The organism is Paenibacillus pinihumi DSM 23905 = JCM 16419 (assembly GCF_000422505.1).
In the GTDB taxonomy this organism is placed as follows: domain Bacteria; phylum Bacillota; class Bacilli; order Paenibacillales; family Paenibacillaceae; genus Paenibacillus_D; species Paenibacillus_D pinihumi.
This window is the reverse complement of the sequence record NZ_KE383866.1, coordinates 115,343-309,341: the sequence shown is the minus strand read 5'-3', so window position 1 is coordinate 309,341 and position 193,999 is coordinate 115,343. Positions and strand designations below refer to the sequence as shown.

Annotated in this window: 157 protein-coding genes and 2 pseudogenes (1 of these 159 only partly in view); 122 read left to right on the top strand and 37 right to left on the bottom strand. The window is 47.1% G+C overall.

The window, feature by feature from the left end; translation table 11 throughout:
- The coding region (locus tag H583_RS34230) for a BclA C-terminal domain-containing protein (protein ID WP_154665992.1) at positions 1-942 on the top strand (942 nt) is incomplete at its 5' end.
- A gap of 135 nt (positions 943-1,077) precedes the next feature.
- Here H583_RS34230 and H583_RS0125105 read toward each other — a convergent pair.
- Positions 1,078-2,178 (bottom strand): glycosyltransferase, encoded by a 1,101-nt coding sequence (locus H583_RS0125105; protein WP_245585999.1) that lies wholly within the window; start codon positions 2,176-2,178, stop codon positions 1,078-1,080.
- Between the two features lie 259 nt (positions 2,179-2,437).
- Between H583_RS0125105 and H583_RS34225 the strand changes: the two genes are divergently transcribed.
- The 5 genes from H583_RS34225 to H583_RS0125080 all read left to right on the top strand — a co-directional run bounded on the left by H583_RS34225 (position 2,438) and on the right by H583_RS0125080 (position 6,180).
- Positions 2,438-3,823, top strand: a complete 1,386-nt coding sequence (locus H583_RS34225; protein WP_081667544.1) for an exosporium glycoprotein BclB-related protein — start codon at positions 2,438-2,440, stop codon at positions 3,821-3,823.
- 221 nt (positions 3,824-4,044) lie between these two features.
- Entirely contained in the window at positions 4,045-4,359 is a 315-nt protein-coding gene (locus tag H583_RS0125095) for an alpha-helical endospore appendage domain-containing protein (RefSeq protein WP_028562892.1), read from the top strand.
- 231 nt (positions 4,360-4,590) lie between these two features.
- Complete coding sequence (locus H583_RS0125090) at positions 4,591-4,905, top strand: alpha-helical endospore appendage domain-containing protein (protein WP_028562891.1); 315 nt, start codon at positions 4,591-4,593, stop codon at positions 4,903-4,905.
- Between the two features lie 18 nt (positions 4,906-4,923).
- Positions 4,924-5,358 carry an alpha-helical endospore appendage domain-containing protein gene (locus tag H583_RS35660; RefSeq protein WP_051236975.1) on the top strand — a complete coding sequence of 145 codons (435 nt, stop codon included), beginning with the start codon at positions 4,924-4,926 and terminating at the stop codon, positions 5,356-5,358.
- 75 nt (positions 5,359-5,433) lie between these two features.
- On the top strand, positions 5,434-6,180 hold the full coding sequence (locus H583_RS0125080; protein ID WP_028562890.1) for a hypothetical protein: 747 nt from the start codon (positions 5,434-5,436) through the stop codon (positions 6,178-6,180).
- A gap of 104 nt (positions 6,181-6,284) precedes the next feature.
- Here H583_RS0125080 and H583_RS0125075 read toward each other — a convergent pair whose 3' ends face one another.
- Positions 6,285-7,766, bottom strand: a complete 1,482-nt coding sequence (locus H583_RS0125075) for a glycosyltransferase (protein WP_028562889.1) — start codon at positions 7,764-7,766, stop codon at positions 6,285-6,287.
- A 135-nt stretch (positions 7,767-7,901) separates the two neighbouring features.
- Between H583_RS0125075 and rfbH the strand changes: the two genes are divergently transcribed.
- The 7 genes from rfbH to H583_RS34215 are packed head-to-tail and all read left to right on the top strand — an operon-like array spanning position 7,902 to position 16,066.
- Positions 7,902-9,227, top strand: coding sequence for a lipopolysaccharide biosynthesis protein RfbH (gene rfbH, locus H583_RS0125070; protein ID WP_028562888.1), 1,326 nt, complete (start codon positions 7,902-7,904; stop codon positions 9,225-9,227).
- Entirely contained in the window at positions 9,224-9,991 is a 768-nt protein-coding gene (rfbF, locus tag H583_RS0125065; RefSeq protein ID WP_028562887.1) for a glucose-1-phosphate cytidylyltransferase, read from the top strand. The genes rfbH and rfbF overlap by 4 nt, the downstream gene beginning before the upstream one ends.
- A gap of 21 nt (positions 9,992-10,012) precedes the next feature.
- The gene (gene rfbG, locus H583_RS0125060; protein WP_028562886.1) at positions 10,013-11,092 is read left to right on the top strand and encodes a CDP-glucose 4,6-dehydratase; all 1,080 of its coding nucleotides are present in this window, start codon (positions 10,013-10,015) and stop codon (positions 11,090-11,092) included.
- Positions 11,093-11,131: 39 nt separating this feature from the next.
- A complete protein-coding gene (locus H583_RS0125055) occupies positions 11,132-12,916 on the top strand; it encodes a thiamine pyrophosphate-binding protein (RefSeq protein WP_028562885.1) in 1,785 nt (594 codons plus the stop codon).
- Positions 12,913-14,031 carry a tetratricopeptide repeat-containing glycosyltransferase family 2 protein gene (locus H583_RS0125050; protein ID WP_028562884.1) on the top strand — a complete coding sequence of 373 codons (1,119 nt, stop codon included), beginning with the start codon at positions 12,913-12,915 and terminating at the stop codon, positions 14,029-14,031. Before H583_RS0125055 ends, H583_RS0125050 begins: the two co-directional genes overlap by 4 nt.
- Before the next feature lie 2 nt (positions 14,032-14,033).
- Entirely contained in the window at positions 14,034-14,846 is an 813-nt protein-coding gene (locus H583_RS0125045) for a class I SAM-dependent methyltransferase (RefSeq protein ID WP_028562883.1), read from the top strand.
- 8 nt (positions 14,847-14,854) lie between these two features.
- Positions 14,855-16,066, top strand: coding sequence for a glycosyltransferase family 2 protein (locus tag H583_RS34215; protein ID WP_051236974.1), 1,212 nt, complete (start codon positions 14,855-14,857; stop codon positions 16,064-16,066).
- A 153-nt stretch (positions 16,067-16,219) separates the two neighbouring features.
- Here the strand turns inward: H583_RS34215 and H583_RS0125035 are convergent, their stop codons facing one another.
- From H583_RS0125035 to H583_RS0125025, 3 genes are all read right to left on the bottom strand, one after another.
- Entirely contained in the window at positions 16,220-16,795 is a 576-nt protein-coding gene (locus H583_RS0125035; protein ID WP_028562882.1) for an LOG family protein, read from the bottom strand.
- 23 nt (positions 16,796-16,818) lie between these two features.
- Positions 16,819-17,574 (bottom strand): HAD-IIB family hydrolase, encoded by a 756-nt coding sequence (locus H583_RS0125030; RefSeq protein WP_028562881.1) that lies wholly within the window; start codon positions 17,572-17,574, stop codon positions 16,819-16,821.
- A 195-nt stretch (positions 17,575-17,769) separates the two neighbouring features.
- A complete protein-coding gene (locus H583_RS0125025; protein WP_028562880.1) occupies positions 17,770-18,390 on the bottom strand; it encodes a TetR/AcrR family transcriptional regulator in 621 nt (206 codons plus the stop codon).
- Between the two features lie 139 nt (positions 18,391-18,529).
- On the opposite strand from H583_RS0125025, the gene H583_RS0125020 reads away from it, so the two are divergent.
- From H583_RS0125020 to H583_RS0124960, 12 genes and pseudogenes are all read left to right on the top strand, one after another.
- Positions 18,530-20,746 carry an MMPL family transporter gene (locus H583_RS0125020; RefSeq protein WP_028562879.1) on the top strand — a complete coding sequence of 739 codons (2,217 nt, stop codon included), beginning with the start codon at positions 18,530-18,532 and terminating at the stop codon, positions 20,744-20,746.
- A 199-nt stretch (positions 20,747-20,945) separates the two neighbouring features.
- Positions 20,946-22,184: a DUF445 domain-containing protein gene (locus tag H583_RS0125015; RefSeq protein WP_028562878.1), complete on the top strand. Its 1,239-nt coding sequence runs from the start codon at positions 20,946-20,948 to the stop codon at positions 22,182-22,184.
- Positions 22,185-22,290: 106 nt separating this feature from the next.
- A complete protein-coding gene (locus tag H583_RS0125010) occupies positions 22,291-24,717 on the top strand; it encodes a bifunctional diguanylate cyclase/phosphodiesterase (protein WP_028562877.1) in 2,427 nt (808 codons plus the stop codon).
- A 212-nt stretch (positions 24,718-24,929) separates the two neighbouring features.
- Positions 24,930-25,856, top strand: a complete 927-nt coding sequence (locus tag H583_RS0125005; protein WP_028562876.1) for a hypothetical protein — start codon at positions 24,930-24,932, stop codon at positions 25,854-25,856.
- A gap of 115 nt (positions 25,857-25,971) precedes the next feature.
- A complete protein-coding gene (locus H583_RS0125000; protein ID WP_028562875.1) occupies positions 25,972-26,595 on the top strand; it encodes a TVP38/TMEM64 family protein in 624 nt (207 codons plus the stop codon).
- A gap of 490 nt (positions 26,596-27,085) precedes the next feature.
- Entirely contained in the window at positions 27,086-27,520 is a 435-nt protein-coding gene (locus H583_RS0124990; protein WP_028562873.1) for an N-acetyltransferase, read from the top strand.
- 1,866 nt (positions 27,521-29,386) lie between these two features.
- Positions 29,387-29,800 carry a hypothetical protein gene (locus H583_RS0124985; RefSeq protein WP_154665986.1) on the top strand — a complete coding sequence of 138 codons (414 nt, stop codon included), beginning with the start codon at positions 29,387-29,389 and terminating at the stop codon, positions 29,798-29,800.
- Between the two features lie 277 nt (positions 29,801-30,077).
- Positions 30,078-31,117: pseudogene (locus H583_RS36310) on the top strand (IS630 family transposase).
- Positions 31,118-31,431: 314 nt separating this feature from the next.
- On the top strand, positions 31,432-31,995 hold the full coding sequence (locus H583_RS38195) for a VanZ family protein (protein ID WP_051236972.1): 564 nt from the start codon (positions 31,432-31,434) through the stop codon (positions 31,993-31,995).
- A 312-nt stretch (positions 31,996-32,307) separates the two neighbouring features.
- Entirely contained in the window at positions 32,308-32,991 is a 684-nt protein-coding gene (locus H583_RS0124970) for an ABC transporter ATP-binding protein (protein ID WP_028562871.1), read from the top strand.
- Positions 32,984-35,398 carry an FtsX-like permease family protein gene (locus H583_RS0124965; RefSeq protein ID WP_028562870.1) on the top strand — a complete coding sequence of 805 codons (2,415 nt, stop codon included), beginning with the start codon at positions 32,984-32,986 and terminating at the stop codon, positions 35,396-35,398. Before H583_RS0124970 ends, H583_RS0124965 begins: the two co-directional genes overlap by 8 nt.
- 97 nt (positions 35,399-35,495) lie before the next feature.
- Positions 35,496-36,857, top strand: coding sequence for an ABC transporter substrate-binding protein (locus H583_RS0124960; protein ID WP_028562869.1), 1,362 nt, complete (start codon positions 35,496-35,498; stop codon positions 36,855-36,857).
- Between the two features lie 447 nt (positions 36,858-37,304).
- Here H583_RS0124960 and H583_RS0124955 read toward each other — a convergent pair whose 3' ends face one another.
- From H583_RS0124955 to H583_RS0124940, 4 genes are all read right to left on the bottom strand, one after another.
- Entirely contained in the window at positions 37,305-38,147 is an 843-nt protein-coding gene (locus H583_RS0124955) for a 1,4-dihydroxy-6-naphtoate synthase (protein WP_028562868.1), read from the bottom strand.
- On the bottom strand, positions 38,147-38,791 hold the full coding sequence (locus H583_RS0124950) for a futalosine hydrolase (protein WP_028562867.1): 645 nt from the start codon (positions 38,789-38,791) through the stop codon (positions 38,147-38,149). The genes H583_RS0124955 and H583_RS0124950 overlap by 1 nt, the downstream gene beginning before the upstream one ends.
- Positions 38,792-39,054: 263 nt before the next feature.
- Positions 39,055-40,692 (bottom strand): MDR family MFS transporter, encoded by a 1,638-nt coding sequence (locus H583_RS0124945; RefSeq protein WP_028562866.1) that lies wholly within the window; start codon positions 40,690-40,692, stop codon positions 39,055-39,057.
- Between the two features lie 3 nt (positions 40,693-40,695).
- Positions 40,696-41,142, bottom strand: coding sequence for a MarR family winged helix-turn-helix transcriptional regulator (locus H583_RS0124940; protein ID WP_028562865.1), 447 nt, complete (start codon positions 41,140-41,142; stop codon positions 40,696-40,698).
- A gap of 627 nt (positions 41,143-41,769) precedes the next feature.
- Between H583_RS0124940 and H583_RS0124930 the strand changes: the two genes are divergently transcribed.
- The 12 genes from H583_RS0124930 (at position 41,770) to H583_RS0124875 (ending at position 53,442) form a co-directional block, all read left to right on the top strand.
- A complete protein-coding gene (locus H583_RS0124930) occupies positions 41,770-43,524 on the top strand; it encodes an ABC transporter ATP-binding protein (RefSeq protein ID WP_028562864.1) in 1,755 nt (584 codons plus the stop codon).
- Positions 43,525-43,552: 28 nt separating this feature from the next.
- Positions 43,553-45,607, top strand: coding sequence for an ABC transporter ATP-binding protein (locus H583_RS0124925; protein WP_051237027.1), 2,055 nt, complete (start codon positions 43,553-43,555; stop codon positions 45,605-45,607).
- 194 nt (positions 45,608-45,801) lie between these two features.
- The gene (locus H583_RS0124920) at positions 45,802-46,863 is read left to right on the top strand and encodes a flavin-containing monooxygenase (RefSeq protein ID WP_028562862.1); all 1,062 of its coding nucleotides are present in this window, start codon (positions 45,802-45,804) and stop codon (positions 46,861-46,863) included.
- Between the two features lie 93 nt (positions 46,864-46,956).
- A complete protein-coding gene (locus H583_RS36830) occupies positions 46,957-47,439 on the top strand; it encodes a LysM peptidoglycan-binding domain-containing protein (protein ID WP_161631218.1) in 483 nt (160 codons plus the stop codon).
- A 257-nt stretch (positions 47,440-47,696) separates the two neighbouring features.
- Positions 47,697-48,134, top strand: coding sequence for a GntR family transcriptional regulator (locus H583_RS0124910; protein WP_028562861.1), 438 nt, complete (start codon positions 47,697-47,699; stop codon positions 48,132-48,134).
- A complete protein-coding gene (locus H583_RS0124905) occupies positions 48,121-48,810 on the top strand; it encodes an ABC transporter ATP-binding protein (RefSeq protein ID WP_028562860.1) in 690 nt (229 codons plus the stop codon). The genes H583_RS0124910 and H583_RS0124905 overlap by 14 nt, the downstream gene beginning before the upstream one ends.
- Positions 48,807-49,643: a hypothetical protein gene (locus tag H583_RS0124900; RefSeq protein WP_028562859.1), complete on the top strand. Its 837-nt coding sequence runs from the start codon at positions 48,807-48,809 to the stop codon at positions 49,641-49,643. Before H583_RS0124905 ends, H583_RS0124900 begins: the two co-directional genes overlap by 4 nt.
- 11 nt (positions 49,644-49,654) lie before the next feature.
- Positions 49,655-50,890 carry a hypothetical protein gene (locus tag H583_RS0124895; RefSeq protein WP_028562858.1) on the top strand — a complete coding sequence of 412 codons (1,236 nt, stop codon included), beginning with the start codon at positions 49,655-49,657 and terminating at the stop codon, positions 50,888-50,890.
- Between the two features lie 38 nt (positions 50,891-50,928).
- Positions 50,929-51,399, top strand: coding sequence for an NUDIX hydrolase (locus H583_RS0124890; RefSeq protein WP_028562857.1), 471 nt, complete (start codon positions 50,929-50,931; stop codon positions 51,397-51,399).
- 159 nt (positions 51,400-51,558) lie between these two features.
- Positions 51,559-52,497: a phosphotransferase family protein gene (locus H583_RS0124885; RefSeq protein WP_028562856.1), complete on the top strand. Its 939-nt coding sequence runs from the start codon at positions 51,559-51,561 to the stop codon at positions 52,495-52,497.
- Between the two features lie 33 nt (positions 52,498-52,530).
- Complete coding sequence (locus H583_RS34195; RefSeq protein WP_051236969.1) at positions 52,531-52,968, top strand: WecB/TagA/CpsF family glycosyltransferase; 438 nt, start codon at positions 52,531-52,533, stop codon at positions 52,966-52,968.
- Between the two features lie 45 nt (positions 52,969-53,013).
- A complete protein-coding gene (locus tag H583_RS0124875) occupies positions 53,014-53,442 on the top strand; it encodes an NUDIX hydrolase (protein WP_028562855.1) in 429 nt (142 codons plus the stop codon).
- Positions 53,443-53,543: 101 nt separating this feature from the next.
- Here H583_RS0124875 and H583_RS0124870 read toward each other — a convergent pair whose 3' ends face one another.
- Entirely contained in the window at positions 53,544-54,365 is an 822-nt protein-coding gene (locus H583_RS0124870) for an Rpn family recombination-promoting nuclease/putative transposase (protein WP_028562854.1), read from the bottom strand.
- Between the two features lie 191 nt (positions 54,366-54,556).
- Complete coding sequence (locus H583_RS0124865) at positions 54,557-54,979, bottom strand: hypothetical protein (protein WP_028562853.1); 423 nt, start codon at positions 54,977-54,979, stop codon at positions 54,557-54,559.
- Positions 54,980-55,140: 161 nt separating this feature from the next.
- Here H583_RS0124865 and H583_RS0124860 point away from each other — a divergent pair, with 161 nt between their 5' ends.
- The 8 genes from H583_RS0124860 (at position 55,141) to H583_RS34185 (ending at position 71,363) form a co-directional block, all read left to right on the top strand.
- Positions 55,141-55,566, top strand: a complete 426-nt coding sequence (locus tag H583_RS0124860) for a nucleotide-binding protein (protein ID WP_211228358.1) — start codon at positions 55,141-55,143, stop codon at positions 55,564-55,566.
- 67 nt (positions 55,567-55,633) lie between these two features.
- Positions 55,634-57,175: a TIGR02677 family protein gene (locus H583_RS0124855; protein ID WP_028562851.1), complete on the top strand. Its 1,542-nt coding sequence runs from the start codon at positions 55,634-55,636 to the stop codon at positions 57,173-57,175.
- Between the two features lie 11 nt (positions 57,176-57,186).
- Positions 57,187-58,416, top strand: coding sequence for a TIGR02678 family protein (locus H583_RS0124850; RefSeq protein WP_028562850.1), 1,230 nt, complete (start codon positions 57,187-57,189; stop codon positions 58,414-58,416).
- 11 nt (positions 58,417-58,427) lie between these two features.
- Complete coding sequence (locus H583_RS0124845) at positions 58,428-62,576, top strand: TIGR02680 family protein (RefSeq protein ID WP_051236968.1); 4,149 nt, start codon at positions 58,428-58,430, stop codon at positions 62,574-62,576.
- Between the two features lie 12 nt (positions 62,577-62,588).
- Entirely contained in the window at positions 62,589-63,989 is a 1,401-nt protein-coding gene (locus tag H583_RS0124840) for a TIGR02679 domain-containing protein (RefSeq protein ID WP_028562848.1), read from the top strand.
- Positions 63,990-64,063: 74 nt separating this feature from the next.
- Positions 64,064-64,960, top strand: a complete 897-nt coding sequence (locus H583_RS0124835) for an SDR family oxidoreductase (protein WP_028562847.1) — start codon at positions 64,064-64,066, stop codon at positions 64,958-64,960.
- A gap of 857 nt (positions 64,961-65,817) precedes the next feature.
- Complete coding sequence (locus tag H583_RS0124825; protein WP_028562846.1) at positions 65,818-67,581, top strand: methyl-accepting chemotaxis protein; 1,764 nt, start codon at positions 65,818-65,820, stop codon at positions 67,579-67,581.
- 98 nt (positions 67,582-67,679) lie between these two features.
- Positions 67,680-71,363 carry a non-ribosomal peptide synthetase family protein gene (locus H583_RS34185; RefSeq protein ID WP_036710935.1) on the top strand — a complete coding sequence of 1,228 codons (3,684 nt, stop codon included), beginning with the start codon at positions 67,680-67,682 and terminating at the stop codon, positions 71,361-71,363.
- A 345-nt stretch (positions 71,364-71,708) separates the two neighbouring features.
- On the opposite strand, the gene H583_RS0124810 is transcribed toward H583_RS34185, so the two are convergent.
- Both H583_RS0124810 and H583_RS0124800 read right to left on the bottom strand, forming a co-directional pair.
- Entirely contained in the window at positions 71,709-71,999 is a 291-nt protein-coding gene (locus H583_RS0124810; RefSeq protein ID WP_028562845.1) for a hypothetical protein, read from the bottom strand.
- A 371-nt stretch (positions 72,000-72,370) separates the two neighbouring features.
- Positions 72,371-73,252 carry a LysR family transcriptional regulator gene (locus H583_RS0124800; protein ID WP_028562844.1) on the bottom strand — a complete coding sequence of 294 codons (882 nt, stop codon included), beginning with the start codon at positions 73,250-73,252 and terminating at the stop codon, positions 72,371-72,373.
- A 254-nt stretch (positions 73,253-73,506) separates the two neighbouring features.
- On the opposite strand from H583_RS0124800, the gene H583_RS34180 reads away from it, so the two are divergent.
- The 7 genes from H583_RS34180 to H583_RS0124765 all read left to right on the top strand — a co-directional run bounded on the left by H583_RS34180 (position 73,507) and on the right by H583_RS0124765 (position 79,571).
- Positions 73,507-73,977, top strand: a complete 471-nt coding sequence (locus H583_RS34180; RefSeq protein WP_051236966.1) for an NUDIX hydrolase — start codon at positions 73,507-73,509, stop codon at positions 73,975-73,977.
- 61 nt (positions 73,978-74,038) lie between these two features.
- Complete coding sequence (locus H583_RS0124790; RefSeq protein ID WP_028562843.1) at positions 74,039-74,746, top strand: Crp/Fnr family transcriptional regulator; 708 nt, start codon at positions 74,039-74,041, stop codon at positions 74,744-74,746.
- Between the two features lie 12 nt (positions 74,747-74,758).
- The gene (locus H583_RS0124785) at positions 74,759-75,349 is read left to right on the top strand and encodes an ECF transporter S component (protein WP_028562842.1); all 591 of its coding nucleotides are present in this window, start codon (positions 74,759-74,761) and stop codon (positions 75,347-75,349) included.
- A gap of 16 nt (positions 75,350-75,365) precedes the next feature.
- The gene (locus H583_RS0124780) at positions 75,366-76,145 is read left to right on the top strand and encodes an energy-coupling factor transporter transmembrane component T family protein (RefSeq protein WP_028562841.1); all 780 of its coding nucleotides are present in this window, start codon (positions 75,366-75,368) and stop codon (positions 76,143-76,145) included.
- A 17-nt stretch (positions 76,146-76,162) separates the two neighbouring features.
- Entirely contained in the window at positions 76,163-77,911 is a 1,749-nt protein-coding gene (locus tag H583_RS0124775; RefSeq protein ID WP_028562840.1) for an ABC transporter ATP-binding protein, read from the top strand.
- Complete coding sequence (locus tag H583_RS0124770; protein WP_028562839.1) at positions 77,908-78,729, top strand: MBL fold metallo-hydrolase; 822 nt, start codon at positions 77,908-77,910, stop codon at positions 78,727-78,729. Before H583_RS0124775 ends, H583_RS0124770 begins: the two co-directional genes overlap by 4 nt.
- A 107-nt stretch (positions 78,730-78,836) precedes the next feature.
- Positions 78,837-79,571 carry an HD domain-containing protein gene (locus H583_RS0124765; RefSeq protein ID WP_028562838.1) on the top strand — a complete coding sequence of 245 codons (735 nt, stop codon included), beginning with the start codon at positions 78,837-78,839 and terminating at the stop codon, positions 79,569-79,571.
- Positions 79,572-79,660: 89 nt separating this feature from the next.
- Here H583_RS0124765 and H583_RS34175 read toward each other — a convergent pair whose 3' ends face one another.
- Positions 79,661-80,254 carry a GNAT family N-acetyltransferase gene (locus H583_RS34175; protein ID WP_161631217.1) on the bottom strand — a complete coding sequence of 198 codons (594 nt, stop codon included), beginning with the start codon at positions 80,252-80,254 and terminating at the stop codon, positions 79,661-79,663.
- A 194-nt stretch (positions 80,255-80,448) separates the two neighbouring features.
- Between H583_RS34175 and H583_RS0124755 the strand changes: the two genes are divergently transcribed.
- The gene (locus H583_RS0124755) at positions 80,449-81,642 is read left to right on the top strand and encodes a hypothetical protein (protein WP_028562837.1); all 1,194 of its coding nucleotides are present in this window, start codon (positions 80,449-80,451) and stop codon (positions 81,640-81,642) included.
- 81 nt (positions 81,643-81,723) lie between these two features.
- Here H583_RS0124755 and H583_RS0124750 read toward each other — a convergent pair whose 3' ends face one another.
- Positions 81,724-82,182, bottom strand: coding sequence for a hypothetical protein (locus H583_RS0124750; RefSeq protein WP_245585996.1), 459 nt, complete (start codon positions 82,180-82,182; stop codon positions 81,724-81,726).
- 467 nt (positions 82,183-82,649) lie between these two features.
- Between H583_RS0124750 and H583_RS0124745 the strand changes: the two genes are divergently transcribed.
- Positions 82,650-83,531 (top strand): D-alanyl-D-alanine carboxypeptidase family protein, encoded by an 882-nt coding sequence (locus H583_RS0124745; protein ID WP_154665983.1) that lies wholly within the window; start codon positions 82,650-82,652, stop codon positions 83,529-83,531.
- 74 nt (positions 83,532-83,605) lie between these two features.
- On the opposite strand, the gene H583_RS0124740 is transcribed toward H583_RS0124745, so the two are convergent.
- Positions 83,606-84,577 carry a LysR family transcriptional regulator gene (locus tag H583_RS0124740; protein WP_028562834.1) on the bottom strand — a complete coding sequence of 324 codons (972 nt, stop codon included), beginning with the start codon at positions 84,575-84,577 and terminating at the stop codon, positions 83,606-83,608.
- Between the two features lie 217 nt (positions 84,578-84,794).
- On the opposite strand from H583_RS0124740, the gene H583_RS34170 reads away from it, so the two are divergent.
- From H583_RS34170 to H583_RS0124660, 16 genes are all read left to right on the top strand, one after another.
- The gene (locus H583_RS34170; protein WP_161631216.1) at positions 84,795-86,036 is read left to right on the top strand and encodes an APC family permease; all 1,242 of its coding nucleotides are present in this window, start codon (positions 84,795-84,797) and stop codon (positions 86,034-86,036) included.
- Between the two features lie 260 nt (positions 86,037-86,296).
- Positions 86,297-87,049 (top strand): GntR family transcriptional regulator, encoded by a 753-nt coding sequence (locus tag H583_RS0124730; protein WP_028562833.1) that lies wholly within the window; start codon positions 86,297-86,299, stop codon positions 87,047-87,049.
- A gap of 91 nt (positions 87,050-87,140) precedes the next feature.
- Positions 87,141-88,067: a glycoside hydrolase family 88 protein gene (locus H583_RS0124725; RefSeq protein ID WP_211228357.1), complete on the top strand. Its 927-nt coding sequence runs from the start codon at positions 87,141-87,143 to the stop codon at positions 88,065-88,067.
- A 26-nt stretch (positions 88,068-88,093) separates the two neighbouring features.
- On the top strand, positions 88,094-89,077 hold the full coding sequence (locus H583_RS0124720; protein ID WP_028562831.1) for a PfkB family carbohydrate kinase: 984 nt from the start codon (positions 88,094-88,096) through the stop codon (positions 89,075-89,077).
- Positions 89,074-89,907 carry a sugar phosphate isomerase/epimerase family protein gene (locus H583_RS0124715; RefSeq protein ID WP_028562830.1) on the top strand — a complete coding sequence of 278 codons (834 nt, stop codon included), beginning with the start codon at positions 89,074-89,076 and terminating at the stop codon, positions 89,905-89,907. Before H583_RS0124720 ends, H583_RS0124715 begins: the two co-directional genes overlap by 4 nt.
- A gap of 27 nt (positions 89,908-89,934) precedes the next feature.
- Positions 89,935-90,999 (top strand): Gfo/Idh/MocA family protein, encoded by a 1,065-nt coding sequence (locus H583_RS0124710; RefSeq protein ID WP_028562829.1) that lies wholly within the window; start codon positions 89,935-89,937, stop codon positions 90,997-90,999.
- A 181-nt stretch (positions 91,000-91,180) separates the two neighbouring features.
- Positions 91,181-92,527, top strand: a complete 1,347-nt coding sequence (locus tag H583_RS34165; RefSeq protein ID WP_051236962.1) for an ABC transporter substrate-binding protein — start codon at positions 91,181-91,183, stop codon at positions 92,525-92,527.
- Positions 92,528-92,627: 100 nt separating this feature from the next.
- Complete coding sequence (locus H583_RS0124700) at positions 92,628-93,548, top strand: carbohydrate ABC transporter permease (protein ID WP_051236960.1); 921 nt, start codon at positions 92,628-92,630, stop codon at positions 93,546-93,548.
- On the top strand, positions 93,545-94,366 hold the full coding sequence (locus H583_RS0124695; RefSeq protein ID WP_028562827.1) for a carbohydrate ABC transporter permease: 822 nt from the start codon (positions 93,545-93,547) through the stop codon (positions 94,364-94,366). The genes H583_RS0124700 and H583_RS0124695 overlap by 4 nt, the downstream gene beginning before the upstream one ends.
- Positions 94,367-94,456: 90 nt before the next feature.
- Positions 94,457-95,509, top strand: a complete 1,053-nt coding sequence (locus H583_RS0124690) for a zinc-dependent alcohol dehydrogenase (RefSeq protein WP_028562826.1) — start codon at positions 94,457-94,459, stop codon at positions 95,507-95,509.
- A gap of 81 nt (positions 95,510-95,590) precedes the next feature.
- Positions 95,591-96,592: an SMP-30/gluconolactonase/LRE family protein gene (locus H583_RS0124685; RefSeq protein ID WP_028562825.1), complete on the top strand. Its 1,002-nt coding sequence runs from the start codon at positions 95,591-95,593 to the stop codon at positions 96,590-96,592.
- A 115-nt stretch (positions 96,593-96,707) separates the two neighbouring features.
- Positions 96,708-97,664 (top strand): phosphoglycerate dehydrogenase, encoded by a 957-nt coding sequence (locus tag H583_RS0124680; protein ID WP_036710929.1) that lies wholly within the window; start codon positions 96,708-96,710, stop codon positions 97,662-97,664.
- Positions 97,665-97,690: 26 nt separating this feature from the next.
- Complete coding sequence (locus H583_RS0124675; RefSeq protein WP_028562823.1) at positions 97,691-98,632, top strand: shikimate dehydrogenase family protein; 942 nt, start codon at positions 97,691-97,693, stop codon at positions 98,630-98,632.
- 24 nt (positions 98,633-98,656) lie between these two features.
- Positions 98,657-99,238 carry a glucose-6-phosphate isomerase gene (locus H583_RS0124670; protein WP_245585995.1) on the top strand — a complete coding sequence of 194 codons (582 nt, stop codon included), beginning with the start codon at positions 98,657-98,659 and terminating at the stop codon, positions 99,236-99,238.
- 20 nt (positions 99,239-99,258) lie between these two features.
- Complete coding sequence (locus H583_RS0124665; protein WP_028562821.1) at positions 99,259-100,239, top strand: aldo/keto reductase; 981 nt, start codon at positions 99,259-99,261, stop codon at positions 100,237-100,239.
- Between the two features lie 18 nt (positions 100,240-100,257).
- Positions 100,258-101,157, top strand: coding sequence for a glucosamine-6-phosphate deaminase (locus H583_RS0124660; RefSeq protein WP_051236958.1), 900 nt, complete (start codon positions 100,258-100,260; stop codon positions 101,155-101,157).
- Positions 101,158-101,219: 62 nt separating this feature from the next.
- Here H583_RS0124660 and H583_RS34160 read toward each other — a convergent pair whose 3' ends face one another.
- Entirely contained in the window at positions 101,220-101,525 is a 306-nt protein-coding gene (locus H583_RS34160; protein ID WP_281170144.1) for a DUF6157 family protein, read from the bottom strand.
- A 410-nt stretch (positions 101,526-101,935) separates the two neighbouring features.
- Between H583_RS34160 and H583_RS35650 the strand changes: the two genes are divergently transcribed.
- Positions 101,936-102,472 carry a GNAT family N-acetyltransferase gene (locus H583_RS35650; protein ID WP_051236954.1) on the top strand — a complete coding sequence of 179 codons (537 nt, stop codon included), beginning with the start codon at positions 101,936-101,938 and terminating at the stop codon, positions 102,470-102,472.
- Positions 102,473-102,589: 117 nt separating this feature from the next.
- Here the strand turns inward: H583_RS35650 and H583_RS0124645 are convergent, their stop codons facing one another.
- The 3 genes and pseudogenes from H583_RS0124645 to H583_RS38190 form a co-directional block, all read right to left on the bottom strand.
- Entirely contained in the window at positions 102,590-103,147 is a 558-nt protein-coding gene (locus H583_RS0124645) for a hypothetical protein (RefSeq protein WP_028562819.1), read from the bottom strand.
- 37 nt (positions 103,148-103,184) lie between these two features.
- Complete coding sequence (locus tag H583_RS0124640) at positions 103,185-103,640, bottom strand: hypothetical protein (protein ID WP_028562818.1); 456 nt, start codon at positions 103,638-103,640, stop codon at positions 103,185-103,187.
- Between the two features lie 242 nt (positions 103,641-103,882).
- A pseudogene (locus tag H583_RS38190) lies at positions 103,883-104,153 on the bottom strand (IS4 family transposase); the annotation flags it as partial.
- On the opposite strand from H583_RS38190, the gene H583_RS38185 reads away from it, so the two are divergent.
- Both H583_RS38185 and H583_RS0124635 read left to right on the top strand, forming a co-directional pair.
- Complete coding sequence (locus H583_RS38185; RefSeq protein ID WP_425414546.1) at positions 104,117-104,293, top strand: HNH endonuclease; 177 nt, start codon at positions 104,117-104,119, stop codon at positions 104,291-104,293. The pseudogene H583_RS38190 and the gene H583_RS38185 overlap by 37 nt on opposite strands.
- Positions 104,294-104,358: 65 nt before the next feature.
- The gene (locus tag H583_RS0124635; protein ID WP_028562817.1) at positions 104,359-104,871 is read left to right on the top strand and encodes an SMI1/KNR4 family protein; all 513 of its coding nucleotides are present in this window, start codon (positions 104,359-104,361) and stop codon (positions 104,869-104,871) included.
- A gap of 488 nt (positions 104,872-105,359) precedes the next feature.
- Here H583_RS0124635 and H583_RS0124630 read toward each other — a convergent pair whose 3' ends face one another.
- The gene (locus H583_RS0124630) at positions 105,360-107,396 is read right to left on the bottom strand and encodes an alpha/beta hydrolase fold domain-containing protein (protein WP_028562816.1); all 2,037 of its coding nucleotides are present in this window, start codon (positions 107,394-107,396) and stop codon (positions 105,360-105,362) included.
- A gap of 532 nt (positions 107,397-107,928) precedes the next feature.
- On the opposite strand from H583_RS0124630, the gene H583_RS0124625 reads away from it, so the two are divergent.
- Entirely contained in the window at positions 107,929-108,840 is a 912-nt protein-coding gene (locus H583_RS0124625) for an SDR family oxidoreductase (protein ID WP_028562815.1), read from the top strand.
- Between the two features lie 18 nt (positions 108,841-108,858).
- Here H583_RS0124625 and H583_RS0124620 read toward each other — a convergent pair whose 3' ends face one another.
- Positions 108,859-109,389: a PadR family transcriptional regulator gene (locus tag H583_RS0124620; RefSeq protein ID WP_028562814.1), complete on the bottom strand. Its 531-nt coding sequence runs from the start codon at positions 109,387-109,389 to the stop codon at positions 108,859-108,861.
- A gap of 378 nt (positions 109,390-109,767) precedes the next feature.
- Here H583_RS0124620 and H583_RS0124610 point away from each other — a divergent pair, with 378 nt between their 5' ends.
- The 6 genes from H583_RS0124610 to H583_RS0124580 all read left to right on the top strand — a co-directional run bounded on the left by H583_RS0124610 (position 109,768) and on the right by H583_RS0124580 (position 117,455).
- A complete protein-coding gene (locus H583_RS0124610) occupies positions 109,768-112,026 on the top strand; it encodes a helix-turn-helix domain-containing protein (RefSeq protein ID WP_028562812.1) in 2,259 nt (752 codons plus the stop codon).
- A 311-nt stretch (positions 112,027-112,337) separates the two neighbouring features.
- Complete coding sequence (locus H583_RS0124605; protein WP_051236952.1) at positions 112,338-113,291, top strand: ABC transporter permease; 954 nt, start codon at positions 112,338-112,340, stop codon at positions 113,289-113,291.
- Between the two features lie 13 nt (positions 113,292-113,304).
- Positions 113,305-114,183 carry a carbohydrate ABC transporter permease gene (locus H583_RS0124600; RefSeq protein WP_036710926.1) on the top strand — a complete coding sequence of 293 codons (879 nt, stop codon included), beginning with the start codon at positions 113,305-113,307 and terminating at the stop codon, positions 114,181-114,183.
- 65 nt (positions 114,184-114,248) lie between these two features.
- Positions 114,249-115,781: an extracellular solute-binding protein gene (locus H583_RS0124595; RefSeq protein ID WP_028562809.1), complete on the top strand. Its 1,533-nt coding sequence runs from the start codon at positions 114,249-114,251 to the stop codon at positions 115,779-115,781.
- Between the two features lie 68 nt (positions 115,782-115,849).
- Positions 115,850-116,575 carry an SDR family NAD(P)-dependent oxidoreductase gene (locus H583_RS0124590; RefSeq protein ID WP_028562808.1) on the top strand — a complete coding sequence of 242 codons (726 nt, stop codon included), beginning with the start codon at positions 115,850-115,852 and terminating at the stop codon, positions 116,573-116,575.
- Between the two features lie 337 nt (positions 116,576-116,912).
- A complete protein-coding gene (locus H583_RS0124580) occupies positions 116,913-117,455 on the top strand; it encodes a GNAT family N-acetyltransferase (RefSeq protein WP_028562806.1) in 543 nt (180 codons plus the stop codon).
- 123 nt (positions 117,456-117,578) lie between these two features.
- Here H583_RS0124580 and H583_RS0124575 read toward each other — a convergent pair whose 3' ends face one another.
- Positions 117,579-118,070 (bottom strand): 8-oxo-dGTP diphosphatase, encoded by a 492-nt coding sequence (locus H583_RS0124575; RefSeq protein ID WP_028562805.1) that lies wholly within the window; start codon positions 118,068-118,070, stop codon positions 117,579-117,581.
- 370 nt (positions 118,071-118,440) lie between these two features.
- Between H583_RS0124575 and H583_RS0124570 the strand changes: the two genes are divergently transcribed.
- The 14 genes from H583_RS0124570 (at position 118,441) to ltrA (ending at position 141,172) form a co-directional block, all read left to right on the top strand.
- Positions 118,441-119,949 carry an alpha/beta hydrolase family protein gene (locus H583_RS0124570; protein ID WP_028562804.1) on the top strand — a complete coding sequence of 503 codons (1,509 nt, stop codon included), beginning with the start codon at positions 118,441-118,443 and terminating at the stop codon, positions 119,947-119,949.
- An 88-nt stretch (positions 119,950-120,037) separates the two neighbouring features.
- A complete protein-coding gene (locus H583_RS0124565; RefSeq protein ID WP_036710924.1) occupies positions 120,038-120,724 on the top strand; it encodes an ABC transporter permease in 687 nt (228 codons plus the stop codon).
- Between the two features lie 436 nt (positions 120,725-121,160).
- Entirely contained in the window at positions 121,161-122,117 is a 957-nt protein-coding gene (locus H583_RS35645) for a stalk domain-containing protein (protein WP_028562802.1), read from the top strand.
- A gap of 718 nt (positions 122,118-122,835) precedes the next feature.
- A complete protein-coding gene (locus H583_RS0124550; protein ID WP_154665981.1) occupies positions 122,836-128,358 on the top strand; it encodes a glycoside hydrolase family 78 protein in 5,523 nt (1,840 codons plus the stop codon).
- Positions 128,359-128,412: 54 nt separating this feature from the next.
- Positions 128,413-129,066 carry a GntR family transcriptional regulator gene (locus H583_RS0124545; protein ID WP_036710922.1) on the top strand — a complete coding sequence of 218 codons (654 nt, stop codon included), beginning with the start codon at positions 128,413-128,415 and terminating at the stop codon, positions 129,064-129,066.
- A gap of 175 nt (positions 129,067-129,241) precedes the next feature.
- A complete protein-coding gene (locus tag H583_RS0124540; RefSeq protein ID WP_028562799.1) occupies positions 129,242-130,339 on the top strand; it encodes a mandelate racemase/muconate lactonizing enzyme family protein in 1,098 nt (365 codons plus the stop codon).
- 156 nt (positions 130,340-130,495) lie between these two features.
- The gene (locus H583_RS0124535; protein ID WP_028562798.1) at positions 130,496-130,981 is read left to right on the top strand and encodes a CcdC protein domain-containing protein; all 486 of its coding nucleotides are present in this window, start codon (positions 130,496-130,498) and stop codon (positions 130,979-130,981) included.
- 652 nt (positions 130,982-131,633) lie between these two features.
- Positions 131,634-132,872 (top strand): Vps62-related protein, encoded by a 1,239-nt coding sequence (locus H583_RS0124530; RefSeq protein WP_028562797.1) that lies wholly within the window; start codon positions 131,634-131,636, stop codon positions 132,870-132,872.
- A gap of 71 nt (positions 132,873-132,943) precedes the next feature.
- Positions 132,944-134,914 carry an ABC transporter substrate-binding protein gene (locus H583_RS0124525; protein ID WP_028562796.1) on the top strand — a complete coding sequence of 657 codons (1,971 nt, stop codon included), beginning with the start codon at positions 132,944-132,946 and terminating at the stop codon, positions 134,912-134,914.
- Positions 134,915-134,995: 81 nt separating this feature from the next.
- Positions 134,996-135,994, top strand: a complete 999-nt coding sequence (locus H583_RS0124520; RefSeq protein ID WP_028562795.1) for an ABC transporter permease — start codon at positions 134,996-134,998, stop codon at positions 135,992-135,994.
- 3 nt (positions 135,995-135,997) lie between these two features.
- Complete coding sequence (locus H583_RS0124515) at positions 135,998-137,143, top strand: ABC transporter permease (protein WP_169456516.1); 1,146 nt, start codon at positions 135,998-136,000, stop codon at positions 137,141-137,143.
- Between the two features lie 87 nt (positions 137,144-137,230).
- Positions 137,231-138,259: an ABC transporter ATP-binding protein gene (locus H583_RS0124510; RefSeq protein ID WP_051236950.1), complete on the top strand. Its 1,029-nt coding sequence runs from the start codon at positions 137,231-137,233 to the stop codon at positions 138,257-138,259.
- 5 nt (positions 138,260-138,264) lie between these two features.
- Complete coding sequence (locus H583_RS0124505) at positions 138,265-139,293, top strand: ABC transporter ATP-binding protein (RefSeq protein ID WP_028562792.1); 1,029 nt, start codon at positions 138,265-138,267, stop codon at positions 139,291-139,293.
- Between the two features lie 487 nt (positions 139,294-139,780).
- A complete protein-coding gene (gene ltrA / locus H583_RS0124500; protein ID WP_028562791.1) occupies positions 139,781-141,172 on the top strand; it encodes a group II intron reverse transcriptase/maturase in 1,392 nt (463 codons plus the stop codon).
- A gap of 96 nt (positions 141,173-141,268) precedes the next feature.
- On the opposite strand, the gene H583_RS0124495 is transcribed toward ltrA, so the two are convergent.
- Positions 141,269-141,718, bottom strand: coding sequence for a GNAT family N-acetyltransferase (locus H583_RS0124495; RefSeq protein ID WP_051236948.1), 450 nt, complete (start codon positions 141,716-141,718; stop codon positions 141,269-141,271).
- An 86-nt stretch (positions 141,719-141,804) separates the two neighbouring features.
- Positions 141,805-142,485: a hypothetical protein gene (locus H583_RS0124490; RefSeq protein WP_051236946.1), complete on the bottom strand. Its 681-nt coding sequence runs from the start codon at positions 142,483-142,485 to the stop codon at positions 141,805-141,807.
- A 201-nt stretch (positions 142,486-142,686) separates the two neighbouring features.
- Between H583_RS0124490 and H583_RS0124485 the strand changes: the two genes are divergently transcribed.
- Together H583_RS0124485 and H583_RS0124480 are read left to right on the top strand one after the other, a co-directional pair.
- Entirely contained in the window at positions 142,687-143,781 is a 1,095-nt protein-coding gene (locus tag H583_RS0124485; protein ID WP_342663558.1) for a LacI family DNA-binding transcriptional regulator, read from the top strand.
- Between the two features lie 268 nt (positions 143,782-144,049).
- The gene (locus H583_RS0124480) at positions 144,050-144,493 is read left to right on the top strand and encodes an OsmC family protein (protein ID WP_028562787.1); all 444 of its coding nucleotides are present in this window, start codon (positions 144,050-144,052) and stop codon (positions 144,491-144,493) included.
- A gap of 135 nt (positions 144,494-144,628) precedes the next feature.
- Here the strand turns inward: H583_RS0124480 and bioB are convergent, their stop codons facing one another.
- A complete protein-coding gene (bioB, locus tag H583_RS0124475; RefSeq protein ID WP_036711029.1) occupies positions 144,629-145,597 on the bottom strand; it encodes a biotin synthase BioB in 969 nt (322 codons plus the stop codon).
- A gap of 419 nt (positions 145,598-146,016) precedes the next feature.
- Here bioB and H583_RS0124470 point away from each other — a divergent pair, with 419 nt between their 5' ends.
- From H583_RS0124470 to H583_RS0124455, 4 genes are all read left to right on the top strand, one after another.
- The gene (locus tag H583_RS0124470; RefSeq protein ID WP_028562785.1) at positions 146,017-146,706 is read left to right on the top strand and encodes a response regulator transcription factor; all 690 of its coding nucleotides are present in this window, start codon (positions 146,017-146,019) and stop codon (positions 146,704-146,706) included.
- Positions 146,700-147,830 carry a sensor histidine kinase gene (locus H583_RS0124465; protein ID WP_051236944.1) on the top strand — a complete coding sequence of 377 codons (1,131 nt, stop codon included), beginning with the start codon at positions 146,700-146,702 and terminating at the stop codon, positions 147,828-147,830. Before H583_RS0124470 ends, H583_RS0124465 begins: the two co-directional genes overlap by 7 nt.
- A gap of 180 nt (positions 147,831-148,010) precedes the next feature.
- Positions 148,011-149,957 carry an ABC transporter ATP-binding protein gene (locus tag H583_RS0124460; RefSeq protein ID WP_028562783.1) on the top strand — a complete coding sequence of 649 codons (1,947 nt, stop codon included), beginning with the start codon at positions 148,011-148,013 and terminating at the stop codon, positions 149,955-149,957.
- Positions 149,957-151,759: an ABC transporter ATP-binding protein/permease gene (locus H583_RS0124455; RefSeq protein WP_028562782.1), complete on the top strand. Its 1,803-nt coding sequence runs from the start codon at positions 149,957-149,959 to the stop codon at positions 151,757-151,759. Before H583_RS0124460 ends, H583_RS0124455 begins: the two co-directional genes overlap by 1 nt.
- Positions 151,760-151,843: 84 nt before the next feature.
- Here the strand turns inward: H583_RS0124455 and H583_RS0124450 are convergent, their stop codons facing one another.
- Positions 151,844-152,677 carry an AraC family transcriptional regulator gene (locus tag H583_RS0124450; protein WP_028562781.1) on the bottom strand — a complete coding sequence of 278 codons (834 nt, stop codon included), beginning with the start codon at positions 152,675-152,677 and terminating at the stop codon, positions 151,844-151,846.
- A 130-nt stretch (positions 152,678-152,807) separates the two neighbouring features.
- Here H583_RS0124450 and H583_RS34145 point away from each other — a divergent pair, with 130 nt between their 5' ends.
- Positions 152,808-154,745, top strand: coding sequence for a glutaminase domain-containing protein (locus H583_RS34145; protein ID WP_036710919.1), 1,938 nt, complete (start codon positions 152,808-152,810; stop codon positions 154,743-154,745).
- Positions 154,746-154,812: 67 nt separating this feature from the next.
- On the opposite strand, the gene H583_RS0124440 is transcribed toward H583_RS34145, so the two are convergent.
- Positions 154,813-155,379 (bottom strand): TetR/AcrR family transcriptional regulator, encoded by a 567-nt coding sequence (locus tag H583_RS0124440; RefSeq protein ID WP_028562780.1) that lies wholly within the window; start codon positions 155,377-155,379, stop codon positions 154,813-154,815.
- Between the two features lie 150 nt (positions 155,380-155,529).
- Between H583_RS0124440 and lpdA the strand changes: the two genes are divergently transcribed.
- From lpdA to H583_RS0124420, 4 genes are all read left to right on the top strand, one after another.
- The gene (gene lpdA, locus H583_RS0124435; protein WP_028562779.1) at positions 155,530-156,909 is read left to right on the top strand and encodes a dihydrolipoyl dehydrogenase; all 1,380 of its coding nucleotides are present in this window, start codon (positions 155,530-155,532) and stop codon (positions 156,907-156,909) included.
- 32 nt (positions 156,910-156,941) lie between these two features.
- Positions 156,942-157,574, top strand: a complete 633-nt coding sequence (locus tag H583_RS0124430) for an HlyD family secretion protein (RefSeq protein WP_028562778.1) — start codon at positions 156,942-156,944, stop codon at positions 157,572-157,574.
- Positions 157,558-158,739, top strand: a complete 1,182-nt coding sequence (locus H583_RS34140) for an ABC transporter permease (protein ID WP_051236942.1) — start codon at positions 157,558-157,560, stop codon at positions 158,737-158,739. The genes H583_RS0124430 and H583_RS34140 overlap by 17 nt, the downstream gene beginning before the upstream one ends.
- A 551-nt stretch (positions 158,740-159,290) precedes the next feature.
- Complete coding sequence (locus H583_RS0124420) at positions 159,291-160,634, top strand: ABC transporter substrate-binding protein (RefSeq protein ID WP_028562777.1); 1,344 nt, start codon at positions 159,291-159,293, stop codon at positions 160,632-160,634.
- Between the two features lie 139 nt (positions 160,635-160,773).
- On the opposite strand, the gene H583_RS0124415 is transcribed toward H583_RS0124420, so the two are convergent.
- The 8 genes from H583_RS0124415 to H583_RS0124380 form a co-directional block, all read right to left on the bottom strand.
- The gene (locus H583_RS0124415) at positions 160,774-161,430 is read right to left on the bottom strand and encodes an AroM family protein (RefSeq protein ID WP_028562776.1); all 657 of its coding nucleotides are present in this window, start codon (positions 161,428-161,430) and stop codon (positions 160,774-160,776) included.
- Positions 161,431-161,446: 16 nt separating this feature from the next.
- Positions 161,447-162,211 (bottom strand): amino acid ABC transporter ATP-binding protein, encoded by a 765-nt coding sequence (locus tag H583_RS0124410; RefSeq protein WP_028562775.1) that lies wholly within the window; start codon positions 162,209-162,211, stop codon positions 161,447-161,449.
- 39 nt (positions 162,212-162,250) lie between these two features.
- On the bottom strand, positions 162,251-162,907 hold the full coding sequence (locus H583_RS0124405; protein WP_028562774.1) for an amino acid ABC transporter permease: 657 nt from the start codon (positions 162,905-162,907) through the stop codon (positions 162,251-162,253).
- A 97-nt stretch (positions 162,908-163,004) separates the two neighbouring features.
- Positions 163,005-163,874, bottom strand: coding sequence for a substrate-binding periplasmic protein (locus H583_RS0124400; RefSeq protein WP_028562773.1), 870 nt, complete (start codon positions 163,872-163,874; stop codon positions 163,005-163,007).
- A gap of 357 nt (positions 163,875-164,231) precedes the next feature.
- A complete protein-coding gene (locus tag H583_RS0124395) occupies positions 164,232-164,609 on the bottom strand; it encodes a VOC family protein (protein ID WP_028562772.1) in 378 nt (125 codons plus the stop codon).
- A 177-nt stretch (positions 164,610-164,786) separates the two neighbouring features.
- Complete coding sequence (locus H583_RS35640) at positions 164,787-165,536, bottom strand: DUF5666 domain-containing protein (RefSeq protein ID WP_154665978.1); 750 nt, start codon at positions 165,534-165,536, stop codon at positions 164,787-164,789.
- Positions 165,537-165,667: 131 nt separating this feature from the next.
- Positions 165,668-166,150 (bottom strand): RNA polymerase sigma factor, encoded by a 483-nt coding sequence (locus H583_RS0124385; RefSeq protein WP_028562771.1) that lies wholly within the window; start codon positions 166,148-166,150, stop codon positions 165,668-165,670.
- Positions 166,151-166,877: 727 nt separating this feature from the next.
- Complete coding sequence (locus tag H583_RS0124380; RefSeq protein WP_036710914.1) at positions 166,878-169,004, bottom strand: alpha-galactosidase; 2,127 nt, start codon at positions 169,002-169,004, stop codon at positions 166,878-166,880.
- A 330-nt stretch (positions 169,005-169,334) separates the two neighbouring features.
- On the opposite strand from H583_RS0124380, the gene H583_RS0124375 reads away from it, so the two are divergent.
- The 11 genes from H583_RS0124375 to H583_RS34125 all read left to right on the top strand — a co-directional run bounded on the left by H583_RS0124375 (position 169,335) and on the right by H583_RS34125 (position 186,241).
- Positions 169,335-170,360, top strand: a complete 1,026-nt coding sequence (locus H583_RS0124375; protein ID WP_028562769.1) for a LacI family DNA-binding transcriptional regulator — start codon at positions 169,335-169,337, stop codon at positions 170,358-170,360.
- Between the two features lie 161 nt (positions 170,361-170,521).
- The gene (locus H583_RS0124370; RefSeq protein WP_028562768.1) at positions 170,522-171,898 is read left to right on the top strand and encodes an extracellular solute-binding protein; all 1,377 of its coding nucleotides are present in this window, start codon (positions 170,522-170,524) and stop codon (positions 171,896-171,898) included.
- 130 nt (positions 171,899-172,028) lie between these two features.
- The gene (locus tag H583_RS0124365) at positions 172,029-174,920 is read left to right on the top strand and encodes an extracellular solute-binding protein (protein WP_028562767.1); all 2,892 of its coding nucleotides are present in this window, start codon (positions 172,029-172,031) and stop codon (positions 174,918-174,920) included.
- A 107-nt stretch (positions 174,921-175,027) separates the two neighbouring features.
- Positions 175,028-175,909 carry a carbohydrate ABC transporter permease gene (locus tag H583_RS0124360; RefSeq protein WP_081667577.1) on the top strand — a complete coding sequence of 294 codons (882 nt, stop codon included), beginning with the start codon at positions 175,028-175,030 and terminating at the stop codon, positions 175,907-175,909.
- 4 nt (positions 175,910-175,913) lie between these two features.
- Positions 175,914-176,783 (top strand): carbohydrate ABC transporter permease, encoded by an 870-nt coding sequence (locus H583_RS0124355; RefSeq protein WP_028562765.1) that lies wholly within the window; start codon positions 175,914-175,916, stop codon positions 176,781-176,783.
- Between the two features lie 16 nt (positions 176,784-176,799).
- The gene (locus H583_RS0124350) at positions 176,800-178,248 is read left to right on the top strand and encodes an NHL repeat-containing protein (RefSeq protein ID WP_051236936.1); all 1,449 of its coding nucleotides are present in this window, start codon (positions 176,800-176,802) and stop codon (positions 178,246-178,248) included.
- A complete protein-coding gene (locus H583_RS0124345; RefSeq protein ID WP_028562763.1) occupies positions 178,238-178,858 on the top strand; it encodes a Yip1 family protein in 621 nt (206 codons plus the stop codon). Before H583_RS0124350 ends, H583_RS0124345 begins: the two co-directional genes overlap by 11 nt.
- A 19-nt stretch (positions 178,859-178,877) precedes the next feature.
- The gene (locus H583_RS34130) at positions 178,878-181,487 is read left to right on the top strand and encodes a DUF5696 domain-containing protein (protein ID WP_051236934.1); all 2,610 of its coding nucleotides are present in this window, start codon (positions 178,878-178,880) and stop codon (positions 181,485-181,487) included.
- On the top strand, positions 181,484-182,389 hold the full coding sequence (locus H583_RS0124335; RefSeq protein ID WP_028562762.1) for a carbohydrate ABC transporter permease: 906 nt from the start codon (positions 181,484-181,486) through the stop codon (positions 182,387-182,389). Before H583_RS34130 ends, H583_RS0124335 begins: the two co-directional genes overlap by 4 nt.
- Positions 182,390-182,407: 18 nt before the next feature.
- On the top strand, positions 182,408-183,412 hold the full coding sequence (locus H583_RS0124330; protein WP_081667522.1) for a carbohydrate ABC transporter permease: 1,005 nt from the start codon (positions 182,408-182,410) through the stop codon (positions 183,410-183,412).
- 177 nt (positions 183,413-183,589) lie between these two features.
- On the top strand, positions 183,590-186,241 hold the full coding sequence (locus H583_RS34125; RefSeq protein WP_161631215.1) for a carbohydrate-binding protein: 2,652 nt from the start codon (positions 183,590-183,592) through the stop codon (positions 186,239-186,241).
- Between the two features lie 176 nt (positions 186,242-186,417).
- Here H583_RS34125 and H583_RS0124320 read toward each other — a convergent pair whose 3' ends face one another.
- Complete coding sequence (locus H583_RS0124320) at positions 186,418-186,891, bottom strand: GyrI-like domain-containing protein (protein WP_028562760.1); 474 nt, start codon at positions 186,889-186,891, stop codon at positions 186,418-186,420.
- Positions 186,892-187,447: 556 nt separating this feature from the next.
- Between H583_RS0124320 and H583_RS0124315 the strand changes: the two genes are divergently transcribed.
- From H583_RS0124315 to H583_RS0124295, 6 genes are all read left to right on the top strand, one after another.
- Positions 187,448-188,467 carry a LacI family DNA-binding transcriptional regulator gene (locus tag H583_RS0124315; RefSeq protein ID WP_028562759.1) on the top strand — a complete coding sequence of 340 codons (1,020 nt, stop codon included), beginning with the start codon at positions 187,448-187,450 and terminating at the stop codon, positions 188,465-188,467.
- A gap of 134 nt (positions 188,468-188,601) precedes the next feature.
- Positions 188,602-188,757, top strand: a complete 156-nt coding sequence (locus tag H583_RS36295; protein WP_169456514.1) for a hypothetical protein — start codon at positions 188,602-188,604, stop codon at positions 188,755-188,757.
- 303 nt (positions 188,758-189,060) lie between these two features.
- On the top strand, positions 189,061-190,047 hold the full coding sequence (locus tag H583_RS0124310; protein ID WP_028562758.1) for an ABC transporter permease: 987 nt from the start codon (positions 189,061-189,063) through the stop codon (positions 190,045-190,047).
- A gap of 28 nt (positions 190,048-190,075) precedes the next feature.
- On the top strand, positions 190,076-190,963 hold the full coding sequence (locus tag H583_RS0124305) for a carbohydrate ABC transporter permease (protein WP_028562757.1): 888 nt from the start codon (positions 190,076-190,078) through the stop codon (positions 190,961-190,963).
- An 83-nt stretch (positions 190,964-191,046) separates the two neighbouring features.
- Entirely contained in the window at positions 191,047-192,777 is a 1,731-nt protein-coding gene (locus tag H583_RS0124300; protein ID WP_028562756.1) for an extracellular solute-binding protein, read from the top strand.
- Between the two features lie 80 nt (positions 192,778-192,857).
- A protein-coding gene (locus tag H583_RS0124295; RefSeq protein ID WP_028562755.1) for a helix-turn-helix domain-containing protein crosses the window boundary here: on the top strand, positions 192,858-193,999 show its 5' portion. It continues 415 nt past the right edge of the window; only the first 1,142 of its 1,557 coding nucleotides appear in the window; the start codon lies at positions 192,858-192,860; its stop codon lies off the right edge, out of view.

The window sequence follows — 193,999 nt, the reverse complement described above, 5'->3', positions numbered from 1 at the left end:
GCTCCACCGACAGGCACACCAGGAACTTCGCCGGACTACTTGCTTCTTGCGGCAGCTGGAGCAACAGGTGGTACCGGAGCAACAGGAGCGACAGGAGATACGGGAGCAACAGGAGATACCGGAGCGACAGGGGTTACGGGAGCAACAGGAGACACTGGAGCAACGGGAGCAACAGGAGCAACAGGAGATACCGGAGCGACAGGAGCAACAGGAGCCACAGGTGTAACCGGAGCGACAGGAGCAACAGGAGCCACAGGTGTAACCGGAGCGACAGGAGCAACAGGAGCCACAGGAGCCACAGGTGTAACCGGAGCAACAGGAGCAACGGGAGCGACAGGAGATACCGGAGCCACGGGTGTAACCGGAGCGACAGGAGTTACGGGAGCCACGGGTGTAACCGGAGCAACAGGAGATACGGGAGCTACGGGTGTAACAGGAGCGACAGGAGTTACGGGAGCTACTGGTGTAACAGGAGCCACGGGAGTTACAGGAGCCACGGGAGTCACAGGAGCTACAGGTGTAACAGGTACAAGTTTGACAGCGAACTCCGGATTCGGTAGCAATACCAGTGGAACACTTATTGCCGTAGTTCTTGGAGGTACAGACGTACCAGTTCCGAATAACCAGGTTATTGGACCAGGCATCACTGTCAATGGAGCCAACACCGTATTTACGCTTGCCAATCCGGGTAACTACTATATTTCGTACTCTATTAACTTGACAGCGGGGCTGCTGGTAAGCTCAAGGGTTGCATTGAACGGCGCATCTGTTCCACAGTCTGTCATTGCACCGTTAATAAGTTTAACAGCGTTCAATGCGAGCTTTATCGTAAATGTCCCTACGCCGAACTCGACAATTGAACTTCAATTGTTCGGATTGCTTGCTACTGCAACTTTGGCCTCGTCAGCACCTACTGGAATATCGATTATCAGATTAAGCTAGATTTGAATGAAAAGACTGCCGTTCTCAGGTGACTGATACCGGCAGTCTTTTTCTAATAAAATCGATCAGTCTATCACATACCACTCTTCAAACAAGGATTGGTTGTTGCAGAAAAATGAATGCCAGGAACCACTATTATTCGGCGGCATCCGTATGATGCAGTTTCTTTAATGCAAGCATGGCCGGCTCATGGCCGCAAGATAGATCTGCTGCCTTCTGATAGGCCTGGATAGCTTTGCTCACCTGTCCCAATTCCTGATAACAAAGACCCTTGTAGTACCAGGCCTGGAAGCTTCCGCTCCCTTTTAGAGACAAATGGGATGTAATTTGATCCCCGATCTCCAGGCAGTTATCGAATTGATCCAGAGCTTCATCAAATCTGCTCATTAAATACAGAATAAGAGCTTTATAAAAATGCAAATCCACGTAATCAGGATAAAGGAGCAGTGCTTTATCGATCCCATCTCTTGCGGGTTGCAAATTCCCTGAAGCAATTAACACGGAATATTTGAGCCGGTATAGAAGCGAAGGAGGCATAAGCTGATTTTCAATAAAACGGGCTATAGAATGGTTCACGTATTTAAACGCTTCTTCATAATATTGTAAGCGGGCGTATTCAACAGCCAAATGGTATTCCATCCATGGTGAGTGCGATTGATCGCTGATTTCACGTTGAAGCAAGGCTATGTTCCGCTGGACTTTGTTTTTAGCAGAAATTGCGTCATCCATATATCCGTAATGATGGATAACTGCAGGAATAAGATTAATATTCTGCTGGTTCCAAAGATGTGGAGCCGCATCATTCAAGTTCAAAGTTTCATGGATGCGGTTGGTGAATTTGAAGCCGCGATGGTTGCGAAACAACCTCGGTTGTGTAATGTGGAAGGCGCGATCCGGATTTATATCGGGGCCAATATAATTGTGCAGATGGACTGCATATACAAGTTCTGTATCATGATTTAGCTGCTCTCGAAACCTGTCCAATTCAGAAATTGCACATTGTTCGTCTGCATCCAGCCACATAACCCACTCGCCTCTTGCACGGTCCAGTCCGTAGTTGCGTGCTTCAGCAAAACTTTCGTTCCACGTAAAGGTGTGTACGATTGCACCATAGGCCTTACAAATTTCAACAGTAGAATCGCTGGAACCAGTATCTACGATAACAATTTCATCCACGACATCTTTGACACTGTCAAGACAACGACCGATTGAGGTTGCTTCATCTTTGACAATCATGCACAGCGATAGTGAAGGGTCCCTCATTGCTCCCGCTCCTTAAACTCATTTTATTTCATTGTATTCTCATTGTTATGTCAATAAGAACAGTGAAAATCAGATGGAGCGGAGTTTTTTGCAGGAATTGAGCGGTTGACAGCTACAGCAGGAAATGCTTCGGTATCAGCTTTGGGCTAACAAAATTTTGGGAAACTGTTTCCTTCACAAAGGCTAAGGAATAGTTTGTAAAGAATTACATTGGAGAAGGAGCTGGATAATCATGTCTCAACCTAATATCCCTAATATTAGTCCCAACATTACAATAACCAGAGAAGATGCCATTAACTTAATTCTGTCCTCTATTGCGCTGGAGGAGATCGGTTTAAGCCATATTATTAATGCAGAGGGCGAGAAGATTCAATTCGTCCTGGGTACACTTCCCGGCATTACAGGTCCTGGTGCGACAATCAGTGACGTTCTTGCCATTAACCAGAGTGTCAGAGCAACATTAGACAGCACAATCAAAAAAGAGCTGCTTCTCCAATCTAAACTGGATAGTGCTTTGGGTGCCGCTACTTTGTTAGGACCGACGGGACCAACTGGACCTACAGGGCCTGCCGAGGGACCAACAGGACCAACAGGAGCAACAGGAGCTGGGGCCACAGGAGCAACCGGAGCAACCGGAGCGACAGGAGCGACAGGAGCAACCGGAGCCACGGGAGCAACCGGAGCCACGGGAGCCACGGGAGCCACGGGAGCGACCGGAGCGACCGGAGCCACGGGAGCCACGGGAGCCACCGGAGCCACGGGAGCCACGGGAGCCACCGGAGCGACCGGAGCCACGGGAGCCACGGGAGCCACGGGAGCCACGGGAGCCACCGGAGCAACCGGAGCCACGGGAGCCACCGGAGCCACGGGAGCCACCGGAGCAACCGGAGCCACAGGAGCCACCGGAGCGACAGGAGCCACGGGAGCCACGGGAGCGACAGGAGCCACGGGAGCGACAGGAGCCACGGGAGCGACCGGAGCCACCGGAGCCACGGGAGCCACGGGAGCCACCGGAGCGACGGGAGCCACGGGAGCCACCGGAGCAACCGGAGCAACAGGAGCAACCGGAGCGACCGGAGCCACGGGAGTAACAGGGGTCGCTGGTTCCAGTGCTATTATTCCTTATGCGTCGGGAATTCCTGCCATTCTGACAACTCTGGTAGGCGGTTTGGTTGGAACGACAAGTCTTGTGGGCTTTGGCAGCTCGGTTGCTGGCGTTACTCTTGTCGGAACAACGATCGACCTTACTGGCGCCGCTGGAACGCTGCTTAACTTTGCATACTCTGTACCACGTGATGGGGTCATTACCTCGATCGCAGGATTTTTCAGTGTGACAGCAGCCATTACACTCCTCGGTTCCGCAACAGTCACAGCTCAACTTTATAGCTCCACTACACCAAACAATATCTTTAGTCCGATTCCGGGTGCTATTGTAACACTCCCTACACTGACTGGATTAATCAATATCGGTACTACAATTAATAACATTGCTACAGGGCTCGCGATTCCTGTAACTGCACAAACTCGTTTGTTGCTGGTGTTCTCAGTTACAACTGCCGGTATCACACTGGCAACTACTATTGCGGGATATGCAAGCGCAGGGGTAGCCATCAGCTAATAACGATTCATTGAAAGCAAGCCATACTGCGTCCAGGTATGGCTTGCTTTTTATTTCATTTGCATCACAGAACTTTTTTTGGTTCAGAAAGATAAGCATTACGTCATATACATAAGAAAAAACAGAAAGGGAATTTTTACAACGGCTGAATATTGAACCCGTGCTTAACAGTGTTCTTCGAGCACATTTAGCTTTCTAAAACTTGTAGCGAGGTGATTTGCTTGTCCCAAGCGTCCATACCTAATATTACGCCAACGATTTCAATCACGATTGGCCAGACCGTATCATTGCTGTTGGCCTCCATTGCTCTGGAGGAGCTGGCTCTGGCCCATATTATTAACGCGGAAGCAGAGAAAATTCAATTTGTTGTCGGAACCTTAGGCCCAGGCCTGACGCCGCCAGCAACCCTGTCGAATTTGCTGGCCATTGATGAAAGTGTCCGCCGGACTTTGCAGGAGGTCGTAAGAAAGGAAATATTACTGCAGCAAAAGCTGGATACTGTTCTTTCACATGTATCGGTTACAATTACAGGCTGAGTAAATATCAATTTTCGAAGGCGTGTGAGGACGATGATCGCAAGCGGATCTGTCCTTCATACGTCTTTTTTAATTATTTTCATAAGGTTGTGTTCATGGATTAAACAAACTGTTCATATATATGATTGTAGAATAATAGATCGGCCTAATTTCTTGATACCAGCAAAGTATGTCGGCGAAAAGCGGGAGATGCCACGAGGCGCATTACATAATGAAAGGGAGATGGAAGTTATGAGTATGCCGAATGTTCCAGATATTACACCTGAAATAATTTTAAAAAGGCCGGAGGTTATCAATCTTCTTCTGACTTCTATCGCCCTCGAAGAAATCGGTCTGTCCCATATTATCAATGCGGAAGCGGAAAAACTGCAAAAGGTTATCCATGAGCATTGCTTCAGCCTCGGAGATGCCATCAAAATCAATGACAGTGTGGACCGGATGCTCCGGAATGTAATAAAAAACCAGATGCTGCTCCACTTTAAGCTGGAGGATGTGCTGAAGCTGGAAGAACATTGTGAATTTAGTGAGGAGTGTATCGAAGAGTAGGAGCAAAGGAGGATCAAGATGGATATCAAAGGAAAGTTATCTTCTCAGCCCATTCCAACAATGAACGAAGCAGTATCTCATCTGATCGAATCCATTGCTTCGGAAGAAAAAGCACTTTCGAGATTGCTGGATACTGAAGCGGAGCATATCCGTACTTTTTCAGAAGAGAATCTGGGCAGCGGGGCTTCTTCGGTTGAAGATATTATCAGATTTAATCATTCAGTCATCCAGTTCATGGATTCGGTCGTAATGGCAGAATGGATGCTGCTCAAAAAGCTGGATACTGTACTTCAATTGGACCTGGAAGGGCTGGATGGCCGGGCTAGCTGCCCGATTACAGACGGGTCATACAAGAGCAAATTTAATAAGCCGAAGAAGAGCCGCTATCAGGAGCAGGACGATCTTGAGGATATGAAGTATGCGCAATGGGATGAATATGATGAATGGGGATAAGCAGCAGGACTGGCACAAGGGAAAGCGTCAATAACGGTGTGCAACGTACAATGGAAGGAGAAGAGGGTTGAGACTGTGGAGACTAATACAGCATCCGAATATAAACATTCTCTCAAGCGGTTGACCGCCTCAGTTATTCATATTTGCAGCGGACTGGCAGAACGGGTCAGTGAAGGCCCGGACAGGGAAAACCGGCTCCTCGAATTTCAAATGATGAATATGCTGCATACCCTGGTCCAGCTTCACGTCCAGAGCCAGAGAAAGCAGAACTCCATTGCCTGTATGGATGCCGTTACAGGAAAAAGCGCTGCCGGATCAGAGCAAAACAGCATATGTCAGCAACATGAGATGGTGCCTGAAATGGAACAGTTCCAGGCTCTATTGGCACGTAAACCGCTGCAAAACCGATATTGCGCAGAGCGGACATTGGAAAGCCTGAACTATTTGAGCTCCTGCTATATGCAGCCGGCGAACAAAAGTGAGGTCTGCAAGGAGTCTTCCAATTACCAGAAAGAATCCGGCAGCCGGGATCAGAAGATTCATGAAAGTTTTGAGGATTTTGAAATTATTAAAGATGAGGAAGAAAAACAGAAAGACAGGGAGTATATGGAGTGGCAGCATATGCAGGACTGGCAAGTCGTCGAGGAAAAAACAGCAGAGTATTCCCGCCGGCCTCGGATCGAAATTACCGAGGAGGTTTTGCAGGAGGCTGCGCCTTCCAAAATGAAGCGTTCCTCTATAGCACAGCCGCCAGTATTCTTCAATAAAGTAAGCGTTACAATCGGTCAGGCCAAATATTTCCGCTTTCTCAAATCTCCTTGATCCGGATACATAGAAGAACCCTCTGAAAGCTGCAGTTTTCAGAGGGTTCTTCGTGTTTGATGACCGGATAATGGAACTTCAACCATGTTGAGCTGTGCGAGTCATTACAAAGAAGCGTGTCTCGCTGCAATAAGCTGAATCTGCTGCATGGCTTCAGGGTAATAGGGCTCGTTGCCATAATGCTGGCTGAAATAAATTTCAAAGCCTTCCAGTTTCCCGGAGCCGCTGGACGCAAACCGCTGGAACCAGGGCAGGATGAAGGAATAGAAGACGCGTTGCTTGTCGGCCCGGATGCTTTCCCCGGATAAGCCGCGCCCCACAAAATGTTGTAAAATCCGCTGGTAGCTGTCAATGAACACCCGTCCGAAATTATAACTGGCGGTATCATTGCCGGCATAGGTGAACATGCTGCGGTGTACCACGCAAAATCTCGGATTTTGCTCCAGCATGGCGTACTGCCAATAGATTTGATTAAAGGAGGAGTCGAGATACAAACCTTTGTCCTCTATCCGCTCCCAATCCTCCCGCCGCAGTATCGTAGCAGAGATGAAGGAGGAGTAGATAGAGGATTTATTCAAGAATGCTTCCAGCCCTTCGCCGCCTTCGACAACCCCGGTTGGTTGCAGCAGATCAATATGAATGACGGAGCAATCCTTGTACGTATGCAGCACATGAAGAAGCGGAATGAGTGTTTCCGGAACGTAGAAATCATCATCTCCCTGAATTTTCAGGAACTTCCCCTTGCCTTGTCCGAGCACATGCATAATATTCGGATCGGCGCCGATATTCTCAGCATTGTGCTGGTAGTGAAAACTTGGGTACTGTTCAGCATATCGTTTTAGCACTTTTTGGGTTGCATCAGTGGATGCATTGTCGCTTACTCTCACTTCGATAAGATCAGTATCGCCAATCTGGGAATAGATCGATTCCAGGCATTGCTCAAGATCACTCGCCCGGTTATATGTCGGAATGCAGATCGAAAGCAGCGGCTGCTCTTTTCTGCGATCCAGTATTCGGGCAGCCTCCCGTTTGGAACGGGTCCTCAGCCATTGTCCGGAAGCAGGATCATAGACTCTTAAAATTTTTGCGGGGGAGCCTCCGGCTACACAATAATCCGGGATATCTCCCGTCACGACACTATTGGCCGAAATGACACTGCCCTTGCCAACCTTCACATTGCCTACAATAACCGCATTGGCCCCGATCCATGCGCCTTCCCCGATTTCCACACGGTGCATATAGGATGTAATCCCCTGGGAGTGAATCGGAATGCCGACCTCACGGTATTGATGATCGGTATCGGATATATAGACATTGGGACCGGTCAATACATTCGCCTTGAGCTCTACCCGGTTCACCGCAGATATGACCAGTCCCAGATTGCACTGCGTACCGTCCCCGATAATAATCTTCGGGCTGGTGCCTAACCCCGGGCTGATGACATTGAACCAGTAATGGGAACGGATAAATACATTGCTGCCGACGGATACATCTTCGGGATAGACGAATTGCCCGCCCTCCTGGACATAAGTATGCGAGCCAAAATGGTGAAAACGTGCCGCCAATTCTTCGCTGATAAAGGTCATCTGCATCCTCCTTGGGAAAATCAGTAAACTATTTTTACTGATTACATATACATAAAGAAAGCTGTTTATGCCTTATTCGCAGAAAAGGGCTGCGAAGCTGCAATTATTAATGTCCGCTAGGAGGAACTGCACTTCATGAAGGAATCTGGACAACAACTGCGGGAGCAAATTTTGCGGCTGACGGCAGATTATTATGCCAGCCAATGGCCCCAGCAGACATTTCAGCCGGGGAAGGATTACATTCCTGTCAGCGGCAAAGTATTTGATGCGGAGGAACTGTCGGTTCTCGTCGATTCCTCACTGGATTTCTGGCTGACAGAGGGAAGATACGCCCGCCAGTTCGAACGGGAATTCGCATCCTGTATGAACCATCGCTATGCGCTGCTGACCAACTCCGGCTCCAGCGCCAATCTGCTTGCCTTCTCAACACTTACCTCGCCTCAGCTTGGCAGCAGGCAGTTGCAGCCGGGAGACGAGGTCATTACCGTTGCCGCTGGTTTCCCGACAACCGTTAACCCGATGATTCAGCACGGAATGGTTCCAGTATTTATCGATGTCGATATCCCGACCTACAACATGGATACGAAGCTGCTGGAAGCGGCGGTCAGCAGCAAGACCAAGGCCATTATGGTTGCACACACACTAGGCAATCCGTTCGGCCTGAGCGAGGTCAAGCGAATTGCCGACAAGTATGGTTTATGGCTGATCGAGGACTGCTGTGATGCGGTTGGCTCCCGGTATGGGGGCCAGCAGGTCGGAAGCTTCGGGGATTTGGCGACGGTCAGCTTCTATCCTGCACACCACATTACGATGGGCGAGGGGGGAGCTGTACTAACGTCCCAGCCCAGGCTGAAGAAAATTACGGAATCTTTCCGTGATTGGGGAAGGGACTGCTGGTGCAAGCCGGGCAAGGACAATACATGCGGCCGCCGCTTTGGCTGGGAGTTGGGGACGCTGCCGTGCGGATATGACCACAAGTACACATACAGCCATATCGGTTACAACCTCAAGGTGACGGATATGCAGGCGGCAGTCGGAACGGCGCAGCTCAAGAAGCTTCCCCTGTTTATAGAGCAGCGCAAGCGCAATTTCAACTTTTTGAAGGCGGCGCTGAAGCCACTGGAACATATGCTTATTCTGCCGGAAGCGACACCAGGCAGCGACCCGAGCTGGTTTGGCTTCCCGATTACGGTCAGGGAGCAGGCGCCGTTGTCCCGCAATGAGCTTGTGCAGGCACTCGAAGGACACAAGATCGGAACCCGGCTGCTGTTTGCCGGCAATCTGCTGCGCCAGCCGGCCTACAAGGATATCGTGCACCGGGTAGCCAGCCCGCTGACAAATACGGATATCATCATGAACCAGACTTTCTGGATTGGCGTGTATCCGGGGCTGACTGAGCCTATGCTCCAGTATATAGCGGATGTGCTTCACAAGCTTCTAGGGGGGAGGGCTGCAACATGAAGGTCGTGCTGCTTGCCGGCGGATACGGTACTCGCATCAGCGAGGAGACACATTTAAAGCCCAAGCCGATGATTGAAATCGGGGATAAGCCTATTTTATGGCATATCATGAATATATTTTCCAAGCACGGGTTCCGGGAGTTCGTAATCTGCCTCGGCTATAAGGGCCATGTGATCAAGGAATACTTTGCCCACTATTACTTGCACGGTACTGATGTTACCTTTGACTTCGGCAATCATAACCAGACGGTCGTCCATGACCGTTATTTGGAGCCTTGGAAGGTGACGCTGGTGGAGACAGGGCGGGACACGATGACAGGCGGGAGACTCAAGCGCATTCAGAAATATGTAGGACAAGAGCCATTCCTGATGACCTACGGGGACGGGCTGGCAGATATCGATATCAAGGCGCTGGTGGAGTTCCACAAGTCACACGGAAAGCTGGCTACTGTGACGGCGATTCAGCCGACGGGCCGCTTCGGTGCGTTGCAGCTTGAGGATACGCCTGAGGTAAAGGGCTTTATGGAGAAGCCCCGCGGCGACGGTGGCTGGATGAATGGGGGCTTCTTCGTATTGGAGCCGCAGGTGCTGGACTATATTGAAGGCGATAGCGAGGTATGGGAACAGAACCCGCTCAGGCAGCTTGCCGGGGAAGGACAACTGATGGGCTATAAGCATACCGGCTTCTGGCAGCCGATGGACACGCTGCGGGATAAAAACTACCTGGAGGAGCTGTGGGCTTCAGGACGGGCAAGCTGGAAATAACCGAAGTGAAAAGGTGAGAATATGGCGAATTTCTGGAACGGCCGAAAGGTACTGGTGACCGGGCATACCGGGTTCAAAGGGAGCTGGCTTTCCTTGTGGCTCCATTCGCTGGGCGCAGAGGTAACCGGCTATGCGCTGGAGCCTGCTCATGAGTCCGGCCTGTTTGCTCGCTGCCAGGGAGGGTCGTGGATGAAGTCCGTCATCGGAGATATCCGCGATTATCCGGCGCTGGCCCGAACGGTTCGCGAGGCCCGGCCCGAGGTGGTGATCCACATGGCGGCCCAGCCGCTGGTGCGGCAATCTTACCGTGCCCCCGCCCAGACTTATGAGGTCAATGTAATGGGAACGGTACATGTGCTGGAGGCGGTCCGTGAGGCGGTACAAAATAGCACAAGCATCCGTGCTGTCGTCAATGTGACGACGGACAAATGCTATGAGAACCGTGAATGGCACTGGGGCTACAGGGAGAACGACGCGTTGGGGGGATATGATCCATACTCGAACAGCAAAGCTTGCTCAGAGCTGGTTACGAGTGCTTACCGGAGCAGCTATTTCAATCCGGAGAACTATGACCGGCACGGGGTTGCAGTGGCGACGGCCCGAGCAGGTAATGTCATCGGCGGTGGCGATCTGTCGGAGGACCGTCTTCTGCCTGATTGTATCCGGGCCTTGCAAGGGAATCAGAAGCTGCGCATACGCAGCCCGTATGCGACTCGCCCTTGGCAGCATGTGCTGGAACCGCTGCACGGCTATATGCTGCTTTCACAGCATCTGACAGAGCAGGGAGCAGCCGCGGCGGGAGCCTGGAATTTCGGTCCTGACGAGGAGAGCGTCCGCAATGTGGAATGGATAGCTGCGAAGACCGGGGAGCTGTGGGGCGACCCGTCCTTCTATGAGCGTGATCAGGATGCGCATCCGCATGAAGCGGCAGACCTGAAGCTGGACAGCTCCAAAGCAAGGCGGGAGCTTGGCTGGCATCCGCGGTGGAAGGTAGAGCGGGCGCTGGAGAAGACAGTAGAGTGGTTCAGGGAGCAGGGGAAGGGATTGCCTGCAAAAGCATTGTGCCTGAATCAGATTGACGAATACGGAAAGGACGGGTAACAGCTTGGCAATCTGACAGCAGGGAAGGAGGACACCCGATTGAAGCTTTCCGACTATGTCATTGATTTTATTGGCAAGCAGGGAGTGGGCCATATTTTCGAGATGATCGGAGGGGCAATCACCCATCTGCTTGATTCAACCTATGACCGGGAGGATATTGATTGCGTCTCGGTGCATCATGAGCAATCCGCTGCTTTCGCTGCAGAGGGCTATGCCCGGGTGAACGGGAAGCTCGGGGTCGCGATGGCAACGAGCGGACCGGGGGCTCTTAATCTGCTTACGGGAATCGGAAGCTGCTATTTTGATTCAGTCCCGGCCTTGTTCATTACCGGACAAGTGAATACGTATGAATACAAGGGCAGCCGCCCGGTCAGGCAAATCGGGTTTCAGGAGACGGACATTGTCAGCATCGTCCGCCCGATCGTTAAATATGCCGAAATGGTAACTGATCCCATGCGGATTCGTTATGAACTGGAGAAGGCCGTATTTTTGGCGGGACACGGCAGACCGGGACCGGTACTGCTTGACCTCCCGATGAATGTTCAGCGGGCAGCGATTGATCCGGAGAAACTGGAGAGTTTCTTCGGCAGCAATGAGCACCGGAAGCTGCAAACTGCACTCAAGCCGGTCAGCAGCCGTGATATTGAACATACGCTGAAGCTGCTGGAGCAGGCCAGCCGCCCGGTCATACTTGTCGGAGGAGGTGTCCGGTGCGCGAATGCAACAGATGAGCTTCGCGAATTGGTGGAACGCACCGGAATACCGGTGGTGCATTCTTTGCTGGGACTGGACGTTCTTCCCGGAACACATTCAGCCAGCGCAGGGCTCATTGGCTCCTACGGCAACCGCTACAGCAATTTAACGGTAGCCAACAGTGATTTTCTGCTCATTCTCGGCTCGCGTCTGGATACACGCCAGACCGGGACGATGCCGGATACGTTCGCGCGTGCCGCCGTGAAGGTGCATGTGGATATTGATGCTGTGGAATTGAACGAGAAGGTACGGGTTGATCTGGCTGTTCATGCAGATGTGAAGAGCTTCCTGACGCGGATGCTTAAAGCGCTGCATGGCAGGCCGCAGAAGGATTATTCTGCGTGGCATGGTGTCATTGGCAGTTACCGGGCCAAATATCCGAGCGGAACGCCTGCCTTGCCGGCTGGAGCCATTGAACCGAACCGGTTCATGGAGCTGCTGTCAGACCGCAGTCAAGATGGCGACCTGATCGTACTTGACGTTGGTCAGCATCAGATGTGGGCCAGCCAGTCGTTCCGCTTGCGGGAAGGGCAGCGCCTCCTGAATGCAGGCGGCATGGGAGCGATGGGATTTGCGCTGCCGGCAGCAATCGGCGCAGCGAAGGCGGCTCCGGGAAGACGCGTTATTGTCATTGCCGGGGACGGCGGCATTCAGGTGAACATCCAGGAGCTGAATACAGCGGTCAGACACAGACTGCCGATCAAGATCTTTGTTATGAACAACAACAACCTGGGCATGGTCCGGCAATTTCAGGATATGTATTTTGACGGACGACGCCAGTCTACGATGAACAGCTATAGCTGCCCTGATCTCGTCGCCATTGCGGGCGCCTACGGGTTGGAATCTTTTGCCATTGATGATTTCAGCCGGGCGCCCAGGCAAATTGAACACGCTTTGCATACGGAGGGTGTCGTGCTGGTCGAGGTGAAGCTTGCGGTAAATACAACCGTAACGCCCAAGCTTGCCGTCAATCATCCGGTGGAGGATATGTCGCCTGAGCTTGAAGCGGGAGAGCTGGAATCGGTCATGATTATTGAGGCTTGGAATAAGTCAGACAGGAGGGACGTATGATTACGATCAGCTTGTGCATGATTGTCCGCAATGAGGAAAAAAGCCTGGCCAAATGCTTGTCATGCGTAGCAGGCATTGCCGATGAAATCATTATTACGGATACAGGCTCGACGGACAAGACGAAGGAGATCGCCCAGAGCTTTGGCGCCAAAATTTATAATTTTAAATGGATTGATGATTTTGCCGCCGCACGCAATTACTCTTTCAGCAAGGCGACCAAGGAATATATTTTATGGCTGGATGCGGATGACACGATCGAAGAGAAGGACCAGCAGCTGCTGCGCGAGCTGAAAACGACGCTCCCTCCGGAGTACAACAGCGTAAGCATGCCTTACAATCTGGCCTTTGACGGGGAAGGCAATGTAATCTCCACGCTGCGGCGCAACCGTCTGGTCAGACGCGACCGCCAGTTCCAGTGGGTTGGTCCGGTACATGAATACTTGGCGGTATTCGGACCCATCTTCCCGAGTGAAGCCAGTATTACGCACAAGAAGGATAAGGAGCATACGGACCGGAATTTACGTATTTACCGCAACCGGGCAGAGCAAGGGGAGGAATTCTCGCCGCGGGATTTGTATTATTACGCCAATGAACTGAGGGATCACGGCATCAATGCTGAAGCTGTTGATTACTATGGGCGTTTTCTGGCTACAGGCCAAGGGTGGGTAGAGGATAACTTTCAGGCTTGCCTGAAGGGAGCGGAATGCTGGGCCAAGCAGGGCAACAAGGAAGAGGAGTTCCAGTGGCTGTGCAAGACTCTGCTGTACGACAAGCCGAGATCGGAATTCTGCTGCCGGCTGGGGGCTTACCTGTTCGAGCGCGGCGATTACAATCAAGCGGTCTACTGGTATGATCTCGCTGTGCGTCTGCCGGAAATTAAAGACAATATGGGCATGACCAATAAGGCAGCATCAACATGGCTGCCCCATCTGCAGCTCTGCCTGTGCTATGACCGGCTCGGTCAGCATCAGAAGGCCAACTACCATAATGAGCTGGCGCTCACCTTCTATCCTTCACACCCGAGCATGCTGTACAACCGGGATTACTTCAAGAAGAAGCTGGGTAACAAGTATGTGGAAATCAAGGCGGCGGGCAAAGCCAAAAACGGAGGGTAAGCATGAGTCCAGAAATAAACTTTGAATATCCGCTCCAGCCCGCGTCCCGGTTCGGCTGGAGCAAGCCGGTACATCCCCGCCTGTCTGAAATTATTAATGAAGGCAGGGAGCGGTACGGGGAACTGCTCCGGCATTTTCTTACTTATACAGAGAAACTGACGGCCATTGACCTGTATGCGAGTGATCCGCCCTGGCGTCCAGTATGGCTGAACTCCTGGTTTCCCGGACTCGATGCCGCGGCGCTGTACGGCATTATCGGCCGGTATCGTCCACAACGCTTCATCGAGGTCGGTTCGGGAAACTCGACCAAATTCGCCAGACAGGCGATCACCGACCTGCAATTAAATACACAGATTACCTCCATTGACCCTGCCCCAAGAGCTGAAATCGACATGCTGTGCGATGTACTGATCCGGAGCAGTGCGGAGAGCGTAGATATAAGCCTGTTCGAGACGCTGGAGGCGGACGATATCCTGTTCGTTGACAGCAGCCATCGTGCGTTCATGAATTCGGATGTTACGGTTATTATGCTGGAGGTACTGCCCTATTTGAAGCCGGGCGTACTGGTTCAATTCCATGATATCTATTTGCCGCATGACTATCCCGAAGCCTGGACGAAGCGGTATTATAACGAGCAGTATTTGCTGGCATCCTTTCTGCTTGGCGGACAGGGCGGCTTCGAGATTGTATTTCCGAGCGCATTTGTCGAGCATGATGCGGACTTGAGCGCCATCTTAAATCCATTATGGACTGCTGAACGAAGCATGAAGGTTGTCCCCCGCAACGGCGCTTCATTCTGGCTCCGGAAACGATGAGGTGAACGATGAAAACGAGTATTGTCATTTTGACACATAACCAGCTCGCCATGACAATTGGCTGCCTGGAGAGCATCCGCCGGCATACACCTGAGGAGCACGAAATTATTATTATTGATAACGGGTCAACAGACGGGACACAGGGATATGCGCGGCTGCAGCCGGATGTTATTTTGCATGAGAATGAGGAGAATCTTGGCTTTGCCAAAGGCTGCAACCAGGGCATTGAGCTGGCCACCGGCGACAATGTGCTGTTTCTGAACAATGATACGATTATGACGAAGGATTGGCTGAAAAATATGCTGCAGGCCCTTTACAGCTCTGAGCATATCGGCATGGTCGGCCCGGTGACGAACTATTCCAGCGGACATCAGCGCATCCCGGTCAGCTATTCGGATCTGGCCGGGCTCGATGCCTTCTCACAGTCTCATGTTGAGGCACATGCAGGCAGCAAGCTGTCGGTACGCCGGCTCGTTGGTTTCTGTCTGCTTGCCAAACGCAGCGTCCTGGATGAGATTGGTGGTTTCGACGAACGGTTTGGCCTGGGCAACTATGAGGATGATGATCTGTGCCTGCGGGCGATTCGTCAAGGCTATGGCCTGTATGTAGCGCTGGACTCGTTCATCCACCATTACGGGCATGCTACGATGAATCAGCTGCGGAGCGACAGTCTGCACACATTGCTGCAGGAGAACAGCAAGAAGGCGACAGAGAAGTGGGGCAACAACATTCATGAACTCATCTACCGGCCGGAGGTCGGAGTGAGCCTGTGTGTCGTATCGCAGGAGGATGCGCAGCTGCTGCGCCTGACATTGGCGACATTAGTCGATGCAGTTGAGGAGATTATCGTTATTGTTCCAGATGAAGACGGAGAGGCTGCTGAGGTGGCCGGACAGTATACAGACCGCGTTTTTGCTTTCGCCGGGGAGAATGACAGCGAGGCAGCGTACCAGTTTGCCTTTGATCTGGCGACGAAGGATTTCGTGTTATGGCTGGAGCCGGGTGATGAACTGGAGAAAAGCGAGCGGAGGAAGTTCGCAGGCCTTAAAATCTCCGTCGAGGAAGAGGCAGATGTAGTTGTACTTCCGGGCGGAGAACATGGCCAGCGTTTCATGGTGCGCAAGTCGAGCGGCTTTGTGTCCCCCCATGAACTGGAGGAGAGTGCTGCGTCCGGAGGGTTAAGAGTGAACGCCAGCGTGAGAATCGGGAAACGTGCTTGACGACACCGAACATGGGCGCTTTCTATCTGGTGGAGACTGCTGCTTGCAGCAGCTTCGCCAGACAGAGCGCCTTTATTTCGTTCATGGGACATGATCAAGCATAAATAATAAGGGAATGAAGGCGTGTTTGCACCCGCATGGTCCAGCTTGCAGTTACAGCTGCTTCCATTTTCTGTCCATCGTCCGGGGAACATAGTTCTCCAGCATCGTCAGCAGTTCTTCGGGATCATCCGATACATTGAACAGGCTCATATTCGAGTTATTGGCAAAACCGGCGTCTATGCTCGCCTTGACCATGGCAAGCAGAGGATTAAAGTAGCCTTGGATGTTCAACAATCCAATTGGCTTGTTGTGAATGCCTATTTGCCCCCAGCAAAGCACCTCGAACAGTTCCTCATAGGTTCCGAAGCCGCCGGGCAGTGCGATAAAGGCATCAGCAAGCTCCATCATTTTGCCTTTTCGTTCATGCATGCCTTCCACTTCAATGAGCTGTGTCAGGTTGTGGTGAACGATTTCTCCTTCGAAAAGCCCCCGCGGCATGACGCCGATGACCTCGCCTTTCTTCTCCATGACCGTATTGGCGACCTCACCCATCAAGCCTACGGTTGATCCGCCGTATACGAGGCGGCAGCCTCTCTCTGCGATCAAGGATGCCAGCTTGCGGCTGGTAATGGCGTACTCCGGCAGATTCCCCAAATTGGAACCCGAATAGATACAGATTGATTTCATCTCTAATCCTCTCCTTGTCTCGTCTATATACCGCCCAGTTCCCGCAGCCGGGCAGCCAACTGGTGCTCACAGAATTCTCCTGCCGGTATGGTTTCGCTGGCATAGGGTGCAAGCAGCGGATGTTCTCCAATCATAATCGAGTGTGCAGACGCCTGGAACATGGTGATGTCGTTGGCATCATTGCCGGCAGCGATGAATTCGCCTTCCTTCAGGCCGAGCTTTTGCAGGGTGCTCCACTTATGAATGCCTTCAGGGCTGATATCCAGAACCTGTTCATTATGGTGCCGGTGAAGCACTACAGGGTACAAGCTTATCGCATCCGCAAGGCTATCCATGTCGTCTGCATTAAGAATCAATATCTTGATGATGGAGGACAAATCCTCAACAGGCAGCTGCTGTGCCATCCTGCCGCCGTCAACCTGTCCGAGAATGGGATGATCGCTTGGCCCGGTGTAAGCATAATCCCATTCGCTGTCAATAAGATATTCGGCCCGGTACTGTCCAATGATTCCGAGCAATTCCCGTTTAACGGGGTCAGGGAAGCTTGCAGCATGAACAATCTGCCCGGCCATGGCAGCCAGAGAGCCATTGCCGCCAACCATCGGATAGTGATGGAACCTCTCGTGCAATACCGGAAGGATATCTCTGACCGGACGGGCGGAAGCGAAAATAACCTCGTGTCCGCTGCTGCGCAAATCTTCCAGGCAGGAAAGGATTGTCTCGGATACCGGCTGGCCTTTGAAACAGATGGTTCCGTCCAAATCAAAAACAAATTGCATGTCAAATCTCCTTGTGGTGGTCTGTATCAATCATCCTCTGGTCATGCGTGGCATGATTTGGCCTGGTGGTCGATCAAACCCGCATATTGATATTTTATCAAAAAATAGAGGTAATGAAAGAGGTGAGATAACTGGTAATCCCGGTTTTGCCACTGGCGTCTTTGCCATTGCAAGGCCGGGATCTGCTTGTTAGGACTATTCAGAGCGGGGAAGCAGGCCGTGCCAGAGGAGATCGACAACCTCCGCCGCGGCCTCGCGGGTGGTTGTGCGCTGCTCCATCACCGGCTGGCGGTTGCGGACTGTAAGCGCTGAAGTGAAGACATGTGCCAGCAGTACAGGATCACAGGCGGCAATTTGTCCGTTACGGATTGCTTCCTGGAACGCCTCCCCAAGCAGGCTGTGAATAGCTGCCTCTCCGTCCCGGATTTTGCGGATCTGCTCCACGCTAAGACCGGCAGAGGCCTCGCGCATCATCGTCTCAAAGTCCACATGCGCATTGCGCATATGCCCTTCAGCAACGGCAATCAGCCGTTCGCGCAGCGGCAGATCCGATCGGATCAGCTTCCCGGTCTGCGCACAGGCAATATGCAACACGAACAGCAGCGCCTCTGTGAACAGCTCTGATTTATTATTAAAATAATAGTAGACACTCGCTTTGGTTACTCCGCACGCCTGCGCAACGGTCTCCAAAGATACTTTCTCGAAGCCCTGTTCCATAAACAGGCGCGAAGCCGTGTGCAGGATTTGCTGCATCGTCTGGACATTCCCGGAGCTTTTGGGCCGTCCAGGCTTTCTCTTGGGTTGATGTTCTTTCATCGGCTTCACCTTTCCATTGAAATAAAATTGCAACAAATTTCATGGTTGATTAATTAACCTTTGGGTATATATAATTAAATTTATTAACAGGTTTATTGTAAACCAAAACGTTATGGAAGTGAAATGGAGGACTGTGATTATGCCCGAGAAATGGAGCGGTCTTGTGATTGGACCGAAATCACGCTGGGTGACGCTGATCATTTGGATTGTGCTGGCTGTAATATTGACGGTGCTGCTGCCGCCTGTCAAAGAAATGGAGCGGAACAATGCTCCCAATCTGGAGGCGGATAGCCCTTCGGTTGTAGCGGACCGACTGATCAAGGAACAATTTCCAGGTTCGTCAGGGGTGCCGGCTCTTGTCGTATGGCACCGGGAAGGCGGCTTGACCACTGAGGATTTCGCCTTGATCCGGAAGCTGTCCGCCTCAATTGCTGATAAGCCGCTGGAGGCACAGGGTACTGCTGTCCCGCTGCATCAGATGCCACAGCCTGCACTGCAGAAGATGGCATCTGAGGACGGTTCGACCTTTGTACAGCCGGTCTTGTTCCAGGAAAATACCGCAACCGAAATTTTAAAGGAGAGTCTCACGGATTTCCAGGAGCGGACCAAAGCCGAGGCTGGCAACGATCCGTTCGCAGCGGATATCAAGGATGGAACGGCACTCAGTGCAAGAATCAGTGGTCCGGCCGGCATCTCAATTGATGCGACAGGGCTGTTTCGCGGAGCGGATGTCTCGCTCCTGATTGCCACGGTGCTGCTGGTGCTGATTCTCCTCCTGCTTATTTACCGGTCGCCGATTCTTGCTGTTATTCCGCTGGTCGGGGTAGGTTTTGCCTACCTGGTTACCAGCCCGTTGCTCGGGTGGATGGCTGGCGAAGGCTGGATTACTGTTGACGGGCAAGCCATTTCGATTATGACGGTGCTGCTGTTCGGGGCTGGGACGGATTACTGTCTGTTCTTTATCTCCCATTTCCGGCAGGAGCTGCGGCGGGAGCCTGATAAACGGGTTGCGCTCCGCAGAGCATTCAAGGACGCATCCGGTGCGATTGCGATGAGCGGATTTACCGTTGTATTGTCCCTGTTTGCCCTGTTGGCTGCGAAGTACGGTGCCTACCATCGCTTTGCCGTACCGTTCAGCCTGTCCATTTTTATTATGGGAATTGCCAGTCTGACACTGGTACCTGCGCTGCTTGCCATTATTGGCCGTGCATCGTTCTTTCCATTCATTCCGCGTACGGAGGCGATGGAGCAGGAGCACGCTTTGAAGAAAGGAAAAGCTTATAAGCCTCGCAAGCCGCAAAGAGGGCTGGGGACAGCTACCGGCCGTATCGTTGTATCCCGTCCATGGACGGTTGTTATCGTCTGTATCGTGCTGCTTGGCGGGCTTGCGGGCTTTACGCCGCAAATCAAATTTACGTATGATCTGCTGTCCTCTTTTCCGAAGGAAATGCCATCGCGGGAAGGCTTTACACTTATCAGTGAAGCCTATGCGCCGGGTGATCTTGCGCCTGTGACTGTTGTTGTACAGACAGAAGGCAAGCTGGTTGATGCCGGCAAGCTGCTTGCCGGCCAGACCTTGATTGATCATGTGCCGGAGCCAGTGGCCAGCGGCTCGGACCCGGATTTGCAGGCCTATAAGCTAAGCCTGAATATTAATCCGTACTCCCAGGAGGCAATGAACTATATTCCGCAGCTGAGAGGCATTATGGAGGAAGGGCTGGCAACCGTCGGCATTCCGGATGCCGCACAAAAGGTATGGATTGGCGGGCAGACTGCGGCCCAATATGATACCGAGCAGTTGACCATACGGGATATGAGCGTCGTGATGCCGCTCGTTATTGTGCTCATTATGCTTCTGCTGCTGGCGTATCTCCGTTCGGTTACAGCGATGCTTTATCTGATTGGAACGGTAGTGCTGTCCTATGGTTCAGCGCTTGGACTCGGATGGATTATTCTTCATTATGTGATGGGTGCAGACGCCATTCAGGGAGCGATTCCGCTGTATGCCTTTGCCTTCCTCGTAGCGCTTGGGGAGGATTATAATATTTTCATGATTTCAAGCATCTGGAACAAACGCAAAACAATGCCGCTTGGCCAGGCCATACGCGAAGGTGTAGCGGAGACAGGGGGCGTCATAACCTCAGCCGGACTGATTCTTGCGGCGACTTTTGCTGTATTGGCGACACTCCCGATTCAGGTTTTGGTGCAATTTGGGTTAATTACTGCAATCGGCGTGCTGCTGGATACCTTTGTTGTGCGTCCGTTTCTTGTTCCGGCGATCACGGCCTTGCTGGGGAAAGCGGCATTCTGGCCGGGCAGTGCAGATCTTGTCCAGGATCGCTCCGCACAATCCTGACAGTTACAGGCAGAGGCGGGAGAAATCGTCCGCTGCCTGCAGCAAAGCAGATTTCCCTTGGGGAATCTGCTTTTTTTACACTTCGTAATCGTATATAATGGGGAAATCAGACAGAAATTTGTCGAACTGTCCGCTTTATGTGTCTGCAAGACACACCGTCAGTTCACACGTCAGGCTATTGTTACGTGGAGGCGAAACTATGAAATCCAAATATTTGGCGGGAATGTCGCTGGTTGCGATGGCCGCAGGCTTTGCCATTACATTGGCTCTGCCGGGCAGTACTGTGGTTTTTCTGCTCAAGGGCGGATTCGAAGCGGGACTGGTAGGCGCAATTGCCGACTGGTTCGCAGTGACCGCGCTGTTCCGGCATCCGTTTGGCATTCCGATTCCCCATACTTCCCTGATTCTCAGGAACAAGGAGAAAATTGTAAATTCGCTGATTTCAGCGATGGAGAACGAGCTGTTGAACAAGCAAAGTATTGAGGCAAAGCTGCGGAAAATGAATTTGCTTCGCCTGCTCGCCGCTTATGTAACGCAAATGATGGCGAAGAAAGCCACGCGGGCAGCGGTCGCCAACGGCCTCATTAAAGCTGCCGCGGAGCTGCCGCTGGACAAGGCAGTGCCGATGCTGCAATCCGGCGTCGCCGCCTATGTCCGCCGCATGAATGCCCAGGATGCAATTGAACAGATGATTGGCGCAATGGTGATGGGCCGCCATGACCAGAAGGTGCTGGATTATGTGCTTCAGGAGGCGCGGAGCTGGGTCAACCAGCGGGACACCAGAAATATGCTGGGCAAGCTGGCCGCCGAGAAATTGTCTGAAGTCAAGATGGGCGGACTGATGGGATTTGCAGTGCAAGCTTTCGGAGGCATGATGAACGAAGAGAAGATGGGCGGCATGCTGCAAAATATGCTCCTGTCCGGCATCGATGATGTCATGAAGGAGGAAAATGCTGTCCGTGAGAAAATATTGTATGAAATCCGGATCCGGTTGTTCGAATTTTCTGCTGATGAGGAACGCCTGAAGGGGCTTCAACATCAGCTTGCTGAACGGATTGAGGACGAGGCGGTTACGCAATTTTTGCTCGGACAACTGGAGGGGCTTCGCGCACAGCTCGTGCAAAAGCTTGAGGAAGACCGTGACCGCGGCGGAAGAATGATCTTTCATTTATACCGCTCACTCATTCGGACCCTGGGCAAGTCACCGGAAATGATAGACCGGCTGGAATCCCGTCTGCTTGAGAGCCTTATTGAGGTGGTAGAGAAGAATCACCACCGGATCGGCAAGCTGGTGAAAGAAAATGTGGATCAAATGGATAATGCAGCTCTTGTCAGCATGCTGGAGGACAAAGTAGGCCAGGATTTGCAGTGGATCAGAGTCAACGGCGCCATCTGTGGCTTTGTCGTTGGCATTGTGCTTTCCCTGATTCAACTGTAGGCAGGAATACCCTTTTAATAGCAGCCAGGTTCAAAAATGGTTCAGATTGAAAAGGTATAATGGAGCTTGGCACGGGAACCAACTTGGTATTGAAAGGGCGAAAGTCATGGATCATACAGAGCATTTGCATGGTACCTATAATACGCTGTTAATTTTTATATCTTACATCATTGCGGTTGCGGCTTCGTACTCCGCGCTGGATTTGGCGGGCCGGGTCCGAATGGCAGAAGGAAGGGCCAGACAATTGTGGCTCATCTGTGGTGCGATATCGATGGGGCTGGGCATCTGGTCAATGCATTTTGTCGGCATGCTGGCCTTCTCTCTGCCGATTCAGGTGTCCTATGACACATCGCTCGTACTGATCTCGGTACTGCTGGCAGCGGTTGGTTCCTACATCGCATTGCATATCGTCGGCCGCGGCAATCTGGGACCCAGACAACTGCTGACAGGCGGCGTTTTGATGGCGGCGGCGATATCAGGCATGCACTATACCGGCATGGCGGCCATGATGATTGGCATTACATACAACTGGATGCTGGTGGGTGCGTCTATTCTTGTGGCGCTTACTGCTTCTATAGCAGCACTGTATTTGATCTTCAAGGTAGGACAAAATGAATCCTCATATGCTGTCTGGTATAAGCTGGGCAGCGGGCTGTTAATGGGAGCAGCGATTGCCGGCATGCACTATATCGGCATGGAGGCGGCTGGCTTCTATGAAAATGAACTGTCAAGCATGAGGAGTGAAATGCGGATTGAGCAGGGCGTGCTCGCCTATCTGATTGCTGCAGGCACGCTCGTCATGCTCGGACTGACCTTGTTCGGCACCTTCATTAACCGCAGGATGTCGCAGAAGGACTGGGCGATTCAAGAAAATGAAGTCTGGTACCGTTCGCTCTATGAAAACAATACGGACGGCATTATCGCGGTAGATCTGGACGGGAATATTATTAATTTCAATCCGGCGGTAACACAAATTACCGGGTTGAAGTTCGCGGACTATCAGTTCCGGTCCGTATCCTGCCTGGAGTTTCCGGCTGTTGTCGAAGGACAGGAAGAAGAGCAGCCGACCTTGCGGCATAGCGCCACATTCCAGCGGTCGGACGGAGAGGTGCTGGAGCTAAAAGTTATTCATGTCCCGATCGTGATCGACATGAAGCCCGCAGGCCACTACATCATTATGAAAGATGTAACTGAGGAGAAGCGCTCCCAGGAGAGAATTGAACATCTGGCCTATCATGATGAATTGACAGGGCTGCCTAACCGGCGCAAGTTCAATCAGATGCTCGGGCATATGATTGAGCAGAGCAAGGAGGACGGCCAAGGTTTTGCAATCATGGTGCTGGACCTTGACCGCTTTAAGCTGATTAATGACTCGCTCGGCCATACCTACGGGGACATTTTCCTTCAGGAGATGAGCAGCAGAATGAGTGCGAGCATTGCCGGCAAGGCGGTAACTCTCTCCAGGCTCGGTGGCGATGAATTCACGCTTCTCTGTCCGGGCTGCACGGACGAGCAGGAGGCTGCCGGATTGGCGGAGGCTATTATCAGAGCCATATCTGTACCGTACCGGCTCAAGGATAATGATTTCTATGTGACGGCAAGCATCGGAATTGCGGTTTATCCGGAACATGGGGATGATGGCGTCAAACTGCTGAAGCATGCGGATGCCGCGATGTACGAGGTGAAGAAGCAAGGGAAGAACGGCTATCAGTTTTTCTCCCGGCAGCTCAATGAGGAGATGGCTGAAAAGCTTGAGCTGGAAGGGGATTTGAGAAAGGCAATTGAAAGAAATGAACTGAGCCTCTACTATCAGCCGCAATTCCGTACAGAGGATAGCAGCATCATCGGCGTGGAGGCGCTAATTCGCTGGAATCATCCGGAGAAAGGCATCGTCTCGCCAAGCCTGTTGATTCACATTGCGGAGGAAACGGGCATTATCTATGATATCGGCAATTGGGTGCTTCGTACGGCGTGCACCCAGATGGTTGAATGGCACAAGGAGGGCGGCCCGCTCATTCCGGTGTCGGTCAATCTTTCCTCCCAACAGTTCCATCAGGCTAATCTGGTAGAGAATATTCAGCAGATTCTGAGGGAGACAGGACTTGAGCCGCGATATCTGGAGCTGGAGATCACGGAAAGCATGATGATGGATGCGGATTTGTCGACAGGGGTCCTCAATGAGCTGAATGAGCTCGGCATTCGAATCAGCCTGGATGACTTCGGGACAGGTTACAGCTCCCTCAGCTACTTGAAGCTGTTCCCGATTCATAAGCTGAAGATTGACCGCTCTTTTATTACGGATATTACGAATAATGATAACGACAAGGCGCTTGTGGCTACGATCATTGCAATGGCGCAAAATTTGAAGATGGATGTCATCGCGGAAGGAATCGAGACGAAGGATCAGCTTGATATTTTGACGGCGAATGATTGCCATGAGATTCAAGGCTATTATTTCAGCAAGCCGCTCCCGGCTAATGAAGTGGAAAAAGTGTTTTTTGCGCCGCTAAGGCACGTTTTCCAAGAGGCGTAAACGTTACCAGGCCCGCAGGGGTGAATCGGAAGTGATAGTCCGGTTTGCTGCTCCGGGCTTTTTTCAATGCTTGGGACACTATACGTGGAGAATTCGATTGGATCAATCCATCCCTAAGGTTAACGCAAGCAAGATCCGGCTATGCTGATAAAGAGCGAATTCGACAAGGATATGAATAGCCGGTCAACACTTCATACACCAGGGAGGATATGATGAAACGAAGAAACTTTGTTGTCGTGTTGCTCACAGTTGCCCTGCTTGCGGGAGCCTGCGGCAAAACGGATTCTAAAGAGAAAGATGTGGCGGCTGTCCATACTTTGCACACGTCTAATGAAGATGGCAAGCATGGCGGACAAGCAGAGGTTACGGATCATTCACATCATTTGGATAACGGAAACGGCCACAGCAGCCATCAAGCAGAGCATCACCAAAGCAGTGAAATCAGAGCTGATTTTACATTTGAGGATGCCAGGGTCAAAGATCGGGATCAGTCCCGCACTGCTTCTATGCTGACGGTCAAGCTTTTCGGTCCGGACGGCCAACCGCTTGAGGGGCTGGAATTGAATCATGAGAAGAAAATGCATCTGATCGTAGTGAGCAAGGATTTGTCCTATTTCAGCCATGTTCATCCGGTTGACAAAGGAGAGGGTGTCTTTGAACAAGAGCTGGAGCTCCCTGCAGGCGGATCGTATAAACTGATTGCGGATTTTGTGACGGCTGGCGGGCAAGCTGTAAAAAGTGAATGGATTACGGTTGCCGGATACGGTGCGCATCCAATTAAGCTGACTCCAGAGATGAGCAGGAAGAGAGACAAGGAGATAGACGGAAGAACAGTGGCGCTTGCGACAGGGGAGCTTGAAGCGGGCAAAGAAGCCCTTTTAAGCTTTCACTTTACGGATACGGCTTCAGGCAGGCCGATTACGGATATGCAGCCCTATCTGGGTGCAGCAGGGCATGTTGTCATTTTAAGCGAGGATGGAGAGAAGTATCTCCATGTGCATCCGCTGGAAGAACACAGCGCCGGACCGGTCGCCGAATTCAAAACGGTATTTCCGAAGAGCGGCTTATATAAACTGTGGGGCCAATTCAGGCATAAGGGCGAATTGCTCACCGTACCGTTCGTTATGAACATCCCCTGAACAACATCCCCATTTGCATGACGCGGCAGAGGATGCATATAATAGATTCATATACGGGCTTCTCCTGTGAGGGGAAGCCTTTCCATTGCAACCAGCAAGTGAAAGGGGATACAGTGTGAAGAAGCTCGGTATGGCGGTTGTCTATGTGCTGCTGGTCATCGCCGTAATTGTATATAAGGACGAACTGATCAGCTGGGCTGGAAGCAGTGATTCACAATCGTGGTGGCCGCTGCTTTGGTTCATTGCTGTGCTGCTGACACTTGTACCGTTCATCCCGTTCGGTGCGGTTGCCTCGCTGCTAGGCGTCAAGTTCGGTTTTGGTGCAGGATTGCTGCTCAGTTTCTCGGCCTCTGTGGCCGGATCCGTGCTCATGTTTGTCTTTTTTCGAATGCTATTCGGACATGCAGTCAGGCCGTATTTATCACGATACCGTTATATCGGCTACTTTACAGATCTGTTTGAGCGGCATCCGTTTATCAGCTTGCTTCTGGTCAGATTGATTCCGGTGATTCCGGCCCAGGCGGTCAATCTGTACTGCTCAGCATCCCTTATTTCATTGCTGCCGTACACACTTGCAACGGCAATCGGGAAAATTCCGATGATTGCTGTGTTTGTATTTGCAGGCGACCAGTTGCTGGACAATCCGGGCAATGCCCTGCTCATTTTTATGATTTATGCGGTGCTGCTGCTCGTCCTTGCCGGCGGATTCCGGTATTATAGGCGGGCAGGGAAGTTATAGCCGGTGCAATATCAGTGCAAAAAGATTGCAATTAAAGCATGAGAGGGTTCCAGAGTTTCAATATTCCAAAGCCTGGGCGGCTGCTATAGAAATAATAGATGAGGGTTATTTAAATTCATTGCTCTTTCTGCTGCTTTTCAATACCGAAAAAATGATAAAAAGAATTAGATTCAAAAGCATGAGTGCGATGCCGGTAGTGTCTCTCAAAAGTCCCATTACTAAAATAAATGATGCGAACAGCGGCGCAAGGATATGTATAGTATTATTAGAAGGAGCTGGTTTCATTAAACGAAAGATTACATACAGAACAAGGATTGAATAAACCATGTAAATCAGTGATTGAGGCATTGAGTTTTCCCCATTTCTTATAACTGAATTTAAGCGCCCTCAGCACTATCTTACATGCTTATTTTTAAGTTATATAGTAAAATGATGTTAATTTGGAACAAAATGTTCAGGATATCGATATACTAAAGGAGGATGGAGAAATATGCAAATCAGATTGTATACCGGACAAGATCTCGACAGAATGCTCCAGATTTGGCTGGAGGGTTCTAAGCAAGCCCATGATTTCATTGAAGGTTCTTATTGGGAGTCCAATCTGCAGGCTATGAAAGAGGAATATATTCCAATGTCACAATCTTATGTGCTTGAGGCGGAGGGCTCCGTACAGGGATTTGTATCCATGGTGGATGATTACCTGGCCGCTTTGTTCGTGGCTCCTGACCAGCAGGGAAGGGGTTATGGAAAGCTTCTTCTGGATTATGTGAAGGAGCGTCAGGAGAAAATCAATCTGAAGGTGTATCAGGATAACGGGAGCGCTGTCCGATTCTATGAGAAGAACGGTTTTATCGTCACAGCCGAGCTGGCAGATGAACAGACATCTGCAAAGGAATTTGCAATGTCATGGGAAGCCAGACGGTAGAGGGGGAGCTAAATAGTAGCGAATTAAGCGGCGATTACTTTCCCTTATAAGCCGAATCGGTTACACTAAGTTGGACAGAAAAATAAGGACTTGTAGAATAAACTTATATGTTAAGGTGCGGCCCCTACATTGCCAAAACATCAACGACGTACCTTCACAACAGAATTCAAAAACAAATAGTTCAACTTTATGAAAACGAAAAATCCTGAACAGTCATTGTGGAGGAATATGACCTCATAGCCTCCGCTTTCGACCGTTGGATTAAGCAACTTAAGACCACTGACTTTTTTAAGGAAAAGGTCAATCGTTCATACTAAGAAACTGAACTGAATGCCATAATGAAAGAGGTTAGCGTATGCGGGTGGAGAACGATATTTTATAATAAGCGACGCTGATAATGAGATAAAAGTAACTATCATCCGGAACAATCATGATAAATCTCGAATTTATTTTTGTGTGATGTCCTCAAATTGCAAGAAGTACAATCTATATGAAGTGAAAGAATAACCAAAAGAAGAGAAACTCACGAAAGCGATTATGGAGAATTTCCACAAGAATCGAAAAGCCTAGGGCACGCGAAAGTCAAAGTCAATCTCCAGGAACAAGGCCTCATCGTTTTCAAACGTCGTATTGGCTGGATCATGAAAAAGCAGGACATGGTTTTCGCGTATACTGTATTCCAGTGTAGAACCATAAACCGAATTGTAACGAAGCACCAACAACGAATGTGCTGGATCGTGAGTTTGAGCAAACCGAAGCTAAACACCTCGTCATCAGTAATCCAAAATAAGTGGCATTACATTTGCGTGCTCATCGCCCTGTTCAGTCGAGAGATTATTGGTCACTGTGCAGGTCCAATAAAATGCTGTTCTGATTTCACACGCCATTGCTACGGTATAGGCGATTTGTGTCAAACTCAGTGGTACTCAGTGGTTTCTTCAAACCGCGGCAGGGAGTTCTAGAATCCATAGGGGGATAAGTTTCTGAAGACCTTTGAAATCGGCCGATCTCTAAGTATAAAAAGGTGTCCCTATGACAATGCCGTGGTCGAAGCAACTTACAAAGTAATGAAAAGCGAGTTCATTCACCAGATAAGCTTCCAAACTTTCATCATCTGGAATTGGAGCTATACGATTATGGCAAATTGCTCAACAAACATTGACTTCATGGAATGTTGGGTTATCTGTATCCTGTTCATTAACGTCAAAAAAGCCCTTAAAAAAGCTATCTGATTTACTGTTGACAACAATCCACAAAGGTTTCTTCACGCTAAAATTTCCTCACCTAATCAATAATTTGTGTTTCACTCATGATTCTGAACTTCTTATTCATGGGGTAATTCCATTATTCCTCCAGTCCAAGTCTAACTACCTCCTGCTTTGTTCCTTTGTCATAACAATTTAATGTTTATCCCTTTTTGACCATAAAAATTTCCAACGGTCAACAGTGTTGAGCCATCATAACACGAGCTCTTTTTTACTGCCTACCATTTAATACAGATGCTTTTTACTGTGCAAAGTGAAGAGATAATGTGAAAAAAGAAATAACTTAGAGGTCTTTTTATCGGAGCGACGCTTCTAAATTAAAAATCATTGCAAGACTCCTTATGTCGGTAAATCTTCTAAAAATAGTTCTATGGAAACATTGAGTTTTTAAATAGAGTTTGCTAAAATTAAAATGTAAAAAAAGGGTTTATTACATAAATGATGAAAAATAGTATATTAGAGTATTTAAAGTTTTCCTGATTCTAAAATGGATATTTAAACCAAGTAATGCGTTAAGATTTTAGAATGTATAGAAACTATTATACTTATACTATTAATCAAGATTTTGTAATAAGTCTAGAAAATTTGAAAGGATGATTTAATGATGAAAAAAAAGATCTTAGGGGGAGTTTTTCTAACATCAGTATTAACTGTGGCTATGTCTGTAACTGTTTCAGCTGCCTATACTGGATATTATTCTTTTGAAATTGATACAAGGGTAATAGGGACTAATAAACACAGTTTATCTAACTCCGCAGTAAGTACCACAGTAACTGGGCAAAGTTATATTTTGGGCAGTAATGGCTATCAGGTTTCTTCAAGTAAAGATGAGTTCAGTGTTAGAATAGAAAAAAATTGGAATACTTACTATACGGTTGGTAATATCAAGGCGGATGGCAGTAGTTATACAAAAAATTTTGGTGTAATAAGCGCTGGGGATTACCATGTAGAAGTTACAAAAACTACAGGTAACTCTTTGAAAATTATAGGAGACGGTTCTCTTAAACAATCATAAAAACTGTGAAATTTGTATGCTGATTAAATTAAGAGAATAACGATAATTATTAACTGAAACGTTTTAAAGCTTATTGATGTTTGCTTCCACAATGAACTTAGTCGTGGAAAGTCATCTCGAAATTCACCTGCTATTAGTAGGTGAATTTTAAGATGACTTTAAATTTTCATGGATTATAAAAAAGTGCTATTCATGCTATATAGAACGCAAAAAATAAGCGAACAAAGTCGCACTATCCACAAACTGGGTATTCATTAGTAACAAGAACCCAGTGGTGATGAAAATGAGTACCGAAAAAATCGATAAACTCAATGCATCTATGAGAGAAACATCAAATAAACGGCTTTACGAGAGGTACCTGGCTGTCCGCCTTCGTTTTGAAGGTCACTCGTTTGAGGAGATTGGCCAGTTGCTCCATCGCACGCGCCAAATGATCAGCCTGTATTGGCAAGCGTATCAAAAAGGTGGTCTTGAAGGACTGGAATTGGATCATTCTCCTGGACAACCGCCGAAGCTCACGGATGAGCAACGCAATCAACTGGGCGCCATGCTAGAGCAGAAGACCCCAGCCGATGTTGATTTTGAAGCGCGTCACACCTGGACGCTTCCACTGGTAGCTGAGTGGATCAAGATGACGTTTGATGTCACCATGAGCGTACGCGGCATCAGCGCGATGCTGGGACGCATGAACTTCAGCTTTACCAAAGCGACTTATTCGCTCGTCAAAGCCGATGCGGATGTCCAAGCGCTTTTCCGCAAGCAAACTTTCGCGCAGCTCAAGAAACAAGTGGAAGCCGAAGAAATCAATCATCTGCTGTTTGAAGATGAATCCATGATTCGCTCCTATCAAGCGCTGCAATACAATTGGTTCCCGCGTGGCAGGCAACGTAAAGTGCCGACTTACGGCAAGCATGAAGGAGCCAATTTGTTTGGAGTGATTAACTACGAAACCGGGCAGGTGCATCACCGGGAGGAAGAGAAGGCCGATGTCGCGGCTTTTGTTCGCTTTCTTGAAGATCTGCTCTGTGCGTACCCATCGGGAAAAATGGCCTTGATCCTGGACAACAGCCGTATTCATCATGCTAAAGCGTTACAGTCGTTTCTCAAAAACATCCTCGTTTACAGTTGCTCTTTCTACCGCCTTACAGCCCGAACCTTAATCCGGTGGAAGGCTTGAGGCTATGGCTCAAAGCGGACGTAGTCAATAAAGTATTCTTTGAAAAATTCTATAAGATCAAGCTTCATGTAAGCCAATTTATGAATCGGATCAATCAGCATCCGATGGAAACCATTGATCGTTTGCTTCTTCGGTTATGATCTTAATTGCGGTCTATATACTTAAAAAATTGATAAGTAGCTTAAAAAGTTTCGTTTGCATAATTTAAGGCTTGAGTTTTAAATTGAACTCCTAAAGTAATGAGGAAATTAATGATACTCTTGATTTGCTTCAAAGCATGGTAAATTAAGGATTTTGATTGTCCGCTTAGCCAAATGAATTTTCAAGTTTGTTTGGCACTGTTCAAAGGAACAGAGCTGTATTTTCTGTATTTAGCTTAAGTCCAGCATGGCGATCAGAGAAAGACATGAGCTTAAAAATTATCTATATAAGATAAACATTTAAGGGGATTACGATGGCTAGATTTATAATGGATCTTGTTTCTTTTTCAGGTTTGTTGATATTAATATATTTACCTATCCGTATTATTTATCTATTATTCAAGAAAAAGAGTGTGTTTTCTTGGAAAGAACTTTTTACTTTAACATATGTATTTTATATGTTTAGTTTGATCTTTATAGTTTGGGTGAAAAACAATCTTCATACAAATTATTTGTTATACAATTTTATTCCATTCAAAACTATAGTGAATTATTTTATGTTTGATTCTTTTAAAATATCTTTATTGAACATTTTAGGTAATTTAGTTCTAACTTTACCATTAGGATTTTATTACTATTTTAGTTTAAGACTCTTCAACATAAACATTATTTTATATTCGTTATTGATTCCCACCATTATTGAGTTTGGGCAATTAATGATGTATTTATTTAAAATAGGAATGCGATCAGTAGATATAGATGACATTATTTTGAATTCGACAGGGATTTTGTTGGGATACACTATTACTAAAATTTGTTTAAGTAAATTGAACACCTCTAAATATAAAAATTTCAAAAATGATTCAGAGGTAGTCTGAAATTTGAAGTGAGAGACATAGTGAATTTTTCAGGTGCAAAAATGCAGGCCGGAAACTCCTTTACCAAAGTCCTCTAGTCTTTAGTCTAACTTATTTAGATATCAGCTTATATAGTAAATTAATTCCGACCAAGTAAATGGACAATGGTATCATTAGTATTTCTAACTATTGTGGCCAATAATGCTAAGTTGTGAGTAGCTCATGCTGGGTTTCTCCTGTGTGAATGATGGTGTGATAACCTCATTCACACGAAACTCCTTATGGGTATTTTCTTATTTTCAGAAAAATATTTAAACGAAAGTGATGATTATTATGGTAACTATATTGAGAGCAAACAATATATCAAAAAAATATAATCCCGATAGTATAAATTATGAATTACAATCCACCTCTATTAGTTTAGAGAAGGGAATTACCTATGTAATTAAAGGAAAAAGCGGTAGTGGGAAATCTACACTTCTAAATATATTAGGAGGAATAGATCGACCAACATCCGGTAGTGTTTTTTTTAAGAATAGATCTTTTTATGACCTATCTGATAAAGAGCAATCTAAAATAAGGAACAAAGAAATTGGTTTTATATTTCAGAATTTTAATTTAATACCTGAATTAACGATAGAAGAAAACATAGAACTTCCAAAGTATTTCAGTAAAGCTTTGGAGATAACTAGTCATAGTATAAAACAAATATCAGAAGAACTAGGAATATTTCAATTATTAAAGAAAAAACCCTTTCAATTGTCGGGTGGACAGCAACAAAGGGTTGCTATAGCGAGAGCATTAATCACAAACCCTGAAATTATATTTGCTGATGAGCCAACTGGAAATTTAGATGATTTTAATAGCCGTAATATTTCAAACGTTCTTTGCAATATAGCAATGAAAAAAGAAACTACAGTAGTAATTGTTACACATCAAAAAAATTTAATTGATTATAAACATGTAGGGATCGTTCTTGAAGATGGTATTCTCTCTATGGAGGGGAAAAATGCTTAAAATTTCATTTTATTTGGTATTTTCTAGAAAAAAATGGTTACTTTTATTTTTAGTTGTATTTTCATTAATTATATCTTCTATAATAGCAATTTTTTCTTCGACAGAAAGTATAAAAGCTCACATGTTAAAACAATCTTTTCAACAATATGGTGGTTTTACAGGAGTTTTGTTGAATATCAAGGATGACAACAATTTAAATGAAATACTGCCTGATTCAGGGAAGTTTAAAGTTTTAAAAGAAATTGCGATATCTAATCATTTAATAGCAACTTTAGGGTGGGCAGATAATAATTTTATAGAACTAGGAGAACTAAAACTAAAAACGGGTAGATTTCCTGTTGAAAATAATGAAGTAGCAGTCGAGTCCTATTACCTGGATTCATTGGATTCAAATTGGAAGATTAACGAATCTAAAACCTTCATCATTGATGAAAATATAGAAGTTAGTTTAACATTAGTTGGTGTTGTAGAAAACTATTCATCAAGGTGGACAACTGTTGGTATTAATTATCCAAATATGTTTCTATCAAAAATCAATTTTTTAGATGAAAACGACGGAAACACAAATTTCTTGCTTGAATATGATACCAATAACTCTATAAAAACAAATGAGATCAATGCAAGAAATTATATTCGTGAAAATAATGAAAATGGTTTTCTGAACGATAGACTAATACATCATGGTCTTAAAGATTATGAGAAAATAATGGTTTTATCTTATATTTTGCAATTTATAATTTTAATTGTGTCATTACTATGTATTCTCACTATTTTTGCTTACTACAATTCAAATCAAGTAGCCAAATACTCAGTTTTTAGGGCATTAGGATGTACAACAAGACATCTTCATATAATTCAATGTTTACAAATAACCATTATATTTATTCTAGGATCATTATGTTCAATACCATTAATATTATTTTTCCGGTATATGATTGTGAGGACTAGTTACGGAATTATTGAAGCTAACTTTTTAGATGGGTTATATTATATTAATTTGCTTTGGTTTGTTATACTCTTTGCCATTATTTTAACGTTATCATATTTGAAATTAAGAAAAGTAAATCATAAAGGGATTAATAGAAATTTACAGGTTGAATCGAGAGACATAGAACTCTTGGCTCGTGTTAATCATAATAAGTTTAATATAAAGCAATTGATGATGCAAATTTTGTTATATCCTAAGCAATCTTTACTGTCCATATTCACAATTTGTTTTACGATTCTTTTGCTTTTATTTTCAAATACGATAGCAAATGAGTTAAAAGGAGGATGGACAACAAAAATTGATTTTTATTTGACTTCACAAGAGTTAATAGGAACTAAACTTGTAAGCGGCAGAAGTGTAGTGGTAACGAAAGGCTTGACTTTTTCACCATCTGATGTGAGTAAAATTGAACAGTTGAGTGGAATAAAGCATTTTGAAAAAGAGCCTTTTATGGTAGATGTAAGAGCAATAATGAAGAGGAGTGATATGTCAAAGTCGCTTTTGGATTCGCGAAAAGGGCATAGAGTTGAAGAATACCTGGCGTCCAATGATAAGTTAATCATTCCTGATGTGAGATACGTCTTAATGAAGGAGGATGAAATAAGAAAAGAATATTCTATTGGAATGGAGGAGAATTTAGATTCCTCAATAATCATATACATTCCCGGTATCTCTGCTAAAGAGAGAGAGAGGATGCTAGGAAAAAATATTGCTTTGTCAAAGGCAGTTCTCAAAGATAATACTTTGGAGTCCAAAGAATGGGATTTTAAAATCATTGATATTTTGGATCGTAATTACCTGGAAAATGGAAATGCCAATAAAAATGAAATAACACTGATTATGAGTGAAGACTCCGTCTTTACTAGTGGAATAAGTACGGGGTATATTAACCTAACCATATATACCAACGAAAATTTGTCTGTTGAAGAAAAGAATGAAATATACAACTCGGTATACTTACTTACAGCAGGGATTCCAGGTAGTTTATTTCAATATATTCCAGACCTAATTCATGATAATACAAGAATATCAGATTTCTTAAGTTTTTCAGGCAGGTTCGCTTTTTATATTTCTATTATAATTTCAATTTGTTCGATGTATGTAATTATTTTTGGGAAATATCAGTTGCAAAAAAGGAATTGGGGAATTTATAGGTCACTTGGTATGAATACAAATCAAGTTTTTTTCTACTTACTTCTAGAAGCTTTGTTTTACTTTAGTTTTGCTGTTCTAATCAGCAGTAGCATTTATTTGACCTATCTTTATAATAGTGTTCTTAGTTATCCCTTTATGGATTATATTTTCCTCTTGTTATACACAAGTATTTTGATACTATTATTTCTTTTAATTGGAGCTATATTTCTTAAGAAGAGAATCAAAAAAGATTCGATATCAACTTTACTAAAAATTGAAGATTAGTGAGGAAGCTAAGATTGTAGAAATGAAAAATCAAACAAAATAAAATGAATTTAAAAAGTGCTGGTTTCAACAGGGACTTAAAGAAAGAGGCGGTAAAATGCGACATGAAACGAAGCATTATCAGATTTTAGTAATAGTACTAATCATAATTTTATTACCCGGATGCAGCACAATTCAGCAATATCCTTTAAAAAATGAAAGGCAGAAATTAAAAGTATTGTATTTTGATGAAAAAGAATTTTTTAATGATTTTGGGATGCTATACTCGGCACTTAATCCTGAAATAGATTTTGAAATTGTGACTATTGAGGAGGAGCAGGGTAGTAGTTCAATTGATATAGATTTTGATTTTCAGAAAATAATTGATAAAATTCAGCCGGATATTCTTTTTCTTTCGTTGGACCAATATCAGAAGTTAAGTCATGATGGTAAGCTGACAGAGATATCTTCAATGATTAAACAAGATAAATATGATATTTCAAATTTAGCCCCTGGAACTATCGATTTATTAAAAAGTAAAGAGGGAGAATTGTTTGGATTGAGTCCTTTTTACTATAGTAAAGTACTTTTTTATAATATCGATTTGTTTGAAAAATATAGAGTAACATTTCCTGTGGATAAAATGTCGTGGGAAGATTTATTAGAAAAATCCGTTTGTTTTACAGATACAATATCCTCAAAGGATCGTATTTATGGTTTCTATGCAGGAGGAGATCTGTATCAACTTGGGAATGCTATTGGAAGTTCATATGGTTTGGATGTAGTTGATCTTACTGGTATGAAAATGGCTATTAATACGCCAAACTGGGAGTATATATATGCTATTGCATTAGAAGCTCAAAAGACAGGAGCATTTTATTCCCCTGATTTAGATGGAAGCAAGTCTTGGGAGAGTTATGAGTCCTTTTATTTAAATGACCCATTTCTATCTGGAAGAATGGCAATGACGATAGCTGGGCCAGAGATGTTAGAACAGTTAAAGCGAGCCAAAATCGTTTTAAAAGAGAATTTCAAATGGGATATAGTAACTGTCCCTACTAATCCAAATAACCCTGATTACACGAACACAACTTCAATTAACCAGGTTTTTTCAATTTATAATAACTCTACTAACAAAAAAGAGGCTTGGAAATTTATAAAATACATTCACAGTAATGAATTCGCTCGTATTACCTCCAAATCACCTCAAACAGGGAAGTTGCATATTCGTTCTAGCTATCTTAAAGATGTAGAGGGTCACAACTTATCAGCTTATTACACATTAAAACCTTTACAAAATGATTTTCAAAATTTAACCAATACACCTATAGGCTTTTCATCACAATTTGAACAAATGGCTTCGGAAAAGTTAAGAATGGTTTTATATGAAAATGTCCCAATTAAGAGTGCTTTAGATGATCTACAACAAGAGGCACAGCAATTATTAGACAGTGCTTATCAAGACGTAATCAATGAATAGGAAAGCACTTTATGTTTAACACTATTTATTAAACTGTTTGCATGAGCAGCCTGGAAGAACATAGATCCAGTTCAGTTGCGTAATTTATGATGATATTTCCGGAATATACAATGCTGATCCTAAAGACTAAAGAAAAGATTTACAAGCCCGTTCGTTTTTGAAGTTGCTGGATTGTAACGTCTAAAGTTGCTGAAGGTGAGCAAAGTGTAAGAAGCTCGATACGGCTCTTGTCTATGTACTGCCTGTCTGCAAACCGTCATTGTATATAATATAAGAATGAGCTAATCAGAAGAGTACAGAGAAATCGAGTAACCCTGCCAGAGGTCGGACTGGAAAATTTGCAGGTGCACAAAAAACAAGGGTTTCGGAGCAGCAGGTCCGAAACCCTTGTTTCCTTTTTCAAAGCTCCCGCAGTACACGAACGAGAACAGGGATGAACTTGTCCAATCAAGGCTTCAGCGCAGCAAGGTCGATTTGCGGTACCAGCCCTTCCTCTGAAGCGCGGTCAAGCAGTGAGAATACGGCAGCATAGCCGCTTTCGCCAAGGTTAGTCGTGTAGCTGTTGACGTATAAATCGATATGCTGCTTGGCTACATCATGAGAGAGCTCCTGGGCATGCGCCATCACATAATCCCGGGACGCGTCGGGATTGGCCCAGGCATACTCGACAGATGCGCGTGTCCAACGGGCCAAGTCATCCAATGGCAGAGAGCGCTTCGCAATTATGGCTCCAAGCGGTATCGGCAATCCGGTATCGGCTTCCCACCAGTTCCCCAAATCAGTCAGCATGGTCAGCCCGTAGGTCGGATAAGTGAAGCGGGCTTCGTGGATGACGAGGCCCGCGTCGACGAGGCCGTCGCGCACTGCCGGCATTATTTCATGGAAGGGCATGACGACAATTTGCCCGACGCCGCCCGGGACATTCTTGGCCGCCCACAACCGGAACAGCAGGTAAGCGGTAGAGCGCTCGCTGGGCACGGCAACGGTCTTGCCGCTAATGAGGGACGGATCGCTGTTGTCTGCACTCCGCCCTTTGGTCAGTACCAGCGGTCCGCAACCCCGGCCGAGAGCTCCGCCACAAGGGAGCAGCGCATATTCGGACAATACCCAGGGGAGGGCGGCATAGGATATTTTCATCACTTCCGGACCGTTCCGCTTAGTCGCAAGTGTATTCGTAATATCGATATCGGCATAGGTAACGTTCAGCTCCGGGGCACCGGGAATCAGTCCATGCACCCAGGCATGGAAGACGAATGTATCATTCGGACAAGGTGAAAAGGCAATGTTCATTATATAACCTCCCTTAGTATGGAGCTTGCCGCCGTTAAGGCGGAGAGTGCTTCCTTGATTCTCCATGCCTCACGATCGCGTGGTCCAACCTGGTTCGATATGGCCCGCAGCTCAATGACAGGGAGCCCCGCATTCCGGGCCGCAATCGCGATTCCGTAGCCTTCCATGGCTTCTGCTGCCGCATCCGGTACACGCCGTTTCAGCTCAGCTGCTCCTTCAGCAGTTCCTGTAACGGTAGACACGGTCAGAACCGGACCAAGGACCACAGTGAGCCCTGCTTCGTGCAGCGCGGCGGCAAGCTGTGAGCTGCGGCCAGTATCGGCAGCGGCGCTGCTGGAGCCAAACCCAAGCTCGTCCAGGCTCAAGAATCCGTCCGGTGAAGCAGCTCCCAGATCAGCTGCAATGATGCGGTCGGCAACTACAAGTGTGCCGATTGCAGCGCGGTCTGTGAAGCCGCCTGCGATTCCGGCAACAATGACCAGCTCATAATGATGGGGGAGAGCCAATCTGGCGCCTGTATAGGCGGCCACGGCTGCAGCCCCGACACCGGCGGCTGCCACCTTAAATCGGGAGTCCTCGCCGAGTCCGCGCAGAACGGCTTCGCGTTCCGCTTCTACCGCAGTTAAAATAAGTATGGTTTTCATCGGCTGATGGCTCCTTTGTTCATTCAATCAGTTTTGTATATTGTGATTCAGCTTAGTAGTACAAGAGGTATTTCTTCATTATAGTACGGTTTATATCGAATGAAAAGGCTACCATAAGACAGACAAGCATTCGAGCGAGTCAGAGCCAATTTATAGGAACAGACAGCAAATGCCCCGACAGGATGATCCGGACCGGGGCATTTGTAGTACATGTCTTACTATATAATCATGTTGCTGAAATTTCCCCAGCAGTTTATATTCAATCAGCCTTTGCTGAGAGAAGGCTGGCCTGCTGTGGCAGATTCCGGCTGCTCTGTCTCCGGCTTGCTGCCTTCCGGGCTGCTTTGCGAGCTGCGCAGCGGAATCTCCTTCATGAACAATACCAGAATGAATGCAATAACAAGCAGAGCTGTACCGGACAGGAATACGGTTGTCAGGGCGCTGCTCAACGCATCCTTGAGCATATCAATCAGCTTCGTCACAACGGCTTGCAATTGCTCAGGCAATCCGGCTTGCAGCTGCTCAAGCTGCGGCTTGTTCAGCAAAATCTGCGGGTTCAGGAACGGCTTCAGCTGTTCTCCGACAGCCGGATCGAGCTTGCTGACATCCACACTCTCGGAAGCTGAGAAGGCATTCTTCAAATTGGCTTGCAATCTGGATGTCATAATCGATCCCATGACCGTAATGCCGATCGTGCCGCCCATGTTACGGAACAATTGGGAAGAGGCAGTGACAACACCAAGCTCAGTCGGCTTGACGGAGTTTTGCGCTGCCAGTGTGAAGACCGGCATCCCCAGTCCAAGGCCAAATCCGAATACAATCATGCTAATGACAGCAACCAGAATGCTGTTCATAAACGCCATCATCAGCATCCCGATTGTCATGATGATCATACCGCCAAGCGCATAGCGTTTGTACTTGCCGGTTTTGGACATTGCACGTCCTGTCAGGGCGCTGAGGATGATCATGCTAATGGACATTGGCATCGTAACATAACCGGAATAGGTTGGTGAAATCCCTTCAACCCCCTGGATAAAGAACGGCAGGTAGATGAGCGCACCCATCATGCCGGCATTCATCAGAAAGCCCGCTACATTGGAAATCGTCACAATGCTGTTGCGGAACAGGGAGAGTGGAAGCACAGGACTTTTCACAACACGTTCAATCATAATGAAAATGATAATGGATAAGGCGGAAGCCGCAAATAAGCTAATAATTTGCCAGGAACCCCATGGATAAGTCGTACCTGCCCATGTAAAGCCTAACAGCAAAGGAATGATAGCCAGGGTCAGGAATGTAGAGCCCCAAATATCCAGCCGTTCATTTGTATTGCGGGACGTCTTAGGAAACATCCTTAAAATCAGAATAAAAGAAAGCAATCCAAGCGGGAGGAAAATCCAGAAAATCCACTCCCAATTCATGTGGTCGACCATCCAGCCGCCGAGTGTCGGACCGATTACGCTCGAAAATCCGAAGATCGCCATCAGCAGGCCGGTCCATTTCGCCCGTTCCTTCGGAGCGAACAAGTCACCAACAGCAGTAACGGCTGTTGCCATGATTATCCCGCCGCCGATCCCTTGGACACCACGGTAAAAAATCATTTGAAAGATGTCTGTGGACGTGCCGCATAAAAATGCGCCGATCATAAAGGAAACAATCCCGATAAGCAAAAATGGCTTCCGTCCGTAAATATCCGACAGCTTGCCGACCAGAACGGTAGAAATGGTCGAAGTCAGCATGTAAATGGTAACGACCCACGTATAATGGTCGATTCCGTTCAGCAGTGCGCTGATGCGCGGCATCGCGGTACTGACGATCGTCTGGTTAATGGCAGCGAAAAACATGGCTGACATAATGGCAACCATAATCGTTACCTTTTGTTTTTGTGATAAGTGTTCCAAGTTTTATCCCTGCCTTCTGTTGGTAGAATCAACTAATTCAATCATAGTGGTGAAAATGCGCTTCAAATGCCCGATATCCTCAATATCAAGCCGGTCGAGCACATCTGCATAAAGCTGTTGCTGAATCAAGTCCAGCTCTTTGACAGCAGATTGGCCCTCACCGGTCAACTGCAGGTAGACAACACGCCGGTCTGCTTCATCCCGGTGGCGATCGATATAGCCACGCTGAATCAGCTTGTCGGCTATTCCGGTCACAGCTCCGGGCGTGACATGCAGACAATCGGCCAGCTCAGCAACTTTTGCTTTGTTTCTGCGCTGCAAGATGGACAGCATCCGGATATGGGAGAGAGGCAAATTATCGCCGCTGCGGGCTTTCCATTCTTCACCGATTTTCTTTACAAAAATTTTAAATAGTACATAAAGCTCATTCGATTCATCGCTGAGCTCCATCCGACCCCCTCCTTGGCTTTGCAGCCCAACTACTTTATCACCAAAACATTCAGCAAAAAAATGTTTATCGAAAAATATTTTAGTAATAAACTATTTAGATTTAAACTGATTTCCATATTATCGGATTCGCCAGAGCAAAGCAAAGGGGAAATGAGTTAGTTTAGGGGCTGATTTTGCGATTTTTACGAATGGAAGCGTGTATAATCTCATGTTTTCTCACGTTATTAACGTTTAAAGCTGTTGTTTCATGTTTCTATCCAGAAAAAGGTTGACAACAATAGAGCACTCATGATAACTTACTTTTGTATCCAATAAGCACACAAATTACAGGAAGGAGCGAACAGGTATGTTGATCTATGATCGTAGCTTTAATGATAATCCCCGTTTTACACAAGCTGTTCGCAATTTCATAGCCATCGCGGCCTTCCTGAATGTGCAGGGGATCAGAAGATCAGTCTGAGCCAGACCAGTCTGAACTTGCGCCTATTCATGAATATATGACGCAGGTCGCGTGTTACGCGTGACGTGTGTTTTTTGTGCAAAGAGCACATCGCGCCAGCGGTGTGCTCTTTTTTTATGTGCGCCCCAAGTCGTCTTGGTAACCACACTTTTGAAAGGAGTAAATGCATGTTCGCCATTTTCAAGAAATTAGGCTGGTATTTCAAGCTGGAGAAGAAGCGCTATATCATTGCAATCACGCTGCTTGCTCTCTCCGGTTTTATTGAGATCATTCCGCCCATGATGGTCGGCTGGTTTATTGATGATTTAAAGATTGGAGCACTGAGTTGGGAGAGCATTACGATTACGCTGCTTCAATTGACCGGAATCACCGTCGTTGCTTACTTGCTTAACTATGTATGGATTAACAAACTATTCGGAGGCTCGTTTGTTGTCGAGAGAATGCTTCGCTCGCGCCTGATGCGGCAGTTTCTCAAGATGACGCCGACCTTTTATGAACGCAACCGGACCGGAGACCTGATGGCCCGTTCGACAAATGACCTGCACGCCGTATCTGCTGCTGCGGGATTCGGGATTTTGACGCTGAGTGATTCTACCGTATGGATGTTCACGCTGCTTATCATTATGAGCGTCGGAATCTCCTGGAAGCTGACACTGGCTGCACTGCTTCCGCTGCCGATCATGGCTGTCTTGTTCAGTGTGTATGGGAAGTGGATACATACGCGCTATACAAGTGCCCAGGATGCTTTCGGGAAAATGAATGATGGGGTGCTGGAGACGATATCCGGCGTCAGGGTCACACGTGCGTATGTGCAGGAACGGGCCTCTGAGCGTGATTTTGCAGAGGTCACCCAGGATGTATTGAACAAGAACCTGGACGTAACCCGCGTCGATGCCTTGTTTGGAGCAACCTCAAAAATATTCGTCGGAGCCAGCTATCTGATTGGTCTTGGCTACGGGGCTTATCTGGTGTTCAACAGCGAGCTTACGGTCGGCAAGCTCGTTACGTTCAACGTGTATCTGGGAATGCTAATCTGGCCGATGATTGCGATCGGCGAGCTGATTAATATCATGCAGCGGGGGAATGCCTCGCTTGACCGTGTTAATGAGACGCTGGGCTATAAGCCGGATGTTCCTGAAGTCGAGAAGCCGGTGCAGACGGGAATGCCAGAGACAATTCACTTTGACAGGGTTACATTCCGTTATCCGTCCTCTTCTATTAATAACCTGGAATCTGTATCCTTCGAACTGAAGCAGGGGCAGACGCTCGGCATTGTCGGCCGCACGGGGAGCGGCAAGACGACACTGGTGAAGCAGCTGCTTCGGGAGTATCCGGGAGGAGAAGGCAAGATTACCGTTAGCGGCAAGCCGATTGAGCAGATTTCGATGGATGATCTGAAGGGCTGGCTCGGCTATGTGCCGCAAGAGCAGTTCCTATTCTCGCGGACGGTGGAAAGCAACATTAGATTCGGACAGCCGGATGCGACGGATCAGCAGATTGCTGACGCGCTGGCAACCTCCGCTTTTCAGAAGGATATTGCCCATTTGCCGCGCGGCCTGGAGACACTGGTTGGAGAAAAAGGAGTCTCTCTGTCCGGCGGCCAAAAGCAGCGGGTATCTATCGCCCGTGCCTTGATTACCGATCCTGAAGTTCTCATTCTGGACGATGCGCTGTCAGCGGTGGACGCCAGAACAGAGGCGGAAATTATCCGTAATATCCGTCAGGAACGGGCGGGCAAAACGACATTGATTACGACGCATCGGCTGTCAGCCGTACAGCATGCGGACTTGATTCTGGTTCTGGATGAAGGTCGGGTGACAGAGCGGGGTACACATGAAGAACTGTTGAGGCTGGGCGGCTGGTATATGGAACAGCATGAACGCCAGCAGGTTGAGGCAGCAGAGGAAGATGAGGTGAAATAAAATGAGTCAGGACAATGAACTGTTCAATATGGAGCAGGCCAGGCTGCAGGGAGGCAGGCTGGAGGCGGTCAAGCGGCTTCTTCGCTACGCGATGCAGTTCAAGCGGACACTGTTGGTGGCACTGCTTATACTTGCGGTTGCTGTAGCGGCCGACCTTGCCGGTCCGTTCGTCGCCAAGCGGCTCATTGATGAGCATATTTCAGGTATTGAACGGGTATGGTATGAAACACAGGATACAGGCAAATACGCCGTCAGTTATGACGGCAAGCGATATAAACGCGAGGATCACTTTGGCATTGATGAAACGAAGGGAGAGCCGGCCCGGGTTCTCCAGGTTGGCCGCGATTATTATCTGATTAACGGCTCTACCGATATTGAAGGCCAAAGAAGCATGACGGATGGCGGGCTTATCCAGATTGCGCAAGGATCGAAAACGACCCTGTATGAAGGAAAGAAATTGGATACTGTACAACTTTTCACTTTTTTCAAGCCGGAAGTAGGAGGTATCTGGCGGCTGTGCTTAATTTATTTCGGACTGATTCTCTTGTCGGCTCTCTTTACGTACTTGCAGCGTTACTACCTTCAGTCATCGGCCAACCAAATTATCCGCCGGATGCGGATGGATGTATTTGGACAGCTTAACCGTCTTCCGATTCGCTATTTCGACAATCTGCCGGCAGGCAAGGTGGTATCGCGGATTACGAACGACACGGAAGCCATTCGGGAGCTGTATGTAACGGTGCTTGCGAACTTTTTTACCGGGACGATCTACATGCTCGGAATTTTTGGAGCACTCTTCCTGCTGAATGTGAAGCTGGCGGCGATCTGTCTGTTCATTGTGCCTGTTCTGGTGCTGTGGATTTATCTGTACGGGAAAATTTCAAGCCGTTATAATCGGACCATTCGTGCGACTGTGAGTGAAATTAACGGTACAATTAATGAATCGATTCAGGGAATGCCGATCATCAAGGCGTTCCGTCAGGAAAAGAAAATCGAACAGGAATTTGAAGCGCATAATAAAAAGCTTTTCGATTACAACAACAAGCTGTTGAATCTGAACTCTCTGACCGAGCACAATTTGGTCGGCGTTATCCGGAACGCAGCGCTGGTGGCATTAATTTGGTACTTTGGGGGCATTTCGCTTACCGGACCTTCAGATGCGATTACACTAGGTGTATTGTATGCATTCGTCGACTATGTGAACCGTCTGTTTAATCCAATTGTAAGCATCGTCAATCAGCTTCCGAATCTGGAGACGGCACTCGTCTCTGCAGAGCGGGTATTTGTACTGCTGGATGAAGAAGGCGAGGATGTATCCGACCGTACAATGAACCGCTACAAGGGCAACGTACAGTTCGATAATGTCACATTTGCCTATCGTGAGGGCGAGGATGTGCTCAAAGGGATCTCCTTTGAAGCCAGACAAGGGCAGACAGTCGCGCTGGTCGGTCATACCGGATCAGGCAAAAGCTCGATTCTGAACCTGCTGTTCCGCTTCTATGATGTAAGCAAAGGGAAAATTACAATTGACGGAGAAGATATCCGCAACCTGCCGAGGCAGATGATGCGGCGGCACATGGGGATTGTATTGCAGGACCCGTTCCTGTTTACAGGTACAATTGCATCCAACGTCTCGCTCAATGATCCTTCGGTCAGCAGAGAGCGTGTGGAACAGGCGCTGGCTGATGTAGGGGCTGACCGGTTGCTCCGGAATTTGCCGAAAGGAATTGACGAACCGGTCATTGAGAAAGGCAGTACATTGTCCGCGGGGCAGCGGCAGCTCATTTCGTTTGCCCGGGCGATTGCATTTGATCCGGCCATTCTTATTCTGGACGAAGCGACCTCCAATATTGATACCGAGACGGAAGCCCTCATTCAACATGCGCTGGAAGTGGTCAAGAAGGGACGTACGACCTTTGTCATTGCACACCGTTTGTCCACGATCAAGAGTGCAGACCTGATCCTGGTGCTGGATAAAGGGCAAATTGCCGAGCAGGGCAATCACGACGAGCTGATGAGACTGAAAGGGAAGTATTATCAAATGTACCAGATTCAGCAGGGGAATAGCCGTGCTGTTGTGTAAGCATGAACTTATTCTTAAATCATATCCTGAAGGCAGCCGACTTAAGTCGGCTGCCTTTTTATATGTAGAAGGACAGAGAAGTGCACTTCCATATGAATATTTTTTTAGTAGAATAAATTGACAAAAGCTCCTTTTTTCAATTAATATATGAATATGTGTTCATGTATTGTAATATGAAAAAAGAGGGGACGAAAATGGACATAAATGTACTTGTTATCGGCGGAGGCCAGGCCGGACTCGCCGCGGCTTATCACCTTGCACGGCATGGCATCTCGTATCTTGTTGTTGACCAGGGGCATAAGGCAGGGGAGGTGTGGAAACAGCGCTATGACTCTCTCAAGCTGTTTACGCCCAGGGGATACAGCCTGCTTCCGGGAATGTCCTTGCCGGGAGCCCCGTCCGGCTATCCCGGCAAGGATGAGATCGCAGAGGCGCTAAGGCGCTATGTAAGGGAGAAACAATTGAAGGTTCAATTGGATACACAGGTTCAATCTCTTGTACAAGAAGGGGATGAATTTGTGGCGGCAACCAGCCAGGGCATAATACGGTCGCGAGCGGTTATTATTGCTACGGGGCCATTTCAGAAGCCGTATATCCCGCAGCTTGCCAGTGGATTGGATCAGGAGGTCCGGCAGCTTCATTCATCAGTTTACCGTAATCCCGCTGACTTGAAGGAGGGAGCCGTTCTTGTAATTGGGGGGGGGAATTCAGGAGCTCAAATTGCCGCAGAGATTGCCGGGCAGCGCCCTGTTATGCTGGCAGCAGGCCATATGATGTCATTTATGCCGTTGTCCCTTGCCGGGAAGAGTATATTCTGGTGGTTCGACAAGCTCGGTATTTTACATGCCTCCCCGGAGCGGAAGCTCGGGAAGCTGGTGCGAAGACGGCCCGATCCAGTTTTCGGCTTTGAACTGAAAAAGCTGATTCGTTCCGGGAAAGTGACCGTAAAGCAAAAAGCAACAGAAACGAACGGACAAAAAGCATATTTCGCTGACGGTTCATCTGTCCGCGTAGATAATGTCGTGTGGGCGACCGGATTTCGCCCGGATTACAGCTGGCTGCAAATACCGGCTGCACTTGATGAGGCAGGCAGGCCGCTTCATAAGCGGGGTGTTAGTCCGTTAAATGGTGTTTACTATGTCGGCCTGCCTTGGCAGTCCTCCCGGAATTCTGCACTGATCGGCGGAGCGGGGCAAGATGCAGAATATGTGGTGTCTATTTTGTTAAAAAAAACTAAGGAAGAATGGAATAGATAAGGCAAGGAATGAAGGATGCAAATAATGTTAACCAATTCGGGAGATTGCTCATATGGTATGGGTAAGTACCTATACCAAGGAGGCCAATCACACATGCAACATCCCCACCATGCAAGTCGAGCTTTTGTACCGGGAGCAGGACCTTTCTTTAATCCGTTCTTTTTTCCGCGTCCCCGCTTCTTCCCTTTCTTCTTCCTTTCTCCATTCTTTTTCCCGTTTTTTAGAGACGGAAATGTCCGGGATGACCAGTATTACGCACAGCATCAATGCAAAGAAGGAGATACGCTGGAAAGCCTGGCCCGTATGTACAACTGTCCGCAGCCAATTCTGGAGGCGATGAATCCGCATATTCAAAATCCGGCTCAGGTCCAAGGCACTACTGTTAATATCCCGCGTTTGGATAAAATGTACTGTCACAAAATGTATCTGGAAGAGAAGGCAGAGGTGAACAGCCAGGTCTCTCCGGCGAATGTGGCCCCTGTGAATATGGCTCCAATGAATGTTGCCCCGGCGAATGTTTCTCCGGCCGCCAGCCCGAACAACTGGCCGATGTACTCGCCATATACAGGGTATTAAGCGGTACAACTGAAAATTGTGATCTTTGGATAGACACTGTTGGCCCTTTGAGGTTAACGGTGTCTATTGTTGTAAGAGGACAAAATTGACGGGGAACTGCTTAAGAGTGCAGGTGCCGATTACGAAGTGGAACCAAAAATTAGGGACACATGGTTGAAAATGGGTTGACAAGCTGGTGTATTATCGCGATAATACACTTACAAGGTGTATGAACTACATAGTACACACACTCGGTTTTTAATGAGGTGAAATCAGATATGGGAACAGGTGAAGCTTGGGCTTCAGTTGATTTTAACAGCAGGGACCCGGTCTATCTGCAGGTTGTCCGGCATTTCAAGGAGCAAATCGCCACAGGAAAATTACAGGCCGGACAAGTTATCCCTTCACGCAGGGAATTGGGAACGTTGATGAAGATTAACCCGAATACAGCCCAGAAAGCTTACAAGGAAATGGAGGAACAGCAGTTGATTGTGACAGAGGGGAATTCACCGAGCCGGATTACGGGTGATGAAGAGGTACTGCGTGCCATCCGTTCGGAATTAATCGGAGAGGCTGTGGATGCTTTTGTTGCATCTGTACGCAAGGTAAATGTGCCAGTAGAAGAGCTGCTCGATTTGGTGCGGTCAAAATATACGGAAGAGACAAACCGTCAGCCGAAATCTGATGGAGGGGGTACAAGTGGTGATCAGAGTTGAACATGTACATAAACGATATGGTCTGCGCAAAGTATTAAACGGTATATCCTTCACGGCTGACAAAGGGCAGATTACTTGTCTGATCGGCATTAACGGAGCGGGTAAATCAACCTTGCTTCATGCGGTTATGGGCCTGACACCGATTCATGGCGGGCATATCACCATTGATGGTGAAGCGCCCGGCAAGCAGGTCTATGAGCGGATTGCGTTTGTACCGGATCATCTCACGATGCCTCCCGGAATGAGAATCAGTGAATCACTGCGCTTTATGGAAGATTTTTATAAGGGATGGAATATGGCGCGGGCACAGGAATTGCTTCAGTTTTTTGGTCTCGAAAGAACGGAACGGCTTGGAAACCTGTCAAAGGGAACGACTGCAAAGTTCAGTCTGATGCTGGGGCTAGGCCAGGATACGGACTACATCTTAATGGATGAGCCATTCTCCGGGATCGATATGTTCAGCCGTGAGAAGATTACTGAGGTGTTTACGAGCGATCTTATTGAAGACCGTGGAGTGCTGTTCACCACACATGAGATCGCAGAGATGGAGCGGCTGATGGATAAGGCTGTGCTTTTGCAAGACGGGAAAATCATCCGGTCCTTCGACTGCGAAGTCATGCGCTATGAAGAAGGCAAATCGGTACGTGATGTTATGAGGGAGGTATATCAGTCTTGAACCGCTATTTGAAGCTGGTCCATATGGAAGTTCACAGATTCCGATATTTGATGCTTTTCTTAATGGGCATTATTTTGATATTTCAGGTGGGTGCAATTATTTCCGTATTGTCCGATGAACTGTCATTGAAATGGGAGAATCCGGCCTATAGCAGTGTCAGGCAACCGTTTGTTCCCGAAGGCATGCTGTCTTTTACATGGGTTATCTCACAGACGAACTTTTATTTTATTATTCCGATATTCATTAGTATTGCAGTAATTGGGCTTTACATCTTTTTCATCTGGTACAGAGACTGGCTGGGAAAGTCGACTTTCATTTACCGGCTGCTAATGCTACCTGGAGCCAGATGCCAGATTTACCTGGCGAAGCTGACAGCCATCCTTATTTTTGTATTCGGGCTGGTCTCGTATCAATTGCTTCTGCTGCCTGTTGAGAAGCTGCTGTTTCAAATGATGGTTCCCGCGGAGTGGAGAGTGGACTCTTACTGGCCTGAAGTCATTAGTGCCAACCTTGCGCTCGATATGCTGCTTCCGCGCAATGTGGAGCAATTCTTCACGATCTATGGAGCAGGTATTATGGCGGTGCTGATTATTTTTACCGCGATTTTGCTGGAACGAAGCTATAGGAGAATCGGGATATTGTACGGACTGCTATATGTTGCTGTGCATGTTATGGCGGTAATGTTTCTTCCAGACCTTCTGGGCATTGGAAATCCGGACTCCTTTCTCTATACCGATGAGATTGTAGGGCTGGTATTCGGAATCTGTCTGGTACTCCTTATGTTGTCGGTGCTCTTTGGTTTCCGGCTGCTTGCCAAAAAGATCACGGTATAAGGGGGAGAACGATGAAACGTTATTGGATGACGCTGTTGTTTAGTTTGCTGGCTATTGGCGGGATTTCTGTCTATTATAGTATGGGTTCCGTTGATCATCTCCCTGATTTTAAACTCGAAGCGTTGGAAGGTGATCCTGATGAGCTAGGGGCTGTTTCTCTTACCGGGACTTATGGAGGCAGGATGAAATCCGAAGTTGTGGAAGTAACTGCAGCCGGAAGCCGTTACCAGGATCGTAATACGAATGTTCGCAACCAGTTATTAGGCAGAGATAAATGGTTTTCCAGGAGCATGATGTTTGATTCATTCATCGGAGAGCGCCGCAATGTTACGCGAGGAAAAAAATATGATTTGCAAGCTTATATTAATGAGGACTGGTTCATTTATGCGAAATGGGCTGACTTCCGCGGTGATTCAAGCGATCAGGGTGGAACGATGCAAATTACTGTATATGATCGAAAAGCCGATAAAGAGCGTCAGTTTGAGGTTGACGTCAGGGTATTTCCCGGTGCAATTGCAGATGTGCAGAAATTAGGAAATGAGCTGCATGTTGTGATTAACAATTACTTGTCCTATTATCCTTCCGCAGCGATTTATGACCTGGTTATTGATCTCTCCAGTGAAAAGTGGGATCGGACGGATAAGCTGGCGGGAAAAAATGAGCTGTCCGGAAAGATATTCACCCGCAATAGCATTTACCTGAACGAAGATTTATCCGAGTCTTCATCTGCGTTTATGTTGGTCAATGAAGCAAAAGAGAGTATTATTTCCGGCTCAATTGGCAGTAGCTTTGAATCTGAGAGACTGTCCGAGCACCTCTACGCTTATTCACTTTTGACAGGGAAAAAGGAAGAGATTCCAGTGTTTTATACGTTAAGCAAATCTTTTGATTCCGAAGACAACAGATTTAAAACAAGCTTGTACGGCGATACTTATTCGTTGGTCAAGTATAGTGTACAAAGTGCTGTTGTGTCCCAATATAACTTATCTACGAAAGAGGACAGGCGGGAATACTTGAAGCTGACGCCGGAGCAATTTGGAGCTGTGAAAATTGGAGATGCAGTCTTAGGAAACAATAAGATCTATCTTTTGCTCTTGACCAAAAGCGCCCCTTTGGTAGCTGTAGTGGATTTGCAGGATACAACCATTCTGTACCTCGGCCAAGTCGCTTATGTGAATCCTGAGGTTGCAGAGACGGAAAAGATTGAGTATTTGCGTCTGGGAAATATCTACGTTAAACGGCAGTGATTAATTTCCATGGTAAAGATGCTGGAGGGGAATATACGATGACAAATAGACCAAATTATATTGCGTGGATCAGAGAAAGGGTTGGGCATGAACTGATTTTCCTCAATTTTGCAGGAGGTATTATATGTAATGAAGATGAAGAAGTCTTATTGCAAAGAAGAGGGGATAGCGGTGCTTGGGGATTTCCAGGCGGTGCGATGGAATTGGGGGAATCTGCCGAAGAAACTGCGATTCGTGAAATATATGAGGAAACAGGTTTAATCGTGAAAGTTGAACGGCTTATCGGCGTTTATACAAAGTATGTTCATCATTATCCCGGCGGTGATCAAGCTCAGTCTATTATGTTCTTTTTTCAATGTACGCCTGTCAGTGGCGAACTTGTAACAGATGGTGATGAGACCCTGGAGTTAAAGTTTTTTCCCAAGAATGAGCTGCCTCAGTTATTCGTAAAACAGCATGAGGATGCGTATAATGATTGGCGATCTGGAGAATTCGGAGTATGCCGTTAGGAAAGTTCTATCCGCCCATTTTATGGGCGGTTTTTTTTGCTTAAACAATACTGTCGATTATATAAACATCTTTATTCTGGAAATTCTATGAAATGATGGTGCAGGAAGCTCTGTTCATCTATAATAATGGTAATATTATCAATTTGATGGAGGACAAGGATGAGTTTGGAACAACAAGAAGTTATGAAGCTAATTCAGGAAACAACGAAGCTATACATTTCTCCGGTTGCGGAAGTAACAGCGGCAGAGAGCCGGGCACTGCAGATGGGCTATCAGGCGGTGAGCCTCCAGAGGCATCATGTGCAATTTGAAAAGAACGGGATGAAGGAGGAGGCTTCCTTCATTACCAAGCTGGCTAAACTCACAGAACGCCGGGTTTTAAGCCGCTTATTCGCCCAATCCGCCAAAGTGCCTTACAGTTTTACAACGGATTTTCGGTCTGACCGGGCGCTCATTTGCATTCAGGATGTCGATTACCAGACGGATTATCATACAATCGACGTGGAGAAGCTTCAGATGAAAGAAATGGAGTCGCTTGCGTATATTCATCGAATTAATCTGGGCCAGCAAGAGTTAATGTCCTGGCTGCCATGTGCGGATATGGTTCATATCGAAGAGATGATAGAGAAACGTTGGAGACCGTCATGGGAAACAGCTTGCCGGGATGAACAGTTCAGGGAAGTCTATGGCGATTACATACCAGAGGTAGAGAGAATATCTGCCAGCATCATCCAGGAAATGAATGATGTTGTTCACAATGAGAGATTTCATACGCTGATCCATAATGATTTGAATCCGGGCAATGTACTGGTTCATCAAAATACAGATGTGCTTTTTATCGATTGGGAGGAGGCAAGATACGGCTCGTTGTTTCTGGACATGCCTCTCCGATGTGATCGGTCGGAGCAGCTTAATGCCTATCAGGAGGCGCTTGGGGAAGTAAGCAGGGCAGTATCTCCCGCAAAATTCAATCAATATTTCAGCATAGCCTCCCGTTATCTCGGGCTGCGGTTCATGGCCTGGAATCTGGGAGCATGGACGAATGATACGCGGGCAAAGGAAGGTTTGGAGAACTATTTGAATAAGGTCATAGCTTGACATGCAAAATGAATCGAAGGTGGTTGAGCAGCTATGGATACGCATGCAAAGGTGATGGGAATTCGCTTTCCGAAGCGGACGTTAAATGAGACCATTGAGCAGCTAAGCGGAGTGATTGCTCAAAATCAATCCAAGCTGTTCCATGTCATTACCGTGAATCCGGAAATCACGATGGCCTGCCAGAATGACCAGTCTTTGCGGACCATCGTGGATGAGGCGGACATGATTACGGCGGATGGAATTGGGATTGTCATGGTTTCGCGTGTCAAAGGGGGGAATCTCCCTGAGCGTGTGACAGGCTACGATACATTGCTCAGACTGCTGGAATCGGGAAATGAACAGGGCTGGTCCTTTTATTTCCTGGGGGCTGATCCGGCAACAAGCGAACAGGTTCGGGGTGTTAGAGAAAAGAGTAGCATTTCGTTACGATGTCCGGGTGCATCCGCGGCAACCCGGCTAACACTTGCATAATGAATGTATGACATGATAAGGAGAGTTTTTACAAGGGGGATAATAGTGAAGCGACATACTCATCTTGGTGTATACGGGGTGCTCGTGAGGAACAATCAGGTGCTCCTTGTCCGAAAGGGCAGAGGTCCGCATACAGGCAAATGGGATTTCCCCGGCGGTACGATCGAATTTGGGGAAACGCCATATGAAACGTTGCTCCGGGAGTTTGAGGAAGAGACAGGATTGACCAGGCTTCAAGGGACGATAAGAGCTTCGTTTTCCTATACACTGATTCATTCTTTTCAGAAAAATGAGCTGGAAGAATTGCATCATATCGGCATTCTTTACGATGTGGAGCTGACTAGTGACGGGGATGAGCTGAAAACGTATGGGGACGGACAGGATTCGCTTGGGGCAGAGTGGATTAATGTGCAAAAATTGAAGCAGCTGCCTGTGACGCCTTTTGTCAGTCAGGTATTCAAATTGGAACCATAGTAGAGAGTGCAATATTTGTTTCCGGCTGTAACTGAAATAATAAGTGTATAGAAACATTAAAATCCGGGCTGTAAGAGTTATCCTCTGCAGCCCGGATTTTTTTAATTCATATCAAGTTTCTTTATCTCACCAATACTCAGACCAGTTGCTTCATGAATTGTGTCGGTATCCAAGCCCATCTGCAATAATTTTTTTGCAACTTCAAGTTTTCCTTCTTCCCGCGCTCCTTCTAACATAGATGCTTCATCATGAAGAATCTTCTGTCTCATTTCATACATCCGGCGTGCTTCTGCATTTTGACTCAAATATTCAAGTGCAGTCATAGCTTTGCCGAGCTTGGGCTCATTCATTTTCAATACCTCCCAATGGTCTGTATCTTCACTTTTTAGGAAAAGCAACCAATTCATTAATCCACCTTCATGTGGAATAATTTGATTATTCAATTTGGATAATTCAATAAAATGAATTTCAATGTCATCTAGCAACTTAATACCACTGTAATCTTCCCTCAGATGAAAAATATTGTGATAACGGTCATTTGCCAAGATGGTGAAATTAAGGATATTAATTGTCACACATTTCATGAGTTTTTTATAAGACTGTCCTTCTTCTAACTGAGTAGAGTATTGTTTGCTCCAATAATACAAAGTGCGTTTTTTATTATCATATTTATTAAAGAGCTGCATTTCAATATTAATTAGTTTACCTTCTGTCGTCCTGGCCTGAATATCAAAAATGGACTGCTTATCTCGTGGCGAATCTTTATCTGTATAGGGGTTCATTAAAATAATTTCAGTTAATGGCGGCTCTCCTGCTTCACTAAAAGTACGATTAAGGAAAGCTAAAAGAATATCTTTATTTTCTTCACTGCCGAAGATGCGTTTAAATACAAAATCATTTTTTGGGTCGAGAAGTTCATGCATCTAAATCATCTCCTACTCTCATTCAAAATTATTATAACATGTTTGAGTTTAAGTTGCTAAAGCCACACAATATAGCCATTTGATGTATATTTTCAATGTCAAATGTAGAACCAAAGTGTGTTCAAAGTATTTTATCAAATTTTTATTCAACTAGGTTAAAAACAAGGTTGAAGCTCAAACTTACCTTGTTTTTATCTATAATTTGCGAATTCAAATTCAAATTCGTCTTTCCATCGGTTAAAGGTTTTTGGGGAGATCTTTAGTTCTTTAATAATAAAAACTCTTTTCTTATTTTCATTCATGAATTTGAGAAACTTTATGTATTCTTCCGGTTTGCGCCTTCTATTCAGTTTTTCCGGTGTAAAAGCTTTTTTGCAAATTATACATAATTTTCGTGCAGATGTAGCTTTGCCATGCTCCCTTACAAAGCTGGATCCACAGCGGGGGCAGTAAGAATTAGGGTTTACAGTTGTTTTTGTGGCTTCCAACTTATCTTTTATTTCGGAGAAAGATACCCAGAGAAATTGAGACAAAGATATCAAAGAGGCATTATCCAAGTTTTCATTTTTAAGTTCATCGATAATAATTTTTAGTTTTTCGTGACTAGTAGACATAGTTTCACTCCTTTAAAATTGAAAATTAAATTTATTTGCTATTAATGTAATAAAAACACATTTTGGTATAATAATCAAATTTCAAACTATACAAGCAATAAGCTTTATTGTATCATTTTGGTAATTATGGTGTACGAATAAAACGAAGGGAGTACATTGTAGTGCAAAACATTTTTCTTGGAAGCTCGAACTTGCCAAGAGCATTGGATGATCTTAGATACATTGCAATGTTAGTTCAAGAGGAGAATTTCAATCCGTTGCCATGGAACAAGGCAGACGTTCTGCCTTTAGGTAGTTATATTCTTGATAGTTTAAGAGAGCTTTGCAAAAAAGTAGATCGTGCTATTTTTATTTTTAATGAAGATGACCAGGTGGAGCATCAGAATAACTATATCTTCAAACCAAGAGGAAATGTAATCTTTGAATATGCTCTTTTTGTGGAGGCTCTTGGAAGAGACAAGGTCATAATCTGTCGCAGAGGCAATCCAGCAATACCCTCAGATTTAAATGGAATCATGTATTGTGATTTGGATAAAGGATATCGGGCAGAAATTGAATTGTTAAGTTGGTTGAGACGAACCCATTGAATAGACAGAATCATTAGTAAAATTCTGAACCTATAAATTTCAGTAGAAGGTTTGAAAGGAGAGTATTTTGAGTAAAATACCAAGTTTACAGTCACTTCGAAATATACCTGAGTTAAAGTATGTAAATGCTGATAATGTTACCCGATACCAAGCTATCATGAAATATATTTATCAACAATATCAAAGGTTAAATTATTGGCTAAAAACCGATCAAATCTATGAGGGGGTAAAAGAATGGGATGTGCTCAAAAATTACACAATAGAACAATGTCAAATTGATTTGGACCAACTTGTTGAGTGGGGGAATCTCTCTTCACGACATGATGGTGGCAGAGCTGTAACGGTTGAAGAATACTTGCGGAAGAAATTCCAATATCTATTAACCCCTTATTCGATTGAAATTGAGAGACTGCTTGAAAATTTGGAGACAGTACGAGGTTATGGAGGATCTCTGGAACCGACACTATTTGACACCATTGCAGAAACATTAATGAAAATCAGGGAAAATTCAGGCCAATATGAGGACCATGAGGCTTTGGAGTTGTGGAAGACCTTGTCCAGTTCATTTCAAAGATTAAATGAAACATCTGTAGATTACATTGCAAGCCTCCAGACCAAGCTTTCTGAGGAATTAATGGTGGCAGAGACTTTTTTGTTATACAAGGATTCGCTTACACGTTATTTGCAAGATTTTGTTCAGACCCTGCAACGGCGATCCTTCAAGATTGAAGGATATCTTAATCAGATAACTACAAATGTACGGGATCTATTCCTTGATTCTATTATTGAAGATGAGTGGCGTATCCCAAAGTTGGAGCAAAATATTTCAAAAGAGCAGTACTTGGATGAATTATTGGATAACTGGAGCAGATTGTCGAAATGGTTTGTAGGAGATGCAGGTTCGGTTAGTGAGTTAATATTACTTGAACGCTCTACCAAGGACGCCATTGTTAAAATTGTTCGCAGCGCTTTACGAATTCAAGAACGAAAACGTTCAAGTATTAGCAGGCGAAAAGAATTGGATTATTTGGGTCAATGGTTTTACCGGGTCAGCAATGTGGAAGATGCGCATAAACTTGCCGCGTTCACATTTGGAATTTTTCCAACCCGACATTTGCAAGACGAGGACCGCAGGGATTCAGATAGTGAAGACATATCCATGTGGAAAGAGTCGCCCATACCTAAAATTTTACGTTCGCGTAGCCGTAAGAAAAATGATCGTCATGACACGGATGCTGTCGCAGATCATTCCAAAAGAAAAGAAAAATTCAGGAAAGAGTTTATAGAAAAACAGAAGGAAGAGCTGAAATTTTTAATTGAAATGGTAGAGGCTAGAGAAGTTGCGATTTCAGAATTAGATATCATTTCGACTACGACCCGATTGCAATTATTACAATGGATCAGCCGATGTAATGCTTCCTCTTTATCAGCAGTTCAGACTGCAGAGGGAATTGAGATTTGCTTGCAAAAGCCAGTACATAATGAGAGAACTCTTTTATTATGTGAGGATGGTCAATTGGAATTAATGAATTACAAATTCACATTCCGAATAATCAATCCAAGAGCTTGGGAAAATTTATTACAGTGGGCAGAGCATTCTCATAATTAGGCGGTGCAGGCATGAAGAATATACGTATTGGTGATCCAAGCCGGGTTAAAAGGCGACGAACGAACATTGTAGAGAAAAAGGAACTTGTTCGAAGAAAGAGAATGTGCATGAATGCATTGTTAAATAGGCCATGGATCGCAAAGGAAACAGATGCTGAGCTTTATTATTGGATTAAGGATCAATACACTGAACTGCGAAAATGGTTTTTGGATTTTGCCGGGTACACCTTGTTTGTAAATGCTAAACTTGCAAAATTGGAAAAAGCTCCAGCTGTAGCTCATTCCTGGATGGGTTTTCAGGAGTTTCGTGAGCCGCTGGACTATGCTTTATTTACTTATTGTCTCTGGTATCTGGAAGACAAGGGAGAACGCGATCAAATTCTTTTAACAGATATGATCAAAGAAATTCGAGAATATATGCTGGAACAAGATCTAGAGGTGGATTGGAAAAATTACTTCCATCGTTTATCAATGGCTCGGGCAATTAAAAAGCTGAAAATTCTAAATGTAATACATGCAATTGATGGGTCTGAATCTTCATGGGCATCTAACAATGATAATAACGCACTATATGAATGTAATTCTTATTCACGCTATGTCATGCGGAATTTTCCAAAAGATTTGTTGAGTTATACCTCGCTTGATGAAATGTCTGACACCATAAACTACGGTGATACGCTTGAGGAAATGAATCGGCGAAGGAAACATTATCTCTACCGTCGGTTTTTGCTGGAGCCAATCGTACTAGATCAACACTTGGAGTTAAATCCATTATATTTTCATGGTCAAAGAAACAATGTACTGGCTCAATTAAAGGAAATGTTCGGTTGGGCAGGAAGCCGATATAAAGAAGGACTCCTGTTCTTTGAGTTAGACATGGCAAATGATGCCGAATTGTTTCCGACTTTTTCTTCAATTTCGGATTTAACCATTTTGATTTTTAATGAAATTCGCCAAGATTTATCCAAGTCTGAACCTACGGTAAAAATAGAATCAAATGGAACGATTCGGTTCACGAAAGGTGAGATCGAACGGATGCTTATCCGGCTTCAAAAAGAATTTGGTGAGTTCTGGACTACAGATCATCGAAAAATGAAATCAGTTGTTCTGGCTGAGCTTATTTGTGACCATCTGATCGAGTGGAATTTTGGAGAATGGGAAACAAATAGCGAGTTCTTCTTGCTTAATGCAGCGGCAGGAAGATGGATTGCTGAATATGGGCTAATAGAGATAGATGGATAGGAGGGAATAGAATGGAAACGATTGCATTATTAGAACCTGAGAGGATAGCTCAGCGTGATCTTGGTCGTTGGAAGATGAGCCGGGCAGGGATTCTAAACTTCTGGTATTACGATGATGAAGAGTTTTGTTTGGAGGATGGAAAAATTATTCTAAGAGGAACGAATGGTTCGGGTAAATCCGTAACGATGCAAAGTTTCATTCCTCTTGTATTAGATGGTGACAAACGCCCTGAGCGTCTGGATCCATTTGGATCACGGGATCGCCGATTAGAGTATTATCTGTTAGGGGATATGGAGCAGGGACATACAGATAGAACAGGCTATCTATGGTTAGAATTTTATCATGCACCAAAGAATTTATATAAAACAATAGGGATTGGTCTACGTGCTCGAAAAAATGTGAAGCAGCTCGGATTTTGGGGATTTTTGCTGGAGGATGGAAGACGGATAAACTACGATTTTTGGTTATATGACCGCAACTTATGGCTAGAGCAAAATCAAAAAGTACCATTGAATCGTAAATTATTAGAGGAGAAGATCTCTTCGGGCGGGAAACTGGTACAGGAACAAAGCTTGTACAGAGATATGGTCAACAAATCATTGTTTGGATTTCAGGATCAGGAGGGCTACAAGGATTTATTGAAGTTGCTGCTTGAATTAAGAAGTCCCAAATTATCAAAAGATTTTAAGCCTACAGCAATGTACAATATTCTAACCAATGCACTTCCACCGCTATTGGAAGAAGAACTGAGACCATTAACGGACATTATGGAGGATATGGAACAAATAGCTGATCGGTTGGAGGAGTTGGAACATCAACGTAAAAATTTAAGCAAAATTCAAGAAAAATATGAAGTGTATAATCGTTTTATATTAAATCAACACTCTGCTCAGTTCGTAACTATATTTTATTTATGTGATCAACTTTCCGTTCAGGTTAGAGAACTGGAAGCACAAAACATGGCTACAAACCAAGAACGAGCCGCTGTTATGCAAGAATGGAATCTATCCAAACAGAAACTTGTAACCGTAGAAACAGAACTGGATATATTAAACCGAAGTGAAGCTATAGAAAAGCAGAAAGAACTTGAGTTAGTCGAGGAGCAATTGTGTGATACCAAGAAGCAGTTAAACAGCGTTAAGGAACGAATACTAATTAACAGTAACAGGTTCGAACAAATAAAAGTTGAAATATCTTTATCAAAGGAGAAACTAGGCCAGATAGTGACGGATGAAAAGCAGACTATAACTGAAATGGAAGATCTGGCAAGAATGATAGAGTTTCGTCAGCATGATATCTATCATGGAATGTGGTCTAAGAATCTGCCTGAGGATGAGCGATGGGCTGGAAGCTGGAAGAAGGATTTAGACGAGCACAAGAAACAATTAACCGTTGCATTCGTTACTGCAAGAGCGGAAAGAGAGTTGTCCCGTGCAGCTGCGGACGCTGCGATTAGATTAGGAGAGGTGAACCAAGAACGTAATCATATTGAAGACGAAAAAATAGCCTTAGAAAGCAAGTCGGAGGAAGTAAAAGAAAGATTGCGTGAAAATGTAGTCATTTGGCAACAAGCTTTAAAACAATTGCCGATGAATAACGATTTGTTAAGAGAATCATTACGCTCCATATCGAACTTATCATTAAAGAATCGGAATTATAAAGTAGTGCAAATACCTGCTTTGACTGCATTTGAACAGAAAAAAGAAGAGATCATGCAGCAAATGCTGAAATTGGACCAACAAAAAGGCATTTTGGAGACTGAGCAAAGTCAGTTGCTTCATGAACTTAGGACTTGGGAGTTAAATAGGGAGCCTGAGCCTAGAAGGACAGAAGGCAGACATACATCACGCCAAGGAAGAGAACCGGGAACTGGCGCTCCTTTCTATGCTGTGTGTGATTTCAATTTATCCCTATCAGAGTTTGAAAAAGCTGAATTAGAAGAAACGTTGGAACAGGCAGGCTTGCTCGATGCATGGATTTATCCTGGAGGCTTAATTGAGGATACGAACCTGACTCATAAGGATGAGGAGGTATGGATTCAGCCAAAGCCAGTTCAAGGTAAAACACTTGCTTCGGTTATATCTCCAGCACCATCTATAGAGAGTGGCCTAAGTATTGAGGATATAAATAAAGTATTAAGTAGCTTTAGTTGGACAAATAAAGACCAACCGGAACAAAGCAAGAGTTACCAATTATCTGGTGTCGGTGCGGGGCATTTCAAAATCGGTCCACTTGTAGGGCAGAAGTTTTTTAAGAAGCAGGCAGAGTATATCGGCAAGGAAGCAAGATTGCTGGCCAAGCGTCGCGAGATGGAGAGATTGGAATCAGAAATCCGCCGGATAAAATTGGATATTATTTCACTGGTAGAGGAACAAGGCGTTTTTCATAGTAATTTGAATCTCTTAAAGAAAGAAATGGAATCGTTTCCGAACGATCAAGAATTACAGGATCATTTTGAACTACTTGTACAAGTATCTTATCGCTTAGAAGAAATAATGAGTCAAGAACAAAAAGTAGAGGAATGGTATAAAGAGAAAAACTCTTCTTGGAGAAGCATGCATTTGCAATTAATTGAACAAACCGCTAATTGGTCCTTGCTGAAACAAGAAAAAACGATTGAAGTAGCAATTGAACTATGTGGGACGTATTTAGGCCTAATTTCAGAACTAAATTCCTTATGGATTCGGCATCATGATATTTTATCTCAACAAATCACCCAAGAAGATCAGCAAAATGAAATTAATCTTTTAGTGCAAGAAGATTATGAGCAAAAACAAGAAATGGAAGAAAAGAATACAAGAAATCTCGCACGTTCACAGCAGCTTGGGAAACTAATGGTTGAGCTGGGGATTGAAGATATTCATTTGCAAATTACGGCATTAAATGATGAAAGGGAAACGCTAAAAAATACGATTGAAGATTTATTTAGTAGTAGAGAAACCCTTAGTGCGACAATCGCTGGAATAGAAGCTAATCTAGCAGTATCAAAAAGTCAATTGAATGAGAAGCAAACCGAGTTCGATGAACTATATGCCAATTGGAAGTTCGAATTTGGCCTGGCACTCCTGCCAGAATGGCACAAGTACGCAAATCAAATTGAATCCCAAAAAGATATTCTTCAGCTATGTCAAAAAATCACAAAGACCTATAGCTCTTTACTTCCAAACAAATCATTGGAAAAAGTTGTTAGCGACCTTGTGGATGAATTTAATTTGGCGCAAGTCAATCTCCACGAATATGTGCTGGAAAGGGAACATATATTCTCAAATCGCATTCTTATTACTTCCAAACGAGACCGAATGAAGCCGATAACTCCAACCATGCTGCTGGAGGAATTAACCGAACAAGAGCAAGAACAACGATTTTTACTAACGGAAAAGGATCGCCTCTTATATGAAGAAATCATTCTACAAAGTGTAGGTAAGGCAATCCGGTATCGTATTCATCGGGCAAAAGAATGGGTTCATCAAATGAACGAATTGATGGGGCAACGTGATACCTCAAGTGGATTGAAATTATCATTAAAGTGGACAGCTAAGGCGCGTAACAGTGAATCTGAATTGGATACAGAAACATTGGTCGAGTTGTTAATGCGGGATTCCCATCGGATGGATGACAGTGAAATTGAACAAGTCATCTCCCATTTTCGAAGCGGGATTTTTAAAGCAAAGGAGCATGCAGAAGAAAAGCAAGGCTCATTCCGACAGTATATCTATGACCTTATGGACTACCGCTCTTGGTTTGAGTTTAAACTCTTATATCGAAAAGGGAATCAGACTGCCTATAAAGAACTAACGGATTCTAAATTTAATGTGTTAAGTGGCGGAGAAAAAGCTATGGCTATGTATATTCCATTATTTGCAGCTACTTACTCCCGATATAATGATGCCCGAGCAGATTCGCCCAAAATCATTTCTTTGGATGAAGCTTTTGCTGGTGTTGACGATGCAAATATGAGGGATATGTTTCATTTGTTAACGGATATGGGTTTTGATTATATGATGACTTCCCAAGTACTATGGGGATGCTACGACACGGTCCCTCAATTAGCGATTTATGAAATTTATAGACCCAAAGATTCAGATGTTGTTACCCTATTTCATTACCGATGGAATGGAGAGACGAGAACATTAATTGAGAAAAATATGAATACACCATAATGAGGTATAACCATGGAAACGAATGCCCGAGTTGAAGCCAGGCGATATTATAGTGACTCGCTTTTTTCCAATTTGTTAAGTATGACTTTTAAAAAGTATAAAGGTCAAAATGGAGTCAGAGGCTTCGCTAAATTTAAAGTCCAATCATTAGCAGAAGCAGAGAGAATGCAAAGTTATTTTGGGAGTCAGTTAAGGCGATTAATACATCCTGGTGATATCCTTGAAGTTCATTTAAAAGCATTTGAAGAAGAGCTAAAACACGGATATCAATTGGATATCCCTGAGTTATACGAACTTTTATACGGCAAACAACTATTAACGAAGGCAGAGGAAAAGCAATTAAAGGAAGAGGTATGGTTAAATATATTCAAAAGAGTAAATACACGATTCAAACAGGAGTATGGTACTGATCTGTATACAGAGCCGTATGTAGGACAATTATTTAACTGGTTTGAACGATTAGAGCAGGGGAAGGCTGAGGGTTATCGAGTTTTGAAAAGTGTCATTTACAAAGGTGGAGGGGAGGAAGAGCTTTATTCTTGTGCTAGAGCATTGTGGGAGTTGTTTTTTAATAAAGAAGAGATCCTAGAAACAATCGGAAGCAGTACGTCTAAAATTGAACTGTCTATTTTTGCAGATTATATTACTCGAAACCCACATGCCTTTGACTGGAAGAATCCAGTTGGCAGACTATTATGGTACGCTTTACATGATATTTACAATCATCAAGTAAATCATGACATCATAACAAAGAGTGAAAAATTAATTGGTCCTGAATTCATGAGAAGAAGACAAATTTACAGAAACTTTGGTGTTTGGGATGATGACTTGAGCTCCTTTGCCTATGTATTTGCTGGCGGCTTTATTTATGGATGCTACTCCCGAACAGTAAGTTTAAATGAACTGGAATCCTATACAGAATGGCCCGAGTATCAGTCCTTGTATATTGTAGAAAATCCAAAAGTCTTCTCATTTTTAGTCGATGAACTTTTATATTTTCTGGGTCGAAATGGATTATCATTTGAACAGTTACCAAGTGATTTCCCTGCCCTTTTATGTACTGCTGGTCAGCCGCGGAGTGCGCTTAAATTATTTATTGCACGATCAATTGAAACAAATCCTGAGTGCATTATCCATTATTCTGGTGATTTCGACTGGGCTGGTTTACAAATTAAGCAGGTTGTTGCACACTTAGGGAACCATAAGCCTTGGAATATGGATTCCCAAACCTATGCTACGCATACAAGCAAAGGTAACCTTCAACATTCCAAACATGAAAGAATAATGTTGGAAAATATGACCGGAGATCTAGCTCAAAAAATGGCTCAAATTGGTGATAAGGTTTTTCAAGAAAGTATAACAAAAAAGCTAAAAAGTGACCTGCTAGAAGTCATTCGTATGAAACTGCAATAATTAATCTCATATTCTCCCTCCCCTTTCAATACAATAAATGATGAAATTGCATCCGAGAGGAGGGAAGCCATTTGATTTTCCCGGTTTATCCTTATATCGGCTGGGAGCAGCACTGTACGCAGGTTCCGGTAGTTTTTCCTCAGCAGCACCAGGATCGGCAGCCGGGTTTTGAGTATGTCATGAATCCGCGGCCGATTTCTGATAACCCTGCCTATACGGGCAGTGGCAAGCTGCAGGGAAAGGTCGCGATTATCACTGGAGGCGACAGCGGAATAGGCAGAGCGGTCGCTATCGCTTTTGCCAAGGAAGGTGCTGATCTGGTGATTCCATATCTGGATGAACATCAGGATGCAGCGGATACCAGATACATCATTAACCAGCTGGGACGCACCTGCCTGACGATCGCCGCAGACTTGAGACAGGAAGAGGCATGCCAATATGTAGTAGAAGCAGCAATCAAAAGTTTCGGCGGGCTGAATATCTTAGTCAATAATCACGGCGTGCAATTTCATCAGCCCAGCATTCTGGACATTACGCAAGAGCAGCTTATAAATGTCTTTCAAACGAATATTATTTCATTCTTCTTGATGACCAAGGCAGCACTGCCCCATCTTCCGGCAGGAAGCACCATTATTAATACGAGCTCGGATACCGCATTTTCGGGTATGGCAAACATGATTGATTACACGGCTACAAAAGGGGCGATTGTCTCTTTTACCCGTTCTTTGTCTTTATCGCTGTCTGAACAAAAAATCCGGGTCAATGCAGTTGCTCCCGGTCCAATCTGGACACCGCTCATTCCGTCAGCGTTCACGGCCGAAGAGGTGAAGACCTTCGGAACGGAAGTTCCGATGAGGCGTCCCGGGCAGCCGTTCGAGCTGGCCCCTGTCTATGTCATGCTGGCCTCAGACGACTCTTCCTACATCTCCGGCCAGGTTTTGTTTGTGAATGGCGGATCGGTTGTGACTTGATGGAAGCTGCCGAATTTAATAAAGCTAACCACCTGCAGAGGGGGTTAGCTTTATTGTGATTAATAGGGCAACATTATTCAAACCGCTTTTTCTCATAAAATACGATCGTCATTTTGTCATTTATTATTTCGGTAACGCCCGTTTTATGATAACCCAACTTTTCATACAAATAGCAGTTCCCTTCCTCTTGCAATATTGTGTCCAGCTCCCATGACCGCGCATCATTATATATCTGTTCAATTATTGCAAAGACTTTTTGGGCAATCCCTTTTCCTTGATGTTCCATTCCTAATCATCGTGATTTAAGCCAACCTATTTCCAAGCAGCCGAGTGGCTGTTTTTTTACTTTTTGTGGGCATTTAATTTGAAGGCAAAGCAGGGCTCCTGCACTTCCATTTTATGCATAAATTTTACAGTTAAATCTGAAAGATCACTCATGCGGATCTGGAACGATTAAATTAAATGGATAAAATATACAAAATAAAATTATATATATTTGGTTATTTAATCACTATTAGGAATTTCATCTATTCCACAGGGATGGAAATTTAATGAATCTTTAGGATTTGAGTGACTACAGGATTAGGTCTATATGCCTATTACGTTGAAAAAACTTTAAGTTAATTTTAAGTTGATAGTAAATTTTACCTTGTTTTTTCTGAAAAACTATTCATTATTTCATACGAAAATACGATAATAGAATATAGTATATGTCGAATTATGGCAGTATAGCGGTACTGGTAAGAATGATTCTCAATCTGTCTGCAGCTATGCTTTGCCTGTCAAAAAGGAGTGGATACAAAAACCAGTTGACAGACTAGCCTTCATAACTATACAGAAACGAGGAGCGTCAAAAAATGCAGTTATTCAAACGAATGTCTTTTTTCACAAAAACACTTTTACTTGCATGCATTAACATTCTGCTTATCGGTACGATTCTGATTACGACCAGTTATATCATTCAGAAAAACATTTTGGTTGATCAGTTGCGAGGTCAAATTACAATTGTTACCCAGGAGTGGTTCAAAGAGATTGATCCCAAGCTTGTTGCTGAGGCTGTGAGTCAAAATAGCTATGGCGGGGTGGCTCAAACCTTGCTCCAAGAGAAGTTTGATCTCATTCATAAATATAATCCCAACATTGCACAAGCATACATATTCGGTACGGAGCTGTCAGGGGATGCCGGTAACGAGACCTCTCTGGTCGCAATGCCAACCAATCTTGTTGAGGCTTTCTCCGCCGAAAATATCAACATTGGGGATTTGTACGAGCAGCCGGAGGCTATGGCAAAAGGCGTGGCTGAAATGAAGAAGACCGGTCAGCCAACTTTTTCGAGCTTCTATAGCGATGACTTCGGAACCTGGACTTCAATTCTGTATCCCATCTTCGACGAACAAGGCCAAGTTTTCGCATTCTTTTCTGCTGACGTAGATGCCAGTGCCGTGCCAGCCGGCTTGAAGAAGCTGCTTGTCAACGGGATCACGATTATGTTCATCTTCCTGCTTGTGATTTTCGTCATTCAATACTTCTTTACCCGTCTGACACTGAATCCGATCAAGGAATTGGTACGGGGTATTGGCGAGGTCAGCAAAGGCAATCTGAATGTCAAGCTGAAGACCGGAAGTGATGATCTGGGGATCGTCAACCAGCGTTTCAATGAAATGGTGGCTCGGATTAATGATGCCTTGGTACAGGTGCAACATACCTCCCATGCCGTTAATAATTCTGCCAGAAATCTGCATGAGATTTCCGAGCAAAACAGTAAAAATACGAACCTGATCACTGCAAGCATCCAGGAGATTACAAATGGGATCGCCGATCAGGAGCAGGCATCTGCTGACAGCGCGAGAGCGATGGGAGAGCTTTCGATTGTCATCCAAACGATTGCGGACAATTCCTCCAAAGTGGCGGAAGAAGCCTTTGATATGGAACAAAAATCAATTGAAGGGAATACGATTGTCAAGCAGGTCATCAATCAGATGGAGCAGATTCAACATCTCGTTGCGGAATCAGCTACAGCAATGAAAACACTCGACAGCCGTTCCCAGGAAATTGAGGATATTGTTTCTATGATTAAAGGGATTTCCAGCCAGACGAATCTGCTTGCACTCAATGCAGCTATCGAGGCTGCAAGAGTCGGGGAGCACGGCAAAGGCTTTGCAGTTGTTGCTGACGAAGTCCGTAAGCTGGCTGAGCAGTCGGAACGGTCGGTTGGCCAAATCTCCGAGCTGATCAAGGAGATTCAGAATGAAATTCAAGTTGCCGTCCGCTCGCTGGAGCAGGGAACCAATGAGGTACAGCAGGGAATGGCAATTTCGGATGCGACAGGCCAGTTGCTCAGCGAGATTTTGCAGGCGACCCAGAATGTGACCAATCAGATTCAAGAAGTATCGAGCTCGACTGAGGAATTGTCGGCCGGTACCGAAGAGCTGACGGCTACGTCGGAGAATTTGTCCCAATCGGTAGGCGTTACAGCAGTGAACAGCACCAAAATTTCAGAATCTGTCCAGGAGCAAAAGGAAACGGTGAATGTCATTCTGAATTCGTCCACAGACCTTGCTTCATTGTCCGAGGAGCTGCAAAAGCTGTTAAATCAGTTCCAGGTACGCCCGAAAGAGTAATACTGGCCCGGGTAAAGGCCAGTTCAAACGCATGACCAAAACGATTCTTCGCATCTGTTGATGCGGGGGGAATTCCTGCGAGGGGGATGTATCTTATTATGACGGAAATGATTCCAAGCGCCAATTCTTTCACACCGGAGAGCTCTTTGCTATTCATACCGCTCGATTTTTCACGTCACAGTCGCACTTATTCTTTCTCGTCAGCCGAGCTGCCCCTGAGCCAGACACTTAATGAGCGTCTGGCGGCAGCGTTCAACAATCAGGAGAAAACGACCACTGCACTTGGAGCCATCTATTTTGCATTGCTTTACCGCCTGTCTGGAGAAAAGGATATTATGGCAGGATGGGCTTCTGATGAGGACAGGGGATTTCCTGTTCTGCTCAATTTTGATGAAGAGAACCGTACGTTTGAGCGTCTCATGCACAATTTAACGCAATATTTGTCATCATCCAGACCGTCTGCTGAACCTGAATTTGATACCCGTTTTTCAATCGGCTATCCGATTCAGGCAGACCGTGAGCTGCTGAACTGGCAGCTGCTTGAGGATCAGGGAAGGTGGCGAATCAAGGTCGATTATGACCGCTCTGTTCTGACCGAAGCGACGATTCGCCGTTATATGGAGTATTATTTGAAGCTGCTGGATGGGGCACTTACTGATAAGACAGGTCTTATTGCGGCGGTCAACATTTTGACCGAAGAAGATCAGGCGGTATACAACCGAATGAATGATACGGCCTGGCCATATGACAAAAACCAGACGATTCATGGCATGTTCGAGCAGGCAGCAGCACAATTTCCAGACCGCACAGCATTATCATCCATTCACGGAGAACTGACATACCGCGAGCTGAATGAGCGGGCGAATCAGACGGCCGGACTGCTTCTGGACAAGGGTCTGACAAAGGGCGGATTTGTTACGTTGTTCATGGAGCGCAGTCTGGAGCTGGTTGTCAGCCTGCTTGGAATTCTGAAGGCAGGGGGCGTCTATGTCCCCGTAGACCCGGAGCATCCCGAGGATCGCAATCGCTACATTCTGTCTGATACGGAATCAGCATTCGTGCTGACCAAGTCGCAATACCTGGATGAAGCGAACCTGTTGTGTGCGGAAGTCGGCACTGTAAAGGAAATTTTTGCGGTTGATGCAGGCATCATGGATGCTTTCGATGGCAAGGATAATGCTGGCGTTCATGTAGCGTCCGGTGACTTGGCATATGTCATCTATACTTCGGGATCGACCGGAAGGCCCAAGGGCGCGCTTATTGCCCATGAAGGTGTCGTCAATCTCGGGGAGACAGTGCGTACGGACTGCCATATCGAACCTGAGGATGTGCTGACGCAATTTGCCACATACAGCTTCGATGCATCCGTATGGGATACAATTGGCGCTCTGTTCTATGGCGCCCATCTGTACTTGCTTGCTCCTGAAGAGAGAGTGTCTGTCGAGGAATTTGCCTCTGCGATCCAGCGGACCGGCACGACGATCATTACAATCCTGCCGACCGTATTCTTCAATCAGCTATCAACTTATCTGTCTGATGAAGGCTATCGCAAACTGTCCAAGGTCAAGCTCATTACAGTAGCCGGAGAGGCATTGTACGGGGAGCAGGTACGGGCTTTCCAGCGGAAATTCCGCGATGGCATTGACATTGTCAACGTGTACGGCCCGACAGAATGTACCGTATGTACAACAACGCAAAAAATTACCGGCTACATCCCGGATAGTCTGACGAACGTCCCGATCGGACGGCCAATTCATAACTATAAGGTGTATATTGTGAACGAGGAAAACCAGCTTTGTCCCCTGCATGTGCATGGGGAAGTGTATATTGCCACAGTCGGGCTGGCGAAGGGGTATCTGAAGCAGCCGGAGAAGACGGCGGAAGCGTTCATTGCGAATCCGTTCGGCGAAGGTCAAATTTATAAGTCTGGCGATATTGCCAAGCTTCTTCCAGACGGTACGGTGGAGTATGTAGGACGCAGAGATTCACAGATCAAGATTCGCGGGCACCGCATTGAAATCGGAGAAATCGAAGACAGCTTTGCGAAAATTCCGAATGTGCAAAATGCAGCAGTTGTGGCCAAGAAGGATGCGGACGGCCAAAACATGCTTGCCGGTTATTTTACGTCCAAGGACGGCAGCACGCTGTCAACCTCTGAGATCAAGCGTATGCTCACTGACAAGCTGCCTTCGTACTTCGTACCGAAATGGATTGTCCAGTTGGATGAGATGCCGACTTCGCCTACGGGCAAGATTGACCGGAAACGGCTGCTGGCCTATGAGCATCAAGGGCAATTAACGGATGAGGAATTTGTAGCGCCTGCATCGGATGTGGAGAAGCTGGTTGCCCATTCGTGGCAGCAGGCCTTGAAGCTGGAGCGGGTATCCCGGCATGATGATTTCTTCGCCATAGGCGGCGATTCACTAGCCATTATTCAAATTCTGGTCATCTTGAAGCCACATTATCCAAACCTGAAAATCAATGATTTCTTCCAGTACCGTACGGTTGACGCAGTGGCAGCACGCATCGAGGAGCTGCAAGCCGGGAAGCAGGAGTCAGAAGGAATGTCCGCACTCTTGGGGCCGGTTATCCCGCTCCTGGAGCATCCGGTTATTCAGGCGGCAGATGATGAAGATGCGGTTCCTGTGGCCCCGTCTGCGGTGCTGCTCACAGGTTCAACAGGCTACCTCGGCAGCTACTTATTGCATGAATTGCTCATTAATAGCGAGGCTATCGTATACTGTATGGTTCGTCCGGGAGTGGAATCGGGCATCAATCGAATCCGCAGCAGCATGGAATTTTTCTTTGGTACAGGAATCGCAGAACAAATGGAAGGCCGTGTCGTAGCGGTAGAAGGCGATCTGGAGAAGCCACAGCTCGGCCTGCGTGATGAAGACCGGCAAAAGCTGCTTGTAGCGCTGGATGCAATCATCCACAGCGCAGCAGATGTGCGGCACTTCGGGGATGAAGAGCAATTTGCCAAAACGAATATTGCCGGTACTTTGTCCTTGATTGAGCTGGCCAGAGCATGTACCAGCAAGGTGAGATTCCATCATATTTCCACACTCGGAATTCCGGAGGATCTGGCTTTGAGCGGACAATGGGATACTGTTGTAGAACAGCAGATGCTTGCCCCGGATCTTCGTGTGGAGAACCTGTATACCCAAAGTAAGATGGAAGCAGAGAAAGCTGTTATTGCTGCCGGAGAACAGGGACTGGATATTAGTATATATAGAGCCGGCAACCTGTCCTGTCATTCGGAGAGCGGCTTGTTCCAAAAAAATATCGACAGCAACTCGTTCTACCGGATGCTCAAAGCGATGCTGCTGCTTGGCAAAGCGCCAGAAGTAAGCTGGGAAATGGATTTTACACCGATTAACTATGCGGCCGGGTCGATCGTACAGCTGGCTATCCAGCCGGGAACAGCCCGACGGATGTTCCACATTTGCAATCCGAAGACCGTAGTCTATTCGGAGTGGATTGACATTATCCGCAGCTGCGGCTATGAAATCGAGACTCTGACTCTTGCTGCATATACGGAATGGCTGTTTGACAAGGATGCTCCTAAAAATCAGGAAGGCGTGCAGCTTGCAATTGCGCAGCTTGAGGGCGATGGGGCCAAGGATTCCCGCTACCGTTACGGGTGCGACTCTACAACTGAGGCGCTGAAGCACTCCGGTATCCAATGTGCGGAGCCAGACAAGCAACTGATGGGCAGAATGATTGATTATGCCGTGAAGATCGGATATTTCCCGAGACCGAAGGTTTTACAGAAGCGCTAACTGATTATTCAAGCTGGTGCATACGCACATCCGGCTACTGTAAAATGCAGGCAGAACACAGCCATCAGGCTGTGTTCTTTGCTTTTTACAAGCTAGCCTATGAAGATTCGGCTGTTGCAATATGGCATGCTTATTAAGCGAAGCTGCTTTTTATGTGGAGGGTCTGTGCTAACTAACGTCATGCGCTTGCCAAATGATCAGTGATTTTCGCGTGGAGAAAAAGCAGTTCCGGGTGGAAATGGAAGAATATAAACATTGGATTAAAGGCGAGGGAGAACCCTTGATAAGTAGGCAGAGAGAAAAAAATAAAAGCCTCCTAGCTACGAGGAGGCATGAAAATCAGAATTAAAACCGGCTCACAATAATTTCATAATCAACCCACCTGTTATTCTCGTAAATTCTTACAAGAGCTGTGCCTGGCTTTACAGCCCGGATGACTCCGGATGAGTAAGAGATTGCTGAATCGTAGTTCATAATCACGATTGCATTAGCATTCTTGGTCTGACCAACCTTTAAAACAATTGAGGGTATAGATTGCACTTGGGCTGCATTTGCCGAGACGGTGCTGATACTAAAGCTTCCGAAAATAAGTGCTGTTCCTAACAGTGTTGCAGTTGCCAATTTCTTGATATTCATTATAATTCCTCCCAATTAAGAATGATTTAATTATACACCATCCAGGTGTTGGTGTAAGTAGTGATAATTTACTAATTAAATGGCAAAATGCAACAAATTAATCCATTCTTTTAGAGGATAAGGAGGCACAATGAAAGCAATCGAATGAACGAAGATTGTATTATACAGTTTTGAAGCATAGCTAATTCTCCACCCTGATCAGAACCATTTCAAATACAGTCTTTACCCTATTGAAGATAGTTTTATCAATGATCCATGTAATAAACATCCATTTGTATGCGAACAAAAAGGACAGTGCCAGACGCAGCAGTATGCTGCTCACCGGGTACTGTCCTTTTTAAATTGGCAATTGAAATTCAAGGTAAACCTGACTAACCGATACGCCCGAGGAATTCGCTGGCTGCCTGGGTAAGGGGGATATTACGCAGTGTCATGATACCTACTTGGGCAACAGGCATTTTCACATCGAGCTTGACTTCGAAGAGTGAGCCTTCCTCCAGTTCCCTGGATACGAACTCTCGTGTAATAAAGGAGATGCCCAGTCCCTTGCGCGCCAGCTCAATGAGCAGATCGACGCTTCCGACCTCGATGCCAGGCTTAAGATCGTGGCCGTGGCTGTTGAACAGATCGTTTACAGCCTTTCGGGCTCTGCTGTTCCGCGAAAACAGGATAATCGGATATTCGAGGAGCTGTTCCATTGACAGCAGCTGGCCCTTCAGTTCGGCATAACGGGAACCGGCAACGAAGCAGTCCCGCAGTTGAATGCCTTCGCGCACTTCAAGTTGGGGATCAACGATCGGCATGCGCACAACACCAAGATCAATCCGTCCTTCCTTCAGGAACGTAATAATCTCGGGAGTTGTCCCGTGAATCAGTTGCAGCTTGATGCCCGGATGCTCGTCATGAAAGGCTTCCAGATAAGGGAGCAAATAATGCTTGAACAGCGAGTCACTGCCGCCAATGCGCAGTTCGCCGCTGTCCAGCTTTTTAAGCTCAGCCATTTTTTCCTCCGCTAGTCCGATCAGGATATGGGATTGCTCAATATACGAATATAGTGTGGCGCCCTCGGGCGTCAAGGACACTCCCTTGGAATTGCGCGAGAATAAGGCTACGCCAAAGCTGTCTTCCAACTGCTTGATCGCGTGGCTGACACTTGGCTGTGTGAGAAATAATGTCTTGGCTGCTTTGGTCAGACTGCCAGTCTTGGCGGCCCAGTAGAAGACCTTGTATAACTCAAAATTATTCATAGACATGATCTATAGCTCCTATGAAACGTATTCATCTCTTGTATGACCATACTCGTATTATAGTGGAACCGGAGCAAAGACACCAGTGTACGAATCCGGACGCATAACTTGTGCAATCGCCTTTTCAGGCCAAATTGTAAAATCAAATCATACACTATGTAAATCTTTTGTTTAATTGGACGTTTGTCCTTTTTTGCTGCTCGTGCAGTGAATACAATCAAGTTACGAGCTGGATTTACAGCAGCCGGGGAGGTGAGCAATTGAACAAAGAGCGCCGCAAGGAGTTTTGCGCAACTGTATATGTATGGAATGAACAGAGGGATGCCATGCTTTTTGTCCTGCGAAGGAAGCCGCCATTCCCGGGACAGTATCTGCCGCCAGGTGGCCATCTGGAATTAAATGAGACGCCGGATGAAGCCGCCATTCGTGAGGTGAGGGAAGAGACCGGATATGATATCCGCCTTCTCTCCGATTCCGCCGGACAGATCGAGGAGGAAGGGGGGACCGCGCTAGCCATTCCGATCTGTATTCAAGTGGAAGCTATTGATGATGAACATGATCATATTGATTTCATTTATGCAGGGGTCGCGGTTGGCGAACGAAAAGAAATGGTTGAGGATGCCGTCTGGATGACGGAGGCTGATCTGAGCACGCAGCCAATCCCGCCCGGGATCGCCCGGGCAGCGCAGCAATTGTTTGACCGGCAGGCAGAAAGCTATTTACTCAAGTAGTATGAAATACTGTCCGATTTCCCCATTATAAGGATATCACTATAAAATTGGGGGTTGCTTGGTGGACAAGGCTGCTCTGGATAACCTGATCCATAAACACAACTGGCTGAAAAAGATGCTTGGCGGGATGCCGCAGGAGTTGCGCAGTCACTGGGAAGTGCGAAATTATCGGCCGGGAGACGTGATTTGCGAGCAGGAAGGCACACCGGTCTGTTTTTATGTCCTGCTTGAAGGAACGGTCAAGGCCGAACATACGGCTGAAGATGGAAGCAAGCTGCTGATTGCCTATTTAACGCCCGGAGAGATGATCAGTGATATCGAGCTTGCTACAGGGCGGGCATACATTTGCACAACAACTGCATTGACGAAGTCTGTAATGCTTGCTCTAAGGGTGGAAATGTACCGGAAATGGTTTGCTGCTGATAATCAATTTCTGCAGTTTCTGACCACCCAGCTTGCCGAGAAGCTATATGCGGGTTCCAGAAAGTCGATCGATCAGGTATCGATGTCTTTACGGCATAAGCTGCTCCGTTTTTTATACCGGCAGATCGAGCATTACAATTTTAATGAGCACGTGGCGTTTATTGCCACCATTTCCCGTGAAGAACTGGCGGCACAATGGGGCGTTACGCTGCGCAGCGTCAACCGGGTACTCAAGGAACTGCGGGACAGGCAAGTGATTTATGTCAAGAAAAATCAGATTATATGCAATGAAACGAGCCGGTATTTCATCGCCAAGGAACTGGAAGAAATCGAAAACCTACATTAGGAGTGTTGAAATATGCAGCAGACTCAAATGATGAATGCAGGGTTGAAAAATAAAGGCATCTCGGCGCGCCATATTGTGGCGACAGTGATCAGCGCACTGATTTTCGGGGCAACGATTTATATTTCCCGCTTTGTTCCGATCAAGCTCGGTACGATTCAGGTCTTGTACCCGGCTGCGATTTTTGCTCCGCTATTTGGCATCTGGTTTGGCATCTGGGGCTCTGCCGGACTTGTGCTCGGCAATATTTTGTCCATGGTTGTCGTTGGCATGAATCCGGCTATCTTTCCTTTTGCGCTGCTGGCCCAATTTATTATGGGGTTCGTCCCGGGCATTGCTTACCGCAAGATTGGATTCGACAGTGCAAAAGACAAAGTACGTTTTGTTGCTGCGGTCGTTGCAGGGATGGTTGCGGCTACTGCCCTTGTTGCGCTCAACCTCGTGCTGATTCAGAAAATGCCGGCCAATGTTGTATGGGGCACAATCTGGCTGTGGATGCAAGTAAGCAACACATTGACAGCGGCGGTATTCAGTCCGTTATTGTTTGCATGGATGTCTGACTATATGAATAAATCCGGCCTCTTTTTCAAAAGATTTCTAGGTTAAGAGAAGGGAAACGACGATGAAGCTATATTATCCTTCGAATTCACTTTTGCATTACATGCACGGCTTTACGAAAATTCTGACATTTGGCTTAATTTTGAGCATCATGCCATTTTTGATGGATAAAGTATCAAGTTTGCTTGTCATGCTGTTCATAAGCTTATCCTTGATTGCATACATCCGTCCTCCCCGGCAGCAGCGCCTGCTGTTGATTCCGGTAATCATCATTGCCATTTCGATGAGTCTGTCGTATTTCTTCGCAGATATGGGCGGCGAGGTCTACGCCCGTGTAGATTTGGGCTATTGGATATTTCAAATTTCGTCCGGCAATCTGAATTATGCGGTGCTGCTTTTTCTGCGGACGATTATATGGTGTTTGCTGTTCTTCATTATTCTTTTTACAACAAACGATGAAGATGTAGTCATTGGACTTAAAAAGTTCGGGTTGCCCGAATTTGTTACTTTATCAGCGGCACTGACACTCCGCTATTGGAGCATGATGATCTTCGATGTCAAAACCGTTATGGATGCGCAATATGTGAGAGGCGCGGATTTCCGATCGGGAAGCTTATGGACAAGAACGAAGCGGTTTGCAAGTGTATTGATTCCGGTGTTGTTCGTATTCCTCAAGCGTTTCAGAACGACAAGCTATGCGCTTACGCTGAAGGGGGTAGGCCGCAAAAACAAGCGAACCTACTATTATAATCCTCAATTGACGGTGCTGGATAGAAGAATGATCGGGGGAGCCGTAATCGTGCTTGCCATCTGGCTCGCGGTTCGCTCTATATATGACTTATAGTGTATGGGGTGAGAGAGATGATTCATTTTCACAATTACAGCTGCCGGTATGCAGCCAAAGATGTGCTGCTGCGCAAGCTGAATCTTCATATCCGTGAGGGAGAGTTCGTATTCGTGACCGGGCCCAGCGGGGGCGGTAAATCGACGCTGTGCTTCTCCATTAACGGTCTGATTCCCAATGAGCTGCAAGGCTCAGAAATTGAGGGAAAGGTCGTCGTCGATGGAATCGAAGTCGCACAGGTATACCCTTATGAGCTGATCTCGATAGTCGGAACGGTACTGCAGGACCCCGAATGGCAGCTTGTTCGCGGAACCGTGAAGGAAGAGTTGACCTTCGCGCTGGAAAATATGGGGGTGGCCGCGGATGAGATCGACCGGAGACTGGAGGAGGTGGCTGAACGGACCCATATCAAGCCGCTTTTGCTCCGGTCGACACTGGAGCTTTCCGGAGGGCAAAAGCAGCGGGTCGCCATCGCGGCATGCCTGATGATGAGGCCGAAGGTCATCGTCCTGGACGAGCCGACTGCCGAGCTTGACCCGGCAGGCAAAGAGATGGTGCTAGAGACGATTCACGAGCTTCACCGCAAATGGGGCTATACGATAGTATTTGTCGATCATAACCTGGATGTAACGCTTCCTTATGCCGACCGTGTCGTCGTCGTGGCAGAGGGCCAGATTATTGCAGACGTTCCGCCGTCCAAATTGTACGATGTACCTGATATCGGGAAGCGGCTTCCGATGCCGCAAATTGTGGAACTGGCACGGAGAACCGGGGTACGGATTGCCGGCCGGGATGGCAGCAGTGCCGATCCGCTGACGGTCATGGAGCTGCAGGCAGCTCTGAATGATAGCCGTAAGGCTGGTAGTCCGGGCCGTCTGGTGTCTGAGACTCCGATAGGCGAAAACTCTGCTTCACCGATTATTGAGCTTAAACGGGTCATGTTCCGTTACCGGAAGCATGAGGAAGAGCTGACGATCAAGCCTATGGATTTAAAAATCAGCCGCGGGGAGTTTGTTGCGGTGATCGGACAGAACGGGGCTGGCAAATCGACTTTGTGCAAGCTGATTACGGGACTGCTGAAGCCGCAAAGCGGGGAAGTCCTGATTCATAACAAGCCATCGGCACAATACCGGGCTCAGGAGCGGGTGCGGCATATCGGCTTTGTCTTCCAGAATCCGGATTACCAGTTCGTGGCCCGGACCGTATATGACGAAATTGCTTACGGATTGCGGGTGCAGAAGCTGGGCTCACAGGAGATTGACGCCAAGGTCAGGGAAGTGTCGGCATTATTGCAGATCGATGCCTACTTGCAGGAGCATCCGCATTTTTTGAGCCGCGGAGAGCGCAGAAGGGTTGCCATTGCTTCTGTACTGGCTATGGAGCCGGATGTGATCATTCTGGACGAGCCGACAACAGGGCTGGATTCGGTTCGCTGCAGAGAATTAATGAAGCATATCTGCAACTTGTGGCAGCAAGGTCATACGATTATTATGCTAACCCATGATATGCGGGTAGTCGCTGATTATATCCCAAGGACAATCTTGCTGTCGGGCGGACAGATTGTATGGGATGAGGCGACGAGAACGGTCTTCACGCGCGGCGCAGAAGAGTTAAGCCGGTTCAACATCAGCGCACCGCCTGTCGTTGAATTGACCCGGCTGCTTGGATGGCAGTCGCCTGCATTGACTTCGGATGAATTTGTTGAAGCTATGGCGTGCATAGAGACAAGAGGAACACCAGCGGAAGCTTCAGGAGGAGTGTCATGAGCCGGGCATTTGAAATCATGATGCTTGGTGTCGGCAACGGATTTGTCAAATCTACCCATCAAAACAATGCCTTGCTCAAAACAGGAGGCAAGCTTTATCTGATTGATTGCGGAACAACCGTGTGGCATAGCCTTCGCGAAATCGGGCTTGGTTTTGAGGATATAGAAGCCATCTTTATTACGCATCTTCACTATGATCATTGCGGCGGTCTTGACGAGGCTGCATTATATGGTGCATACGCGGCTAACCGCAAAATGAAGCTCATCCTTCCCTCTCCCATGCGTCCATTGATCTGGAATCATACGCTGCGCGGGACGCTGGAAAATACGGCAGGGAATAAAACTTCATTGGAGGATTATTTCGAAGTGCAATGGGTGGAAGAAGGGGAGGCGTTTACCTTTACAGAGCATCAGGAAGCGAATGGGAGAGATGCTGCGGATACGATAACTGCTTCGAAGCCGTCCCTGGAGCTGTACTGGCTGCAAACAAAGCATGTCCCTTCCAAGTTCAGTTGTTCGCTTATTATTGGCGAATCTTTCTTTTACAGTTCGGATATACAGGCTGACCGCGGGCTGATGGAGCGTCTGCATGAGCAAGGAATAGAGGCTTATTACCATGATGCCTGCTTTACCCCGAATCCGGTCCATGCCAGCGTGGAGCAGTTGCTGGAGTATCCTGAAGAAATCCGCAGCAGGATGTATTTAATGCATTACGGCGAAAAGCCGTCCCATATCACCGCAGCCGATCTGGGCGGCATGACGCTGCTGCGCCAGCATCAGTGGCTGAGCTGGGGGTCATCTGTTGAGATGGCGAAATGAGCGGATCTTATGTAAAATGAACGATAGCATGTTGAGGAAATGATTCGGACAGTGTTGGAATAACGGGATGTATTCCGTTCACTTGGAATTGTAAGGAGTGATTATGAGTGAAGAATGCTTTTCCTTTCGTAAGGACAGAGCTGCCTGATTGGATGGTACCTGTAATTGAGAAGGTAGCCGCCAAGATGCATGATGATGCAACAGGACATGACTTGCTGCACGCCGTACGGGTTATGGAATTGGCCGGGGCAATTGCAAAAGAGCTTGGGGTGGAGAAGGAGCCAACTATGACAGCCGGGCTGCTCCATGACTATTACCGCAAGGAAGAGAAGCAGAGCGGACAATTGCATTACGGGCCGGAAGCGATAGCAGCCTTGAGACAGGAGTTCGGTTCAATGATTGCCGAAGCACTAGGGAAAGACGGGCTTGAAGATGTGCTGGCTGCCATTGCGAGACATGAAGAGTATTATTTTGATCAAGATCAAGGTGAAGATGTGCTGGCCCTGCCTGTTCTGCTGCAAATTTTGCAGGATGCCGACCGGATTGAGGCGATTGGCGCAGTCGGTGTTGCACGCACATTCATGTTCGGCGGCGCCCACGGGCTGCCGCTGGCGGAAGATGCCGAAATTAATGCAAATACATGGTTCGATCCGGGCACACGTCCGAAGGGCTCGGTACACCAGCATTTTTATGAGAAGCTGCTGCGCCTGAAAGATGGAATGCATACGGCTCCGGGACGGAAATTGGCCGAGGAACGCCACCAGTTTATGCTGATGTTCGTCAGGCAATTGGAGAGCGAGCTGGAGCTGGAAAGTCCGGATGCTGTGAACCTGGCAAGATAGTCGGCGGAATGGAACAGAAATAAACGTTACTAAATAAAACGGCTGCGAGGTTGCTTCCATCACGGCCGTTTTAAGTTACGCAGGTTAAATTATTCCGATCCATTTTGTGAGTTCATAAAATCCTGCGATGACAGGCGCATTAGCTGATTGTCTTGATATGTCCCATCAAACAACTCGTGATTTTTCAAAATTTTTACCTTCTGGAAACCACATTTTTCGTAACTTTTAATAGCCCGTTCATTCCTGATTTGCGGGTCTACATAAATCTCTCCAGATTGACATTGGACAACCAGATATTTAAGCATACACTTCATTGCAAGGGTTCCAATACCCTGATTCCAATACTGATGTTCCCCTATAAAAATATCGATTCCATACGGAAGAGTATCTTTCCCGGCATCATATCGTTTAATATCGTCTTGTGTAAGCTTATAAAACTGCAAATAACCGACATGCCTTCCTTCAAACTCAATTATACATGCCTTTACATCACTTGCTTCTTTTGTCCGGGGACCATACTTGGCAATGATGTTATCCATTGTGTATTTTGTGCCGGGTCCTTCTATGTAGCTGAGGACGTTCGCATCGGTTAGCCAATTATGCAGCGTTGTGAAATCCTGTTCGTTATCCTTCATACTTCTGATGGCTATCGGCTCTTTTGAAGCATATAGCAATTTGATCAATCCCCCTTCCTTATCGTGTGTCCGGCTTAAATTTATGACTGTATCCATAGTTTGACAATTGTTTTTCTTTCAAGCAGGTTATGCATTCAAATCAGCTCTATACCTTGTTATTATTAATTATATCATGATTTCCGAGGGAGTTGCATTTGTTGCCCATCCCTTGAATGAAGTGTAAGATGCGGGGAGTTGAAGCCATGGGAAACCGGACGTTTCTGACTATTAATGAGGATGAGGCTGATGTTGGACAGTACGGTGACGTAGCGTTTGAAACGAATAATTTTCTCGCGCCGCTATGGTTTTGTCTGATCAGTGAAAGTCAATATCAGGGCTATCGCCAGCAGTTATTGGATGCCTGGGCAAAATTGAAGCCCTTGATTGATGCAGCTTCCATGGGAGAGGAGGAGCTTGACGAGCTGCCTGAGCAGATTGCCTTTTTTGAAGCCTTGGATTGGCATATTCCATGGAATGAAGCAGTGAGCCAGATGAGGCATTGCCTGCCCGCCGTCCTGGCCCGTTATCCGGGTTTGGCTCCTCATATAAAGGAATGGCTGGAGACGTTATATTCCCATGTGAGGGAGCAGCGGAATCCGATTGTCCATTTGGAGCTGGTCCAGTTTTTCAGCTTTTACAGTGAGCCGCTGGAATACCTGAAAGCTGTGGAAGCCTGTCTGGATCTGTGGAGGAATCCGAATTCCGCGAAGTTGACGGATCAAGGCGGAATGAGTGCCGATGCTTACACCCTTGGCGGGGAGCATTTGCCTAAAACAGGACTTACCCCGGAACCGCAAGACGAAGCTCCGCTGCAGCAGGATACGTATGTGCATGCCCAGACAACGGAACAACTGTCCGGACATCCGGACGGCAATACACATCATCCGGGCCCTAAATGGCGGGAAGAGCTTCACATTTGGCTGCTTGCGGTTTTGCTTGCTGCAATTTCCATAGGCATATGGGCTGCAACCTCGAGCGGCTGGCTGGCGGCGCTTGCTTTCGTCCTTGTTGCCGGGATTATTACCTGGCGGGAAGCAAGCAGGCAGCCGCGCAAGCTCACAATTAGCGAAAGTCACCGGGCGGCTCCGGCATCTGAGGCAAAGGCAGAGAAAATCTCCTATGCGGAAGGCAGCTCTCCGATCAAGCTTGAAGGCATTGAGGCAGAGAATGCCTTGGATCAACAGCATTACTTGGTCAGATGGGAACATATTGAGTTGGTAACGTTAAACGTGAACGGCGATCTTGTGCTTGCAATCCGCGAGGAATACAGAGGGATGTACCCAAAGCTGCTGCATGTTCAGCGAGTTGAAGAAATGACGCCAGAGCTTGTTTTGAGAGCCGTACAGGTGATGATCATGTTATCTGAGGATAAAGAAGAATTGTATGAAGATTCATGAAAATTATGAATGATGGTTAGCAGGACTATGACTTGATATTAACAGCGTAATTTGAAAAGTTGTAGAGATGATCGGAATATATCATTTCAATAAATCCATTAGCCGGCCGGCATATGTAATCCAATCTTTATCATCCGTATTTATTTCTATGGTTGGCAAAACAGATAATTTTGCTTGTCTGCGCAGTTCGGATTGGGTTTGTATAAAGGCCTCTGCTGATTTCCTAATGTCTTCTTTGGATTTATGCTTCCATTCATTGGGAGTTCTGCTTTGCATTCTTTGCTCCACGATTTCGGAAGAGACTGTTAATAGTACACATTTACCTCCAAGGAGCAGCAATTCGTTCTCAATGGATTCAATTTCATCTGGAGAGTCATGCGGAAAGGCAGCTCTATGATTCAAATGAAACCTTTCCAGGATAAAAAAGATGCCTCTTGATGCCCTGGAGGCATCGGGTCCCAAATAATCGGCCCAATCATTTAATTGTCGCAGCATTTGAACTCTTTCTTTTAGAACTTGAAGATGCTGATCGCGATTCAATTGTTGGAACTCCCCATGAACATTATTTAATATTTGGGAGTAATGCTCACTAAGCACAATAATGCTGCGCTCCGACTGTTCATCTTGTGCCTGAAGCAGCTTTAGAGCTTTTAGAACGGATGTTTTTCCCGCATTTGAATACCCTTCCAGAATAATGCCTCTGATATGGTTCACTGTATACCTCCAACTTTGATTTGAAAATTAATTATAGCAAAGATTTACACTGAAATCCTTTAAACTCAATCCATTTTTCACCATCTTAATAACAAAATTCCATCGAAACCGGGTTTCCTGAACATTTTTCTCTTTATAAAGATATCTTAATAAAAATCTTATTTATTTAATCATTTCTCAATAGGAGTTAAGATTTCAAGGTACAAACTTTTCAATTTTTTAAGTTTCTCTTTAAAGCAATTTAAGAGCGCCCTTTTATCATTAAGATATCAGTTGGACAGGGGGCGTACCGGATGATAAGAGAAACCGGGGTTAAACATAGATCAGGCAATAAATGTGTACAAGGTCAAATGTACAGCATGAAGCCGGGGAACAGGCCGTTCATCGAGCTGCGGCTGCAGGATACGGAGGTTTATCAGGGCCTTCTGGTTCTGGTTAACCGGGACCATCCTGTACGCCATCAGGAGCAGCAGACGGAAAAGCTTCCGGGGTATATTTTGCGGTCCATGCATGCTGAGGAACCGGATATTTCACTGGAGAGAACGTGTCTCCATCAGCTGGCCGCTTTGATTGATGCCTGCGAAGCTACAGACAAGATTACAGTGGTCAGCGGCTACCGTTCAAGCCGGAAGCAGCGGCAAATTTATGAGAGCACACTTGCCAGCCATGGGGAGGCATTTACAGCCAGTTATGTCGCACTGCCGGGGGCAAGCGAGCATCAGACTGGACTTGCTGTCGATGTCGGGCTTCTGGACCGGGAGCTGGACTATATACGTCCGTCATTCTCAGGTGAGGGCGCAAGCGGTGTATTCCGGGATCTTGCTCCTGTGTATGGATTTATCCAGCGTTATCAGGAGGGCAAGGAAGAGGTGACAGGCATCGCCTGTGAGCCGTGGCATTACCGCTATGTGGGCTATCCTCATGCTGCCATTATGGAGCAGCGCGGCTTATGTCTGGAGGAGTACACGGGATATGTGAAAGACTTTCCGTGGGGTATCCGCCATCTCTGTTATGAAGATGGGGAGAGAGTGTACGAGATTTATTATGTGAAGGCAACCGGTGAAGAGACTGATGTGCCGATTGTTACCGGGGGCAGCGCCGAATGGTCCGGGAATAATCAGGACGGCTACATTATCACTGTATCCCGTACGGATAGAAATCAGGAACAAGCCTGATCAAAATCGCTCAGCCTGTATACGATGCTGCTGCCTGCATTAAACAAATGGTACAGAACATGCTTTGAGACGATCTAACCGGTACCTTTGTCCGATTGTGCTGCAGCTCTGACCTGCTCGGTAAAAAGGATGGCATTATCGATGGATTCCTGCAGCATCTCAACAAATTGCTCTGCCTCGGAGCTGAGCGGGCGGTTCTTCAGCTTGATCCAGCCGAGCCGCATCTTGTCCCCGTAGTCCTCCAGCGGAATCGACATGATCCGGCTGTCCATAAATTCTTCAAGCAGCAGGCCGCTTCCGGTGGATACGACATCGGTATTGCATACAATATTGACGGCTGTGGCCCGGTCGTTAACGACAATGACCCGGCTGGGCTGACGGGCCGGGATAAGATTAAATTCCTCGGCGAAATCAATGGATTCCCCTTGCTTATGCTCAAAGGCCATGTAAATATAGTCGTTCAGTTCCTCGGCACGCAATGATTTTCTGCCGGATAGCGGGTGGCCCTTGCGTACATAGACGCAGGGCTGTATTTTTTTCAGCAGATGAAACTCGATATTCCGGTTATGCAAAAAGCGCTTGATGATTTTCTCCGTCAAATTGGAGGTGAAAATAACGCCAAGGTCAGATATTGAGGTATAGACATCATCGATAACCTTGTCCATACTCGTCTCCCGGATCGTAAAGTTGAATCTCGGATTCCGTGTCCGGTTGACCAGATTGACAAAGGCATCGACGGCGAACGGATACCGCTGGGTTGAAATGGAGAATTGGGCCTCCGGCTCCACATGAGTGGAAGCATACAGGCTCTCAATATATTCTTTACGCTCCAGTAATGAATTGGCATAGCTCAGAAATTGCCTGCCCTCCGCGGTCAGCTCCACGCCCTGATTGCTCCGTTTAAAGATGGGAATTTTGATTTCCGCCTCAAGCTCTTTCAGAGCGCTGCTGATGCTCGATTGTGAGACGAACAGCTTGGCGGCTGCCTTGTTGATAGAACCGCACCGGGCAATTTCCGCGACATATTTGATTTGATGAAATTTCATCTTTAGAAGCCCTCCGCTATGAACGTTGCTGTACTGTCTGATACATAGTAGTTTATTATTCCATCCGCAGCCAGTCAATTCGTTATCTATAAAAGCGATAACAAACGGCCTGTTTTATGTCGTATGACAGAATGAATAGCTACGGTATAATTCAATATGGAAGTAACAGGCAGGATAGAAGCAGCAGTGCATGTTGACAGGCGGGGGAACGACGTATATGAAACAGAAGAAGATGGGAGCGCTGACTCTCAGCGGTTTTATTATTGGGCCTGTACTCGGCTCGGGCATATTCATTTTGCCGCCGATTGTGCACAGTATAGCCAAGGAATGGGCAATTGTAGCCTGGGTGGTTATGATACTGATCAGCTTTATGGTGGCGTTTATTTTTGGATTTCTAAGCATTCAATTTCCGGGCGACGGGGGCGCAACAAATGCGATTGAGCATGTGTTCGGCACCTATGTCAAACGGCTCGCAGCCTTTTACCTGATTATTGGCGTTACCTTTGGCGCAGCAGCCGTATTGCTGACAGCCGGTCAGTACATCGAGAAGCTGGGAGGTATCTCGTCCTTAAGCACCGGATACATATTGCTGCCGTTATGCATTGCGTTGCTGCTTGCCAGAGTGAATCTGGTAGGTAAAATAGCGCTGGTGATGTCCATTGTCTCAGCGGCTGTACTATTTATCGGGGGAGCCAAGAGCCTGATCGTTTCCGCCGATAATATGGTCATTACGAGCAGCTTTAATGTTTCAGATTTCAGCTACGCTTTGCTCATCTTATTCTGGGCGGTTTTTGGCTGGGAGGTTATCGGGAATTACAGTGCGGATGTGAAGGACCCGAAGAAGACGATAACTAAAGCGATTTTACTGAGCATTGTCGCTATATCTGTCGTTGATCTCATAGTAGCTGCTGCTGTGCAATGGTCGGATGCCGGACTGCCGGGCGGCGGCGACCTGACGATAACAGGAATCATGTATCCGGTATTTGGAGAAATGAGCCATCTTGTAATGGCGGGGCTTGCTTTGTTCTTATGCTGCTCAACGTATTTTTTGTATGCCGGCGGCATATCCAGACTGGTTGCCTCGCTGGCAAAGGACGGCGTATTGCCAAAACTGCTGGGCAAGCGATCTGCCCAGGATGTGCCTTATGCGGCTGTGCTTTTCATTTTTGTGCTGAATACCCTGGTGCTGACGGGGGTACAGGCGGGCATCTTTAGCCTGGAGAAACTGGTGGCATTTGCGAACAGCTTTTTGACAATGAATGCATTAATCGGCATTTGTGCAGGAATTGTGCTCATTCCCAACCGGTTTATCAAAGCAAGCGGGATGCTGCTATCCGTGATCATCATCGGGATGCTGGCTTTCCATTCCACAGCAATTTCTCTGGTCATCATGATCCTGCTGGCCGTTTATTATGTAGGCAAGCAGCTTGTATCCAACAAGAAAGCAAAAGCTCTGTAGCGCTGGACCAGAGAGTGTCAGGCACTTCGTGCGATTGCTTGCAATGACTTCTGTCAGGAGGCTCCGGCATTGCAATGCAATGTCCGGCAGCCTTTTTTAAAAATATCTCCTTGACATTATATGGGCCAGAAATTATTATAGGGGTGTAAACATCCTAATGTAATGACATTAGGATATTAAGAATTAAGTAACGTGGCAGCCAGATGTTTGATACCATTTTTAAATACCAAGATTCAAGTAAGACAAAGGGGCTTATGCTTATGGCCGACCTGTTTGGCAAAACCTTAAACAAAGAGGTGCCGATTCCTTATTATTACCAGCTTAAGGAGATTCTGCTGGACTATATTACGAATCATCACCCGGACCGGAATGTTCCGATTCCAGCTGAAGTCGATATTAGCGCACATTTCAATGTCAGCAGACCCACTGTCCGCCAGGCGATTAATGAGCTTGTCGTAGAGGGCTATCTCGTCCGCCAGAAGGGCAAGGGCACATTCGTCATGAAGCCGAAGATTAGCCAGGCGTTCTTGCAGAACCTGGAGAGCTTCAATAATGAAATGACCAAGAAGGGACTTGAACCGTCCACGAAAGTCATCGGGCTTGAAGTGATCGAATGTGACGAGAAGGCGGGAGACGCGCTGCGGATTCCTGCAGGCAGCAAGGTTATCAAGCTGCGCAGACTGCGCTATGCGAATGATGAACCCATTGTATATGTGATTACGTATTTGCCGTATGACCGCTGCCTTCCGATTATGGACAAAAATTTGGAGTTCGAATCGCTGTACAGCATCCTGAGGGAAGTATGCGGGCTATCACTTCTGAAAGCAGTGCGCAACCTGGAGGCTGTTCTGGCTGGAGAATATGAAGCGGACCTTCTTGATATTGAGAAAGGTGCGCCGATTCAGTACATTAAGAGTGTGACCTACCTGGAAGACGGATCACCGATTGAATACTCGCTCGCCAAATATCGTGGTGACCGGAGCCAGTTCACATTCGAGCTTGGTATACGGTAAGCGGATTTCCGCTTGCCGGACTTTTTGCTCTAATATGTAAGGACATATTAATGTTATTATGTGGGGATGGTGTTGAAGAGTGGATATGAAGGTGGAAAAAGTAAAACGGGCAATGCTGGGCATGCAGCGTCAATCATGGGAGCAGGGAGTAGCTGCACAGTCATTAATTGAAAGCGGTTACGAAGATGATGCGCTGCTGCTTGCGCATGATGCGGTCGTCCGTCAGGACCAATCCGGGCGCCTGGGCGTAACGGGAGATGAGAAGGCGGTGACGGATGCGGCCTCCAATGGAGAGCCGGTGTTGTTCGCTTATAACCGCACAGGGGATGAAAAATATAAACAGGCAGCCTTGCAAATGGCCGATTATCTGCTTCATACCGCTCCCCGTGCAGAGAACGGGGCATTGTCCCATCTGAACCACAAGAGCCAGGTATGGGTGGATTCCTTCTACATGGCACCCCCGTTCCTTTCAGCAGCCGGACATCATGAAGAGGCAGTCGCGCAAATCGAACGGTTCCGCGAGCTGCTGTTGATCAAGGATAAAGGCATGTATGGACATATTTGGGATGACGGGGAGAAGCGGTTCCAGCGCGCCGACTGCTGGGGCGTCGGCAACGGCTGGGCTGCGGCAGGACTTGTAAGAGTCATCCGCTCATTGCCGGAGACGATGAGTGCGGATAAACAGCGGCTAATCGGTTACCTGAATGAGCTGCTCGAAAAATGTATGCGCTACCAAAGGGATGACGGGTTATTCCATGATGTGCTTGACAACCCGGATACATTCGTCGAGACGAATGCGGCGCAGATGTTTGCTTACGCGATTTACTCCGGGGTAAAGGCAGGGTGGGTCGATGCGGGTTATTTGGACCATGCGGACAAAATCAGGAGCGCCGCCCACACCAAGGTAGATGAATTCGGATTTGTAAGGGGCGTTTGCGGCTCCCCGACATTTGACAAATCAGGTACGGCAACTGAAGGGCAGGCGTTCTATATTTTGATGGAAGCGGCAGCAAGGTAAAGAGCGACCGGGAAAGGGGCAGGAAGATGAACGCGGAAATTTTATGCTTGGGCGAGCTGCTGATCGATTTTGTTTCGATTGATGCGGACCGTTCGCTGGCAGACAGCAGCGGCTTTGACAAGGCACCGGGCGGAGCGCCGGCGAATGTGGCTGCAGGACTCGCAAAGCTGGGCAGAAGGGCTGGATTCATCGGCAAGGTGGGAACCGACCCGTTCGGCGATTATTTGACACAGGTACTGCAGGATGCCGGAATTGATGTCCGCGGCATGAGCGCTGATGCGGAGGCCCGGACGACCTTGTCGTTTGTCGCCAACCGTTCAAGCGGTGTACGGGACTGCATGTTTTACCGCAATCCCGGGGCGGATATGCTGCTGGCGCCGGAGGAGCTGAGCGAAGAGGCATTCCGGTCTGCCAAAGCATTCCATTTTGGCTCCATCAGCCTTGGTTGTGAGCCGGTCCGGTCGGCGACCATGCAGGCGCTTGAATGGGCAAAAAAATACGGCTTGCTAGTCTCCTACGACCCGAACTTGCGGCTTAGCCTGTGGGATGATGAAGAGCGGGCCAAAAAGGAAATTCGCGCGGGTTTCAAGTCTGCCGACATTGTCAAAATCAGTGAGGAGGAAATGGCCTTCGTGACCGGATTTGAAAGCTTTGAAGAAAGTGCTTCCTATATACTGGGCCAAGGGCCAAAGCTTGTTCTGATTACAAAAGGCGAAGATGGCTGCTTTTATACCGACGGCAGCAGAAGCGGCCATATCGGCGGTCATCGGATGCCAGTTGTGGAAACGACCGGCGCCGGAGATGCCTTCGTCGCCGGACTGCTCGCCAAGCTGCTGGAGCGCCATGACCAGGCTGGCCGGTTCGAGCTGGCAGCGGACGAAACGACGGTCGGAGCGATCCGCTTCGCCAACGCTGCGGGCGCACTGGCTGTCACCAAGATAGGAGCAATTCCGGCGATGCCCACGCAGGCAGATGTGCTGCGCCTGCTTGAAGGGGAGGGAGCGCAATGAGGCTGGGCGGATATGTGAAGGCTCCGTTCGACGGGCCTGAGGAGTGGGTTCGGGAGGCCAGACGAATCGGGTTTCGGGCCGTGACTTGCCCGGTTGATTTCCGGGCGGATGACGAGACTGTCCGTGCGTACCGCGAGGCAGCCAGGCAAGGGGATATTGTTATTGCCGAGGCAGGTGCTTGGGGAAATCCCATCAGTCCGGATGAAGCCGTGAGGTCTGATTCCATATCGTTCGCCCAGAGGCAGTTGGAGTTGGCTGAGCGGATCGGTGCGAAGGTCTGTGTGAACATTACCGGCTCCCGGAGTGAACAATGGGATGGACCTCATGAAGAGAATCTGACGGACGATACCTTCGCCCTGATTGTCGATTCAGTAAGGGAAATTATTGATGCCGTAAAGCCGGTGAACACGTTTTATGCATTGGAGACGATGCCCTGGGCGTTCCCGGACTCGGCAGACAGCTACCTGGCCTTGCTGAAAGCCATTGATCGGCCGCAGCTCGCCGTACATTTTGACCCGGTGAACATGATCAGCTCGCCGAGAACACTGTATGGGAACGGGGAGATGATTCGCGATTTTGTGAAAAAACTCGGGCCCCGCATCCGCAATGCCCATGCGAAGGATATTGCGATTGGCAGCAAGCTGACGGTGCATTTGTCAGAGACCATGCCCGGCACCGGGCTGCTTGATTACCGGGTGTTCTTGACCGAACTGAACAGGCTTGACCCGGATATCCCGCTGATTATTGAGCATCTGATAGAGGAAGCAGAGTATGTGGAGGCCTATGCCCATATCCGGGGCGTGGCTGAAGAACTGAACATTACAGTTTGACGTGTACAGCAGACAGGAGAGGGTCAAATGGCTGACGTGAGATTGGGCTTTATTGGGGCCGGAGCGATGGGCATTATTCATCTGGATACATTCCGAGGGGCCGCAGGGGCAAAACTTGCCGCAGTCGCAGATGTGTCTGAGGAGCGGGCTGTCCGGGCGGCAGCCGAATACGGAGTAGAGAAGACGTACACGGATAGCGTCAGGCTGATTGCTGACCCGGATATTGACGCTGTCGTCATCAGTGTGCCGAATGCATTGCATGCAGAACTGGCTGTGGCATCTTTGGAGGCTGGCAAACATGTGCTGCTGGAGAAGCCGATGGCGATGAACGCAGCGGAGGCGGAGCATATCCTGGCAGCACAGCAATCTTCAGGCATGACGCTGATGATCGGGCACCAGATGCGCTGGAAAGCGCCGATAGCTGCCGCCCGGCGGTACATTGAAGAAGGAAGGCTGGGCAAGGTCTATTATGTCAAAGCCGGCTGGCTGAGACGGATGGGCATTCCGGGATGGGGAACCGCCTATACCTCAAAGGCCATGATGGGGGGCGGCTGTGCGGTCGACATCGGCGTGCATATGCTTGATGCAGCTCTGCATGTATGCGCTCCCCGCAAACCGATTGGAGTCTATGGCGCAATATACGGAGCGATTGGCAGCCAGCGCAAGGGGATCGGCACATGGGGCGTACCCAATTGGAACGGTTCCTTCGATGTCGATGATCTGGCGACTGCGATGATCCGCCTGAACGACGGTACAATCATTCATTTGGAGGCAAGCTGGGCAGCGTATACGGATGGGGAGGAGAACGGTCCATACCTTCACGTTATGGGCGATCAGGGCGGCATCGTAATCCGCGACAGCGGGAGCCGGTTTCTGACGGAGGCAGAAGGCCAGCCTGTCAACGAGGTGCTGGCAGAACCAAGCGGGGACGGTGTGGAACGGCTGCTGCTCGCAGAGCATTTTCTCACTTGTATTCGCAGCGGAGCCGCACCGTTGACTGACGGATGGAGCGGTTACCGGAATCAGAAGGTGCTTGATGCACTGTACAGGTCTTCGGAGACAGGGTCCGAGATCAAAATTGATGACTTCTGAGAATGCCGGATTCCGAGTTGGATACTGACTGTCTTTATTGTCCATATGAAGGTCTGTACTGCTGCATACCGCCGATATTTTGCCGGGGAGGTGATTTGGCCCTTAATCGGGTTGGACGGTTTTAGAAATGCTTAGAGATGCGAAATATCCAAACACAGTTATATGACCAGGAGGGGTTCACTTGAAAGTACAAAGCTCGGCTGTGAAGTTTTTTGCACTGATTCTAAGTTTGTCTATCATGCTGGCAGGCTGCGGAGGCGGCAACAGCACCACGAACAATCCGCCGGCTTCTGATCCGCCGGCCAACCCGGACACAACCGTATCTGAAGGGGGAGAAAAAGCTCCTGCGGATTACAAGGGCGAAATCACATTCTGGGCATGGGGCGATTATGAGAGCAAGCTCATCCCTGAATTTAATAAGGATTATCCGAATATTAAAGTCAATGTCGTCGTTGTACCGAATGCCGACTACGGCAAAAAACTGCAGACCACGATTGCTTCCAAAGGCGATATGCCGGACGTAGTATTGCTGGAGGCAAGCGGACGCGGCCAATTTATGCAAATGGATGCCTTCGAAAATCTGGAGAAGCCGCCATATAACGTCAATCGGGCAGATATCGTCGATTTTGCCATTCCGCTCAATGAAAATGAGCGCGGGGAGATCGTGACCCTGCAGGAGGACGCAACAATGGCAGGAATCGCGTACAAGCGGAATCTGGCCAAAGAATATCTGGGTACGGATGATCCGGACGAGATTGAGAAGATGTTCAGCTCGTGGGATGATTTTATCGCCAAAGGACAAGAAGTGTATGAGAAAAGCGGCGGTAAAGTCACGCTGATGGATGGCATTCTTGAAGGCGGTTACAAAATGGTCAGCGGTGAATATACGGAACCGTTCGTCAAGGACGGCAAGCTGAATATTGAGTCGACCTTCCTCCCAACGTACAAGACGCTGGAGAAGATGGTCAAGAGCAATACCGTCGGCAAGTATGAGACCTGGTCTTCACCATGGAACGCAAGCTTCGCTAACAATACGGCTATCATGTATGCATGTCCGACATGGTTCGTACCGTTCGGCATCAAGCCGAATGACAAGAACGGCACCGGCAACTACGGCCTGATCCGCGCGCCAATCGGCGGCTACTCCTGGGGCGGAACCGGAATGTCCATTCCGAAGGATGCGAAAAACAAAGAGCTGGCCTGGCAGTTTGTAAAATGGGTGACACTGTCTGAGAGCGGAGCTACTGCGTTCAAAAACCTGAACAACACGGCAACGCTGTATAAGCCTGTATTCGAGAAGGAAGGCTTCTATACGGACAAAGATCCATACTTCGGCGGTCAGGATATTATGGCGAAGTTCACAGCGCTTGGCAAGGAAGCGAAGGTACGCCCGATTACGAAGTATGACCGTCTGATTAATGATTCAAATACGCTCGTGCTCAAAATGATGATGCAAGGAACATCAGCGGAGGAAGCCTACGACACGCTGGTGAAGGACGTTCTCAAGAAGGCGCCTGAACTGAAATAACATCAACTTGCCTGGCGCACCGCATCTGTGGCGGCGGCTCTCTTAAGGAGGGCTCTCCCCCGCAGGTGCGGACCAGGAACACAGAGAGCGGGTGAGTTCAATGAGCGGTTCTATGTCGCGTGCAGCCAAAGAGAGGCGCATTGCGCCCTACGTGTTTATATCGCCGTTTTTCCTGATTTTCGGAGCATTTTCCCTGTTCCCGATCCTGTTTACCTTATACATCAGCCTCACGGACTGGAGTCTTGGCGGCGCGCCGCAATTTATCGGTTTTGGCAACTATGCGGAAGTATTGCAGGACAGCCGCTTTTACGATGCGCTTTTCAACACGGTGCTTTTTATGATCATGATTATTCCGCCCCAAATCATCATTGCCCTGTTCATCAGCGTTCTGCTGACGAACGGCAGGGTGCCATTGGTAGGGACGTTCCGGCTGGTTAATTTCCTGCCGTATATTACGACTTCAGTTGCGGTCGGCCTGATCTTCGGAATATTGTTTGACTGGAATTTCGGAAGTGTCAATGTCCTGCTGGCAAAGATTGGCCTGATTAAGGAAAATGTCAATTGGCTCGGCCAGCCATGGCCGTCGCGGATTGTCGTCAGCCTGGTTACGGTCTGGAAATACTTTGGCTATACGGCTGTTATGTTTCTTGTCGGCATCTCCGGCATCAGCCGCCAGCTCTATGAAGCGGCCGATCTGGACGGCGCGAGCAAGATGCAGCAGTTCCGTTTTGTCACACTGCCGATGCTGCGCCCGGTAATGGTATTTGTTATTTTGACGACGATGATTGGCTGCTTCCAAATTTTCGATGAGCCCTACATGTTGTTTACAGGCATGGGCGCATCGGTTGTCGGCGGCCCTGAGGGGGCGGCATTGACCGGAACGTGGCTCATTTATGACAATGTGTTCGGCAGTCTGTCACGGTTTGGATACGGCTCGGCCATTGCTTACGTGTTATTCCTCTTTATCAGCATGGTGTCCTTCGTTACATTCCGGTTGATGAACAAGGGGGAAGATGCATGAGACAGAGAAGCCTTGCAGACTGGATAGGCCTGGCGGTCATGCTGGTCATTTCCCTGGCTGCATTCTATCCATTTTATTCGATGATGATTATGAGTACGTACGAGTCTAACGAGTTGTACACCGGTATCAAGCTGCTGCCGGGATCTTACCTGGGAGAAAACCTGAAGACCCTGTTTTCCATTGACTTTCTGGCCTTTTACAAAAACAGCCTGATTGTGGCATTGTCCACAACGGTGCTTGGGGTACTCGTAAGCGCAGCTGCCGGATTTGCATTCGGAAAGTATGAATTCCGCTTCAAAAAGACGTTGTTTGTCATGGTGCTGGTAACGATGATGATTCCGATGCAGTTCGGGATCGTGGCGTTCGTGCTGGAGATGCGCTGGCTCGGCTGGCTCAATACATTGCTGCCGCTCATTATTCCGCCTGCGGCCAATGCGTTCGGCGTATTCTGGATGACCCAGTTCGCCAGAAGCACGATTCCCGGCGAGGTGCTGGAGAGCGCCCGTATTGACGGGTGCGGGGAGACAGGGCTGTTCTTCAAAATCGTGCTGCCCTTCCTGCGTCCGGCATTTGTAACACTTGGCCTGCTGTTCTTCCTTTGGTCGTGGAACAGTTTCTTCGTCCCGCTGATCGTCTTGAGCAAGGATTCGCTCTACACAATCCCGCTTGGAATTCGCGGCCTTGCCGGCCAGTTCCGTGCGGACAATGCAGCGCAAGTTCTCGGATTGACGCTGGGCACGATTCCGGTGCTTGTATTTTTCTCGATCTTCTCTAAGAATTTAATTGAAGGATTGGCTTCTTCGGCAGTAAAAGGATAATGAGCAGCCATATTGCCCCATGACTGCTTAATTTCCCAGGGAGCTTATAAAGGAAGTGTTAAGAAAACTGTGAGGGAGGCGTGGATCGCGATGAAAAGTCTGGTTACGGACGGAAAGGGCGGGCTTCAGGTTGCGGAGCTGTCCCGCCCTGTATATAACGATTTTCAGGCGCTGGTTAAAATGGAAAGCTGCGGACTGTGCCGGGGAACGGATACAAAGCTGATTCAGGGCAAGTTCAAGGGGTTCGATACGTATCCGGCTGTGCTCGGACATGAAGGCGCAGGCCGTGTCATTGAGAAAGGTGCTGCGGTAACGAGCTTTGAAATTGGCGATCTGGTGCTGCTGCCTTTTCTGGAGGGGACTGCTGATGAGACCTATCATTCCGGCTGGGGAGCGTTCTCGGAATATGCGGTTATCGGAGATGCCAAGGCGCTGATTGCGGCAGGGAAGGGTCCGGGGCATCCGCTGTTCTCAGAGGCCTATTATGCCCAGCAGGTTGTGCCTCCGGATATTCCGCCGGTTGAGGCGGCGATGATCGTCACGTTCCGCGAGGTGCTTGCAGCCTGTCATCGCTTCGGCTTCAAGGCAGGGGAGAATGCCGTCATCTTTGGTGCAGGTCCTGTCGGGCTGACATTCATCAAGTTTGCCAAGCTGCTTGGGCTGGGTCCGATTGCCGTCTCCGTCAACCGCGATGAGAAAATTGCCGAGGCGATGGAAGCCGGAGCGGATTATGTGTTCAATAGCACGAAGTGTGATATCGTTCCGGCGATCCGCACTGTATTCCCGGATGGTGTTGACTACACAGTCGATGCCATTGGTGACAATCAGGTATTGGCCCAGTCTATGGAACTGGTACGTGATGGAGGAAGAATATGCTGTTATGGCGTTTCTTCCGAGCTGAAGATGGAACTGGACTGGAGCAAGGCAGCTTACAACTGGTCGCTGCACTTTGTTCAGTGGCCGTCCAAGCTGGAGGAGTCCGAGTGCTATGAGCAGGTATTATCCTGGATTCGCTCCGGCGATCTCGTGTTATCGGATTACATCTCAGATGTGCTGGATTTTTCGGATATTGGTTCACTTGGAGACTACTTGGAAAAAGGGCGCATCAGCAAAAAGTTGATTGTCCGTTTTGGAGCTTCGTAACCTTTAAGAAGATTTCAATGGACCGTACATTTTGATTATATGTTCCAATTTATTTATTCGAAAAAAGGTGGGATTTCACACATGTTAACGCCAAAACTGTTCGCCAAACTCCCTGAAAATAGAGCCGTCACCCCGGATGCCATGGCTATTGATGCCAAGGGACGCCTGATCCTGTCCTGTCCCAACTATGCGAACCCTGCGATACAGGGCTGCCTGTTCCGGTTCGGAGAAGATCATGTGCCTGAGAAATGGGCGGATGTCCCGCTGCATCCGGTTACAGGCAAAGCGCATCCGATGGGCATCGCCTTTGGGCCGGATGGCGACCTGTACATTTGCGATAACCAGGGCTGGTCGGGAGCAGACGAATTGCTGTTTCAGGGACGCATTTTGCGTCTGACAATTACGGAAGCCGGAGAGGTTGTGAGCACGAAGGTCGTCGCTTCGGGCATGGAGCACCCGAACGGCATTCGTATCCGGGACGGTTATTTGTATGTGACACAGAGCCTGCTGTCAAAGGTGCAGGACCCGAGCGGCAAGCTGGTTAGCTGCGTCTACAGATTTGCTCTTGATGACGAGGGAATCGAGGTCACCAATACATTGGCGGATGAGCACATTTGGACGACGTTCCTGACACATAACCCGGATTGCCAATACGGTGCGGACGGCATTGTGTTTGACAAAGCAGGGCATCTGTATGTCGGTAATTTCGGAGATGGCGCTATTCACAAGATTGTCTCCGCTGCCGATGGTACGGTCATCAGCAACGAGGTATGGGCGCAGGACCCGGAGCAATTGCAGAGCACAGACGGCATGATCTTCGACGATGCCGGGAATTTGTACATTGCTGATTTTTCGGCGAATGCAATTGGCATGGTCACTCCGGAAGGCAAAGTGGTGCGTCTGGCACAAAGCCCGGATTCGAACGGCCTGAACGGAGAGCTGGATCAGCCGGGAGAGCCGATTGTCTGGAATGGCAAGCTGGTCGTTTCCTGTTTTGATCTGGTGACCGGGCCGGATAAGGTCAATACGAAACATGAGCTTCCGGCAACGCTATGCTATCTGGATTTGTCAGAGCAAATGTAAACGAATTAGAGCGGGTGCTACAGCCCCCTCTCGCTGCAGATTTAGATCTGCAGCGAGTTTCATGTTCTTATGTCATGACAATTTAACATTGTTCTGACGGAAAGGTGGCATTGTGATGAACAAAGTTCTCATTACTCCGAAGTCCTACCATCACTATAAAGACACAGCCTACGCCTTGCTTCGGAAGAGCGGCTATGAGCCAGTGGAGAATCAAACGGGGCGTACACTGACAGAGGAGGAGATCGTGACGTTTGCCCGTGAGGGCGTGGCAGGCATTATTGTCGGTGTGGACCCGCTGCCTGGCCGCGTTCTGGAGCAGTTGAAGGATGTCCGGGCCATCTCCAAATACGGAATGGGCGTGGATAACATTGATATCGAACGGGCGGAGGCGCTCGGGATGCAGGTTCGTGCCGCCAAGGGAACGAACAACGTGTCTGTAGCCGAGCTTGCGATCGGTATGCTATTTGCTGCATCACGGCATATTCCTGCGATGAACGCGGAAGTGAAAACGGGAGGCTGGGGACGTGTGCTGGGCAGGGAGCTGACCGGAAAGAAACTGGGTCTTATCGGATGCGGTCAAATCGGCTTTGAGGTTGCCAAGCGGGCACGCGGGCTTGAGATGGAGGTCGTGGTATATGATCCGTTTCTCGGAGATGATGCCTTTGCCGGCCGCCCGGGCATATACCTGGAACGCAGCCTTGATACCTTGCTCGCAGAGTCGGATTATATATCGCTGCATGTGCCAGCGACCAAGGAAACGCATCATCTGATTAATGAAAGAACATTGGCAGCAATGAAGCCTACAGCCTTCTTGATCAATACCTCACGGGGGGAACTGGTGGATGAGGATGCCTTGTATGACGCCTTGACATCCGGAAGGCTGGCGGGAGCGGCGTCGGACGTTTATTCCAGCGAGCCGCCGCTCCCCGGCAGCAAGCTTGCACAACTGGATACATTTATTCTTACGCCCCATACCGGAGCCTTTACCCATGAAGCAATAGAAAAGATGGTCTTACGGTCGACCGAGAATTTGCTTGACATGCTGAATTCCAATTCTGCGACCGCAAACTAACGCCCCAACCAAAGGAGAGAACCGATATGATACTGCCTGACAAAGCGACCCAACCGACGATGTACTTCATTGGCGTAACAACAGGAAAATCATCCATTATGAAGCTGTTCCCGCAATGGGCGGATGTACTGGGGCTGGAAGGAGCAGTCATCAAGGGCATCGATATTGCCATCCATGCCGATCCTGCGGAATATCGCCGCGTCGTTGAATTTATTCGTGACGATAAACTGTCGCTTGGCGCATTGGTCACCACGCATAAGATCGATTTGTACGAAGCAGCCAAAGATTTATTCGATGAGCTTGACCCGTATGCTGAAATGTTTGGCGAATTGTCTTCCATCTCCAAGAGGGACGGCAAACTGGTCGGGCACGCCAAGGACCCGATTACGAGCGGTTTGGCAATGGAGGCATTCGTACCGGAGGGGTTCTGGGAACGCCATGGTGGCGAGCTGTTTATTATGGGGGCAGGAGGAAGCGCAATCGCCATTTGCTCTGCATTGCTTGAGGAGAAGCACGGCAAGGATGTTCCGTCACGTATTGTTGTTACAAACCGAAGCGAGCCGCGGCTCAAGGAGATCGAGCGAATCGTGCGGACACTGCGCCCGGATGTAGAGGCGGATTTCCATCTGACCCCGGTTGCGGAGGATAATGATGCGGCGATGCATGGCATCAAGCCGAACTCGCTTCTTGTAAATGCTACCGGGCTTGGCAAGGACCGTCCGGGGTCGCCGCTGACAGACAGCGCTGTGTTCCCGCAGGGAAGCCTGGTGTGGGAGCTGAATTACCGCGGCGAGCTGGATTTTATGAAGCAGGCGCAGGCTGCTGCAGCCTCGCAGTCACTGACTGTAGAGGACGGCTGGATTTACTTCCTGCATGGCTGGACGCAGGTTATCGCCGAGGTGTTCCACCTGGAGCTGACCCAGGAGCGGTTTGACCGGATTGAGCAGCTGTCGGCAGCTATTCGTTAGAGAATCGAAGGGAGAGAGATGAATATGAGCAATCAATCCGCAACATTGCCATTTACCGAATTTTTTGATCTGAAAAGCGGCTTGTCTGACACCAGAACGTCTACCAGGCGCCAGCTGTCCCGCATGAAAGGAATGTATGCCAATGAAACAGCCTTCGATCAGGCTGTTGCGGATGGCGATCCGCTGGTCTATGAATTTTATGAGCTCACGCTGCCGGAGCATCCGGGCGAGCTGCTTTTCGGAACGAGCATTGTGTATCCCGGCAAGGTGGGGGATGAATACTACATGACCAAAGGCCACTTTCATACCATTCTGGACACAGGCGAGGTCTACTATTGCCTTTCCGGTCAAGGGTATATGCTGATGGAAAACCCGGAAGGAGACGTCAGGGTGGAGAAGTTTAGCCCCGGCGCAGCCGTCTATGTCCCGCCGCGCTATGCGCACCGCAGCATTAATAGCGGCAATGAGCCGCTGGTCACCTTCTTCGTATACCGGGCGGATGCCGGACATGATTACGGAACGATAGAAACCAAAGGCTACCGCAAACGGGTTGTAGACCGGGACGGCGCGCCGGAAGTAATCGACAACGAACGGTGGAAAGCCTAGAGGATAAGGAGGAAATGACGATGGAATACACTTTTCTAGGCCGCACAGGAATGCGCGTCAGCAGGCTTTGTCTGGGGACGATGAATTTCGGTGTGGATACAGAAGAAGCAGAGGCCTTCCGCATTATGGATGCCGCGCTTGATGCGGGCATTACATTTTTTGATACGGCGAATATTTACGGCTGGGGTGAAAATGCGGGCGCGACCGAGACTATTATTGGAAAATGGTTCGCCCAGGGCGGAGGACGCAGAGAGCGGGTCGTGCTGGCGACCAAAGTATATGAGCCGATCTGCAATCCGCTGGACGGGCCAAATGATGTCAAAGGGCTATCACTGTACAAAATCCGCCGTCAGCTTGAAGGATCGCTGCGGAGATTGCAGACGGATCATATTGAGCTGTACAAAATGCATCATATTGACCGCCGCACGCCATGGGAGGAATTATGGGAAGCGTTTGAGACGATTGTCCGCCAAGGCAAGGCCGATTATATCGGCTCCAGCAACTTTGCAGGGTGGCAATTGGTCAAGGCGCAGGCTGCTGCCAAGGAGCGCAGATTTATGGGCCTTGTGGTGGAGCAGCACAAATACAGCCTGCTCAGCAGGCTGCCTGAGCTGGAGGTACTGCCTGCAGCCCGTGATCTGAGAATCGGCGTTGTAGCCTGGAGTCCGCTCGATGGGGGGCTGCTTGGAGGACGGGCTCTCAAGACAAGCGGCGAAGGACGGACAGACCGCCAGAAGGCGCTTATTGAAAAGCACCGCGGCCAGTTGGAACGTTTCTCGGCACTATGCGCACAGCTTGGGGAGAAGGAAGCAAATGTTGCTCTCGCCTGGGTGCTGGCAAACCCGGACCTGACGGCTCCGATCATCGGGCCGCGTACGGTAGAGCAGCTGCATGACTCCTTGCGGGCAGTCGAACTGTCGCTGGACGTCTCTGTGCTGGCTGAACTGGATGCCATCTTCCCGGGTCCGGGCGGCGAAGCGCCTGAAGCGTATTCCTGGTAGAACGGAGGGGCTAGTGGGATGAGTTTTCAGGATGATATGCAGCAAGAAGCTCATGACGATTTTGCCGGAAGCCGTCAAGGTACCAGCGATTCACCTGCGGGTACGTCAGGCGGAGGGCAGGCGTTTTCCCCGTCACTGGATATCCGAATTTATGACGATGCAGACCGGCTGAACCGTGATGCTGCGGATATCGTCTGTGAAGCCGTGGTATCGGCAATCCATCCAGTGCTGGGCTTTTGCACCGGCATGACGCCGGTCGGGCTGTACCGGGAGCTGATTCGCAGATATTCGGCAGGGGAGCTCTCCTTTGCAGATGCTGCGGCATGCGGACTGGATGAATATATCGGACTGCCGCCATCAGACCCGAACAGCTTCCATGCGTTTATGCGGGAGCAACTGCTGGATCATGCGAACCTGCCGATGGAGCAATTCCATCTCCCGGCCGGTACGGCTGCTGACAGTGAGGCGGAGTGCCGGCGGTTTGACGGGGTGCTGGGCCGTATCGGCCGCAGGCATCTGCATATTCTGGGCATTGGCCGCAATGGACATATCGGCTTTAATGAGCCGGCTGATGCACTGCCTTACGGCACACGGCTTGTTGGGCTTAGTGAGGAGACGATGCGGGCGAACGCAGTTTACTTTGATCCGCCGAAGCGTATCCCGCACAGTGCAATTACAATGGGAATTGGCAGCATATTGGATTCGGATCATCTGCTGCTCATCGCCTTCGGCAAGGAGAAGGCCGCTGCGGTAGCCAAGGCGCTGACCGGCCCGATTACAACCCAAATGCCGGGCTCACTCCTGCAATTGCATCCGCGGGTTACGGTAATGCTGGATCGGGAAGCGGGGAGAGGCCTTGCAGACAGGCTGCAAGATGACCCTGCTGCCGGGGCAAATATAAGGTTGAACATTTATTGAGTTTTTTTAATACAATGAGAGCGGCTGCTTGTACGGGATATCGTACAAACAGCCGCTTTTTTTCACTTCCCCCTCTTGTTGCGCATAGCTTTGACCTGCTCTATCTGTTGATCCTGAATAAGGCGGGCGTACTCTGCAGATTCCTTGCCGTATAGGGCAATTTTGCCCTGTTCATTAAAATGGAGTCCCCAGCCGTAGGTTTTGGGCAGCGGGGATGCGCGCAGACAGGCTCTGGATTTGGAGAAGAAGGCTGTGCGCAGCGCAGCTAAATCCTCGTCTTGCAGCCCGTTCTGAACTACATGGGTTTCAAACAGCAAATCCTCTTGTGTATAGGTGTAAGGCTGCTCAGTGAGAAGATGATACTGAATGGGAATGGCTTTGTTTCAGTATAAATGACGGAGCAATTATAAGAAAAGAAGAATAAACAAACCTCGTTAGTTCTATTGATCTATACTCCATTGGTCTATACAATGGTTTTATTGGAATTACCTAGTAATTATTTGATTTTTTTTGTTGATGTTGTGAGATTGATTATACGATGTCTGACAAAGCTGCTTGACTGCTTCATTTCATTATCCCGTGGGAGATAAGGGTGTACGTTTACCGAGATATTTGGAGTGAGGTCACTTGCTCATAAAGTTCAGGAGAAATTCCCGGAGTAGAGGTTGTACAACTATATGAAGAGCATGATGAAGCGGCAGGATAGCTTGCATTTACTGATAGTAAGTGTTGTTAACTGATTTGCAAGAAAAAGCATCCAATACTGGAAGGTGAAGAAATGATTAGAAAAGCCGGAATCAAAGATCTTGAATTCATGATTCAAATTGATTTGAAAGATGAAGGTGTAACTACTTCTGATTCTCCTAAAACGCAAAAAGAATTAAAGACGCATTCAAATCAGATTTTGAATTTTGTTGTTGAAAAAGATAGAGGAGCATTTATTTTTGAAGATGAGGAGAACAAGAAGCGGATAGGCTTGATCATGTACTCGATGGTTAACCGGGACCATAATTTTCCTTGGAAAACTGTCTTTCAAGAATTGGGCAGGAGCATGTTTCAGGAAGACGGACGATTCGTGCAGATATTTCAATTATGGGTTGCCCCTGAATATAGACGAAGCGGTATTGCAACCAAGCTTAAAATTAAACTTGAGGAACTGGCAAAAACAAATGAAGTGAACCTAATATACACACATACAGAGGAGACAAATAAACACGTTATAGAACTTAATGAGAAACTGGGATATCGAATAGTAAGAAGAGGTCCAATTTGGGATGAGGTAGTACGAGTAAGTCTTATAAAGCAATTACAATAAACGATCTGCATGTGTCCTGGGAAACGCCATTGGTCTTGTTGCAGAAAAAAAGATTGCGGCAAAGATAAGAAGAAAAAGCAACGTAAATAGGCTGCAAAGCAAATCGCTGCAGCCTAGTCAAAAGAAGTTCTTTTTAAGATCGCTTTTCAGGAGCGGGTACACATCCCTATAAAAATCTTGATCCGTGTAAACGGAGAATTTGGTATTCTCGTTTATCCATGTTGATATCTGAATTAAATCGTCAATATCTGTATAGATCTGATTTATATTTGCATAAGGTTCTTGGTTATTTTGGTATAAATGTGCCCGATAGGTGCGCAGTTCGGATAGATAACCGTTAATTAGTGACTGGGATTGCAGAGTGGATATACTCTTATCCTTTCGTTCTTCATCCGGTATGTATTTGGATGCCACTACATATTGAAATTCAGCCAGTTCAATGCCCTCAATGATGTTGCTTACATGGTCTGGACTGTTGATGTATTCCCTGATTTCTTGTCCGCCTGTACTTGCCAATGCGTTCGAAAAAGTAACGGCATGCATTTCCATATAATACTTATACATATTTATGGAGTTGTTTTTGTCAGATCTAACGGCAATGAAATGATAGGCATTGAATCCTAGTGAAACGATTAATAACAAGCAGAGTAAGTATCTTTTTGAAAAAATGGCCATCAACAATACCCCTTTTTATGAAAATCGCTATAAATGATCACTGTGATGCAGGCGGCGTATAATCATCATGCCAAATTTGATACGCTTCGATGTTCTCTGGCGAGTAATTAGATGCGTCATAGGTTTTGAAATACTGTGAATAGTAGCCCAGCTCTTTCTCCGGGGCTTTGATGCGCAAATGAAATTCACTAACCCGGCCGCTCCAGCCGACACTTGAAGTAATATGATCCATATGCTCGATCGTAGCAAATCCGCGGATGTGATCCAGCATTGCGGTTAGTTCATCCGCTGTCGGCTCATTTTCCATTTGAATGGTGCAATACAGATTCGGCCGGGTAAAGGAGAAGGATACCTTGCGAATATCCGGCCAATTTTCCCGCAGTTCCTGAGAAAGCGTTTTGGTACCGGCTGTCCGAACGGTGTGCGTGGTGCTGCAGCCCGTCAAGAGCAGGAGCAGCAAACAGAGGGCAGCGTAGCCCAAAGAATAGCGCATAGCGGGATCGCCTCCTCAAGCATCTTTCAAATATATGGATACTATAGCATAAAAGCTCAAGGAGAGGTATCATGCTTAGCGGAATACAATTGCAGCGAGAATAAGCATTTCAGTTCTGTTGAAAAATCATAGATTGTGAATTGAGGGGATGTAATGATCTGGAGTCGATTGTAGAAGTAAAACTAAGCTCGGTCTCTACCATCTTAAATAAATAAAATGCAAAAATAACTATTAATCCTATTTGAGTGGTCAAATACACGTGCCAATAGCTCCGATTTTTTACTCCGGCTTCGAATCAAAACAGAATCTTCGATGGTGAATATGCGAACGCGGTGCGAAGAAATGAGCGATTCAAAAACCGCCAGATTACGTCTTTGCCGGTAAGATTCGCTCTACGGTTACTTTCCAGAAGGCGAAACCATGTTTTTCCTTCAAAAACGAGAGGAAATACGATTTTAGACCTGAAAGACCAAAAGATATGGAAATACCTGCGTGCCGCAAAGATTTCCCAATGGAGTGGTGCTGTTACTCATATTCACCATGTAAGACCGCGTAACTTAGGTGGGACTAACGATTTTAATAACTTAATTCCAATTCCAGCCGTAATTCATGAATCCAGAGTATCTCCTTTGGTTCGTTGGATATTAGTGTGATAAACTGACTTCAGGACTGTGATTGCATAGTCTATGAGGTCAGTTTTTTTGAAAGGATGATTCCATTGATACAAAACCACATCCATCAATTTAAAAAAAGACTTGAAACGAACAACGGATGTACAGAGATCATCATTCCAGGTGGGGATAGTGTAAATGTTCGCAGTCATTTCAATCCTCCGGCTGCCAAGCAAGACATCCAGAGACTAACCAATTATTTTTCTTCTCAATTTCCTAATGACTACCTTCAGTTTTTGGAATGTTGTAACGGTGCATCGTTATTTGAAGACCTGCAGTATGGTGGTGAGAATATCTTATACTCAGTTGAGCAAGTCATTTTTTTAAATGATATATCCAGACAACAGAATCAGATTACTGTGGCAAATATATTAGATGACCGAATTGTTATAGATTTAAACTTATGGAGGAAAGGAGAGGATCATTACTTATTGCTTTGTGAGAGCCAAAATCCTGTAGAAATCTCCGGAAAATTTTTTTGTGATTTTGAAACATGGTTAGAACGCTTTATAATTGCTCAAGGAAATAAATACTGGTACTGGAAAACAGAACGTAAGTAATTAGTAAGATAAATACGGGACTCCATGAATTAAAGTTTACTTTAAGGAGTACAATTAGAAACTCAACGTTCACATCATGAAATCGGCAAACAAGCTTGGATGTAACCAGGCACACTGGAAATCCAATTTTGGAGTTGGCGTCCAAACAAGCGTCTAGCTACATGGATTTAAGCCGGTTAGTTTGCTGTGATAAGTCAGTTGATGCCATATTACGCGAGCCGCAACAGCGAAAGCTAGGGATTCCGGAGTGGCAGGCGTACCCATGGGGAAACACTCGATTGGGCTACTGGCGAATAGCCGGAAGCGCAATGCTGAATCGCACTGTAACAAACGAAAAGCTCGCACAGGTAGGATATTATGACTTTCCTGCCTAGTACGAGCGTCTGCGTCAATTGCACTTAAATAGATGAACTTCCTATACCGAACGGTACGCACAGTGATGTGAGGGGGTGGCTAATCAACTAATGGGTAGCCTCCTGCTTGGCTGGCTAGGGGCTCCCTAACAAAAACAAATCGCCGAAGGCTTCAGGATTCTTGTGGCCGATGCCGCTGTTGTACTCCATCCAGCCTTTGCGGCCTGAGCCGTCATTGTCGTTGACTAGCAGCGAGAACTTAAGCTGGGTGCCTTCCAAAAACGTGTCTGCACCAAGTTCCTCGCGCAGAATAGCCAGCTCGTAGATCGTCTCCTGATCATGTCGCGTAATGCCGACCCGCATGTTGTTCATCGGCCCCGGTTTGAAGGCGCGCGGGCCGAGCCAGCGGAACGTCGTAGTCGTACCTTTTTCAAGCAGCGCGGCCCCAAATTCGTGAACGCCGGACAGGCGTCCGTTTTCATCCACCAGCCGGAAGCCAAGCTGTACACTGTCGCCTAGATAGATGTTAACAGGCACCTCCTGCTGTACATGCTGATCGTCCTTGATTTGCAGAGCGATGTACACATAGCTCTCATCCCATGCAACCCAGCCAAGCCCGCTAAGGTCATCCGGTCCGTTATAATCATGCAGCCGCAGCTGCGACTGACGATTCAGGGGAAACGGGTGTTCAAGCTTCCAGTCCTCAAGCGATCCGTCGATTGTAAGCGGCTTCGACAGCTTCTCTGCGACATAGACATAAGTCAGTACGGCTGTCTCTTGCAATATGGCGCCTGAGCTATTCAGTACGGCAATCGCCTGCGGATCATCGGCGTAATTAGCCAGCGTCAAGCTGCTGCTCGCGCCGGGCTGCAGCAGCTCAAGCGGATAGGTTTCCTGCTTCTGTTCTTCGGTTTCAAGCGAACTTATGCCCAGTGTTCCCTGCAGCGCGCGGGGTGACTGGTTCGTGACGGTAAGGAGGGTCTGTATTTGACGGCTTGCCTTGTCATAGACGACCGTTCTAGCGATGCTGAGCGGCTCCTGCACCTTGATATATACGGCGAGCGGTAAGGCAGAGGAGCCCTTATCGCCCGTCTTCAGCAGCAGCGGATAAATGCCGGCCCGCGCATCCTCGGGAATCTGTATGGCAGGGTTCTGCCCGGAAGCGAGCGAGTCCGAGCCTGCCAGCTTCCAGCCCTTCGGCAGGCTGACTTGCAGCCGATTGTCCTCTTCAGTATGCTGAGGCTTTCTGATTAGCGGTATTTCGGCCGTATCGCCTGCGAATGCGCCAATTTCGATTTGTCCCGGAATAAAAGACTGGTCAGGCGTCGAAATCGCGTTTCGCAAGAAATGAACAGTTGACTGAACAACCTGCTGCCAATACGCAGGGTCCTGATAGTTGTGCCAGCCGCCCTGCAGCGTGACTAGCTGATTGTATACGCCAGCCTTGCCCAGTTTGTCGGATAGTAGCAGGCTTTGGTCGTACAGAACTTCGGCATCGGCCGTGCCGTGTATAATCAGGGTTGAAGGGAATCCCACGTTGATCTTGCCGCCGAGCAATGGTCCATAAATATCGATGACGGCAAACAGTCTGACCGAATCATTCTGACCGGATGCTGCGAACTGGTTGGCGTAGGCAGCTGCCAGCAGTCCGCCCGCCGAGTCGCCTCCGATCGCTGTATATTTTGTGTCAATCCGATAAGTGTCCTGATGCTCATAAAGCCAGTTTAAGGCATCCTGAATATCTGCGAGCGCATCGCTCAGCGTGCCTTTCATATCATACTGAGGATTGGCCCGGAGGCGATAGTTTATAGATGCGACAGCATAGCCTCTGCTGGCCCATTCCTCGGCAATAGCCTTTGCATCACTTTTATCGCCGGAATTAAAGCCTCCCCCGTGGATAAACAAAATTAGCGGACGTGCGGCCTTCCCTTCCTGGACAGGCTCATACACATCGAGTTCAAGCTGCTCCTCCTTGCCCCGCTCATTTGCCTTGACTGCAAAAACGATATCCGTCTGCACCTGTATTTTGAATACCGGCTCCAGCAGCCAGGATGCTTCTGTGTCCTTGTTGTCGATTGAATTCGTTAAGTACTTAAGTCCCAGCACGCAAAGCAGCGCTATAACGGCTATAATTGCGGCCGACCATAGGATAAGTCTGGCATGTTTTCCCAAAGCGAACCACCCCTTTTCGCTCATTATTTCAATTATTGAGAATGGATGTAAGGGATGGTTTTACGACAATTATGTTTAAAATTACGATTGTTGAACAAAGAATGGGGACTTCCCAAGTAACGGGGACGATAAATTCAATTATTCGCTATGCTAAGATTATCTCTGAGATAGAAGCATGGCTTAAAACCGCAGAAGATTGAAAAAAGGTTTTGCTTTAAGGATGCGATAGAGGTCAACTGTAATGGCTTGTAAACAACATTCAACGACCTGTAAAAGCGTGTCATGCCAATGTTATTCGAAGTAGAACGGGCTGTCCGCCTAGCCGGGCCGGGTATACATTTCACACAAAGGAAGCTTCTCTCTGGGGAGATCCGGACTCCCTTGAAAAACTCATACTTGTTCTGCCTCCTAGCGCAGTATTTTTGAGATTGCGTTCAAGACTTCCGGATTTTCTAGTTCTATTAATACGACACAATATGACGTATTAAGAATATATAATGGACAGCAGACAAGATGAGAGGAGTAACAGATCATGAAATATTTAGATGGAAAAGTGGCTTTGGTGGCAGGTGCCACGCGTGGTGCAGGCAGAGGGATTGCAGTCGAATTAGGAGCAGCTGGAGCTACTGTCTATGTGACAGGACGCACAACACGGGCACAGCGCTCTGAATACAATCGTCCAGAAACGATTGAAGAAACCGCTGAACTTGTGAATAGGGCGGGAGGCTGCGGGATCGCGGTTCAAGTCGATCATTTGGACCCTGTCCAGGTTCAGGCTCTAATTGCCCGCATTGAGAATGAGCAGGGGAGGCTGGACATACTGGTAAACGATATATGGGGAGGCGAGAACTTGATACAGTGGCAAGTGCCCGTGTGGGAACATTCCCTTGACCAGGGGTTCCGGATGCTCCGGCTTGCGATTGACACGCATATTATTACAAGCCACTTTGCACTTCCCTTATTAATCCGAAATAAGAATGGGCTGGTCGTTGAGATCACGGACGGCACGGCAGAATACAATAATCAAAATTACCGTTTATCAATGTTTTACGATCTGGCTAAGTCGTCAGTCATCCGCATGGCCCGGTCTTTAGCCCATGAACTTGCACCCTATTATTGCACTGCTGTAGCAGTGACTCCGGGGTGGATGCGCTCTGAAATTATGCTGGAACACTTTGGTGTAAAAGAGGAAAATTGGCGGGATGCCACAGAGAAGGAGCCTCATTTTATAATCTCGGAAACGCCGAGGTATATAGGGCGTGCTATTGCCGCACTGGCTGGCGACCCGGAAGTCGCCAGGTGGAACGGTGACTCGGTTTCGAGCGGCCAGCTTGCCCAAGTGTATGGTTTTTATGATCTTGACGGCTCACAGCCGGACTGTTGGCGGTATATCGAAGAAGTACAGGATGCAGGCAAACCGGCGAATGCTTCCGGTTATCGTTAAAATTATTTTTAATCCTGATCACACAAGCTTCTGACGAAGCTGCTGTACCCATAGCAGCTCATTTCTGTAAGACGAGATGATATTTTCCGCAATCATCTCCCACAGACAGGCTTCACGCTCTGTCCGGTTGGGGACATACAAGCTTCTGCGCTTCTTTTCTTCCTGCAAGGCAAGATGCAAGCTGATCTCTGCCTCATAGCGGGACAACAAGTCATCCAGTTCCTTGGAATTCAGCTGGTCAGCCCAGGCCAATTGGGTTAAAAAGCCTTTCTTGAGCTCCGGAAGCTCGGGGGACGAGTCAACCCAGTTGCGCAGTTCTGCAAGTCCCTTGTCTGTAATGGTATATATCTTCTTGGACGGTGAGCTTTCCTGGTGTTGCACCTCATGGGTCACCCAGCCGTCCTCAAGCAGCTGGACTAAAGATTTATAGATTTGATTGTTATTGCCTGACCAGTGCATGAAGGAGGAATCCTCAATCATTTTTTTGAGATCATAACCGGTTGATGGTTTCCAGCTTAGAAGTCCCAAAATCGCCAGTTTTATTGACATCAAATACCATCCTTTTCGTTAACATTGTATGTTAATAGTAACATATTGTTCGGAGGTTGTCTAAATAGGTGTTCCTGATAATTCCGTAGTGCAACAGAAAAAGAACCTTCATCCGAAAAGATTGAACGAAAGCAACGTCAACAGGCGGGGCGCCAGGAATTGAACATCCGGGCGCTCGATGATATATTCACAGGGGAATGTCAATGACTGTTTTCCTGCTGCCTCTCTGTGCGGACCGACAACTTGCAGCTTCCATCTGCTGTTTGGCAGATACAATGTTTTTAGTATGTGTGAATCATTTTCCTGCAAGAACTCTCCCCCATTAATACCTGATTATGGTACAATGGAATTTATTACATCCATCATTCGGGGGAGTCTATGTCATCAAGATATTCATTTCTGATAAAAATGATAGCGTTTACAATATTTATTAGCGCAGTCCCGCTGCTCGCATTGGGCATGTATGCCTTTTTCCAGTCGACCTCTGCCGTGCAGACCAAGGTTAACGAAGCCAATGTCTTTATATTGCAGCAGTCACAAAGCCGGGTGGAGCAGATATTGAAAGTTATTGACCAGGTAGCCGGGCGCTTTGCGGAGACACCGCTTGTAACCGGAGATGTGGGCAAGGAGCTGAAAATCGAGGATTTTCAGGACATTGATCTGCTAGTGAAGGGAATGCTCGGCGTACAAACCTACGAGCTGGGCGTCAAAGATGTGGAATTGCATAGCCTGCAGCACGGCTGGTATATCAAGGACGGCGGCTTTTATTTCGGGGACGGTAAATTACAGGATATCAGCCACTTGAAATGGGGCTATAATGTCGGCTGGACACCGGAGCCAGGAGACGGATTCACAGGCATCCGGCTGGTGAAGATGATTCCTGCTAATGCTGCTGAACCGAGGGGGTATTTGTCCGTTCGAATGTCCGGAGGGGAACTGATCAAGCTGCTTGCAGCCGGGTTCTCAACCGGTGAGACGATGATTCTGGACGATAGAATGAATGTTATCGTACATAGCGAAGGGAGACTGACCGGTCAAAATATTGCGTCTGAGCCTTGGGTGAAGGATATTCAACTTGCTGCGCAGCCACAAGGCTATTTGAACAGCGTTGTGCTGGGCGAGTCCAGCAGCGTTGTCTATAATCAGTCCCGTTACAACAACTGGACCTATGTATCGGTCATCCCGCTCGGGGAAGCGAAGAAGGAGTCCGCCCTGATCGGCTGGGCCACCTTCACGGCTTGTCTTGCACTGGTCTTGATCGCTGCGCTGCTCTCCTATTGGGGCTCCAGACGGATGTATTTCCCGGTGCGGCGGCTGCTCGAATTCACAATGCGTACCGGCAAGGCTACAGGGGGAAGCGAGACCGTACGGGACGAATTCCACAGAATCAGCACACACCTGGCCCTGCTTCACCAATCCAATGAGCTGCTGGAGGACCGGATGAAAATTCAGTCTGTTCAACTGGTCGACTACTTTATGCTGAAGCTGCTCCAAGGGGAGCTGCTGCCTGGAGAGCTGGCGGAGAAGCTGCAGCAGTTCCAGATTCCTGAGTGGCGCAAGTACGCCGTGCTGCTGATGCAGATCGACACGCTTGAACAGACCCGATACGAGGTTCGCGAGCAGGACTTGCTGCTTTTTGCGATGAACAATATCGCTTCAGAGCTGATACCGCCGCCGCAGCGGATTCATGCCATGCCTGTCGGCAACTACCAGGTGACACTGGTCGGGAGCGATGCGGACAGCCACGGAGCGCTGCTTGCGGAGTTGAGCGCACTGGCCGAATCCGTGCAAAAGGCGGTGGACGAGTATCTGGGGCTAAAGGTCAGCGCGGGCATCAGCAGGCCGTACGATGAAATGTATGCAACGCCGCAGGCATTCCTTGAAGCAAAGGAGGCGCTGCAGTACCGGCTCCGGCTGGGAGAAAAGGCGATCCTGCATTTGGATGATCTGAAGCCGCCCCAGGCTGCAGGCCATTATTATCCGCATCATCTGGCATCTGAGCTGGTACAGGCAATTGCCTTCCTGGATGCCGTCCGGGCGGATGAGCTGCTGCGCCAGTTCATCCAGGAGGTGCTGCGGATCGAAACGGACCCGCGGCTCTACCGGGTATCCTTTGCCATGCTGCTGACAGATTTGGCCCGGACGGTCTATGAGACAGGCGGCACAGAGGAGCTGTTCGCCCGTGACAGACAGAATAAGTATGAGCAGCTATTTGGATTAAAGACACCGCAGGAGATTGAAGTCTGGTTCCGGACGGGAATGATTGAGCCGATGATTGAGCTTGCCCGCAAGCGCCACGACTCCTCCGGTAAAAGCATTTCACGGTCGGTTCTGGAGCTGATTCATGACCATTATGACAGCGATTTGACACTGGATCAGTGCGCGGCCCGGCTAAATTACAGCTCGCACTATGTCCGACGGATGTTCCGCAAGGAGACAGGGATGAACTTCAGCGAGTATCTGGCCTCCTACCGGCATGAAAAGGCAAAGGGCTGGCTGAGCGGCACGAGCATGAAGGTGACCGAAATTGCCGATCGTCTCCAATATACGAATGCGCAAAATTTTATCCGGCAGTTCCGCAAGCTGGAGGGTATGACGCCGGGGCAGTACAGGGAGCAGAAGCTGGCGGAGGTGTAAACAGCGGTCATCATACTGAATATGCAATTGCGAGAGAAGCCTTGATTCTACTTGATGTAGAGCAAGGCTTCTTTTTTGAGAACCCATGTCTGCACGAACGCTGCGGAAGCAGACAAAGTTTTCTGTGCGACCATTTTTTAGCCTGTTTGCGCCTGTTCCCAAATGATTATCCGCTGTGCCGCAAATGATTACCTGGACTTGCTAAACCCTTGCTGTGACTGGGGTTTGGCAATAGGAGCGCTGCGGATTATTGCTGGCAATCCGGCTCTTCCTTTATGCTGGCCCTATCGAATAACCGAGGAGGACGACGAATGGCGGAAACGACAACTTTGCCGGTGCGGGGAACGGGCGGGCAGCCGGGCAGCCGAAAGCTGGCACGGCTGATGAAGAACAAATGGCTCTATCTGATGGCGCTTCCCGGAATGCTCTATTTTATCATTTTTAAATATTTTCCCATGTGGGGATTGCTCATTTCTTTTCAGGAGTATCAGCCGTCGCTTGGCATGCTGGGCAGCAAATGGGTAGGCTTCGATCACTTTCACCGTTTTTTCTTCGATGCATCATTTGGAATGCTGTTCCGCAATACATTGCTGCTTGCCTTATACAATCTGGTGTTTTTCTTCCCGCTGCCGATTTTGCTGGCGCTGCTGTTAAATGAAATTCGCAGGGAAATGTTCAAGCGCTTTATTCAAACGATCGTTTACGTGCCGCATTTTGTATCCTGGGTTGTGGTTGTGGGGATCTCGTATATCTTCTTTACCACCGAAGGCGGGATTGTCAATGACATACTGGCGGCGGTCGGGCTGCCGAAAATAGATTTTCTGATGTCGGAAGAATGGTTCCGTACAATGATCATCGCCCAGGTCGTCTGGAAAGAAACCGGCTGGGGCACGATCATTTTCCTGGCGGCGCTTGCCGGAGTTGATCAGCAGCTCTATGAGGCAGCCAGGATTGACGGGGCAGGACGGCTCAGACAACTGTGGCATATTACACTTCCAGCGATCCGCAGCGTCATTGTCATTTTGCTGATTTTAAGGCTGGGCTCGTTCCTCGATACGGGCTTCGAGCAGATTTTCCTGATGCTCAACTCGATGAACCGCGAGGTCGGGGAAGTGTTTGACACGTACGTCTACAATGTCGGTATTCAACAGGGACAGTTCAGTTACAGCACGGCGGTTGGTTTGTTTAAATCGGTAATCGGGCTGGTGCTTGTCGTCGGCGCGAACAAGCTGGCCAAAAAATTCGGCGAAAGCGGCCTCTTTTAAAGGAGATGATGACATGATCGGCAGAAGTATCGGCAGCCGCATTTTTGACGGGTTCAACTATACGTTCCTGGGACTGATGGCTTTCGTAACCATTGTTCCGTTCATCTATATCGTGTCGGTCTCGTTTGCCGAGCCGGAGGAAGTGCTGCGCCGGGGGTTTATTTTGTTCCCGACGTCCTTTTCCCTGGAAGGCTACAAATATATCTTCTCGACCGGGACGATTCTGCAAAGCTTGTGGATAACTGTCGGCATTACGATAGCCGGGACGCTCATTAATTTGCTCTTTACGGCGCTGCTTGCCTATCCGCTGTCCAGACAGGATTTTAGCGGGCGCAATCTGTTTATGATGCTGGTGGTGTTCACAATGCTGTTCAACGGCGGGATTCTCCCGACTTTCCTCGTCGTGAAGGCGCTTGGGCTGTTGAATACTTATTGGGCGCTGCTGATTCCCAATGCGATTAGCGCTTTTAACCTCATTGTCGTCGTCAGTTTTTTCCGGCAATTGCCGGAGGGGCTGGAGGAAGCGGCGAAGATTGACGGGTGCAATGATTTCGGGCTGCTGTTCCGTATCGTGCTGCCGCTATCGGCTCCGGTGCTGGCGACATTCGCATTATTTTACGCAGTGGGACACTGGAACACCTTTTTCAATGCGATTTTGTATATCAATGATGCAGACATGTGGCCGATTCAGGTATGGCTGCGCCAAATCGTCATTTTGTCCCAAGGGGGCATAGGGGACTCGACGCAGTTTGACCATAACTATATTGCGCCGCCGTCGCAAATTATCAAGATGGCTGTCATCGTTATTTCGACGGTTCCGATCCTGCTTGTGTATCCTTTCCTGCAAAAGCATTTTGCCAAAGGCGTTCTGTTGGGCTCCGTAAAGGGTTGATCGAATTTCTGCCACTTGCTGGCGGAAAGGCTTTCACATAAAATTTATAATAGGGAGGAAATTCCATGAAGAAATGGCAGACAAAATGGAAGAAAACAGGTATTCTGGCAATGGGGGTCTTGCTCGGAACCACTCTCTTGGCAGGCTGCGGGGGAAATGCGAATCAGCCGGGGGGCGTTGCAGACAAAGACAAAACCGCAACAGGCGAGGCCCAAGGCCCGCTCAAGCTGAGCATTATGTCCCTGATGTATGCGGAACCTCCGAAAGCTGACAGTGACGTGCAAAAGACCGTTGAAGCGTATACGAATTCGAAGCTGGACATTTCCTGGGTTCCGAACTCGATGTACAAGGATAAGGTCAATGTGACGATCGGATCTGGCGAGCTTCCCAAGGTGATGCTTGTTCAAAACAACAAGGATTCGAATATTTTGAACGCTGTACGCTCCGGCGTCTTTTGGGAAATCGGCCCGTACATCGATGATTATCCGAACTTGTCCAAGATGAGCAAGGCTGTATTCGACAATATCAAGGTGGACGGTAAAATTTACGGCCTGTACCGCGCCAGAGATTTGTCCACGTTCGGCCTCATCTACCGCAGCGACTGGCTGAAAAATGTCGGTCTGAGTGAACCAAAGACGGTTGATGATCTGTATGCGGTCTTGAAAGCATTTACACTGGATGATCCGGACAAAAACGGAAAGCAGGATACGGTCGGATTAACAGAAGAGAAGGCAATGGAAGGCTTCAATGTAATTGCGTCGTTCATGGGTGCTCCCAACGGCTGGGAGGTCAAGGACGGCAAGCTGAGCCCTGACTTTTTGGCTCCGGAATATTTTGAGGCGATGAAATTTTACAAGAAACTCTATGATGAGAAGCTGATCAAGCAGGACTTCCCGGTGCTGAACAACCAGCAGAAGAAGGATGACATCAATCAGGGCAAGGCAGGCATGGTCATCTCCAATATGATTGATGCTGCTGCCTACCAGGCTTCGCTGACGAAGACATTCCCGGGAGCCGATGTCGATGTGGTCAGCCGCATCCAGGGGCCGAAGGGCGAGCGTACGCCGGGCGGACAGGGATACAACAGCGTGTTCATGTTCCCCAAATCGAGCGTGAAGACAGAGGAAGAGCTGAAGCAGATTTTGAACTTCTTCGACAAGCTGTCCGATCAGACGATGCTGGATCTGCTGGGCTGGGGAGCTGAGGGCAAGCATTACAAGATGGAAGACAGCAAGCCGGTATTTATTGATCAAAAGCTGTTTGATACGGAGGTAGGCTCCAGCTATCTGCAATTGCAGGTGGCGAAATATACGGCAAAGACGCCGGGGATGGAAACCCCGCTCATGGAGAAATACGGAAAGATGATTCGCGACAATGAGGAAATTGCCGTGAACAACCCGTCCAATGCGCTTGTATCCGATACACAGACAACAAAGGGAAATGAGTTGAAGCCGATTATCGAGGATGCCCGGACGAAGTTTATTTTGGGCAAAACCGATGAGGCCGGCTGGCAAAAGGCGATTGAGGACTGGCGCAAGGCAGGCGGGGACAAAGTCATTGAGGAGTTCAGCGCGCATTACGCGCAAATTAATTCATAGCTTGAAATCCATGCGAGAGGCGAAATACGCCTCTCCTTTTGGGCGTGAAGGGAAGAGGAGAGAGAAGAATGAGAGATATAAAAACAGCCATGGTATCCGGTACAGACCGGGGAATTGGGTTGGAGCTGGTCAAACAGCTGCTGGCCGGAGGCTATATGGTATTTGCCGGTGGTATTGCCCCTGATGAAGAGGCGATGGAGATTCTGGCGAGCCAATATCCGGACAAATTGCACGGGTTCCGTCTGGATGTAGGCAGTGACAGCAGCGTCAAGGAAGCGGCAGAACGGATTGCCGGAATTACGGACAAGCTGGATTTGCTCATTAATAATGCTGCGATTTTAGGAGATATTCATACGACCATTGAAGATTCATTGGATTTCGAAGAAATCCAGCGGGTCTATAATATAACCGCACTGGGCGCTATCCGCTTGTCGAATGCATTAATTGTACCGCTAATGAAGGGCGGCAAGCTGATCGCCAATATTACGTCAGAGGCAGGCAGCATCGGTAACAGCCATCGTGAAAGCTGGTTCGGATACAGTATGGCGAAGGCTGCGCTCAATATGGGGTCGACCATTATTCACCGCAAAATCAGCAAGTCTGGCGGGCGGGTGCTCCTGCTTCATCCCGGCTGGGTGCAGTCATCCATGAGCGGAAAATGGGATAATGGAGGAATTTACTCGCCGGAGGAAGCCGCTGCCAACCTGCTGGACAAAATCGCAGCGCACAAGGATGACATCCGGGAGCTGCCTTTATATATTGAAGCGGATACGGGGAAGGAACTGCCTTGGTAACGGGATGAGCGATGGATGTAAATAAGGGGGATTGGTCAAGAGCGAAGCATCCCCTTTTTTAACCAAAAATGCCGCCCAGCCATTCACAGATGCTTCTTTGACCGGAAAAAACGAGTCTGAGAAATGCTCTGCGGCTCGTTTTTCCTTGTCGAATATTGAAAGTGGCACGATTGCCGGTTATATTGACAAAAAACAACTTAATGTCTATTTTAGGTAGCAAAGCCTGGCTGTGAATTGATAAATACTGCTGAGAAGGAAAGCTGGAAACAGTTTGATTAATCCCTTGTTCGCGCCAATTGCCTGGTAATGAAGAAGTACAGAAAGGTGTGGGAGAATGATGAGACTAGAGACAGCCAGAATTCGGTTTCGCAAAATGGTAAGCGAGGATATTCCCGATTATCATAAATGGAGAAATGACATGGAGGTAATGCAGACAGCAAGTCTGTCGCTTAATTTGTACACCTATGCGGAAACGGAAGCGTTTGTACATAATGTTATTTTTGGAGCGGGAGACAGTGCCAAAAACTTTATCATCGTGGATAAAAATAGTGATCAGGCGATTGGCGATACAGCATTGGTACAACTGGATTATAAAAACCGCAATGCGGAATGTATTCTAAATATTAGCGAGAAGGAATATTGGGGGAAAGGGATTGGAACAGAAGCGTTAACGCTATTGCTTGATTATGCCTTCCTGGAAATGAACCTGCATCGTGTCTTTTTGCGTGTATTTTCCTTTAATGAAAAAGCGGTCAGATTATATACGAAGCTGGGATTTCAGCAGGAGGGAATAGCGCGGCAGGCTATTTACCGGGATGGCCGCTGGAGTGATATCATCCATATGGGAATACTGCAAGACGAGTACATCAATTCAAAGTAAAAATCACTATAAATAGCCTGAACCAGTCACCCAATAAAAATAAGATTGCCCCTATCTGACCAACAAGGCCATTTAGAGGCAATCTTATTTTTGTATAACTTTAACTAATCGAGGAATTGTTTTTTACCCAAGCTGAATTACTTTTTCTTGGGTAGCCCGCTGTTCATTCTCATCCCAGACGACGGTGATCTCGAATGTGCCGGGCTCGAAAAATAACGGAAACCTGCGCTTGAACCAAGGCTGCATCGGCAGTTCTGTTGCTTCGTTAATATGGACCCATGCCAGTTCGCCCTCCGGCGGGTTTTGCAGCAGCTCGCCTTGAAAATTTTTTACCAAATAGTTAAATACAATATATCTGTAATTTGTCTGTGGAACAACATAACCGTCCATCCCTTTGAAGATCAAATCCTCTTCCTTCACAAGAAGTCCAGTTTCCTCCCGCAGCTCGCGTACTGCCCCTTCTGTTATGGTCTCGGGGAAATCCACCTTGCCGCCCGGCCCCAGATAGCCCGGGAATCCGAGCTTGTCCGGACGATTAACGAGCAGCACCCGATCTCCATCCTGAACGAGACACATCGTATAGATCCCACACTCTAATTTTTGCAATGCTGACATAATATCCTCCATTTTGTTTCTGAGAAATGGTATGAAAATTCCAACTCCAAATATTTTATCACAGGTATGATGTATCGGAAATGTTTGTCCTTCAAGGTTATACGCGGGCAGAGCCGGGTATAGGAAATATAAAGACAGGGAGGAGGTTAATAAAAAATTAGATAGTTGGGCCTATAAGGATGCAGCATGAAATTGTAGTCATAAAACGGTGATTGTTGATCTATGAAGGCGGACAGAATATAGGAGCTGGCGTAAGAATTACGTAAGAATCAATTAATAGAATCGATAATTTCAAGATTTAGAATGAGGTCATAAGGAAAATGACACGGAACATATAGCTGTGGCTTCTTGACAAGGAGGGAAGGGAAGTATGAGATTTTGGGAAGTCGTTGTGTTGGTTGTTAATTTTGGATTTTTGTACTGGGCGCTTATATCAGGGAGGAAAACACTGGAGGACTGGAGAATGATATGGCCTGCCGCGGTAGCCTGGCTGCTCGTAATCATACAGGTTGCAGTTGAAGGTGCACGCTGGCAAATGCTGCCCGCCTACCTGACTCCGCTTATTTTGACGCTTTATTATTTCATTGGAGGCACCAGGAAGAAGACGCGCAAGAAAATCGTTGTTGCCGGCCAAATCGTGCTGCTTACCGTGTACGTGGTCATTTCAGTGCTGCCCGTGTATTATTTTCCTGTGTTTTCTCTGAAAAAACCTACGGGGCCTTTTGCAGTGGGAACGACCACTTATCATTGGGTAGATGAGCAGCGTGGCGAACCGAACACGGAAGATCCCAATGACCATAGAGAGCTGATGGTTCAGATATGGTATCCGGCGGCAGATGTACAGGGAGTGAAGCCTGCCAGCTATATCCCCGGCAACTCGCCAGAAGTGAGGGCGAGCATTGCCAAATGGCTTGGACTGCCGGCTATCAGCATCAGTCATTTGGGACAAATTCGTACCCATTCGTACGTCGATGTGGCGCTTTCTGATGCAGAGAAGGAATATCCTGTGTTAATATTTTCCCATGGCATGGGCGGATTCCGGACGCAAAATATGTTTCAGGTTGAAGAGTTGGCGAGCCATGGCTATATTGTAGTTGGTATCGATCATCCTTATGATGCTGCAATAACTGTCTTTCCAGACGGCAGAATTATTCAGCAAAATCCAACCCCCGTTTTTAGCAACGCTGAAAATGATCAACATATTATGCTCTGGGCGGACGATGCTTCATTTGTACTGGATAAGGTTGCCGAGCTTGAGAGCAATGATCCGCAGGGACGACTGACCGGGAGAGTGGATCTCGGGCGCATCGGCATGTTCGGTCACTCTTATGGGGGTGCTCTGGCTTATCAAATGCTGATGCAGGATTCGCGCATTAAGGCTGCAATGGATATGGACGGGGCATTATTCGGAGAGTATGCTTCGGAACAAGCAGAAGCAAAAGCGAAAACTAAAGTAATGGATAACAGGCCGGTAGAAGCCAAGCCATTTTTCTTGATGATTGCGAAGGAAACGCTGGATATGGACAAATTTAAGGAAGGGCTGGATGAAGTCCCGCCAGAGCAGGTAAAAGAGATGACAGGTTTAACCCCGGGTGAGCTGGAACGAGACTTTGATGGGATTTTGCAAAGATTCCGTGACTCTATGAAAGGCGGGGGCTTGTCACTGTCTATCCCTCAAGCTTCACATATCAGTTTTAGCGATCTCACACTATATTCACCGTTGTTAAGGGCACGCGGCGAGGATGCCGCAGTCAACCATCGCATGGTCAATGCTTTTAGCCTGGCTTTTTTCAACCAGCATTTGCGGGGAATGGATGAGCAGGCGCTAACCAGATTAAGTGAGCAGTATAAGGACGTAACGTTTACGATAAATAAATAACAAAGCGGGATGCCCGGCGGCTATGCCGGGTATTTCCGGGTCCATGTGGGAGATGAATCCAACAGTTAGCAGCAATGGAGGGACTGGAGTGAAGCAGTTCATTAGGCTGGAATTGAAAAAAATCCGTCTTCGTACTTATCTGTCGGGCGCATTGCTTGCGAATGCCTTAATTGGATTACTGTGGCTTGCAGGTACAACAGCCGCCCAGCAGACAGATTATCCGATAACATATGAAGCGCTGTTTATCGCTGTGGGGCAGACTTCGAGAATTGTATTTATGATTTTCGCGGCTGTTCTGATGGTACCTATGTTCATCGGTGAGTATAAAAGCAAGACAATAACCCTGATGTTCTCGTATCCGATCAGCCGCAGGAAGCTGTTTGCTGCTAAGCTGGTAATTGTTTTGGGCATGACGTTTACTCTGCTGGTGGCAACCAATCTATTTTTTGATGCGGTTTTTTATGTTGTAAATGAATATTTTTATTTTGTAAATAAGCCACTAAGCCATGAGCAGATGGTGCAGGAGGTATGGCTTGTTTTGGGCCAGGGACTTGCCGTGACGTTTATGACTCTGATTCCCCTTTACTTGGGGATGCTGAGACGGTCATCTGTTACTCTTATGATTTCAGCTGTGGTTATGGCACTGATAATCAATGCAACTAACGATGACTTGATCCTAAGCACGGTTCTAACAGTTAATATTTTTATGGCTTTGGCGGGGGTAGCTTGCATGTGGCGGCTGCTGTATGTGGTGGAGTATAAGGATGCGGTGTAGGAAAAGGGTATGGAGAAATTTAATAGATGATGGTTGGAAGTTGAATATTCAGGATATTAGTGAAATACTAGAATTGGTTGATGATGAGGAAGGGTAGGGGAGTAGTGAGAACCTGTCGGTCTGATAGGTGACAATTGGCTCAATTTGAAATTAAATTGGTCTGTGTCAAGGGATGAAGTAAGTCTGCAGATTCAAAAGTGTTAGTTTTTTTATAGGTGTTTAGTCATGTGTTGAGTAGCAGAATTATGGGATTAGTCATTTAAAATTGAAATTAATGGTTGAATTTATAGATATACTCTTTTATACTGGGAAATAGGATAAGCAACAAATAAGTCGGAAGCACCGGCCACAAGGAAATCCCTTGTTCGGCCTGTGCTTTTTTATTGAGCAATTTTCTCTTGGTAAAATTTACTTTATACATAAAGGGGATCATGTAATGATGAAGAAAGTAATGGCGGCTATGGTAGTAGGAGCAGTGTTATTGGGTGCAGGCGGGGGAGCTGCGCCGAAGGCAGAGGCGGCGGTGTTGGTTGGTGGAGTTTCAGATAAAAAAGGTGTAAAGACATTTAAAACGGATGTTTCCCTTGAAGTTTTATATGACGGTCGGCGCATTCAATTTGATGTTAAACCGAAGATAATAGACGGCAGTGTTCTGGTCCCGATTCGTTTTGTTGCAGAGAAAATGGGCGGTAAGTTAGAAGTGAAGCTTAAAGATATTACGATTACCAAAAATGATAAAGTAATAAAGCTTACTATGGAGTCCAAGAATGCCTCTTTCAATGGGAAGTCGGTTACCTTGGCACAGCCAGCTATTGTTGATAGAGGACGTACACTGGTTCCTTTGCGAGCAATTAGTGAGGGGTTAGGCGTTAATGTGGAATGGGACCATCCAAATCAGTATGTTTGGATTGGCAGTAAGGATGTTCCGAAGATAGAGGATGTTATTAAGCCAGTGGATGCGAAGCCTTATTTGAAGTATTATCCGAAGGATAGTTCTATTTTTACGATATTTAGTCCAGATCCTGAGTTGAATGGTAAAAAGAAAACAACAATACGAGTGGCCAGGGAGAGTGATTTTCCTTTATTAATAGGTAATGGAATAATTGTTTATAGAATAGATAAATCAGTAGGCACTGATAAGAAAGACTATATTCGTTTTTCATCAAATAGTAAGGGAACTATGGGCAATGCTTTATTTTTAATGAATAGTGATTCTTCTCCTCGTTTGCAGAGCCCATATACAAAGGAATCAGTATTGAACTCTGTGACTTTAGAATATTTTCCAGTGGACTACTACGCTGATAAGGATACAACATGGCTGAAAGATATAGAATATATTGGAATTAGTCTGACTTCGGAATCTCTAATTGCAGTAAAAAGTGATTGGAGGTAACCCGTAGGTGAAACATAAATTAAAGGGATTATCATTGGTACTTCTTTTTACTTTAATTTTAGAACTATTGCTTCCCTTTATACTATTAGTTGATAACTTTAGGGTGGCAAATGCTAACCCAGACTTTGGAAATGCATCGATACAACCTTACCCTATAAATAACAAACGTTATGCTGTAGGATTTATGTACTATGAAGCTTGGAGTAATACAAAAGGACAATTTACGAACATCGGACCAGGTGATACAGTACCGTCTGATTTACTTTATCATACCTATGACTTTTCGTTTCCTGGTCGTACTGTAACGGATGTGAAAGTATATAAATTCAATACTTTCAATAGTAATCACATATTCTATTTCAATAAATCTAGAATTAATCAAGATTATGGTGCGTATGCGGATTTTCTCTCTAAATCGGTAAATGACCCTGCCCTATCAAATAAATCCGGTATCGGTACAAGTAATATCACTTTTAAGGTGAATCTATCTGGAGAGCTCACTTCTGACCGACATCAAGACATGACAGGTAGTGAATATTGTAATCAGGATGTAATAGTAAATGGTAAAATTCAAAAACGATGTGCTCCAGGAGCCAAGGTTTACCGCTACTATTTTCCGGTTGTCTTTGAGTTTCATCTCAATGGTCAAATGATTACTCAGCATTATACAACTAACGGGCAAAGTTTGACTTCTGTCTTTCCGACAGAAACTAAAGATATGGTGATTGGAAAACTGTACGAAGAAAAGCCTTTAACTCACAAAGAGTATAAATATGAGGGCTACAAAGAAAGTAATGATGGAATTCCGGGCGGTGATGTGAAAAAGGGAACTCCGAATATTTACTATAATGGATCTTATGACACACATCGAATCAACTTCTATTACAGTAAGATTGAAGATGAAAAGCCGCCTGGCAACGCTGCTGGAATAATCAAAATCCGCCACATGGTCCGCACAAGCGGAGCAGGCAGCTACACATTGGCTGGAGAAAATTCGGAAGCCGTAAGCAAACTTCCAGCTACCAAGACGATACAACCTGATATCAGTACATATGGAACTTTTCAGGGGTTCAACGTCGACTATTCATCCTATAAGAACACAGTAAATAGCGGCAGTTTTGCGTCCGTAAGCCTAACGACGGCTAATAAGACGGTGTATGTGTCTTTCTTTTATGAAAAAACCAATAATTCAGGTAAGTATAATGCGGATTTTTATATCAATCCGGGAACGATTGAGTTTAGGGAGACCTTTAATCTTATACCGCAAATCTCAGTCAGCGGGTGCACCTATTATTCGCATCGATACCGAATTGTCCGCGGCAGCAGCAGTGTGGTCACAAATCCGGTAACAGACATTAGTACGACCTCAACATTTGCTTATGACAAGTATCCATGGCTGATTGCAGCAGGGACGCATCAAGTATACATTGAAGTGACGACGAGCTGCGGCACATCGGATTGGGTCGGGCCGAAGCCGCTTGTTGTAACCAGTCCGAAAAATAATCGTCCTCCGATATTCCAGATCGGATTTGTATATCCATGGGCACCGACGCTTCCTTTGCAAGAGGTTCTTGAAGGGGAAGTTCTGGATATGATCTATATTTATGATCCTAGCGTTCCAACTCCGTATGATCCGGATGGAGACGAGTATTTCTTTGAAGGGTTTGATTTTGACACAACCAGCAGCTCGTTCCTGAAGACAATTCCTACAGTGTACAAGGACAATTTGCATATAGATGGCTACCACGGCATTACTATGGGAAATCCGGGTATACATGCTATTTCAGCAACCATGAGAGATGTTTTTGGAGCATCGTCAAGAGCTTCGACCAGCATCCGGGTTGTCCCTAAAAATCCGATCCCGCGCATTGTTGCGCCGTCGGAAGTCATTGTCAATCGTCCGTTAAAGCTGAATGCCATTCATGGGCAAGGCAGTACAGCAGCACTGAACAAAACGATTCGGAATTATCATTGGACGAACAAGCAGGACAAGTACACCCGGTTAGGGACAGAAATCGTCGAGCTGGAGGTCACGGATAGCGCAGGTATCCGCAGCTTGCTAAAAGACAAAGCAACAGCAGCCATAAACGTTGTGCCGGACAAGCCGCCGGTTGCAAAATTGGAAATCCCCCAGCGGATATTACGCGGCCCAATTGATATTCTTAATAAGTCCTATAGTCCGGACAATGATGAGATTATTCGCAGCGAACTCACCATCTGGTACGATGCGGATAACAGCGGCAAATTCAATAAGGAACCAGCAAGAATGACCAATCTTCAGCTTAAAGGAACGTATAAGTTTAATCCGGTAAAAGTAGGGCGGTACCGGTTCCAAATAGAAGTTGAGGAGGATTGGGGATTAAAAGACAAGACTACATATGAGATTGAAGTCGTTAACGAAGCACCGCAAACTTCTTTCTCCCTGACCAGTGACAGTCCTGAGCCGCCGGAGTTTGATATTTTTAACATTAATCCTGCTGCTGTCCTGTTTAAAAATGATTGGGTTGGCTCGACCATATTTAAGGGAACTGCAGATAAGCTGAACGAAATTTACCTGAGCTATGATGTGAAGACAGACAGCATCGTAAACAGATATGGAAAGTCGCCTTATAAAGCTCCGCCAGCAGGAGCAGAAATAAAAGGGGAAACCAGGCAAATCTCTTGGCTGGCGTATACAGGTACACAATTTAAACTTCCATTCACCTTGCATAAAGGGCCGGTAGGATCAACAAAGCCTATGTATGGTGTTTTCGGAAAAGTGACCTATAAGCAAATCAATGCAAATTATAATTTTACCCAGACCTATGGACAATGGAAAGATGTTGAAACGTACGATTCATTTTACCCGGTCATGGATGCATGGGGTGGCACGTATCAAATTGCGTGCAAATACTACCGGGAAGATAGTGATAACCACTATTGGATGTGTTCTCTGCAAAGAACTGATATAGACGGAAAAGTATCTTGGACGTATGAAACTGTGAAAGTTCGCACAGACAGCAGCTCAGAAATTCCGTTTAAAGTCAATTATCCGTATTACTCCAGTCAATATGCGGCTGGTGTTGAGTTCAGCGAAGACATGAAATATATCGGATTTTACGAACGGGCCGTTAACGGAAATCCATCCTTAAAATGGTACGATATTAAAACGTTAAAACCGTATACAGGTTCACCTCTCAAAACAGCGGTTATACGAACCAACAGGGAGGATGACCTGGAAATAACGAACCTCCCCAATGACAAAAAAATAGAAAAGCTAGTAATTTACGAAGATTCCGAAGTCGTTGTAAAAAAGGTTTATATCCGGGAGAAATATGAGTGGTATTCCGGCGGAAATACAACGACTGTATCTGAAATGCTGGAATCTCAAAACAAATGGACGGGAACAACGAAAACTTATACGGTCTATTCAAATAAGGAAAGAAGCGATCGGTGGTCATCCAGCTCAAGCGGGTGCAGTGTGCGATCTGGAGGCTCTGACTGGTCAAAGTATGACCGTTACGATGTTTTTTATGCGACCTCACAGGATGGCATAACTTATATTATCGACTCGTTTAATAAGATTCACGTTATCGATAAATTCGGACAGCTCATTAAAAGTGTCTATACATTTAATAAATATCCTACGGCTTATATGAATTGTAGTTCAGGAGACAGGGATGAGCTGGAGTTTAGTGTGAAAAAATACGGCTTCGGCGCTGACGGCGAGTTTTACGCTCTTTTTGAGGAAAAATACACGGAACTGCGCTGGAGATGGGAAGGCAATGCAACGTATGCGTATAATACCCCAAGCTCGTATGTAAAAGAAACATTGTTCAGCAGCAAAGGCATCGTGGAGGCGAGTCCAAATGAGGATGAGTTGGGACAAGTGCTTAAAAAGCATACTTCAATCGCTGATTCGGATTTCACCTTTGAATTTCAGCAGTCATTGGCTGTCAGCACACACCCGTCCGGATTTGCCTTCCGCGCCCAAGATAACAAGAACATGTACAGGCTGGAGCTTTACAATAATAAAGCTGAGCTGGTCAAACTGGTAAACGGGAAGCGGACTTCCCTGGGGGCCGCAACGATTAGCGTAAGCGGCGAACAGTTTCTGCATCTAAAGGTGTCTGTTCGACGGGATAAAATTAAAATTCGTTCTCAAGGATTGCCGTTATTTGATGTGACGGACAAGACTTTCAAGGAAGGCAGCTATGGCTATTTCTTTAATGCGCCGGGAACCAAATTCCGCAATCTGCAGGTGTCTGTTCTCATTATCGATCCGAATAAAATAGATGATGTTGGTCTTGTGGGAGAGGAACTGACTTACACAACCTTGTTTGAAGATGCAGAAAATGATGATCAAGTGCCGGAACTGGATGAATGGATTTATGTTCATAGCCAGCCAAACAAGTTTCTGGACGCCAAAGACGGATTATCGGGCCGTTCCCGATATCATGAGAAAATATTGAATGAACCGTTGGCCCAACTGGATAAAGTCGGACAGTACACCATTACGTATTCAGGTGTCGATGATCCGACGCCTTCCGGGTACAAGTATCCGAAATCGGATGCCTTTGCTTCCTATATGCAAAGATCTGATCCGTACACGAAGACGGTCATCATCCATAGAAAGCCGATAGCGAAATTTACGATTAAACAAGATGACAATTATGTATTGAGCTACACCGATGCTAGCTATGACCCGGACCGCTGGCTCCCTGGGGGAACCTGCTCCAAGGAAGCAACGGGTATTGATTACTGCAAGACGAGGGGAGTTACCCAGTATAAATGGGCGTACAGCGATCCGGATGGCAAAAGTGTAAATGGTCAGCTCCGAAGGCCAACGAAGAAAGGGCTTTATACCATTCGTCTGTCTGTAAAAGACGAGTATGGCGCATGGTCGGACTGGTATGAGCAGGAAATATGGCTGGAGGCACCGCTGCCGAATACGCCGCCTGTGCCGGGCTTTACGACGACACCGATTACAACCTACCGGAATACAGATATGCTTATTGAATCGTCCGCCTACGATTTGGAGGACGGAGACCGCGAGAGTATCGAGCACGGCTGGTATATTAAAAATGTAACGACCGATGGACCGGAAACCTACCAAAGTAATTCACGGACGGAATGGATCAAAAGCTTCAACACGATCGGTACATTTGCCATTCGTCAGGTTGTAAAGGACTCCGGTGGCTTGACCGCCGAGCTGACCAAGCAGGTGTACATCGTCAACCGGAAGCCAAGAGCCGAAATTCAGGTTCCTGAAAGCTCAGATCAAAGCAAGCCAACCAGATTTGATGTCCTGCGCCCGACATTTGAATGGATATTCAAGGATGCAGACCAAATCGACAGACAGGCACAATATCAGGTCCGGATTTATAGGTACGGAGGATATCTCCAGCTTGATTCCGGAGAGCGGAATGGCAATGTCTTCAAATGGACAACGCCTTCCGATTTACCGGAAAAAGTAAACATGTATGTTCAAGTCCGGGTACATGATGGCATCGAGTGGGGCGACTGGAGTGACCGGAAGTTCTTCTTTATTGAAACAAACCGTCCACCGGTTGCTGATTTTACTTGCACGCCTAATCCGGGATATGAAGGGGATACTATCGTCTGTACTAATCGTTCATTGGACCCTGATGGGGACGCGATGACGTATCAGTGGAGCGTATCCGGGCCAGGAGGTTACAGCAGTTCATATGAGACGGAACATATCTCAATCCCGGGCAGTGTGACAGAGAACCGGGCAGGGACCTATATCATCCGGCTTCGCGCTGTAGACAGTAAAGGGGAGCCAAATGAGCAGGATGCTGTCAAAACGGTTCAGCTATTGCCTTTGTCGTTGACCGCACAAGTGTTACATACTCCTGAATGGGAGGCTCGCCGGGTCAAATGGAACGAGTCCAATCCGAACTCTCAGCGTCCTGCAGATGTATTCTGGGCCGGTGAAGGGTTTGTGCTTCAGGCTGTTCCTACAGCTGCCTCATCCTCCGGTGGCAGCTTAACAGCAGCTAGCAGTATACAAGCGGAAGTAGCCCGAATCGGCAGCGCGAATTTGAGCAGGCAGTCATCGGTCTGGAAGGGCTACCTGGGTGAAAAGGAAGCAAGCGTCAAGCTGGAGGAGCTAAAGGATGGCAGCTATAATTTCCTCTATACGGTTACTTACAGCAATGGTGTCAAGAAAACAGCATCGGTAACCATCCGTATCGCCAATAGCTGGACTGAAGTCATTCAGATACATCGCAGATACTAATAATGAATCATGGATGATATAATAAAGGGAAGTCTAAAAATAGGGTGGAGCTTTATGGAAAAGAAACCATTAGGCCGTTATGTGCTTACGGATGAACTGTATGCCTTATTAAAGCGGCAGATTCTTTCGCACGAGATGACGGCGGGTGATAAGATCAACATTGATAAGCTGGCTCGTGATCTAGGTGTCAGCAATATTCCGATTCGGGAAGCACTGTTCAAGCTGTCTTCGGAAGGCTTCGTGACCGTAGTTCCCTTCAAAGGGATGTTCGTTGCGGAGATGAACCTGCGTGATATTGATGAAATATTCGAGATTCGCAGCTCCCTGGAGGAACTGGCGATTCGCAAGGCAATCCCCTATTTGCCAAAGGCAAAGCTTCAGCAGATTCTGAATGAGCTTTCTACTGGATCAGACACTCCCGCTCAGAATGGTGAAGAGGGGCGTATTCTGAAAATGAATGAAGGGCTGCATGGCACAATACTGGCTTATGCCAATAATGAAAACTTGCAGCGGACGGTCACATCGTTAATTGAACGCATTTACCGGTATTTGAATCTGCTTCACTACAAAATTGAAATCAACGCGGAAAAAGTGGAGCATGAAGCGATTCTGCATGCTTTGCTTGAAGAGAATACGGGTAATGCCATAGATGCTATGCGGGTACATTTGAAGAATGCTCATAAAAGGGTGCGCGAACATTTTAAATAGGGTTCGCGCACCCTCTTTACATTATAAATCATGTATGATACTTTAATAATCGTACACGATTTATTTTATACAAATTAAAATTTCCAAAAAATCAGAGCAATCGCCTTTATTCCCGGATTCTTCTGATATGCATTGTAATTGAAATTATTCATCTATTTTAAGGAGGACTTTTCTTATGAAAATTACTAAAGCAAACAGCTTTATTTTGCATGTCCCGATTACACCGCCAATTACGGATGCAATCAATATTGCCACACATTGGGGAGTAACAGGAATCCGCATTGAAACGGATGAAGGGATTACCGGCTATGGATATACAGGTACCTGTGCCAAAGGTGACGAGATGATCGCCGAAACGATCGACCGCTATTATGCACCGGCCTTGATTGGCAAAGACCCGTTTATGGTGAAGCAAATTTGGGATGAGCTGCGCTTTGGCCCAATGCACTGGATCGGCCGGGCAGGAGTAACCCATATGGCATTGGCGGCTGTAGATATTGCTTTATGGGATATTATGTCCAAGTCTGCTGAAAAGCCGCTTTGGCAATATCTTGGCGGCCACAAGCCGGAGAAGATCAAAGCTTATAATACGAATGGCGGCTGGCTCAACTGGAGCAAAGAGCGGCTGATTGAAGATATGAGCGCCATTCTGGATCAGGGCTTTACTGCTGTTAAAATGAAAGTCGGCAAGCCGGACCCGCGTGAAGACTTTGACCGTGTGCAGGCTGTGCGCAAGGCAATCGGAGATGATGTCGGGCTGATGATTGATGTGAATCAGCAATGGAACATTACGACAGCGATGACATGGGGCAAAAAGCTTGAGCAGTTCGACCTCATTTGGCTGGAGGAGCCGCTGAATCCGGATGATATTGCCAACCACCGCAAGCTTGCAGATGAGCTGAATGTTCCGATCGCGTTAGGCGAGCACGTCTACAATAAATATGCCTTCCGTGATTACATCGCCCAGGGCGCTGTAGAATATGTCCAAGTGGATGTAACGCGGGTAGGGGGGGTTACGGAATGGATGCAAATCGCCGGACTTGCTGCTGCATATGATCTCCCGGTATGTCCGCATGTAGGGGATATGGGGCAAATTCACCAGCATCTCGTAGCAGCTACCCCGGGGGCCATCATGCTGGAGTATATTCCGTGGATTCGCCATATTTTTGAGGAACCGGCGACAGTGAAAGATGGCTATTATGTATTGCCTCAGCAGCCGGGAGCTTCAACAACGATTATCCCGCGCTACTTTGATGAATACAGGGTAAAATAATTGAACAGAAGAAGAATCGGCGGTAACCAACCGCCGGTTCTTTTTTTTGCCAGCAATATGACCAATGTCATATCGATCCAGTTACTTTATTCACTGCCCGCGGCGGCTGATTTGCGGGATACTGGGAATATAAATTTTCAAGGGAGTGCTGCCATAATGAACCCGACAATTTCTCTGATTATTTCCGGTCTGATTTTTATTCTGATTATCCGTGGCCAATTCCGGGGAATGAACAAGCCGCTGGGTAAATCGGGAATTACACTGCTTTTACCGATTCTCTATATTTCCACTTCTTTAACCCAACTGCTTGACCCGAGGCTGGCGATAACGGGCAGTCAGGTCGTAATCGCTGTTCTGATTGGCGTTGCAGTATCCATTCCGCTTATTTTTACAACTAGTTTTGAAGCACGCGGGGATGGGAAAGTGTACATTAAACGCAATAATGCCGTCTTTGTCATTCTTGTAATTGTGTTCGGGTTGCGGTTCTTGCTGCTGGAAACTATTCATTCCATTGATCCTGGCACATTAGGGTTTGTATTCAACCTGGTGACGTTAAGTTATATTGCAATTTGGAGAAGTGTAAGTTTTGTAAAATTTCGCAGTGTCGGAAAAAGTAAAATGAAACGTTATCAACAAATTTAACCTGGACAAAACCATTGCTTTGGATCCTCATCCGAAGTGATGGTTTTTTTAGTAAACCGCTTACCCACAAACGTTTTTTTCTTCTGGAAATGTTCAATAATCTATTAGTTTTCACCTGAAAAACTGTCTTCCTTTATCTCCTTTCAGAACCATATTTCTCTTATACAATTGCTCTAAATTTTGACATAGCTTTAACAACCACAACCATTACTTCTGACAAACAAGCGATATAATTCGGGTTAGCTTGATTCCGGCTGATCTATTTTTTACATTTCTATTCATTTGGCAAGAGCCGGCTGCAGCTTGTCCGGAGCGGAAATTCGCGGGACACTCACATTACATAAGACGAAGCCCACAGAAACGTTAGATGTGAGAGCAGCATATGAAGGGGATGCAAAATAAACGGCAGCAAATGCAATGATGTACACAATGCTGCAAGCCAGGAGGAATCGGGCAGCTGTGCGCGCATGATTTTCTAAATTTAGTCAGAATTGATAGAAGGAAGTTGATGAGACTAATTTTTTAAATTTCAATGCGTCAAGCAGCAATTGATTTTACGGAAATGGGGGGGATGAGGTGATCAGAGGGAACGCGATATGCAGAAGAAGCCTTTGTTCAGATGAAAAAAATAGGGTTGGAGGAGATTAGCTAAATGAGAAAAACGTTCAAACTTGCGGTTTTGACTGTTCTTTTTTCAGCGCTGATTAGTTCTAATGTTGCAGTAAAGCCTGACTATGCAAATGCGGCGGGTCATCTCCCGGTAACGGTATATGACAACGCCCCGTATGGCGGAGCCTCACAGGAGTTTGATGTGGGTAGTTACAATGTGGACGATTTGAAAAAGGGCGTGGGCAATGACAAGATTTCCTCGCTCCGTGTAGCACCAGGCTATAAAGTAACGTTGTACAAAGACTATAACTTCTCTGGCGCGTCAAAGGTATTTACGGCAGATGCGATCTATGTGGGTGCGGACTTCAACGATGTGACCTCAAGTCTTGTCGTTGAAAAAATTTCTCCACTGGATTCTACCAGCGTCGCAGTTCCGAACAATTCATACGATTCACAATCCAAGCGTCAACTGCTGCAAACCTTCGCACCAAGAATCTGGTTTGCTCAAGGCGAAGTGTATTTCCCGGCCTCTGTCGAATATACCTTCCCCTATGTAGACCGTTACTTGAACAGCAGCTCAGGCCAATACGAATTCAAGACGAAGACGGATCTTAATCCTTACGATCTCAAGCTTCCTTACTTTAAGGGAGATCTGGCGAATGCACCGATCTATGCGTTCTGGGTGGAGAAAGAGTACAACAATGTCGATCTTGTTTACTTCCAATTTTCCCCGTACGATCTTGGCAAAACGGTGTTTGGTACTGAAGTCGGCAGCCACGTAGGCGACTGGGAACGCGTGACCGTAAGATTGGCCAAATTCGTTGATAACAACACGAACTATCTGAAGCCGGTTCAGGTTCTCTATGGTGCCCACTCCTTCTCAACCGTCTACAGATGGGATGAAGTGGAGAAAATTAACGGCACACATCCGGTTGCTCACTCCGCTTTCGGGTCCCATGGGATGTGGAAGGATGAAGGCACACACGTATACAAAGATCTGGTCGTTGTCAAATTGACAGACGTAACAAACAAGGGGACAGCATGGGATACCTGGAACAATATCCAGGCATTCGAATACTACCCATACCAATCGACCGGAACCGGACTTGGAAACCCTTGGCCGTCATGGTTGAACAAAGATTACACGAATCCAAATAGCTGGGCAGTAGCCCGCTTCGGCAATCCGGCTCAAGGCTCCTACTTTGGACAACCGCTTCTCGCTGGCGGACCAAACGGACCACAGGAAAAAGGCGCATTGACAGACGGAACTGCACTGGATTAAGCGGTTTACCAAACAAAGCTTCAAACCACAAGAATCATATAATTCTTATGTAGAGAATGGGGAGTTTCAGGTTGAAGAACAAAATAATTCTCATGAGTCTCAGCTTGCTGATTACGATGTCTGCTTTGACAGGATGCTTTGCAGGCAATGCCAAAAATACAGCCAACACAGCGAACACCAAGACAAACACAGCCACGGCCACCAACACGGTTCAGAAATCGGCCGGAGGATTCGCAGAAGCGCCAATGCTTCAAGAGCTGGTTAAGGCAGGGACCATTCCTGCTGTGGAAGACCGGATGCCGGTCAAAGAAGACATCATGATCGAGCCGACTTTTGAGAGCATCGGTAAGTACGGCGGTGATTGGCGCAATCCATGGAACGGTCCGGACGACAAGTGGGGAATCGAGATGATTACCGAGGAGCCGCTTTTCCGCTTCAAGCAGGACGGAACAGGCGTTGAGCCTAACGTTGCAAAAGGGTTTGATGTAAATGCAGACTCCACGGAGTATGTGATCCACCTGCGCGAAGGGATGAAATGGTCGGACGGCCAGCCTTTCACTGCTGACGATGTTATTTTCTACTGGGAGCACATGCTGATCCCTGAAACTTTCGGTAAAGCCCTGTATGATTGCTACTATTCCATAAACCCTGAAACAGGCGAGAAGGAAAGAGCGGAAATTACAAAAGTGGATGACTACGCGGTTAAAGTAGTATTCAAACATCCAAGCGTACAATTCCTTGAGCGTCTGGCGATTGACAACAAATGGTTCTTCGCGCCGGCTCACTACTACAAGACGATTCTTCCGGAGTTCATCGGCGAAGACAAAGCGCTTGAAGTAGCCAAGGAATACGGCTTCAACGACACGAAAACACTGGGTATCTGGACAGGTTACTACTACTGGCTGTATCCGCAGCGCCCAACGCTTCGTCCGTGGGTAGCGAAAAATGATGCAAACAGCGACCGTTTCGTTATGGAGCGCAACCCTTACTTCTTTAAAACAGATTCTGAAGGGCAGCAGCTTCCATACATCGACCGTATTGTACTTGATAAAATGCAAGATCCAAGCCACAAGCTACTCGGAATGCTGGCAGGAAACATCGAAGTTGGACAATTTGATTTCAAAGATTTCACAGTATTAAAAGAAAACGAGAAAAAAGGAAACTACCGCGTTCTGACCTGGAAAAGCCCGGCTTGGTCCAGCACAGGCGTACAGTTAAACCAGACAACAGAAGATCCGAAACTGCGTGCATTGTTCCAGGATATTCGTTTCCGCGAAGCATTGTCGGTTGCTGTAGACCGCAAGGAAGTTTCTGAAATTATTACGAATGGCTTGGGTGAACCTGCTCAGGCGTCTGTATCAGAAGGTTTGCCAGGTTATCAGGATGGCTGGAACAAGCAGTGGGTAGAGTATGACAAAGCCCGTGCAGAGAAACTTCTTGACGAGATTGGCCTGAAGTGGGATGCCCAGCATAAATTTAGAACGTTTGCTGATGGTTCTGATTTGTCTATCCTGATCTATCAGGAAAAAGGTGAGGATGATAAATTCATCGAGCTGCTTCGCAAATATTATCATGAAGCAGGTATTCGTACGGAACTGAAAATTGTAGATTCCGGAACCTTCTTTGATTTGAAATATGCAAACAAAGTCCCAGCTACAATTAAGAGTGTTTCCATCGTAAACGTAGCATTAAGACCGGATGAGCTTGTACCTCTGCGTGTTATTACACCATGGTTCGGCCATTATGGTTTGTACTCCTCTTCTGGAGGCAAAGAAGGTGTGAAGCCTGAAGGCGATGTAGCTCAAATCCTGGAAAATTGGGATAAAATCAAAGCCTCGACTTCCAAAGAAGAAATTGCGAAATTTAGCGATGAAATCATTAAACTGCACCAGAAGAACCAATGGATTATCGGTTACACGGCTCCTACGCCGACACTGACAGTTGTGAAAAACAACGTGAAAAACGTAGCGCCGGATCTGGTTAGCGCGGATGAATTCCGAGGCATTGGCGTTGCGCATCCAGAGCAATTCTATATTGAATAGACCAGGCGTTTACGCTGGTTGAAGCAACAATGGGGGAGTTGTCCTCCCCCATTGTTTTAATGTTATGGAGAGAGGGAACTTATGCTTAGTTACATCCTGCGAAGATTATTGTTGATGATACCGGTAGTGATGCTGATATCAATAGTTGTATTCTTTATTATTCAGCTTCCACCTGGAGATTTCATTAGTACCTATGCCGCCAAAATGGCGACTGGCGGAGAAATAATGGATGATGCAGCCATGCAGGTCATGCGTGAAGCCTATGGACTCGATCAAGCCTGGTACATGCAATATTTAAAGTGGATTTGGGGAATTGTTACCGAGGGCAATTTCGGCTACTCGCTTGCCTTTAACCGTCCGGTATCCGATATTATAGCGCAATATATGGGGCTGACATTGATCGTGTCCCTGGTTTCCATGCTGTTTACCTATGTTTTTTCGATTCCGACAGGAATCTATAGTGCGGTTAAGCAGTATTCCTTCGGTGATTATCTGATTACAGCCATCGGCTTTTTGGGCATGGCGACACCGAACTTTTTGATGGCGATTATACTGATGTATATTTCCTATGTGTATGTAGGCGACCCGATGCTGGGGATATTCTCTCCTGAATTTGTTGATCAGGCCTGGTCTTACGCCAAATTTATTGATTTTCTCAAACACATGATTATTCCTGTTATCGTCATCGGTACGGCGAGCACTTGTGACCTGATCCGGGTTATGCGGGGGCAAATGCTCGAAGAAATGGAGAAGCCGTATATGCTGACGGCCAGAGCGAAGGGGCTTTCCGAAGCGAAAATTATTATGAAATATCCGGTACGCGCTGCGATGAACCCGATTGTCAGTACGCTGGGCTGGTCGCTGACGTCCATTTTCACAGGGGCTACGATTACTGCAATTGTACTCAACTTGCCGACGCAAGGACCGGTTATGTACAATGCGCTGCTCAGTCAGGATATGTATTTGGCTGGCACATGGCTCTTGTTCATGGCTGTGTGTATCGTACTTGGAACATTGATTTCGGATATTTTGCTCGTATGGCTGGACCCTCGAATTCGTATGCAGAGAAAAGGAATGTGATCGATGAAAACGATGTTGGGCGATTTGAACAGGTGGACACAATTGTTCAGGGGGAAAAAGCAGCAGGAAACGCACTATGCGGCTTCCCACTGGCGGTTGATGATGCGCAAGCTGATGAAACACAAGCTGGCGAAAGTAAGTCTGGTTGTCATTGGTTTTATGTATGTTGTTGCTTTGTTCGGAAATTTTATTTCACCGCAGGGACTGGACAAGTATGACAGTGTGTATTTGAACAGCAGGCCGACAAGCATTCATTTTATCGATACGGACGGCAAGTTTCACTTCACACCATTCGTATATGGAATGAAATCTGAGCGTGACCCGGAGACACTCCGCAAAATGTTTGTGGAGGATACTTCGCTGAAGTACCCGATCAAGTTCTTTGTGAAGGGCGAGGAGTATAAGCTTTTTGGCTTTATTCCTTCCAGTATTCATTTATTTGGCGTTGAAGATCCGGGCCGGTTGTTCCTGTTTGGTACAGACGGCATGGGCCGGGACCTGTTCTCCCGTATTGTACTCGGAAGCCAGGTATCGCTTACGATTCCACTCGTCGGGGTCGGCATCAGCTTTGTGCTGGGACTATTTTTTGGCGGTATTTCCGGTTATTTTGGCGGAATGATTGACAGTGTAATTCAGCGTATTATTGAAATTATTCGTTCATTCCCTACACTTCCGTTATGGATGGCGCTGTCTGCGGCGATCCCGCCACGGGTGCCTATCGTACAAATGTTTCTTTATATCACAATCATCATGGCATTCATCGAATGGACGGGTCTGGCCCGGGTTGTACGAAGCAAATTCATCTCTTTGCGGAATGAGGACTATGTTATGGCGGCCAAAATCTCCGGCGTCAGCGACGCCAAGATTATTATTGTCCATCTCATTCCGGGCTTCCTCAGCTATCTGGTGGTGACGATGACACTGGCGATTCCTTCAATGATCATCGGCGAAACGGCAATGAGCTTCCTTGGTCTGGGTATCCGCTCTCCGGCAGCGAGCTGGGGCGTTCTGCTTCAGGAAGCACAGCAAATTGAAAACGTGGCTTTGTATCCGTGGAAGCTGATCCCACTCGGCTTCGTCATTATAACTGTGCTTGCGTTCAACTTCTTGGGTGATGGCCTGCGTGATGCAGCGGATCCATATAAATAAGCGGGGCTGCCGGAAAAAAATGAAATATCATGCGCGCTTGCGCTCAAGATCAGACAGTGGATTAAAATTTGGTGAGGTGCGGGTATTATGGTAGAAGCTGCGGAGACAGCAGAACAGCAAGCTCATCCCTTGCTTCGCGTTGAGGATTTAAATATTCACTTGCCTTCCGACGGCGGCCTGCTAAAGGCGGTCAGCGGGGTAAGTTTTCAAATAGCTAAAGGTAAAACTTTGGGCATTGTCGGGGAGTCCGGCTGTGGAAAAAGCATTACAGGCAAGACGCTGCTGGGCATTCAGCCCAAGCACGCTGTGACAAGCGGCTCCGTCTGGTTCGGAGATGTCGATATCGTGAAACTGAAGAAGAATGGCCGGGAAATCCGGGCGATTCGCGGCAGCAAGATCGCGATGATCTTCCAGGAGCCGATGACGGCTTTTTCACCACTTTATACGATTGGAAACCAAATTATAGAATCTATCCTGCTGCACCGTACGAGGAACAAGCAGGAAGCCAAGGGGATGGCGATCGATATTTTGCGCCGGGTCGGAATATCCAATCCCGAGAAGCGCTTTAATCAATATCCGCATGAGTTCTCCGGCGGGATGATGCAGCGGGCAATGATCGCAATGGCGCTCGCATGTGAGCCGGAAGTGCTGATTGCCGATGAGCCGACGACTGCGCTGGATGTAACGATTCAGGCCCAGGTGCTGGAACTGATGAAGCAATTGCAGCAGGAATTCGGGATGGCGATTATTTTCATTACGCATGACCTCGGGATTGTGGCGGAAATGTGTGATGAAGTTGCGGTTATGTATCTTGGGAAAGTTGTGGAGCAGGCGCCTGTAAGGGAAATTTTTCATAACCCGAAGCACCCTTACACTAGAGGGCTGCTGCGTTCCATCCCTATGATTGGAAGCCGCAAGGAGCGTCTGGAGTCAATTGAAGGGACGGTTCCAATCCCGATCAACCGGGCGCCGATGTGCGGCTTCTATGAACGGTGTAAGGACCGGATTGCTGGTGTGTGCGATGCGCAGGACGTGCCGCAGGTGCAGCTGGCAGAGAATCATAGTGTCAGATGCTTCCTCCATGGCGGGCGATCTGAAGGGGGCGTACAACCATGAAGGAAATGAAAGAAATCATTGTAGACGTACAGAATCTGGTCAAGGAGTATCCTTCGCAGGATGGCGGCGGTCTGTTCCGCAAGGCCTCGGCTCCGGTCAAGGCGTTGTCAGACGTATCTTTTGCACTGCGCAAAGGGGAGACGCTAAGCCTGGTAGGAGAGTCCGGCTGCGGCAAAACAACACTTGGCAGATGTCTGGCCAGAGGAATCGAGGCGACTTCCGGTCAAGTTAACTTCCAAACGCCGGACGGACGAAAGATTGACTTCCTGAAGGCAAAGCAGCAGGAGTTCAAAGAGGTTCGCCAGAGCATCCAGATGATTTTCCAGGACCCGTATGCTTCGCTCAATCCGCGGATGACCGTGTATGATATCATTAGCGAGCCGCTTCGGGCATTATCCGGACTGTCCAAGACCGAGATTGATGAGCGGGTTATTGAGATGGCCCGGCAGACCGGACTGAATAACAGTTTCCTGAGACGGTACCCGCATGCGTTCTCAGGCGGTCAGCGCCAGCGGATCGGGATTGCCAGAGCGCTGGTGACAAGGCCGAAAGTCGTTGTCTGTGATGAGGCTGTGTCTGCGCTGGACGTGTCGATTCAGGCGCAAATTATTAACCTGCTCAAAGATTTGCAGCGTGAATACGAGATTACGTATTTGTTCATCTCCCACGATCTGTCTGTCGTCAAGCATATTTCTGATCGCATTGCTGTCATGTATCTGGGTCGCATCATTGAACTGGCAGAGACCGAAGAATTGTTCAGACGGCCGATGCACCCTTACTCGGAGGCGCTGCTGTCGGCGGTGCCGAATCCTGATCCGGACCGGAAGGTAGAGCGGATTGTGCTTCAGGGCGAGGTGCCTAACCCGGCCAATCCGCCTTCTGGCTGCCACTTTCATCCGCGCTGCCCGCACCGCACCGAGTTGTGCGAGAAGGCTCTGCCTCCGCTGCAGGATATGGGAGGCGGACGCTTTGTGGCGTGCCATTATGCCAATGAGCTGACACTGCAGGGCGTGGAGAGTTTGGTTGCGCAGTAGATTAAAGACATATTAAAGCTACGACAAAAATGAAACAGCACAAACCGTAATTACGGTTTGTGCTGTTTTTTATAGTACGCCCAGCATGGGCGTCATCTCTAGGGTGAAAGTCCCGAACGGGGGCTGGCGAACGCCTACCGTTAGCCAAGAGCAAGGGTGTCGGCCGCGAGGTCGAATCTGAAGGAAGCTGGAGGCAAATGCACGAGCCAAGGTATACGAACTGGATTTGAGGCAGGGTTAGCCGGATGAGTCACCTATACATGACGAAATCCGAAGTCGCCAAAGGCTATCTCTGTAAACTCCAGTGGTTGCGGGCAGAAAGATGGCGTTCTTATCTGGGGAGGCCTGCGGGAAAAAAAATGCGAAGTCACTTCGTAACCGCAACCGAGAGGTTGCGCTGAACCCGCAGGAGTCAGCAGAGGCCATAGTACGGAAGTACGGGACGCCGGAAACCGGAAGGGCTGAACCGAAAGGAGAGAGGAAACCGATGCGTTCGTATGAAGAGCAAAGACAGCAGAAAATCTCGCAAGAGAGCTCGCGGCAAAGAGAAGCGGTGAAGCCGTCAGGGTATGCCGGAGCGCCGAGTTCTTCGTCGGCACAAGTCGCCCCTTCCTCTCGCGAAGCGAATAACGACTTGTTGAAGAACATGCTCAGAGGAGATAACCTCAGGCTTGCTTACAAGCGAGTGGTACAGAACGGAGGAGCGCCCGGCGTGGACAGTGTAACGGTAGCGAATCTACAAGCTTACCTGAAAACACATTGGGAGACGGTGAAGACCGAACTCCTCGCGGGAACCTACAGACCCATGCCCGTCAAACGGGTGGAAATCCCCAAACCCGGAGGCGGCGTGAGGCTGCTCGGCATCCCAACCGTGATGGACCGATTCCTCCAACAAGCCCTTCTACAAGTGATGAACCCGATCTTTGACGCGGGCTTCTCTACGTACAGCTATGGCTTTCGTCCTGGGAAGCGAGCGCATGATGCGGTTACGCAAGCCCAAAGCTACATTCAAGAAGGCTTTCGATGGGTCGTAGACATGGACTTAGCGAAGTTCTTTGACCGAGTAAACCATGACATGCTCATGGCAAGGGTAGCAAGGAAAGTGACAGACAAAGGTGTCCTGAAGCTCATCCGTGCCTATCTAAATGCAGGGGTCATGGCGAATGGCGTGTTTGAGAAAACGGGAGAAGGTACACCACAAGGCGGACCACTGAGCCCACTCTTAGCGAACATTCTGTTAGATGACCTGGACAAAGAACTAACCGAACGAGGAGTGCGATTCGTCCGCTATGCGGACGATTGTAATATTCTCGTTAAGAGTAAACGCGCAGGAGAACGCGTGATGAATTCGGTAACACGTTTCGTAGAAGGAAAGCTGAAACTGAAAGTGAATCGAGACAAGAGTGCCGTAGACCGGCCTTGGAACCGCAAGTTCTTGGGATTCAGTTTCCTAAGGGATAAGAAAGCGACGATTCGATTAGCGCCTCAAACGATCTCACGATTCAAAGAGAAGGTGCGAGAGTTGACGAACCGAACGCGATCGATGTCTATGGAGAACCGAATTACGCAGTTGAACCGCTACCTCATCGGCTGGATCGGCTATTTCCGACTCGCCTCGGCGAAAGGGCACTGCGAGAAATTCGACCAGTGGATTCGTCGCAGGTTGCGTATGTGCTTATGGAAGCAATGGAAACGGGTACGCACCCGAATTCGCGAGCTTCGAGCACTCGGCGTCCCGGAATGGGCATGTTTTGTAATGGCTAACTCCAGACGCGGAGCGTGGGAAATGTCTCGAAACACAAACAACGCCCTCCCGACCTCCTATTGGAAAGCGAAAGGGCTGAAAAGTTTGCTTTCTCGTTATTTGGATCTTTGTTAACCTTTTGGAACCGCCGTATGCGGACCCGCATGTACGGTGGTGTGAGAGGACGGAGGCTAGCCGCCTCCTCCTACTCGATCAATATGTGAAGGAAAATCAACTTCTAACCAAATAGCTGAGCACAATTTCCCCGTCTTCGATTTCCCCGGTTTCCTCGAAGCCAAGGCTTTTATACAAACGGTTGGCATTCGTATTATGGGGGATATGGTTCACTCTGATTTGCCTGCAATCCGGTTTGGATTCCAGCTTTCGGATTACTTCCCGGATGGCTGCAGAGCCGTAACCTTTTCCCTGATAACGCTCGTCAACCATAAAGCGGAGAATCCAATAATATCCGTCTTTATACATTTCATTATCAAACAACAGAAAGCCTATCATCACATCATCCAGATAAATGCCAAAAGGCCGGGAGGTCGGTTCATTAGTTGCATGAATCAAAGAATCAGCATTGGAGGCAACCAGAGTCTCCTGTTCCTTTTTCGGTTTTAGCCGGATACATTCATCTTGATTTTCATTCGTAATAGGCAGCAGAGAGATGATGGTCAAGCAAGCAGCCTCCCTTATAAATCATGATTTGTGCAACACAGTCAAAAGCTGTATGCAAATTCTTTAGCGTAGGGACATCGTTATATTTATGCCTGAATCTCCGCAACCAGCTTTCTCATGCGAACCGGAATCTCTTTGCGCAGTGCCTCCCAGGAAACGAAAGCGTCAGCAGGCCATTCGAATGGTACATAATCAAAGGTAGGCTCAAAACTAAAGGTACGAAGATGCTCTTCGGCAATCTGATCGATGTTGTCGCCATGTTTGAATTCTCCGGCGAACAAGTCAGGCTCCAGCAAGCCGCCGTCTCCGGCTTCTGTAGTGCAGCAGGATGTAACATTAGGAATGAGCAGGAACAGGTCGGCTTGAGGCGACATGGCATGCTTTCCAGGCTGGGAGTACAGTCGTGGACCGCGTCCTTCGATCAGATTGCTGCGGTCTGGCAGGACGCCGAGAAAATATCTGCCATGGAAGCTGGCTTCAACAGATACGATTTCGTCTTCATGACCGACATAAACCCACACATGCTCCAGATCATACAAATGTTGAATATCATAATCATAATATATAGCATATTCGATAACCGCTTTCACTTTTGTGCTGTCTACTTGAATGGTGCGGTCAAAGGAATCAGAACGGCGGGTTTCTTCGTAGACAGACACCCCGGCACGGATTGGAAGAAAAGGCTCAATACGGTCCAAATACAGCTGCGGAGCTAAACGGAGAACGGTTTCTTGCCAAGCACTTGGAATCGATTCGGTAAGATGCATTGATTAACCACCTTGTCATGTAAGTTTGGTTCCCAGTACAATGGTAAGCTGATATGGTAACTTCGTCAAGCTAATTCCATGCCTTTTGCCAGAGGGTGAAAGTTTGTTCGTTTTATGATGCGTGCGGACAAGATTATGTTATAATAGCAGTGGATTAACCGCTTACCCCGGAAGTGGGGAACTGAAGAGGGATGAACTGGTTTGTCAGGAGGTTTGCAGGAATTTGACCTGACTTTGGCGAATCCAGATATAACAGATTATGACAATGAAAATGAGGATAAATTGATGAAAACAACCATCTATGATATAGCACGGCTTGCCGGGGTATCCATTGCGACCGTATCGAAAGTGTTTAATGATAAAGGGAGAATCAGCGAGGAGACGAGACAGCGGGTGCTGCAAATCAGCGAGGAGCTGAATTACCAGCCGAATATGCTGGCCTCGGCATTAACGGGGAAGAAGACGTATACGATCGGACTGCTGATTCCTGACCTGGTGAACCCGTTCTTTGCCGAGCTGTCCCGCAGTGTAGAGGACCGGGCACATGAACTGGGATTCAACGTGGTGATTTGCAATACGGACAATGACTCGGATAAGGAAAGCAAGTATATTAGCCTGCTGAGGCAAAAGAGTGTCGATGGCATTATCGTAGCGACAGGCGTGCGCAATGAAGAGCCGCTCAAGGAGCTGATTGAGCAGCGTATACCAGTTGCTCTCATTGCACGGGAGATGTCCTCGCTGCCGGCGAGCTCCGTCGTCGTGGACGACTATGCCGGGGGATATAGCGCGGCGTCATATCTGATTGCCGCCGGCCATGAGCGGATAGCGCTTATCGCAGAAAATCTCGATGTAAGCAGCTCCAAAGAGCGTCTCCGCGGCTATATTCAGGCGCTGGGGGAAGCGGGACTTAGCTATGACGAAAATCTGGTCGTTGTCAGCGATTTCTCCGTGCAGGGCGGCAAGCAGACGGCGCTCAAGCTTCTGGCAATGGACAACCGTCCGACGGCAATTTTTGCGTGTAATGATATATTGGCGATCGGGGCGATCCAGGCTGCGCGGGAGCTGGGGATTGATGTGCCGGAGCAGCTTTCTGTGGTCGGCTTCGATAATACGATTCTGGCTACGATGTCTGATCCGCCAATGACGACGGTTGCACAGCCGATCCAGGAGATGGGCCATCAGGTTGTGGACCTGATTACCCAGGAGATCAACAATGAGAAGAAAGCCCGTCAGCGGGTCGTGCTGCTTCCGGAGCTAATTGTTCGCGGCTCTTCATTATCCCGTGCTGACAATTAGGTTGTGTAGTTCGTGAGCAACCGATTGACTGCTAGTTTGGTCCAAACCTGGCAAGAGGTATGTTGCTTTTAATACAAGTAGAAGTTTAAGAAAAGGTCTAAAGGCTTGACAAGTTTATGAAGCTTTTAGACCTTTTTTGTTTTTTTCTGAAAATATATGATTCTATTCAGGATTGACAGTACAATAGAATAATTTTAAAATTATAAGTAAACACAGCGAATAACTGTGTTTAAGACAATACAATTAGATACCTAGAGGAGATGCAGATATGGCAGTGAACACCTTTAAAGCATCGGCACATTTACAAGAGGGAGTTAAGGTTAAGGCGACTTCCAGACATTTTGAACTGACAATTGATGAACCGAAGAGCCTGGGGGGCACAGATACCGGCATGAACCCGGTAGAAGCGCTGTTAGCTTCACTGGGAGCATGCCAGTCCATTGTCGCCAGAGTATATGCACCCAAGTTTGATATCAAGCTGGATGATTTTCAGGTGGATGTAGAGGGTGATATTGATCTGGACGGATTTTTTGACCGGGCTCCTGTCCGCGCCGGCTACTCTGATATCCGTTACACCTTCCGCATCAAGACCGATGCACCCCGGGAGAGGGTAGAGGAGTTCGTCCGGTTTCTGGAAAGCAAGTGCCCTGTGGGAGATACCCTTGAGAATGGTGCACGTCTTCAATTAAGCAATATCATCATTGAGAATTAATCTGTCCAGGCAAGAGTCCTTAAGCAGTGAATTTATATTTACCATTATTATTAGAAGTCCGCGTAATATTTCATTTAATGGAATATTACGCAGACTTCTTTTGTATACTCATGTTTCCTTCCAATACTCTCTGCCTCAAAGGGCACACAATTCGATTTCGAAGCCCAAATCCTCGATAATTCGGTGGTCGCTTGTCACTTCCTGGCCTTCTGTTGTCAAATAATCACCGACGAAAAGCGAATTGGCTGCGTAGAGGGAAAGCGGCTGCAGCGAGCGAAGATTCACTTCCCGGCCGCCTGCGACGCGAATTTCCTTGGACGGGCAGATGAAGCGGAACAACGCCAACACTTTGAGTGCTTTCATAGCCGGGGTACGGCCCGAATTTTCGAGTGGAGTCCCGGGAATGGCATTCAGGAAGTTGATTGGAATCGAGTCGGCATCCAGTTCACGAAGGGCGTAAGCCATCTTAATAATTTCTTCGTTTGTTTCTCCCATGCCGATTATGACGCCTGAGCAGGGCGACAATCCGTGCATCTTCACCTTGTTGACCGTATCCACCCGCTGATCGTATGTATGTGTCCGCGTAATTGACGGATAATTGGCTTTGCTTGTGTTGAGGTTATGGTTATACCGGTGAACGCCTGCTTCCGCCAGCATCTCGGCTTGTCCGTCTTTCAATATGCCAAGGCACGCACATATTTTAAGCGGCAATGTTGCACGGATTTCTTTTACCGCTTCAATGACTTGTCCCAGTTCCTTGTCTGTCGGGCCTTTGCCCGACGCAACAATACAGTAAGTGCCCGCCTTGCGGTTCATCGCTTCATGCGCACCAGCAAGCAATGTCTCCTTGTCAAGAAGTGTGTATTTTTTGATGGGCGCCGTTGAGACGATTGATTGCGAGCAGTAGCCGCAATCCTCCGGACAGAGGCCGCTTTTGGCATTGAAGATCATGTTGAGCTTGACTCTCTTGCCGTAGAAGTGCTTGCGCACCAGGAAGGCCGCTTGCAAAATGGGGAGTACTTCATCGTCGTCTGCTTCCAGTACGGCAAGCCCTTCCTCCGCCGTCAGACATTCCCCACTAAGCGCACTCTGTGCCAATTCCATCCAATTCTTCACTGCCTCTATCGTTGTCAATGTGAATCACCCTTCCCATTTCGTTCAGATTCTTTTTATGTAAAAGTACAAAGGATCATTCATGTAAAATGTCCGATGCCATGGCCCCAGACGTTCACTCTCCAAGTTCTATTATTTAATTGTTAACCAATATTGCACAAAATAAGTTAACAATCATACTGACATTCTAACAAACAGAAAAGCGTCTTGTAAAGTAAATGTTAACCGATAATATAAAAAAGAGTTAACAAACATCGGCCTCAACGATCACTTGAATAACACCCCATCCATGAAGTCATACTAATTTCTTGAGCCATCGTTTCCTGTTATTAAACAGTTAGATAACAAAATTTTGTTCTTAACAAAGATCTAACACGGAAGCAGGTATACTGGATCAAGGGGGAGAGACTATGAGAATCTTGGTTGTTGAAGATGAGATCGAATTGCAAGAAGCCATAGCAGACGGACTGCGGATGGAAGGATATGCAGTGGATACATGTGATAATGGCGAGGATGCTGTAGAATTCGTATTTTGCGAAAATTATGATATTATCATCCTGGATTTAAACCTTCCGAAAATGGATGGTTATGAGGTTTTATTGAGAATTAGAGAAGACAAGCCTGACATAAAGGTGATCATCCTCAGTGCCCGGGGCAGTGTAGATGATAAAGTAAAGGGACTGGATATCGGGGCTAATGACTATTTGTCGAAGCCCTTTCATTTTGCTGAATTGGAAGCGCGTATCCGAAATCTGTTAAGACAAAAATTTGTTCACCAGAATAATATTATTTCTTGTGGTCATATAAGCATTGATCTGTCAAAACGGACTTCATGGATCGGCGACACGGCTATTCATTTAACCAAAAAGGAATTTGCAATTTTAGAATATTTTCTTTTAAATCCGGAACGGGTGATCAGTCAAGAAGAATTAATGGAGCATGTCTGGGATCAAAATATGAACCATTTTAGCGGCTCTGTCCGAGTTCATATCGCCTCTTTGAGGAAAAAACTGAAAGCCATCCTTCATGATGACCCTATTGCGACAAAGATTGGTGAGGGCTACAGAATCGTAAACGGGAAGTGTGATGAATCGTGCTGAAGAAAATCTCGATTCGTTTGCGTCTGACCCTGGTCATTGTAGCGGTTTTAACGATTTGTTGTGTCATCTTAACCTTGACCCTCAATATATCTGCGGTCAAATTTACACACAGACTTCCCAGTCCAATAGAAAGCAGTGTTCTGAATACAAACAGCAGCGATTACATGAAGCAGACGGAAATGATTTTAACCGGTAGAATGCCTTCTCATGAAACTGCATGGCAGATTTACCATAAGGAAAGCATTTTATATATGCTTCTTACGATTATCGGAGGAGGCATATTCGCCTATATTGCAACCGGACATGCCTTAAAGCCGCTGAACGATCTTAATGAACAGGTAATCAACAGAACGGTACACAATTTATCGGAGACGATGCCGGTTCCTCCTGCAAATGATGAAATTGCAGGGTTGACTGCATCTTTTAATACGATGACGGATCGTCTGAATGAGGCATTTTTGATGCAGCAGCGTTTTTCCGCAAACGCGGCGCATGAGCTTCGCACCCCTTTGACCGTACTTCGGACAAAATTGGATGTGTTCCGCAAAAAAAGCACACATCCCATAGATGAATATAATGCACTGCTTGCGACAATCGAGAAACAGACAAGTAGGCTAAGCGGGATTGTCCATAATCTGTTGGAACTGACGAATATACCGGAGAACTTCGATAAAGAAGCCTTTGATCTAATAGATACCCTTCAGGATATCGTAGAGGAGCTATCACCAATCGCTGCCGAAAAAAAATTGTCCTTGCAACTGCTAAGCGATGAAAGCCGGGTTTTGGGAAACCGCGATTTGCTTTATCATGCTTTTTACAATTTGGTGGAGAATGCTATTAAATATAATTTTCAAAATGGCCACGTTCTGATTCGTAGCTGGTCGGACCCGACACAGACGACCATTCAGATTGTAGATACGGGCATAGGCATTCCCGAAAAGTTCAAAAAGAATATTTTTGAGCCATTTTATCGTGTGGACAATTCACGTTCAAGGAACCTCGGGGGTGCCGGCCTCGGACTTTCCATTGTAAAAACGATCATCAACATGCATGACGGTGAAATACATTTGACAGACAATAAAGGAGGCGGTTGTTGTTTTGAAGTTACTTTGAAAAAAAATTAAAGTGATATCTGGTGGCGTACACCCCTTAAAACGTATCCGTTTTAGGGGGTGTATTTTGCAATGTTCAGGGATATTGATATTCGATTTTACTCTTAACAAGGATTTAATGCCGTACAAGGTATATTACCTGTATCCCGCCAAAACAGGCGGATGAGAAACCACAATACAGGAGGAATAGGCATGTTTCGAATTTCTGATGTTTCAAAGAAATACAACGGCGAATTCGTCTTGAATAACATTTCATTTACGATAGCCAAAGGATTGAATTTCATTTTCGGAGCTTCCGGGAGCGGCAAAACCACGCTGCTCAAAATCATTTCCGGACTGGACCAGGAGTTCGAGGGTGAGGTTACTTATGAAGGCAAACCGGTTAAAGGCCTCCAGCCAAATGAAAAAAGCTATTTATACAACAACGTTTTCGGATTTGTCTGGCAGGACTTTCACCTTCTTGAAGAATTGACGGTACTCGAAAACGTCTTGCTGCCCACTTATTTGAAAAGCAAACAGCATGTCAACCAAGCCAAACAGCTATTGAAAGATTTGAAACTGTCCGGGCTTTCCGGCAAGCAGGTCAAATATTTGTCAGGCGGGCAAAAACAGCGTGTGGCCATTGCCAGAGAACTCATGAAAAAGCCAAAAGTGATTATTGCTGACGAGCCAACCAGCGCGTTGGATGAAGAAACTGCAAAGATTACGATGAATATATTGCGGACCATTTCTCAATATACAACTGTGATCGTTGTTACTCATGATGTTTCCCTTTTTCGGGAAAAGGATCATATCTACGAGTTGGACAAAGGAGAGCTTATTCACGCCGAGCACAATCATGACAATGCAGCAGTAATAGAGCCCAAAGATTTTGTCGCGCCTGTCATGACGCTGGGCCAAGCTTTCAAGATGGCAGTTACCCATATGAAACGAAACAAAGGCCGATTCGGTGTATCCGTCCTGACGATGCTGATCGCTTCTGTGTTGCTGCTGACCACAATTAGCGGCGTAGTGGGCAACCAGAGCCAAAATGCTTTTGATGACCTTTTTAAAACGTACGGGGACAGCTTGCTGGATATCGAACTGTACAAAGGTTTTACCAACAGTGACGGCAGCGGGAAGAGCAGCGGAAATTCCGGCGGGCCGGATGTCACTGTAGATCAGAATATCAGCGGCCTGTCTGACAAGCTTAACAATGATCCCAGGGTGGAATTCACCGCTCTCTTGTATCCGTTTAGAGACATCGTCATTAATGTTGACGGACAGGAGCATGCGGTAGAGTCCAGCAACTCCATGCCGAAATTCAACAAACTGCTTGCGGGAAAGATGCCGGCAAACAATGCCCAAGAAGTCGCAGTTCCAGAGAATTTTGTCCAAAATTTGGGGCTGGCCAATGAAGATATTATAAACAAGAAGATCACCTTCTCGGCCACGATTTACAATCAGAATACGGGTGAGAACGTTAACGTGTCGACCAGTGTCACCGTTGTCGGGGTCATAGATACAAAAGTTGTTTATGAGAAAGATGGCAAGCCGTTTGACTATTCCATCAAAGATAGTTTTTTCTTTGACACGGCTACGCTGCAGGAGTTGCGAAAACAGGCAGGCATTCTCGACAATAATATCAACTTCCTTATTCGTCCGAAAACGCCAGCTGATATGATTTCCATCAAAGATGAATTATTCAAGCAAGGCATAGTGCCTTCGGGACGTTTTACCGTTGTTGAAGACTTGTTAAAGCTAAATAAGCAAGCTAACGAGCAGAGCGGATCTGCAGGCCGTGTGGTTGGGATGCTGGCATTCGTGCTGCTGATTGCTTTAACGCTGGTTACTGCGCTGCTGCGAAAACGCGAGTATGCGATTTGTATGACAAGCGGCTTTATTAATCGCCATTTAAACAAAGTAAGCTTTATGGAAGTGTGGATAGAGGCACTGTGCGCCATTCTTTTATTGTTTGTTTGCTCACCGCTTATCAGCATGTTGACGCAGTCTCTCTTTTCTGTCAGCCTATTAAGCTCCCGGATGCTTCTGACGGGCGTTGCCATTATCATCTTTATGACGGCTATCGTTTTTGGTGTCAAAGCCATTGTTTACGGAACGACGAAAATTACAGCAACACTGAAATCAGGTGAACGCTAATGATCCAAATTAAACATTTATCAAAAGCATTTGGGAAGCTTTCTGTTTTTGACGATACCGATTTTTCCTTTCCGGGCAGGGGACTGATATGTTTGCTTGGCGCTTCGGGTTCCGGGAAAAGCACACTCTTTAATCTGCTGGCTGGATTCGACCGGAACTATACAGGGGAAATAACGGTTCGCGGCACCGATATCCGTCAATTATCAGAAGCCGATCTTTGCGCCTATCGGCGGGAAGATGTAGGGTTTGTTTTTCAGAACTATCATTTGTTAAGCGGATATACTGCACTGGACAATGTGATGCTGGCCTGTGAGTTGAATGCTGAGGGGAAGGAGCAGAACCTGCGAAGTGCGCAGAACTTGCTACAAACGCTGGGCCTGGGGAATAAACAGAATGCCAAAATTGAAGATCTGTCCGGGGGGCAAAAACAACGGGTGGCTATCGCACGGGCGCTCATTAACAACCCATCCATGGTTCTGGCTGATGAGCCGACAGGGGCGCTTGACCGAAGTAATGCCAGTGAAATGATGTCCCTGCTAAAAGAGATTTCCAAGGACAGGCTGGTCATCGTCATTACGCATGATAAAAAAGTATGTGAATTTGCGGATGAAATCATTCAAATCAAGGAAGGCAAAATTTTAAAAACAGAACCGGATAAAGAGGAGATTGTCCATAAGCATGAATTGCGGCCCATTGCGGCAGGACGCTCTGTAAAACCGAATTTGCGCAAACTTGCTTTTAAAAATTTCAGTATCCGTCTGATGCGATATCTTGCCGTCAGCCTAGCCGTTTCAATCGGGACGCTTGGCTTTATTCTCTCATTATCATCCGGCAATATAATGAATCAGGCTATTGCTGATTTCAAGGACAAAAACTCAGCTTTCAATAACGGATATATTAAAACAGAAGATATGAATACCGTTTTTGCAATGCTTCAGAAGGATGTCCGCCTGGAAAATGTATATCAGCAGTATATTTTAAAGGATATCACCCTGACCATGAATGGCAAAAGTGAGGTGATGGCTGCGAAATATCCGCTACCCAAAGCTACAGAAAGCATGGCCTTCGGCCATATGCCGGCAAGAGGAAAAAATGAAATCGTAGTCAGTCCCAGCCTTGCAAAAAAATTTACGGGTGATTTGAGCAAACTCATCGGACAGAAACTCATTTTGACCTATAACGGGAAACAGTATTCCCAAACCGTAGCCGGTATTTTTAACGCGTATTATGATGACTTTTTTGTCAGTTCGGATGTGGAACAAGCTTTATATGAGGGGATTAATAATGAAGAGAGCTATTCTATTAGTTATGATGTCATAAACTTCGAAGATATTGTTCAGGTGAGTGAAGATTTGCGCTTGGAAAACATTGAAAGTAAAAATGCATCCAAAGAAGTGCTGGCCCTTCAAAACACCTTTCAAGGGCTCAAACAATTGTTTCTGGTGGTATCATGCCTGATTCTCCTCATTTGTATTGGACTTAGCATGCTGCTCTTGTTCAAATTGCAAAATGCAAGGTATAAAGAGGTCGGATTGCTGGCCGCATTAGGATTTCATAAAAAAATGATCCGGAAGGTTATTCTTAATGAATACGCTTGTTTGTCCGCAGCGGCTGTCGTATTAAATGGAATACTCATTGCCGCCTTGGATTTGGCGAGCAGGTTATACGAGATTCCGGTTCAAATTTCAGGGATACAGATAGCCGCTTCAATCTTAAGCACGGTGCTGATGATTATCGTCATGAGCATGCTGGCGAGCTATAGGCTGATCCATACCGAGCCGGCACAGGCGCTGAGAAAATAGAGTAGCCTGGAATGGGATTATAAGCATTGAACCGAAAAGGGAAAGCACTTCTTATAGAAGGCTTTCTCTTTTTTCAGCCCTCCGTTACTCACGATCGCCGCCATATACGTTTTTATTATTTTTGTTGCGGTATTCAGACGGAGAAACGCCGACAATGGCTTTAAAAGACGAAGAAAAATAATGCTGGTCCGCGAAGTTCAGCTTTGTGGAAATTTCATTGATATTGAGGTTCGTATTCAGCAAATATTGCTTGGCAAGCTCGATTTTATGTGTTCTGTAATAGGCGTAAGGGGTGATTCCATACGTTTCCCGGAACAGCTTGATGATGTAATTTTTGGAATAGCCGAGCTCTACACACACATCATTAATATCCAGCCGGTTCTCGATGTTGGTGTCCAGACATAATTTAATTTGCTCAGCGGCGGAAAGGACTTTATGGTCCAGATGATTTTTTAAATGCAAAATGATTTTCAACAGCATTACAGACACTTCGTCGATCAGTTTGGAATAGTTTTTTTGGGTCGCCGACGAGATGTTGATGATTTCATTCATGTAAGAAAAAATATTACAGTCCTTTACGATATACGTATCTGCAGGCAGGTACTGCTTGAACAAATATTCGGCAAATGCCCCGTAAAAAACGACCCAAATTTTGATCCAGGGATGCTCCGCACTGGAATAGTACGTATGATCGCTGTTTCGTGTCAAAATATAAACGTCATTTTTTTGCGGGTATACAATTTGGGAATTGATTTCCAAAACACCACTGCCGTCGATGATGTATTCAAACGAAAACAGGTTTTCCCCGTGCCGCTCAATCCGGTAGTTTTTATCGCAATATGAGATTCCTGACATGACAACATTCAATGGGAGCTTGGGATCACACAGATGCCAAAAGTTATAAATTTTCTCGTGCATGATGATAATCCTCACATTTATTATTATTTTCCCTATTATAATACACGATTTAGCATGATAAATTAAACCATAATCAGTGTAGCTGATTTGCAATCATACTGAAATCATGTGAAAACAGGAGGGTTTTAAAATGAAAATGCGGGCTCCGGCTGTTCCATTAATCACCGTTGATCCTTACTTTTCCGTTTGGTCAATGGGGGATAAACTGCATGAATCGGACACCAGGCATTGGACGGGTAAGCCTCATCGTTTAACCGGAACTGCTGTTGTGGATGGCAAAGAGAATCTCTTTATGGGCGTTAATCCAAACATCCCGAAACTCGAACAAACAGGTCTGGATATAACTGCACTCTCAACCCGATACAATTTTGCTTGTGACGAGGTTCAATTAGAAATCATATTTACTACGCCTCTTCTGATGGATGATTTGAAGCTGCTGTCCAGACCGGTATCTTACATTCATGCGGAAGTGAAAACCAATGACGGGGAAAACCATGATGTGACGATTACGTTTACGGTCGATGACGAGCTGTGCCAAAATTTAAAATATGAATTTCCAACCGTATATACGGACCTCACTGAACGAGGTCTGGCCTGCGGCAGGGTGGGGAGCAAAAGTCAGCACATATTAGCCCAATGCGGAGATGACATTAGAATTAACTGGGGATATGTGTATCTGGCTTCCAATCATGAAAAGGCTGAAATAAGGGCAACAGCGGCTGTCAATGATTACAATACCCTAAACCATACCATGGTCCTCTCGATCCCGTTAAATACGGAGGAACATACCGAAGGACTCGTTGTTGTCGCCTATGACGATATCAAATCCATTGAATATTTCAAGGAGCCGCTCGATGCCTATTGGAAAAAAGACGGGGGAACCATCGAAGACGCAATCACCCAAGCGTTGAACGAGTACGACAGTCTTTATGAAAAATGCGAACAGTTTTCATTGAAGCTGTATCAGGAGGCGGTGGAAGCAGGCAATGAGAAGTATGCTGAGCTGGTGTCGCTGGCGTACCGGCAAGCTATTGCGGCCCATAAAATATGTATAGATTCCGATGGGGAGGTGTTGTTTATCTCCAAGGAAAACTTCAGCAACGGCTGCGCTGCAACTGTTGATGTGACTTATCCGTCCATCCCACAATTTTTGATCTATAATCCTGAACTGGTAAAGGGGATGCTTCGTCCAATTTTCAATTATGCTTCAAGGGATATTTGGCATTATGATTTCGCTCCCCACGATGCAGGTACGTACCCTCTTGTAAACGGGCAAGTGTACAGCCATGGAACATGCCCGACGTGGCAAATGCCGGTAGAAGAATGCGGCAACATGCTGATTTGCACAGCAGCCGTGGCGATTGCGGAAAATGACGCTTCGTTTGCGTTGGAGAATTGGAGCCATTTGGAGACATGGTGCAGTTATCTGATTAAAAACGGCGTGGATCCGGACAATCAACTATGTACGGATGATTTCGCAGGCCACTTGGCCCATAACTGCAATTTGTCAATCAAGGCCATCATGGGGATTGCCGGCTTTTCCATTCTGAACCGAATGGCAGGGAAAGAAGAGAAGGCGGAAGAATTATTGAAAGTCGCCAGATCCATGACAGATAAATGGCTGGCCATGGCAGCAAATGAAGACGGGACGTTCCGTCTGGCGTTTGACCGTCCCGGCTCCTTCAGTATGAAATACAATGCCGTTTGGGACCAAGTCTTTGGATTGGATTTATTCCCTGAGGATACATTCAAGGAGGAGACGAAAGCCTACAGGGAACAGCATTCCGGTCTGTATGGACTGATGCTGGATAACCGAAACACCTATACCAAATCTGATTGGCTGGTGTGGAGTGCCACGCTTTGTGATCGTGAGGAGGATTTCACGTCCATTGTTGATCGTCTGTGGCATGCGTATGATCAGTCGGAAAGCCGCGTTCCCATGACCGATTTTTATTCAACGACCGACGCAAAAATGGTTGGTTTCCAAAACAGGTCGGTGCAGGGCGGTTTATTCATTAAGCTTCTGAAACAAAAGGGAATTTGCAGATTTCAAACGGCAAATTTGTAAATGTCTGAGCAATAAGACGATCTTCTCGGATCGTCTTATTTTTTGATTAGGATATAAGATTATACGCTCAGGATGCCAGCAACGCATAGGCTTGCTGCTTCCCTGAGGCAAGCAAGCTGTCACTAAGTTCAGAATCATGAACAGAACGAGCCAATACAACTGTCCCAACCAGCAGACTGAGCAATGCACTTCCCTTTGAATAATCGATTTCTGCCAGTCCGCAGAAAAAATCAATCATTTGCTTTACCTCTTGAGTAAAGACGTGGCGAACCTCTTCTGACATTCGGGAGATTTCACCGGAAAGAGCTGGGAGGATGCATCCCATCTCGGTTTGATCACGATGGTAAGCACTAAGATAATAGCGAATAGCCGCATGAATTTTCGGTTCCTTCACCTCCTGATCAGCCGCCTGCTGCAAAAGTGAAATGGTATCACGTATGGCGTATTGGCAAGCTTCCAAGACCAGCTGCTCTTTATTGCTAAAATGGGAATAGAACCCCCCATGTGTAAGACCAGCGCCTTTCATAATAGCAGGGACGCTGATATCGCGTATTCCATTCGTACGAAATGCTTTGGCAGCACTCTCAATAATATGCCCACGTACTTTTTCCATATGGCCTTTAGGATATGGCATAGCAATCACCTCTTAACGATAGTTGTTTGTAAAATATTATAATCATCATAATGTAGGCAGTCAATTTTAGAAGTAGACGTTGACGCTTTTAAAATATTATGACTATAATATATTATGTTCATCATATTTTAAATTTGGAGGTGTACGTAAATGAATAAGTTTCACCAGATCGATACATTGGTTATTGGCTCAGGTCCGGGGGGTTATGCAGCGGCAGTCAGATCGGCGCAGCTTGGTTCAAAAACAGTTATTGTAGAGCGCGGCCAAATAGGCGGAGTCTGCACCAATGTAGGGTGTATTCCCTCCAAAGCATTAATTGGAGAAGCGCATCGCTATGAAATGCAGGCGCAATTAAAAGGTGTTGAGAATCCTGCTTCCTTTACAGATGCCCAGAATTTTAAACAGGCAGTTGTAAATAAACAGGCAAACGGGGTTCATTTTTTGCTAAAAAACGCCGGAGTTGCGATTCTGGAAGGAGAAGCAAGCTTTATTGATGACCATACGGTTGTTGTCAAGAAGCCAGGAACTGAGGAGATTGTTTCATTTAAACATGCCATATTGGCAACCGGTTCTCGTCCGATAGAGCTTCGGGCATTCCCATTCGGAAATCGTATATTATCTTCAACCGGAGCACTGTCGCTTGCTGATATTCCAAAAAGCCTGGTTGTGATCGGTGGCGGCTATATTGGCGTTGAGCTGGGACAAATGTATGCCAAATTTGGCAGCAAGGTCACGATTTTGGAGGGAGGTCCGCAAATTCTTCCTGGGTTCGAAGCGGATCTTGTCGCTCCTGTCTTAAAGCAGATGAAGACTGAAGGAATTACCATCATAACAGAAGCTGCTGCTGCCAAAGCAGAGCAGGGGGTGAATGATATTACCCTTTATTATGCTAAAAATGGAGAGCAGCAGTCGATTACAGCTGAATATGCGTTAGTAACCGTTGGGAGAACACCGAATACTGACGGCAGCCTGGGGCTGGATCGTATCGGCCTGCAGACAACGGCCAGAGGATTGATTGACACAGACACGCAATGCAGAACGGCAATCCCCCATATTTTTGCAATCGGGGATATTATCAGCGGTCCGGCGTTGGCCCATAAAGCCTCTTATGAAGCCAAGGTTGCAGCCGAAGTGATTGCCGGTGCAGCTTCCGCCCTTGATTATAAAGCGATGCCGCTTGTCGTTTTCTCCGACCCGGAATTGGCGAGTGTGGGCCTAAGCGAAACAGAATGCAAAGCAAAAGAGATTCCGGTTGTTGTCGGGAAGTCTTCTTTCGGCATTAACGGCAGGGCATTGGCGCTGAAAGCGGCGGAAGGGTTTGTCAAAGTCATAGCGGATTCGGAATCCGGGGTTTTATTGGGCGCGCAAATCGTAGGGGCAGAAGCGTCGACCCTCATCTCGGAGCTTGCTCTGGCCATTGAAATGGGGGCGAACGTGGAGGATTTGGCGATGACCATCCACCCCCATCCTACATTAGGTGAAGTGATTATGGAGGCCGCTGAAAATGCGGTTAAAAAAATGAAGAAATAACAAAGAATCAGATTCAGAGGGAGAATCGGACCATGAAGGCAAAATCCTCTTTATATTTTATCATCGCAATCCTGCTTGTTGCAGGAGGCACTCTTCTTGCTGTGAAAGGGACAGATGCCGTCAGCAAGGCGGAGAACAGAAAACAGGCTATCCTTGAAACGGAGCAGAAAAATGTGATTTATGACAAAAACCCGGGGGAGATTGTCAAAGTTCATGCAGCGATCGGGGATTTCGTCAAACAAGGTGACCTTTTATTTGAAGTGAAAGCTGCAGAAGGAGGCGAGACAGATGTATTGGCGCCAACTGAAGGGGTGGTTAGTCAAATCGCAGTAAAACCGGGAGATCGGGTTGGCCCGGGTCTGCCGGTTGCCATTATACAAAAAAATGATTACTATGCGGACTTTTATGTACCAGAAAATCAGATTCAAAAGCTCAAGGCCGGTCAAAGCATTAAGATTCGTTTTCCTTATGTGGAGCACTCCGCCGAGATTGGCGGGGTTGTGGCTTCGGTTGCGACCGCTCCACAGTTTGCGAGTTTGCGCATGACGCGTGAAAGAGGGCAGGCAGACTTGAACATGTATGCCGTCAGAATTTCCGTAGATGCGGCAGCTGATCTGTTGCCGGGCATGACTGCAGAGGTGAACCTCGATGAAATCGCTAATTGACGAGTGGAAGCACGTAGCGGGCAGCAAATATGTCATGGGGATTTTTATCGCTCCGCTCATTGCAGCCATATTTTTCGGGTTTATGTTCTCCCAAAATCAGATTAGCGAGTCGCCTGTTATGATAATTGACGAGGATCATAGTGCGTATTCAAGAGAATTAATTTCCAAATTGGATGCATCCCAATATATGAAGGTGACCAATGTATTTCCAAACCGGATTCCTCCTGAAACCCTGCTGGCTAATGAGCAGGCTGTCGCGGTAATTGTGCTTCCTGCCGGGCTGGAACTGCGCAAGCTGCAAGGATTGTCATCCAATGTTGGAATATTAATGGACAATTCAATGCCTTCAGGCCTTACAGGTATTCGAACGGCCATTCAGGAAATCGTTACGACGGAAAATGCGACGCTATCCATGACCCGCCTTGCCCGGCAAGGTTTTAATGCCCAAACGTCGAAAGGGCTGATTGCTCCTTTGTCGCTGCAGCAGCGAATGCTGTTCAACCCGACTACAAGTCTTGTCGGAACAATGGTTATCGGATTTGTAAATATTGTCGCTCTAATGCTTACAGCTGGCGCCACAGCGTCCATAGTTCCACGACTCCGTAAAGAAGGGAAACTGATTGCAGGCGGATATTCTCCTCTCCAGCTTTGGTTGCGCACTGTTCCTTATGCAGTTCTGACAACCATTTCGCTGCTTCTAAGTTACGGGGTATTGAAGCAGGCAGGAGGCTTGCGCTTTGCAGCAGAGCCTTATCTATTCGCCGTCCCGTTACTATTGTATTCTTTCTCTTTGTCCTTGCTGGGAATGCTTCTTGGCTATTCTGCCAAAGACCCGGCGAAAGCAGGATCCAGGACCAGTCTGATTGTATATCCTTCTTTCCTGGTTACAGGCATTCAGTTAAGCCCGCTTGCATTGCCGCTATTTTTCCAGGTTACTGCCTGGCCGTTGCCGATGAACTGGCTTAACCGCATTCTGCGCGGCATGGCATACCGGAACGGGGAGTTGGCCACCTATAGTTTAGAAATGGGCGCCATGCTGATTCTTATTGGAGCCGCGTCGTTATTCATCGGCTTGCTGCTGCTTCGGGAGAAGCGTAAATCTAATATCAGCAGCGCCGGACAACATGATGAAGTGAAAGGTTTGACTATTGGCAGCCAAGCTTGATCAATGATATACAAAAGCAAAGGATCTCATCAGGCAAATTGAGGGGGACGTCCCAAATTTTCAACAGGCACTTGATTGCTGCCTGACAGGAAAGCTATCAGGGATAAGACACCTGCACATCTATATAACAAGACAGGAATGAATATTCAGGTTCATTTCTGTCTTGCTTTTTCATGAAGTGCTATTCATTTTGAGTGAAAATTTAAACCTGCGATAAACCTTGAGTTTAAGAGGACTTTCGCGGGTTCTTTGATTTTTCTTCCTGATCTTAACGGCTGCTATTTTTCCGAATCGTGTATGAATCTCTTGAATTGAGAATCACAGCTTACATACTTTTTCCTTACTTTTTCTATATCTCCTCCAAATGTTAAATTGCTCTTGTCTGTATAGTATGAATTATAAGTCAGACAAAATGGGGCCTTGCGTTATAACTTTTACGAGTTGTAACAAGCATGAAGGTACAGAGATGGAAGGAGAGATGGGGCGAATAGGAGATCGAGGTAAATGAACAGGCATTGAGATGGCAGCTTAAAGTGAAAAGGATGATGAAGTTGAAAAAGACGATGAAAACCCAATGGACATTTCTGGCGCTGGCAGCCCTCATGCTTGTAACGGCTTGCAGCAGCAAAACAAATCCGGATGCAGGTCCAGATATTAAAACACCGGACGGCAAAAAGACAGTAGTGGTTTCTGTTATGAGTAAGGATGCTTTCTTGGAGAATGCGGCCAAAAAATTTGAAGAGCTGAATCCGGATATTCATATTGAAATCAAAGAGCATCTGGCTAATCCGGACTTGGGCAATGGCATGAGGGCCGCTTTGACAAAAGCAGATATAGAAAAATATGTTCAGACTGTTACAACAGAGGTGCTATCCGGTAAGGGCCCGGATTTAATCGCAATGGATCTGTTGCCGGAAGACAAATTTATCGAGAAGAAAGTGCTGGTTAACTTCAATGAGAAGTTCGCAAAGGATCCTTCCTTTGATAAAAATCACTATTACCAAAATATTCTGCAATCCTCCTGGAACGGGGATGGACTTTACTCGATGCCGATTTCTTTTTATGTCCAAGTGATGCAAGCGAACGCTGAATTATTGAAGAAACACAATGTTAATATCGATGATCAGACATGGACATGGGCACAATTTGCGGACATAACCAAAAAAATGAAAGAGCAAGCAGGCAAAGAGTATTCAGCCTTTGTGAATCCCTACCAGATTATGGCGGATTTCATTACTGATAATTATGCAACATTTGTCCAAAAAGGGAATGTCAGTTTTGATTCTGATCCGTTCCGGGACATGATGAATCAGGTCAAGAAGATGTATGATGAAAAACTGATAGAGGCCTCCTATAATGATATGGGCAAAATGCTGTTTAGTCTGAGTGCTTTTAATGATCCGAAAAGATCTTTAATTCAAATGCTGGACCCGAAAAAAGGATTTTATATGAAGCCTACCCTGAATGGGCAAGGGAACGGCCTGGAGCTTAAGTCCTTCATGAATTTTGGTTTGAACAGCCAATCCAAAGTTGAAAAGGAAGCATGGGAGTTCCTGAAATTTATGCTATCGGAAGAAATACAAACTTCCCCGGATCTGAACGGATTTCCAGTAAATAAGGATGCAACGGAAGCGAAATTGAAAGAGGCCGGACAATCCCTGGATCAGGACGAATCGGCAGCAGACATTGAGATTCCGGATGAAAAAACATTGAATGAAACTCTTCAGGCGATACAAAATATTTTGAATAGCAAGCCGCAAGAAAAGAACAATGTAGATTCGAAAGTGATCGATATTTTCTTTGAAGAGTTTGATCCATTCCTTAAAGGACAGAAGTCAGCTGAAGAAACGAGCAAGCTCATTCAAAACCGGGTGAAAACGTATTTGAACGAATAGTGAGTGTTGGCGGGACAGCCTCAGGTCGTTATGCAATGACGGCAGAGGCTGTCTTTTTCCATTTTGGGAGCCGTCTATAGCAAGTAATTTCGGAAGAGAAGACAGTTGGCTAGCCCAAGGATAGGGCAAGCTTTAAAGCTTAATGCGCAACCAGCATTTGCGCTGCCGCATGCGCAGCGAGACTTGAGGGCAGCCATACCGGAATTCGCAGATCCCGGAGCAGCATCTGCTGCAAGTCAGAGGAGAAACTGATGCAGTCCAGTACGACCTGCCGGACACCAGCGGAGCGGAGCTTGCCTGCGAGCAGATGATTGCCACCAGACACCGAAGCGGTCATGATGACGGGCTCGAAGCCTGCCAGCCTCCAGCGCCGATCCGCTACACGATGCTGACTGTCAGCAGGTACGATAACACCGAGTCTGCCGCCTGCTGCAACCGAACGAACTGCTCCTTCCAGCAGACGGCCCGGAAGCAATACAGGTACTGGCGACAGAATCGGCGGGAAATCTCCGGCGCATAGCAGAACGATCAGACATGCTCCGGTATCGGCCAGCTTGCAGGCTTTCGCAGATAGCGGAGCAAGCAGAGATTCCTGCTGGACAATGAGCGCTCCGTCCCTGGTAACAACATGGAGCGGGCAAGTGCCGTGCATCAGCGTCAGTTGTTGGATTTGCTCCTCTGTGAATTCATCCAGCCCGCCTTCCATCAGGATAGGTACATGTTCCGGGACATAGGTATGAAATAATGCTTTGAGATCATCTCTTGGGCTATGCCCCAGTGTCAGTAATCCAAGCATGTGCTTGCCTCCATGCTTAACCATGGAGGCTGCTGAAAAAGCGTGTCAGCCTCGGGTTATCCCGAGATTCAAAAATAACTTCCGGTGTTCCTTCAGCAACAATTCGTCCTTCTTCCATATATAGCACACGGTCGGACACCTGACGCGCGAACCGCATTTCATGGGTCACTACAATCATTGTCATTCCGTCTTCGGCGAGCTTGGTCATCATCTGCAGCACCTCACCCACAAGCTCCGGGTCCAGGGAGGAGGTTGGCTCATCGAACAGCAGCACACTTGGTTCCATAGCCAGTGCCCGTGTAATGGCGACACGCTGCTGTTGCCCTCCTGAGAGCATGCCCGGATAATCATTTTTCTTCTCTAGCAGGCCTACACGTGCCAGCAGCTCCTCTGCATGACGGGTGGCTTCACGTTTTGACTTCTTATTGACTTTGATCGGACCCTCAATAATATTGTCCAGCACAGTCTTATGCTCCCACAGATTGAAATGCTGGAACACCATCCCGACCTTGCTTCTGAACTTGCTCAGTCTGAATTTGGAGAGGAAGGTCAGCTGATGGGCTCTGTTAAGTGCATAGGAGACAGGCTTGTCATCCAGTATAATCTGGCCGGAGGAGGGAATCTCCAGCAGATTGATCATGCGCAGCAGGGAGCTTTTCCCGGCTCCACTGGGACCGATAACCGAAACGACTTCTCCTTTTTGAATGGAGAAATTCGTGGGTTGGACTACCGTTTTCGTACCGAATGTCTTGCTAAGATTCACCAGCTCAAGTACCGGCATGGTTCTAACCTCCCTGAATAGATAAGCGGCATCAGCCGATTATTTGCGGCCCGCATGAAGCTTTAATTTTCTTTCCGTAAAGATTTGCAAAGTCATCAGAATGCTGGTCATGCACAAGTACAGTGCTGCTGCTACGCCAAGGGTTTCAAAGGGCAGGTAGGTGCTGCTGAACTGGCTTTGCGCATTGAGCATCAGGTCGGGAACGGTAATGACCGATACCTGGGCCGATTCTTTAAGCAGTGCGACAGAATTGCTAATGTAAGTTGGCAGAATGAACCGGACAATTTGCGGAATTCGAATGCGGATCAGAATTTGCCACGGTGTCATCCCGATGGCCTCCGCAGCTTCAATCTGGCCTTTCGGGATTGCGAGCAGTCCTGTCCGGATGATTTCCGCCTTATAAGCGGCAGCGTTGAAGGAGAGGCCCAACAATCCGGCGGCGAAGGCGGACAATGTGATGCCGAACGGGGGCGTATAATAGATAAATACCAGTACCATTAATATCGGAACGCCCCGGAATATCCAGATGTAAGCGGCAGCCGCAAACCGGATCAGTTTATTAGGGGACAGGCGGAGCACAGCCAATAAGAAACCGAGCAATGTCCCGATAATAATGGCCAGTATTGAAATTTCAAAGGTGACGACAGCCCCTTCTAGCAGATAGGGAAGTACTTGAGCGACGGTTTCAAAGTTCAATCCAATGGCTCCTTTCTCTAATTATTGCATGTACAAAAAACGGCATCGGCCTCCGGGCCCGGCAGCTTACACGACCGGTGCGGAGGCCGAAAAGAGCTTATTTATCAAATTGCAGTCCGAAGTGCTCCTGAGCAAGCTTTTGGTAGGTTCCGTCCTGTTTTTTCTCCAGAATGATTTTATCGATCGCTTCCTTCAGCGCCGTATTGTTTTTTCGGAGAGGGATCGCGACATCCACAATGGTATAAGGCTCTCCTGCGATCTCCAGCTTGGAGCCGTCAGGGGACGTTTTGATATAATCGCCTGCTGCATCACGACCGATCGAGACGAGGTCGACGCGCTTGTTGATCAGATCCTTGAACAGCTCTGTTCCTCCCGGATATTCCTTCATTTCTTTGTAGCCTCCGATGTTTTTCACAACGGCTTGTGCTGTAGCTCCTCCGATCACACCGACAACTTTGTCTTTCAGATCGTGAATATCAGCAGGGTTGTTGCCGCCTTCCCTATTGATAACCGCGACCACACCATCACGCGCATAAGGCTCGGTAAAGTCTACCGATTTTTTCCGTTCATCTGTAACGTTTACGCCAGCCAGCAAAATATCAAATTTCCCTGCAAGCAGACCTGGTGTAAGACCGGAAAATTGGCCGGTTACAAACTCGGGTTTAACACCCAGACCTTCGGCAATAATTTTACCCCATTCAATATCGAAGCCTATCAACTCGTTTTTTTCATTCATATAGTTAAAAGGACGATAGTTCCCGCCTGTGCCAATCACGATTTTTCCTGCCTTTTTGATTTTATCCAGTGTATTCTCGTCTGTGCTTGTGTCCTTGCTTCCATTTTCTTGCCCTGCGGATGTTTTGGAATCTGTACCGGAGGAGGCAGGAGCGCTTGACTGCTGTCCGCAGCCTGCCAGAAGAATGACCAGTGCGAGTGTTAGAGTGAGTAACGAGGTAAGCTTTTTCATTGGAAAACCTTCCTTCATTCGTAGTCATATTAAGAAAAATTGGATGCACTGCAGTCTATGTAGGTTGAAATCGCCATCCTTTCGTAACCAGACCCGCCATTTTAATTGTGCTAAATTCGCTGTTGATACGGAGCGGATTCCTCCATTCGAATTTAATGGATTATCAAATTTCGATAATCTATTATCAAAGTATTTTCAAATAATATAATCCCATTAATCATAGTTGTCAAGTGGGTATTATGAGATTATTTACCATGCTAAACTGCTTTAAAGTTAACCTGTCATTAAAAAAACTCCAGGCGCAGCAGCGATGAAAGCAGAAAACACCGCTTGTGGCCTGGAGTTTATGGATTGAAATTAGGAGTCCCATTCGAGTAACTCAAGGCGATTTCCGAACGGATCATGTAAATAGAACCGCTGCACGCCTTCTTCGTCTCTGGCGTCATCCTCGATCACGAACAAATTGTGCTTCTTCAGATGAAGGTGCAACGCGGCAATATCCTTCACAGTGAAAGCAGGATGTGCCTTGGCGGCCGGCCTAAAATCCATCTGGACACCAATATGCACCTGATGGATGCCACATTGAAACCAGACACCGCCGCGTGGCTGCAAACTTGCCGGCTTTGGAATCTCGGTCCAGCCAAGCAGATCCCCAAAGAACTTGCGCGATTCCGCCTCGCATCCCGGAGGGGCTGCCAATTGAATATGATCGATGCCTTCAAATGTAAACGTCATCTGCATTCTCCTTATTGTTCCGTTGTGTGAAACTGAGTTTCGTATTATTAAGTCTATTTTATAATAAATGCATTTGAAATTCCATCTTAAATATATAAATATTGGAATATGGCAGCAAAAAAATCCCCTTCAAGACAGTTAATCATGAAGGGGGGAATAATGATGCCTTGGGAGCTATTATTTTTGTGCGCCAAAGTTATTGTAGATTCGTTCAGCGGTTACTTTGCCGCTGCTAACATCCTGTGAAGTATAACCGGAGACAAAGTTCCCGACTTTGAATTCTTTGCTCACGAGCTGATCAGAAGGTTTTGGCGCAGTAGGGCCTGTAATGCCAAACTCTGTATCCTGGGTCACAGTAACCCACAGGTCGCCAACTTTGAAGCTGTTACCGTCTTTGCTGACTTCAGAAATGACGCCATCGATATTAGCTAATGCTTTGCCTTTAACAGGTGCTTGACTTGTTGGCGCAACAGGGAAGTTATTATAGATCCGCTCAGCTGTTACTTTGCCAGTGCTCACGTCCTGAGAAGTATAGCCGGAGACAACATTCCCGACTTTGAATTCTTTGCTCACGAGCTGATCAGAAGGCTTTGGCGCAGTAGGGCCTGTAATGCCATACTCGGTATCTTTGGTCACAGTAACCCACAGGTCACCGACTTTGAAGCTGTTACCGTCTTTGCTGACTTCAGTAATGACGCCATCGATATTGGCCATTTGCTTGCCTGTTGTAGGCGGCTGCTTGGTTACAGGCGGTTGATTCGTTACTGTGCCCGGCTGATTGTCCGCTACATTTGGCAGTCCAGGTGTCGTACTTTGCGTGCTGGAGTAGATCCCGAGTGTAAGTACAGCGCAAGCGGCAAGACCAGCAGACCAGGCAATAATTGTTTTTTTGTTGGATTTATTCGAAGTTGTAGTTGTATTTTTCATGTTAATTTCTCCTTTAATGTTGGATGATTGTTTCATATTTTTTTGTTCCTGACTTAGCCGTTGCAAGGTTCTCTCTTGAAAATCCTCGCTGATTTTTAATCGAGACATCGCCGACTTATATCGGTTTCTCTTCACAGATCGGAACCTCCTATGGCTTCTTTTAAGTGCTGGCGTCCCCGCGCCAGCCAAGTACCTACAGTGGCAGGTTTTGCATGAAGAATTTCAGCGATTTCATCTATGGAATATCCCTCGTAATAGTGCAAATGGATAGGCAGCCGATATTTCTTATTCAGGGCCAGAACGGCTTGCATTACCGTGTCATCTTCCTGCGGGAGGTAACTCAAGTGCTCCGGAATCGGATTGCGGCTACGGAACCAGCCCGTTTTAAGTACATTCTTGCTTCGATTAATGGTTGTTCGGATCAGCCATGCTTTTTCATGCTCGCTGCTTTCAAATACAGGAGCTTTTTGCAGATAGGTGATGAATACTTCCTGCACAACTTCTTCTGCATCAGCAACGCTTTTCAAGTAAGTAAAGGCAATTTTGATAAGACTTTCCGAGTAGTTGATAACCGCTTGCTGTAGGGATTCATTGAGCTCATATGAATCTGGCACTTCATTTCCTCCTTTCACTATGAATACAATTCAAGAAGGCCATATTTTTCATTCGGTCAGAAAAAAATTTAATTCTTTATAAAAATAGATTTAAACAAAGATTTAAAAACAGGACTCTTAGCGGTATTTTGGTGACAGGCTCCGAGATAAAGGGCTCTTCCGATTGCCCAGCGTAAACGAATCTGCCAAGGATTACTAGACAGTAACTTTTCGCGTAGAAATCTAAGACGATCTGCGATTCAATAGATCGCTCTTAGATTTTGTTATAGACCGATTTCCCTGAATGAATCATGAAACGCGTTACAGAAAAAGGACCTTTTATCCATTAAGAACTTAATACCCTGCACCATCATTTCTAACGGACAAAATCAACTAAATGATCCTGAAGGCATGTTCCTTCTATATAAAGAAGTTGCCATTCTGACGAATTCTAATCACGTGAGAGGATTTTTTTGAGAAATTGATAAGGCTGGCCGGGAAAGAGAGGAAAAAACGTATAGGTGGGAGAGGGGGAATAATGAAGTACAGAGCATTAGAAGTTAGACGCATAAGTATAATTGGCAGAATCACACGAAAGTAGACATACAGAATAAGGGATATAGAAAAGGGTGAGTTGACGGAAGAGGCGGGGGGAGTAGTGAAAGTTCAGCACAAACAAGGTACAACCTGCGGGACTGAGCCCCTGGTTGTACCTTGTTTAGCAAACTTATTCAAGCTGAAGCAATGATTAAGCTTTTACTTCATTGATTTTGATCATTTTGCTCGCATTGTCGTCGTAGAGGTTGAGATCGATGCCTCTGAACATCAGTGCGCTGCCGCTAACCGGCTCTTCAATATCCGTTACGTTGTAGAGCGCATCTTCTTTCAGCCCTCTCAGATAAACTTTTGGAGAAGGATTTCCGAATTTTTGCGGATACTTCAGTGCGAACAGAACGGATTCGGTTTGGTCATGAGATACATATTGAACAGCCGTCGTATTGCCTGCTCTTGGAGAGAGAAGACGATACTGGTTGCCCTTTTGGACGATGTGGCGAATCAATTTGTACTCTGCGATCCAATGACGGGATTCTTCCAAATCTTCCTCGGACCATTGTGTCAGATTGCCGCCGATTCCAAGCGAGCCCATCATGGAAGAGTGGAAGCGGTAAGCAACCGGAGTCGGACGGTTTTTCACCCATTTAGCGGAATCTGCTACCCAGCACATCATGGCTTGCGCATTGTATGCCAAGGAATAGCCTTCTTGAATGTACAGTCTGTCATACGGATCGGTATTGTCGCTCGTCCATACTTCGTCTGTCAGTCTCATGATACCGAGGTCAATACGCGCGCCGCCGCCGGAGCAAGCTTCAAAGGCAACATGCGGGTGCTTTTCACGCAGGCGTGCAATAATGTCATACAGACCTTGCGCGTGGCGGACCCAGATTTCCTTTTGAATTTCCTTCGGCGCATCCAGCCATCCCGGTTCACTAAAGGAACGGTTCATATCCCATTTCACGAAATAGATGCTGTTTTCGCTCAGCAGCTTATCCAATGATTCAAACATGAACGCTTGAACCTCAGGCTTCCCTACATTCAATACAAGCTGATTACGGCTCTCGGTACGCGGACGGTTAGGGAAGTGGTATACCCAATCCGGATGATTGCGGTACAGCTCGCTGTCCGGGTTCACCATCTCCGGCTCTACCCAGATCCCGAACTTCATGCCCAGCGATTCGACTTTGTCGATCAACGGCTTGAGGCCGTTCGGGAATTTCTCCGGATTGACGGTCCAGTCTCCAAGACCGGCACGGTCATGGTGGCGCTCGCCAAACCAGCCGTCATCGATAACGAACAATTCAACGCCGATAGCAGCAGCCTTCTCGGCAAGTGCGGTCTGACCTTGCTCATTAACATCGAAGTAAGTAGCTTCCCAGGAGTTGTACAGAACCGGTCTTACACCATCAGCGATCGGCTTCGGAAGCACATGCTCGCGCTGATACTGATGGAAGTTGCGGCTTGCCTGGCCGAAGCCGCCGCGTGTGTAACCGCCGGAAAATACAGGTGTCTGGAAGGACTTGCCGCCCTCAAGATGCCAAGAGAAGTCGAAGTCATGGACACCGCCGGATACTTGCAGCAGCTTAAACGGATTATACTCAACGGTAATTTTCCAGTTTCCGCTCCAGCCGAGCGCTCCGAACCATATCTCGCCCTGATCCTCATCAGCTGTACCGCGGTCGATAGCAAACCAAGGGTTTGCCTGAACGCCGGTGTTGCCGCGCTTGCTCTCGATTGTCTTTTTGCCAGGTGTAATTTCATCCTGATAGATTTGCGTCTCTTCAATCCATTTTCCTGCTAAATGAGTCAAGCGGTAACGGTCACCGCGTGGCGCATGCCAGGTTCCAGAAAGCGCTTGCTCCAATGTGATTGCATCTTGACCAATATTTTCGATAACGGCATGCCGTTCGATAATATCATGCTCAGGGAACAGGCGATAGTGAAGGTGGACGAGCAGAGGATAGTGGGTATCCTTCAATACGATAACCAGCTCATCGGACTGAGCGCCTTCATTAATGCGGTGTTCTTTATACACAAGTCTTGTATCGCGTACCTGATCAGAGAACGTCGCTTTCAAGCAAGGCTCATAGTAGTACATCCCGCCCCACGCGGGGTACTCCTGTTGCAAAATGCCGCCGGACGGCTCAAATGAAGAATGATGGATCGCCGTATTCACATCCGGAAGATCGGATACAAATGGAAGCTTGGAACCAAAGTATAAGTGTTTTAAAGTTCCGTTCTGGTCAACGCCCAAACCATAAGATACGTTTTTACCTTGAAGCAGCCAGCGGGACGTTTGCTTATCAAACAACAATGCCAATCTGATTCGCCTCTTCTCGTTTTTTAGTGAATAATTACTGTATAAGTATATAAGATTTAAGTGAAAAAAGAAATAAAATCTTTGAAAATCGATCCCAATATTATTATCAAGATCAATTTGAAAGGTGAAAAGTATACAATTGTAAATTTTGGTTGTCAAACCAATCCGGTTTTGCTATGATGAAATTGCTGAAAATTAAGTGTAATATCACTGAACAAATTTCACCTGACGTTTTATCCGTGTGCAGACAAGTGCCGCGGTTTTGTCAAAGCCCGTGAAATAACTTAAAATAGATGCGTATTTATCTCATATACAGACAGGGTGAACAGCATGGCAACGATTCGTGACATCGCTAAATTGGCGGGGGTATCCAGTGTGACCGTTTCCAGGGTATTGAACCGGGACAGCACGCTTTCCGTTTCTGACGAAACACGGCAGCGCATAATTTCCATAGCAGAGGAATTGGATTATAAGACTCCCCGCAACCGCAAGGCCAAAGGTGAGAAAGATTTATCGAACCTCAAGATTGGTACGGTGATGTTCCTGACCGAACATCAGGAAGAAATGGATAATTACTTTCTGTCCATTCGCCACGGCATTGAGAAAGAATGCATGGCGCTGGGGATCAGTTCTACGAATATTATAAGAAAGTCCCTGCACAGTAACCCGGAGATGACGTTCGGCGATGTAGACGGCCTGATATTTATTGACAGATCGTTCGACTTTACCGTGGAGCATGCGAAGCAGGTTAAAAATGTCGTATTTATCGACTCTTCACCCGATGTTGAGAGCTTCGATTCCGTTGTCATCGATTTTGAACGCGTTACCAAACTGGCGCTGGATCATTTGTTCAGTCTCGGACATACGAAAATCGGTTATATCGGCGGCTTCCGCACGTATGGCAAAGATTTGCGCGAATACTATTACGAGCGGCTGATGAAGGAAAAGGAACTGTACAATGCCGAGCATGTGTATATTGGTGAATGGGGGACGCCTGAGGGCAACCGGTTAATGAATGAAGCGATAGCCAAGGGGAATTTGCCAACAGCCTTCTTTGTTGCCAGTGATCCACTTGCGATTGGAGCTATACATGCGCTGAAGGAAGCAGGAATACGGGTTCCTGAGGATGTTGCAATTGTCGGTTTCAATGATATCGAAATCTCCCAATTTATGAGCCCGCCATTAACAACAATCCGTATTCAGGCTGAGATGATGGGAAGAATGGCAGTGAAGCTGCTAGTTGATCAAATGAACGGGCGGGATATTCCGGTTCAGGTGACGGTGCCTGCCAAGCTAATGGTCCGCAGCAGCTGCGGGTCGCAAATTGCTTCATTAAAGGAGGTGAGTCCTGTGTAGACAGGTGAAATTCGGGGAGGTCGCCAGATGCCATAAAGCAAGGGGAATATTGGCGGCAATTTTAGATAGCCTTTCATTTATGAAATGATAGCGCTGTCAACCTAATAAATGAAAAATAAGGGTCAAAGCAACTATTTAACAAACGAGAGGTGCGTAAAAAAATGAAGAAAATGAAACCGCTTGCAATGTTTTCGCTTGTTTTCGCTTTGATGTTCTCTCTGACGGCATGCAGCAGCGGCAATGCGCCAACGCCTTCCGAGCCGGCGAACAAAAACAACAACACAAATAAACAGGAAGAACAACAGCCGGTTGTAGAAGAAGAGAAATACGATCTGGGTGGCAGAGAGATTAAAATTTCCGCCTGGTGGGACGGTTCGCCAAACCCGGAGACGCCTGAGGGCGAAAAAGCGTTGGCACTCCAGGCAGAGGTTGAGAAGAAATATAACGTGAAAATCAAATACGTAGCCCAGGATATGTGGGAAACGGCTGAAAAGCTGTCCTCGACTGTTATGGCAGGCGAGCCTTATGCCGATCTGGTACTGATCCCGCACGTGTTTGTTCTCAGCCTGCTGAAGGGCGGATACTTCACAGCGCTTGATGATGTCATGAACGTGAAGGAAGAAACCAAGCTCTCCGATCTGATGATTGAATCCGGAAGCTACGGTACAGGGAAAACTTATGGATTCCTTCCAGGTGTTCCGTTGTTTGATAATACTGGACTTTTCTATAACAAGCGTATCTTCCAGGATGCAGGAATGCCAACACCAACCGAATTGCAAGAGCAAGGCAAATGGGATTGGGATGCATTCGTGGATGCAGCGAAGAAGCTGACACTGAGCAAAAGCGGAAGCGGAAAAATTGACCAATGGGGTCTGACAGGTTCTACTTTCTCAATCGCGGCTAATTTGATTTATTCGAACGGTGGCGTCATTTATGACGAGGATACACAGAAAGTTGCACTGGATTCCCCAAATGCAATGGAAGGCCTGGAAATGATGAATAAGCTGTTTAATGAGTACAAAATCGTGAAACGCGATGAAGGTAACTCATGGGAAGATCCGGCGAGATTCTTCAGAGAAGGCAAAGTTGCGATGTACCCGGGCGGTCTGTGGGAAGTAGGCAACCGGATGCAAAACCAGATGGAAGATGAATACGCTTTCGTGCCATTCCCTAAAGGGCCAAAAGCAGATAAATTCATCATGGGTCAACCGCAAATGCATATCAATGTCATTCCAAGAGGCGTTAAAGACGCAAAAGTTGTTTATAAAATCTGGGAAGATCTGAATGACTTCGATCATATCGAAGAAAATAACCGCACGACAGTCGAAGCCTGGTTCTCTGATGAGTCTTCTGTAAACAACGCATTGGATACCATTAACATTATCAAATTCGCCCGTTACGGCGGTCTGGATCTGGAAGATCCAATGTGGCAGCTGGTAAACGATATTGGCGCTGCAAAAGTAACACCAGCTTCCGGCGTAGCCAAAATCATGCCAACGATGCAATCGAATGTAGACAAGGTGCTGAAAGCAGAGTAACAGCAAGCTGCAATAGTCGGAGCAAATCCCTGTCAGCCAAGTCCGATAGGGATTTGCTTTCCCCGCAGAAATACATTGCGGGATAATGTGCAGATTAAATTTTTCAACAGGGCAGGGGATCGTAGTGAAAATGCCTAAGGTGTTGCGTGTTGCAGTTGTAGTCGTGCTCCTGTGCTCGGTTGTCATTCCCTCGGAAAGCGGCTGGACAAAATCCGTTTACGGCAATGCACAAAAGAACCCGACTGATGATACGTCCCAAGTCGAAATCATCCAGGGAGACAACTATGACAGTTATTTGCGAAAGCACGAGAATGCAGCCAGGCCGGATAAAAAAATTGTCATTGAAGGCGGTTCTTATGCTTATTCGGAAGGCATGGAGCCCAGAAAATTAAGTGAAGCCGGAAGCCGTCAAGGCAATTTTGTAGAAACCGGTGATACCGGGTCGATCGGATGGGATGTCAACATTCCGGAAGCCGGCCTCTATAACATGTCGATTCGCTATTATACCGTTGAAGGGAAGGCGTCATCTATTGAACGGATGCTTCAGATCGACGGCGAATTGCCATTCGCAGGAGCAAGAAGCTTCATTTTTCCGCGAATATGGATGAATGAGAAGGATCAGATTGAGCAGGATAACCGTGGGAACGACATCCGTCCCCGCCAGATCGAGGTTTTCGGATGGCAGGAGCTGCCGTTCCGGGATTCCGAAGGTTATTATGAAGAGCCGTATTCCTTTTATTTTTCAGCAGGAAAGCATACTGTAACTCTTGTTTCTTTGAAAGAACCGGTTGTCATTGACACAATTGAAATCAGTCAAATACATGAGCTTCCTACATACAAGGAGATCGAGCAAAACTATCAGACCCAGGGATTGCAAGAAACAAGCGGTCACATGATCAAAGTTCAAGGCGAGGCTGCTGTATACAAATCATCGCCTACCTTGTACCCGATTACAGACCGTTCCAACCCGAATACTGAACCGCAGTCTGTTTCCCAAATTCGCATTAATACCATTGGCGGGCACAACTGGAGAATGCCTGGAGACACGATTACTTGGAAAGTCGATGTCCCGCAGGATGGACTATATAAAATTGGTCTAAAAAGCAGGCAGGAATTTTTACGTGGTGTCTATTCGACCAGAACGCTGTGGATAGATAATGAGATTCCATTCCGGGAATTGCGGGAAATTCCGTTTAATTATTCGAGTGACTGGCAGATGAAAACGATCGGTGACGAAGATCAACCGTATCTGTTCTATCTGACGAAAGGAACGCATGAGCTGAAGCTGGAAGTCAGCCTGGGCTCAGTCGCTCCGCTTATCCGCCAGGTTCAATCGAGTATTCTGGAATTGAATGCGATTTATCGCAAGATTTTGATGATTACAGGCGGCGTTCCTGATCCATTCAGAGATTACAATCTGGAGCAGAAAATCCCTGAAATGACGGAGGTATTCCAGAGACAAAGCGAAATTCTGTATAAGGTGTCTGATCAATTAGTCGCCATAACAGGTGAAAAAAGCGACCAGGTCGCTATTTTGACCAAAATGGCTTACCAACTGCAGGATTTGGCGGCCCGGCCGGAGACGCTCCAAAATCGGGTCGAATCATTTAAAATTAATGTCGGTGGTTTAGGTACATGGATTTTGCAGGTAAGAGAGCAGCCTTTGGAAATCGACTATCTTGTCCTGGCATCGCCGGATCAGGCAATGCCGAAAGCGAAGGCGTCCTTTGGCAGCAAAATCAAGCATGAAATCAGCACGCTGCTGAGCTCCTTCTTTGTCGATTACAACAGCATCGGCAATACAAGTGAGGATGAACGTTCGGTTACGGTATGGGTCGGAACAGGTCGTGACCAGGCGCAGGTACTCAAAGCGATGGCTGATGATACCTTTTCACAGCAGACAGGCATTAGCGTAAACCTGAAACTGGTCAATCCTACGGTTCTGATGCCGGCTACTTTATCCGGACAGGGGCCGGATGTCGCGATGCAGATTTCCAATGATATTCCCGTCAACTATGGGATGCGGAAGGCGATTGTAGACTTGACCCAATTCAGCGACTATGAAGAAGTTGCATCGCGTTTCCGCGACAGTGCGGTAACACCTTACAGATTTCAGGGTTCTGTATTCGCTCTGCCTGAGCAGCAAGTGTTCCCGATGCTGTTTTACCGCAAAGATATTGTTGAGGAATTGGGACTGAAAGTTCCGCAAACATGGGACGACATCTACGAGGTTGTTCCGGTATTGAAGAAGCATCATATGGATTTTGCGCTTCCGATTGCTGAAACTTCCGGCGTATCGACGCTGGAGCCGAGCAAGGCATTCGCGATGATGCTTTATCAGCAGGACGGTTCCTTCTATAAGAATAGCGGAGAGGAAAGCAGCCTCAATTCCGAGGTATCCATGCAGGCATTCAAAAAATGGACGGATTTCTTTGTCAATTACAAGTTTCCGCTTCAATTTGATTTGACCACCCGCTTCAGAACAGGTGAAATTCCAATGGCCATTACGGATTATACCTTCTATAATACGCTATCCGTCTCGGCACCGGAAATTCGTGGATTATGGGGCTTTACGACTGTTCCGGGCATCGAACAGAATGACGGTTCGATCCGGCGCGACGTTTCCAGTGGAGGAACCTCGGTCATTATGATGGACCAGGCCAAGGATAAGGAAGCTGCGTGGGAATTCATGAAGTGGTGGACGAGTAGAGAAACACAGGTCCGTTTCGGGCGTGAGATGGAGGGGCTCATGGGAGCTGCTGCACGCTACCCGACGGCAAATATTGAAGCCTTGAAGGAGCTGCCATGGCCTACGCTGGATTATCAGAATCTGGAGCAGCAATGGCATTGGGTGAAGGGAATTCCGGAAGTGCCGGGCGGTTACTATACCGGACGTAACCTGGACAATGCATTCCGGGAAGTGATCAACAACGGCACCCATCCTAGAGATGCCCTGTTCGACTATGTGGAAGAAATCAATCGTGAAATTGATTTCAAGCAAAAAGAAATTAATCTGAAATAGAGTTAGAGGTGACTGAATTGCAGCAATCAGATGCATTACCCGCAAAAGCGAAGGGAACTTCGCATCAGACAGCTGTACCGCCAAAAACGGGTAAATGGAAGAACATCATGATGGATCTCAAGCGCGATAAGCACCTCTATGTGTTGATCGCTCCTTACATGTTACTGTTCTTTATTTTTACGGTATTGCCGGTCGCGATCTCCATTCTGATTAGTCTGACCTACTTTAACATGCTGGAATTTCCGCGTTGGGCTGGCTGGGCGAACTACTCGCGTTTGTTCCTGGACGATGATATTTTCCTGATCGCGCTCAAGAATACGCTGATCTTTGCTGTCATTACGGGTCCAATCAGTTATATTGCGTGCTTCGTCTTCGCCTGGCTCATTAATGAGCTGCGGCCTAAGGTGCGCGCGTTTATGACACTGATTTTTTATGCACCGTCGATTTCAGGGAATATATACTTTATTTGGCAAATTATGTTCTCTGGCGATGCGTACGGGATCGTCAACGGTTTCCTGATGAGAACCGGATTTATCAACGAACCTATCCTATGGTTCCAAAACCCGAAATATACGCTCATGATCATTATTATTGTTCAACTGTGGCTTAGTCTCGGCACAAGCTTCCTGGCCTTCATCGCCGGTTTGCAGACCGTTGACAAGACACTGTTCGAAGCTGGTGCGGTAGACGGCATTCGCAACCGCTGGCAGGAACTTTGGTACATTACGCTGCCATCGATGCGCCCACAGTTGATGTTCGGGGCTGTCATCCAGATTACGGCATCGTTTGCCGTGGCTGATGTCGCCATGAACTTGGCAGGCTTTCCGAGTGTGCAATACTCGGCGCATACAGTTGTCACTCACCTGATCGACTACGGTACGATCCGCTTCGAGATGGGCTATGCATCTGCGATTGCCACTGTCTTGTTCATCATGATGCTGGGTTCCAACTTGATTATTCAGAAGCTGCTCAGGAAGGTGGGGGACTAAAACCGTGAAACTTGCATTTAGATTAGGCGGCGAAAAAAGAATCAACCGTTCCTGGCAAGTGGACTTTTTGCTCTTTCTCTTGCTGGGTCTGTTCGGGGCTTTTATGGCTATACCTTTGATTTACGCGATTAATAATGCGTTCAAACCGCTGGATGAGTTGTTCCTGTTCCCGCCGAAAATTTTCGTTCGGAACCCGACGCTCAACAATTTCCCGGACTTGTTCCATTTGATGGCAAAATCATGGGTGCCGTTTTCCCGTTATATTTTTAATACAGTCTTCATTACATTTGCGGGTACGGTCGGGCACGTCATTTTGGCTTCGGCTGCAGCGTATCCGCTGGCTAAGTATAACTTCCGCGGCTCCAAGACATTGTTTTCAATTGTAGTCTTGTCCCTGATGTTCTCTACACAGGTAACCGCAATTCCAAACTATATGACGATGTCCTTTCTGGGCTGGATTGACACGTATTGGGCCATTATTATTCCGGCCTTTGCTTTTCCGCTCGGTCTGTATCTAATGAAGCAATTTATTGAGCAGATTCCGATGGCATTAATTGAAGCGGCAAAAATTGACGGCGCCAATGAATACCGGATTTTTTGGACCGTTGTGATGCCGCTTGTTAAGCCGGCATGGTTCACATTAATTATTTTGCTGTTCCAGATGCTGTGGGCAACGGACGGCGGCAGCTTCATCTACAGCGAGGAGCTGAAGACGATGCACTATGCCATGGGGCAAATCATACAAGGCGGTATCGCCCGTGCAGGCGTAGCAGCGGCAGTAGCCTTGCTGCTCATGACTGTTCCGGTCGTGATGTTCATCATTACCCAGAGCCAGATCATCCAGACGATGGCATCTTCCGGTATTAAGGAATAGGGCAGGAGGGAATCAATTGAAGCTCATCAAGTCAATGTGCAAAGCAGCTCTACTGCTCGCTGCATTCAGTTTGTTTGCATCCCCGCTTCAGGCGGCGCCCTATGACGGGTATTCATATTATTATTGGGGAACAACAGCCAGCACCCCGAATGCTTACCTGCCGGAAAAAGTCATTGACGGCGCGGAGCAAGGCGTTGGCAAGCTGAATAGTCCGACAGATATGTTTGTAGGAGCTGACGGGCAGGTCTATGTGCTGGATGCCGGCAACGGACGCATTGTCGTCTTTGATAAAGATTGGAAGGCCGTAAGGCAAATTCGTGAATTCAAGAACGGAGCCAAGCAGGAGCGATTTGCCAATCCGCAAGGAATTTTCGTAACGGATCACGGCCGGATCTACGTGGCCGATACCGACAACAGCAGAGTTGTCGAGCTGGAGGGTGACGGAACATTTGTCAGAGAAATTGGCGCTCCAAAGGCGGATGTAATCCGTGCAGGCTTTGAGTACTTCCCGAGAAAAGTCGCGGTAGACAGAGCAGGACGTATCTATGTTATCGGCCGCGGGGTGTTCGACGGCATTATGGAGATGGATTCGGACGGAAATTTCACCGGATTTATGGGAACCAACAAAGTTTCCTTTAATTTCGTGGATTATATCTGGAAGCAACTGTCGACCAAGGAGCAGCGCAGCAAGCTGGCGCAGTTCATCCCGCTGGAATTCAATAACCTGGACCTTGATCAGGAGGGCTTTCTCTATACAACTACCGCAGAAATCAGCTCAGAGGAGCCAATCAAGCGGCTTAATCCGACAGGTGTAGATGTGCTGCGCCGCGAAGGCTACATTCCGCCAATGGGGGACAGTTACTCAAGTAATCCGGACGCCAGTTCCCTGCTTATCGACATCAAAGTGGGGGACAACGGGATATATAGTGCATTGGACTCCAGAAAAGGCCGGATCTTTACGTATAATGAAGACGGCAATCTGATGTACATCTTTGGCCGGATGGGAGAACAGGTCGGGACATTTAAAACCCCGGTAGCATTGGAGAGCCGGGGGGACGAGTTCTTCGTTCTCGATCAGGCGACGAACCGTATAACGATTTTCAAGCCAACCCGCTATGGCGCTTTGATCAATCAAGCGAACGAAATGCTGATCTCAGGTCAATATACGGAGGCGGAAAGCAAGTGGAGAGAGCTGCTCACCCTGGACGCCAATAACGAAATCGCCTATGTCGGTATCGGCAAAGCGATGTTGCGGCAAGGGGAGAACAAGCTGGCAATGGAAAATCTCCACCTAGGCTATGACAGAGTGTATTACTCCAAAGCCTTTGGCAAATACCGCAAGGAAATGGTACGGGAATATTTTGGGGTCGGCATGACAGGGCTTATTGTCCTGATTGCAGTACTGTGGGGCTTGCGCTATGCAAAAAGACGGTCGACAGGAAAGGTGAAGGCGAATGTTACGTGAGATGACTAAATATCCGTTTTATGTGCTGCTTCACCCGTTCCAGGGTTTTTGGGATTTGAAATATGAGAATAAGGGCAGGCTTCGGGTGTCGCTTGCGATCCTGCTGCTATTGGCTATTGCAACAATCGTTTTGCGCCAGTATGCCGGTTTTGTTGTCAATTTCAACTTTCCTTATGATTTGAACAGCATTAACGAACTGCAATATATTGTACTGCCGTTTTTCTTATGGTGTGTAGCGAACTGGTCGTTGACAACACTGATGGACGGAGAAGGCAAATTCAAGGAAATTGTAATGGCAACCGGCTATGCGCTATTGCCTCTGGTGCTGATGCGTTTCGGCAATACGCTGATCAGCAATGTCATTACCGTTCGCGAAGCCGCATTTTATTATTTGTTTGATATACTGTCAATTCTCTGGTTTGTATGGCTGCTGTTTATCGGCACGATGACCGTACACCAGTATACCGTTCTTAAGACGATCATGACGATGCTCCTGACTTTATTCGTCATGGGGATCATTATGTTCCTGGGGCTGCTGTTTTTCAGTCTGCTGCAGGAAATGCTGGGCTTCGTGCTTGCAATCTATACCGAGATTTCATTGCGCATCTAGGAAAGGAGGCAGAATACCGGTGAACAGCAAATGGAAAACGACTTTAATCGGTGCACTTATCATCACGATGCTGGCCGGCGCAGGCGGCATCTATCATGTAGCGGCTGATCCCGGCACGAACGGGGAAACTTCAACCGAAGCAGTTGCGGAAACAAATGCCGGGCTGCCTGCCGAGCCGCCAGCAGAGGCGGCGAATGGGAGCGCAGGCACAACTTCGGTAACGGAACAGCAGCAGACGGCGGCAGCAGAAGACATTAAGATGGATCTGGCCGCCGAGAATGAATCGCTTGCCTTGTATTTCGATCGGAAAACTACAGAGATTGCCGTGAAGAACAAGAAGGACGGCTCAGTATGGTACTCCAATCCGCAGGACCGCGAGGAGGACCCGAAGGCATCAGGCTATAATAAATCCATGCTGTCCAGCCAACTGATGCTGTCCTTCTCCGACAGCTCCGGCAAGCCGCAGCAGTATAACAACTTTAATCAGAGTGTCCAGTACGAGCAATTTGAATATGAGAAGCTGAAGGACGGTCTTAAAATCACGTATACCGTTGGTGAAAAGCTTCGTGGCGTGGAGCAGGTTCCGCCGCTAATCGGCGAGGAACGGTTTCAGACGCTCATTCTGGACAAAATCAAGGATGAGAAGGTCAAGAGCGATATGCTGAAGCGCTTCAAGCTCAATGAAGCCAAACAAGCTTATGAACGCCGCGATCAGGCACTGAACGGGATGGCGTTGACCCGGACACTTAAAGTATTCGAAGAGGTTGGCTACACCGAGGAAGAAATGAACATCGACCGCGAAGCCTTCGCAGACGGAGAAGGAGCAAGCCAGGCATTGTTCGTGCTTCCGGTGACGTACCGGCTGGATGGCGATCAGTTCGTTGTCAACGTTTCAACGGAAGAGATTGATGCGAAGGGCTTTTATTTGCAGACGCTTTCGGTACTTCCGTACTTTGGCGCTGCGGGAACGCGCGAAGAGGGTTATATGTTCGTTCCGGACGGATCGGGCTCATTGATCCGGCTAAATAACGGCAAGCTGGAAGCTTCCCCTTATAATGAATCGCTGTATGGCATAGATCAGACCCGCTATAACCGCTTCAAGCCGATGAGCGGCTATCCGGCACGCTTGCCGGTCTTCGGTATGAAAAAGGGAGATAAGGCGCTTGTAGGCATCATTGAGAATGGTGACGGAATCGGACGGGTGGAGGCTGATGTTAGCGGCCGGACAAATTCGTACAATGTGGTATACAGCAGCTATGCGGTCAATGTGTTTGAACCGCTGACGCTATCCGGCAACTGGACAACGCAGACCGTCCCGAAATTCCAGAGTGAGTCCTATCATGGAAATCTGACGGTCCGGTACGCTTTCCTTCAAGGAGAGCAAGCCAGTTATTCAGGGATGGCCTCCTTCTACCGTTCGTATCTGACAGATAAGCATAAGCTTGAGAAGTTGGAGCAAAAGGATCAAACCCCGTTCTTCCTGGAATTAATCGGCGGTGTTCCGAAGAGGAAGTTTTTCCTTGGCATACCTTATGATGCTTACGAGCCGCTGACGACTTTTGGTCAGGCCCAGGAAATTTTGGAGGAGCTGAAAGGCAGCGGGATGGGAAATATCAAGCTTCGCTATACGGGCTGGTTCAATGGAGGCGTAACGCACTCCATCCCGTCATCTGTCTCGGTTGACAGCAAGCTGGGAGGCAAGAAGGGCCTGAATCAACTGGTGGAGTATGGAAAAAGCAATGGTGTGGACGTGTATCCGGACGCCTCGTTTACGAGAGTGCTGCGGGAAACATGGGGATTCAGCCCGAAAAAGGAAGCTTCACGTACGATTACCGGAGCACTCGCCAGCTATTATCCGTATGACTTGGCCGGCTATTATAAACAGGTATGGCTTGATCCGGGCTACGTATTGTCACCGCTGAAGCTGCCCGGAGTAGTAGAGGGCTTCAAAGCAGACTACAAGAAGCTGAATGTTTCTGCACTGTCTCTGAATGATATGGGAGAAGAATTAAACTCTGATTTTAATACAAAGCATGTCGTAACCAGAGAACATACGAAGCAGATTATTCAGGAGCAATTGGCAGGCCTGAATACCGATGCGAAGCTGATGATCTCCGGCGGCAATGCATACGGGCTGCCCTATGCGGACAGCGTCATCAATGCCCCGTTCTCCAGCAGCGGCTACAATATTACCGACCAGAGCGTGCCGTTCTATCAAATTGCACTTCACGGTTATGTGGACTATGCGGGAACCGCAATGAATATGTCAGATGACCAGGAAATCCGGCCGCAAATGCTGAAGGCGCTGGAGACCGGATCAAATCTGAATTTCAAATGGTTCTATGCCAAGTCTTCCTCTGTGAAAGAGACGGAATTCGATTATTTGTACTCGGCGCAGTACAAAAATTGGATTCAAGAAGCGACTGCCGCATACAACGAAGTGGATGAAGTGCTGCGCAAGGTCCGGAGCCAGACGATCCGGGATCACCGGATGCTGGAGAAGGGCGTGTACCAAACCACTTTTGAGAATGGAACAACTGTGGTCGTCAATTACAACGACTATGCAATCAACGTAGAAGGAGATGCCGTCGAAGCGATGGGATACCTTATTGGAGGCGAGCGCAATTGAAGCTACCCAAATTCGGGCTGACGCTGCATCAGAAGCAAAAATATAAAGGCGTATGGTTTATCCTGCCGTGGTTTGCGGGGTTTATTTTCCTGTTCCTCATTCCACTGATTAACTCATTGCGCTACAGCTTCAGCACCTTGAAGGTGGATGAAACCGGCTTTTCAATTTACAATGCGGGCTGGTCAAATTACAAAAACGCCCTGTTTCAGAATGAGCACTATGTCAGAACCTTGACCGAATCTTTGCTTAACATGGTCATTAACGTACCTTTGATCGTAATATTCAGCTTGTTTGCAGCGGTGCTGTTGAATCAGAAGTTTAAGGGGAGGGGGCTCGCCAGAGCGATCTTCTTCCTCCCGGTTATTCTGGCATCCGGCATCATCGCTTCTATCGAAAGCGGAGACTATATGCAGAGCGTAATCAAGAATGCGAGCTCATCGACGAGCGGCGAATTCGCAATGTTCCAAAATCTGCAGCTTGCCAAACTGCTCTACCAGTCCGGTGTGAACCATTATATTGTTGAATACCTGGTGGGAGCGGTCAACCGGATTTACCAGATCGTTACGGCTTCCGGTGTGCAAATTTTGATTTTCGTAGCGGGGCTGCAGTCCATTTCAGGCTCTCTTTATGAAGCATCGAAGATTGAAGGGGCAACGGCTTATGAGTCCTTCTGGAAAATTACGTTCCCGATGATCAGCCCGCTGATTCTGACCAACGTTCTTTACTCCATCATTGACAATTTGCTGACCAGCCCGACGACCCGTCAAATCCGGGACACGGCTTTCAAAAATTTTCAGTTCGGCCTGAGCGCATCGATGGCATGGATTTACTTTATAATCATCTCCATCTTCTTGTGGCTTGTCGCAGTGCTGATTTCGAGAAAAGTATTCTATTATGATTAACCGGCAAGGAGGAGCAGCATGAAAACAGAAACGGCACAAACGCAGCAGGGAGTCATGAGCCAGCTGGGACAGCGGATGGCCAAAGGAAGCTTTTGGGCAAACAAGCTGAAGTCATGGCTATGGATTTTCGTCCGGTCGGTTTTGATTTGCGGGATTTCATTTATTATTCTTTACCCGATCCTGATCAAGGTTATGATTGCGGTCAAGGACCCGATCGATATGTATGACGCGACGGTTGTGTGGATTCCGAAGCATTTTACGCTGGATAATTTCGCCCTTGTCAGCAAGGCGCTCAATTATCCGAAGATTTTGCTGAATACTGTACTGCTGTCCGGACTGGTGATGCTGCTGCAGACCTTCTCCTGCGTTCTTGCAGGATACGGCTTTTCACGAATTAAATTCCGCGGCAGCGGCCTGTTGTTCGGGTGCGTGATCTTTACAATTCTCGTGCCGCCACAGACGATTATGATCCCGACATACTTGCAGTATAAAAACTTTGATGTCCTCGGCCTGATCTCTCTTATCCAGGGGCAGCCGTCGAATCTGATCAACTCCTATTGGCCGTTCATCATTTCTTCGATGCTTGGCATGGGATTGAAAACGGGATTGTTTGTCTATATTTTCCGGCAGTTTTTCAGAGGTATTCCCAAGGAGATGGAGGAGGCTGCACTCGTCGACGGGTCCGGAACTTTCGGTACGTTCATCCGCATTATTTTGCCGAATGCCATTCCTTCCGTCGTTACAGTCATGTTGTTCTCTTTCGTATGGCAGTGGAATGACTCTTTCTTCACCAGCATGATTTTGAACGATGCGAAGGTCATGTCGTCCATGCTGTCTACAGCCGGGGCACAAATTCTATTCTTCCTGGATACGCCGGGAGCATCCTCGAAGCCTGATCCGCTGTATCTGTCCATGATTCAAAATACCGCTGTACTGATGGCGATTTTGCCATTGATCATTATGTATCTGTTCGTACAGCGCCACTTTGTTGAGAGCATGGAACGGAGCGGTGTCGTCGGTTAATAGTTAGCAGACCGAACAATTTTATATTTGCAAGCGAAGCGCCGCTGTTTCTTCCGGAACAGCGGCGGTCTTTTGGATTGGAATTTGGTTGCAGTCATGGAACAACAGCGATCGGAAGAACATTTCACACGGCAGCCTTGCTCGAAAGTTCATTTACCGAAAGGAACGGTGATGCAATTGAAAACAAGAAGGACGGCTATTCTCATTGCTGCTCTTGTCCTTATTGTCGGAATATCAGTCATTATTTACAAGGTATCTTCCCCGCAAGGAGAAGATTTGGCAGATCCTGCTGTAGCCAATACGAATCAGGCAGAGGAAGGGGAGCCGCAAGTGGAAGAAGCGGCAGTGGAATATGTATTTCAAGCAAATGATCCCCGCAACACGCTGAAAGGTCCGCACACGGAAGTTGCTGACTGCGCCCCTTGCTCAGACGGGAAGCAGGTTGGCGGTCTTTTCGAAGGCAGTTCGGTGCAATTCAATGATGTCGAGATTCCTGAGGCCGGGCAATATATTGTGACGGTCTATTATATCTCGGGTGATCCGCGATCGTTCTTTGTTCAGGCTAACGGAACTGGCGAAGCGGAAAAATATGATTTGCCGGAAGTCGGCAAAAACGACTGGGAGTCGGTCGGAACCTATGAGTTCGCTGTTGAACTGGCAGCGGGCAAAAATACGCTGTTGTTTTCCGACGGCGACTGGTATTCCCCGAATCTTGACAAAATTATACTGCGCAAGGCGCCTTCGGCGAATGAATCGCAAAATCCGGCCACAGCCTGGGGCGGCTCGGCAACGATCGGCGACCAAACTTCATCCTCAGAGTATGGCGCGATCCGGGTGTCGCAGCATGCGAAGGGCTTCACGATTGACAGCGGCACCTATCAGATTCTGTATAACACAGAGACTGGATTGGCCGCATATTCATGGAACGGCAACATGATTGCCAAGGGTGTCTACAGCAGTGTGAAGCTGGGAGACCAGATCGTGCATAATTATGAATTTGACAAGCGTCAATTGCTGGCGAATGAGATTGCTCCGGTACAGGATGGGCACGGGAAGGGCATCAAGCTGGCTGTCCGCAATGAGAGGACAGGTCTGCCTGCATTTGACCAAATCTATTATATTTATGAAGGTCTGGATTACTTCGTGACAGAGCAGGAGGTCAGCGGCAGCGAAGAGCTGAGCACCAATTATATGGCTCCTGTAGTTCTCAGCACCGGAGGCGGGGTTGATCTGGGCCAGTATGAGGACAACCGCGTGCTTATTGTGCCGTTCGATAATGACGCCTGGTCGAGGCATGTATCCAAGACGATCAATACCAGCTTGAATAATGACAAGTATGTCGGTTCCGAAGTGTCGGCCATCTTTGACAATGCCAGCCGCAATGGGCTGGTCGTCGGATCGATTACTCATGATACTTGGAAGACAGGCATTTACTGGAGCGGCTCGGATAATCGTCTGAATGAGCTGAAAGTATACGGAGGGTTCACCTCCCGCAATGTAACGTACGATCGGATCGAGCACGGCGCCATTTCAGGTACGACGCTCAAGTCTCCGCAAATCTTCGTCGGCTTTTACGGTGACTACCGCGATGGGATGGAGGCTTACGGACGGGCCAATGCTGTTGTGGCACCACCGCTCAGCTTAGGACCAAACATTCCGGAAGGAGTTCCGGTCGGCTGGAATAGCTGGGGCGCCTATGCCGAGCATCTGTCCTATGAAAAGATGGTTGCGGTATCCGATTTCTTCCACGATCATATTCAGAATGCTTCCTTTAACAACAAGGGAAATGTCTACATTAACATGGACTCCTTCTGGGATAATCTGACCGAGGAGCAGCGAATCGATATGGTAGACAAAATTCGCAAAAACAAGCAGATACCAGGCTCCTATCATACACCTTTCGTTTATTGGGGCAAAAATATGATTGAGAAGGTTGAGGGAACAGACGGCAAATATACGTATGGGGACATCGTTCTAAAGGATAAGGACGGTAAAATTGTGCCTCATATGATGGGCTACGCGCTGGACCCGACCCACCCGGGTACGAAAATGAAGATGGATTTTGATATTGAGCGCTTCAAACGTACCGGCTATGAGTTCCTCAAGCTGGACTTCCTGACGCATGCTGCGATGGAAGGTGAACATTACGACAAGAGCGTAAAAACCGGCATTCAGGCTTACAACCAGGGAATGGCGTATCTGATCGAAAAGCTGGAAGGCACCATGTTCGTGAACACCTCAATAGCGCCATTGTTCCCAAGCCAGTATGCGCATGCGCGGCGGATCTCCTGTGATATTGACGGCTCGATCGGTTCGACCGAGTACCAGTTAAATAATCTCACTTACGGATGGTGGCAGAACGGCACGATCTACCATTATACAGACCCGGATTATATGACACTGGAAAAGGGAGAGACATTCGAAGGATCTCAGACGAGGGTCAATGCAGCGGTAATTTCCGGAACGGTATATCTGAGCTCAGATGATGTCACCAAGCCCGAAAACCAGAAGTTAATGAAGCAGTTGTACACGAATCCGCGTATTAACGAGCTGGCGATGAAAGGCAAGGCTTTCCGGACTGTAGAGGGGAATACAGGAGCTGAATCCTCTGACACCTTTGTTATGGAGGATGACGGTACGCATTATCTTGCTGTGTTCAATTTCAGCAAGGATGCGGCAGGCAAGAACGTAGACTTGGCCCGTGCCGGCATTACAGGCAGCTACAAGATTACCGATCTATGGACAAATAAAACCGTACAGCCGGAAGACGGCAAGCTGAAGCTGGAATTAAAGGGGCGGGAGTCGAAGCTGTACAAAATTACATTTTAAAATGAAACACGTATTCATCTTCTCAGCCGTATAAACTGAAGGTTCTGGAGAAGTAGTCTCCAGAACCTTTTTAAACATACAGGAGTATATAATTCTGATAGCGGGCCTCCAGGTCTGCGTGAAGTAATGTTGTGTGCTGTCAAACGCAAGCTATTCATGATTGACTTTGAATTCTACTAAGTGTCCAAAGGCAAATAAATGTCAATGGCGTTTTTCTCTTGACCAATCGTCTCTACATTCGTCCAGTGTTCAAAATCAAATGCCCGGGTACTGGCAATGTCTGTTTCCCGGATGTAATTATAGGTGTCACCAATTTCTGATTCAGGTCCATAATGGGTAAATCTCGCATAGCTGCCGGCTGGAAGTGTATGCTCTACCATTCCTTCCGGAACAGCAGCAAACTCGCTTACTTCTGCAGCTACAATGCTTTGAAACGGGATATCCGGTGTCCACTCGCATTCAGGATATACCTGAATCAGATAGATGCCATTATGTTCAAGCTGATTAGCTATATCATGCCGCTTATGTAAAAACTCACCCCGTAACCCTTCTATGACACCGTTTTCTAAATCCTCATTTAAAGAAACGGTTACGGAAAATCCTACGAGTTTGATCTCTTTGCGTTCAACTAACCGGTTTTGTTCTGTCATGAAGACACTCTCCTTACACTTGTTAAATAATAGAATAATAGGCTTACAGAGCCATTATACTGGATTGGAAAAGTAAAAGCGAATTGGAGCAAACGCCTCTCAACGATGAACCGTGATCGGTGGGGGAACGTACAGGAATTATCGGCCGGACAGCAGGGAATCCGATTAAAGGTTTGGCGGCTTAAAAGGGAAAGGGGAGAATTGACATTCTAATTCGCTCAAAATATTCAGTTGAAAATATATATTTTTCAGTGAAAAATTATTGTTAATTCATTAGGAATCATGTTTACTTGAAATTGGACGATATCTGTATCCATTGAAATCGGTCGATCTTCGTCGATAATGTAAAGTTTAAGTATAAAAATGTAAATTATGGTTGTCAAATCAATTGAGTTTTGCTATGATGTAAATGCTGAAAAACAACCATGTTTACTGAAATAATTGAATAATCATCAAATTTTCAGCATCAATGTCAGGCCTTGGAATGAAAGCTCTATCTTTGGCCCTGTTACTTTACAGGCAGATATGAATATATTGTGAAATTAGGTGAAAGAGCATGGCAACAATTCGAGATATTGCAAAGCTGGCAGGTGTCTCTAATGTGACAGTGTCCAGAGTATTGAATGATGATCATACATTATCCGTAACAGATGAGACGAGACAGCGCATTTTATCCATAGCTGATGAATTGGATTACCAGACACCACGGAACCGTAAGGGAAATAAACAAAAGGATTTATCCAAAATCAAGATCGGCACAGTCATGTTCTTGACAGAGGATCAGGAGGAAATGGACCGCTATTTTATGTCAATCAGGCAGGGAATACAGAAGGAATGTGCAGCTGCGGGCGTTAAATCGACAGAAATTTTCAGGAAATCCCTCTTTGAGACGCCGGATATGAACTTTGGCGATGTCGACGGATTGATATTCATTGACAGATCGTATAATTTCAATGACCAGCCTGTCAAGCAGATGAAGAATGTGGTCTTTGTTGATTCGTCCCCTGACATTGAAAGCTTTGATTCAGTCGTCATCGATTTCGAGCGGGTGACGCAGCAGGCGCTTAATCATTTGATCGGGATGGGGCATACAAAAATTGGATATATCGGCGGCCCTCGTGCCTATGGCAAGGACCCTCGTCAGCATTTTTACGAGCGCATTATGAAGGAGAAAGGTTTGTTCAATACTGATTATATGTATATCGGCGGATGGTGGTCTTCTGAAGGAAATCGCCTTATGAATGAAGCCATTGACCGTGGCGATCTGCCAACCGCATTTTTTATAGCTAGTGACCAGCTTGCGATTGGCGCTCTTCATGCTCTCAAGGAAGCAGGAATCCAGGCTCCGGAGGATGTGGCGATAATAGGTTTTAACGATATTGAAATCTCTCAATTTATGAGTCCGCCTCTGACAACGTTCCATATCCAGGCAGAATTAATGGGAAGAATGGCAGTCAAGCTGGTTCTGGACCAAATTAGAGGGAGAGAAGAGCCCGTACAGGTCGTTGTGCCTACCAAATTTATCGTGCGCAGCAGCTGCGGGTTTGAAGCTGCCAAGGGAGTAATTCCTGTGTAAGCATGTTGCAACCCGCCCGCCAGGCGCTGGAGCTCATTGGGTCCGGCATATTAGGAATGAGGTTATATTGTAGTCCATGTTTCAGCGAATTAAGCTGCCATGGAAATCCGCTTCATCCCAATGCGGATATAGCCATGGCTCATCATGACACCTTTCAGGATACGGTTCGTTTAGCGGTCAAGCTGGGAGTCGAGCATGTCACTGCCTTTGCGGGTTGTCCGGGGGAATCTGAGCATTCACTGAATCCGGTATCGGTGACGTGCCCGTGGCCTACAGAGTTTTCGGAATAATGTAGGTTTTTATCCCGATTTCTAAGTTTTAAAGTATGTTCATTTTTCAAATCAGCATTCATTTAATTATTTTTGACAGTTTATTTTATGTATAAATTAAATATTAATAAAACAATTTACAAAAAGAGTTGGTTCTGCACTTGTGCAGTCCCAACTCTTTTTGCTTCTCTTTTCTTCATTTCGCAGCCTTCGCTCTAAAATCGTTGATTTGTTACATCATTCGTTAAACAGTGTTCTGGTTTACAGTTTCTATCTGTTTTAAGATAAAAACACAAATACAAAGTACATGAAGTTGGTGATGGGATGAAGAATGAAGTAACTGCGGGAGCAGGCGTCAAGGCGCCCAAGAAGCCGCAGAACAAGCTGAAGCAGGAGTCCGTATGGGTGAGATTCGCCAGACAGTGGGAATTTCAGGTGATGATTTTACCGGCATTTATTTTTCTGCTGATCTTCAGCTACGGTCCAATGTGGGGAGTATTAATTGCATTTCAGGAGTATGATCTGTTTACGGGATTCTGGGACAGCCCCTGGGTTGGGCTGGATCAGTTCAAGGCATTTATTGATGCTCCGGAGTTCTGGGAAGTTATCCGCAATACATTCGCAATTAGTCTGCTAAAGCTGCTTATCGGGTTTCCGGCGCCAATTATTCTGGCCCTGATGCTCAATGAAGTTGGAGGATTATTCAAACGAATTGTGCAAACGGTAACCTATGTTCCACACTTTATGTCATGGGTTGTCATCTCCGGTATGGTATTCTCCATGCTTGCTGTCGACAATGGTGCCGTGAACAGCCTGTTAATGGCATTAAATATTATTGATGAACCGATTAACTGGATGTCGACACCTTCTTATTTCTGGGGTATCGTCGTCTCCATGAATGTCTGGAAGGAAATCGGATTCGGCTCTATCGTTTATCTGGCGGCAATTGTCGGTATTGATCCGGCACTCTATGAATCCGCTTCCCTGGATGGCGCAAGCCGGTTTAAACAGATTTTCCTGATTACACTTCCGAGTATTGCTCCGATCATGATCATTTTCCTGATCCTGGCGATCGGAAATACGCTTAATGCGGGTTATGAAGACATTCTCGTATTGACGAAAAATTTGAATAACGGTGTGGTGCTCCCGGTAGCGAATGTTATCGACACCTATGTATACCAGATGGGGATTCTGAACCAGCGTTATTCCTATGCTTCTGCTGCCGGGTTGTTCAAATCGATCCTGAGTGTCGTGCTGCTGCTTGCGGCAAATACGATAGCCAGAAGACTGGGCAAAACAAGCTTATGGTAGAAGCAACTGCTTTGGAGGTGAGAGAGAAGTGAAACTGTCTGCGGGCGATAAAGTCCTTAGAGGTATTATATATGTTCTGTTAACTTTGCTGGCTTTTGTTACTTTTTATCCGTTTTGGAACTCGCTCGTGTTATCCTTTAATGTGGGCTCCGATACAACACTTGGCGGCGTAACCTTTTGGCCGCGAAAATTCACCTTGGAAAACTATGCAATCGTATTTAAAGAGAGCCAGATTTTCCAAGCCTATTTTGTAACCATTATGCGGACGCTGCTGGGCACGCTGCTGGCGATGTTCTTTACCTCGCTGTTCGCATACGCCATGTCGAAGAAGGACATTTTGTTCAAAAAGTTTTACATGGTAGCTGCTGTATTTACAATGTTTTTCAACGGCGGATTGATTCCGTATTTCATTCTGGTCTATGTAATCGGCCTGTATGATACCTTCACCTTCCTGCTGGTTCACGGCATGGTGAGCGTTTATAATATGATTATTTTCCGGACCTTCTTCATGGGACTTCCGGACGGGCTGGAGGAATCGGCCAAAATTGACGGCTGTTCAAACTTCGGGGTGTTCTTTAGAATTGTTCTGCCTGTATCCGGGCCGGTCTTCGCTACATTGTCGCTGTTCTCGGCGGTATTTCTGTGGAACGACTGGTTTACACCGGCGGTATTCATTAACAATCAGAATCTGATTCCGCTACAAACGTTGTTGGTACAAATTATCAATGCAGGCACAACGGCGACGCTAATGTCCAATCTTAATACGTATGCCCAAAGCATGGTTGCCAGTACCGTTACGGTAAAAGCGCTCCAAATGGCGACTATGATGGTGGCGACGCTTCCGATTCTGCTGATTTATCCGTTTCTGCAAAAGTATTTTGTCAAAGGGGTACTGATCGGTTCCCTGAAAGAGTAGTTGCACGGGTTATGGCGCCGGCCGTGCAAGCGGCCGGCTGATAACATAAATTTGATCAGAGTATGTATGAGAGGAGAAATGAAATGAACAGAAAAAAAACATTTCAGGGTCTGTCTTTCCGGGGAATGCTAGTCATGATGATTGCGTTAACGATGATGCTGACAGCATGCTCCGGCGGCAATGGAGGAACACCAAACAAACCGGCAAATACACCAGCGAATACACCATCCTCCACGAATCAACCGGAGGAAAAAGGGTCGGAGACAACCGATAATACACCAAAAGGAAAAGTGAAGCCGGTTACATTTACACAATATGTAAACTATGACTGGTTTACAGCACTTAGCTGGCTGGAGCGTCCGCAGGGCAAATGGATTACAGATAACCTCGGCGTAACTGTCGAGCCGGTCCAATCCAATGGCGCTGCTGCAACGAAGCTGAACTCGATGATTGTCTCCAAGAGCTTGCCGGATGCGCTTGTTCTGGATCGCGGCAAAGACGTTGACCGCCTCGTAAATGCAGGACAGCTTGTTGAACTGGACCCTTACCTGGAGAAGTATCCTGAATTCGTTCAGACAATCGGTGAGGAGACACTGAACATGCTGCGCAGCAAGGACGGCAAGCTGTATCAGGTTCCAAACTGGTTCATTAGCGGCGAGAACGGGAACGGTAATGCGGCATATCTCGTCAACCGCAAAATTCACAAGGAGCTTGGATCGCCAGCTCTGGAAACCTGGTCCGATCTGGAAGCCTATCTGAAGCAGGTCAAAGAAAAGTATAAAGATGTGGTGCCGCTCGATTTCGGTGAAATTCGTGACGGTGAATCCCAAATGTTCGGCTTGCTTTACAGCGGTGCGGCAGATGACCGTACGCCAGCTCTGATCTCCGCAGGCAGCGGCAGCGTATTCGGAGTTCCAAGCGGCGATAAGCTGATTCCGGTATATGACGACCCGGCATTTGAAGATACAGCGATTTTTGCCAGCCGCATTTTCCGTCAAGGGCTGACTTCCCAGGATGCCTTTACGCAAACACGTGATCAAATTATGGAAAAGCTGAAAAATGGTAAAATTGCCGTATTCGGCGCTTACGATTCTGTGGTTGAAAATATCGGACGTGAGGCAAACAACTACCTCATCTCCAAAGATCCGGAGTCTGGCTATCAGGTCATTTGGCCGTTCCATAAAGATGGGGTAGACAAGAACAAAGTATATCCTGGCGGCTACAATACACTGGGCTGGAACGTAAACGTCATTACGAAAAATGCGAAAGATCCGGAAGCGATCTTCTCCTTCTTCAACTGGGCCATTAGCGAGGAAGGCCAGCGTGTATTCTTCTTTGGTCCGGAAGGCATGTTTTATGACAAAGTTGAAAATGGTGTACCGATTCCAAATGATGCATATATCAACCGCAATCAGAAGGAGTACGATGAGCTGAAAATCGGCGATTTCAACTGGTACGGCAATACGAGCTACATTGATACGATCAAAGGTGAGCGCGAAAAGCATCTTCCGGCGGAATCGCAGGATTGGACGACGATTTCACAGACAACGGTTTCCTTCAAGACATCGAAAAATATGACTGAATTCTCCAACCTTGATCCACTGCCAAATACGCCTGAGGGCATCAGCCTGCAGCGTTTGAGAGAGCATTACAAGCAAGTGGTCTCCAAGCTGGTCTTTGCGAAAAGCGATGATGAAGTAAGAAAAGTCATTGCGGAGTCCAAGGCCGAAGCTGAAAAGCTGGGCTATCAGAAAGTATTGGATTGGAAAACGGGTGTTTGGCAGGAAAACCTGAAAATTATGGGTGTTAAATAATATACAAATCATTCATGTAGAGGATATACTTAGGTGTATCCTCTACATGTATTCTTTTTAAGAAGGAGGCAGGCTTGCAAATGTACAAAGCAGTGCTGGTAGATGATGAGGACTTTGACTTGATGGGCCTGCAACGGCTGATTCCCTGGGAATCGCTGGGCATTGATATTGTCTTTAGCACAAACAAGCCGCTGGCGGTTGTTGACTATATTCGCAATCACAAGATTGATATTCTGATCTCGGATATCAAGATGCCGGTAATGTCCGGTCTGGAGCTGGCTCAGTTGTCATTGCAGTTGCACCCGGGACTGAAAACCGTCTTTATCAGCGGTTATCAGGACTTTGAATATGCCAAGCAGGCATTAAAATTGAAGGCTGACGGGTACATATTGAAGCCTGTGGACGATGATGAGATTGTTGCGACTCTGCAAACGGTTGTAGAAGGGCTGGATGCCCGTCCCAAGGAGGAAGGCGATGCATCGCTGGAGGATTTTGAATTTATCCGCAATGATTTTCTTCTGCATCTGCTTGAGGGAACGATTGATGATGTCACGCTGACAGCTTTTCTGCGCAAGTATCCGATCGAGATATCGTTTCATAAAGCACATGCGGTTATTATTGAGGTGGACGGAACAGCTAAAAAGGGCAAAGTAACGGAAGCGGATTCATTTGAGCATGTATTTTCGCTGGTCAAGGATTACGCGGCAGACCGTGCAATCGGGCTGATTTGCCGGTTGTCTCCGAATCAGATCGGCATGATTTATACCGGAGAGCCGGATCAACTGGAGAACGGGCTGAATCATCTCCTTGACGAGATTCGCGGCAAATCCTCGTATACAGTGACGATTGCCTATGGACATTTGGCCGAGCCTATCTCCTGCCTGCCGGATTCCTTCCGGGAAGCGCGTGAATTGATTGCCTGCAAGATGTTTCTCGGCAAAAACAGAATCATCCCGCCTGGGGCACCGCAACAGTTGGTCGTCAAGGAAACGAAGGATGTAAACGCCATTTTGGACCAGTTATTCACGGCGATTACGGATTACATGCTGGTTCAGATCTGCGATGTCATTGAGGAGCTGTTCGAGAATGTAAGAGGGTATGCAGAGCCGGGGAAGGTGTATCATTTTTCCACGCATGTGATTTCCCGGCTGGAAGGCTATTTAAATACGGCAGGAGAGTCCATAAACAGTCTGACAGACTGGAAAGACGGGGGGTTTGCTGA

Excerpts from the sequence above, each read along its gene's own strand:
- H583_RS34140 (WP_051236942.1), top strand. The coding sequence starts at position 157,558 with ATGAAATCGCTAATTGACGAGTGGAAGCACGTAGCGGGCAGCAAATAT.
- H583_RS34225 (WP_081667544.1), top strand. The coding sequence starts at position 2,438 with ATGTCTCAACCTAATATCCCTAATATTAGTCCCAACATTACAATAACC.
- H583_RS0124670 (WP_245585995.1), top strand. The coding sequence starts at position 98,657 with ATGAGCAATCAATCCGCAACATTGCCATTTACCGAATTTTTTGATCTG.
- H583_RS0124625 (WP_028562815.1), top strand. The coding sequence starts at position 107,929 with ATGAAATATTTAGATGGAAAAGTGGCTTTGGTGGCAGGTGCCACGCGT.
- H583_RS0124370 (WP_028562768.1), top strand. The coding sequence starts at position 170,522 with ATGAAGAAAATGAAACCGCTTGCAATGTTTTCGCTTGTTTTCGCTTTG.
- H583_RS0124775 (WP_028562840.1), top strand. The coding sequence starts at position 76,163 with ATGATTCATTTTCACAATTACAGCTGCCGGTATGCAGCCAAAGATGTG.
- H583_RS0124315 (WP_028562759.1), top strand. The coding sequence starts at position 187,448 with ATGGCAACAATTCGAGATATTGCAAAGCTGGCAGGTGTCTCTAATGTG.
- H583_RS34170 (WP_161631216.1), top strand. The coding sequence starts at position 84,795 with ATGAAACAGAAGAAGATGGGAGCGCTGACTCTCAGCGGTTTTATTATT.
- H583_RS0124920 (WP_028562862.1), top strand. The coding sequence starts at position 45,802 with ATGGACATAAATGTACTTGTTATCGGCGGAGGCCAGGCCGGACTCGCC.
- H583_RS0125030 (WP_028562881.1), bottom strand. The coding sequence starts at position 17,574 with ATGCAATTTGTTTTTGATTTGGACGGAACCATCTGTTTCAAAGGCCAG.
- H583_RS0124470 (WP_028562785.1), top strand. The coding sequence starts at position 146,017 with ATGAGAATCTTGGTTGTTGAAGATGAGATCGAATTGCAAGAAGCCATA.
- H583_RS0124360 (WP_081667577.1), top strand. The coding sequence starts at position 175,028 with ATGATGGATCTCAAGCGCGATAAGCACCTCTATGTGTTGATCGCTCCT.
- H583_RS0125010 (WP_028562877.1), top strand. The coding sequence starts at position 22,291 with ATGGATCATACAGAGCATTTGCATGGTACCTATAATACGCTGTTAATT.
- H583_RS0124645 (WP_028562819.1), bottom strand. The coding sequence starts at position 103,147 with ATGGCCATTTTTTCAAAAAGATACTTACTCTGCTTGTTATTAATCGTT.
- H583_RS0124770 (WP_028562839.1), top strand. The coding sequence starts at position 77,908 with ATGAGCCGGGCATTTGAAATCATGATGCTTGGTGTCGGCAACGGATTT.
- H583_RS0125045 (WP_028562883.1), top strand. The coding sequence starts at position 14,034 with ATGAGTCCAGAAATAAACTTTGAATATCCGCTCCAGCCCGCGTCCCGG.
- H583_RS0124730 (WP_028562833.1), top strand. The coding sequence starts at position 86,297 with ATGGCCGACCTGTTTGGCAAAACCTTAAACAAAGAGGTGCCGATTCCT.
- H583_RS0124970 (WP_028562871.1), top strand. The coding sequence starts at position 32,308 with ATGGTAACTATATTGAGAGCAAACAATATATCAAAAAAATATAATCCC.
- rfbF (WP_028562887.1), top strand. The coding sequence starts at position 9,224 with ATGAAGGTCGTGCTGCTTGCCGGCGGATACGGTACTCGCATCAGCGAG.
- H583_RS0124575 (WP_028562805.1), bottom strand. The coding sequence starts at position 118,070 with ATGTCAGCATTGCAAAAATTAGAGTGTGGGATCTATACGATGTGTCTC.
- H583_RS0124990 (WP_028562873.1), top strand. The coding sequence starts at position 27,086 with ATGCAAATCAGATTGTATACCGGACAAGATCTCGACAGAATGCTCCAG.
- H583_RS0124545 (WP_036710922.1), top strand. The coding sequence starts at position 128,413 with ATGGAAAAGAAACCATTAGGCCGTTATGTGCTTACGGATGAACTGTAT.
- H583_RS0124695 (WP_028562827.1), top strand. The coding sequence starts at position 93,545 with ATGAGACAGAGAAGCCTTGCAGACTGGATAGGCCTGGCGGTCATGCTG.
- H583_RS0124785 (WP_028562842.1), top strand. The coding sequence starts at position 74,759 with ATGCAGCAGACTCAAATGATGAATGCAGGGTTGAAAAATAAAGGCATC.
- H583_RS0124415 (WP_028562776.1), bottom strand. The coding sequence starts at position 161,430 with ATGCTTGGATTACTGACACTGGGGCATAGCCCAAGAGATGATCTCAAA.
- H583_RS0124455 (WP_028562782.1), top strand. The coding sequence starts at position 149,957 with ATGATCCAAATTAAACATTTATCAAAAGCATTTGGGAAGCTTTCTGTT.
- H583_RS0124710 (WP_028562829.1), top strand. The coding sequence starts at position 89,935 with ATGGCTGACGTGAGATTGGGCTTTATTGGGGCCGGAGCGATGGGCATT.
- H583_RS0124895 (WP_028562858.1), top strand. The coding sequence starts at position 49,655 with ATGAAACGTTATTGGATGACGCTGTTGTTTAGTTTGCTGGCTATTGGC.
- H583_RS36295 (WP_169456514.1), top strand. The coding sequence starts at position 188,602 with ATGGCTCATCATGACACCTTTCAGGATACGGTTCGTTTAGCGGTCAAG.
- H583_RS0124665 (WP_028562821.1), top strand. The coding sequence starts at position 99,259 with ATGGAATACACTTTTCTAGGCCGCACAGGAATGCGCGTCAGCAGGCTT.
- H583_RS0124505 (WP_028562792.1), top strand. The coding sequence starts at position 138,265 with ATGAAAGAAATCATTGTAGACGTACAGAATCTGGTCAAGGAGTATCCT.
- H583_RS0125020 (WP_028562879.1), top strand. The coding sequence starts at position 18,530 with ATGCCCGAGAAATGGAGCGGTCTTGTGATTGGACCGAAATCACGCTGG.
- H583_RS0124810 (WP_028562845.1), bottom strand. The coding sequence starts at position 71,999 with ATGAATATCAAGAAATTGGCAACTGCAACACTGTTAGGAACAGCACTT.
- H583_RS0124540 (WP_028562799.1), top strand. The coding sequence starts at position 129,242 with ATGAAAATTACTAAAGCAAACAGCTTTATTTTGCATGTCCCGATTACA.
- H583_RS0124700 (WP_051236960.1), top strand. The coding sequence starts at position 92,628 with ATGAGCGGTTCTATGTCGCGTGCAGCCAAAGAGAGGCGCATTGCGCCC.
- H583_RS0124430 (WP_028562778.1), top strand. The coding sequence starts at position 156,942 with ATGAAGGCAAAATCCTCTTTATATTTTATCATCGCAATCCTGCTTGTT.
- H583_RS0124600 (WP_036710926.1), top strand. The coding sequence starts at position 113,305 with ATGATCGGCAGAAGTATCGGCAGCCGCATTTTTGACGGGTTCAACTAT.
- H583_RS0124690 (WP_028562826.1), top strand. The coding sequence starts at position 94,457 with ATGAAAAGTCTGGTTACGGACGGAAAGGGCGGGCTTCAGGTTGCGGAG.
- H583_RS0124570 (WP_028562804.1), top strand. The coding sequence starts at position 118,441 with ATGAGATTTTGGGAAGTCGTTGTGTTGGTTGTTAATTTTGGATTTTTG.
- H583_RS0124330 (WP_081667522.1), top strand. The coding sequence starts at position 182,408 with ATGAAAACAGAAACGGCACAAACGCAGCAGGGAGTCATGAGCCAGCTG.
- H583_RS0124675 (WP_028562823.1), top strand. The coding sequence starts at position 97,691 with ATGATACTGCCTGACAAAGCGACCCAACCGACGATGTACTTCATTGGC.
- H583_RS0124885 (WP_028562856.1), top strand. The coding sequence starts at position 51,559 with ATGAGTTTGGAACAACAAGAAGTTATGAAGCTAATTCAGGAAACAACG.
- H583_RS0124595 (WP_028562809.1), top strand. The coding sequence starts at position 114,249 with ATGAAGAAATGGCAGACAAAATGGAAGAAAACAGGTATTCTGGCAATG.
- H583_RS35645 (WP_028562802.1), top strand. The coding sequence starts at position 121,161 with ATGATGAAGAAAGTAATGGCGGCTATGGTAGTAGGAGCAGTGTTATTG.
- rfbH (WP_028562888.1), top strand. The coding sequence starts at position 7,902 with ATGAAGGAATCTGGACAACAACTGCGGGAGCAAATTTTGCGGCTGACG.
- H583_RS0124890 (WP_028562857.1), top strand. The coding sequence starts at position 50,929 with ATGACAAATAGACCAAATTATATTGCGTGGATCAGAGAAAGGGTTGGG.
- H583_RS0124925 (WP_051237027.1), top strand. The coding sequence starts at position 43,553 with ATGGAGCAGGCCAGGCTGCAGGGAGGCAGGCTGGAGGCGGTCAAGCGG.
- rfbG (WP_028562886.1), top strand. The coding sequence starts at position 10,013 with ATGGCGAATTTCTGGAACGGCCGAAAGGTACTGGTGACCGGGCATACC.
- H583_RS0124605 (WP_051236952.1), top strand. The coding sequence starts at position 112,338 with ATGGCGGAAACGACAACTTTGCCGGTGCGGGGAACGGGCGGGCAGCCG.
- H583_RS0124375 (WP_028562769.1), top strand. The coding sequence starts at position 169,335 with ATGGCAACGATTCGTGACATCGCTAAATTGGCGGGGGTATCCAGTGTG.
- lpdA (WP_028562779.1), top strand. The coding sequence starts at position 155,530 with ATGAATAAGTTTCACCAGATCGATACATTGGTTATTGGCTCAGGTCCG.
- H583_RS0125025 (WP_028562880.1), bottom strand. The coding sequence starts at position 18,390 with ATGAAAGAACATCAACCCAAGAGAAAGCCTGGACGGCCCAAAAGCTCC.
- H583_RS0124365 (WP_028562767.1), top strand. The coding sequence starts at position 172,029 with ATGCCTAAGGTGTTGCGTGTTGCAGTTGTAGTCGTGCTCCTGTGCTCG.
- H583_RS0125075 (WP_028562889.1), bottom strand. The coding sequence starts at position 7,766 with ATGACCTTTATCAGCGAAGAATTGGCGGCACGTTTTCACCATTTTGGC.
- H583_RS0124950 (WP_028562867.1), bottom strand. The coding sequence starts at position 38,791 with ATGAAAACCATACTTATTTTAACTGCGGTAGAAGCGGAACGCGAAGCC.
- H583_RS0124910 (WP_028562861.1), top strand. The coding sequence starts at position 47,697 with ATGGGAACAGGTGAAGCTTGGGCTTCAGTTGATTTTAACAGCAGGGAC.
- H583_RS34215 (WP_051236974.1), top strand. The coding sequence starts at position 14,855 with ATGAAAACGAGTATTGTCATTTTGACACATAACCAGCTCGCCATGACA.
- H583_RS0124780 (WP_028562841.1), top strand. The coding sequence starts at position 75,366 with ATGAAGCTATATTATCCTTCGAATTCACTTTTGCATTACATGCACGGC.
- H583_RS0124930 (WP_028562864.1), top strand. The coding sequence starts at position 41,770 with ATGTTCGCCATTTTCAAGAAATTAGGCTGGTATTTCAAGCTGGAGAAG.
- H583_RS0124530 (WP_028562797.1), top strand. The coding sequence starts at position 131,634 with ATGAGAAAAACGTTCAAACTTGCGGTTTTGACTGTTCTTTTTTCAGCG.
- H583_RS0124480 (WP_028562787.1), top strand. The coding sequence starts at position 144,050 with ATGGCAGTGAACACCTTTAAAGCATCGGCACATTTACAAGAGGGAGTT.
- H583_RS35660 (WP_051236975.1), top strand. The coding sequence starts at position 4,924 with ATGGATATCAAAGGAAAGTTATCTTCTCAGCCCATTCCAACAATGAAC.
- H583_RS34185 (WP_036710935.1), top strand. The coding sequence starts at position 67,680 with ATGACGGAAATGATTCCAAGCGCCAATTCTTTCACACCGGAGAGCTCT.
- H583_RS0124985 (WP_154665986.1), top strand. The coding sequence starts at position 29,387 with ATGATGAAAAAAAAGATCTTAGGGGGAGTTTTTCTAACATCAGTATTA.
- H583_RS38195 (WP_051236972.1), top strand. The coding sequence starts at position 31,432 with ATGGCTAGATTTATAATGGATCTTGTTTCTTTTTCAGGTTTGTTGATA.
- H583_RS34195 (WP_051236969.1), top strand. The coding sequence starts at position 52,531 with ATGGATACGCATGCAAAGGTGATGGGAATTCGCTTTCCGAAGCGGACG.
- H583_RS35650 (WP_051236954.1), top strand. The coding sequence starts at position 101,936 with ATGATTAGAAAAGCCGGAATCAAAGATCTTGAATTCATGATTCAAATT.
- H583_RS0124510 (WP_051236950.1), top strand. The coding sequence starts at position 137,231 with ATGGTAGAAGCTGCGGAGACAGCAGAACAGCAAGCTCATCCCTTGCTT.
- H583_RS0124850 (WP_028562850.1), top strand. The coding sequence starts at position 57,187 with ATGAAGAATATACGTATTGGTGATCCAAGCCGGGTTAAAAGGCGACGA.
- H583_RS0124640 (WP_028562818.1), bottom strand. The coding sequence starts at position 103,640 with ATGCGCTATTCTTTGGGCTACGCTGCCCTCTGTTTGCTGCTCCTGCTC.
- H583_RS0124515 (WP_169456516.1), top strand. The coding sequence starts at position 135,998 with ATGAAAACGATGTTGGGCGATTTGAACAGGTGGACACAATTGTTCAGG.
- H583_RS0124490 (WP_051236946.1), bottom strand. The coding sequence starts at position 142,485 with ATGCATCTTACCGAATCGATTCCAAGTGCTTGGCAAGAAACCGTTCTC.
- H583_RS0124865 (WP_028562853.1), bottom strand. The coding sequence starts at position 54,979 with ATGTCTACTAGTCACGAAAAACTAAAAATTATTATCGATGAACTTAAA.
- H583_RS0124580 (WP_028562806.1), top strand. The coding sequence starts at position 116,913 with ATGAGACTAGAGACAGCCAGAATTCGGTTTCGCAAAATGGTAAGCGAG.
- H583_RS0124940 (WP_028562865.1), bottom strand. The coding sequence starts at position 41,142 with ATGGAGCTCAGCGATGAATCGAATGAGCTTTATGTACTATTTAAAATT.
- H583_RS0124870 (WP_028562854.1), bottom strand. The coding sequence starts at position 54,365 with ATGCATGAACTTCTCGACCCAAAAAATGATTTTGTATTTAAACGCATC.
- H583_RS35640 (WP_154665978.1), bottom strand. The coding sequence starts at position 165,536 with ATGAAAAATACAACTACAACTTCGAATAAATCCAACAAAAAAACAATT.
- H583_RS0124300 (WP_028562756.1), top strand. The coding sequence starts at position 191,047 with ATGAACAGAAAAAAAACATTTCAGGGTCTGTCTTTCCGGGGAATGCTA.
- H583_RS0124550 (WP_154665981.1), top strand. The coding sequence starts at position 122,836 with ATGGTGATTGGAAAACTGTACGAAGAAAAGCCTTTAACTCACAAAGAG.
- H583_RS0125035 (WP_028562882.1), bottom strand. The coding sequence starts at position 16,795 with ATGAAATCAATCTGTATCTATTCGGGTTCCAATTTGGGGAATCTGCCG.
- H583_RS0125090 (WP_028562891.1), top strand. The coding sequence starts at position 4,591 with ATGAGTATGCCGAATGTTCCAGATATTACACCTGAAATAATTTTAAAA.
- H583_RS0124440 (WP_028562780.1), bottom strand. The coding sequence starts at position 155,379 with ATGCCATATCCTAAAGGCCATATGGAAAAAGTACGTGGGCATATTATT.
- H583_RS0124745 (WP_154665983.1), top strand. The coding sequence starts at position 82,650 with ATGATAAGAGAAACCGGGGTTAAACATAGATCAGGCAATAAATGTGTA.
- H583_RS0124960 (WP_028562869.1), top strand. The coding sequence starts at position 35,496 with ATGCGACATGAAACGAAGCATTATCAGATTTTAGTAATAGTACTAATC.
- H583_RS0124660 (WP_051236958.1), top strand. The coding sequence starts at position 100,258 with ATGAGTTTTCAGGATGATATGCAGCAAGAAGCTCATGACGATTTTGCC.
- H583_RS0124740 (WP_028562834.1), bottom strand. The coding sequence starts at position 84,577 with ATGAAATTTCATCAAATCAAATATGTCGCGGAAATTGCCCGGTGCGGT.
- H583_RS0124450 (WP_028562781.1), bottom strand. The coding sequence starts at position 152,677 with ATGCACGAGAAAATTTATAACTTTTGGCATCTGTGTGATCCCAAGCTC.
- H583_RS0124400 (WP_028562773.1), bottom strand. The coding sequence starts at position 163,874 with ATGAAAAAGCTTACCTCGTTACTCACTCTAACACTCGCACTGGTCATT.
- H583_RS0124720 (WP_028562831.1), top strand. The coding sequence starts at position 88,094 with ATGAACGCGGAAATTTTATGCTTGGGCGAGCTGCTGATCGATTTTGTT.
- H583_RS0124755 (WP_028562837.1), top strand. The coding sequence starts at position 80,449 with ATGGGAAACCGGACGTTTCTGACTATTAATGAGGATGAGGCTGATGTT.
- H583_RS0124620 (WP_028562814.1), bottom strand. The coding sequence starts at position 109,389 with ATGTCAATAAAACTGGCGATTTTGGGACTTCTAAGCTGGAAACCATCA.
- H583_RS0124610 (WP_028562812.1), top strand. The coding sequence starts at position 109,768 with ATGTCATCAAGATATTCATTTCTGATAAAAATGATAGCGTTTACAATA.
- H583_RS0124395 (WP_028562772.1), bottom strand. The coding sequence starts at position 164,609 with ATGACGTTTACATTTGAAGGCATCGATCATATTCAATTGGCAGCCCCT.
- H583_RS34145 (WP_036710919.1), top strand. The coding sequence starts at position 152,808 with ATGAAAATGCGGGCTCCGGCTGTTCCATTAATCACCGTTGATCCTTAC.
- H583_RS0124310 (WP_028562758.1), top strand. The coding sequence starts at position 189,061 with ATGAAGAATGAAGTAACTGCGGGAGCAGGCGTCAAGGCGCCCAAGAAG.
- ltrA (WP_028562791.1), top strand. The coding sequence starts at position 139,781 with ATGCGTTCGTATGAAGAGCAAAGACAGCAGAAAATCTCGCAAGAGAGC.
- H583_RS0124590 (WP_028562808.1), top strand. The coding sequence starts at position 115,850 with ATGAGAGATATAAAAACAGCCATGGTATCCGGTACAGACCGGGGAATT.
- H583_RS0124800 (WP_028562844.1), bottom strand. The coding sequence starts at position 73,252 with ATGTCTATGAATAATTTTGAGTTATACAAGGTCTTCTACTGGGCCGCC.
- H583_RS0125050 (WP_028562884.1), top strand. The coding sequence starts at position 12,913 with ATGATTACGATCAGCTTGTGCATGATTGTCCGCAATGAGGAAAAAAGC.
- H583_RS0124845 (WP_051236968.1), top strand. The coding sequence starts at position 58,428 with ATGGAAACGATTGCATTATTAGAACCTGAGAGGATAGCTCAGCGTGAT.
- H583_RS0125105 (WP_245585999.1), bottom strand. The coding sequence starts at position 2,178 with ATGATTGTCAAAGATGAAGCAACCTCAATCGGTCGTTGTCTTGACAGT.
- H583_RS0124825 (WP_028562846.1), top strand. The coding sequence starts at position 65,818 with ATGCAGTTATTCAAACGAATGTCTTTTTTCACAAAAACACTTTTACTT.
- bioB (WP_036711029.1), bottom strand. The coding sequence starts at position 145,597 with ATGGAATTGGCACAGAGTGCGCTTAGTGGGGAATGTCTGACGGCGGAG.
- H583_RS0124460 (WP_028562783.1), top strand. The coding sequence starts at position 148,011 with ATGTTTCGAATTTCTGATGTTTCAAAGAAATACAACGGCGAATTCGTC.
- H583_RS0124685 (WP_028562825.1), top strand. The coding sequence starts at position 95,591 with ATGTTAACGCCAAAACTGTTCGCCAAACTCCCTGAAAATAGAGCCGTC.
- H583_RS0124680 (WP_036710929.1), top strand. The coding sequence starts at position 96,708 with ATGAACAAAGTTCTCATTACTCCGAAGTCCTACCATCACTATAAAGAC.
- H583_RS0124955 (WP_028562868.1), bottom strand. The coding sequence starts at position 38,147 with ATGAACATTGCCTTTTCACCTTGTCCGAATGATACATTCGTCTTCCAT.
- H583_RS0124535 (WP_028562798.1), top strand. The coding sequence starts at position 130,496 with ATGAACCCGACAATTTCTCTGATTATTTCCGGTCTGATTTTTATTCTG.
- H583_RS0124520 (WP_028562795.1), top strand. The coding sequence starts at position 134,996 with ATGCTTAGTTACATCCTGCGAAGATTATTGTTGATGATACCGGTAGTG.
- H583_RS0125015 (WP_028562878.1), top strand. The coding sequence starts at position 20,946 with ATGAAATCCAAATATTTGGCGGGAATGTCGCTGGTTGCGATGGCCGCA.
- H583_RS36830 (WP_161631218.1), top strand. The coding sequence starts at position 46,957 with ATGCAACATCCCCACCATGCAAGTCGAGCTTTTGTACCGGGAGCAGGA.
- H583_RS0124840 (WP_028562848.1), top strand. The coding sequence starts at position 62,589 with ATGGAAACGAATGCCCGAGTTGAAGCCAGGCGATATTATAGTGACTCG.
- H583_RS0124410 (WP_028562775.1), bottom strand. The coding sequence starts at position 162,211 with ATGCCGGTACTTGAGCTGGTGAATCTTAGCAAGACATTCGGTACGAAA.
- H583_RS0125005 (WP_028562876.1), top strand. The coding sequence starts at position 24,930 with ATGAAACGAAGAAACTTTGTTGTCGTGTTGCTCACAGTTGCCCTGCTT.
- H583_RS0124965 (WP_028562870.1), top strand. The coding sequence starts at position 32,984 with ATGCTTAAAATTTCATTTTATTTGGTATTTTCTAGAAAAAAATGGTTA.
- H583_RS0124320 (WP_028562760.1), bottom strand. The coding sequence starts at position 186,891 with ATGACAGAACAAAACCGGTTAGTTGAACGCAAAGAGATCAAACTCGTA.
- H583_RS0124715 (WP_028562830.1), top strand. The coding sequence starts at position 89,074 with ATGAGGCTGGGCGGATATGTGAAGGCTCCGTTCGACGGGCCTGAGGAG.
- H583_RS0124345 (WP_028562763.1), top strand. The coding sequence starts at position 178,238 with ATGTTACGTGAGATGACTAAATATCCGTTTTATGTGCTGCTTCACCCG.